This is a genomic window from Acetobacter sp. KSO5 (genome assembly GCF_044094635.1).
GTDB lineage: Bacteria > Pseudomonadota > Alphaproteobacteria > Acetobacterales > Acetobacteraceae > Acetobacter > Acetobacter cerevisiae.
Map to the genome: position 1 here is coordinate 777,926 of NZ_CP172014.1, position 230,686 is coordinate 1,008,611.

The window sequence follows — 230,686 nt, forward strand, 5'->3', positions numbered from 1 at the left end:
TATCTGGTGCGGGATATCTGGCGGCTGGAAAAGGTGCTAGGGATGAAGTCCGGCGGGGCTGCGGATGCTGTGCTGAAAACGCTGAGCAATTTTCTGATCAGCGAAGGTTCCAAAATTACCGCCACCCATTGCCCGGAGCCTGACAGCGGGCGCAACCGGGAGATCCGCCTGTTTGTGGCGCAGGCTTACAAATATCTGGCGGCACTTGAAAAACATGATTTTCCTATCACGCATGATCTCTATTTAAAGAAGTTTGAGCGTGAGCAGAAAATTACCGGCTACGACTATATTATGGTGGATGAAGCGCAGGATCTGAACCCGGTTCTGATTTCCATCCTGAAAAAATCCGGCCTGCCGATTGTCGCAGTAGGCGACCCGAACCAGTCCATTTACGCCTTTCGCGGTGCGGTGGATGCCATTAGCGACCTGGAAGGCCCGTGCCTGCCGCTAACGCGGAGCTGGCGGTTTGGGGAACCTCTGGCGCGGATGGCTAACGCCATTCTCGGGCACCACTCCCGCAAACCGGCCCACAGCCTGCACGGCAACCCGGCGGTAAAAAGCCGGGTGATGCTGCACAAAAAGGGCCTGAAACCGGAGCACAACACGCTGGTTCTGGCCCGCACCAATGCCCGACTGTTTGAAGGGCTGGCGGACAGCACGCGGCCCTTCCATGTGCTGGGCGGGGTGAATGACATGGTGCAGGAAATTCTGGCCGCCTATAGCCTGTATCAGCGCCAGTTTCAGCCGCCTTTAAAGCCGGAGGGGGCTGCGCTGGAATACGGCACATGGCGTGAGTTGGAAAACGCAGCAGAAGGCCGCGATGGGGACCCGGTTGCCAAAAGACTGTTTGGCATTGTGGATAAACACAAAGAGACGCTGGATAAAAAGATAAAGACGATCCAGACGCTTTACCGTGACGACCCGGACGAGGTGAGTCTGGTGTGCTCCACCGCGCACAAGGCCAAGGGGCGGGAGTTTGATGCCGTCATTATGCTGGATGACTTTCTCTCCCCCGAAGAATGGAGCCGGCGGCGCACGCAGTTTCAGGATCGCGCCAGAAAAACCGAGCAGGAACACGGCCCGCTCTCCCCGCGCCTGAAAGCCCGGTTGAAGCGCGATCTGGACAACTGTGATCAGGAAATCAATCTGCTCTATGTGGCCTGCACCCGTGCGCGGCTGACGCTTTCTCTGCCAGAGGCGTTGTTTGAATTCTGGAAGAAGATTTAGGCATATTTTATGTCTGGATTTACAATTTAAGCGTCTTAAGAGATGTGTCCTGTCGAAATGGAAGATCATTGTCTCGGGTTCTGGATTTTTGAGGCATCCGCAAAATTAAGGGGAACCCGTGCGGCTTTGTGAGGTTGAAGGGGGTGACAGACTTGTGATGCACAAAGGAGAGACCCCATGAAACGCCCCATTCTGGCGATGACGGCCCTACTGGCAACCTGCGCTCTGGCTGCATGTGAACCGCCGCCGCCCGGTGGCATGGGTGGCCCCGGCGGCTCTGGCCATCATGGCGGCCCCGGTGGTGGTGGCCAGCAGGGCGGCAATGGCGGCTGGCGCAACGGCAACAGCTCCGGCAACATGCAGGGCGGCGGCCCCGGCATGGGCGGCCCGGCCATGCAGAACGGTGGCATGGGAGGCGGGAACGGTTACTGATTTCATGCAATATCAGCTTATGCACTGATATTTCTATTTACTTTTGCTCTTAGTCGGTGCGGTCGGTTGCGAAAGTGTCTGAGGTAAAATGCGTTGATGATAAGTTTCAGACATGAAATCAATGAACACGACCGCTGCGCCGACGGCGAGGCGAGCATGGCGTGGCTCTAGGCCGCGGTGTTTGCCATCGCGGCCATGGCCGGAACCGTATAAACTTCGAAGTTCTGAGAGATATTGTGTAATGGTGGTCAAATTACGCAATAAAAGACGAATGGTTTTGGAGCCTTTAGCTTCTTCGGGAATTCCCTCAGGAACGAGGCATAACTCCGCAGTCAAAAGCTTAGTTAACTCAGGTAAAGTTGCGGTTTTTGTGAAAGCAATTCTCTGTTGCGTTAGGATTGTTTTACAGCAAGTTTCAACTAAATCTTTTGCTGTCCCTATTGCAAGGGCAGGATCACTGTCGATCGCCATTTCAAGGCGTTGAATTTCTTGCTGCATCCATCTTGCATCTAATGCATAAGCGGCATTGCGAGCACGTGAGGTTATGAATTCACTAGCAAGTCCAATTTGTCGTGCAACAAAACGAGGCCGACCAGCTATCTTCTCTTCTTCCATCAATGCCCAACCATCTTGGCGGAGTTGGTCATTATATTGAGTAATTAACTCTATTGCTTCGTCTTTATTAGGCCGAACCATTGGGTGAACGGTTTCACAGAGAAAGCGTAGAAATACAGCATCGGCACCATTTTTAAGCTCGAACCGAGAATCATCGTAAATCCAGTTGTCATCCCAATCTAGATTATTGATGCGATGCTGGTAGATGTCTGCTTCAGCATCTTTGTATCGAGAGTCACGTGAGGGGAGGGACTGGAGATTATAAATACGTGTAAGAAAATCGATTTCATTTAGATTGCCATGCCATGCCACTTGGTCAATTTGTAGACCATCAATGATATTTAATCGAGTTTGTCGTCGGATTCTCGTATTCGGTCGCGCAGCTGCACCGGGGTTAGCAAGGCGTGGGATGATTTTAACGCTATACCAATTTTCGGTATAGGGTTCTAAGACTGCCTTCAAGCGCTGGTTGATTTGCTCTTCAATATCACTTTTGGTGGTGCTAATAAGTGCATAGTCAGCAGTATCGATTGCAAGATAAATTGTCCATTGCTCTGTTCCCCCATTCCAGTTGTCGAAACCCGTTCGTTCAATGCGAGGTGTAGCGGAGCGTAGTAGAGAAGCAGCTTGCTCCATTCGCTCAGCTGTGAGCAATTCTTCTACTGTCGTGAGATAACGTTCGGGGTGCTCAATTAAATCTTGCATGGATATAATCGCTATCATGTAGTTTGATAGCCGAAAAGGATATTGTGTTTACAAATAGGCGAAAAGGTTGTTTCGCCATTCTTCAATTTCTGGAAGAAGAAGTGATAGATTCAAAGATTGTCCTTTTAATAGGATGGCTAACAAATTGGAGCAGGTGTACTCCGCCCAAGGAGTAATTTCTTCAATTTGCAACAGCGTTTTTCTGGCTTGTCCTGTTAAATTGTGGTGACTGGTTTTATTGATGATTTCGATCCATTCTTCAACATGTTTCCAATAGTTTGCTCCTGCATTAATAGCTGTGGCGAATGATACTTTGGATGTTAATTGCGGTGGGGTATTAAAAGCATCCGCAGTGTTGACGCCAAGAACTGATTTGGTTGTTATTAAGTAGCGCTGGATAGCTACAAAGCCTTGACCAATAAAATATTCAGCTTGATCGCACAGACCTGCGGATTCAGGATCGCGAGTTATGGAGATTCTTGCATTAAGAGGTGCGAGTTCAAGGTCGAGAAGTTGCAAATGTCTTTTAAGAAAGAGAAAATCTACGTCTGCGTAATCATTATCACCTTTTATAATCGCCATAGAATTCAAATCCATTGTATCTTTAGAATGGTTTTTTGGGAGTATTATTTTATGATAAGCAGTTGCGTTTTTATGGGCTATAATGGCATTAGATGTCCACTATACTTCCGGGTATTGGCATCTCTGAAAAACCGATTTTCGAGATACCGCTTCCCAGAACGTCCCCTCAATGCCGAATCAAAATATAATTAATCGTCAGATCAATATCAAAGTGGTTGCCCTTCATATCCGGGGGGACGGGTGGGAGCTGGGAGCCGCGGAACATGCCGGAGGTCGCTGCGTCCAGATAGTAGGAGCCGGCTGAGCCTGTCTGGTAGACGGACTTCACGCGGCCCGTGCGGTCCAGAACCACATGCACGGAGGAGCTGCCTTCTTCCCCGTTTCGGGCGGCCTCTTCCGGGTAGTACATGTGGCGCTGAATCCACTCGTTAATCTGCTCACCATAATCATCGCTCACACCGCGCACAGAGGTGCGGGAGGTGTAGTGCGCGTTAATCTGGCCGTTCTCCACCACAGGGCCAACGGAAAGGTCAATCGGGCCGCCAGAGCCACCCGGTCTGCCGTGGCGGGAACGGCGCGGGGCAGGAGCTTCGTTGAAGGAGAGGTCCATCGGGTTATCAAACGGGGAGGCCGCGTGGCGGCTGGGCGTCTGGGATGGGCGGGCGTGCGTCGTGGGGCGCGGCACCGCATGCGCCTGCGGCTTGTGGCCGGAGGGCGGGTGTGCGGCTTTAACCGGTTTGGGCGGCTGCGGCACGGATTTGGTCAGCCCGTCATCCGCTTCCGGCAGCGGCGGGGTGGCGGGCGTTTCTTCCGATGGCACGGTGGGGGAGGGCGGCCCTTCCGCCGGGGTCGGTTCAGCCTGTCCGGCTTTGCTGGGGGCCTTGCCGGAGTTGCCGCCACCGGCCTCATCAGAATGCGGGCCGACCATGCCGCTGGTGGATTGCGGCTGCGCGAAGACCATTTCCACTGGCGAGGGCTGCTGGCCATCCGGTGTGCCATGCGGCTGGTGGTGCGCGGCCTGCCACAGCAGGGCCCCCAGCAGCAGGAAATGGGCAAGGGCAGAGGCCGTCAGCACCGGGCCTATGGTGGGCTCAGCGTAAACTTCCCGGCGGATAATTGGCGTGGAGGTGCCTTTTACGCGGCGATAGCCCGAAGCCGGGCGGGCGACGGGCGTGGGGGAGGCGGTCAGCCGGTCCCGTTCACCATCCTGCGGGGCAGGTGGCGGCGTGGCAGCGCGTGCGGTGCCGGATGCGGAAGGGGGAACCAGTCGTGGTTCCTGCCCGTCCCGCCTGCGCGAAGAAGGGCTGAGCTTCGCCGTCATGAAGTGCCGGATCTCTCCTCCGCAAAAACCGTGCCAGTGGCTGACCGGTTGAAGCGGCTATTTTGCCATTGCTTCTGCATTGTTGCCACCCTGAATCCTAATTTGCCTTCATAGCAGGCTGCGGGGCGCTGTGTAATGCATCTTCTGGCGGCAGGTGGCCTGTGGGAACCGGGCCTGTTGCGGGTTTTGATGTGTCCTGCGAGACATCCTGTTCCGGTGCCCTGGGGGCGGAGCCGGGCTGCGCCGGGGCCGGGTCAATCGGGGTGGGCGGCGCGCTCTGCATGGTGGAGGGCGTCAGCCGCTTGCGCAGGTGGGCCACATCCACATCGCTGACGGCAGAGGCATCATTCCCCCATGCGTGGCGGATAAAGGTGACGACAGCCGCCACCTGTGCATCACTCAGCCGCTTGCCAAAGCCCGGCATGGTAAAGGCGGAGGGTGCTGCCTGCGTGCCATGCAGGGTGGCACCCGTCAGAACGATATGAATAAGGGAGTCCGGCGCGGCATTCATCACCACCGGGTTGCCCGCCAGCGGGGGGAAGGCCGGGGCGTAGCCTGCGCCGGTGCTGCGGTGGCATGCCGCGCAGTTATCCAGATAGAGCCGCTGCCCCTTTGTCAGCTTGCCGCCTGTGCGGAGGGCGCGCGTGGCGGCCGGGTCTGTCTGCCAGCTTTGCTCTGCGCCATTGGCAGCGGGCAGGGCCTTAAGGTAGCGGGCCATGGCTGTCAGATCATCATCCGTCAGATATTGCGTGCCGTGATGCACCGCCGTGTCCATGTTGCCAAAGGCGCTGCCCCGCATGTTCCGGCCCGTGCGCAGGAAGGCGGTCAGATCCGCCACGCTCCATGCGCCCAGACCCGTGCGGGGGTCTCCGCGCAGAGAGGGCGGGGTCCAGCCATCTACCGCCGCACCGCCTGCCAGATACTGCGGGCCATCCTGCGCCGTCAGCGCGGTTTCCTGCATGGCGAGCCCGCGTTTGGTGTGGCACGCGCCACAATGACCGGGGCCTTCCACCAGATACGCGCCCCGCGCCAGTTCCGGTGTGGGGAAGCTGCGTTCGGCTGATTGTCGCGCTGCATCAGGTGAGGGCGCAAACACCCACCGCCAGACAGTCAGCGGAAAGCGCATGGAAAGCGGCCACGGGATGCCATTAGGCCGCACGGCCTGCGCCACCGGCTGCACGCCATGCATGAAGTAGGCATACAGCGCGTGCAGATCCTCGTCCGTCATGCGGGCGTAGGAGGGGAAGGGCATGGCCGGGTACAGCGCTGCCCCGTCAGGCCGCACGCCTTCCCGAATGGCGCGGACAAACTGCGCTTCCGTCCAGTTGCCAATGCCGTTGGTTTTATCCGGTGTAATGTTGGAGGAATACAGCGTGCCAATAGGCAACTGGAACGCATACCCCCCGGCAAAAGAAGCGGAGCCGGGCACGGTATGGCAGGCCGCGCAGTCCGCTGCTGCGGCGACGTAGCGGCCTTTGGCGATCAGGTTCTGGGACGCAGTTTGCCCGCTGTCCGTGTTGGGCGCACTGGGTGCAGTGTGCGGGGATGTGTCCGGCTGTGCAGCGGATGTGTCTGCTGCGAAGGCGGGAGCACCAAGGCCTGCGATAAGAGCCAGACCGCACAGGAGAGGTGTAGAAAATCCCTTACTCATATTTACGTTTTTGGAAGCGCGCGGAAGAGATGGGGCTCTGGCCGGACTTTTGGAAGAATGGTTCATAGCGCCACCAGTGGGCCGCCATTGCCCTTTAGCCATTGGGTGCGGATATGGTGGGCGGACCAGTAGGCGAGGGCGGCGACCAGCCCCGTAGGGTTGTAGCCCATGCCCTGCGGGAAGGCGTTGGCCCCCACGACGAACACGTTCGGCACGTCCCAGCTTTGCAAATAGCGGTTGAGGGCTGAGGTTTTCGGGTCATCGCCCATCACGGCACCGCCGCACAGATGTGTGGTCTGATAGTCCCGCACGTCAAACGGTTTGCCCGGCTCCCGCATGCCGTAATGGGCATCCTGCGCGTCAAGGGCTTTGACCACGTTGGCAAGCTGGCTGATGACGTAGCGGTTCATGCGGATGTCATTATCTTTCCAGTCAAACGTCATGCGCAGCATGGGCTGGCCGTAGCTGGTGCGCCATGTGGGGTCGAGGTCCAGATACACATCGCGGTAGGCCATGTTGGAGCCTTGCGCATTGATGGTGAAGGAGTGGCGATACGTATCAATCGCCGCCTTTTTCCACGCACTGCCCCAGCGCGGCGCGCCCGGTGTGGAGGCTTTGGCCCCGGCAATGGGTTTCACCCCGGCCTGATTGACCCACAAGGGCGAGCCACCAATAAAGCCAAGCGGCCCGTGGTCAAAATTGTCGCTGTTGAAATCATCTATCGCAACACCGCCAGCGGAGCCGATAAACTGGTCCGTGCTGCGGGTAGGCGGCATCCAGACCGTACTGTTGGTGATGTTCTGATAGGTAAAGTTGCGCCCCACCGTGCCCGTGTTGCTGGCAGGATCATACGCTTTGCCAATACCGGAGAGCAGCATGAGGTGGACGTTATGGAACTGGAAGGCCGCCAGAATAACCAGCCCGGCAGGCTGGGTAATGTGGTTGCCCTCGGCATCCTGATAGACAACACCTGTGGCTTTCTTGCCTGTGGAGTCCAGCAGCACTTTCAAGACATGCGCGTTGCTGCGGAGCGTGAAGTTTTCATGCCGCCGGAGGGCGGGCATGATGTTCACGTTGGGTGAGGCCTTGGCATACATGTAACAGGCATAATCGCTGCAATAGCCACAAAAGTTACACGGCCCCATCTGCGCGCCATACGGGTTTGTATAGGGCTGGGACGCATTGGCGGCGGGCATGGCGTAGGGGTGATACCCGGCTTCCGTCGCCGCATGGCGGAACAGGTGCGCGGTATAAACGTCTTTCAGCGGCGGAAGCGGGAAGTCATCCGAGCGGTCAGGTGCGAAGATGTTGCCCTTGCCAGTCGCTTTGCCATTGACCGTATACGCTTCACCCGACGTGCCGAAGACTTTTTCCGCTTTATCAAAAAACGGTTCCAGTTCCGTATAGGTCACGCCGTAATCCTGAAGGTTCATGCCTTCGGGGATAAACTTGCGGCCATAGCGTTCAATTATGTGGCTGCGCAGGCGGAGGTCCTGCGGCGGCGCGCGGAAATGCACGCCCGTCCAGTGCAGGCCCGCACCACCTACACCGGCACCCGGCAGGAACGCTGCCAGCCGACGATACGGCACAGCTTCCTGATCCGAGCGGTTGCGGACTGTCACAGTCGTTTGCGCCGGGTTCTGGAACAGCTTGTAACGGACCGCCCCTTCCAGCTCATCCAGTGAGGACGGATAGGCTCCATCCCGCGCGGTGGAGCGGCGTTTGCCGCGTTCCAGCATGACGACGGAAAGGCCAGCCTCGCACATCTCCTTGGCCATGATGCTGCCAGCCCAGCCGCTGCCAACCACCACGACATCCACGGGGGGAAGCGTTTTTTCAGCCATGCTCAGCACTCTCCCCGGCAATGGAAACGGGGCCGTAGGGGTAGGGGGTGTCATACCGGTCCACCCAGTCCATGTAATCACCCCGCGCACCGGGGAAGCCCATCATCAGCCAGCCCGCCATGTGGCGGTTGCCGCCGTGGAGCGGGTCGGCAAAGGCTCCCTCGATCGTGTCGGACCGCAGTTGTTCAAAAAAGGTGGCAGCGGGGAGCGCGTCAAACTGCGTGGCGTTCTGTTCCAGCGCGGTCAGAATGCTGTCCTGCACCTCTGGCGCGAGGGTTTCAAACGCCGCCTGGTGCGTCTGCTGCACCCAGGCCATCACGCCAGCCAGACCCACCTTGTAAATCTGCTGCGGGCTGTAGGGGAGCTGATAGCCCAGATTGGCCGGGGCATCCGGGCGGTGCGGGCCTTGCATGTACCACAGCTCGCCACGGCCCCACGGAGTGTCCATCTGCCCATCAATAAAGTGCGGCACGCCAAGCGCGATAGCCCCCGGTCCCTGCGCATCCGCCGGGAAAATCCGCTCACAGGCAGCACTCAGCAAGGCAAATTCCGCCGGGCTGAAAAAGCGTGGGGTGTTGGGCTGGATGGGCGGAGCTGGATGTGTGGACGGGGCGGTTCCCGGTGCAGCGTGGTCCGCTGCGGCCTGCGCGGCAGAAGGAGCTGCCACGGTCCCTAATGCCAGCGCGGCGGCTCCGGTGCCCAGACCCTGCACCACATGGCGGCGGGTTGGAGGGCATAGGGCCGTGGCTGGTTCTGGGGGCTCGGCACTCTGTTGTGCGGGGTGGGTCTGGGCAGGGCTGGCCGGAGCGGCATGGGTATGCGGTGGCTGCTCGGTCTGCGGCGCTGCGGGATAAAGGCGGTTCGGCATGTCAGGCATCGGCGGCTCTTTTTCGTGGACGGGGGATGACCTCAGTCGGTCCCCGGCCCCGCTCCAGCAGCTCTGTTGCGTGACCGTTCTTTCTCCATGGTTAGCGGACCGGGGGCGCAGAAACAAGGTTACGCCCCCGGTCCGGCATGCCCGGAGCGGCGGATGCAGGCGGCCTGAGCCCAAAAAAAGGGCGGCTCCCCGTAAGGTGCCGCCCCCTTTCTGCTCGTGCTTAAAAGCTGGTTTATTACCAGATTTTCACGCGCTGCTTCGGCGTCAGATACAGGGCCTGACCCGGTTTGACATCCCATGCCTTGTACCAGGCATCAATGTTGTGCATCGGGATGTTCACACGCGCTTCCGGCGGGGAGTGCGGGTCAGTCACGATCAGGTTTTTGACCGTGTCATCCCGCAGCTTCTCGCGCCAGACCTGTGCCCAGCCGAGGAACACGCGCTGGTCACCCGTCAGGCCATCAATAACCGGAGCAGGCTGACCGCCCAGAGAGGCATGATACGCATCCAGAGCCAGCGTCAGGCCACCAAGGTCAGCAATGTTTTCACCCATGGTCAGCTTACCGTTGACGTGCACGCCCGGCAGCACTTCAAACGCATCGTACTGCGCACCGAGGCGATCAGCCAGCTTCTGGAAGCGGGCGGCGTCGGCCTTGGTCCACCAGTCACGCAGGCGGCCATGTTCGTCAAACTGACGGCCTTCATCATCGAAGGAGTGGGTCATTTCATGACCAATCACCCCGCCAATGGCCCCGTAGTTCACGGCGGCGTCGGCCTGCGGGTTGAAGAACGGCGGCTGCAGGATGGCGGCCGGGAACACAACCTGATCAAACAGCGGGTTGTTGTAGGCGTTCACCGTCTGGGGCGTCATGTCCCATTCGTTCCGGTCCACCGGCTTGTCCAGACGGGCCAGCCAGTAATCCCACTCAAACGCAATGCCGTTTTTGGCGTTGCCGTAGACATCACCCTTGGTGACGTTCAGGCTGGAGTAGTCCCGCCATTCGTTGGGGTAGCCGACCTGAACTTCAAAGTTTTCCAGCTTGCGCAGAGCGGCTTCCCGCGTTTCCTTGCTCATCCATGTGTTGTGCTGGAGGCGGATGCGGAAGGCGTCCTTCAGGTCACCCGTCAGCTTCTGCATGGCGGTGCGGTTTTCTGCGGGGAAGTAGCGCTCCACATAGACCTTGCCCAGAGCCATCCCCATGGCGGCACTGGTAGCCTGCACGCCACGCTTCCAGCGCACGGGCAGAGCCGGCTGGCCGGACAGGGCTTTATTGAACGTAAAGCGGGCCTGCACAAAGGCGTCCGGCAGGTAGGTGGTGGCGTTTTCTACCGTATGGAACGCCTGCCATGCCTGAAGCAGACCGATATCTGCGGTAGCGAGAATGGCGGCTTCACCCGTAATGGCCGTGGGTTCACCCACAATCACGGTGCGGTTTTCAAGCCCGTCTGCCGGCAGGCCGGCAGCGGTCAGCCAGGCAACCCAGTCAAAGCCCGGAGCGGCTTTGGCCAGCGCGGCCACCGTCATCGGGTTGTAGGTTTTCTGCGGGTCGCGCAGGTCGGTGCGGGCCCAGTGGACTTCAGCCAGTTTGGTTTCAAACGCCACAATGGCGGCAGCGGCGTTTGCCGGTTCCGGCCATTTGATCAGCGTGAGCGCCTGCGTGATGTAGGTCTGATAGGCGGCGCGCTTGGCGGCGAATTCCGGCTTCAGATAATAGTCACGGTCCGGCAGGCCCAGCCCGGCCTGATCCACATCCAGCGCGTAGCGGGTCGGGTCCTTGGCGTCCGGGTTGATGCCCAGAGAGAACGGGGACGTCATGAAGTTGGTGGACGCAGAACCGGAGAGCGTTGCAAACGCTTTGGCGTCGCGCATCTTCAGGATGCTGTCCAGATCGCCCTTCATGGGCTTCGTGCCCTGCTTCTCGATGGATTTTTCATCCATGAAGGAGGCGTAGAAGGTGCCCAGCTTTTCCTCAATGCTCCTGGGGTGCTTGACCGGGTGAGCGGAAAGGTCGTTCAGGATGCTCTGCACCCGCGTGCGGGAGAGTTCAGCCAGCGCGTTGAACGGGCCATAGCTGGTCATGTCTGACGGAATGGTCAGGTGGTCCAGATAGGTGCCGTTGGCGTATTTGAAGAAGTCGTTGCCCGGCTTTTCTGCAGTGTCACGCCCGGCAAGATCGACACCCCATGTGCCAAAGGAGGCCTGAGGCACAGCCGTGGGGGCTGCGGCCTGCGGGGTGGTGTCTGCACGGGCAACGCCTGCAACGCTGCTCAGGCCGAGGCCGGCAGACAGAAGCAGGGCCACACGACGTGACAATTTGGCATGACGGCGCACTGTCATGAAATCTTCCTATATTCTGGTCGGGGACGGGAACTGAAGCTCCTCCCCCGTCGTTTTGTGGAACAGACTGTTCCGGTGTGGGGATAAAAGCATGCCATGCCGGAAATGCCTACCCTGCGGAATGAATTGGCTTTCCGGGGCCAGAGCCGGTCCGGAGGGGCTTTTTCTGAGCAGTTGCAGCCAGCGGGAAGGGAGGGGCGGATGGCCTCATGCTTCCGGGTGGAGGCGCAACTGAAGGGGTGCTCGCCCATTGTGCCGAGGTACGGAATGGTGGGTGCGGTCTGTCTGTCAGAACCTTAACGCCCCTGATGCGTGCGGTCGGGGTCGGCGCGGTGCACAACACGGTGCAAAGTAGGTGCTGAGGAAGAGAGGTGCGTCGTGCAGAAAAGGAAACGGACGGAGCTTTAGAGCGCGCTGAGGGATAGGGGGTAGATTATGGGGAGAGCGGAGTCGTCTCTTGAGACGGATAGATTTCGTGAAACATAAAAGTTTTCACTGAGGGTTTTAAATTCAACAATGCTGAATTTTTTGTCCGGATAGAGAGAAGCTGTGTCTGAATTCTTTTTTGAAAACAGTAGCTTGCTCGGTGGGGTCTTACGGGAATTTTGAGTAGTTCCCTGAGATTTTCACCAGAGATAAACGAATTTCATGTAGTAGGCGTTGGTTTCCGGCGTATTCCGCCCTTCCACGCTGTGGGAATAACGCGTTGTCAGGCTGATGTTTTTGGTCAGCGTGAACATGGCGCCCACCCCCATGGCGACCTCCCGGCTGCTGGAATTATCAATCCAGTTCTGCACGGTGCGGTCCCGCGTGCCCGCAGTATTCTGCCAGTCAAACGCCAGGAAGGGTTCAACCACGCGGTGGGCTTTCCAGCTGAAGCGCAGGTTGCTGTGGAATGTTGTGCCGGGTGTGTAACTATGTTGCCCATCAACGTGTTTTGTCATGTTGACGATGGCGCCAAGATCACCATCAAAGCTGAAATGCTTCCATTCATAGTCAAAAATGAAGCTGGAGAGGTTGGACCAGTAATGGGTGGCAAGGGCGTCCCGCGTGCCGCTGGGGGTTTGTAAAAAGGTCTGAATCCCGAAGGTGCTGTGTTTATTGGGCTTGAACCACACCGCCGGGCCGCTGATGGTGCCGCCAAGCCCGCCATAATTGGTGCCGTTGGCCAGCGTGTAGGATTCGGTCTGGATGACTTCAAACGCAAAGCCGACATGGGGGAGGGCGTCAAAACTCCTGAAATGCACGTATTTTGTCATGCCTGCCCAGGTGTGGCTGCCGCCCTGCGCCTTGCGTGCGCCCTGGCTGTTATAGGTCGATCCGGCCGCATTGCCGTCCCCATACTGGACCAGAACATTAAAAGGCTTGAAATCGACCGGAAGATCGTATTCATGCGGGCCGATAATAGCCAGAGGAATATCCGCCGCCTTCGCGGTGGAGACACCGGAGAGCCCCGCCAGAATCGTAAAGAACGCAGCCTGACGAATAGGAAAAATATCCGTTGGGCACAGGATTTTGCGCGGGGAGAGAGGGCTGAAAAGGGCGAACAATACGGAGCGGGGCATAACGGACTGATACTTTTTAATTGGCAACGGTTTCAAACACATCCTACACAGCGCGGCCTGCGCTTATGGCCAGCGTAGTGGAACGTCGCATCCACTAATGAAGATGTTTAGGAAGGACAGCGTATCACGAACAGGTGATCATTTTATAAATCACACAAAAGTTATTTAAAGCTTGTCTGAATGAATGATCAGTAGCAAGGGACAGTGAGACGCTGACAGAGAAGGAAAAGGAACAGGGTATCATAAAGATTTTGGTAAAATTCTGTCGTTAATGCATAAAAAATTGTGAGGTTAAAATGAAGCCGACCTTAACGAGGTCATTAGGGCTTATAACCGGTGTAGCGCTTGCGTTGGTGGGGCTATACCTCGTCATCGCAGGCGGGCAGCTCGCGTTCCTTGGCGGTTCGCTGTTCTACCTTTTTGCCGGTCTTGTCCTGATTGTAACGGGCGTTCTTGGCCTTGTGCGGCCAAAGACGGCACCGCTTGTTTATGCCGCCCTTATGCTGGTGACCCTTGTGTGGGCGCTGGCCGAAACGGGCCTGAACATCTGGGGTCTTGAAGTCCGTCTTATCACCTTCCTGGTGTTTGGTGTGTGGCTGCTGGTTCCGGCTGTATGGGCAACAGGCCGCGGCTGGATGGCGGATAAAGCAGCCCTTCTGGGCAGCGTTGCCGTAACCGGCGTCGTGCTGCTGGCAAGCTGCTTTACGTCCTATTCCATCAACGGTACCCTGTCCCCCGAGCGTATGGCCGCGAGTGACCCGACTGCCGAGACCGATAACAACATCGCCAATGCTGACTGGCATTATTACGGTCGCACGGCGCATGGGGACCGGTATTCTCCGCTGAGCCAGATCACCCCGCAGAACGTCTCTCACCTGAAGCTGGCCTGGCAGACGCAGACGGGTGACACCGCCCGCGCGGGTGAAGCCGCTGTGGCTGGCCCGGATCAGGGGCATGAGTTCAACCTTGAGGTGACCCCCATCAAGGTGGATGACACCTTGTATATGTGTACGCCCCACAGCTGGATTGTGGCCATGGACGCCGCAACCGGTAAGATCAAATGGACGTATGACCCGCACCCCGACAAAAAAGATGTGGCGGCAAACGTGTATCTGGCCTGCCGTGGCGTGTCCTATTATCAGGCCCCGGAAGGCGCTCAGACTTCCTGCCCGAAGCGCATTTTCTCCCCCACGGCCGATGTGCGTCTGGTGGCTGTGAATGCAGAAACCGGCAAGCCGTGTGATGACTTTGGTGAGCACGGGTCTATTTCCCTGCGCACCTATCTGGGCAATGTGCCGCTTGGCTTCCACTTCGTCACCTCTCCGCCGCTGGTTGTGAAAGACCGCGTGGTGCTGGGTGGCTGGGTGATGGATAACCAGGCCAACTTTGAACCCTCTGGTGCTGTCCGTGCGTTTGACCCGATGACGGGTGAACTGGCATGGGCCTGGGATGCTGGCCACACGCCGGAAAACTGGAAGCCCGGCCCGAATGACGAGCTGACGCGTGACACCCCCAACGCATGGGGCGTGTATACGGCAGATCCGGAACTCGGCCTGCTCTACATCCCCACGGGGAACTCCCCGCCGGATAACTGGGGTGGCACACGTCGCCCGTTTGACGAAGCAACCTCCAGCGCTACCATTGCTCTGGATATTGAAACCGGCGAACGCAAATGGACCTTCCAGACCGTGCATCACGATCTGTGGGACATGGACATTCCGGCTGGTCCGTCTCTGGTTGATCTGCCCGGCCCGAATGGCGAAAACATTCCCGCACTGGTGCAGGCAACCAAACGTGGCGAATTCTTCGTGCTCGACCGCCGCACCGGCCAGCCTGTTCCGGGCTACCCGGTTGAAGAAAAGCCGGTTCCGACAGCTGGTATTGCACCGGATGACCATGTGTCTCCCACCCAGCCGTACCCGGTTGCCATGCCCTCTCTCACCCCGCCGGATCTGAAAGAAACGGACATGTGGGGGGCAACGCTGCTGGATCAGCTCATCTGCCGTATCCAGTATAAATCCTCCGCGTATGAAGGGCAGTTTACGCCCCCGCACGTTGGGAAAACCACCATCGTTTATCCGGCCTTCTACGGCGTAGTGGACTGGCAGGGTGCAACGGTTGACCCGGTTCGTAAGGTTCTGCTTGCCAATGCCAGCTACCTGCCGTTCCGCATCAAGCTGGACCACCGCACCGGACTGGAACAGAGCGGCGCTCTGCCCAAATGGAATGGCGACGGCAATGAACCCACACCCAAGGGGAACGCTCTGGCTATCTCGCCGGATTACGGCACCCCGTATGTGGCCTACACCAACCCCTGGCTGAACCCGCTGCAGATCCCCTGTAAGGGGCCTGTCTGGGGCACCATGACGGCGATTGACCTGGTGACGAAGAAAATCATCTGGCAGCACCCGATTGGTACCACGCGTGATACCGGGCCTTTCCGCACCCACAACAACCTGCCGCTGCCCACGGGCATGTATAATATTGGCGGTAGCGTTGTGACCAAGGGCGGCATGGTCTTTATCGGCGCAACGGCTGACGACTATCTGCGCGGGATTGACCTTGCCACGGGTAAGGTGATCTGGCGTGACCGTCTGCCCGCTGGTGGTCAGGCAACGCCGATGTCCTACTCCGTTAATGGCAAGCAGTATGTGCTGATTGCCGCCGGTGGGCATGGTGGCCTTGGCACCCGCTCTGGTGACTACATCCGCGCGTATGCGCTGGATGACGCCGCCGCAAAATAACGCGGTAGGTCTGGCAGTCTTTTAAAGGACTGCCAGCCTTTCCGGGCAGTTTGAAAAGCCGGCTCCGACCTTTTACGAGGTTGGGGCCGGCTTTTTTTTACGGGGTGTGCGGGGGGCTGCTGATGTGCGGCCTTGCGGGCGGGATCGGGCACTCAGCAAAATGGCGCTGCGCAGGTGGGTATACATTTCTGCCCGCGCGACACCGGCATCTCTGCGCCGGATGGCATCCAGAATGCGCTGGTGGCCTGCAAGGGTTTCTTCCACCGAGTAGTCCGGCAGGGACACCAGATTACCGACGCGGGAAAACCAGATCTGGTCGTAACTGATTTCAAGCTGGCGGCGGAGGAGCTCGTTTTGCGCGCCCTGGGCAATCAGCACATGGAACTGCGTGTCCAGCCGTTCAAACTCATAAAACTGTTTGGCGTGTCCTGCTTCAGCCTGTTCATTCAGGCAGGCCTGAATGGTTTCAATCAGGGCTTCATCCGCACGTTCGCAGCACAGGGCGACGGAGGCCGTCTCAATCGCTTCACGAAATTCGTAAATCTGCCGGATGCTGTCATGAGAGGGGGAGGCGACAACATAAAACCGCCCCTTCCGCCCAATCAGCTTATCCTGATGCAGGCGTTGCAGGGCTTCACGCACAGGCGTACGGCTTACGCCATAGCGGCGGCCAATCTCCTCCTCCTGCAGGACGGTGCCGCCCTGCACGCGGCTGTCAATCATATCGCGGCGGAGGGCGGTATACAGCTCTTCACCAGTCAGGGAGGGGCGACTGTCAGTCATTGGTCCATCATAGCCGGTTCCGGGGGGACAAGTATGAGGGCTTCTTATCTGAAAGTCATGCTGTGGTGAAATAACACGGGTCAGCGGCCCGCAGAGGTTTCTCCATTGCAGCCAAAACGCTCCAGCGTGAAATGTTCCCGACCGAGCGTATCCTGCTCCCCGGCAATCAGATTGGCCATGAGTTTACCGGCAGCCGGTCCCACTCCAAACCCATGCGCGGAAAAGCCTGTCGCGACAAACAGGCCGGGATAGCGGGCAACGGGGGAGAGAATGGGCAGGGCGTCTGGCACAACATCAATCACGCCCGCCCACATCGCGGCAACGCGGGTTTTTTCAAACACCGGCATGTCTTCCCGCAGGCGCTGCATGGTGCGGGCCAGTGTCTTGCGGTCCGGGGCCGGGTCACACGCGCGGTAGTGTTCAAATGGGTTGGGGCGGCCTTTTCCGAATTGTCGTTCCTGTTTGAGTTCTTCCACAAAGGAAGAGCCGACACGCACGCTCAGCAGTTTTTTCTGTTTCAGAAAATTCGGCATGAATTCCCGCATGAAGCGGAAAGAATCTGGCGTGACGTATGTGATGGAGGAATTGCGCTGGGCAACAGTATAGCCGCCGTCCATCCGTTTCCGCACGGAGAAACGGGAGGAAGCGATAATGGGGTCTGGCCCACCCTCCATAGGCTCCGTGCGCAAAACGGAGGCAATCACCTTGAGTTGTGGCAAGACAATATCGACCGTTTTGCACAACCAGCGGGACCAGATGCCCGCCGCAACCACAACGGCGGAGGCACTGATGCGTCCGGTTTCAGTTTCAAACCCACAGGCGCGGCCGCCCTGAATATCAATGCTTTTGACAGCCGTATCCGGCAGGATCGTCACGCCTGCGGCTTCGGCCTTGCGCACCAGAAAACGCATGGCGAGATCAGGCTCCGCCCGCCCATCGCCAGGACTGTAAAGTGCGCCGGCCCATTGGCCCCGGCTTTGTGGCAGCAGGGTGTGTATTTCCGGCTGGCCCAGTTCACGCGCATCAAACCCATGCGTGCGGGCGGCGGCCAGCCAGCCTTCCAGAGTGTTCCACTCTTCTTTATCCTGCGCGAGGGATAGCAGGCCACAGCGCGTATAGCCAAAATCGCCTTCTTTTGCCCATTGTTGCCAGAGCGGACGGCTGGCGACAGCCAGAGGCAGTTCCTCCATGGCCTGACTGATGGTGCGCACCCAGCCCCAGTTGCGGCTGGACTGTTCATAACCCGGGCGACCTTTGTCCAGAACAGCAACAGAGAGGCCTTTTTCGCGCAGAAACAGCGCAGTGCACAGACCAATAATGCCACCACCAGCCAGAATAACATCATAATGGAGCGGTGCAGACGACGGCTTTGTCATGATGACCAGAATCTCCGTTGCAAAGCGTTTAAGAGCAGAACTTTTTCGGCATACTGAAAATAGGGATAAACGCTGGCGTGAGTCTTGGGAAGAAGTTTTTGTATGCTGAATTGTATGCGTCTGGGTAGAACAGCAGACTCTTTTATGAACAGGAAATGGATTTAAATTTTAGAAAATATGATGATTTAAAAAGAATAAAATCACAAATAGGAAATGAATTTTTGAGGTTATTCAGGCCTGAAAGATACGGGAAAGAAAAGATTTTCGGAGGCCGGTGAAGATGCTGGGGTGAGGGGGGAAGAATCAGATTGGAGTGCTTCCTCATAAAGAAAGTTAGGAGATTTTCAGGGGTGAGGGCTTTTTGGGAAAGCTGAGAATCCCGTAGCGGAAATATTATATTATTTGGAAAATAAAAGATAAAACCCTTTTCTCATAAGGGTATGTGCAGTTTTTCTGCGTTGGGTTGCCGGAAATTAATAGTTCCGTTTTCAAAACATGATTGACAGGCGTGCGCCGGATAAGACTAATCTCGGTATACCGAAATTTGGGATGAAGAATTGCCAGTGTGATGGTGCCGGTTCCCCGTATACCGAAGACCCGGCGGGGGCGGACCGTGGCACACTCTCAGACCAGACAAACAACGCCTTGGCCTGTGACAGGAGACGTAATGTGCGCCGTCTTTCAGCAAATTCTGTAAGTCTTTTTTGTGTTGCGGTTCTGGCGGCGGGCAATACGGCCTCCGCACAGGCGGAAACCGGTAAGGATACTGTGCGCAAGCGGACGCCCGTGAGAGCAACAGGCCGCGCATCAGCCAGTCCTGCGTCCGTCCGCCCGGCACGGAAAGCGGGCCCCCTGATGGCGGGAAAAGCTGAAGAAATTACGGTCAGTTCCGGCCTGACGCCCAATGGTGTTTCAGGCCGTTCCGCTGGTGGCGGCATGATGCCGAAGCAAACAGATCCCTTTGCAAAAAGTGGTGTGACACGGGACTATATTGCCGCACAGGCCCCTGCAACCAATGCGCTGACTCTGTTGCGGAATGTGCCGGGGGTTGTGGTGGCCTCGGCTGACCCGACGGGGGCGACAGACCGTATGAGTGTCTCCATTCGCGGGATGAACCAGAACGAACTGGGTTATGAACTGGAAGGCATGAACCCATCGGACGTTCTCTACTACTCTCCTACGTCCTCCGGCTGGGCAGACACGGAAAATGTCGGGTCTGTAACGGTAACACCCGGTGCGCCGGATCTGATGGCCCCAACCTTCAGCGCGGTGGGTGGGTTGATTAGCGAAAAGCTGCGGGATCCGTCCCATAAATTTGGCGGTTTGCTGGACCTCACCTATGGCGGCAACAACATGCGGCGTGAATTCCTGCGGCTGGATAGCGGGGAGTGGGGCCATACCGGTATTCACAGCTTTGCATCTTTTTCTGATACGCAGGCGTCCAACTGGCGTGGGCCGGGTGGGCTGCACCGCTGGCACATAGACTTCAAGGCAAATAAGAAGTGGGGCGATGGCAACAGCATTTCCGCCTTCATGTCCTATAATGACGTGCAGGAAAATCTGTATACTTACCCCACCATGGCGCAATGGAATGCCTATGGCATAAACTATAATTACAGCAAGAATTTTACCGGCAGTAATACAAATTATTACAAATTCCACCAGTATGAATGGAAACATGCGCGCGCCAGCGTGCAGATGAAGTTCAAGCTGGCGGAAGGGTTGAACCTCTCAGTGACCCCGTACATTTTTGATGTAGATGGCACGGTGCAGGGCGGCAGCACGCTCAACCAGAACACGGCGTTTCTGGGGGCAGAGTCTGCCAGCCCGCTCCAGTTTCCGGACGGGTCGGCGTCTTCTCAGGTGGCGCAGTCCAATGATACGTTCCATGAATCCACTTTTGGGATCAATAGTGTTCTGGACTGGAAAAAAGGCCATAATGACCTCCAGTTTGGCTACTGGTATTCCTACATCAATTATGCGGAAGACCCGACATATTCTCTGCCGGATGCCGCAGGGAACGCCAGCAGGTGGGGGCAGGACCCTGTTCTGACAGCATCCGGTGCAGCACTTAAGCAGTGGGATGCGCATGTGATTCAGCAGACCAACACGCTGAGCCTGATGGACACCTATTCCCTGTTGCATGACCGCCTGAAAATTTCAGCAGGTTTCAAGGAGGCCATGATTACCCGCACGGCAACCAACCTGATGCCCGGTGCCACTTACGCAACCGGCTTTAGCGATGCGCAGCCTCTGCCGCGCGTGGCGATCAGCTATCAGATTACGCCGCGGGATCAGGTCTATATCAACGGGACCACGGCCTTCCGTGAGGCCGCAGCCATTACGCCCTCTGTGGACATGTTCAGCTCCTCTACCGGTCAGATGACGTCACGCCATGTGACAGGCGGGATGAAGCCGGAATACTCCATCGCGGAAGAACTGGGGTATCGGCATTACGGTAAGTATTTTAACCTGTCTCTCTCTTTCTTTAACTACAATTTTACCAACAGGCAGATTACCAGCAGCTCTCTGGTGGAAGGGACAACCATCACCACGTCGCTCAACGGGGGTGGCCAGACCACGCGCGGGATTAGCGGGGAAATCAGCCTGCCGCGCTGGCATCACTTCACGCCGTATTTTTCTGGCCAGTATCTGCATGCCACGACAGATAATAACCTCGCTTCCAACGGTACCTATCTGCCAACGGCCGGGAAAGTCGCTGTGCTCAGTCCCAAATTCAGCGGCTCCATTGGTCTGTCTTATGATGATGGGCATGTGTTCGGGAATTTCGCCTTCAATTACGTGGGGTCTGAATATTCGACCTTCATGAATGATGAGAAAATTCCCTCTTATGAAACAGCCAATCTGGGTATTGGCTACCGGTTTAACGATGTGTTCTTCCTCAAACGCCCGCAGTTGCAACTGAACCTGACCAATCTGGGCAACAACCACTATCTGTCCGGCGCATGGGGGCTGACAACCAATGCCCATAATACGCTGGCCACGGACGGGCATACTGTTATCAAGGGAAGCGCACCGACTTACATTACCGGTGGTAATTTTACCGGCCTTGTCAGCTTCACGTCGGGGTTCTGAATGACAAACATGCCGCACCCGCCCTCCAATGCCCGTCTCTGGCTCTCTGTGCTGGCCACAACGCTGGGGGGCGTTCTGGAATGGTACGACCTTATTCTTTACGGCCTTTTTGCCGTAACCCTGTCTCACCTGTTTTTCCCGGCAACAACGGCCGGGTTTTCCCTTCTGCTGAGCCTTGGCAGTTTTGGGGTGGCGTTTGTGGCACGCCCCATTGGCGCGGCATGGCTTGGCTCCTATGCGGACCGAAAAGGGCGCAGGCAAGGGCTGGTGCTCTCGTCTTTGCTGATGACGGTCGGGACCGGCCTTCTGGCCGTTGTGCCGAGCTACGCTACAATCGGGCTGGCTGCCCCCTTAATCGTGGTGTTTTCCCGCCTGTTGCAGGGGTTTGCCGCTGGTGGGGAATTTGGAGGGGCCGCCACCATGCTGGCGGAGCGCAGCCCAAAATATCGCGGGGTGTATTCCAGCTTGCAGTGGTCTGCCGGTGGGGTGGCTGTCACGCTGGCGTCTGCTGTGGCCTGGCTGGTGCATCAGGCATTTAGCGAGGCACAAATTCTGGCATGGGCCTGGCGGTTGCCGTTTGCGCTTGGCATGGTGCTGGGACCGCTTACGGCCTGGCTCCGGTTGATCAGTGATGAATCCCCGGAGTTTAGACGGCAGGAGAATCATCAGCCCGTGCGGGAAGTGATCCGGCATGAGCCTTTGCGCCTGTTGCTGGGGATGGGGCTGGTGAGTGCTGGGGCCACTGGGAGCTATCTGAATATCTACATGCCCACGCTGGCAAAAACCCAGCTGCATCTGGGGGATTCCGTCTCTTTTATGGGAACAATGGTCTCAGGCATTTTGACCATTCTTCTTCCGCCTCTGTTTGCCTTGCTGGGGGATAAAGTCGGGCGGCGGGGCATGATGGCCGTTATGGCGGTTGCAGGCGGTGTGATGGCGTGGCCGTTGTTCCATTTTCTGGTAGCCTTTCCGTCCGGCCTGCATCTTGTTCTGGTGCAGGCATTTCTGGTGACAACCGTCTATTGCGGGTATTATGCGTCCGTACCGGCTCTGTTTGCCGAGATCTTTCTGCCGCGCAACAGGACAACCGCCATTGCGTTAAGCTATGCACTGGGGCAGTTAGTTTTTGGTGGGTTTACCCCCATGATTCTTTCTGTTCTGGTCACTTATTTTCAGGATAAAGCGATTCCAGGTCTTTATCTTCTGGGAACAGTGGTGCTGAGTCTGGCGTGTCTGGCCTGTACGAGGCAGTATGCAGGACGAGGGCAATCGTTAACGAGTGGGGAGCGGTAAACATGGTGTGTCTGGTCATCAAGCAGGGAGGCCCCGCAGCACTTCCTGAATGGAAAGCCCTGTTCGCCCGCCTCATGCCCCGGCTTGCGGTGCGGGACTGGGATGACCCGACGGTGGACCCCGCCCATGTGGATTACGCGCTGGTCTGGAAGCCCGAGCCGGGGCGGCTGGCAAAAATGGTCAATCTGAAAGCCATTCTGAGTGCCGCCGTGGGTGTGGACCATATTACCTGTGACCCGACATGGCCTAAAAACGTGCCGCTGATCCGCATGGGCGGGGAAGAACCCGTCCTGCAGATGGAAGATTACGTGCTGTGGGCCGTCTTTTCCATTTTGCGGGATGCGGCCACCTGGCGTGTGGGCCAGCAGGATAAGGTCTGGACGCGGCAGACTGGACCAGCCCGAACCTCTGCCGAGATGAAGGTGGGGGTGATGGGCCTTGGCAGCCTCGGTGCCCCGGTGGCTATGCGGCTGGCGCGTGCGGGCTTTCAGGTCTCCGGGTGGGCGCGGCATGCCAAAACGCTGGAGGGTGTGACCTGTTACGCGGGCACCAAAGGCCTGAGCGGCTTTCTGCATGCGTGTGACACACTGGTCTGCCTGCTGCCGGAAACCCCGGAGACCACCGGCATGGTGACGTATGATGTGCTGGCCCAGCTCCGCAAGCCTGCCGGGTTGATTAATGTGGGGCGTGGCCCGCTGGTGGTGGAAGCCGATCTGCTGCGGGCCTTGAATGACGGCACACTGCATACGGCCGTGCTGGATGTGTTTGACAAGGAACCCCTGCCTGCGTCCTCGCCATTGTGGACGCATCCGCGTGTCATCATCACCCCGCACGCGGCAGCGGATTCCTCGCGTCCGGCGCGGGCGGCGTATGTGGCGTCTGTTATTGAGGCGCTGGAGCAGGGGAAGGATGTGCCCCTGCGGTATGATCCCGCAAAAGGCTATTAAGGCTTCCGCTCTGAGGTGACGCCTTTATGTGACTGTTGCGCGAAAAGAGAGCCTGAACGTCATTCCATGCTTGCAAGAGCGGGGGAGCAGCCTTCATACGGAGGCTGTTTTTCAGGGTGACTAAAGCTGGCCACCCGCGTTGCATTCTCTGACAGGCCTGAGGGGGCGGAGGGCTGGCTCCGTCTTTTCGTGCCGGGTTCAGGATCATGAAGGAGTGGTCTTATTTTCTACCGTGGTCAAAAAGCTGTCTCCCGCCGTAAAGCGGGCGTAACCAGACGGATGAGCAGGCTCAGCACGGCGCTGACCATGGTGGGGATGATGCCTGTCTGGTGCGCTGCGGCGCAGGCTGAAGGGGCTGCATCTGATGGGAAGGTCCATCATCGTGCAGGCCCGGTACGGCACGCCAGCACGGCAAAGCCCGGCCCGGTGATGGCGCGGCAGACAACGGCGGTGGATGTCAGCGCGCGGCGGCATGATTTTGCGTATCAGGAAGCCCAGCATATCCCGGACGCTACCACGCGCATTACGGCGGAGCGGCTGACGGAACGGGGCGTGGTCACGCTGCGCGGGCTGGAACGGGTGGCCCCAAACCTGACCATTCAGAGCATTAACGGCACGGCCTCCACCAATTTCTATCTGCGCGGGGTGGGGTTTAATGACTTCACGCAGAACAACATGGCCCCCGTGCTGACCTATGTGGATGATGTCGCCTTCCCCTATTCCTCCATGACCAGCGGCATGATGTTTGACCTCGCCGGGGCGAGTGTCACCCCCGGCCCGGTGGGCACGGAACACGGGCAGTCCGACACGGGCGGGGAAGTGCATCTGCACACCAATGACCCCACGGACACATGGCATTTTGGCGCGACGGAGGACATTGCCTCCTACGCCCGCAGCCGGAGCGAGGCGTATGTGTCCGGCCCGCTGGCGCGTGGGCTGAGCTTCCGTCTGGCCGGGCAGACCCAGCATGGCGGCGGCTGGCAGACCAACCCGCTGAATGGCGACCATCTGGGGGATGCGGACCTCTGGGCTTTGCGCGGCAAATTGCGCTGGAAGCCGGATGCGCACACGACCATTCTGCTGGGCGGACATTTTACGCAGGATAACAGTGAGGTTGTGACGGCGGTGCCCGTGCATCGGCTGATCGGCACGCAGCCTCTGCCGGATATGGCATCCTGGCAGCAGGCGGAGTGGTCGTCGCGCCCGGAATTTGCAAAACTGATTGGCCGTAAGGCGGGGATCAAGCCGAGTGAACATAACCAGTTCTGGGGTGCGGACCTGCATATCGACCATGATTTCGGACCATTGACCCTCAGCGCCATCAGCGCGTTCGAGACGGAACGGCAGGGCGAATATACTGATCAGGACGGCACCGCACTCTCGCAGGCAGATACGTATCGCACGATTGATGCCAATACATTCACGCAGGAACTCCGGCTCCATTCCTCCAACACGCAGGACAAGCTGCAATGGGTGGTGGGCGCGCATTATCAGCGCACGCGGATGAACCAGCGGTTCTTCTTTGATTATACAGACTACACGCCTGCACGCGGCTATATGATGGCGACCAATTTTGGTCTGAATCAGGAAAGTCTCTCAGAATTCGGGCATGTGAGCTATCGCCTGCCGCATGGCGTGATGATCTGGGGCGGTCTGCTTCATGAGCGGGATGAACGCTCTATCACGGGACTGAAATCTCAGATTTTTGGTGGTGCAACCACGAACTTTCACGGTGAGAGCACCACGTCTGACCAGTTTGCCGGGCAGGTTGGCGTCTCCTGGCAGATGCTCCAGCATGCGCTCGTCTATTATAAAATGAGCAAGGGCTTCAAACCCGGCGGCTTTACCGCCAACAATACCCAGATTCAGGCACAGCTTGACCCGTTTAAGCCGGAAACGGTGCTGACGTATGAAGTGGGCTTCAAATCCGACCCTATTCCGGACAAGCTGCGCATCAATGGTGCTGCGTTTTACAACGATTTTCACAATCAGCAGATTCTGGGCACGGTGCTGATCCCCAATTACGGACCGCTGAGCGAAATTACCAACGCGCCAAAGTCCGAAAGCTGGGGGTTTGAGGGCACCATTGAGGCGCATCCGTTCAGCCATTTGCATCTCACGCAAAATCTTGGCTGGCAGCGGGGGAATTTTCAGGATTTCCCGACGGTAAACCGCGCCAAGACCAACGCCTATTACGCGCAGCATGGTGTGTGGAAAGCCATTAACGATAATTTTAGCGGGGTGGATAACGGCCAGCCCAAGCTGACGCTGAATGGCTCGGCAGAGTGGCGGCAGCCGCTGGCGCGCGCTTATACGCTGGAGTTCGGGCCGGACTGGCAGTATCGCGGCAGTCAGGCCATCACACCGGGCGGCACCGGCTTTTACCGCCTGCCGCCGTATTTCCTGCTGGGGGCGCATGTGTCCTTCCGCTCCGCATCCGGGCGGTGGGAAGCCACGGTTTATGCCCGCAATATCCTCAACCGCCGGTTTGCGGAAAGCGGCGGACAGGCCACCACAACCTACTTCTACATCCCCGGAGAACCGCGCTTTATTGGGGGACGGATTTCCTGCGCGTACTAGGGCGTTAGAGTGGGTTGGCGTAAGGTCTGGTGGCGTACTGATTACGAAAATCCAAGCCCGCGTTGATGCCACGGAAACGGCTGTAACGAATTGGGCCGCTACAGGAATTTTACCTGTAACGGCCAAATAGTTTAGACCGATCGACGTACTGCATAGGCTATTAGAAAAAATACCCTATGCTTTTTACATCAGATCACATCAGAAGTGGACACCGATTGAGGCCTGGAAGGAACGGCCGAGAATGACATCGTAATAGCGTGTCAGGCCCACTGTTCCCACACCTTTTGGAAGCGCATTGAAAACGTTGTTCATCATGAAGTTGAAGTTAAGATTTTTCGTGATTTTGTAGCCAATTGTCGTATTGAAGTAAAAGAAGTCCGGACGGCTGTTAAATGTTTCTGCATATTCACTGGCGGTCACGTTAAATTTGGACGGGCCGTAATAGATCGTCTGCCACTGCACAAAAAGCGGACCACGCACATAATCCAGATTAGCGGTAAACGAATCTTTGGGGGAGCTCGTGCTGCCAACCTGAGGGTAGGTCGCGCCCAGGAATGTCTGCGTATTCTTGACGTAGTGGTTGTAGTTTACGCCGAGGTTAAACGCACCCCAGTTCACAAACCGTTCGCCAAAGCGGGACAGCGGAATGTAGTAGTTCAGCTTTGCTTCAAGAGCCTGCATATGCTGATTGGCAATATTCACGAAGCCTTCCCGATAATCCGTGACCTGATGGGTGTCTGGGTCACGTGAGAACATGCTGCAATATTTGTTGGGGAACGAGGCGGAATCATAGCAGGCACTCATGATGTCGCTGATGCCCAGATCCTCGATTTCATTGCTGATGGTTACATCAACAAAAGAGGCGTCCAGCTGCAAACCCTGAATGAAATGCGGCATGAAGTGCAGCGTTCCCGTATAGCTGTGGGAAACCTCGTTCTGCAAATGCGCGTTGCCGCCATCAGTTCCGTAAATACCGTAGTTCACGATATTCGAAACAAAGCCTTTCGGAATACCCTGTTTGGCGCAGTTGGCTGCACGAACAGCGGGGTTGGGGCCGTTGGCAATATCTTCCTGAGCACAGGGATCACTGGCCATGCTGTTGACGCGGCTTGTGGGAGAAAACAGTTCCGTGACGGACGGATTACGAACCGACTGGGCATAATTTCCGCTAAAGCCAAAATCTCTGGTGGGCCACCAGCTGCCACCAAACATGTAGGTCCAGTAGCTGCCGGTCATGCTGTTGTTAATGTAGCGTCCATTGGCTGTAGCTGAAATATGATAAGCCCCCGGCACATGCATGTCCGGGGACACGATTGGCACATCGAGTTCCCCGAAGACTTCATGTGTGCCGTAAGCCCCGCTGGTATTGGGGGTAGGAATTTCGTCACCATACTGGCGGCGGCTGCCATCAGACAGCACTTCACCATTCAGAATGCTGCCTGCATTGAAGTCATAAGATTCCCAGCGGTGCTCGTAACCCAGATCCCAGCGCACATCTCCTGCGGGCAGTTTGAGAATGGTGCTGTGAATTTCAGCCTGAACGTCAAGCTGCTTATTGGTGTTGCTGGGGTTAACCCATGACGTAATGTATTTGAGTGCCGCCTGACTTTCCTGACCACGCCCAAAGACATTCAGGGGGGCGCAGGTCTCGCTCCGGGTCTGGGCTGTGGAGTTGGTATAACCGGGCGCACAGCCAATGGAGCCATCAGGAAGTGTTACGGCATCCAGTGCGTTAATCAGGTTGTTGGTATCCACCATCAGGGTTTTGGTGTTGCTGAGATACTCGCTGTATTCGCTCTTAACACTCCAGTCGAAATGGCGGCCTATGGCGTCGAAATCACCATTCAGACCGCCCTGAAAGCGATACATCTGGTTTGTGGTGGTGAAGGCACCCTCCCCAAAATCCTGGTTGGCGCGAGAGAGGTAGAACGTATCCGTCGGCTGGCCGGCAGCCTTAAGGGAATTGATGATGGTGCTTCGTTCTGCCGATGTCAGATACGGGTTGGCCGTGCTTAAAACCAGATTGCCATTAACGTAACTCTGCGGGTCAGCATCAAAATTAGCACGCGTCAGCGGACTGCCTTCAAACGTGGCAGAATAATACAGGCCCTGATTAACGGAGCTCTTTGCCTGCCCGCGCTGGTACCAGCCCTGCCATGTGGCATGCAGGTGAGGGGTGAAGTCATAATGTCCCAGCGTTGTCAGATTCAGAGAATTCTGCGGCGTATAAAGCTGGTCATAATTTTCAAAGGAAAGACCGTTCCCGCCAGCGGTGTAATAATTACTGCGTGTGACTGTGCCTGTCAGGGGGACAAGAGATTGCCCGTTCGGGCTGAACTGCAAAACACCCCCGCCCGCAGCGGCGATACCACCAGACGCTTTGCCGAAAGACGAAGGATTGAGGTTGCCATTGATAAGCGGGATGCCGGTTGCGCTCAGCTGGCTGAAACGCTCGTTGCGGGTCAGGACATAATAATAGGGTGAATCGCTTGTCAGCGCCGGCCACAGATAGGTCTGTGCTTCACTGCCGATGCTTTTGGCGCGATCATTGTAAACGAGGCCGTCCGCGTTACGATATTCTACGTCAAAGACGATGCCGCCTTTGTCATGGTCAAAGCTTGTGCCGTATTTCAGGTAAACCTTTTCCTGCCCGCCATCCAGTTTCTGGGTCCAGTTTCCCTGTGCGTTGAAATCAAGCCCTTTGAAATGATCATCAAGCTGATAGTTAACGACACCGGCCACGGCATCGGCACCGTATGCTGCACCCGCGCCCCCGTAACGGGTATCAATCTTTTTCACCAACGACGTCGGAATGGTGCCCACATCCACCTGTGACCCACTGCCTGCGCCATAAAGTGAGGCTGTCGCGCCACCAACCATACGCATGCCATCAATCAGCGTAAGGGTTCGCTGATCCCCCAAAGCGAGCAGACCACTGAAGGTCTGCCCGGCCCCCCATGAGCCCTGACTGCCGACGGGACTGTTTGACGGGACAGAAAACGCCGGGTTTTCCCGCAGCAGGGCGAGGCCAAGGTTGGTGTATCCCCGGGCCGCAAGCTGCTTGGCGTCCAGCGTGCTACCGGCCATGACGTTACTCAGGCGCGTCTGGGAAAGACGGGTGCCTGTAACGGTCACATCTTCGCTTTTGCTGCTCTTCGTGACAGCGGACGTCTTCTGGATGGTGTCGGTCTTCTCGCTTGTGGCACTTGCCTGTGTCGTGCCTGCGGTTCCGGTGGGCGCAGCCGTGGCCGTCGATGGCGTTGTGGCAGAAGACGATGCGGCGGTGGTGGTCTTTTTGGCGGTGGTTTTCTTCTTCTTGCTTTTGGCCGGGGAGACAGAACTATGTGACGCTGCCGTGGTGGCGGCTTTCGCGCCATCGCTGTTCCAGCCAGCAAACGTTACTGCGGCACCAATGAGCAGAACCTTTCGCAAGGCTGGTCTGGACGGAAATTGTTTAGATTTCTTCTGATCATACCGAACAGATAGAAGAACAGTGCTCATTCAACCAGCCTCCGTATGTCGCCCTGGGTGACCGCAGATGATTTCATCGCGATACAAGCAACTTCACCGCATATTTGTTACGATTCCATTCTGAATGGGGTTTTGTCGATTTCCAAATCGTTCTGACCTGTTAACCTATGGTTCAGGGTGATACCGGGGTTTGGCAGATCCGTTTCTCGAAAAGCTCGAAGAACGACAGGTCACGCTGGTTATTTCTTCAAAGAGAAACCGAGGCTCTCCACGATAATATTTCTGCGTGTTCTATAAAAAATTCAGAACCATTAAAGAATTTTGTGCTGGATCGAAACAATTCGGGCGTATCGCACCACGTTTCGATAAACTGAAAAGGATTGTTCTTACGTCAGTTCACTGTCTCGCCATTATCATCCGAGGTAACGGACGACACATCCGGAGAATTTTATCCCATTTTTCGACATGCCGCGCATGGCTGTGTATTCATGTGGGCATGACACAGGAAGATAGTGACAGATTCACCCTAAAATCCCCTCGTAAACAAGACCTGCAAACAGGCGGAGGGGTTTGTTTCTCATGAGCGACCAGCACGACTCTCACGCGCATTTCGGCTGGTTCAAGCGCCGAAAACACCTGACGACCGACGATATTACGGTTGTCGATACCGATATGCTCAAGCGGGCCGTGGGAGCCGCGGCGCTGGGCAATGCGATGGAATGGTTCGATTTTGGTGTGTACGGTTATATTGCCGTCACGCTGGGGAAGGTATTCTTCCCCTCATCAGACCCGACCCTCCAGCTGATTGCCACCTTCGCGACGTTCACGGTGGCCTTTCTGGTCCGGCCCATTGGCGGCGCGGTGTTCGGCCCGATGGGGGACCGGTACGGGCGGCAGAAACTGCTGGCTGTTACCATGATCATGATGGCGCTGGGCACGTTCTGCATCGGCCTGATCCCGTCTTATGGGCATATTGGCGTGTGGTCGCCCATCCTGCTGCTGCTGGCGCGCCTGGTACAGGGCTTTTCCACCGGCGGGGAATATGGCGGAGCCGCGACGTTTATTGCCGAATATTCCACGGACCGAAATCGCGGCCTGATGGGCAGCTGGCTCGAGTTCGGGACATTGGCGGGCTACATTGCCGGGGCCGGGGCAGTGATGACGCTCCAGTTCTCGCTGAGTGACGCCGATATGGTCAGCTGGGGCTGGCGCATCCCGTTCCTGATTGCCGGACCGCTGGGCTTGATTGGCCTCTATATGCGGACCCGGCTGGAAGAAACCCCAGCCTTTCAGGCCTATGCCGCAGAAGCCGAAAAGCGCGAGCATGAAAAGCCGGGCTGGCGCGACCTGCTGACGGTCCACTGGCGGCAGTTGCTCAAATGTATCGGGCTGGTGCTGGTCTTCAACGTGACCGACTATATGCTGCTCACCTACATCCCCAGCTATATGACGGTCACGCTCAACTACCCTGAAAGCAAGGGGCTGCTGCTCATCATTCTGGTGATGGTGCTGATGATGCCGCTGAATGTTCTGGGCGGTTATTTCAGTGACCGTCTGGGCCGTCGCCCGATGGTCATCAGTGCGTGTGTGGCGCTGGTGGTGCTGGCCATTCCCAGCTTGCATCTTATCCGCAGCGGCAATGACATCGAGATTTTTGGTGGCCTGATGCTGCTGGGGCTGGCGCTGGTCTGTTTTACCAGTTCCATGCCCTCCACACTGCCGGCTCTGTTTTACACGCCGGTGCGCTACACAGCGCTTTCGGTGGCGTTTAACGTCTCGGTTTCCCTGTTTGGTGGCACCACACCGCTGGTGACGGCCTGGCTGGTGAAGCGGACCGGCATGCTGGATATGCCCGCATGGTATCTGATGGGGGCCGCGCTGATTGGCGCGCTCACCATGCTGACGGTGCGGGAAACGGCCCGCCTGCCGCTGCGTGGCTCTCCCCCCGCTGTGGGGAGTGATGATGAGGCCGAACGGCTGATGAACGGCAAGCAACGCCTGACAGTAGACCCCACGCCGCCATCTGTACCCTGAGGCGGACGATCCTCATCCCTCGCGGTGAAGGCGTCGCGGGGGAGGGGGCTCGGCAGAGGCCCGGCGTTCCTGCACTTTGTGGTGAAACGCCGGAGCCGGGCGGGGTTGTTGCGCGGCCATGGCGGCAACGCGGGCCGGTGCATCGGCCAGCATTTGCGGAATAAGCTGCGTTTCCGGCAGGTTTTTCCAGTATTTGCGTGGCATTTCAGACAGCATGGCTTTGGTCTTGATGCGGGCCGGGTTGAAGGTTGAGACGTAATAGGTCTGCCAGAGCTGGTCGATATCATCTGACAATTTGGGTTTGGCGCAGGGCGTGGGGCTGAAGGCGCAGGTCTCGCCATTCCATGCCAGAGAGCCTTTGGGGGTGAGGATCACCCAGTCCATATCCACAAATCGCTTTGAAAAAAACGGGGCCACGCTGGGCAACACGTAATGGTCCGGCTCAAACCATGCGTAAAAGGAGCGTCGGCCGTTCTGTGCCTTGCCATGTTCGCGGAAGCGGACATAGGCCGTCATTTTATGCGTATCTTCCCGCACCTGTTTGTGCATGTGCAGCGCGCGGGCAATGTCCGGGTCTGTGGCGATGCTGGCGAGGGCCGGTTCCGTCTGCGCGCGCCAGAGAATGCGGTAGGCGAGGGCAAACCGCGTCTGGTCCGCGTGGCGCAGAATAGAGCGCAACAGAGCGAGGCACTTGCTCCGTAAAACAGGTGGCTGTGCCCCGTTTTTGGGTGTGGGGGCGACCAGCGGCGTATCAAACAGCGTGGTTTCTGCCGAGGCACAGCGCCATTCAATTTCTTCCGGGGCACGGTCGGCCAGAAAGCACTGGCGCGCCAGCGGCCGCCATGCGGAAAAAGAGGTGTGGTCGTCGAGGATAAAACCGTAGGCCATGATCAGAAAACGCGTTTCAGAAAAGAGCAAGTTGCTGAGGTTGCGGCACAAAAAGCTGCCGGAGGTTCTGCCGTTCCGCCAGCCTGCCGGGGGACCAGCCAGTGGTGTAGAGGAAAGGTTTGACCTTGCGGATGGAGACTTTCAGCTTGGCGAGGTCTTCCAGCCGCAACTGACGGTGGCGGCGCGCGGCGACAATGGCCTGCACGGAGCGTACGCCTAAGCCCGGCACCCGGAGCAGCATTTCCTTCGGCGCGCGGTTGAGGTCGATGGGGAACATCGCGCGGTTTGCCAGCGCCCAGGCCAGCTTGGGGTCCAGTTCAAGGTCCAGCATGCCATTGGGGCGGCTTGCCGTGATTTCAGAAAACTGGAAGCCGTAGAAGCGGAAAAGCCAGTCGGCCTGATACAACCGGTGCTCCCGCAACAACGGCGGGGCTTTGACGGGCAGAATGGCCGAGGCATCCGGAATGGGGCTGAACGCCGAGTAATAGACGCGCCGCAGCCTGTAACCCGTGTAAAGCGAGGAACTGCTGGAGAGAATATCCCGGTCCGTTGCCTGATCAGCCCCGACAATCATCTGCGTGCTCTGGCCGCCCGGGGCAAAGCGCGGGGCTTTGCGGCCCGTGAGGGTGCGGTCTTTTGCGGCGTCGATATGCGTGCGCATCTCGCCCATGGAGTGGCGGATTTCTGACGCATGTTTTTGTGGGGCGTAGTCCGCCAGCCCGCGCTCGGTCGGCATTTCCACATTGATGGAAAGCCGGTCCGCATACAGCCCGGCTTCCGCCAGCAAAGCGGGGGAGGCGTTGGGAATGGTCTTGAGGTGGATATAGCCACGGAACTTGTGCGTCTGCCGCAACTCCCGCGCCACCCGCACCATCTGGCTCATGGTGTCATCTGACGTGCGGATGATGCCAGACGAGAGGAACAGCCCCTCAATATAGTTCCGGCGGTAAAATTCCAGCGTCAGCCAGATGACCTCATCGGGCGTGAACCGCGCGCGCGGCACGTTGGAGGAGGAACGATTGATGCAATACGCGCAGTCATAAATGCAGAAGTTGGTCAGCAGGATTTTCAGCAGGGAAATGCACCGACCATCTGGCGTGAAGGCATGGCAGATGCCGTTGCTGACGGACCCCAGGCCTTTGCTGGCCGCAGAATCCCGTTTGCCTGCGCCGCTGGAGGAGCAGGAGGCATCATATTTGGCGGCATCGGAGAGCAGGGCCAGACGGTCAGACAAGCTTTGCTTCATGGTGTTCATGTTATGTTCTTGTGCGGGGCATTGCAAGAGATCTCTCGCGGCGGTGCCGAAGGGGAGGGCACGGGTTGGGTTTTCTGCTGCAAAGGGCAACGGAAAACGGAAAGCCCGACAATGTGGTGAAGTTCGCGGAGGGGATTCTGCCCTGAGATGGGGTTGCGGGACTCCGGGGGGAGCACGGAAGGGGAACGCCGAAAGAGAGCTTTCGTGCCCACCCGGGGAACAGAGCAAAGGGGTGGCGTCAGGGCCGGGGAGGGCGGTCAGGCAAAAGGGCGGAAGACTGCGGTTTGTTACCAAAACAGAAATTCACATATGCGTGCGGTGTATTATTTTGCCGAGCCAGCCGGCAACGGGGCATGGCACGCAAGCGTTTGGGGAGGAGCTTTCCTCGGTCAGCCACACAAGAAAGAAAAAAGGACGTGGTCTATGCAGATTTCCAGAGAGACCCTGCTTCGGTCCTACCGTGCCATGCGCACCATCCGGGTGTTTGAAGAGCGCCTGCATCGTGAATTTGCAACCGGGGAAATCCCGGGCTTTGTGCATCTCTATTGCGGGGAGGAAGCCTCCGCCGTTGGGGTCTGCGCCAATCTGACGGAACAGGACACCATTGCCAGCACCCATCGTGGCCACGGCCATTGCATTGCCAAGGGCGTGGATGTGGGCGGCATGATGGCTGAAATTTATGGCCGCAAAACCGGCGTCTGCCGGGGCAAGGGCGGTTCCATGCATATTGCCGACCTTTCCAAAGGCATGCTGGGTGCCAATGGGATTGTGGGCGGTGGACCGCCGCTGATCTGCGGGGCCGCGCTGTCTCATAAGGTTCTGAAAGATAACGGCGTAGCCGTGGCTTTTTATGGTGATGGCGCCTCGAATGAAGGCACCACGCTGGAAAGCCTTAATCTGGCATCTGTCTGGCATCTGCCGGCCGTATTTGTGGTGGAAGATAACGGCTATGGCGAGGCCACCGGGTCTTCCTACGCCTGTGCGGGCACCCAGAAGGACCGCGCCGCCGGATTTGGCATGCCGTATATGGAATGTGATGGTTCGGACTTCTTCGCCGTGCATGACGCGGCGCGCGATGCCATTGACCACGCCCGCTCGGGCAAAGGCCCGGTCATGCTGCATGTGCATCTGGAGCGCTGGTATGGGCACTTTGAAGGGGATGCCATGAGCTATCGCGCCTCCAATGAAGTGGCCGATGCCAAGAAAAACCATGACTGCCTTGAAAGCTTCCGTGAACGGGCCACGCAGGAAAAGCTGCTGGACCTCAGCGCGCTGGATGACATTGATGCCGCCGTGGCGGACGAAGTTGAGAGCGCCGTGCAGGCCGCCAAACAGGCTCCCTGGCCGGAAGATGCAGATCTGATGGCGGATGTTTACGTCAAAATCTGATGGGATTTCGGGCGAGGGCATGTCGCCTGTTGCCCTCAACGTATTTGGGGAAAGACCAATGAGCAAAAAGAGCTTTCGTCAGGCGATTAATGAAGCCCTGCGTCAGGAAATGCGGCGTGACCCCACGGTTGTGCTGATGGGTGAAGATGTGGCTGGGGGGCAGGGCGGCTCCTCTGGCGTGAAGGATGCCTGGGGCGGCGTGCTGGGGGTCACCAAAGGCCTGCTGACCGAATTTGGGGAAAGCCGGGTGCTGGACACCCCGATTTCCGAAGCTTCCTATATCGGGGCGGCTGCGGGCGCTGCGGCGACCGGCCTGCGCCCGGTGGCGGAACTGATGTTTGTTGATTTCGTCGGCTGTTGTCTCGACCAGATCATGAATCAGGCTGCCAAATTCCGCTACATGTTTGGCGGCAAGGCGCGTACGCCGCTGGTGATCCGCGCCATGTACGGGGCCGGGTTTAATGCAGCCGCACAGCATAGTCAGGCGCTGTATCCGCTCTTTACCCATATTCCGGGGCTGAAGGTCGTGGTGCCGTCTTCCCCCTATGAAGCCAAAGGCCTGCTGATTGAAGCGATCCGTGATGATGACCCGGTGATCTTCCTTGAAAACAAGGTCATGTATGATGACGTCGAGGAAGTGCCGGACGAGGCCTATACCATCCCGTTTGGTGAAGCCAACCTGACGCGTGAAGGGGATGATGTCACCATTGTCGCCATTGGTCGCATGGTGGGTATGGCGAATGAGGCCGCAGACCGTCTGGCAAAACAGGGCATTTCCTGTACCGTGCTGGACCCGCGCACCATGTTCCCGCTGGATGAGCAGACCATTCTGGAATGTGTGGAAGATACGGGCCGTCTGGTGATTGTTGATGAATCCAGTCCGCGCTGTAACATGGCGTGTGATATTTCTGCCCTTGTGGCCGAGCAGGCTTTTGGCGCGCTGAAGGCTCCCATCCGCCGCGTGGTGCCGCCGCATACACCGGTGCCGTTCTCCACCCCGCTGGAAAACCTCTACATGCCCAATGCGGATAAAATTGAAGCGGCGGTTAAAGCCGTCATGATGCAGAAAACGCGTGAGGTTGCCTGAACAATGACAAAGATCCTGACAGCCCTGACGATGCCCAAATTCGGGCTGGCCATGACGGAAGGCAAGCTTGCCTCCTGGACCCTCTCCCCCGGTGATACCGTGCGGGAAGGGGATGAAGTGGCGGACATTGAAACCAGCAAAATCACCAGCGGGTATGAAAGCCCGGCCTCAGGTATTTTGCGCAAACAGGTTGCGCAGGCGGGTGAGACGCTGCCGGTTGGTGCTCTGCTGGGCGTGGTGGCAGATGCGGAGGCCTCAGACGAAGAGATTGAGGCATTTATTGCCAGTTTCAAGGCCGACACTGACGAAGAAGGCGGGGAAGAGACCGAGGCGGCCAATGCGGAACCGCGTGTGATTACGGTCGGTGAGCATAGCCTGAATGTGCGTGATGTTGGGCGGGGCGACGGCGCGCCTGTCCTGCTGATCCACGGGTTTGGTGGTGATCTGAGCAACTGGATGCTGAATCAGGATGTTCTGGCCCGCCATCAGCGTGTGATTGCGTTTGACCTGCCGGGGCATGGGGCATCGTCCAAGGATGTTGGCGACGGGTCTGTTACGGTTCTGGCTGAGGCGGCGTATGAGCTGCTGAAGGCGCTGGATATTCCCAAAGCGCACATTCTTGGCCACTCACTGGGCGGGGCGATTGCGCTGGCTCTGCTGCGGGATTACCCGGATGCCGTGCTGACGCTGACACTGGTAGCCCCTGCTGGCATGGAGCGTGAGGTGAACGCGGAAAGTCTGCGGGAGATGGTGGAAGCCGACCGCACGCGCGATATGCAAAAAGCCTTGCAGGTTCTGGTGCATGACAAATCTCTGGTGGGCCGTAGAATGGCGGATAACGTGTTGCGCGTCCGCCGTCTGGATGGCGCGCGGGAGGCTCTGCGCACCATTGAGGCCGCCTGTTTTGCCAATGGGCAGCAGTCGATTGACCTGCGCCCGGTGCTGGATGCAGCGCGTATCCCTGTCACCCTCTTCTGGGGTGAGGCAGATGAAGTTTTGCCTGTGGCCGGGGCAAAAAATGCTCCCGATCATGTGGTGAAGCATCTTCTGCCGCAGGTGGGCCATATGCCGCAGCTTGAAAAAACTGTTGAATTCAACAGGCTGGTTGAGGCGTTTTTAGAGAAGGCTCAGGTGACGGCCTGACCTCTCAGAATACTGACATGTGCGGCATCATGCGGAAGCAGGGTGCCGTACTGGTCTGCGTAGTGGGTGGCAAAGGCTTCCCGCTCCAGCCGTTCGCAATAATCCAGATAGCGGATTAACGCGCGCTGGCCGCGGAGCGTGTTGCCATAGGTGCGCTTGTAGTGCTTCCACAAAATCAGCACGTTAACGGACCACGCATCATACGCATGTTCCGCCACGCGCTGGCGGACTAAAGAGGGCAGCTGGTCAAACGCCTGCCAGTCATCCCCCGTATAACGTCGCCACATGTCATGCCGCAACGTGCGCTCGTTAGAGGTTTCGGCCTTAGGCATAGGCGTCTTCCTCTTCCGGCTGGCGGTGCCGCCATACGGGGAAGGGGTCGGGCAGGTTGGCGTAAAGCTCCGGCTGGAAGCGCCCGGTATCCTGCGGGGCAAGGCAGGCATCCAGAGCGGCGCGGAGGGCGGGTTCATCCATTTCCGGCGTGCCGATAAAAACAATTTCCTGCCTGCGGTCCCCGTAAACCGGATCCCATTTGCCGACCAGCATCGCTTTCCAGTCATCATCCTCCGGCCAGTGCTGGGTGGGGATCACGCACCACCACAGGCCCATGGCCTGCGTGCGGACCAGTGCGCCCGCCTGCCCGAGTTCGCCCACCCATTCCGGGCGTGTCGCCAGCCAGAAATGCCCTTTGGCGCGCACCACGCCGGGCCATGAGGTATCAATAAAGGCCTTGAATTTTTCAGGAATAAACGGGCGGCGCGCGCGATAGACAAAGCTGCTGATACCGTATTCTTCCGTTTCCGGCACATGCTCCGCGGCACCATAAAGCTCTTTGTACCAGAGCGGGTGTTGTTCGGCTTTGTCATGGTCAAACCGGTGGGTGTTCAGCACGCGGTCCAGCGGCACGACGCCCATATCGGTTTCAATCAGATCGGCATCCGGGTTCAGGGCGCGGATAATCTGTTTTGCGGCGTCCCGCTGCTCCGGCGTGGCGGTGGACACCTTGTTAAGGATGACAACATCCGCAAACTCGATCTGCTCCACCAGCAGGTCCACCAGTGCGCGGTCATCCGCATCCCCTGCGGTCTCGCCGCGGTCTTTCAGAAAATCTGTGGAGGCGTAATCCTTGAGCAGATTAACCGCATCTACCACGGTGACCATCGTATCGAGCCGGGCAATATCCAGCAGGCTCTGGCCGTCCTCATCCCGGAAGGAGAACGTGGCGGCGACGGGGAGGGGTTCCGCAATGCCGGTGGATTCAATCAGCAGATAATCAAACCGGCCTTCATCCGCCAGCCGACGCACTTCTGTCAGCAGGTCATCGCGCAGGGTGCAGCAGATGCAGCCGTTGCTCATTTCCACCAGCTTTTCATCCGTGCGGGAGAGGTCCGAGCCCTCACGCACCAGATCGGCATCAATATTCACGTCGCTCATATCATTCACAATCACGGCCACGCGGCGGCCTTCACGATTGTTCAGAATATGGTTGAGGACCGTGGTTTTTCCGGCTCCCAGAAAGCCGGAGAGAACGGTAACAGGAAGCCGGTTTGGCATGGTGCTCTTTCCTTCGGATTGCGGTTCCGATGTCGTATATGATACGTTATATCATAACGTCACGATAAAGCGAAACCCCATGCCGCACACGCCCTTATCCTTCCATTATCCCACGCCAGACGCTGCGTTTCAGGCCATTGAGCAGCCCACGTGCCATATTGCGGTTGCAGACCGTGCTTTGGGGCCGGATCTGGAAAACGCGGCGCAGACCTATCTTGAAGAGGGACCTTCCCTGATCCTGACAGCAGGCACCCCGGACGAGCTGGCGCAGGAGCTTGCGCCGGTTTTTACGCCCGCAACACAGGCCTTGCTGGAGGATGCGCTGGGGCTGGTGGACGGCTATTGCGCGGCGACAGGGATGGACGCCGTGCGCTTCCGGCTGGAGCGGATTACGCATGATAGTTGTCGTCGTTTCCATGTGGATCATGTCGTGCTGCGCCTGTTGTGCACCTATGTAGGGCCGGGCGTGCAGTGGCGTGTGGCGGATCTGGGAGAAGAGGCCCCCGTGTATCAGGCGGACGCAGGCGCTGTGGCGTTACTTAAGGGCGGTTGTTATCCGGGCTGGCAGCCGGAGGGGGCGGTGCAGCATCGTTCGCCGCCGCTTTCTGCGCTGGCAAAACCCGTCACACGCCTGTTGCTGACGCTGGATGCCCCACAGGCCTGCGGGATGTCAGATGATCAGCGGCGGATCGTGCGGAAGGAAGTGGCGCACTCTTAAGGTATGCGCGTGCGGGAAAACAGCGCGAGAGCTTCCGTTCAACGGCGTGAAAAGGTAGAGTTTGTTTTTCATCATGAACCCTTGAAGAAACGGCCATGCAGAAATCAAAGCTCCTTTTTCTTGCGGTTCTGGTCATGCACCCTCCAGTCGCCTGGGGTGCGCAGGAGGACAAGGCTGCGATGGTCTTTCGGATTACGCCGGTTAAACCCCTTGAGGTTTTAATGCATGAGGCGCTTGCGGCCTCACCCCCGGCGCAGGATAAGATAGTGCGTGCGCCGGATCTGGTTGATCTTGCAACACTCACACCGGATTTCAAATTTGATATCCGCTATGCCACGACAGAGAATTTTCTTAGCACGCCGGTTTATTCCTCATCCCACGCCTTTTTGGAAAAACCTGCGGCGGAAGCGCTCGCCAGAGCCTCGGAATATTTGAAAACAAAAGGCTATGGGCTTTTAATTTTTGATGCGTATCGCCCGTGGTTTATTACCAAACTGTTTTGGGACGCAACGCCTGCGGACAAACACCAGTTTGTCGCCAACCCCGCACATGGGTCCAGACATAACCGGGGCTGTGCGGTGGATCTGACCTTATATGACCTGAAAACCGGGCAGCAGGTGACCATGCCCAGCGGGTTTGATGAAATGACGCCCCGTGCCTATTCCAACTATCCGGATGCGCCGGAAGAGCAGAAAAAGGCGCGGGATCTGCTGCGGGATGCCATGCAGCAGGAAGGCTTTATACAGCTCCCTGCTGAGTGGTGGCATTTTGATTACAGGGACTGGAACAAATACCCTGTGCAGAATATCAGATTTGAAGACATTAAATAAAGTGTTTTAGCCGCGCATTACGGTGTGGCGGCGGATGCCGTATGCACCGTAAGCCAGCTTTTTGCCGTATCAATGGTGATGGTAGCGGGTTTGTAGGCTTCCGGCGGTGCGGTGAAAATGGAACTGACATAGGTTTGCGGGTTGCGGTCATACAGCGGGAACCAGCTTGACTGCACCTGCACCATAATGCGATGGCCGGGCAGGAACGTATGGTTCATGATCGGCAGCCGGAACTGGTAAAGCTGGGCCTGATTAGCCGGAATAGCCTCGGGGTGTTCAAAACTTTTGCGGTAACGCCCGCGCAGAATGTCACTGCTGACCATCAGCTGATAGCCGCCCAGTTCCCGCTGTTCGGGCACTTCATCCGGGTAGACATCAATCAGTTTCACAACAAAATCGCCGTCCGTGCCGCTTGTTGTGGCAGTCAGATGCATAAGCGGCTGGCCGTCCAGCGCCACCGGCTGTGTCAGCACGGGCGAGGTAAAGGTTGCCACATCCGGGCGGGACGCCGCATTGCGCTGGTCTGTTGAAAGCCAGTTATCCCATGCGGAATTTGCGGCCCCTCGGGTAATAACCGGACGCTGCACATACGGCACCGGATGTGCCGGGTCAGACAGATAACTGACAGAGCCGGACGTCTCGGCAGAGCCGTTCATAGCAAGCTGATATTTGGCCGTAAGATGCAGAGTGGTGCAGCTGGTTGTGCAATCCCGCGCGGGGAGGGCCTCTCTGGTTTCCCAGTCATCAGAGCCACTGCGGTAGGCGGAGACGCGCTGCGGCAGGGCGACGGCATCATCCTTCAGATAATGGGCCAGGAAGGGTTCAAGAATTTTTTTGCGGAAATACAGGCCCGTATCGGAATGGAGCTTGATGGGGCCAAGCGTGCTGGCTTCTTTGATCTCGCCGCCATGGTTCCACGGCCCCATCGCCAGCCAGAGGTTTGGCTGGTCTGCCTGCTTCTGCTTGAGCGCATAGTAAAGGGCAATGGCCCCGTAATTATCTTCCTGATCCCACAGGCTATGCACGAGGAGCGTTGGCACTTTCAGCGGCAGGTCTGCAAGCACATGGTCCATCGCCTGCTGCTGCCACCAGCTATCATAGGCCGGGTGGGCCAGAAGCTGCCGGAAAAAGCCGATCTGCTCCATGCCCCGTTCTTTCCCCAGCGCGCCGGCGGAAACGGAATTCAGGAAAAGATCATAATTGTCATACTGGTTGCCCCACCAGATGGCTGTCTTCTTTGCTGTGGCATCCTGATTGTAGATGTAGGACAGCATTTCCTCACGGAAGGCACCGTTATGGAACCAGTCATCGCCCATCCAGCCATCCACCATCGGGTTCATGGGGACGGAAACCTTCAGGGCCGGGTGGGGGTTAATCAGGGCGGTGAGGGAGGTATAGCCGTCGTAAGAGACGCCGATAATACCGACCTTGCCGTTGCTTTGCGGCAGGTTATGGACCAGCCATTCAATGGTGTCCCATGTGTCGGTGCTATGGTCGACTTTTGTGTGGTTCAGCGCCCCGCGCAGAGGGCGGTTCATCACGTACTGCCCCTCTGAGCCATATTTGCCGCGCACATCCTGAACCACGCGGATATAGCCACCATCCGCAATAACATCTGGCATGTTATCGTAGCCCTGCAAGACGGAGCGCATGGTGCCGCTCTCTGCCTTGGAGGTCATGAGCGTGGCGTTATAGGGGGTACGGGTCAGCAGGATAGGGGCGTTATGGGCGGATTTGGGGATGAGAATGACGGTATGCAGTTTGGCGCCATCACGCATGGGGATCATCACATCCCGACGGATGAAGTCAAACTTGTCTGTAGTCACAGTAAATTTTGCAGGCATATCAGGGGCGATATCAGCATTTTGCGCCGCATGATCCTGCGCGAAGGCGGGTGTTGAAAGCGCAGTCATGCAGAGCAGAAGAAGAATATTTTTGAACATGGAACCCCTGAGTATAAACAACCGTGTCGTCTATGGATCCGGCTTTTGCCGGGCGATGAACCTTAGAATTCTGCCGATACGGTACCAAAGAACTGGCGCGGAGACGCAACAAACAGATTGGCGTTATCATCCCCGGTGACGGCAGCGGACCCGTAAACGCCGCCAATATAATTTTTATCAAACAGGTTGGTGATGCCGAAAGTTGCTTTCATGTTCTGGGCAAAGCCAATTTTTCCAAAATTATAGGCAAAATTCATGTTGGCGAGCCAGTAGGCCGGGATGCTCTGATCATTCATATACGTCATCGGGCGGGAGCCGATATAGTTGACGTTGAAGTTAAACATGGCCCGTTTGTAAGTGTAGTTCAGGTTGGCTTTATACATGAACTTTGGATAGTAAACCTGATGCTTGCCGCGAATATTGTAATTCTGTCCGCTGTAATTAATGGAGCGGCTTTGATATTCGGCATTGTTCCAGCTGAAGCTGTTGGTAATTTCAAGCCCTTCTATGGGGCGAATGGTGGCCAGAACGTCGGCCCCATTCATGGTTTCCCGGCCCACGTTCAGATAGGCATTGTTCGTGTTGTTGGCGCTGCCTTCACTGATTGAGGCAAGGCGGTTGTAATAGTCCGTATGGTAGAAATCAGCAGAGGCTGAGAAAAAGCGGGAGTCATAGCGGTAGCCCACAACGTAGTTCCATGTGCGCTCCGGGCGCAGGACCTTTTTACTTTCATCAAACACAACCTGCGCGGGGCGGCTGGCATTGCCCAGCCCACCCCAGGCGTTGTCCCCGCCTGTTTGGGAAAAATAGTCATAGGCCCGCATGTTTTCTGCAATATCCCAGTAGAATTCATGATGTCTGAGGAAATGGTAATCAAAATTGAAGTGAGGCAGGAACGCAGCAGAGGCCGTGAGTGACCCGTTAACAGGGTGCCGGTAATATGTATTCCAGCCTTCCGCCGCCAGCTGATCGGTATAGTCGGCTTTTGTGCCGCCGTGTGTGGTCTGGGTCAGGGATTTAAAGCCAGCAAGAAAGGTCATGCCCGGGGTAATGGTCCAGCGGTCCTGCAGGAAGAACTGGAACGTGTTGGTGTTGAAGGTGTTCTCAAACCACGTGTGACCCGTGCCACTCTTGAAGTCAGACAGCCAGTTATGGGCGGAGGTCAGGCCATCTTCGTAAAGTCTCGAGTTGTAAATCCACTGGTTGTTTTCATACCAGATCCCGGTTTCAATTTTGTTGTGGTGCGGGGCTTCAATGGTGAATTTTTGCGTAAAGCCCAGACGGCGCATGGCCGCATGCGACATGCCGAGCGCCATGGGGACGCCGGACACGCTGCCATCTGCGTTCAGGCTTGGCGTGCCATAGCTTGGCGAGGTGACAAAGTTGTTTGTGCCCCCATAGATGGCACTGTTGACGTTACCGTAAGCGACCGTGTCAGACTTCACATTTTTAAACAGGTCGTAGTGCATGTTGACAGAGGAGAGGTAGCTTCTCTGCAACTGGGCGGCATCCCACGCGTAGTCGCCAATTTCATCATTGGAGAGGACGCCTGCGTAACCCGGAGGCACCTCAGACGTATATTGAGCATAATAGGCCCACTGTTTTGCTTTTTCGTAATCGGGCTTCAGATAGGTGGAATCACGCCCCATCTTTTCCCACATGTTTTTGGTCATGGACAGGTAATTGCCCTGTGTAAAATTACCGTAGCCAAAAAAGGCGGTAATCCTGCCACGGTCCCCAAGAGGCTGCACGACTTTTGCATTGGCCTGCAATTCGCTCTGATACCCTTGGCCTTTCCACAAATCTGATTTGGTGCGGGCAAAGGATGCATAGAATTTTGTGCCGGTGGAATTCAGGATGCCACTATCAACGCGACCATAGGTGCGGAAGGCATTGAAGCTGCCAAATGTCTGGCTGACCTTGCCGCCAGCCTTATCCTTCGGGTCGGAGGACGTATAGGTCATGGCCCCGCCAAGGTTCTGGGCGGAGAAGGAGTCCAGCGCGCCAGCCCCCTGAGACATGGACATACCGCCAATGTCATCCTGAATCATGGCCTGTGTGATGGAGACACCATTATCGTTAATAAAACCCTGTGTGCCTAAGGGCATGCCATCAAGGGTTGCGCCAATCTGCATTTGCGTAAAGCCGCGCAGGTAAAACGTGTTTGCGTAGGTATCAAGGCCAAAGGCATCTGTGGAGGTAAAGTTGGCCCCCGGCGTGGTCTGGGCAAGGATCTGCATAGGGTTGGTACCCGCAACAAACCGGTCCATGACCTTACGGCTCACGGTGACCTCTGCGCCATGACTGGCAACACGGTGCGTGCTGACGTTGACTTCCTCACTATCTTTGCTGACCAGAGGGCCTGTGCTGCGCTTTTTGCGCGGTGCCGTATGGTCTTTTCGTGCAGAAACAGAAGCAGGCGATGTGTGGGCCGCAACCGTGTGCGATGAGCGCTTTTTGGAGTTCGTGCCAGCGGCGGACGGCGCGGCTGCGCCAGCAGTTGTATCAAAAAGCAGACCTGCCAGAGCAGTACCAAAGAGCAAAAGTGACTTGCTATATCGTTCTTTTACAACCTTGTTACGCTTGCCCATCGTCAATCCCTGCTCCGTGGTCTGTCTCTGTTCTGATCAGTGCGCAGTGGGCCGGTTGTCTCTGGAGCACCGATTTTGCGCATGATCCTGTGAGAACATGTTGCTGACCCGGAACTAATATTGTCAATGATCGATAATGAGGGGGTCTGATAACCCTGGGTTAAGGGCAGCTGTTTATCGCACGCGCCCCATGAGCGTCGAACCAGACCGTGCCATTGGCGATCATGGCCTGCCCGTTATGGACAAACATCTCATGCGGAATAGCGCCCCGCAGGCTGTTGAGGACACAGGGCGTGAAAACCCGCGACCATGAGGCGGACAGCGCTGCGGGCGTTTTAAGGGTGAAGGCGTGTTCTGCATTCACCCTCAAGGGCCATGAGATCAGTTTTGCCGTTTCTGCCTTGTTGCCGCTTAGCACGCTGCGCAGGAAGCGTTGCACCATAGCCTCGAAAACCGCAGGGGGAGCGTCTGTGACGTCCTCATACAGGGCGTTGGGGGCGAGGTGATCCATGGAGGCAAGATCCAGTTTTACGGGATAGGTTTTTGTGCCGTTGGTCCAGGTTCCGGCCAGTGCTGTGGAGGTCTGGAAGGTGAGCGGGGCATGAGCGTCTTTATCGCTTGTTTCAAAATGCAGGCTGAAGCGGCCACCACTGGGTTCGCTCAGCGTCATCTGCTCTCCTGAGTTCTGAGCAGACAGGGGAATATCGACCAGATTTTTTACATAGAAATAATGCGCGTTTGCTACTGTCTGGTCGGGCCGAACGGAGAGCATCGCCCCGATGGGATACGGACCGAGTGTGCCGGACAGGCGGTAATTGTCCGGCGTGGGTTGTGGCATTTGCGTAGGAGAAGCGGCTGTGTCCGGGGTGCGTTCGGCTGTGCGGCTTGCTGTGCTGGCGCTTGTGGCCAAGGGGGAGGACGATGCGGTTTGCGCAGGTATGGGGGACGGCGCAGCGGGGGGCGCAAGGGGAGCCGGAGCGGCACCTGCCGTGGTGGCTGGCAGACTAAGCAAGCTGAAGGCCAGTAGCCGTATGGTAATCTGCTTCATTCCTCTGGCCCTTCCGGCGTGGCACAATCCTGACGGGCAGCATAGCGGCAAAAGAGGAGCTGTGCAGCGTGTGGCGGTGCGTTATGGTGTCTTGCAAACAGGATAACGCGGGACGGGAGGCAAGGCTGCGCATGAGATGCGAAGAGTGCGGAACGGAGTTCCCCTGCACGGCAGACGCCCGATGCTGGTGTATGCAAAAACCCCATGAAGTCCCTCTGCCTGCGGACGCAGGGACGGGGTGCCTGTGCCCAGCCTGTCTTGAAAAGCGGCTCCGGCAGCAGCAAGGCATACCGCCAGCCTCCGGAAGAAAGCGCTGAGGCCAGAGGGCTGCGGTATCTATTGAGAAATCGTAGAGGCGAGTTTCAATAGGGTGTGAAATGATAAAAGGTTTTCAGGAGGCGCAGGGCTGCTCCGCATGAGGTGAGCGCATTGCCGTTGCGCGACATCAAGGGGCTGGAATTTGATTTAGATCAAGGGCCGGAGGCGCAAAGCTGGAGACACTACCTCCGGAAAGCGTAGAGGGACCTGTGGGGTCGCTGCGCGAAAAAGGAGGATGTTCGGATGACCATTTATACAACAAACGGTCGTGCCCCTGTTGTGCGTGTTCCGGTTGGCAATGTTCGTGTAGCGGACCCGCTGACAGCTCTGGAACGGCAGATGAGCCGCCTTTTTGAAGATTACAAGGTGCCGGAAAGCGGTGCGCCTGCCCATCGTCTGGGGGCCACGGATATTACGGAAAATGCTTCGGGCTATGTTGTGGCGACGGAAGTGCCGGGCTGTGCCGAGAGCGATATTAAACTGAGCACGGCCAATGGCGTGCTGAGCATTCGCGGTGAAAAGAAGAAGCCGGAAGTAGAAGGCCCGGTCAAACAGCATCTGGCGGGCCGTCAGTTTGCTGCGTTTGAGGAAGCCTTTACGCTGCCGGATGATGTGGATGTCGAAAAAATCAGCGCATCTCTCAAAAATGGTGTGCTGAGCGTGACACTGCCGAAAAAGGCGGAAAGCAAACCTGCGGAACGGCATATTGCCATTAACGCAGGCTGAGACTGTTTTGAAAATTTAGCTTTCCAGAAAGGAAAGACCATGACCGCTAAAACAAACAAGAGCGTTGAAATTGCCGGCACCCGTTATGAAATGCTGGGCACGATGAATGATGGTGACTGCAAGGTGCGCCTGAAAAACACCAAAGGGGAAGTCGTGGAAATGACCTGTGACTCCTTTATTGACCAGCTGAATAATGGCACTGCCCGCTATCTGTAAGGTCTCTGGTTTGCCTGCTCGGGTGTCCTGAGCAGGCATTTTCAGACCCCTTCAGGTGCCGCAGGCCGGAGGGGATGGGAGACACGGTTTGGGCGCTGCGTAAGGCAGGCCCGGCCCTGTTGGCCCAGAGAGAGGGCGGCCCGGAAGCGGGAGCCGGAACGGGATCATCTGGGCATAAACCGCCAGCCAGCGGGGTTTGTGCCAGAGAGGCCTGAAAACACAAACGCCCCCTGTGGTGACGGACCGCAGGGGGCGTTGCTATGAGAGACACCGTGCGCCGGAGTGTATCCGGTGCGTTGTTCACACAGTGGGCATGCCGCTGTATGAGCGAAAAGCCTTAGTCCATTCGGACAGACGGGCGGACAAAGCGGTCCAGCCAGTCGGTCAGGCAGGCAATCGCGCCACGAGGGACGCCGTAGAGTTCAAACTGGTGCTGGCGATACAGGGCTGTATGGCCCAGCCGGGCGCTCAGGCCATGCAGTGCACCACCGCCAAACGTCTTGCCATCAGCAAACGCGCCCCAGCCATTATAATTGCCGAGGGCGACAATCGCGCCTTTGTTGTTGAACTTGAAGGGCGGCACCGGCGTCTGGTTCAAAATCCATTGCGGCAGATATTTTGCCAGATGGTGCGCTTCCTGCCGTGCAACCTGCGCCGTGGGGGGCAGGGGGCTTTCCGCAATAAAGGAACAGTCGCCGACTGCAAAAATCCGGTCATCCAGTGTGGTTTGCAGGTTGGGTTTCACCACCAGCTGGCCGCCACGGCCACATTCCAGACCGTCCATTTCCCGCGTAACGTCCGGGGCTTTCACACCCGCTGCCCAGACGCGGAACTGCGCATCCACGCGGGAGCCGTCCTTGAGGATAAAGCCTTTTTCATCCACACCGCTGACCATAGCGCCTGTGCGGACGGAAATCTTGAGGGCTTCAAGCTGCTGGCGGGCTTCCTCGGACACTTTTTCCGGGAAGGACGGCAGAATACGCGGCCCCGCTTCCAGCAGGGTAATGCGCATTTCCGGTGTAGTGGGCGTAAAGTTGTACAGGGAGCCGATATCCAGCGCCTTGTGCAGCTCAGCAGCCAGCTGCACCCCGGTTGCCCCACCGCCGACAATGGCGATATCCAGCGGTGTGCCGCGCCCATAGGCCTGCAGGACGGCATGGCGGAAGCGTTCGTTGAAGTTGTTGGCTTCCACCACATTATCCAGAAAAATGCAGTGGTCCTTCACACCCGGGGTGCCAAAATCGTTGGCGCGGCTGCCAATGGCAAAAATCAGGGCGTCATAGTCCACATGCCGCTCTTCCAGAATGACTTCATCCTCATCCTGCTCTGTCAGCGGGGCGAGGGTCAGCCTGCGGGCGGCACGGTCCAGATGGGAAATTTCCCCATAGCAGAAGCGGAAGCCATGCCCGGCGGCGTGGGAGACAAAGGTAATGCGGTCATTTTCATTGCGCGCGGTGCCAGCGGCAAAGCAGTGGAGCATAGGCTTCCAGACATGGCTGAACCCTTTATCCACCAGGGTGATATCCAGCTTGCCAGAGCGGCCCATGCTGTTTCCCAACCGTGTGGCGAGTGCCAGGCCGGCAATGCCGCCCCCTACAATAACCAACCGAAACCGATCACTCATAACGTCACTATCCTTTCGTGTTCCGCAAGTATCGGCGGCGGAACAGAACTGCGCAACACACTGCCTCTTGAGGTCACGCAATTGTCTCTTACGCAGGCGGATGCCCGCTTAGCCTGCGGAAAGATCCACAAGGCCGATCAGCCCCTCTTCCGTGCCAAATCCCAGCAGGCATCCGTCCGAACTATAGGACAGCGCGCTGATAGCACTTCCCCCGTTCAGGCAGACGGGCAGAACCCGTTGCGATTCCGGTTCGATCATAATGACAGACCCATCCGCAAATCCAGCCGCCAGAATTTCCTGCTCGGGGTTGTACGCCACGCGGGTGCAGAGCGCACCGCCCATTCCCGGCAGTTCCGCAGGGGGTTTGCCCATCGGGCCGCCACCAAAGAACGGCCACAGCACCACAACATCTGCGCCACTGGTGGCCAGCCATTTTCCCGTGCGGGAGAAGGACATGGACTTCACTTTGGTGGGGTAACCGCTCATGCGGATATTGTGTCCGTCGGACAGTCGCCAGCCGTGCAGGTCATTATCCTGCATGGAGGTGATCAGAGCCTCGCCAGCCGGATGGATTGCAATACCGGTATGGCTGCCCTTCCATTCAAGCGAGCGTACGCTCTCACTTTTAGGCTGCGTATACCACACGGAGGCTCCGTTATAATGGGAGGCCGCGATCCGCTTGCCTTTGGTGTCAAACACAATGCCGGTCACGGAGGAGGGGTGCTCCAGCGTTTTCAGCACGGTCTCACCGCGGCCATCGCGCAGTTCGACCTGCTTGCCGGAGGCGCTGGCAATGTAGGCGGCCTTGGCATCCACATGGCTTACGACATGCTCCACCCAGCGACGGGTCTTGCCCAGTTCCTCAATTTCCCCGTGCATGTCCAGACGGCACAGGCGGCCATCATCACCGCCGGTCAGAAAGCCGCCGGGGTCTGTATCCGGGGCCAGCGCAAGGGCAGCGCCATCATGCACGGCGTAGGTAGCCCAGCTGGCTGGTTCCGCCAGATCTGCCCGATGGGCGACGATGACGTCACCTTCCGCCGTGGTGAAGGCAAAGCGCATGTTATCGCGGGAGGCGGCGCAAGCGGTGATGTGGCCTTCAACCGTGCGGGATGCCCCGCGCTTTTCAATCAGGCCGCGGAGTTCGGTAGGAATGCTCATGCGACAGCGCAGCTTTCAAACCCGCGCCGAAGCTGGGGCCGGTTGAGGTTGCGACCAATAAAGACAAGACGGGATTCCCGTTCTTCGCCCTCTTTCCACGGGCCGATGTCATTGCCATCCGCCATCATGTGCACAGCCTGAAACGCAAAACGGTCGGACTGGCCTTCAAAATTCAGGATACCTTTGGTGCGGAGGATGTCAGCGCCCTTTTCCTGCAACAGTGCGCCGATCCACATCTGGAAGCGGCCAGCATCCAGCGGTGTTTTGAGGGAGAGGGAGATGCTGTTCACGTCTTCCTCATGATGGTGGTGCGTGTTTTCCAGAAAGTCCGGCGTGGTGGAGAGCGTGCGCTGGAGGTCAAACCCGCCAACATCCATCACATCCGTCAGCTTCACATTGCCTTTCTGGGCTTTGTGGATGGGTGCGAAGGCGTTGATTTTGCGGATGGCATCTTCCACGGCCTTAAGCTGGGCCTCATCCACCAGATCGGTCTTGTTGAGGATGATCACATCCGCAAAGGCGATCTGCTGGTGGGCTTCCGGGCTTTCCTTCAGCGTTTGCAGAAAGTTCAGCGCATCCACCACCGTCACGACGGCATCCAGCCGGGTTTTGGCCCGGACGTCTTCATCTGCAAAAAACGTCTGCGCGACGGGAGCCGGGTCTGCCAGACCGGTGGTTTCAATAATAATGCCGTCGAATTTGTTCCGGCGCTTCATCAGGCTGCCGAGAATGCGGATCAGATCCCCGCGTACGGTACAGCAGATGCAGCCGTTGTTCATCTCGAACACTTCTTCATCCGCATCGACAACAAGGTCGTTATCCACGCCCAGTTCACCGAATTCGTTAATCACCACAGCATATTTGCGGCCATGTTCCGCCGTCAGGATGTGGTTGAGCAGCGTGGTTTTTCCGGCACCCAGAAAGCCCGTCAGTACCGTAACAGGTACCAGCGTATCCGCAGGCTCGGAAGTAAGGGACGCATCAGACATGAAGACAGGCCTCCGTTAAGATTACATTCGTGCCTCTTCATATAGGGGGCCAGAGCGCAGAGGGCCAGAGAGGGGGCTGAGAAGGACTGTTCAGAGGGCCTGAAGGACGGAGAAGATGTTCAATATTAAGAAACCGTATGAAATGCTTTTTTCTTACCATCTTATGAGCGGAAAAAAGATCGAATCTTGTGATCCATATCGTTCAGAATCGGGACAGTTTCGGTCCGAATCGATTTTTAGATTGGTATACATTCTTATTTTATAAATGAATATTAGATATATACACGCGTATCATATTGATATAATACAAAAAATTAGATGTCACAAACAGGTGAAGAATATGGATAAAAATTCACAAGATGAATTGGCGGTGAATGCTGTTATGTAAAGCGTATCAAAACAGTCCTGATTTGTTCAGCGGTTTTGAAAGATAAGCGCATCGCCTTGTTCGACCCGTGAATGAGGCATTTTTTTGTTGTGTTTGAATAAGCATCCGGAGGTCAACTATGGCTGACTATAGTGGGACAACTGCATCTGGCCTCATCTATACTGCAAGTGCAGTTACTTTGGGGTTGCCGCCTCTTGCAAGTATTACCGGATACGATGTTAAGATAACGGATAGTAGTGGAACTGTTATTGAGGATACAGGACCATTATCTTCCGGGTTGAATGTTTTAGGTGTTACTGTTCTTCCAACGGGCGGTCTCGTTACTGGGAGTGCCGGTGTTGATACTCTGTTGAATGCGGTCGGGGCCACCTACGTCACTATGCCCGGCAGCACAGGCGGTATTACCATTGTTGCCAATGCGGCCAGCGGGAATACCTATTATATTGGCGGCAACACCGACATTAATATTCTGGCCAATGCGATCTCAACCAATACCATCAATATTTATGGCGGCACGGCACAGTTCTCCGGTAATCTTGTTGCAGGACTTTTGACTGGCTCCACCATTAATATTGGCTATGGCGGCACCTATTCTGGCTCTGTCGGGCTGATCAATATCCTCAGCGGGTCCACAGTGAACTTTCAGACTGGGGGTGGCACGCTGGTTCTGAACGCAGATAATCAGGTGCTCAGCCTGCTGGCCAGCAATGGTGTGCAGGGGGTGACGTTCAATGACTACAATCCCGCACGCGATACGATTGAGCTTCAAAACACTGTTCAGGCGATCAGCAGCTATAATATTAGCTCAAATGGATCCCAAAAAGTGGTGACCCTGTATGGGGGAACCGATAATAATACAGTTGTTGCAGAATATGCAGTCACTCCAGCCTCTGATGCGTCGTTGCCCGATGGTACGTATACCAGCATTGGCAGCCAGGACACATCGCTCAACCCGCTGGAAATTACGTATAGTAACGGCAATACCTACATCGGTGCCTGTTTCCTTGCCGGCTCCATGATCCGCACCCCGGAAGGGGAGCGTGCTGTGGAGGATCTGAGCGTTGGTGAGACTGTCTGCGTTTTTGAAAATGGTCAGTTTATTGAACGCCAGATTGTATGGGCAGGAAAAACAACTGCGCATGTGCGGGTTGGCCTGCCGGATGATGAAGCCGGTTATCCTGTCCGCCTGCTGAAAGATTCCATCAGCGCCGGTGTGCCGGACCGTGACCTGCTGGTAACGCCAGAACATTGCCTCTATTTTGAAGGTGGTTTCATTCCCGCACGGATGCTGGTGAATGGCCACTCTATTCTGTTTGACCGCAGTGTGACCTCGTATGACTACTATCATATCGAGACCGCACAGCATTCTGTGATTATGGCCAACAACGTGCTGACAGAAAGCTATCTGGATACGGGCAACCGCAGCAGCTTCCGTCCGCATGGGACGGTATCGCGGATCAGTGCCGGGCAGGCGCGGAGCTGGGCAGAAGATGCGGCGGCACCGCTGATGGTAGAGCGCGAGCGTGTTGAGCCGATTTTCCGCCAGATTCTGGCGCGCGCGGACGCTATGGGCCTTCCGGCTGTCACAGCTCCTCCGGCGCTGACGGAAGACCCGGACCTTTATCTTGTGACGGACGAAGGACGCACGCTGCGATGCATGCGGACAGTGCGCGGTAAGGCCCTGTTTATGGTGCCGGGGCAGGTGCAGGCGGTAAGGCTTGTCTCCCGCACCAGTCGCCCGTGTGATGTGCAGGGGCCTTTTGTGGATGACCGTCGTTCCCTTGGTGTATGCGTTGGCGAGGCCGCGTTCCAGCTTGGCGGAGCCGTATTGCCGGTGACGGTCCATAAGACTGAAGCGTTTCTGACTGGCTGGGCCGAACTGGAGGGTGGTGCAGGCCGCTGGACCATGGGCGATGCACTGCTCCCGCTGCCAGCGCGCGCGCCGGAGAGTTTTGGCATGCTGAGCCTGCAAATTCTGGCAGGAGGCCCTTATGCGGAACAGGAAACTGAAGAGGCATGCCGCATTTCGGGGATCTGATTTTTCATTAGTTTTTTAAGAACGACAGGAAAAGCCCGGCATTCATGCCGGGTTTTTTTATGCGTAAATTTTTCCGGGATTTTAATCAGTATTTAAGGGTTTCATTTTAAATAACAAAGTCGGACTAAAGAAGTTATTGATTAATAAAAGGTTAAGAGATGACAACGTATTATACGTACGATTCCGCGGGAAATGTTGAGACAACGTGGACAGTTGCACAGCAATATGGCAGCAATGTTTCCGACTGGGACGTAAAGATAACTGATGCCAGCGGGCATGTAATATTAGATCAGAAAGATATCAATCCTGGACTTGATGTTTTTGGAGTAGTGCAGCTTCTTGGCTCCGGATACGTTCTTACGCCGGGGTCAGGTGACTTTACGGTTCTGATAAGTGCACTGAGTGCTCAGACTTTTGTAAGCACCCCGGGTGCAACCGGCAATTTTACGATTGGTGCTGGTGCGGCAGAAACTTCTACCTATTACATCGGTGGAACAAGCTCTATTTCCGGTCTTGCTAATCTTATTACGGGTTCAACGATTAATGTTGTTGGTGGTCAAGTCACATTAACAGGAACAGGGGGCAGTGCCCTTGTGGGAGCACTGAATGGTTCAACTGTTAATATCGAATATGGTGGTACATTAAATACAGGCGCAGCTCTTGCCAGTGTCCTGGAGGGTTCGACTGTTAGCTTCGGGACTGGCGGCGGAACCATCATTATCAACGGTGGTGGAACGGCTATCAGCCTTCTTTCTTCCGGTTCTTTGGCGGCAACAACTTTCCAAAATTATGATCCAGCAAAGGATACAATCGAACTTCAGAATACCACACAGCCAGTGGACCATTATAGTATCGAGAATGGCGGACTGTTTGGGACTAACTCCTCTGAAAAGATTGTCAGGCTTTATGGGGCAAATAACCAGCAAATAGCAGAATACGCAGTAAGCCCTGCTACCGGGGTCGCCTTGAATAATGGCACTTACAATATCAATGGAAGTAATAATCCTCTGGAAATTACTTACAATAACGGAAATACTTACATTGGTGCCTGCTTCCTTGCTGGTAGCATGATCAGCACGCCTAAGGGTGATGTGGCGGTGGAAGACATCAAGCTTGGCGACGAAGTCATTGCATTCGACTGGAAGAGCGGTCGGAATATTGTCCGGCGAGTTGTCTGGACGGGTAAGACACATGTCAATGTCCGCCACGGTGTTTCCGACGATATGTCCGGCTACCCGATCCGCGTTCTGAAAGATGCGATTGCTGACGGCGTTCCCTACAAAGACATGCTGATCACGGCAGAACACGGCCTGTTCTTCGATGGCAAGTTCGTTCCGGCCCGCATGCTCGTCAACGGTCGGTCGATCTTCTACGACAAGTCCATCACTTCCTACGATTACTACCACATAGAAACCGAGCAGCATTCGGTTATCACCGCAGATGGCATGCTGACGGAGAGTTATCTTGATACCGGCAATCGCCATACCTTCCGTCAGGAAGGCAATGTCGTGGCCTTTACGCCGTCCCGCAACCTGAGCTGGGACGATGCGGCAGCACCTCTGGGTGTCAACCGTGAGTTCGTGGAACCCCTGTTCCGACAGGCCGAAGCCCGGGCGCAAGCCGCTGGTCTCACACAGAAGGAACCTGCGGTTGAACTGACCGATGAGGTTAACCTCCACCTTGTCACCGAAACGGGAGCCGTGATCCGTCAAGCCCGCCAGCACAATGGTCGTGTCATGTTCATGATCCCAGCCGACGTGAAAAATGTAAGGATCGTTTCCAATGCCAGCCGCCCCAGCGACGTCATCGGACCGTTCATCGACGATCGCCGCCATTTCGGTGTCGCGGTCGGCGAGATCACGATGGTCGAGGCAAAACGGACCTACTCTGTCACAGCTCACCTGATCGAAAAAGAGCTGGAGGGATGGAATACGCTGGAAACGGAAGACACCCGCTGGACGTCTGGTGATGCTCTGTTGCCGCTCGGTGAGCGTCATCCTAATAGCGCAGCTCTGCTGGCCGTCCAGATCAAGGCAGCTGGTCCTTATCTCAGCACCGATGTCACCGACATCCAATCCACAAAGAGAGCCTGATCGTCAGGCCGTCTTTGAATTGATATGAGACAGGCAGGCCCCGCGCTCTTCCCAGACGCGGGGCTGTCTTTTACCTAATCAGTTATGGATCCCCGCATTCTTCTTCAGTCTGGACAAATATGGACGCTCGAAGATGAATTGCCCCGGGTTTTGTGGAGGCAGCAATAACCGGGGCAATTCATTACTGGTTGCGGCCCATGGTGTCGGTTGCCGGGGAAGGGGATGAGGACGAATTGGGGCGCGGATCTGCGGTGCGCAGGAAGCGGACGGCCAGCGCGCCATACAGGGCGTGGCTGCACAGGGCGCGGGATACACCAAACGCCAGAAAGGCGCTGGCCAGCAGGGCAAGGGTGATCTGCTGGTTGTCACACATTTCCATGACAATGACGGTCGCGGTCAACGGAGCCTGTGTCACCGCAGCAAAATAGGCCACCGTGCCCAGCAGTACCACCGCACCGGGGGATGTGTGCGGCAGATATTGCGCCACCCAGCCGCCCATGCCTGCACCAACGGACAGGGACGGGGCAAACAGCCCGCCCGGAATGCCGGAACAGTAGGACACGATGGTGGCCAGAAATTTTAGTACGAAGAAAGAGGCCGGATAATCCCCGGACCCCATGATGATATCGCGCGCCTGCACATAGCCGGTGCCGTAGGTCATGCCGCCGGACAGCAGGCCGATAATGGCCAGAACCAGCCCGCAGAGTGCGGAGAATGAAATAGGGTGCCGGGCAATGAACAGGCCCATGCGACCGGGAACGCCACGGGAGATACGAATAAGCAGGGCAGAAAAGGAGCCACCGCTCAGCCCACCCAGCACACCGCAGGCCAGCACCGCCAGCCAGCTGACGCCCACCGGCACCACGGAACTGGTATGGCCGAAATAGGTATAGTTCCCCACCATGGCGATGGCCGTGACACCGGCAATCACCACACAGGTCAGCATGGTGCCGCTGGTGCGTTGCTCGTAGGAATGAGCCAGTTCTTCAATACCGAACACAATGCCCGCCAGCGGCGTGTTGAACGCAGCGGCCACCCCGGCCGCGCCCCCGGCTTTGATCAGCGCACGCTGTTTAATGGGGTCATGCACCCCCATAAAGCGCCCGACGGTATGCATGATGGACGCACCGACCTGCACTGTGGGGCCTTCTCGCCCGATAGAGCCGCCTGAGAGCAGCCCGAGGCAGGTGAGGAAAATTTTGGCGAGCGCAATTTTTAGCGCCAGAACCCTGTCAATAATGCGGAAATCATTCAGATGCATGCAGGCAATGGCCTGCGGAATGCCGCTGCCCTGCGCGCCCCGGAACCATGTGCGTGTCAACCATGTGGACAGGGCCAGGCCGCCGGGGGTGACAATCAGCATCAGCCAGGGGCTGAGGGCGATAATCTGGTTGCGGAGCCCCGCAGCCTTATCTGCCAGAAAGGCGAAGGTGACGGCGACCACGCCCACCATGACGGCACCGGACCAATAGATCAGCTTCCGCCGCCAGTTAACCGTGCCGGCCTTCGCCTGGTCCCGTAAATGGCGAAGCTGAGCGGACGTGACGGGCACGCTGGCAGACATGGATAATCCTGATTGGCTGAGAAGACGTAAGGCGTTCTAACACGTCTTTACAACGAGGAAAGCATTGTCTGGTTTTATGCGCGCTCTGTATTAATAAAATGCATGTCAGCCCCGAGTAATATGCGCAAAACGGGACGCTGAACGCGGATCTGGCGGGCAAAACCTATCGTAAAACTGAAAACGCGTTAAACAGATTTTCCCGGCGCGGCGGACTCGGTTGCAGGGCGAGGCCAGAACACAATGCCTTCATGCTTGGCCATGTTGTCCGGCTCGACATGGATATGCACCAGCGTATCGCCCATTTTGGTGCGCAGACCGGCTTCTATCCTGTCACAGATCTGGTGGGCTTCCTCCACCGTCATGCTGCCGGGCACAACCAGATGGAATTCCAGAAACGTGATGGCGCCCACAATGCGGGTGCGGATGTCATGCGCTTCAATCGCGCCGCGTCCATTGGTGGCGATAATGTCGCGGATATCATCCAGCGTTTCCGGGGCGGGGGCCTCGTCCATCAGGCCTGCGATGGACTCCCGCATCATCTCCCAGCCCACGCGCAGCACGTTGATGGCAATCAGCCCGGCCAGCACGGCATCCAGCCAGATCCACCCCGTTAGCGGGATCAGCAACATGCCGACCACCAGCCCCACACCCGTCCAGACATCGGACAGCACATGCTGCCCGCCTGCCTGCAGGGCGGGGGAGCGACGGCTGCGCCCCGCATGCACAAGGGTCAGCCCCCACACCAGATTGACCACTGTGGCGGCCGCGTTGAGCAGAATACCCACATAAGGCGCGCCGGCAGGGTGCGGGTGCAGAAAACCTTCCACGGCCTCCCGCCCGATGACAAAGGCGGTGACCAGCACCAGCGTGCCCTCGGCCACGGCGGAGAGATATTCCGCTTTATAGTGTCCGTATGTGTGGTTGTGGTCTGCCGGACGTTCCGCAACGCTTAGCGCCCACAGCCCCCCTAAGGCTGAGACCACATTGATGATGGTCTCCACCGCATCGGAATACAGCGCCACGCTGCCACTGGTGGCGTAGGCGGCGTATTTCAGCCCCAGTGCAACCAGACTAACGGCCAGACTACACAGGGCGATGCTTTTGTTACTTTGGGGGAGAGGGAGCTGCATGGGCAGAGCGATACCAGACCTTGACCAAAAACGCAGCCGCTTAAACCGTGTGTGGGTCCACCAGATGGCAGGAGGGGTGATAGTCCGCACTTTCAATCTGCACGGTGGGGTGCACGATGCCAAAGCGGGTGCGCAGGGTTGCCACCGTGTTTTGCAGCAGCAGGGTTTCTGTCTGGCCGGCAGGCAGGCTGGCCTCACGGACCAGATGCACCGTGAGCGCGGTTTCCGTCGTGCTCATGGGCCAGATGTGCAGGTCATGCAGGTCCGCAACGCCGGGCTGGCTGCGCAGGAAAGTCTCCACACTGTCCCGGTCCACGGAGCGGGGGACGCCATCCAGCGCCATATCCAGTGAATCCCGCAGCAGGGACCATGTGGCCAGCACCACCACAACGGAAATGGCAAGACTGATAGCGGGGTCGATCCATGTCAGGCCGGTCATCAGCACCAGACCGCCCGCAATCACCACGGCCAGAGAGGTCACGGCGTCCGACGCCATGTGCAGGAAGGCCCCACGAATATTGATGTCGTTTTTCTGGCCGGAGGCAAACAGCAGGGCCGTGCCGCCATTCACCAGAATACCGATGGCCGCCACAATCATCATGGTCTTGCCGGCCACCGGCGCGGGGTGGAACAGCCGCTCGATGGACTCCCATGCGACGCCGCCCGTCACCAGCATGAGGATGACGGCATTAGCGAGGGCCGCCAGAATGGAAGAGCGTCGCAGTCCATAGGTAAAGCGGGCGGAGGGGGATTTGGCGGACAGATGCTGCGCCAGCCATGCCGCCGCCAGTGCCAGAACATCGGAGAGGTTGTGCCCGGCATCCGCCAGCAGGGAGAGCGAGTTGGACAGAATGCCCCACAAGGCTTCCGCCCCCAGATAGACAACGTTCAGCGCAATCCCGATGGCAAACGCCGAACCGAACGAGGCCGGGGTATGCACATGCGCATGCCCGAACCCGTGGTGGTGATGGTCGTGACCGTCATGATCGTCGTGGTCGTGGTCGTGATCATGATCATGCGCCGTGCAGGCGGAATGGTCCGTGTGCGGGCCTGATGAGGCGGACGGCGGCTGAGACATGTCGTGTCCTTGCAGGTTGGCGGAGGCGTGCCCGTTGCGTCAGAACGCTGTCCGGCATAGGGAAGCCCCTTAACTGTCTACCACATGTGATAAAGGTCGCGCCATGCTCAGACTGACCGAACTGCGGCTTCCGCTGGACCATCCCCCTGAAGCGCTGGAAGACGCCATCCGCGCGCGTCTCGCCATTGCGCCGGATGCGCTGGAGCGTTTTACCGTGTTCCGGCGCGGGCATGATGCACGGCGGCGCAGCGCGATCATGCTGGTCTACACGGTGGATTGCGCCGTGAAGGATGAGGCCGCCGTGCTGGCGCGCTACCGGGCCGCGCACCCCAAAGACCCGCATGTGAACATCGCGCCCGAGATGGCCTGGCGTCCGCCGGTGACGGATGGCGCGGCACTGGCCAGCAAGCCGGGCTATCTGCGCCCCATCGTGATCGGGGCCGGCCCATGCGGCTTTATGGCCGCCCTCACGCTGGCGCAGATGGGCCTGCGTCCGTTGATTCTGGAACGCGGCAAGGTGGTGCGGGAACGCACGGTGGATACGTTCGCGCTGTGGCGGCAGGGTGTGTTGACCCCAGAGAGCAACGTGCAGTTTGGCGAGGGCGGGGCTGGGACGTTCTCGGACGGCAAGCTCTATAGTCAGGTGCGTGACCCGCGTTTTCTGGGCCGCCGGGTGCTGGAAGAATTTGTGAAGGCCGGTGCCCCGGAAGAAATCCTGTATCTGGCGCATCCGCATATCGGCACGTTCCGGCTGGTGTCTATGGTGGAGCATATCCGCGCCGAAATTGAAGCGGCAGGCGGTGAATATCGCTTTGGAACCCGTGTGGACGGTCTGGTGCAGGATGAAGGCACGGGCCGTATTAAAGGCGTGCGCACGGCAGAGGGCGAGGTGATTGCCGCAGACCATGTGGTGATGGCTGTGGGCCATAGCGCGCGCGACACCTTTACCATGTTGCAGCAGGCAGGCGTGCAGATGCAGGCCAAGCCGTTTTCCATTGGCGTGCGGATTGAGCATCCGCAATCCGTGATTGATACGGCGCAGTTTGGCACCAGCGCGGGCAATCCGCTGCTAGGGGCGGCGGAATATCGGCTGGTGCATCATGCCAGCAACGGGCGCGGGGTGTATTCCTTCTGCATGTGCCCCGGTGGCACCGTGGTCGCTGCGACATCCGAAGAAGGACAGGTGGTTACCAACGGCATGAGCCAGTATTCTCGTGCGGAACGGAATGCCAATTCCGGCATGGTGGTGGATCTGCGCCCCGGTGAGGATTACCCGGATGATCCGCTGGCGGGCATGGCGTTCCAGCGCCACTGGGAACGCAAGGCGTTTGAAGCGGGAGGCCGGTCCTACAAAGCCCCGGCCCAGCGCGTGGGGGATTTTCTGGCGGGCCGCCCGTCCACCACACTCGGCGCGGTGGTGCCGTCTTACAAGCCGGGCGTGACGCCTGCGGATCTGTCCACCTGTTTGCCGGACTTTGCTGTCGCCGCTCTGCGGGAAGCGCTGCCGTTGTTTGACCGCAAGCTGAAAGGCTTTGCGATGGAAGATGCGGTTATGACGGGTGTTGAAACCCGCACCTCCTCCCCGCTGCGTATCCCGCGCGGCGCGGATGGTCAGTCCCTCAGCACCCCCGGCCTGTATCCTGCGGGCGAGGGGGCAGGGTATGCGGGTGGCATTCTCTCAGCCGGAATTGATGGCATCCGTATTGCGGAAGCCGTGGCGATGGATATTGCCGGAAAAACAGTAGACGGGCTGGGGCTTTAACGGCAGGCAGGGGGCGGGGGTGCCGCTTTTTAGCGGCCCCCAAATCAGCGATGCAGGGCTGGCCTGCCATATTATTGCCAAATGGTATATTGCAAATAATTCGCATCTTCATGTAAGCGGCTCCTACTTTGTGGGAGAAAGAACGCCGTGTCTCGTACTGCCTGTCTTTTCGTCGTGTTGGGGGTGGCCTGCGCCAGCCAGCCTCTTCTGGCCGCTGAACCTGAGAAAAAGGATGCGGCAGGAAAATCGTCCTCCGTCAAAACATCCTCGCAAAAGCCTGCGGCGAAGTCGGCAGCGCATGCTGCGGCAGCTGAGGCTATCAACGTGCAGGGGCGTCGGCTTTCCACATCCGCGTCGTCCGCAACCAAGAGCGATACGCCGCTGATTGAAACGGCCCAGTCTGTTTCCGTCATTACCCGCAATGAGATGAATGTGCGCGGCGTGCTGAGTCTCAATCAGGCGGTGCGCTATACGGCAGGCATCACGCCGGATCTGCGCGGTGGCATTGGCACGCGGTATGACCAGTTCCTTCTCCGTGGTTTTAGTGTTCCTACGTTCCTTGACGGCCTGAAGATGCAGGACAGCCCGACGGGCTATGCGGTGGGGCAGACCGATACGTTCCGGCTTGACCGGGTGGAAATGCTGAAAGGCCCGGCCTCTGCGCTCTACGGCCAGTCCAGCCCCGGCGGTCTTGCAGCACTTTCCAGCAAACTGCCAACCGCGCAGCGCTCTTATGGTGATGTGACCACAACAGGCGGCATGTTTGACCTGTACCGTGTGGATGCGGATGTTGGTGGCTACGCGACCGACAACGGCTCGGTGCGGTACCGTCTGTATGGAACAGTGAACGGCCAGCACACGCAGTTGTCCAAAACGGGTAGCCGTCGCTTTTCCATCAGCCCGTCTTTCAGCTTTGGGGGCGATGGCCCGACCACGCTGACAATTCTGGGTAATTACCAGTATGACCCGGAAAGCGGGACCTATGGCGGTGTGCCGCTGGAAGGCTCCCTCAGACGCGCCTCCTTCGGCTATCTGCCGCGTAACTTCTATGATGGCGACGTAGGGGTTGAGAAATTCAACCGGAAACACGGCTCCTTTACCTATATCTTCTCGCATCGCTTCAATAACGACTGGAGCTTCAACTCCCGCGGGCGTTACGACGATATCAAGGTAGATCAGAGAAGCACCTATGATGCCGGCTATTACAGCAGCCCGGATACGGTGCCGCGTTATGCCTACGGCACCAACGAGCACGTGCACAATCTGGCATTTGACAGCCAGTTTAAAGGGCATGTGAACACCGGCCCCCTGCGGCATACCTTGATGTTTGGCTATGATTACATGTGGCAGCAGGCGGGGGAACTTTACAGCGAGGGTGATGCGCCGGACCTGAACGTGCTGCACCCCAACTACCACATGACGTTTCCCGACATGACTGCGGCGGCCCGGTATAAAGCGGATTCACACCAGATTGGTGCCTATGGGCAGGATGAAATCCACTGGGGCGGGCTGGTGCTGAACGGAAGCCTGCGGAATGACTGGTATCGCTCTCATCAGATCGAGCGTTTTAGCGGGTCTGACACGCGGCAGCGCTCCAGCCAGATTACATGGCGTGCGTCTGGCCTGTATCACTTTGACTTCGGGCTTGCGCCGTACATCAGCTATTCAACATCCTTCCAGCCGCAGTCTGGCCTTGTGTCAGACAATGGCGGCAAGACAATGCGGCAGGCTGACCCCTCCATCGGGAAACAGCTTGAAGGTGGCCTGAAATATCAGATTCCGGGAACGCCGGTTCTGCTGACTGCCGCAGGCTTCCATATTGAGCAGACCAATGTTCTCGTTTCTGTCGGCAGCCTGCCGTACAGCGTGCAGAGCGGGAAAGTGCATTCCGACGGGTTTGAGTTTGAAGCGCATGCGGATGTTTATAAGGGACTGATGGTGACAGCCGCCGTCAGCGTCCAGAAAGTGCATGATGATTCAACCGGCAAACCGCTGATCCAGTCCGGTAAAGGGAATGCCTCACTGTTTGCCTTCTACACCATGCCGTCTGGCCCCATGAAAGGCTTCGGCTTTGGGGGCGGCATGCGCTACACCGCCAAAGCCTATGGGGGGGAGGGCGATAATGGCAGCGTGTGGGTGCCGAACTATGCGCTGTTTGATGGCTCCATCCGGTATGACCTGTCTAACCTCTCCCCCTCGCTGCATGGGTGGACGGCCTCGGCCAGTGTCCGTAACCTGTTTGACAAGCACTTCGTTTCCAACTGTATGGCGTATGCGTCCTACGGTCAGGCATTCTGCTATTACGGGGAACGACGCAACGCACAGGGTAGTATAGGCTTTTCCTGGTGAAATCTGCCGCGGTCATCTTTCTTGCATACGCCGGTGCGGCGCTTCTGAGTTTTTTGACCGCGTATTGTCTGCCGTTATCGCCGGTCAACGCCGTGTTGACCGGCATTTTTGTCGCACTGGTCGGCTGGCCAGTGCTCGCCATGGTCGGCTTTTCTCGCGTGCGTACCGGCTTTCGGGCCGCCATGACGCAAGTGCACGACATGGCGGGCATTTTTACCGGATGGCTGATCTATGTGATCACGCTGTCCGGCACGCTCAGCGTGTTTCGGCCTGAAATCAGCCTCTGGGCACGCCCGGAACTGGGAGCGCGCCCGGTGGACCCGGTCAAGGCGACCGAGGCCGCCATCGGCTGGCTCAGCCGCCATGCCCCGCAGTCCTCAGCATGGTACATTACCCCGGCACGAGAGCGCGCGCCGTTCAGCTGGGCGGCATGGGATCAGAACGGCGCATTTCTGCAACGCGCGCTTGATCCTGTGACCGGCTCCCCCGACACCATTCGGGATACGCTGGGGGGAGATTTTTTCTATAGGTTCCATTTTGAACTTCAGTTGCCCTACCCTTGGGGGCGTCTGCTTGCCGCGATTGCAGCCCTTGCGCTGGTGTTCGTGCTGCTGACAGGAATTGTTGCGCACAGGCGGATCTTTCTGGATTTCTTTACCTTCAGACCCAAAAAAGGACAGCGCAGCTGGCTGGACGCGCATAATCTGGCGGGGGTTGCAGCGCTCCCATTTCACCTCACCATTGCGCTGACCGGCGCTGTCACGCTTGGCACCCTCCTGATGCCTTGGGCCGGGATGGCGCATTACCGGGATGCCTCTGCGTTTGAGGCTGCTCTGGCTCCATCCCTGTCCGCCCGCACGCCTACCGGCACGGCAAGCACACTGGCTCCCATTGGTCCGGTTCTGGCGGAAGCGGCCGAGCGTTTGAAAACGGAGGGGATGAATCAGGTCTATGTTTACAACCCGTCCGACAGCGCTGCGACGATCGTCATTATGGGGGATAATAATGACCGGATTGCCTTTGGCACCCATATCCTCCGCTTTGATGGCAAAACGGGAAAACTGCTGGCTGACACGCATGAGCAACGCCCGGTTGTGACGGCCTTTGCCGTGCTCTACGGGCTGCATGTCGCGCATTTTGCACCACTTGCCACCCGCTGGCTGTATTTTGGGTCGGGTATTCTGCTTCTTATTGTCACGGGAAGTGGGCTGAGATTATGGATCAGACGCCGCCTGCGCCGAGGGGATAGCATCCGTCTTGTCCTGCTTGACCGCGTTAACGCCGGGATGGTGGCGGGCACGCCTGTTGCCTTCGCCGCATTTTTTCTCGCTAACCGCCTGCTGCCTGTCACGCTGGCTGACCGGGCCACGCGGGAGATACAGGTGGTCTTTGCGGTATGGTTTCTGCTTTTGCTGCTCGCAGTAATGATACCTGCCCGGACAGGTTGGCGGATTTTTGTGGGTATGAGTGTGGCGGTTTCTGGCTGTATCGTGCTGCTCAGCGCGCCCTGGGCAGATGGTGTGGAGCGTGCTGTGTCTCTCGTCGCACTTTGTCTGGCAGGCTGTTGCGTTCTGGCACTTCGCTCCATGAAGGCAGATCAGAATGGGTTCTGACGGACTTTGTACAGCCCTGCAATTTTGTGGGGTTTTCCTGATCTCCCTGCACCCTGCAGGCGCAAAATGGACCGGCATCTTGCTGCTGTGCGCCAGCCTGTGTCTGGAAATCATGCGGTCAGACAATGCGGCTTTTGCTGTTGTGTTCTGGGTTTTGGGTCTGGGCTTTGCCGTGATTGTGGCGGCTTTGCTGCGGACTGGGAAAAGGATGGTGGAGACACGGGACGGGGTTTAATGCCCGGTTCTGCTACCGCTCAGCAAACTTCTCCACCAACTCCGCAAACCGCTTCGGCGCGTCAACATGCACCCAATGGCCCGCGCCGCTGATGGTTTCCAGCGTATAGTGCGGGAACAGGCGGCGCATGGCGGGGTAGTTTTTGGGCTGGATGTAGGGAGAAATCTCACCGCGGATAAACAGGGTCGGGCCATCATACTGTGTGCCCGGTGGCAGCTCCGGCCAGCTCATAATGGTGGGCAGGGCCGTCATGATATCCGCAAGGCCAATGCTCCAGCCGGGATTGTCGCCCAGCCGCATGTTCTGCACCATCATCTGGCGGATCGCTTCACTGGGGATCAGCGGGCGCAGCAGGGCGTCGGCTCCGGCGCGGTCTAAGTGCGGGGGGAAGTCCAGCGTTTCCAGTTCGGCCGGTACGTCCATGCGGGTAAAGCCGCCCTCGCCGGGGGCAATGTCCACCACCAGCAGGCTATGCACGCATTCCGGGTGGCGCAGGGCCAGCATCATGGCTGTCTTGCCGCCCATGGAATGGCCCAGCAGCATGGCGGGCAGGGCGTTATGGTGTTCCAGCGTTTCCCGCACATCGTCCGCCATAATTCGGAAGCTCATGGGGCCGTGGGGGCTGTCCCCGTGGTTGCGTAAGTCCAGCGCCAGCGTGCGGCGGGTGGCGGCCAGCCGACGCTGCACAAAACCCAGATTGCGGGCCCGGCCAAACAGTCCATGCAGCAGAACAACAGGGGGAAGAGGCGTTGCCTCGGAGGACACGTCGGGGCCCCGTTCAATCACGTTCAGCAGCACGGCGTGTTTTATCCTTTCAAAAACAAGGCTCTGGAGAGCTGGTCCGGCGGAACTTTCGCTTATCTTTCCCCCAAAGGCGAGGGGGCAGGGGCAGTTTTTTCTTCACCTTCCTGCGAGACTTGCAATGGTGAAGAGGGTGGCATGCGCTGGGCGGGAACTTTTGGGCGTATGGAGGTTTGAACCGGAACCGTCTCCATGAGGCAGAGCGCGTCTGCCGCATGTCTGTGCGCCAGGGACGGAACAGAAGAAGGACGGTTTTTATGCAACGCTGCCTCGTTATCCTGAACCAGCCTGATCAGGCTGTGGTCCTGCTCTCTCTCGCGGCGTCCCTGATCAAACAGGTGGGAGGGGACCGGATTGATGTGCTTGCGGCCCGCGAGCCACCCCATGACGGCCGGGGCCCGATGGGGCTGACCGATGAGGGCGCTTTTGTCATGCGGCAGGACCAGCGGGAGTGGGCGGCCAGCCTGCATGCAACCTTTCATCAGTGGCTTGAGCAGGAATATGGCTCCCCGGCGGACCGGCTTTCTGCTGTGGAGGTCAACTGGCTGGACCCGGAAATTGCCGTGGAGCGGATTATCAACGGCTATGGCAGAGATGCCGGGCTGATCCTCCTGAGCTTCCCCGACCGCAGGGACAGTGAGCAAAAACACCGGGCGCTGCGGTCTGCCATTTTTGAGACAAATCGCCCGCTGCTGCTGGTGCCGCCGTTCTGGGACCGCCCGTGCGGGCGCACTGTGCTGATGGCCTGGCGGGATTCCCCGTGTTGCCGCAGGGCCTTTACGGCCTCCCGCATGCTGCTGGCCCATGCGGAGACTGTGACCGTTCTCTCTCCGGAAGGGGAAATCATGCCCCCGGATCTGTTGCCCGGCATTGCGTATGAAAGTGCGCATCTGCCGCATCGGCACGGGACGGATGCCGTGGCGCAGCAACTGCTGGACATTGCGCAGGATGAAAAAGCCGATCTGCTGGTGATGGGCGGCTACCAGCATGGCATGTTGTATAACCGGATTATGGGAAGCGTGACCGAGTATATGCTGCACCACCCCAATATTCCGGTCTTTCTGCATCATTAAAGGCGATGGGCTGTGTAGGAGAGTGGCCCGCTTCTTGCTAAAGTGGAGCTATGGATATCGCTTTTTCCCGCCCGGCGTCGCGCCGCTGGCCGCTCTGGCACGTCGCGCTGCTGGTGCTGCTGCCTGTTCTCGTTCACCTTCCTGAGCTGATCGGCCCCGCCCTGTTCGGGCAGATGACGTCCGACCCGCTTTCCGTCCTTTCCGTGGCGACCACCACCCGCCGGGACTGGCTGGAAGGTGGTCTGCTGCCCGGTCTGCCCGGCTGGATTGATGGCTGTGCGGGTGTGATTGTGCAGGCGCTGGGGCATCTGGTGGCGTCTGACTGGCGGCAGGGGATCCTGCCCTGGTGGAACCCCTATAGCGGGGTGGGGATGCCTCTGGCGGGTGAGTATCAGCCTGCCGCGTTCTTCTTGCCGTTTGTCCTGCTGCTGGGCTTTCCCGGTGGTTTACTGCTGATGAAGATTGCTCTGCAGATTGTCGCCGGGCTGGCGATGTACGCCTTTCTGCGGGCCTTGCGTCTGGATAAGCGGGCCGTGCTGCTGGGCGCAGTGCTCTATGCGTTTAACGGCACGTATGCATGGGCTTCGGATGGGCCAAGTCAGCCGCTGGCCTTTTTGCCATTGGTGCTGTTTGGGATTGAGCGCGCCAGAACGCATGTCGGCGTGGGTGGCTGGGGCTGGCTGGCCGTCGGGCTGGGCTATCTGTTGCTCTCCGGCTTTCCGGAAACAGCGTTTCTGGTGGGTACACTGGGCTTGTGCTGGGCGGTGTTGCGACTGGTGCAGCAACCGGCTGCAACGCGCCTGCCTTTTGCCTTGCGCATTATGGCCGGTGGGGCTGCGGCCCTTTTGCTGGCAGCACCGCAGCTGGTAGCCTTTGCCGACTTCCTGCGGGACGCATGGATTGGCCCGCATGCAGGTGTGCTGGACGCCGCTTTACCGCAGGCCAGTTGGGCTATGGCGCTGTTCCCTTACATTAACGGCCTGTTTTTTTACGGTGGCGCAGAGCAGTTTGGCGCATGGTGGGCCATGGGCGGCTATACCGGGCTGGTGGTGCCCTGGCTGGCGCTGGTTGCCCTGTTTGGCAAACGCGAGCGTCCGGCACGGCTGATGCTGGCAGGCTATGTTCTGGTGTGCATGGGCAAGCAGGCCAACCTGCCGATTATCACCGGGCTGGTGGATCTGTTGCCCGGTGTGGGCCGCACCATTTTCTATCGTTTGTGTTTTCCGTCGGAACAGGCCGCGCTTATTCTACTGGCGGCCTTTGGGCTGGATGATCTGTTCAGTCTGCCTGCCGCGTTTACGTCCACGCAGATTAGGACTGTTTTCAAAAAGCCTGTGGCATGGGCGAGTGTGGCACTTGCAGCGGCAGCCTTTGGCGCATGGCGGCTGAACGGCCCGACGCGCGACGCGCTGCGCAGTTATAGCCACGGCCCTGTGCCAACATGGGGGTATGAGGCCGGGTCCGTTCTGCTGGGGTGTGGCGTTGTTGCGCTGTGTGCTGCGGGTTTTCTGGGGTGGGGCCGCTGGCGGTCCGCGCGGGTCCGTGTGGCGCTGGTGAGCGCGGGCGTTCTGGGTGAGGCGCTCCTGCTGTTCTGCATCCCGTTGCTCTGTGTGCGTGCGCCCTTACCGCGCAACACGCCCTTGCTGAACACTGTGCAGCGGGAGCTGGGTTTACAGCGTTTTGTGACCATGGGGGTGATTGCCCCCAACTACGGCGCGTATTTCCGTCTGCCGTCCCTCAACCATAATGGTGTGCCCATGCCCAACGCATGGGTTGAGCGGATGAAGCATGATTTTGGCCCGGATGTGGATGCGGTGACGTTTGATGGCATTACGCCCAACCGCCCCGGCGGCCAGTTCTTTCTGGCGGAGACACTGGCCAAAAGGCCGGAGGTTTTTGAAAAACTGGGTGTGGCGCTAGCGCTGGTGCCGCATGGCTTCCCGTTGCCGGGCAGTGAGGCGCTGGCTCCTGAAAACCGTTTGAAGCTGATTTATGCTGACCCGACAGCCGATGTGTATCGTCTGCCCCATGCCGCTTCATATTTTGAGGCTGGCCCCGGATGCAGCGTGCAGGCGCATACCCAGACCGAGGTGCAAACGCAGTGCGCCGCGCCGTCTTTCCTCATCCGGCGAGAGCTGATGATGGCGGGCTGGACAGCCAGCGTAAATGGCCAGAGCGTGGTGCCGTCGGTTGAGGATGGTCTGTTTGAGCGCATTGCCCTGCCTGCGGGGCGTGCCGATATTCGGTTCAGCTTTACGCCGCCCTTCATGGCGTGGGGCTGGGCTGGTTTTCTGGCGGGGCTGGCTTTGCTTGGGTTGGGCTTTGCCGGTGGCCGACAGATGCGTGGGGATGTTGTGGCCCTGCGTGATGCCGGTGTGCTTGCAAGAAGAGCGTAAGTGGTGTTGCGTGGTGAAGTGTCCTCAGGAAGTATAAAATAGTTTTTAATATCTCCCTGCCGTCCAGTTTTTTGTATTCGGCAGGCGGATGTTTCTTGGTGGTAGAGGCCTTCCGGGAGAGTATGCGAAGGCACGGAGCCTGTGCTTCCTGTCTGCTCTGAGGGGGCCGATTTTAAGGCGCTCGGCTAACGCCTTCTGAATTTCATAATGAAATTATCAGCAGTCTTTAAAAGAGTGTGCCGCATGGCAGATGCGATGTGGGCATCGTAAAACGGGAGGGGGAGGAAGCCTTAATTCCCCCTGATAACGACCCCGTTACGGCTGAGTGATGACTCGCAAAAAGATGTAAGCGGGACTGCTATGCACAAGCTGAATTTGCGAATCATTATCATCCGCTGTTATGGCAAAGCATCTTCATGCTCTTCATTTGCAACAGGCTGCTTCATCCATGAGTAAACACACTATTCGGCGTCGCCTTCACCCGGCGCCTCTGGCCTTTGGTCTGGCTTTGGGATGTGGTTCGGCTTTCCCGGCCATGGCGGCGGATGACGCTACGGGAAAAGAGCCTGTTCTGCCCCCGCGCACACCGACTGACGCTACAAAAGCCGCGACAACAAAAGCCGCACAGCCGCAGGCCGTTCTGACCAACCCGAAAGGGAAGGGGCCGGAACTGGTTAAGGAAAATGACGGCTCAGAGTCCGAACACTGGGTTGTGACGGCCTCCCCCATGAACACGCTGCGCACGCCCATTGGCATCAGCCGTATGCCGCAGGATGTGCTGCACACGCCGCAGACGATTGATGTTGTGCCGCAGCTCCTCATGCAGCAGCAGAACGTCAAGTCACTGGATGAAGCGCTCAAGAACGTGCCGGGCATTACGGCGTCCGTGGGTGAGGGTGAAGGCGGGATGGCGGGCGATCAGTTCCTCATCCGTGGCTTTGCCGCCCAGAATGATATTTATGAAAACGGCTTGCGGGACTTTGGTGTTTATACGCGCGATTCTTTTGATTATGACCATGTGACGGTCATCAAGGGGCCATCCTCGCAGGTGTTTGGTAACGGCACCACGGGGGGTGCGATTAACATCACCACCAAAACGCCGAATGATCAGAACCATATCGGGGCCAGCTTCTCCGGCGGGAGCGGGGCTTATTACCGTGGCACGCTCGATTTCAGCCATAAGATTACTGACACCATTGCCGTGCGCGTAACCGGTATGGGGAACGAAAATGATATGGTCGGGCGGGATGCCGTCTACTCCCATCGCTGGGGTATTGCGCCGTCCATTATTTTTGGTCTTGGTAAAAAAGTTAATTACACCATAGAGTATTTCCATCAGACGGATAATCGTATTCCGGATTATGGTGTGCCTGTGGTGACAAAGCCGGGGGCCTCCTACGGTAAACCGGTGACGGAATATGGCGTGCGGCGCACCACCTGGTATGGCACGACGTTTGACCAGGATGATTCCAACGTTGATATGCTGACAGGCCGCCTGAAGTGGGAAGTTAACCCGCACATTACCGTCTACAATGATACACGCGGCGGGATGTATAGCCGGTATTTCTCGGCATCTCAGGAAAGCTGTAACGCGACCTGCACCAGTGCTCTTTTCTCATCCCACCCGGAAACCGCTCTTGTTTCCCGTATTGGCGGGGTCGGTGGGCCTAACCCGTACCAGCAGGATGACTGGTCGGTGCAGAACGTGTCCTCTGCGGTGGCCAACTTCAATACAGGCGGCATCAAGCACCAGATGATTGCCGGTGTGGATATTGAGCATATTTATGATCGCCGCCGGAACTATGCGTATAACAATCCTTCAGCACGCCAGTGGGCGAGCCTGCTGAACCCGACGGCCTATGTTCCCGGGCTGGATGTGGGGGTGGGCTCCCTGAACCCGAACAATCTGGTGAACATTCCTAACGGCGTGGGCAAAAAGGAATGGAAAACCAGTGCTGCGACAGATGTTGGCGCGTTCTTCTCCGAGCAGGCGTGGCTGACGCCGTGGTTCTCGGTTAAGGCCGGTTTCCGGTGGGACCACTGGAGCAGCAATTATAATGCAACGGGCGGTGTCGCCACGACGCCGGATACGCATCTGGGCCAGAAGCAGGATACGTTCAACCCGAATGTCAGCCTGATGTACACGCCGAACGACCATGCAATGGTGTATTTCAACTGGGCTGAATCCACCACGCCGATGGGCCTTTACGTCACCAACAGTTCTGAGCCGCTGTCTCCCAAGAATTCCAAATTTCAGCCGGAGCGCAGCAGATTGTATGAACTGGGGGCTAAATATTCCGCGTTCCATGACCGGATTGGCTTTACGGCATCCGTCTTCCGTCTGGAAAAAGGCAATTCCATGCTGACCGACCCGAGCACCGGGACGGTGACGGACTCTGGCGATACCCAGCGCAACCAGGGTGTGGAACTGAGTGTGTCCGGCCAGATCCTGAAAAACTGGAACATGATTGCCACATATGCCAAGTATGACAGCAAGACGACGGGCGGCACGGCGGCGGATATTGGCAAGCAGGTGCAGTATGTGCCCCGCAATCAGGCAACCGTGTGGACCACATATGAAATTGCGCCCAAAAAGCCCTATAACCTGACTATGGGTGGTGGCGTAACCTGGCGTGAAGGCGTGTTTCTGGACCCGGCCAACACGGCCCGTGTCCCGGCAAACGTTGAGTTTGATGCAGTGGTGTCACACCAGTTTGGCCCGAACTGGAAAATAGCCATGAACGGCTACAACCTCGCCAACCGCCTGAACTACGGCAACCTGTTCAGCAACCGCGTAACTCCCTCAGTTGGCCGGTCGTTCCTGTTTAATCTTTCTATGACTTACTAAGACAGCACGCCCTACCGAGCAGGCACTTTATGCCGGGCAGAGCCACTATCAGGCTTTGTCCGGCATTACTTTTTGTAGGGGTGCTTTGCTGATCAGTTTTTAAAAGACGTCAGCGTTTTACGCTCAGTCAAAATACCTCACATACAGGCCAGAACAGCGTTTTCTGAAAGATGATGCAGATAGCCCGGAACCGGGAAATGCGGCGAGGTATGGCACTGAGCTTCCTGAGCAGGTGTGGGAGCGTTGACAGGCCAGTCGATATTTCCGGTTTCGTGCAGCAGTCCTTTGATGGACCAGGGGACAAGAAGGGTGGAGCGTGCGTAAGCAGTTGGGTTGGGCACAACAGAAAGGGATGCCGGAGGCTGGTTCTGATTGAAGGCTTTTACATCTGTGATCAGCGACCAGGCGACATTCATGTCCCAACGGTTTTCCTTGAGCTGGGTTGTCAGGAAATCATTTGAGACCATCATGGAGTGAAGGGAAAAGACCAGCATGAGCCCGGCCAGAACCCGGCTAAGCATACCGGAAATGCCGCTAATCCAGACTATCCAGAGCGCGACAATGAAATAGCTCCCCAGCAGTGTGCGCGGGGTGGGTTCCCAATGTTCCAGAATAGAAAGAGGCAGCAGCACAAGCGCGTATGAGGCCAGAGCCGCGAGAAAGGTCAGGCCGGTAGACAAGCTGCGCTTGAAAAACGCCATTACGCTGAGGCCAGCCAGAACAATCGTTAAACAGATTTTTGCACTGAGATGCTGTGTATTAAGATCCAGAATGAATTTTGTAACATCGTAGATATCATGCAGTCTTTGTGAAAGACCTGAAAGATGCAGTAAAGCGCCTCTGTGGTCCCAGTCATTTTCACCAGCAAGATGTTTGGTGGCTGCAAAAAGAAGCACATATAGCATAACGCTGCAGAAAGGAGCCGCAAAAATTTTGCTGACAAAAGCAGCAGAAAATCTGGTGCCTTCATAATTCTCTTTGACCACGAGAAAAGCAGCATACACGAAAATGAGAATGACGAAAATCTGATAACAGCCAAGCGCAAGCGTAAAACAAAGAGATGACAGAAAGATATTTATGAAATCAGATTTGGCATTCATATATTTTTCATGAAAATACAAGCCAAGCGCAATAAAGGCAAAGCCGAATGCCGTGTTAAATGTTGCTTCGCGGTAGTTTAACAGGGTCGCCATGAAAGGACTGGAGGCAATATACGCGCCTGCCGCAGCCAGAAGCCAGCGGTTGAAGGTTTGAGGTGTGCAGGTATCGAGAATATAGGTGATGAGAAATGCGTAAAGAACCAGCGCAAGGCACTCAAATCCAAATCCGACATTGAACATGCTCAGATGCAGAGAGTTCATGAAATGGACGATAAGCCCCTCTGTGAAACGCCCCTGATTGAGGAAAAAGGCTGTGGGGAGAAATGTGCTGCCCGTCAAAAAATCATCAGGTGTATAGCCGGGAAGAAGGACTTGACCAAAGCTGAACAGGGATGCGGACAAAACCGCTACAAAAAGTATGATAAACGGTTTTTCTGTTATTTTTTGCATGAGGTTCTGGTCCTGTGTGTGTTTTTTGCACATTCTTGAGTGTGTTTGAGTATGGGAGTTGGTATTTTTACTTAAATATAAGAAATTATTTTTGGGAATTTTCAAAATAAAAAGTAAAATTTTTATTTGGTCTGATAAACTTTCCTGACAAGATAGATAGGGCGCTGTTTTGTTTCCATATAGATGCGCCCGATATATTCTCCCAGCATCCCGATACTGATGATCTGAATGCTGCCAAAGAACGTCACGGCAAAGAAAATTGAGGCGTAACCCGGCACGGAGTTGCCCATCAACAAGGTACGCCCCACGATAAACAAACCGTATAAAAGCGCGCAGGCAGCGCCTATGGTTCCCAGATAGGTCCAGATCCGAATGGGAAGTGTCGAAAAGCTGGTCAGGCCTTCAAGCGCAAAGTTCCATAATGCCACCCCGGAAAACTTTGTCTCGCCAGCGTTGCGGGCGGCGCGCACATAGTCCAGCGTGACAGTGCGGAAGCCGACCCACGCATACAGGCCTTTCATGAAACGCTGGCGTTCGGGAAGTTGCTGGAGCGCATCGACTACACACCGGTCCATTAAACGAAAATCCCCAACATTGGAGGGGATTTTGATCTTGGAGAGGCTGTTATGCAGCGAATAAAACCAGGAGGCCGTCAGGCGTTTGGCCGCACTGTCTGAAGAACGATCAACGCGTCGGCCCAGCACAACCTCAGCCCCCTTTTTCCATGCGTCTATCATGGAGGGAATGAGTTCGGGCGGGTCCTGCAGATCGGCATCAATGACAATGACGGCGGCACCGGTTGCGGTATCCAGACCGGCCGTCATGGCGGCTTCCTTGCCAAAATTGCGGGACAATTCAACAACCTTGAACTGACTGTCCTGAACAGAAAGTGCGATCAGCCGTTTGAGGGTGTCATCTCTGCTGCCGTCATCCACACAGACAATCTCCCACTCCGTATCGGGAATGGCAGCGAGAATGGGGGTAATGGTCTGGGCGAAGAGGTCAACGCTTTCTCCTTCGTTATAAAACGGCACAACTAAAGAAATTAAGCTTGGCATTGACGACCCGTTATCCCTGACCGTGATGTTTCAAAGTGTGCTCTGCCCGGAAGAAGGACGTGCTAACTTGTCTGCAGGAATGCTGTTCTGCAGGCAGTGGGGACTATGCAACACGGGAACGACCCGGGCAACCTGCAGGAAGAGGAAACGCGTTGCTTTCAGGCAGGGATATCATGCTCTATCTGGTGTTCGGAGTGTGCGGGGGTAAGCAACGCAGCTTTTTCATCCTGACTGATAAAGCTTTCCACATGGAAGCGGGGGCGTTGTTTGGTTTCCAGATAAATCTTACCAATATATTCTCCAATGATGCCGAGTGAGAGCATCTGGACCCCGCCCATGAAGAAGATGGACAGGATGATGGAGGGCCAGCCTGCCACGGTGTTGCCGTTGAACTTCCGGACCAGCACATAATACGTCGCGGCCAGAGAAAGCAGGCAGATAAAGAGCCCTCCTGCAGCAATCAGCCGCAAGGGGGTGACGGTCATGGACGTAATGCCTTCCATCCCCAGAGCGAGCATTTTATGGAGTGGGTATTTGGATTCACCTGCCGTGCGGACGCCGCGGGCATAGCGTATCTCCGTGGAGGGAAAGCCCACCAGCGGTACAAGGCCGCGAATATAGGCATTGCGTTCCGTATAGCGCAGCACCCCCTCTACCGCGCGCTGGCTGAGCAGCCGGAAGTCGGCATGGTTGAAGACCTGCCTGACCCCCATGGCGGCCATCAACCGGTAAAAGCCTTCCGCCGAGGTGCGCTTGAACCATGTATCGCTCTGGCGGCTCTCCCGTACGCCATACACAACGTCATATCCGGCACGATAAGCCTCTACCATGCGGCGGATGGCGTGAATGTCGTCCTGAAGATCGGCATCAATGCTGACTATGGCATCCGCTTGTGGGGCCGCAGTCGCCAGACCGGCCAGAAGGGCGGACTGATGGCCCTCGTTACGGGAGAGCTTCAGGCCCTGTACGCAGATTTCTTCCGCACAGGCTGTCTTGATTTGCGTCCATGTGGTGTCCCGGCTGCCATCATCGATAAACAGCAGAAAGCTGTCCGGCTGCACCATCTGGTCCTGCACCATAGTGTAAAGCAGTGCGCCCAGCTCCTGCTGGCAATAGGCAAAAACCTCTTCCTCATTGTAGCAGGGCACGACAATGGCAAGCCGCGGAGCTGGGCGCAGGGGGGCAGGCATAAAGAGAGGATGTCCTGTTTGATGTATAATAAAAATCCAACTGAAATTATAATACCATTCTCAGGTTCGGGTTGCGACAACAGGCTTCTAAAACTGTTGTGCAGTTGCAAACTGAACACAGTCTGAGAAAATCTGCTGTTTACAGGTATAGTGCTTCCGGATGTCCTGCTTTTATTTTTGCAGCACTTTCCGGGCAAACCAGAAACATGCGGCGCAGAAAGCGGCCAGTCCCAGCATGGCGGGGGCTCCGGCGGGCAACCATGGGGCCAGGGAGAGGACGTCATCCCGCCCCAATGCGCCGGACAGGACGGCGAGTGCTACGCCAATCAGGCTTTCTCCCACAATAAAGCCGGAGGCGATCATGGTGCCGATGCTGGCGTCATGCTCTGTCACGGTTTCCGGCAGACGGTCGGCCTCACCAAAGCCGCCGGTCGTGCTGCGGCGTTCCTTCAGCTTGCGGTTCAGCACCCAGCCCAGAACAGCGCCTACTGCCAGCGTGACGCTCACGGACGCGGGCAGGTAGATGCCCACCGCCACACCCAGCGGCGGCAGGGCCAGATGGCGGCGGCGCAGCAGCAGGTCCAGCCCGATCAGCACAGCGCCCAGCCCGAACCCGATGGAGAGCATGCTCCAGTCCAGCGACTGCGTAAAAATCCCCTTCGCAATCATGGCGATCAGCGCGGGCTGCGGGGCGGCCAGCGCGTGGGCAGGGTCCATGCCGGGGCGCGGCATGGGGGCACCGGCAAAGCCGTAAGCCTGATAAAGCAGGTTGAGCACTGGCGGGATGACAGCAGCGCCCACCACGCACCCCGCAATCAGCGCCACCTCCTGCTTCCACGGGGAAGCCCCGACAAGCTGGCCGGTTTTCAGGTCCTGAAGGTTGTCGTTGGAAATAGCGACGATCGCGGTAATGGCGGAGAGCAGCAGGATGGTGAAGCCGGTCGCCAGCGTCTGGCCGTCTGCCATCATTTCCGCAGGCATCAGACCGAGGGATTCCAGCCCCAGAATCATCAGCGCGCACAGCACGGCGGCAATAATGATAATGCCGGAAATGGGGGAGGAGGATGAGCCGACAATGCCCGCCATGTAACCGCAGGCGGCGGCCATCACAAAGCCGAACACCACGCAGAACAGCACCGCCGCGCACACGGCGGGCCAGATGCCATGCGCCATAGGAGCCAGAAAGGCTGCAAACAGGCCGCCCAGCATCAGAACAGTCACACCCAGCAGGGCGATCATGGTGCGGGGGGAAAGGTCACGGTCTGCATCCGGTACCACGGAGCCGCTGCGGCCCCGGAACACGCTGCTCAGCCCGCGCAGAACCGGGCCTATCAGTTCGATCAGTGTCCACAGGGAGGAAATGGCAATGGCCCCGGCCCCGATAAACCGGACCTTATGCAGCCACATTGCGTTGGCGAAGGCCGCGGCATCCAGATGCTCCGGGTTGGGCATGTGGGCGGTCAGCCAGGGCACGCCAAGGCCCCATGCCAGCACGCAGCCCAGCAGCATGGCCAGCCCACCGGCCAGCCCCACCAGATAGCCAGCACCGAGCAGGGCAAGAGACAGGCCGCCGGTAAAACGGAACACGGCTGCCCCGGCAACGCCGGTGACGCTCACGGTATCGGCCAGAAGTTGCAGCCCGCTACAGGCAAAGGAGAAGAGTCCGGCGACAACGCTGCCGCCTATCAGGGCGGAGAGGCTTTTGCTGTTCCCGTTCTCGCCCCCGGCCCGCAGGATTTCCGCTGCCGCCACGCCTTCCGGGTAGGGAAGGGCGCTTTCCGTCACCAGAGCGCGGCGCAGAGGGATGGTAAACAGCACGCCCGCAATGCCCCCGGCCAGCGAGAGGCCCGCCGTCTGCCAGAAGGGGAAGCTGTGCCAGAAGCCGGTCATAATCAGGCCGGGGAAGGTGGCGAACACGCAGGAAAGCGTGCCCGCTGCCGAGGCCTGACTTTGCACCATATTGTTTTCCAGCAGGGTGCTGCGCCCCAGTGCGCGCAGCACGGCCATGGAAATGACAGCAGCCGGAATGGAGGAGGCAAAAGTCAGCCCGATCCGCAAGCCCAGATAGACATTGGAGGCGGTGAAGACGACGGTAATCAGCGCCCCCAGAATCAGCCCGCGCACAGTCAGTTCACGCACGGAAGGGGTTTGCAGGGGGGATGGAGCGGTCATACCCGGAGCCTCGCAGCAGCATCAGACATCATGAAGCGCTTCGATACGCTGCCTGATGCCGCTTGTCTCCCCTGAATGAACCGGAGAGGCAATGAGATAGGAAAAGATGGTGGGAAAGCCACAGCGGGGCCGGGGCTCAGCTCGGTTCTCCCATCAAATCGCGGGCATGATTGGCCAGCCGGTGCAGGCCGGCAACGGGTGCGTCAGAGACGAGACTGACCCCAAGCCCGTCCTGCGCCCAGAGGTAGCCGGGAACATGCCGCATGGGCCGCATGGGGGCCGTTACGTCTACCCGATACATCGGCCGCACAAACAGGGAGAGGCGGACACCACGCTCATTCGTGTAGAAAAACAGGCAGGCAGGACCATGATCGGTCGTAACAAGCTGGCCGCCTGTAAGCTGATAGCCTGCATTAGACAGATCCGGCGGCTGGACCGGCCTGCCCAGCACGCTGCCACCCCACGCTGCCAGTTGCGCCACACTGCCTTTTGCGATCGCGCTGCCTTTGCCCGCCGCCTGCACCATGGCGGCTTCCTGCTCAACAGACGCCAGCCCGACCGGCACCTGTCGGTCCCGCAAAAACCATCCGCCACCAAGCCCAATGGAAAGTGCAAACGCAATGGAGGCCGCCATCTGCGGAAGACTGAAACGTCGCACCCTGCGTTCTCTCAGGCGGGCAATATCAAAGCGGGCGGGGATCGGCTCGCGGAGGTCTGTATCCAGTGCGGCCCGCAAGCCGTCACGCTCCTGCCGCCATGCCATGACACGGTGCCGTGCCTCCGGGTGGCTTTCCAGCCAGAGATCCACCTGTTGGCGACGTTCGGGGGAGAGAAAATCATCGACCCAGGCGTGAAGGTCATCCTCGGTCACAGGGCTGTCGGGGTGCGTCATTTCACCCTCCTCAGGATGGGACGTTTTTCATGGCCTGCCAGATCATGCAGGGCAGACCGGGCGCGGGAAAGGCGGGACATCACGGTGCCGACCGGCACACCGAGGATTTCCGCCACCGCCTGATATTCCAGCCCTTCAACCCCCACGAGCAGCAGCACCTGCCGATGGTCATCGGACAGACGCCCGAAGGCCTGCGTCATGTCCTGCCATTCAAGATGAGGAATTTGCCCTGCTTCCTGCAACGGCTCAGGGAAAGAGGTTTCTGCCATGGGCACCAGACGCCGGACACGCCGCCACCGGCTGACGTTCAGGCGGTAAGCGATAGTAAAGAGCCAGGGGCGTAAATCGGACCGATCCCGCACCTGATCCATCCGGGTCAGGGCGCGTTCCAGACAGTCCTGCACCAGATCGTCGGCGTGATGCGGGTCACGGGTCAGAACCCGCGCATACCGTCTCAAAGCCGGAATAACGCTCTGTAGTCTGATGGTCTCGTCATCGTCCAACCCGGCTCTGCCCCTCACACGCTTCATCTCCTGAGGACAGAGACGCTCAGCGCGCCACTTTATTCCCAATGGCGCAGAGCAAAAGAAAAATGTTTCTCAGTCGCGCGATTGTCGGGGAATAGATCTGGCTCTCCTGCGTCTTCCCCACAGATGACATCAAAGGAGCGGCCTCAATGGCGGCAAAATCGACAGGCCCTTCGGGCTCTGCACTCCGCTGGCTGGGCGTTGCAGCCGCACCGGCAGCACTTGCTCTCGGCTTTCTCTGGGCCGGTGGCTGGCTTTCCCCTCACCGCGTGACGCAGAACCGCCTGATGGCGGAACTGCATGACGCGGGTAGTTACGGGCAGGGTTTCCGGCGCGCTCATTCCAAAGGCGTGTGCGTCACGGGGCGGTTTGATGCCAGCGGGGCTGCGGCCTCTGTGTCGAAAGCCGCCATTTTTCAGGAACAGTCTGTGCCTGTAGTCGGGCGGTTTGCTCTGGGGGCAGGGCAACCTTATGTGACCGACAATCCCGCAACGGTGCGCAGCATGGCGTTGCGTTTCATGCCCAAAGATGCGCCGGAATGGCGTGCCGCTATGAACAACCCACCCGTTCTGCCTTTGCGGGATGCACAGGATGCTTCAGACTTCTTTTCGTCTCAACGCATAGACCCCGCGACAGGAAAACCCGCCCCGGCGCGCGTCAAAGCGTTTGGCGCAACGCATCCCTGGCTTCAGGCCGCAGCGGAGAAAAACGCGCATCGCGTGATCACCTCAGGCTTTGCGGATGACACGTATCACAGCCTCGACAGCTTTCTGCTTGTTGGAGAAACCGGCACGAAAACGGCTGTCCGATGGGCCATGGTGCCTGTGCAGCCCGTGGCCCCTGCCGATACCGCAGCAGGCGGGCGTGATTATCTGTTTCAAAGGCTGATTGCAGATATCCATGACCACCCTCTGCAATGGCGCATGGTGCTGACTGTCGCGGGTCCTCATGATGCCGTTAATGACCCCAGCCAGATCTGGGCGCCGGACGACCGGACGATTGATGCAGGCACCCTGACCCTGAACGCCGTTGAGAGCGAGGACGGTGGCCCCTGCACCGGCCTCACTTTTGACCCTCTTATTCTGCCCCCCGGCATTGTCGCTTCGGCTGACCCCATCCTTCAGCTTCGGTCAGGGGCCTATATGCGGTCTTTCTCTTTGCGTTCCGGGGAGAAGCGCGAGCCAAGTGCCATTACGCCTGCCATGACACAGGCCCCAGCGGCAGAAAGTGAGAAAAAATCATGAATGCCACCCCCTCCTTTTCGCCTGTGGCGCGCGTGCTGCACTGGCTGATGGCTGTGCTGATTCTCAGCATGCTGTTCATCGGTATTTTTATGGCTTCGTCCCTTGGCCCCAGTTACCATCGGCTGGTCTCGCTGCATCGGCCTTTAGGGATTGCCATTCTGGTGCTTGCTCTCCTTCGGCTGACATACCGGCTGCGCCATGCCCCGCCACCTTTGCCGAATGACCTTCCCGCCGTTCTCAAACTGGCCGCCAAAGGCTCCCATATCCTGCTTTATGCCCTGATGATTGCGTTGCCTCTTGTGGGCTGGGGCATGCTCTCGGCTGGGGGTTACCCTATTCCCTTGTGGGGGAACGCTGTGCTTTTGCCGCCCATCCTGCCGCATAACCCGGCTGTCTGGTCCTGGCTGCGTTCTATCCACACCGTTCTGGCCTTCACCCTGTTTGGGCTGGTGCTGGCCCATATTGGCGCGGCTCTGTTCCACGGTCTTATCCGGCGGGATGACGTGCTTCAGAGCATGACTGGCAGGAAAACGTCACTGTAAGTGGAGAGGGCTTGGCCCATACAAGCCGAGAGGAGTGCTCCAGAAAAAAGCACTCCCCATCGCGGCCTCTTTGCGGCTGGTCTTAAAAACTTCTGCCTGAAGCTTAGAATGTCAGCTCCAGATTGCTCTGCACATAGGCCCCGGAGGACGCCCCGGCTTTGATCATGGCGCGGGAGGCGAAGATGTATTCGCCATCAAGGCTGAAGGTAATGTGGCGGGTGGCACGCCAGGTAAAGCTGGCCTGCGGCATGGTGGCGGTATAGCCGCCTTGCGGGCGGAAGCTGTAGGCCGCCGTGGGGTTGGCATAAATGGCATCATGCGTGCTGTTGCGCCAGATGACCGGCACTTTCAGCAGCAGGCTGGTATTGCGGCTGGTGGCAATGGTGGCCAGCGGGCCGACGTCAATCAGGTTCGAGTTGCCGATATAGGTGCTCATATCCAGATAGTAGGCGCTGGGCACGAAGGGAGAGAGAAAGTTGCCCCAACTGCTGGTCTGGCTTTTGCGCGTATCCCCGCCGGAAATGGCATCGGCCTGAATCCCAATGGCCGGACGCCCCCACCATTTGGCAAAACGCCATGAGACGGTGCCGTTAAAGGAATAGGCGGACACCGGGCGTTTGGGGCCATTGTTGGCCGCGTGGAAGTTGCCGCCCTGCCACATGCCGCCCAGAGAAAATTCGATGGGTCCGGCATTACCCCAGATACGTGTGCCGGGCGTGTCACGATGCGTGGAGCCGGCAATGGTGCTGGTCGTGCTGGCAATAGGGTTACTGGAGAGCGTGTAGCCCAGATAAAACGTATCCACGAAAATCTGGCTCTTTTTATCCAGAAATTTGAATTCAGGGATAGCGTAGGACGTATACGCCCCGAACAGGCGCGTTCTCCAGCCCACCTGATCATGGAACGCAGTGGTGGGGGCGTTGTTGGTCAGGGTGAGGTCAAACAGATCCACACGGAAGCGTTTCCAGAAGGCGTAGCCCCGCAGGCCGTTCCAGGAATAGGGCAGGGTGGGGTAAACGCTGCCTGCTGTTACGTAAGGCGGCGCATCCAGAAAGGACATGCGGCCGACCATGGCCCCCATGGTCGCGCCCAGCAGGTGGCCTTTGACTTCCACAAACGCCTGCTGTGCGTCCAGCTTGCTGCGCCAGCGGCCCCCGGTATAGCCGTAATAATTGATACCCCCGGCCTGGCCGCTCATCAGCTCCCCATACAGGCGCACATGCTCGCCCAGATGCAGGTCCGCGCCCGCGTTCCAGCGCAGGGTGGAGCGGTAGGCGGGGTCTTTCTTGACGGTGCCGAACATAGCCCGCTGGTCGTAAAACCCGTGATGGCGGAAGTTGCCGCTCAGCGTGAGGTAGATGGAACCGCTGTTATTGAGCGGGATGTATTTCAGCGGGTCTGCCCAGTCGATACGGTTCCTCTTGTCCCGCAGGCTAGACCAGTCTTCCGCCCAGCGGGAGACGGCGTAATACGCCACCGTGCCGAACCCTGCAGCCGCCCCGGTATTGGCGTTGAACACACCCCACGGCCCCTGATGCATGAGGGAAGACGGCAGCGGCTTGAGTTCCAGAGACTGCGGCTGGCCGTAGGCTTCCGGTCGGCTGGTGAGCGGCGGCAGCAGCATATTATCCCAGAATCCGCCACGCGCCGGAGGCTGGGTGGTGGTGGGTTCCTGGCCGTTGGGCGCAACTGTGGCTTTAGGCGGCTTGCGCACGACGTCTGAGAGCCGTGCGGGCATGGTGTCATGCGAGGCATTGATCTCATGCGCTGGCGCGGTATGGCGCACCACGGAGGGTGCGGGTTGCACGGTGCTTTGCGCATGGGCCGCCGCAGAGGGCACCACAATGGCAAGAAGGGCCCCGGCAGGCATCAGCCAGAGCAGCCCTGTGGACAGGCCGCTGGAAAAACAAAAGCGGGAGCGGGCAGACCACAGGCGCGATACAGGCGCGCCTGCGCTGCGAGCAAACAGATGGTTCATGACAGAACACTCTGAAAAAAGGGGAACCTGAGGGCAGCGATAAGGCTGTGCGGCGGAAACGCCGGGGCCTTATGCGGGAGCGCGGAAGGAGCGGGAGAGCGTAAGTCGCTCTCGGACCGCCCTAAGGTGCGCGGGGGCTGGCAAGGCAGCCACACGGCACCGGCGCCCCTCATTCTGCGTGGACCGCAGGGGGGATGGGAGCAGATGGAAGATGGTGTCCGAACCGGGACAGCAGAGCATCAGCATGACGGCACGACCTTATTGCGTCATGGCTTAACCAAATGGCTTGCCATGCATTTTTTGTTATTCTGACGTGCGTTATGGGTATAGCTAAACGCGAGCCCTGTCATCTCGCGTTTACGTGTGACACGAAATATTTAAGTGCAGGATCAGCCGGATTGCGGCAGGCCACCCAGCCGCGTCAGGCAGTCCCGCGCGCGGGTGACGAGGTGGATTTCATGCACGCTGGCAACGGCCTTGCGTGCATTGCTCTGCCAGCTGCGCGGCATGCCCTGCGGGGAGCAGACGGCGCGGGCCCCAAAGAGCGGACCGTCCGTCTGATCCATGGCTGCCAGAACGGCTGCCGGATGCGTAGGCAGGGCGCGGCGCATGGCGGTGCGGAGGGAAAGCGCTGTGGCCGGGTCGGCCTCGGGCATCAGAGCTGCCAGAACGGAGGCGGCTTCCGGCTGACCGGTGCTGACAGCCAGCCGCACGTCTGACCATTTGCGGCTTTTGGTCAGGGTGCGGGCGGTCTGCTCCGGCCCGTCACTTTCCAGCATATGCAGAATATGCGTGGAAGACTGGTTTGCCACCGTCTGGGACGCGGTCTGAACCGGGGACTGCGCCACTGCATTCGGGCTGGTGCGGGCAGGCGTGCCGACCGTCTCCGTTGCCTGCTGCGGGGCCGCAAAGGCCCGCGCAAGGGAGGCACTGACCGGTGCTGTGGCGGGTGTGGCTGGCTGCGCTGGTTTGGCGGAGCTGGTGGCCGCGGTTTCGGACAGAGCGGCCCGGCGCATATCCGCCACCAGAGGCCGGGGCGGAGTATGCGAGAACGTGGACAGGCTCAGCGCGCCAGCAACCAGAGCGGAAAGGATTACAAAGCGGGGCATACGCATAAGAAGTGTCTCCTTTCCTGAAGAGGCGACCAGACCAGAAGGGGCGGGCCGCAGCGTAAGACTGACTGAAGTCCATTGAGGCAGGCAGAAAATGGCGCGGTGAAGGCAGGAGCACGGAAAGGTTGCGGCGGAGGCGGCGTGTGTCCTATAGCGGGCCGGATTGGTCAGAGCTTTAAGGCGTCTGTCTGTGTAACCCTTCCCCCAGAGGATCAGATTTTTCTATGAGCAGCACGTCTCCTTCTCCCTCCGAAATTACCCGTCTCCAGACCGCTCTGCGTCGCCTGCTTGGTGCCAAGGGTCTGTCCGTTAACCCGCCGCCGCGCGCCGGTATGTCGGTTGAACTGGCTGTAGACGGGGAAGTGATTGGCACGATTCATCGTGATGATGACGAGGGCGAAGTGTCTTACGCCATCAACATCATTCTTCTGGAAGAAGATCTGCCGGCTGAAAAATAAGCCGCAGTCTTTCAGGCCTTAACCAGAGAGGGAGAGACCCGGAAGGGTCTGCTCCCCATCGGGCCTTCAGGCGTTGGAGGGGGCGACGGACGCCTGCATGATGGGCGCGCGTGCGGTGGGAAATTCCACCTTGGTCACTTTCCAGCGCCAGTTCTGAATCCGCATTTCAATTTTCAGCGGCGTGTCATGCTCGTGGCCGGGCAGGGGCACATCCACTTCAAACTGGTCAATCCGGGTGAAGCGGACCGAAGCCTTTTCCACCAGTGAGGCAAAAGACGGCGCGGGCTGGTTGGCCGGAATGGCTGCCGGGACGGCCTGATCAACCAGCGTGCCGAGATTGGCCTGCGTGACGGTGAAGTCCACTGCGTTGGACACAGCCGTGGTGGCGAAGGATGAGCCGAAGTCCGGCAGATCATCCGATGCCTGTTCCAGATGCAGGCCGGAAAGGGTCTGGTGCTTGATGGATGCATCCAGCTCGGACCAGTTGATGACCTGCCCAAGGGCCATCATGTCATGCGTCTGGATGGCGGAGCCGATGTTCCAGAGCGTGACGAACGGGGAGGCCAGATACAGGCCAAGTGCAGCCGCTGAGGCGCCGACACACACTCTGCGTGCGGCCTGCAAATTGTTCAGACTGGCGGCACGCCGGACAAAAGGTCCGGCAGAGGTGAGGGCGGTCATTGGTTGCACTCCTCATATGCTAAAATTGCAGTTCACGTATAGCAGACGCATGGCTCCCATGCATAGTTTCATTAATATGAATTCATAAGATCACGAAAAAGTGAACGGGGTATAAAAAACCCCGGCATGGCATAGAAGGGCCACACTGCTGGCCCGCCCAAAGTCAGACAGACCTAATCCGCAGAGATACTCTGCCCGCAGCAAAAGGGCGCTCAGATGGCGTTTGATTTCACGGAAGCCGAAATTCAGCGATATTCCCGCCATATTCTTCTGCCGGAGGTCGGCGGCACAGGGCAGGCGGCTCTTAAGGCGGCCTCTGTGCTGATCGTGGGTGCGGGTGGCCTTGGCTCGCCCGCAGCGCTCTATCTGGCCGCCGCCGGGGTGGGGCGGATTGGGCTGGTGGATGATGACACCGTCGAACTCTCCAACCTGCAACGCCAGATCCTGCACACCACGCAGGCCGTTGGAACACCCAAGGTGGACTCCGCCCGCGCCAGGCTGGAAGCCCTGAACCCCGAGATGACGCTGGAAACATGGCCCCTGCGGCTGACAGCGGACAACGTGGAGGATCTGGTCAGCCGGTATGATCTGGTGTGTGATGGTTGCGATAACTTCACCACCCGCTATCTGGTGAATGCCGCCTGCGTGCGGACGGGCAAACCGCTGGTGTCCGCTGCCGTGCAGCGGTTTGAAGGCCAGCTTTCCACCTTTCATCCTGCGCGCGGTGGCCCGTGTTATCATTGCCTCTACCCGCAGACTGACGGCGCGGCAGAGGGTCTGACCTGTGGCGAGGCCGGAGTGTTTGGAGCCGTAACGGGCGTGATGGGCACTCTTCAGGCCACGGAAGCGCTCAAGGAGCTTCTGGGGCTGGGGACGTCGCTGGCCGGACGGCTGCTGATGTGGGATGCTTTGAGCACACGGTTTACCACCATCGCCCTGCAACGGGACCCGACATGCCCGGTGTGCGGAACTCTGAAACGGGAGACGTCTGATGGCTGAACTTTCTGGAGAACCTGGCAGCGGGCTGTTTGCCGGCTCATCTGCACCCGCCGCAGCCCCTTCGGGCCGCACCGGCTTTTCCGCTGCCGTGGGGGCCTCGGCCTTTCCGCAGTGTGATCTGGCGCTGGTGATTGTGGAAGCCCGCTATGAGCGTGTGCATGCCGCTTTGATGCTGGCTGCCACGGCCTGCGCGCTGGGCCAGACGGTCCTGCTGTTTGGCATGGGGGCCGGTGTGGCCGCCTTCTGTGCCCAGTGGGACGGACTGGAAGACGCGCAGCGGGAAGACTGGCGGAAAGCTGCCGGTGTGGCGGGGCTGAATGACCTGCGCACCGCCCTGCGAGAGATGGACGCCACCCTGATGGTCTGCGACTCCGGGCTGAAGACCATGGGCCTGACGGACGAGGCGCTGGAAGAGGGCGTGGCGGTTGTGGGCCTGCCTACGTTTCTGGACAGGGCGGGGGCGGCCCGCGTGGCGGTTTTCTAAAAACCGCTTGCCCCCGCGTTTCTCTCTTGGCAGGGATGCAGGCATGATGTTCACATTGCCTCTGACCTTCCGGTTCCGACTGCTGTCCTGTCTGGCAGGGTGTGCGGTCGCTCTGTCTGGCGCGGTTGCTGCTGATAAGAAGCCCGCCGCGCACAAGCACCATGCACACCACGCCGAAGCGGACCACACTGCTGCCAGGAAAAAGACAGCAGACAAACCCGCTGCCAAAAAGGCCGCTACGGCGGACGGCAAGAGTGCGCATCGCAGCCATCATGAGGCCGCCAAGGCCCGCCACGCTGCCGGCCAGACGGCTCATGCTCCCGTAAAACATAAAGCTGCCACGGCTGCCGCTGGCGCTGCTGCTGCCGGAGCCGCCGTGGGCGCAGCCGGGGCCGCTGCTGCTGATCAGCCTGCAACGCCGCCTGCCGCAGCCACCCCGCCGGAACCACCCAAAGGCACCGTGACGGGCCTGCCGCTGCCGCGTTATGCCGCTCTGCGGTCTGATGAAGTGAATATGCGGGCTGGTCCGGGCCGTCGTTTCCCCATTCTCTGGGTTTATCACCGCCGTGGCATGCCCATGCGGATTGAGCGTGAGTTTGATGTCTGGCGTCTGGTGGAAGATGAGACCGGCCAGAAAGGCTGGATCCAGCAGGCGACGCTGTCTGGCGGGCGGGACTTCCTTGTGCCGGGTGAACCGCCGGGGGATGAAGCGCCGCTGGAAGTCAAACTCGATAAGAACGGCAATAAGGAACAGCCCTCCGGCCATATGGACACCCGCGTAGTGGCCACGCTGCCCACGCCTGCCGATGCAAAGAGTGTGACGGGGGCGGTTGTCATGCACAGCACGGCCAGCAACGATGCGCCTGCGGTTGCTGTTCTGAAACCCGGCTCTGTGGGATCTGTTAAGGAATGTGCAGCCGGGTCTGAGTGGTGCAAGGTCTCGGTCAAGAACTACACCGGCTGGGTTCCCCGCCGTGCAATCTGGGGCGTGGACGCGGAGGAAGCCATCACTCCCTCCTGAACCCCGGACTGGTTAAGTAAGGAGAAGGAGTGATCATGCCCACCTCACACGCGCTTATCTGCCGGACCAAGATTGTCGCCACTCTTGGCCCGGCATCCAGCGATTACGAGACAATCCGGGATCTGGCTGTGGCCGGGGCGGATGTGTTCCGCTTCAACTTCTCCCACGGCACGCATGAGGACCACGCCGCCCGCCACGCCATTGTGCGGCGGGTGGAAGCCGAACTGGGCGAGCCCATTGGCATTCTGGCCGACATGCAGGGGCCAAAGCTGCGGGTGGGCGTGTTTGCCAATGGCAAGGTGACGCTCAAACCCGGCGCTTCTTTCCGGTTCGATCTGTCCAGCGTGCCGGGGGATGAAACCCGCGTCTGCCTGCCACACCCTGAAATTATTGCCGTCGCCAAACCCGGCAGCCGCCTGCTGATGGATGATGGCAAGCTGGCTGTGGTGGTGAAGGATGTCGGCCCGGACTGGCTGGAAACTACGGTCGATGTGGGGGGCGTGCTCTCCAACCATAAGGGCGTGAACGTGCCGGATGTGGCGCTGCCCATCCCGGCCCTGACGGAAAAGGACCGGCGGGATCTGGCCTTTGCGCTGGATCTGGGCGTGGATTACGTCGCGTTGTCCTTCGTGCAGCGGCCTGAAGATGTGAGCGAGGCCCGCACTCTGGTGGGTGAGCGCGCCAACCTGCTGGTCAAGCTGGAAAAGCCGCAGGCGATCGAAAATCTGGAAGCCATTCTGGAACTGACGGACGCCGTGATGGTCGCCCGTGGTGATCTGGGCGTGGAACTGCCGCCCGAAAACGTGCCGCTGGTCCAGAAGCGCATCATCCGTCTGGCGCGCCGTCTGGGTAAGCCGGTAGTGGTGGCGACGCAGATGCTGGAAAGCATGATCTCGTCCCCCACCCCGACCCGTGCGGAAGCGTCTGACGTGGCGACGGCGGTGTTTGATGGCGCGGATGCCGTCATGCTCTCCGCAGAATCCGCCGCCGGACAGTATCCGCGTGAGGCCGTGCGCATCATGAACCGGATTATCTGGCGCATTGAGCAGGATGCGGAATGGCAGAGCATGATGGCCCGTGCCCGTCTGGCTCCGGAAGATTACGTGGCCGACGCCATTGCCGGGGCGGCCCAGCAGGTGGCGGATACGCTCAAGGCTCCGGCCATTGTGGCCTATACGCACCGTGGGGCCACGGCCTTCCGGATTGCGCGGGAGCGGCCATCCTGCCCCATTCTGGGCATTACTCCCACGCATGAAGCCGGGCGGCGCATGGCGCTGGTCTGGGGCGTGCGGGCCTTTGTGAATGAAGGCAGGCAGGTGACGAACGTGGAAGACATGGTGGACTCTGCGCTGGATGTGGTGCGCCGTGCCAGAATAGGCAGCTCCGGCAATTCCATCGTGATTGCCGCAGGGGTACCGTTTGGGGTGAGTGGCTCCACCAACACCCTGCGGGTTGCCAAAATTCCCTGAGGATTTGGGTGCTGTGTCCGCTCTCCGGGTGGACACATCGCCCGAGGGATGACACTGGGAAGGGAAAATAAAGGCGTACCCGCCGATGGTGTGCCTGATGAGGCAGGAGTCAGACACAATGGCTAAGGCGACACGCCGCAGGATTATGCCGCGCCGGACGGTTTTGCAGGGGCTTGCCTGCGTTCCGACGGGGCTTGCGGTTTCCTCGCTCGCGCAGGCGGCGGACCATGCTGCGGCCCCGCCGCAGCCGGAAACAGCCCGCCCTGCGGATGTAACCACCACACCCCCACGCCAGTGGGGGCCGGGGGCACCACCGGGCTACACGCCGGACCCGGATGTGATTGTGATTGATCGCTCCTTCCGGGACCTGCTGTTTGGGGCCGCAACCCTGCACCGGGTGTGGGATCAGGGCACCTGGCTGGAGGGTCCGGCCTGGTCTGCCGAGGGCCGGTATCTGCTGCTGAGTGATACCGTGACCAGCCGCCAGTATCGCTATTTGTGGGAGACGGGTGAGGTCACGGTGTTTCGCCCGGAATCCTACCATTCCAACGGCAACACGTTTGACTATCAGGGTCGCCAGATTTCCTGCGAGCACTTCCTGCGCCGTGTGATTCGCTGGGAGCATGACGGTTCTGTGCGCGTGCTGGCCGACCGGTATGAAGGCCACGCCCTGAACTCCCCGAATGATGTGATTGCCCACCCGGACGGCAGCATCTGGTTTACCGACCCCGGCTATGGCGATGGCTTTACCGAAGGCCACGCGGATGAACCGGGTGGTGAGGCCAACCCGGACGGCCATATTCGCTGGCGGATTGGCGAGGAGTTGATTGGCGAGCTTGGCGGCGTGAAGCGGCAGGCCGACCATACCTTCCGGATTGATCCTTCAGGCCGGATTGAATGTGTGCTGACGCAGGAGCAGTTGCCCAACCCCAATGGACTGTGCTTCTCGCCCGATCATTCACGCCTGTACGTCATTTCCTCCGGCAAGCAGCCGGGCGGGTATGGGCATGAGGGTGATCAGGCCGTGCATGTGTATGATGTGCACAAGGACAACACGCTCTCCAACCCGCGCCTGTTTACCAACATGCATTTTCAGGGTGTGCAGATGGGGCCGGACGGGATGAAGGCCGATATCTTCGGCAATCTCTGGTGCGGGGCCAGCGGCCCGCTGGGGCTGTGCGGGGTGTTTGTGTTCAACCCGGAAGGTCAGCTGATTGGCCGGATCCGCCTGCCGCACGGGGTGTCCAACCTCACCTTTGGCGGCCCGAAGCGGAACTGGCTGTTTATGTGCGCGGGGGAATCCCTCTATCGCCTTCAGGTCAACACGCAGGGCGCGGGCGCAGCGTAACGCGCTGCGTGATCAGGCGCGGTTTTTCAGGAAGACGGGCAGCAGCGTAAACAACCCACAGGCGCAGGCCACAAACAAGGGCAGGCCGCTTGTGGGAGAAAACGCCATGGCGGAGCCGGCCATGCCCGGTCCCATAAAGGACCCAAGCCCCCACGCAACAGAGGTGGCGGCGTAAACAGAGACGAGGTCTCCCCCGGAAAACCGGCTGCCGACCACGGACATAGCGACGGTATAGAGTGCCGCAAACAGTCCATCCCACACAAACAGCAGCGGATAGGCCAGCGCCGGAGTGCCAATGGCAAGCGGCCAGAGGCACGCCCCCAGCGTGGAGGCCGTGCCGAGGGTGATGAGCAGCGCACGCGGGTTTTTTAGCCGGTCTGCCAGCCAGCCCAACGGGGCCTGCAACACAATGGCCCCCAGCAGCATGACGGAGAGCAGCAGAGTCGCCTGACGTTCCGACCAGCCCGTATGCAGGGCGTAGAGTGGCAGGAAGGCGGAGCTTGCCGCTTCCAGCATGGCCATGAGCAGCGTGACGCAAATGGCAATGGGGGCCATCCCGATATAGCGCCACAGGCCGCTATGGGCCGGGCGCTCTGGCTTGGGCGCACGCATCCACGGCATGCTCACCATGGCAAAGGCTGCCAGCACAAACACACTGGTGATGGCGAACGGAGCTACCCCATGCCGCCCCACCAGCGTGAGCAGCACCGGGCCAATGGCAAAGCCTGAGGAGAGCATGGCGCTGTAAAACCCCATGGTGCGCGTGCGATTGCTGTCATCCGTGCTCTGGTTCAGCCAGCTTTCCGACATGATGAGCATGCTCTCGGTCGCGATCCCCAGCACAAGGCGGAGGGGGAACCAGAACCAGACAGACGGCACAAGAGGGAACAGCAGGAGTGTTACGGCGGTGCAGCCCAGCGCTGCCAGCAGAACCGTGCGCGGCCCCACCCATCCGGCCAGCCGGGGCAGGAACGGGGCGATGCCCAGCACCCCGACGCCGTGCATCATGGCCAGAGCGGCAATGGTATGCGGGCCGTACCCGTGGTCCAGCAGGGAAAATGTAAGGAGTGGCGTGCTGAGCCCGTAGGTCAGACCGAAAATCATCCCGACAGAAACAAGGGAGAGAATGGGCAGACGGGAACGCGTGGGAGAAGAAGCAGAAGGAAGCAAGAGCAGGCCAGACACCGTTGGAAAAAAGGCCAGTGTATGGGCACACACCGGCAGGGCTTTTGAATATCAGAATTTTAAAGCCGTGCGGCTTTTTATGCTCTTTCCCGGCTGGCGAACATGGCGGATGTTTTCTTAAAGGGACTTCAAAAATCACAACCCTGTTATGTGCGAGAGGAGTTTCGTAAAAAATTAATTGAGAACAATTCTCATTTGCTATTTATGTGTGTCAAGTTTGACATACTTCCAAAGGGCAGGTGAATGACAAGGATATACAAGGCGTATCTCACGCCGGTATCTGTTGCAGGGGTTCTCTTTTTTTCAGCGCATGCATGGGCGTCCTCGTCTGATACGCTGCATGACGAGAACAGGAAGTCCTCTAAGCGCGAGAACAAACGCCATAAAACGGAAGCTGCGGCCGTCACACCGGCCACGCGCGTTGGCAGTGTAGATGCGACGGATGAAGAACGCCTGATCGTAACCGGTCATGGCTTTAACACCATGCATGATTCCGTCGGACTTTCCCGTATGCCGCAGGACGTGATGCATACGCCTCAGAACATCAACGTTGTGCCGCAGGCGCTTATGCGCCAGCAAAATGTGAAGTCTCTGGATGAAGCGTTGCGGAATGTTCCCGGTGTGACGTCCTCCATCGGGGAGGGCGCGGGCGGCATGAACGGAGACCAGTTCCTGATCCGGGGCTTTCAGGCTCAGAATGATATCTATGAGGACGGACTAAGGGATTTTGGGGTTTATTCCCGTGACTCTTTCAATTTTGATTCTGTGTCCGTCATCAAGGGCCCGTCCTCGGAAGTGTTCGGGAATGGCACCACCGGGGGCGCCATTAATATGGTGACCAAGACGCCGGGTTTGCAGAACCATTATTCCTCTGAATTTACGGGCGGTTCCGGCAGCTATTATCGGGGCACGCTGGATATTAATCAGAAGCTGGACAGCTCGACCGCCTTCCGCCTGACAGGGATGGGCGATGAGCATAATGTTGTCGGGCGGGACTACATCTATTCGCATCGCTGGGGTGTAGCCCCGTCCATCGCCTTTGGTCTGGGCAAGCGTGCGACGCTGGTTCTGCAATATATGCACCAGCAGGAAAATTCCGTGCCTGATTTTGGGGTGCCGGTTGTCACAAAACCGGGTGCGTCCTACGGCATGCCTATTACGGAATATGGTGTGAAGCGGACCAACTGGTACGGCACCAATAACGACCAGAACGCCACGAACGATAATATGGAAACCGCGCGTTTCACCTATAAGGTAAACGACCATATTACCATTTATGATGATCTGCGCGGCGGCCAGTATTACCGGACCTTTGCGGCCTCCAAAGCCACGTGTGACACGACCTGCGTGAACAACTATTTCAATGGTGACCCGGCGGCGGCTCTTGTTGCGCGTTCTGGTCCGTCAGGTGCCGGGAACGGCAGCGGGCCGGGCACCTATATGGCGCCGCTGCCGTATGAGCAGAAAAGCTGGTCCGTGCAGAATGTTGCGTCCATGGTGGCCAACTTCAACACAGGTTTTCTGCGGCATCAGCTTGTGGCCGGGGTTGATATTGAGCGCGTGAATGACGTGCGCTCACAGTCCACCTATCTGAACCCCAAACCCTATGCCAGCCTCATCAATCCCAACCCGTATGTGGGGAACCTTGACCTCGTGCCGGGGGATAGCAATCCGGCTGGTCTGGTGTCTCTGGGCAGCCTCCATGCCAAATCTCATAGCAGCGGCTACGGGTTTGATACCGGCCTGTTTCTGTTTGACCAGATCTGGCTGACAAACTGGCTTTCCGTCAAAGGCGGGTTCCGCTGGGACCGCTGGCAGACAAGCTACAATCTGACGGGGGGCGATGTTGCGAAAAACCCTGATAGCCACTTCCATGATGTCAGCGGTGTGTTCAACCCCAATGTCAGCCTTGTGGCAACGCCGGATGAACATCAGACCTACTACTTCACATGGGCCAGTTCCACCACGCCGATGGGGATGTATGTCACCAACGGGTCTGTGCCGATCCGCCCCGGCACAAACTCCTTCGCCAGCCCGGAAAAATCTCAGCTTTACGAACTTGGGGCCAAATACAGCCTGTTCCATGACCGGATTGGCGCGACGGCCTCTGTATTCCGGCTGGATAAAGGCAACACGATGAATGCCGACCCGGTGACGGGGGAAGTGCAGGGCTCATCTGACCGTCAGCGCAATCAGGGACTGGAATTGTCCGTGGGTGGCATCATTTTGCCGGGCTGGAATATTACGGCCACCTACGCCCTGTATGACAGTGACACGACCTATTCCGCCACCAAAGCCAACCGTGGCAAGAATGTTCAGTATGTGCCGCATAATCAGGCCACGCTGTGGTCGGTCTATAATGCGTTTGCCCACACGCCGTATAATATCTCGTTTGGGGGTGGTGTCACGTGGCGTCAGCATGTCTGGCTTAATACGGCCAACACACTGCGTGCCCCCGCCAATCTGGACTTCAGCGCGGTGATTTCTCACCGTTTCGACAGGCACTGGAAAGTGTCTATGAACGGCTACAACCTTGCTAACCGTCTGAACTATCAGAGCCTGTTTTCCAACCGTGCAACGCCCTCTGCGGGGAGAATGTTCCTGGGTGAAGTCAGCTTTACCTACTGAGGTTTTTTACAGAGCGGGTTTGTCGGGCTGAGGTCCGGCAGGCCCGTGTGGTAACAGGAATACCGCATAAAAAAGGAAATGCCTTATACGGGGCATTTCCTTTTTTGCGTTCTTAGTGACAGCCGCCGCCCTTGCTGCTGTCACAATTCTTGCAACTCCCGCAGCCGGTGCGGAGGCCGCCGGGGGTTGCCAGCCGTTCGGCGCGGGCGCGCAGGCCGGTCAGATGTTGGGTGTTACGCAGCAGGCCCGCAAGCGTGCGCCAGAAGGGCACAAGGGTTGCCGGAGCCAGCTTTTGCAGCCAGTAGGCCGCGCAGAAAACGACGATCAGAGCAACGAGGATAATCTGTGTCACAGGTGTCCTCCTGTTATCAGCCGTGGGCGTTAGCCGGTGAAGAAGCGGGTGATGTGGTAGGTCAGGAAAGAGGCCAGATAGGCCAGCCCGAAGAGGTAAGCCACAGAGACCCAGACCAGACGCCAGGACCCGGTTTCCCGCCGGATGACCGCAAGGGTTGAGAAGCACTGCGGCGCATACACATACCATGCCAGCAAAGAGAATGCCGTTGCAAGGCTCCAGTGGGCCGAGAGCAGGGGGGCAAGCTGGGTTGCGGCATCGCCTTCAGACGCGCCAACGGAATAGACCGTCGCCAGACCGCTCACAGCCACTTCTCGCGCCGCCAGACCGGGGATAAGGGCCACGCAAATCTGCCAGTTGAAGCCGATAAAGGCGAAGAGCGGCAGCATGAGGTGGCCAATGCGGCCTGCCAGACTCCAGTCAATGGCCGGGCCAACGGCACCGGCAGGCGGGGCGGGGAAGCTGGAGAGCGCCCACATGATGACGCTGAGCGTGACGATGATGGTGCCCACGCGGGAGAGGAAAATGCGGGCCCGCTGCCAGAGTTCAATACACAGGCTTTGCAGGCCGGGCACGCGGTAGCTGGGCAGTTCCATCAGCAGCGGGTGCTCTGCCGTGTCCCGCTTTTTGAGAACGCGGGCGACCACCAGCGCGCTCAGCACACCGGCGGCATAGAGCGCGAACAGCACCAGCCCATGCAGGTTGAACAGCCCCAGCACCGTGCGGGAGGGCACAAAGGCTGCAATCAGCAACGCATAGACCGGCAGGCGGGCTGAACACGTCATCAGCGGGGCAATGAGGATGGTCACCATCCGGTCCCGCGGGTTCTGAATGGTGCGGGTGGACATGATGCCCGGCACCGCACAGGCAAAGCTGGAGAGCAGCGGGATGAAGGAGCGGCCGCTCAGCCCGGCAGAGGCCATCAGCTTATCCAGCATGAAGGCCGCGCGGGGCAGGTAGCCGGATTCTTCCAGTGCCAGAATCCACAGGAACAGGATGAGGATTTGCGGCAGGAAGACAATCACCGTGCCCGCCCCGGCAATAATGCCTTCCACAAGCAGGCTGCGCAGAATGCCTTCGGGTAGCAGCGTGCCGACAAATTCGCCCAGCTGGTCCATGCCGTTTTGCAGCAGGTCCATGAAAGGCTGGGCCCATGAGAACACCGCCTGAAACATAATGAACAGCAGCACGAGCAGGATGAGCATGCCCCAGACGGGGTGCAGCACCCAGCGGTCCAGCCGGGCATCAAACTGCGGGTGGCGGGTGGAGGTGCGGCGGACGCACAGGGCCATCAGGCGGCGGATTTCGGTGTGCAGATCCGTGCCCTCGGGCAGCGGGGCCGGAGGAGGGGGCACGGGTTCGTCCAGTGCCTGCACAATGCTGGCGGCCCCGCCACGTTTGACGCCAATGGCGGTAACGACGGGCACGCCCAGTTCCGCCTGCAGGCGCGGCACATCAATTTCCAGCCCCTGCTTCCGCACCGCGTCAATCATATTGAGCACGATCATCATGGGGCGGCCAAGCTGGCGCAGTTCCAGCGCAAAGCGCAGATGCAGGCGGAGGTTGGTGGCGGCCAGAACGCTGATCAGCAGGTCGGGCGCGGGCTCACCTTTATAGACACCCCGGCAGACATCGCGGGTGACGGCCTCATCCGGGCTGGTGGCGTTCAGGCTATAGGTGCCCGGCAGATCCAGAATTTGTACGGGGCGGCCTGCGGGTGTGGTCAGGCGGCCGGCCTTGCGCTCCACCGTGACGCCCGCATAGTTCGCCACTTTCTGGCGGCTGCCGGTCAGCTGATTGAAAAGGGCTGTCTTGCCGCAGTTGGGGTTACCAACCAGCGCGACGCGCAGGGGCAGGGTGCTGGTCATGCCTCCTCCGTCTGGGCGGGGGGCGCTGTGTGCAGGGCCGGGTCCAGTGCGTTGAGGGTCTCTGCGGAGTCCTGCGGGGCCTGCATCACCACGCGGGCGGCTTCCGACCGGCGGAGGGCGAAGCGGGTAAAGCCGATTTCCACCGCCATCGGGTCTCCCCCAAAGGGGCCGAAGGCGACAACTTTCACAGGCTCACCGGGAACAAAGCCAAATTCCTCCAGCCGCCGGGCAATGGGGTCTGCCGGGGTTGCGGGCGCGACGTGGTCGATAATGCCCTGACACTCAAGGGGAAGCTCGTTCAGGCGCACGGTTGCGTTGTCCTGCTGTGGCGGGTGGGACGTGTGGTGTTGAGAGTGATCCTTAATTCCATTTATGCCCGCTGTCCAATATCACACCCCTGTGATGAAGGGGGTAAAAACCCTCTGCCAGCAGGGCGTGGAGGGGATATGGCGCAGAAGAGTTGCGGACCTTGTGAGGATTTTACGTGCAATATTCCGCGCTGGAGATTATCAACAGGCCAGCGAAATTATAGACCGCGACCAACCGCCCCGACAAAGAGACAGTCGGCGGCGGCATAGCGTGTAGGGAAAATCAGGCCTTTTTCATGGATATCCGCAATATCGCCATCATTGCTCACGTCGATCATGGCAAGACGACTCTCGTTGATGAACTGCTGAAACAGTCTGGCTCGTTCCATGAGCATCAGCACGTTGCTGAACGCGCCATGGACAGCAATGATCTGGAACGTGAGCGTGGTATTACCATTCTTGCCAAGTGCACGTCCGTTGTCTGGAAAGACACGCGCATCAACATCATCGACACCCCCGGACACGCCGACTTCGGCGGGGAAGTGGAACGTATTCTGAGCATGGTGGACGGCGCTGTGGTGCTGGTTGACTCTGCTGAGGGCGCGCTGCCGCAGACCAAGTTTGTGGTTGGCAAGGCTCTGGCCCGTGGCCTGAAGCCGATTGTTGTGGTCAACAAGATTGACCGTGGCGATGCCCGTCCGGACGAAGTGCACAACGAAGTGTTCGATCTGTTCGCTGCCCTCGGTGCGAATGACGAACAGCTCGACTTCCCGATGCTGTATGCCTCTGGCCGTCAGGGCTGGGCCGATGTTGAGCTGGAAGGTCCGCGTAAAGACCTCAGCCCGATGTTCGACCTGATCCTCAAGCACGTTCCGGCTCCGGTGCTGGACAAGGAAAAGCCGTTCGCCATGACGGCCACCATCCTTGAGAACGACAACTTCCTGGGCCGCGTGCTCACGGGCCGCGTCGAACAGGGCCGTGCACGCGTTAACATGCCGGTTAAGGTTCTGCGCGCTGATGGCTCCGTTGTGGAAACGGGTCGTCTGACCAAGCTGCTGTCCTTCCGTGGTCTGGACCGCGTGGGCGTTGAGGAAGTGGAAGCCGGTGACATTGTTGCCGTTGCTGGTCTGTCCGAAGCCACCATTCCTGACACGATTGCTGCCCCGGAAGTGGCCGAGCCGCTGCACGCTATTCCGGTTGACCCGCCGACGCTGTCCATGACGTTCCGCCTGAACGATGGCCCGATGGGTGGCCGTGAAGGCAAGAAGGTGACGTCTCGCCAGATTCGTGACCGTCTGTTCAAGGAAACGGAAAGCAACATCGCCATCCGCGTGACAGACAGCCCGGAAAGCGAAGCGTTTGAAGTGGCTGGCCGTGGTGAACTTCAGCTGGGCGTGCTGATTGAAACCATGCGCCGTGAAGGCTTTGAGCTGACCATTGGTCGTCCCCGCGTGCTGTATCGCACCAACGAGGAAACCGGTGAGCGCGAAGAGCCGTTCGAAGAAGTCACCATTGACGTGGACGAACCCTATTCCGGCGTGGTCGTGGAGAAGATGTCTCTGCGTAAAGGCCAGATGCAGGACATGCGTCCCTCCGGTGGCGACAAGGTGCGTCTGACCTTCATCATCCCGTCTCGCGGGCTGATCGGCTATCATGGTGAATTCCTGACCGACACGCGCGGCACGGGCATCATGAACCGTCTGTTCCACGGCTATCAGCCCTATGCCGGCACCATTGAAGGCCGCCGTAACGGATCCCTGATTTCCGCAGAAGACGGCAGCACCACGACGTACTCCCTGTTCTCTCTGCAGGACCGTGGCACGCTGTTCGTGGATGCTGGCGAAAAAGTCTATGTCGGCATGATCATTGGTGAGCATTCCCGCGAAAACGATCTGGAAGTGAACGGTGTTCGCGAAAAGAAGCTGACCAACATGCGTGCGTCCGGTAAGGACGACGCCCTGTTCCTGACGCCGCCGCGCCGGATGTCTCTGGAGCAGGCGATTGCCTACATTGAAGACGATGAGCTGGTGGAAGTGACCCCGTCTGCCATCCGTCTGCGTAAGCGTTACCTTGACCCCAATGAACGCAAGAAGCGCGAACGCTCAGGCAACAAAGACTGACCCTTCCGCGTTTTACGTAAGATGTGCATCCCTGCCATGCCGGTCTGCCCGTAAAGGGTGTGCGGGCAGGGATGCATTCCCTTCACGCCTTAAAATCATTGTGGCGAGATGAAGGTTTCCGGGTGTCACACCCACGGCAACCTACTGGTCTATCTGAATTTTAATCCGAGACGTGAAGAAGCTGTCATGCTATCCAAGCTGCCAGCCAGACGGATGCAGCTCGTCATACGGACTTCTGGCGTACTGGTCGGGACCCCTGACGTCTCAGATATTTTTGGAGACATGATTATGATTTCTCGTCGCCTTCTCGCAGCTCTGTCCACCGTCGCTCTGATGGGCTTCGCTGCTCCGTCCTTCGCTCAGGAAGCTCCTGCTGCTCCTGCTCCTGCCGCACCGGCTGCTGAAGCTCCTGCTGCTCCTTCCGCTGACTCCGCTGCTCCTGCAGCCGCACCGGAAGCTGCTAAAGAAGAAGGCACCAAGAAAAAAGGCAAGAAGAAGCACCACCACGGTAAGCACCATGGCAAGAAGAGCAAGAAAGCTGCTTCTTCTGACGCATCTTCTTCCGACACGTCTGCTCAGTAATCAGAGCGGAACACGGATAAGCGATACGGGGCCTTCGGGCCTTGTGTCCTGCAAAAAGGGCCGGGGGATTGTTCCTCCGGCCCTTTTTGTTTGGCATATCTTCGTCACCAGAGGGTTATCGTCCCAGTCTGCATACTGACGCCATAGTGTTTTCAGACGAGCAGAAAATGAAGATGCGGCAGGCAGTTTAGCGTTGTCGCATGAGGGAGCGCGATTCGTGCTCAGGCAAGCTGAGCGTGTTCCTCGACAGGCGTCTGCTGGAGGGATGGCATCTGCCAGTGACCCTGATCAATCTTGACGATTTCCTGATCAATCTCAGCGACGACCTGCCGTGCAAACGGCCCGAGATGCAGGTAGAGCGCACTTGTCATGACTACATACGGCAAGGCTTTGGGGTTATGCAGGGCGCAATCCACCAGCATGCGCCAGAATTGCCCCGCCGTTCCCGGCCCGGCCCGATGAATGCGAAACAGCAGTCGGACGAAACTGCGAAGATCTCCCTTAATCATCCGATGAGCCCGCTTGCGTTTGAGCATACGCCCCAGCCGACGTACGCGGCCAAAATAGGCGGTCGGCTCATAGATTGTCCTGAGGACTGCCCTGTAATCGTCAAGCACATCCCGGCGGGGGCGGTTGGTCTCAAAATTCAGTCCGGCGGTGCACTGGTCGCCTGATTGCGTTTGCCCGTCGTCAGAGAAGAGGCGTCCTTCAGCCAGCAGTCGGCGTGTGAGCTGGGTGGTGGGCAGGGCATAAAGCAGGCCGACCATGCAGACAGGGATTGCCGTATCTTCGATACAGGCGATCATACCCGGAGCGACACTGCCCTTCTCGCTATCAAAACCGACAATGAAGCCGGCATTCACAAAAATTCCGGCTCCATGAATGGTCTCGATGCTTTGCTGCAAACTCCGGCGCGTATTCTGCTTTTTCTGCGTCATGATCAGCGTGTCTGTGTCCGGACTTTCAATGCCGACAAACACGGCAAAAAAGTTGCTCTCGGCAAGGTCACGCAGCAGCTCGGCATCATCGGCAAGATTGATTGATGCTTCGGTCGAAAACTCGAACGGGAAGCGTTTTTCGTCCTGCCAGCGCTTCAGATCTGGCAGAAATTTCCTCAGCGCTTTTTTGTTGCCAATCAGGTTATCGTCAACAAAATCCACATGGCCGCGATAGCCGAGGGCATAGAGCGCATCCAGCTCAGCCATGACCTGTTCGGTTGTCTTGGTGCGGGGGACGCGGCCATACAGCTCGATGATATCGCAGAATTCACAACTGAACGGGCACCCGCGCGAGAACTGAATCCCGACATGCAGATACTGATCCATCTTCAGCAGGTCAAAACGGGGCAGAGGACTTTTCGTGACATCCGTCTTCCCCATGGGCGCTACAAAAACACCTCCCGTGGCCCCGTTCCGCCATGCAGAGATGAAATTGACCATGATTTCTTCAGCTTCACCGAGAACCTGAAAATGCGCGGCCTTATAGATGTCGGGACTGGATGTGACATCAGGACCACCGACCACCACCGGCTTGCCGCTTGTGCGGCACTTGTCGATGAGATGCAGGGCATCGTTTCTTTGCGGAAGCATGCCGCCGGTCATGACCATATCGGCCCAGGCGAAATCTTCTTCCGTCAGCTCTTCCGTGTTGCGGTTGACCAGTCTGACGTCCCAGTTCTTAGGTAACAGGGCTGCCACGGTAATCAGCCCAAGGGGGGCTGCCGGGTAGCGTGCGCCGGTCAGATCGCAGGCTTCCTTGTAGTTCCAGAACGAACCTGAGTTGAAAAGCGGGAAGATCATCAAGACCTTGCAGCTGTCGGTCATCAGGGAGAAATCCTCAGATAAAACAGCTGATTACGAACAAAGCCGGAGAATGCCTGCTTTGTTCGAAAGCGCGCCGGACCACAGACGGGCCTGGTTCAGTTTTAGGGGAACGATATGCCGGAGATGCCCGATCTTACCTGCGTTGGAGGAAGGGGCTAAACGGCTATACCCCGGAGAAAGGTCGTCCTGTGACCCTTCCTGAAAGGGGATGGTCGTTTATAAACTGAATGGCCCGGAATAGCGATAGCGTCGTGCTTTTGACCGTCGCGAGGCTGCTCCTTGTCCCGCCCGAACGGCCATAAGAGCATTTCCCCTTTACCCCCGCCGGAACCGCGCGGAAATATACGGTTCGGGTGTCCAGTTCAGATCAGCGACCCACGGCCATGTGGGCTGTCTGCGGTGATTGCCGATGTGCAGAATGTCCTGATTAATGGCGCCGGGTGAGAGTGCCATGAGGGCAGGGTTGGCCAGCACCTTCATGGTTGGATGCAGGTAGCCGCATTTCAGGACGACAATTTTGAACTGTGCCGGGTCCACGCCCATGTCACGGAACGATTCAGCGGAATGATACAGTCGTCGCCGTGCGGAGAGTGTTGCGGTAATGCCGGCAAATTCAATTACGGCCTCGCCGTCCTCCGGGCGTGTTACCGGCGTCAGGTGCTTCACCACGGCTTTCTTCACATGCACCGGGCGGCACATGAGCGGATCAAGCGTCGCGCCGATTGAAAGGGGGAGCGTGGCTCCTACACCGGCGCGGTAACAGGCGTCCGTCGCAGGGCGGTCGGTCATGCCGCCGAGCAGGACATTTTTCGTGCCGGCCTTCAGCAAGGCCTGAAGGAAAAACGTCTGGTCCGAATTGCCGCCACCGCCCGGATTATCGCCGGAATCTGAAATCACGACGGGATGCGTGGCAGAGACCATTGCGCGGGAGAGGCACTCCTCAATCGTCCCTGTCGGGCTGTCAAAATGGAAGTCATGGCGTGCATCCCAGTATCGGGCGGCCAGTTCTGTTACAATCCGCGTCTGCTCTTCAATATTCGTGCCCGTTGTCACCACAGAGGCGGCTGCCCGAGGCTCATCCCCCCACACGTAGCCAACCAACTGCGAGACATCGAGAATACCAGGCAGGCGATTATACTCGCTCAGGTCTGCCCACAGCCGTCGCCCCGGCTCCCATTCCGTGCTGCTTTGCTCTCCCGGCAGGAGGGCCGGAATACTTGCCCACACAATGCCCGGTCGCAGCCCATAGCGGAGGCAATGCGTCAGCATATCCGTGGCGCGCATCACATTTTCAACGCGGTCCACATGCGGGGCTGTGCGATACGCCGTCATGGCGTCCAGCGTATCCACCGCGCGGCGGCTCAGATTGCCATGCAGATCGTAATACGCGGAAATCAGGCAATCCGGCCCCACAACAGCGCGCGTGGCCTCGTACCAGTCACCCTCTGCGTCGTCCATGCCCTCAACGCTCAGAGCGCCATGCATCATCAGGTAAACACCGTCCAGCGGCAGGAGCTTTTTCAAACGCTCCAGATAGTCCGCCTTCAGGGTCTCATAGGTTTGCCGTTCCACCGGGCCGCCGGATGGGGCTGAGGCCGTCAGGGTTGGCAGGAAAGGGGTCTCATAGCGCTGGAGTGGCAAAGAGAGCGGCGCTTTGAACACGTCCTGCCCGCGCAGCACCGTCAGGTCCTCCATCTGTGCCCGGATGCGGCTATACGTGCTGCATTCCGAGGCAATGCCGCCCACCGCAATGCGTGGCGTCCCCCGAAAGGCCGGGACTAATCCCGCTGCTCGCGCGGCTCCTGCAAAAGTGGGTAGCCCTGCCAGAACCCCAGCCGGGATCATCTTCAGAATTAGTCTGCGCCGCACGGGAAGGCCTCCAGTTGGTATGACCGCTCAATCGTTCTTAATCTGTAACGATAAAAGTGCGGTCAATCAAACTGAGAAAGGCTGTGCGCGAAAAATCCCGTGTCTGGTTCAGCTATAGCGGCTGATGGACAGGTCCAGTGCCGGGATTTCCGGCTTGATGCCGTGGATCATATCCGCCAGCAGGCGGCCGGAACCGCAGGCCATAGTCCAGCCCAGCGTGCCGTGGCCGGTATTGAGCCACAGATTGCTAAAGCGCGGCACCGGGCCAACTACCGGCGTGCCATCCGGCGTGCAGGGGCGCAGGCCGGTCCAGTAGGTGGCGGCGGAAAGGTCACCCCCGCCGAACAGTTCCGAGAAGGACAGTTCCAGCGTTTCGCGCCGGTCCGGGCTCAGGCGCAGGTTATAGCCGGTCAGTTCTGCTGTGCCCCCCACGCGGATGCGGTTACCCAGCCGGGTGATGGCGACCTTGTAGGTCTCATCATTCACGGTGGAGAGCGGGGCGTGGCTTTCATCCGTCAGCGGCAGGGTGAGGGAGTAGCCTTTGACCGGGTAAACCGGCAGATGCACGCCCAGCGGCTTGAGCAGAAGCGGGCTGTAGCTGCCCATGGAGACCACATAGGCATCCGCCCGCAGATGGCCCTTGCTGGTGCGGATGGACATGACCTCATCCGCCGCCGCGTCCATCCCTTTAATGGTGGTGTCATATAGGAACGTCACGCCCTTTGCGGCGGCCATTTTGGCCAGACGCTGGGTGAAGATATGCGCATCCCCGGACTGGTCGCCCGGCAGATACAGGCCAGCTTTCAGCAAATCGCGCGCGTGAGACAGGCCGGGTTCATGCTCCAGAATCTGGTTCACGTTCAGCAGTTCATGCGGGATGTTGCTGTCGGAAAGCAGCTTCATGTCATGGTGGGCTTTGTCGATCTGCTTTTCCGTGCGGAAAAGCTGGATCAGCCCGCGCTGCCGGTCATCATACGTCAGGCCGGTTTCTTCCCGCAGGGCGTCCAGACAGTCGCGGCTGTATTCCGCCACGCGCAGCATGCGGCCTTTATTGATGTCATAGGCGTGCGTGTTGCAGTTTTTGAGAAGCTGTTCGATCCACCGGAACATGGCGAAGTCGATCCGCTTGCGGATCACCAGCGGGCTGTGCCGCTGCATCATCCAGCTCATGGCTTTGATCGGCAGACCGGGGGCGGCCCAGGGGGTGGAATAGCCCGGAGAAACCTGCCCGGCATTGGCAAAGGATGTCTCCAGCCCCGGTTCCGGCTGGCGGTCAACCACAGTCACTTCGTGACCCAGACTGTTGAGATACCAGGCTGACGTCACGCCGATAACGCCGGCGCCGAGAATGATGACTTTCACACTTTCATCCTTTCCGGGGATCGTAATGGAGACGATGGTAGCGGGCCCCGAGGTCCGTCAGAAGTTCGTAAGCAATGGTGTCTGCCAGATGCGCAACGTCATCAAGAGGCGCATGGGGGCCTATCAGGTCAAACACCGCTCCGGCAGGCGGCAGAGCCACACCTGCTGCGACCAGTGGAGAGAGGTCCACGGCCAGTGAGTCCATGGAGATACGCCCGATTATTGGTAATTTAATGTCAGGCCAGTCCGGGTAGATCACAAATCCTTTTTGCCCCAGCCTGCGGGGAAAGCCGTCTCCGTAGCCAATGCCCAGCAGGGCGACCGGGGTGGGCTGCCGGGCGGTAAAGGCCGCGCCATAGCCCACACTGGCCCCGGCGGGCACTTGCCGGGTCTGAATAACACGCGCCTGCAACCGGAGGGGGGCGTGCATAGGGTTGGGCTGCCCTGCAGTGGGCGCAATGCCGTACAGGGCCGCACCGGGCCGCACGAGGTCAAAATGCCACTCCGGCCCCAGAAAAATGCCGGAGGATGCGGCAAGACTAGCGGGGGCGGCGGGGAGGCGCTGCTTCAGTTTGATAAAAGCGTTGAGCTGCTGGCGGTTGAGCGGGTGGTTGGGTGTGTCGGCGCAGGCCAGATGGCTCATCACCAGCGTGACCTCAATACCCGCCAGCGCTTGTGGCTGGGGGGCAAGGTAATTCACCTCCGCCTCGGTCAGCCCGAAGCGGGACATGCCGCTATCGACCTGCAGGGCCGCGGCCAGAGGACGCCCCTGTGCATGGGCCAGTGCCTGCCATTCCTGCACCTGTTGCAGGCTGTTCAAAACGGGCAGGAGATTATGCGTCAGGCAGGCGTTAGCGGTACCGGGGGGCGGGCCATGCAGTACAAAAATGCGGCTGTCTTCCCCCACCAGCGGGCGCAGGGCGGCGCCTTCTGCCAGATGAGCGACAAAAAAGGTGCGGCACCCGGCCTCATACAAGGTCTGGCCAACTTCCTTCAGCCCCAGCCCATACGCATTGGCCTTGACCGCAGCCCCGCATTCCGCTGGGCTGACGCGTGTGCTCAGTTGCGCATAATTCTCGGCAATGGCGGCAAGATTGATAAGCAGCCGCCCGCCTTCCCAGCCGTCCCTGTCCATGGTCCGTCTCCTGCCTTCATGACGCGCGTCTTTATCATTTTTTCGCAGACGCTGGCAAAAGGCAGAGGGGGAATGGAGAGGGGAGTTGATAGGCGGCAGCGTTCAAAGCGTAGCCATCCGTCTGGAAAGAGGCGTGAGAGACCAGAACACCAGTCCGGCCACAGCACCGCTCAGCGCGCTTGTGGTCAGAGCGCGGGTCCAGTTGAGCGCCTCATGCCCCGAGGCAGAAAGAGCAAAGCTGCCGAGGGCCAGCAACACGCCAAGCAACGCCATGGTGCCGCACCCCCAGAGCATGCCGAAGAGCAGACAATGCAGAAGGCTGCGGTGGTGCGTGGCGCGATACAGGGAAAGGCAGACCCACCCCATCGGCACGCCCAGAAAGGAAAACGCCAGAAAGAACAGCCCGCTTCGGGCAAGGCAGTAGAGAATGGCGGAGGGCGGCGTGAGTGTTGTGGGGCCATGTCCCGCAGCGTGCAGGCTGACCAGCGCTGACCAGATGAGGCTGAAGATGAAGACGGCGACAAGGTAGCGGACGCTCAGCCGCATTGGAGTGTTCCTCATGTGAGAGGCCATGACGGACGATATAATTTTAAGACTCAGCAGCGTGTGAGACGTTCCCTTGGGAGAGAAATTTTAACTGGCCGACCGGAGTGGCATCGTTCACTGATGTGTCTGCTTCCTTATGCGAGGGCTTTCTGAGTGCGTACTCTTGATTTCAGTTCATGGCACAATCTTCTGGTCACCCTGATCGGGCTGTCACTCATCACGCTGCTGGGTGTTGGCATCCGGCTGCTGACAATGGTGGTGATCCAGCAGCGGCGGGAGCGGATGAACCGGCAGATCAATGAGCGGTTACGCACCCTGATTGCCGCATATCGCACGCTGGGTGGTTCCTTTACCGGAGATCTGGCGGTGGACCCCCGGCACAAGCGGGATTTACGCATGACGGCGGAAGGCGCGGTGTCGGCCGAGGGAACGGAGGGCTCTGCTGAGGCAGGCGGTGAGGTTGGGTCCGAGCGCGCCCGGCGTATTCGGGATGCCGTGGAGGCCGCGCTTTCCGACATTATCCTTCTGGGCACGGAAGAGCATGTGCGTCTGGCCGACCGGGCCGCGCGGGAACTGGTGGCCGGTCAGCCGGTCCATACGCATGATCTGGTTGTCTCCCTCCGCACCTTTATCCGCAAGGCGCTGGACCTTGAGCCTGTGCCTTCAGACCTCACGCTGCCAGCCCAAGGGCCAGCGCGTGTGCAGGCCTCCGGTGGTGGCCGCGCAAAGGATGACGGCAAGAAGGACGGCGGCGGGAAAGGCGGCGGTGGTGGTGGTGGCGGAGACGGTGGCGGCGGTCATGAAATGGGGATGATGGGGGGCGCTGGTGCGGAGCATCATGAGGTGACAATTTCATCCGGGATTTAAATCGGACAAGGGATTATCTGGTCAGAATCTTTTGAAAATCTTTGAGGCGCGTTCACAAAAGGACCAGTGAACGCGCCGTTTGTTTTAGTAGAGTTCCGGCACAATCATGGATTCCGGCGTCGGTTGCCGTTCATAATCCGGGTGGTAGATGCGCGGGGGCAGGACTACCTCGGGGCGGGAGACGGGCTGATACGGCACCAGAGACAGAAGGTGGCTGATGCAGTTCAGGCGGGCCTTCTTCTTGTCCACGCCCTGCACCACCCACCACGGCGCTTCCGGAATGCTGGAGCGTTCCAGCATGACTTCCTTGGCCAGCGTGTAGGCTTCCCATCGTTTGCGGCTTTCCAGATCCATGGGGGAAAGTTTCCACTGTTTGAGTGGATCATCCATGCGGGCGCGGAAGCGGGCTTCCTGCTCATCATCCGTGATGGAGAACCAGAATTTGATAATCTGGATACCGCTGCTGGCAAGCATGCGCTCAAATTCCGGCACGGAGCGGAAAAACTCTTCATACTCCTCGTCCGAGCAGAAGCCCATCACACGCTCCACACCGGCGCGGTTATACCAGCTGCGGTCAAACAGAACGATTTCCCCCGCTGCGGGCAGATGCGCCACGTACCGCTGGAAATACCACTGGGTGCGTTCCCGGTCATTGGGGGCGGGCAGGGCGGCAACGCGGCAGGTGCGCGGGTTGAGGCGCTGGGTAATGCGTTTGATGGCCCCGCCCTTGCCTGCGGCGTCCCGCCCTTCAAACAGCACCACCACACGGTGGCCGGTGGCCTGTACCCAGTCCTGGAGTTTGATCAGCTCGCCCTGCAGGCGCACCAGTTCACGAAAATAGACACGACGGAAAGCGCGATCTTCAGCGCCCAGACCGCCGATACCACCGGCATCGTCTTCCAGAGAAAGCTCAAATTCCTCGTCAAGATCATCAATAATCTCACGGCGCATCTGCACGCGTTCGCGTTCTTCTGCTGAAAGGCTCTCCAGATCGCTCATTCTCATCCCTTTATCGCCGCAGGTCATGCTCTGCGCCGCGGACTATAAAGACTGAGGGAATGAACCGGTTTGAAACTTTGATGACATTGAAGGGCGCATCAGAATGTTGTGGTGACGTTCAGCCCGGTGACAACGCCGTTGCGGATATGTTTGCCGGTATCCGGGTTAAGAGAGGTGCCACCCACATGCCAGAAATACTGGAAATCCGGCTGCACAATCAGCCAGGGGGTCGCGGCGGCCTGATAGGTGAATTCCAGATGATGTTCCGGCGTGAGCGCGCCTGCGGTATTGGTGCCCAGCCGAAAACTGTCATGCGTGTTTTCCTTGGCGCGCAGGCCATACAGGCCGGTGCCCCATGCTAAGCCGAGTGTGTCATCCGGTCTGCCGGGTAGCAGTTCATCAAACGTAAAACCGCTTTGAATTTCAGAAGAAAACCGGCTGTTGGTGCCGTTGCTCAAAGTGGCGCGGGCAAAAAAGTTGATGGTCTTGCCTGAACCTTTTTCCTTACGCCAGATCATCTGGTCAATCACGAAATAGGCCATCCAGTTGCCCTGATGGTAGAGCGGGGAGCCGCTGCTGGCGGGGCTGGCCAGAAGGCCGCGCTGCGCATCGTAACGCTGGTCCGGGAAGCGCCCGGTATCGTACAGGCCGCCGATTTTCCACACACCGGGCAGAGCCACATCGTCACGGCTGCCAATCTGCTTTGCTGCGTCCAGCCAGAGCTGGGCTTCCCCTATGAACAATGTGCCGCCCTTGGTGGAAAACAAGGTGCCGGACGGGTCGCGCTGGGCTGCGCTGATGGTACTGTAAAACGGGCCGTGGGTGGGGTTGTCATTCGTGATGGCCCCCATGAGCACCAGCGGGGCTGCCGCCCGCCACTTTACGCGCCCGCCAACAGCGGAATAAGGCCAGGACGGACCGCCGGAATAGAGGTTGTTGGAGGTGGAAAGCGGCCAGCCGAAGCTGGAGTTCAGGAAGAACGAGGCGTTCTGACTGACAAGAAATTCCGTATCCAGATCCAGCGAGCCTACGCGTACGTCCAGCGTGCTGTTCAGAAAACTCTGGCCGTACCAGAGTTCAAACAGGCGGGTAGAGCGCCCGGCATCATAACCGCTGACGGTGTTCAACGCGCCCAGCCGTTCCCCGGTAAAGGAGCGACCACGAATTTGCAGGGCACTGACATTCAGCAAACCGCCCTGCAAGCCAAAGGCTTTGCCGGTATCCAGTGAGAGGGCTGCGGCGGTCATGCCATCATACGTCGCCCCGCGCTGCATGCCGCCGGAGGCCAGCCCCCAGAGTTCCTCCACATCCTGTAGGGTGATCCTGACACCTTTCTTGCCCAGCCATGTGCGCGCGCCGCCCATGGTGCCGAGCAGTTCCGTGCTGGCGTCTTCCTCCGGTGGGGAGAAGGTGGGCGAGGGCACGGGAAGCGGCACGCCGGAGGGCAGAATGTCCGTGGCGAGCGGGATGTTGGCAGCGTGTGCCGAAGGGATGGAAAACAGGCAGGCAAGCAGACCGCAGAGCACGGTGAGCAGGCGGCCCGTTGCCGAATGCCGGGGCTGTCGGTCAGGCGTCAGCGTGTCAGGCGTGGGTGAGGCAGGACGGTGTGGGGCGCATAAGCAGGGTGGTCTGGGATGTGGCACGCCTGCTCCTTTTTCGCGGTGAAGTGGAGAATTTTGACGATCTCAGCGTCGATTTAAAATGACGTTATCATGACACCGCCCTGTCTGTCTGACCCGTCTGCATTGCGTGCTGACCGGCTCCACGCGGTATCGGGTGGTGCCTTACATCTGGTCTTCCGGCTGGAGCGCCCATTCCCGGAGGATACCCGGAACAGAGGCTTCAAGGCCGCGACCTGTGCTCCTCATATCCAAGGCAGATCCACTAAAAACCTTTTTGGGGGGAAGTCTCCAATTCTGAATTTGGAGACGCAATGCAGGCGGCACCCGGAAACCCGGAGGAAAAGAGTGCCGCCTGCCAGAAGGGACGGCCTCAGGCCGCAGGGACGCCCTTGCTGGTGGAATATTCGAAGTGCAGGGCCTGATCGGGGTTGACGATCGGGTAGATGGAATGGGCGGCCATTGCGCCTTCACTAAAGCCTTGCAGGATCAGCTTGAGCTTGCCGGGGTAGGTGGCGACATCGCCAATGGCGAACACGCCGGGCATGCTCGTCTCGCAGGTGGACGGGGTGACGGGGATGGTGGAACGGACGGTGTCCATGCCCCAGCGGGCAATGGGGCCAAGGTCCGTCGCCAGCCCGAAGAACGGCAGCAGCGTATCGGCTTCCAGATGCCGGGTTGTGCCGTCCAGATCCGCCACTTCCACGCTTTCCAGCGCACCGTTGGCCCCGTGCAGGGCGTGAAGCTGGTAGGGCACAACCTTTTCAATCTGCCCGGCGGCCACGGCTTCATCCAGCAGTCGCAGGCTTTCCGGCGCACCACGGAAGCGGTCCCGGCGATGCACCAGATACAGCTTTTCAGCTTTGTCTTTGAGAGACAGCGCCCAGTCCAGCGCGGAATCCCCGCCGCCTGCAATCACGATGCGCTTGTTTTCAAAATCAGCTTTGCGGCGCACGTAATATTGCACAGCGCCGCTTTCTTCAAACGCTTCCAGCCCGTCCAGCGGCGGACGATTGGGGCCAAACGCGCCCGCACCAGCGGCAATAATCACCGCTTTGGCGTTAAGGGTTGCGCCTTTATCCGTGCCCAGCGTGAACGCGCCACGGTGGCCGCTCAGGCTTTCAATCCGGTGTTTGAGCAGACGGGGGATATCAAACGGCGCAATCTGCTGTTCCAGATTGGCAATCAGCTGCGCACCTTCCACGGCGGGGCAGGCGGGAATGTCGTAAATCGGCTTTTCAGGGTAGAGCGCCACACACTGGCCGCCCACTTCCGGCAGCACATCAATCAGCACGCACCGCAGGCGCAGCATGGCGCACTGGAAGGCAGCAAACAGCCCCGTGGGGCCCGCGCCGATAATGGCGACGTCAGTCTCGATCGGCATATCCGTCATGGCGCGGTACATCTCCCCTTCTGGCCGTATGATCTGCCGTTGTTTTTGCGACAGGTCCGCAGTCCGCGCAATAGGGCAGGGTTCGGGAGCCTTCTATGCCCCTATTAGAGGGAGTGGGATTCCCGAGCAGTATAAACATGCTAGACATGAACATAGAGGACGGACGTTTCAGCATTGGATTGCTGAATGTACCGGGTATATAAGTTTGAGATGCTCAGTCTATATGACCAAAATTCAATGTCATCCGTTTAGTGAGGATCAGGAAGTCATAAGGATGCGTATTTTTTAAAAAAGCATGATTGGAAGGAAAAGTTATAATTTTATATTATATTGTCAAAGGGTATTATTGAAATGTCTAATATTTTTCAAAAATTGACATGCCGCAAATGGGTGCTTGCAGGCCTTGTCTTACTACTAGCTGGTGCGGCTTTTAAATCTTTTTACGACCAGCCTTCTCCTTTTGAAGACTACAGATTAAACGGAAAATGTTTCAGAATTCCTGCGGGTTATGTGGTTACTTATATTGCGTCCAATAAGCCTGGCGGAGAAGATTATCTTGAATTTATAAGCAAGTGGCCTGATTTATCTCCAAATTCTTATCAATTCTATCATCCAGATCCGACGTCTCATGGTCCTTTGGAAGACCGAGGTGTGATCATGGTTTCTATTTTTTCTAACTCTCCTGGGAATGTTTCTGGTCAGGCGTTACTTGATAGAAATGTAGAAATAGGAGGAATAAAGAATTTAAATAATCCATTTAAGGATAAACTAGGATTTAATGAGTATTATGGAATAGTGAATACACTTTATGAAAAAAAATTAATAACGTAAAAAAAGTTGTGTCCTGTTCCCCAACACTTAATGGGCACCTGAAATCAACATGTGAATACAGATTTCCATTTTTTGTTCAGGATGAGAATAAATATTTATACGAAGATATGATCGATATTGAAACAGGTCCGCAGCATTTGAAAGATATGTTTGAAGTGGGAGAGGCTGTGCGGGCTAAGGTTCTATCATGGATGAGGTGTTAATTGACGTGCCGTATCAGGAGGTATCGTTAGGATATCACAGCAGGCGGTGCCCAGACAGGCGTGTGCAATAACTTACAGACTGCCTGCTGGGTATGAGGAGAGAGGGGGACTGTGCCGCGGATTTTTTGTCTTCCGAATCCGCACAATCCCCGTTCCCATCAGGCTGTTTTGAGAGCCTTTTTCAATCCGGCATCCAGCACGTCAAGGAAGTCCTGTGTATTCAGCCATTTGGCGTCTTTGCCGACCAGAAGGGCGAGATCCTTGGTCATCTGGCCGCCTTCGACCGTTTCGATACACACCCGTTCCAGCGTTTCGGCAAAGTGGACAACGTCCGGCGTGTTATCAAACCGGCCCCGGTAGGCCAGCCCGCGGGTCCATGCAAAAATGGAGGCAATGGGGTTGGTGCTGGTGGGGCGGCCTTTCTGGTGCTCGCGGTAGTGGCGGGTCACGGTGCCATGCGCGGCTTCGGCTTCCACCACGTCGCCTGTGGGGGCGAGCAGCACGGAGGTCATCAGCCCGAGGCTGCCAAAGCCCTGCGCCACAATGTCGCTCTGCACGTCGCCATCGTAGTTTTTACAGGCCCAGACATACCCGCCCGGCCATTTGAGGGCGCAGGCTACCATGTCATCAATCAGGCGGTGTTCGTAGGTCAGACCGGCCTTTTCAAAGTCAGCTTTGAATTCCTTGTCATAAATCTCCTGGAACACGTCTTTAAACAGGCCGTCATAGGCTTTCAGAATGGTGTTCTTGGTGGAGAGATAGACCGGCATGTTGCGGTCCCGCCCGTAGGAGAGGGAGGCGCGGGCAAAGCCTTCAATGGAGGCACGGGTGTTGTGCATGCCCAGTGCTACGCCGGGGCCTTTGAAGTCATGCACGTTCAGCGTCACGGGCTCGCCGCCGCCTTCGGGCGTGTAGGTCAGCTTGACGGTGCCGGGCCCGGGCACGAGGGTTTCCACCGCACGATAGATGTCACCATAGGCATGGCGGCCAATCACAATCGGCTTGGTCCAGTGCGGTACAAGGCGCGGCACGTTGGAGCAGATGATGGGCTCACGGAAAATGGTGCCATCCAGAATGTTACGGATGGTGCCATTGGGTGAGCGATACATGCGCTTCAGCCCGAATTCCTTCACGCGGGCTTCATCCGGGGTGATGGTGGCGCATTTTACTGCCACGCCGTAGCGTTTGGTGGCTTCGGCGGCATCGACGGTGACCTGATCATCCGTCGCGTCGCGGTGCTCAATGCCAAGATCATAATATTTCAGGTCAATATCGAGATAGGGCAGAATCAGGCGCTCACGGATAAAGTGCCAGATGATGCGCGTCATCTCATCACCATCCATCTCGACGATGGGATTTTTAACTTTAATTTTTGTCATGGTGAATACTCCCTCGTCCCCGCACGGGACCATAAAAACCCGCATGAGGCGTATGGGCATCATGCGGCAGGCGGATGAACGGGATAAGAGGACGGAGCCGGTCTGTCGCTTCACATTCCGGTTAGGAAAATCCCCGTAAGAGGGGTGTTTTCCCCGGTTTTGTGCCGCTGGAGGCCGGATTTGTGCGGGGTGTGTGCTTGTGGCGGAACTGGTGTAGGAGGGGGCATCACAATATGGTCAGGACTTCATGACAGCATCTGCGTCTTCTCTGCCGTCCCGAACCCAGTCTTTTTCTGTCGTGCTGGCGATTGAGCTGTGGGAACGGTTCGGCTTTTACGGCATGCAGGGCATCCTGCTGCTTTACATGATCCAGCGGCTTGGCTTTTCCGATACGCAGGCCAACCTGCTGTGGGGCACCTTTTCCGCCGTGTGTTACGCCGCTCCCGCCGTAGGGGGCTGGGTAGGGGACACCCTTCTGGGCGCCCGCCGCACCATGGTGATGGGCGCTGTGGTGCTGACGCTGGGGTATGTCCTGCTGGGCGTGGATCTGGGTGGCCAGATGGCGCTGTTTGTCGCTCTGGCGGTCATCGCTCTGGGGAACGGGCTGTTCAAATCCAACGCGGCCAATCTGGTCCGCCGGGTTTACGAAGGGGATGATGCCCGCATCGATGTCGCCTTCACCATTTACTATATGAGCATCAATGTTGGCTCCACGCTCTCTCTGCTGCTCACGCCGTGGTTGCAGGAGAAGTATGGGTGGTCTCCGCCATTTCTGGTCTGTGCGGCCGGGCTGGCGCTTGGGGTGGCGTGTTACACGCTGTGCCGCAAGTGGCTGGCGCGTATTGGCTCCCGCCCGGATTTTGAGCCTCTGGTGTTCTCCCGCTTTATGGCAGTGCTGGGCGGTATGGTGCTGGTTCTGGCGGTTATGGTCGGGCTGCTGCGCTATCCGGCAGCGGGCCGGGCCTGCGTGTGGGTTGCCGCACTGAGCGTGGGTGTGGTGTGGACGCTGCTGTATCGCCGCGCCTCCGCCGCCGTGCGCCCCGGCCTGCGTCTGGCTTATCTGCTGATTGTGCAGACCATGCTGTATTTCGTGTTTTACCAGCAAATGGTGACATCCCTCACGCTGTTTGCACTGCGCGATGTGGATTCCGCCTTTACGCTGGGTGGCGTGACGCTGTTCCATATGTCAGCCGGGCAGTTTCAGGCGCTTAACCCGGTATGGATCATGCTGGCCAGTCCGCTTCTGTCGTGGGTTTATAAATCCATGGCGGACCGGGGCTGGAATTTCCCTATTGCCGAGAAGTTCATTGTCGGCTTCTCGCTGGTCTCGCTCTCCTTCCTGATCTGGTGGTGGAGTGCGGCGACGGGGGGCAACCATCTGGTCTCACCCTGGGTGATGTTCTGGGCCTATGGGGCGCTGTCTATCGGGGAGTTGCTGATCAGCGCGCTCGGGCTGGCGGTGGTGGCGCGCTATGCGCCCGCCAATGTCGGCGGGTTCATGATGGGCAGCTACAACGTGTCCAACGGTGTAGCGATGTATCTGGGCAGCGCGCTGGCCAATCTGGCGGCGGTGGGGCCTGCTGTGGCCTCGGGTGACCCGGCCCAGACCCTGCCGGTTTATGCGGGCCTGTTCCGTATGCTGTTCCTGCTGGGCATTGGCTGCACGCTGCTGTTTGTGGTGTGTCTGCCCTTTACCCGCCGGTGGGACGCCCAGCACCGCGCCGCGCAGGCTGCGGCGGAGTAAGCGGCGGCGTTCCTGCCTGCATGCGTTCCGAACGGAGCGGAGGGAAATCCTCCGCCCCGTTTGCGTCTGGGCGAGCAAACAGGCTGCTCTTTGTCCAGAGTTCGTGTCTGCGCCGCGTTTGAAGGGCATCTGCGGGGCAGGGCGGCAGCGTTTTCACACCAGGTCTCCATAAATAAAGTTGGAGGCCAAACGCAGGGTGCTGCAAAAGGTTCTGGGTAAAAACGGTATGCCGGGTCTGTGCCCCGTGCGGGTTTTACAGAATGCCGCCTGCAATCGGCAGATTAACGCCTGTCATGTAGCTTGCGGCGTCGCTCAGCAAAAATGACACCACACCCGGAATTTCCGAGATATTGCCGTAGCGGCGCATGGGCACGCTGCCAATCATCTGCTTCGCTACGGTCTCAGGATCGGTGGAGAAATACTGTGTCTTGGCTTTGGCCTGTTTTTCCACCTGCATGTCCCACATCGGCCCCGGCCCCATGAAGGCAGGGCTAATGGCGTTGACGCGGATATTATGCGGCGCAAGGTCTTTGGAGGCTGTTTGCGTCAGCCCCACAATGGCAAATTTGGACGCGCCATATGCTGCCATATTGGGCGGCCCCTGCACCCCGGCCATGCTGGCCGTGTTCACAATGGCTCCGGATTTCTGCGCCACCATTTGCCGGGCAACAGCTTGCAGGACATGAAACGCGCCGCAGACATTGATCTGGATAACGCGGTTAAAATCCTCTTCCGGATAATCCTGCACCGGGGCAAACGCCCCCTGAAAGCCGGCGTTGTTGAACAGGAAATCAATTTTTCCAAAATCGGAAACAACCTGCTCTGTTGTGCTGTTAACGCATTGCGCATCCGTTACGTCACACACATAAGGGCGGACAGTGCTGCCGTATTGCCGAACTTTGCTTGCTGCGTCCTCCAGTTTGTCCTTTTGCAGATCGAGAAGGGCAATGTCCGCCCCCAGAGAGGCCAGATGTTCGGCTACAGCAAGGCCGATGGTGCCGGCAGCTCCGGTAATTACAGCAATTTTGCCTGAAAACTGGCCGGATGTGTGCGGTGTCATACGGGGTCTCCTGTTCGTCCAATATCAGCAGTCGGTATCAGCAGTTACTGGGCCTGATCCGTCAGCAGCGGCACACGGCTTTTTTGCGCCATGTCCTGCATATAGCGGAGGGTGTTGGGGCCGAAGGTCAGGCCTTTGACAATGCTGAGGGAGCGCAGCACCGGGTAGAGGTGGAAGTCGGCTTCTGTCAGCGGAGGTGGGCTGGCCAGCAGAGGGTCCAGCTTATCGAACTGCGCCTGCACAGGGGGCAGGAGCGTGTCTGTCTGCGCCATGAGGGCATCCAGATTGCCAAAATGCTGCTCTTCACGGGTTATGAAGGCCTGTCGCGCGGCGTCGGTCGCCACTTCTGCAAATTTGCCACGGGTAAAGCGCGGCACAATCAGCTTAAGCCCCAGAGACCAGGTCTGCTTGCTCCAGACCATAAGGGGTTCATTGGCGGGGGATGTCAGCAGGCGTGGCGGGTAGGTGTCATCCAGATAGTGCACAATATCCAGACTTTCCGGCATGCAGGTGCCGTCGTCTTTCTGCAGGATGGGCAGGCCCTTTTTACCGGTAAGGCGCAGCGGGGTTTCGCTGTCGCCTTCCATCACAACGCACAGCTCGACGGGAATATTCTTCAGGCCCGCCATCATGCGGGCGCGGGAGCAGAACGGGCAGTGTTCGTAAATATAGAGCTTCAACGACAGACTTCCTCACTCCGACCGGACCCATCGAAGCCCGGCCAGTCTCTTGGTTTTGCGTAACCAGAACACGTCAGAGGAAGGATCGTTGCACCGCAGTGCTGGCAGGGCTGGTGTGCTTAGAACTCAGCAGACAGCGTGAAGTGATACACACGCGGCAGGCCGGCATACAGGCTGGAAGATGCGCCGGATGTGCCGCTGGGCGCACCGGTGAAGACGGAGGCCCAGTAGCGCTCGTTGGTGGCGTTGCTCACCCCAAAGCGCAGGACCATCGGCAGGCGCTCGGTCGCGCGGAAGGTGTAGCGTGTGCCCAGATCCAGCGTGGTGTAGGAGCCGGTGTGCAGCGTGTTGGTCACGTTGGCCGCGCGGTTGCCCATGTAATGCACGTTGGCATTAAACGCCCAGCCGGAGGCGAAGGAACCGAGGGACGCTGGCAGGCGATAGTCCAGCAGCAGGTTGGCCTGCAGCGGAGCCGCGCCCACAATTTCCTTGCGGTCCAGCGTGGGGGAGGCCGCATGCACCAGCTCAGCATCCAGCCACGTCATACCGGCCAGAACGGAGAGGTTCGGCAGCACTTCACCCGAAATCTGGGCTTCCACACCATAGTTCCGCTGCGTGCCACCATACTGATAGGTCTGGCAGTTGGTCATGGCAGCACAGCCGGCGTTCGGGTTGGCGGCGGCGACATACATGGCGTAGGGCGACGTCATGCGGAAGCCGGCCACGTTAAACTGCATGGTATTGTAACGCAGTTTGTAGCCCACTTCATATTCTTCGGAATGGGCTGCGGGCAGCGCGATGTTCGTATTGGTGTAGCTGGTGCTGTTGGGGGTAACAGGTCCGGCTTCAATAGACCGACCATAGGTGAAGTAGAAGGTCTGGTTATCGGTCGGCTTATACATGATGCTGGCGGTCGGGCTGAACGCTGCGGAAGTTTCAAACGTATCCCGCAGAGCGCTTTTGGCGTTCAGCGCACCGCGCTGATGGATCCAGCCCCATGAGAGCGTGCCCATGATGGACCAGTGTTTGTTCAGTTGCAGGGTATCCCCCACAATGAAGGACTGGCTCATGATGCTGCTGGATTTATAGCGCCCATGATAATAAGGCTGCGTGCCACCGTTCTGGCTCGCGCCATACATGTTGTGGATCCCCAGATTCTGCGCAGCGGTTGAGGCCGCAACCGGGTTGTAGTTGCCCATCATGTAGCCGTTGGTGCCAATCACCAGATCATGCCGGATGGGGCCGGTGTAAACGCGGCCGTTGATGTAGGCCATGTTACTGCCAACGCGGAAATCGTTCGCGGTGGTGGTGGCGGTGGCTTTGGAGCTGTACCAGCCGTCACTGCCGCGCAGACCGCCGCAGGTTTTGCCGCCGTCACACAGCGTATCGGCCACGCCAAATGCCTGACGTGCTGCGTCCTGATACAAACCACCCAGCGTGAAGCTCCAGTTTTCATTAAACTGATGCTTGATTTTGCCGAGGAAGGTGTTGGTTTCCATGTGGTAGCCGCTCCATTCCGGAGCCAGACGCTTGCTCAGGTCCGGGGCTTCCGGGAGCTTGTCGCCCCCCACGCCGGTGGCCAGAATACCAAAGCCGGGCGCACCGCCGCGCTGGTCATACGTGTAGTGGCTGGCGTCAATTTCGATAACTGTCTTGTCATCCAGATGGAAATCGAAATCACCGCTGACCATTTCACGGCGCATGGAGCTGCCCTGCGTGTAGGCCGTGCCATCAGCATGCAGCATGTTCAGGCGGTAGCCAAACCAGCCATTGCGGCCCAGACGGCCAGAAATATCGCCATTGACGGTCGGGGTGCCGATGGAATCCACACCAACGGAAAGCCGCTCCGTGCGGCGGTCGGTCGGACGTTTGAGTGTGTATTCAAACACGCCAGCCGGGTTTTCCGGCCCATACATGGCCCCTGCCAGACCATTGAGAACCTGAAGGTTATCCACCCATTCCGCCGGATATGGCGTGGTGGAGACCACGTTCAGGCCGTCCAGACGGGAGTTGGCGACAACATCGGATTCAAACCCACGGGACTGCGGGCGGGACGTGTTGGGGTCCCCGCGCACTTCCAGCTGCACGGAGGGCAGATACTGCGCCATGTCATTAATGCTGCGGATCTGCTGGTTGACCACAACGTCATGCGTCACACCCATGACGGAATAGGGCGTGTCCAGCGTATCGCGGTTCCCCAGCGGGCCGAGATAGACAACCTTGTTCATATATTTGGCGGCAGTGCCGTCGGCGGCATGGTGGCCGTGGACGTTGATCGTTTCCCCATTGGAGCCGTCGAGAATTCCGGCAATGGGGGTGGAGGTGCGCTTTGCGGGGGCCACAGTCGCAGGGGTTTTAAGCACAACCTTTTTGGCGGGGGCTGCTTTAATGGCGGCCTGTTTGTCAGGCGCGGTCTGCGGGGCCGGAGCGGGCGTTGAGGCCAGAGCAGAGCTCGTCAGCAGGAGTGCGCCAAATGTCCCTGTGGCGAAAAGGCGGGGAAAACGATCGTGCATGGCTCTGGCAGGTCCGGAATAGAAATGAACAAAAGGTGAGCCGGTTCTGCCGAGCCTGCCGGGTATTGTCCATATATGGCCGTGCATAAACCTGTATATGAAGGAATATAATCATCGGACTGATGCAGGAATAATACAGTTCCGCAGCGTTCCCCCGGAAAATGGAGGCTACTGTGCGATTTTGTGCATTATGGTGATGCGTAAAATGTATTGGGGAGCAGGAGGGGTTAGCTGCCAAACGGCATCTGAGTGTGCAGGCACAACACGCCAAATCCAGACGCACGAAAACAGCATCTGTGATGCTTGGCTTTAGGCATTATCGATTTTCAGGAAAAAATTGCTGGGGCGAATGACGGGGCTCGAACCCGCGACAACCGGTACCACAAACCGGCGCTCTACCAGCTGAGCTACATCCGCCACACAGCAAGCGCTCATGTAGAGAAACGGAGCTGGCCCGTCAAGACCGAGATGCGGAGAAGGGGCAAAAAATTCCGCAACCGGCTTTTGCGCACGCACGGTGCGGCGCTCTGGCGGTCCGGTGTCTTGTTTATGGGCCGCCAGAGGTCCGGGGAGGGTTAGGCGCGCTTGCTTGCCCAGCGTTCGATACGGGCCACGGCCTCCTGCAACACGCTCTCCTGCTTACAGAAGGCGAAGCGGACCAGATGCTTTGGCGGGGCGCCGTTGGACGGGTCATAGAAGGCGGAGGCGGGGATGGTGGTGACACCGGCTTCTTCCGTCAGCATCCGGGCAAAGGCGACATCATCCAGCCCGTTGGCCAGAGGGGTAATGTCCGCCATCACAAAGTAACTGCCGTCACACGGCAGCACATCCAGTCCTACGCCGCGCAGGCCTGCGGAGAGGATGTCGCGCTTGCGGGCCATGTCCCCGGCCAGATCGCGGAAATACTGCTCGTCCTTGTTCAGGCCGAACGCCACGGCGCGTTGAAGGTTGGGGGCGGTGGCAAACACCAGATTCTGGTGCGCCTTGGCGACCACGGCAGCCAGCGGGGCCGGGGCGGTGACGTAGCCAACCTTCCAGCCGGTGAGTGAGAAGCTCTTGCCCGCACTGCCAATGCGCAGGCACCGCTCCCGCATGGCGGGGCGGCTCATCAGCGAGACATGCGGCGTGCCGAAGGTGAGATGTTCATACACCTCATCGCATACAGCATAGGCGTCGTGCTGAATCAGCAAACCGGCGATGAAGTCCAGTTCTTCCGTGGTGAAGACCTTGCCGGTGGGATTCATGGGCGTGTTGAGCAGAATGGCCTTGGTGCGGGCAGAAAAGGCGGCGGCCAGAGCCTCCCGCGGGAGCGTCCAGCCCGGTTCTTCCAGCCGCACCAGCTTTGGCACGCCGCCAAGCTGGCGGACCATGGGCAGGTAGGTGTCATAAAGCGGTTCAATCAGCACCACTTCATCACCGGGTTCGATCAGCGCCATGAGTGAGGCGGCGAGCGCTTCCGTAGCACCAGAGGTGACGACAACTTCCGACTCCGCATCAATCTCCAGCCCCTGAAAGCGGGCGTTGGAGTCTGCCACTGCGCGGCGCAGTTCCGGCAGGCCGGTCAGCGGTGCATACTGGTTGCGGCCATCCAGCAGGGCATCCGCCGCCGCCTGCACCATGTCCTGCGGGCCTTCCGTATCCGGGAAACCCTGCCCCAGATTAATGGCGTCATGCGCGCGGGCCAGTTCCGACATCACGGTGAAAATGGTGGTGGGCAGGGCGGCAATCTGCCGGTTGAGCGGTTTTGTCATGGCCGTATGTCCTGGGGGCTGCCGGGGGAAAAACGCAGTGGAAACTACAAAAGTGGCGGGCAGACTGCCACGGGCTGGCAAGGGGAGAAAAGAGGGGAGTTTGATGCCGGATCGTTATATTTCGCACAAGGCCGATTGCCCGCGCGGCCAACCCGTGCAAGTTTGGGGCTGTTCGCCCTGAGCCTTCATGCCTTATGGGCAGGTTACGCGCAGGAAGGACCCCCTCTTGTTCAGTGCAGCACCAGATATATTGATGACGTGACATGAGAAAGATCGAGGCCATAATCAAGCCGTTCAAGCTGGACGAGGTGAAGGAAGCCCTTCACGAACTCGGCCTGCAAGGCATTACCGTGATCGAAGCCAAGGGTTTCGGCCGGCAGAAAGGGCACACGGAACTCTATCGTGGCGCGGAATATATTGTCGATTTTCTGCCCAAGATGAAAATTGAGGTTGTCTGTCCCGCAAATCTGGTGGAACGCGCGGTGGAGGCGATCTCGGCCGCAGCGCGCACCGGACGAATCGGCGACGGCAAAATCTTTATTCTCCCGGTGGAAGACGTGGTGCGAATCCGCACGGGGGAACGAGGGGAAGATGCTATCTGAGGCAGCCCGGCCCGGGGCGCCCCGAGAGCGGACGCGAGTTTTATAATCCTAGACGTGCCGCAAGAGTGTGGTGCGCAACAGGTTGTAGGTGAAGACATATGGTGAAGAAAACGACCACTGCGGGTGACAGCAAAGCCGCAGCGATTGCTAAGGTTTTTGACCTGATCCAGGAAAACTCGGTCGAGTTTGTCGATCTGCGTTTCACGGATCCGCGCGGCAAGTGGCACCACACCACGCAGTATGTCACCACGATTGAAGAAGACACCTTTACCGAGGGCTTCATGTTCGATGGTTCCTCCATTGCCGGATGGAAAGCCATTAACGAAAGTGACATGGTTCTGCTGCCGGACCCGGAAACAGCCGTGATGGACCCGTTTACGGCCCGTCCGCAGCTGATCCTGTTCTGTGACATCATCGAGCCGTCCACAGGTCAGCCCTATAACCGTGACCCGCGCTCCACCGCCAAGCTGGCTGAGCAGTATCTGAAGTCCTCCGGTCTGGGCGACACCGCCTTCTTTGGCCCGGAAGCTGAATTCTTCATTTTCGACAACGTGCGCTTTGGCACGGGCCCGAACTTCGGCAAATATCAGCTCGACAGCATCGAAGGACCCGGCGCGTCCCTGAAGGACTATCCGGAAGGCAACATGGGCCATCGTCCGGGTGTGAAGGGTGGCTACTTCCCCGTACCGCCGGTGGACAGCGAAAACGACCTGCGCGCCGAAATGCTCGCCACCATGGGTGAGATGGGTCTGCCGATTGAAAAGCAGCACCACGAAGTCGCACAGTCTCAGCATGAGCTGGGCACCAAGTTCGACACGCTGGTCCGCTCTGCCGACTTCATGCAAATCTACAAATACTGCGTGCACAACGTGGCCCATTCCTATGGCAAGACCGCCACGTTCATGCCGAAGCCGATCTATGGCGATAACGGCTCTGGCATGCATGTTCACCAGTCCATCTGGAAAGACGGCAAACCGACGTTTGCAGGCAATGGCTATGCGGACCTGTCCGATACCGCCCTGTATTACATCGGTGGCATCATCAAACATGCCAAGGCGCTGAACGCCTTCACCAACCCGTCCACCAACTCCTACAAGCGTCTGATCCCGGGCTTTGAAGCTCCGGTGCTGCTGGCTTACTCTGCGCGCAACCGCTCTGCGTCCTGCCGTATTCCGTATGCCACCAACCCGAAAGCCAAGCGCGTTGAAGTCCGCTTCCCGGACCCGACGGCCAACCCGTACCTGGCGTTCTCCGCCATGCTGATGGCTGGTATCGACGGCATCAAGAACAAGATCCACCCGGGCGATGCCATGGACAAGGATCTGTATGACCTGCCGCCGGAAGAACTGAAGCAGATCCCGACGGTTGCCGGCTCCCTGCGTGAAGCGCTGGAAGCTCTGGCCGCTGACCATGAGTTCCTGCTGGCTGGTGGCGTGTTCACCAAAGACCAGATCGAAAGCTACCTGACGGTGAAGTGGGAAGACGTGTATCGCTTTGAACACACGCCTCACCCGGTTGAGTTCGAAATGTACTACTCCGTCTGATCCCTCTCCTTTAGAGGTTCAGTCGATCAGGAACGCGGCCTTCTTCGGAGGGCCGCGTTTTTTTGTGCCTGCGCTCGGGCTGCACTGTGCCTTTTGGGTGATTGACTCGGCGGGGTGAGGCGATAAGACAACGCCTGTGATGGTTTCCCCCACACAAGGGAATGAAAAGGGAACCGGGTGCAGGCCTCGCTGGCCTTAGTCCCGGGCTGTCCCCGCAACTGTAAGCGGTATGGCTGAGTAGTCCGGACGCAAGGCGTTCGGCCCACTGGAGATGGTGTTTTTCCGGGAAGGGATTGCTCAGCTGCGACGCCGCAAGCCAGGAGACCTGCCATCCAGCAAGTGGTTGCGACCAGGAAACGCCAGTCGGGGTGTGTTGGCGTGCGTAACTGAGTTCTGCCCCGGCTACTGTGCCGTATGGGGCAGGCCGGAGACGCTGTCCTGTGGCAACGGCTGACCACAGGATACGAGTATTATGACCTTCCTTCGTTGCGTGCTGACAACCTCCACCATTCTGGCTGTGGCTGGCTATGGCGGGGTAGCGCAGGCTGCTGCCCTTTCTGATGCACAGACGCCCTCAGGCAAATCTCAGGCACATAAAGCCGCCTCTTCCGGCAAGACTCTGAAAGGTCGGGCCGGTGCAGCGGCTCAGCAGCCGGTCGGCACGGCACCAGCGGGGCGTACAGTTGTCTCGCTTAGCCCGTCGCAGGGATTGCCGGAAGTGGTTACGGTCAGTGCGTTGCGCAGGCCGGTGCGGGCGGATGATGTGGGCTCCAGCGTCACCGTGGTCACAGATGAGCAGATTGCCACCCAGCAGCGGCGCACGCTGCCCGATATTCTGGCGCGTCAGCCGGGGCTGAATGTGGTGCGGTCCGGCGGCTTTGGCGGCACAACGTCCATTTTCATGCGCGGTTCAAACGCCAATGACGTGAAGGTGCGTATTGATGGCATGGACATCAATGATGGCAGTTCCGCCGATAATGCGTTTGATGCCGGGCAGTTTGTAACGGACGGTATTGGCTCCATTGAAATTCTGCGTGGCCCGCAGAGCGGCCTGTATGGCGCAGATGCCATGGCCGGGGTGATTGATATCAACACCAAACAGGGCGAAGGGCGCTTCAAACCGTTTGTGCGGATTGAGGGTGGGTCTTACGGCACGTTCAATCAGGCCTTCGGCGCGTCCGGCAGCAGCGGGCGGTTCCATTATAATGTCGTGTTGTCCCATTACCGCACCGACGGTTTTCATGAAGTCCCGCGTTATATTGAGCGGTATAATGAGGCCAATCGTGCCCAGCGCCGCGCGGGCGACCGGAATGATAACCGCAGCGCAAACGTCAAACTCGGTTATGATGTCACGCATAATTTTGATCTTGGTCTGACGGCGCGCCTGATACAGGCCAATTATCATACCTTCACATCGTATGATGACGTGTTCACGCCGTATAACGGTGACCAGCTGATCCGGGACCAGAATACGCAGAATGAGGCCGTTGTGCGCGGCACAGCGCATCTTTCCTCCTTCGGCGGGCGGTTTGATCAGGTTTTAGGGCTCGGTTACATGACCAACCGCCGCCGCTACATGCAGGACGGGTCTTATGCAGATGGTGAGCCCGCCATGACGGACCCGTACTATTACCGTTCAACCCGCCTCAAGGTGGACTGGCACGGCACGGTGGATCTGCGCAAATACGGGACTCTTCTTGTGGGTGCAGAGCATTTTCATGACACGATTGATGTCTCGACCAGTGACCCGACCGAACCCATGCACACTACAGCAGGCATGGATACCACAGCGGGCTATGGGCAGTATGAAGGCAACTGGAACCGCATTCTCTACGGCGCGGCCAATGTGCGGTATGATTCCAATTCCCGCTACGGCAACCATGTCACCTGGCGTGTGGCCCCGGCCATTCATGTGCCGAACACCGGGACCATCATCAAAGCCAGTGCCGGGTCAGGCTTCCATGCGCCGTCGCTGTATCAGCTGTTTGTCAATCAGCGTGGGGCAGGCTGGGGGGAAGAGGGCAACCCTAACCTGAAAGCCGAAACCATGATTGGCTACGATGTGGGCGTGGAGCAGAAACTGCTGCATGACAAACTGCATTTTGGCGCCACATGGTATGACAACAAGGTGCGGAATCTCATCCAGTCTTCATCCTACGTGTTGCCACTGGCAGGGAGCGCGTGGGGGGATTACATCTATTCCTACGGCAATGTGGGCCATGCGCGGATGTATGGCGTGGAAGCGTTCCTGGACTGGAAGGCGTTGAATACGCTCAGCTTTGCGCTGAACTATACCTGGACCCACGCGCGGGATACGGAAAATAATGCGCCGTTGCAGCGCCGCCCGCAGCATAAGTTCAATTTTAACACCACATGGTCCCCGGTGAAGGATTTCACGCTGTCTGGCAATATTCTCTACACCAGCGGCTGGCGGGATTATCCGTTGGTGGGTGAAAACTATTGCAGCACCTGTGGCAAGGGGCACGGCTATTTCACGATTGATCTGACCGCGCATTACAAAATCAATCGCTATATCTCGGTTTTTGCGCGGGCGGATAATCTGCTTAACCGGCAGTATGAAGACCCGATTGGCTACCTCCAGCCCGGTCGCGCCGGATATGGTGGCTTTACGCTGAATTACTGATCCCGCACGGGGCGCATGCCAGAAGGCAAATGGCCTTTTTTACGCCATGCGTTAGAGTGACAAGACAGTTTGAGACGTATTTCAGAAAGGTTTTTCCCGTATGGTCACGCAACGCCCCGAAACACAGTCCACACAGCGCCAGCCGGTGCGTCGCACGCTTAAGGCACTGGTGCGGTCTGGCATGCTGATGGGCCTGCTCTGCGCATCCGTGTCCGGCACGGCGCTGGCGGAAGACAGCACGGTGCATAACTGGACCACCAGCGGGAATGTGACGGTGGCGGATCGCTTCCCGGATGTGCAGGCGTCCGGCATTGCGCGGTTGCCGGACGGGCGGATTGTGCTCTCTCTCCCCACCAGCGCCCAGCGGCATAAAGGCCCGGTGCTGGTTACGTGGACGCAGGGGCAGTTGACGCCGTTCCCCAGCAAAGCCGCGCAGAGCAGGATTATCTCTCCGCTGGGTATGACGGTGGACGCCAACGGCCAGCTCTGGCTGCTGGATGAAGGCGTGCGTGCTGGCAGCAAGGCCAAAGCCAAACCGGCCCTGCTGCATATTGACCCGAAGACGAACAGGATTGTCCGTCGTTATGCGTTTGGCGCGCCCGCCGTGCGGCCAGACAGCCATGTGAATGATGTGCGCGTTGACCTCACCCATGGCAGCGCCGGCACGGCATTTGTCAGCGATACGTCCCAGACCACGCACCCCGCTCTGCTGGTGGTGGATCTGGCCAGTGGCAAGGTGCGGCGTATTCTGGAAGAAACCGTGTCCGTAAGCCCGGTGCCGGGTTTTGTGATGGAAGCAGACGGTCGCCTTGGCCGGTATGATGCCGAGCATCCCACCGTGCCGCAGGGCGGTGTGGACGGTGTGGCCCTGAGTGCGGATTCTACGCGCCTTTACTGGTCTCCGCTGTCCTCCCGCCGCCTCTACAGCGCGCCGACAGCTGTGCTGGCAGACCCCAACGCCACGGAAGCCACGCTGGAAGCTGCCGTGAAGGACGAAGGGGAAGTCGGGATTATGGACGGCATGATGACCGCCCCTGATGGCAGCCTGTATGTAACGGATATTGAGCGCCATGCCGTGGTGCGCCGCGCACCGGATGGCAGTCTGTCCCTCGTTGCGCAGGATGCCCGTCTGATTGCACCGGACAGCATGGCGTTTGATGGCAACACCATTTTGCTGACAGTCGGCCAGTGGGCGCGCCTGCCGGACTTCCATAATGGCAAGGACATGCAGGAACGCCCGTATATTCTGGTGCGTATTACCCCGCCTGAAGTCGCAGCTTCAACTCAGCCTGCACAGCAGTAAAAGGTGAGATGGGGCAAAAATGTCTACACAGGATTTTATTTCGACTATCCCAAAAGCTGAGCTGCATCTGCATATTGAAGGCAGTCTGGAGCCGGAACTGATGTTTGCGCTGGCGCGGCGGAACCGGGTTTCCATCCCGTTTTCCTCTGTGGAAGATGTGCGTAAAGCCTATCAGTTTACAAAATTGCAGGACTTTCTGGATATCTATTACGCCGGGGCGGATGTGCTGCTGACGGCGGAGGATTTTCGGGATCTCGCCGTCGCCTATTTTGATCGTGCAGCGGCAGATGGCGTAACCCATGCCGAGATCTTTTTTGATCCCCAAACGCATACGCTGCGAGGTGTTCCGTTTGATGTGGTGATGGAAGGGCTGCTTGCCGGGGTGGAAGAGGCCCGGCGCAGGCACGGGATGAGTGTTCTGCTGATCCTGTGCTTTCTGCGTCATCTGGATGAAGAGTCCGCTTTTGCGATGTTCCGATCAGCTGAAAAATGGTTTGACCAGATTAGCGGTGTCGGGCTGGATTCCTCAGAAGTTGGGCATCCACCCTCAAAGTTTGCAAAAGTGTTTGCCGCCGCAGCCGATGCCGGGTTGAAGCGTGTGGCCCATGCGGGGGAGGAAGGGCCGCCCGCCTATGTGTATGAAGCCCTTGATATCCTGCGGGTGGACCGGCTGGACCACGGCAACCGCTCACTGGAAGATCCTTTTCTGACCAGCCGTCTGGCGCGGGACGCCATGACGCTGACAGTCTGCCCGCTCTCCAACCTCAAGCTGTGTGTGGTGGAGGATTTGCGGAACCACCCCATTGATATCATGCTGGAAAAGGGGCTGCGGGCGACGCTGAACTCGGATGATCCGGCTTATTTTGGCGGCTATGTTGCGGAGAATTACCGCGCGCTCGTTGATGCAGGGAAACTGTCAAACCGGGATGTTGCAACGCTGGCCCGGAACAGCTTCCTCGGCTCGTTCCTGAATGACGATGCCCTGACGCACCAGCTTGAAAGGCTTGATGCGTTTTTGCTGCGTCATCCTGCGGCTCTCTGAAGCCGGGCCGTCAGGAGCTTTTACGGCTGAACCCCAAAGGCGAAGACTGTGGTGTGGTCAAACTCTTCACCCGGTCTGAGCGCGGTTGAGGGAAAGTTTGCGTGGTGCGGAGAGTCCGGGAAAAACTGGGTTTCCAGCGCAATGCCGTCTGTCTGTCGGTAGGTCCGGCCGGACGGGCCAGCATAACGACCATCCAGACTGTTGCCTGTGTAAACCTGAATGCCGGGTTGCGTGGTGAAAACGGACAGGGTGCGGCCTGAGGCCGGGTCCGTCAGCGTGGCGGCCAGACGGGGGGCCGGACCGGTTGGCGCGGTGAGAACCCAGTTATGGTCATACCCTTTGGCGTGGCGCATCTGCCCGAACGTGCTGCGCAGTCGCTCCCCAATCCGGTGCGGTGTGCGGAAATCCAGTGGTGTGCCGTCAACTTTGGCAATATTACCGGTGGGGATGGAGGCATCATCCGTTGGGGTGTAATGGTCCGCGTTCAGGGTGAGGACGTGGTTTTCCACCGTGCCGGAGCCTTCACCGCCCAGATTGAAATAGCTGTGGTTTGTCAGGTTCAGAACGGTGGGGCGGTCGGTGCTGGCGCGGTAGCGGATGCTCAGGCGGTTACTGTCGTCCAGAATGTAGGACACACGGACCGTCAGCGTGCCGGGGAAGCCTTCATCCCCATCCGGGCTGACCAGTGTGAGTTCCGCACCGGTGGCGTTGCTCAGATCGGAAAGTTTTTTGACAGACCATATCTTTTTATCAAACCCGTTCCGGCCGCCATGCAGGGTGTTCGGCGGTTCAGTGGCCGGGAGGTGATAGGTCGTGCCGTCCAGATCAAACGACGCCTTTGCAATGCGGTTGGCATAGCGTCCCACCAGCGCGCCGAAAAATAGGCCGCCTTCTGCACTATCCCGTGCGTAGCCCTCCAGCGTAGGAAAACCGAGCACGATATTGGCCTGTTTTCCGGTCTTATCCGGGGTGGAAATGGCGGTAATGACCCCGCCATAAGAGAGAAACTGCACGGTGAGGCCAGCCTTGTTGCGCAGCGTGTAGCGCGAGACTTTCTGCCCGTTTGCCAGTGCGCCAAACGGCTCGGCTTCAAACGCACCGGGCGGGGCCGCGTGGGACAGGGACGGCAGCAGCGCCCCCAGCGCGGCCAGCCCCAGTGTTGCGGAGCGGGAGAGGCGGCCCATGAGGCCGTGTGGTCTGGCAGCAGGCGAAACTAAGCGTGAAGTCATGGTGTAAGACCGTTCATGTGTACTGGCCGGAACAAATGCCCGTACGTCGCGTTGGCGTATACTGGCCAATAACGTCATGAGGGCATGAAAGTTCATGTCCAGGGCCACGGGCCGGGCGGTGTCTGTCTGTGGTTTTGTATGTTTTGACAGTCTTGTCTGGAATGTTTTTAGAATTGAGTCGATAAAAAAAGAAAATTCTCTCAGGACTTCTTGAAGAAATTTCTATTTCTTCAGGATAGAGAGCCTGTGTTCTTTCTTGAGAAAAGATAAAAAGCATGCCGCGTGGGTGCGTAGAGCAATCAGTTGCTCTGTTTTCTATCGGGCGCGACGCAGTTCCAGAATTTTTCTGGAAAAAAATGAATTTATCTTATACGGTTGTGGTCCTTTCTTACATTTCTGACAACATTGGTTGACCTGAATGACGCCACCATCTTCGCGGCCCGGTATGCCGTTACTGATTACGACTGTCCTTGTGGCAGTGCTGGGCCTGTTCCTGACGGGAGGCGGCGCATGGCTCGCTTCTCTGGGCGGTTCTCTCTTTTATGTGCTGTGCGGGCTGGTCCTGCTGGTCACGGCTGCGCTGCTCTGGCGGCGTCGGCAGGAAGCCCTGTGGCTGTATGCCGCTCTGGTTTTCGCAACACTCATCTGGTCCGTGGGGGAAGTCGGGTTTGACTTCTGGGCGCTGGCCCCGCGTGGGGACGTGCTGCTGCCGCTGGGCCTGTGGATGCTCCTGCCATTTGTGACCAGAGACCTCTACCCGCACTCCCGCATGGGGCGTGCGCCGCTGGCGCTGGGCGTGGTGGCTGGTCTGGCAGTCTATGGCTTTGCGCTGACGCAGGACCCGCAGGATCTTGCCGGCGTTCTGCCCTCCGCAGGCCCGCAGGCTGCCATTGTGCCGGGTGATGCACAGGATGCGGCCGATGCCGACTGGCCCGCTTATGGCCGCACCCAGTTTGGTGACCGTTATTCTCCGCTTAAGCAGATTACCCCGGCCAATGTGTCAGGTCTGAAAGTGGCATGGGTGTTCCGCACACATGACCTCAAGACCCCGAATGACCCGGGAGAATTCACGGATGAAGTCACGCCCATCAAGGTGCGCGACACACTGTATCTCTGCTCCCCGCACCAGATCCTGTTTGCGCTGGATGCGGCCACGGGCAAGGAACGGTGGAAGTTCGATCCGAAACTTCAGTACAACCCGACCTTCCAGCACATGACGTGCCGTGGCGTCTCTTATTCTGAGATGCATCCCGGTGATGTGACGAGCGATGGCACACCGGCTCCTACCGAGTGCAGCCACCGCGTGTTCCTGCCGACCAATGATGGTCGCCTGTTTGCGCTGGATGCGGAAACGGGTGAGCGCTGCCACGGTTTTGGTCAGGATGGCGAACTGGACCTGAAGGGCGGCATGCCGATGCATGAGGCCGGGTTCTATGAGCCGACCTCTCCGCCGGTGGTGACGCAGAAGGTTGTTATTGTCTCCGGTGCGGTGACGGATAACTATTCCACGCATGAACCCTCCGGTGTGACGCGTGCGTATGACCTGTATACGGGCCGTCTGGTCTGGGCGTTTGATGCCGGTAACCCCAACCCGAACGAACTGCCGTCCGACACCCACAAATATGTGGCGAACTCTCCCAACTCCTGGATTACATCGTCTTACGATGCCCGGCTGAACATGATCTACATCCCCACGGGTGTGGCCACGCCGGATATCTGGGGCGGTCATCGCTCTGCCGATCAGGAACGCTATGCCTCCGGTATTCTGGCACTGAACGCCGATACGGGTGAGAAAGTCTGGTTCTATCAGACGGTGCATCATGATCTGTGGGATATGGATATTCCGTCCCAGCCCAGCCTTGTCGATATTCGTCAGGCAGACGGCACGGTGGTTCCGGCGCTGTATGCTCCGGCCAAGACGGGCAACATCTTTGTGCTGGACCGCCGCAACGGGCACCTGATTGTCCCCGCTCCGGAAACGCCGGTGCCGCAGGGTGCAGCCCCCGGTGACCATGTGGCTCCTACCCAGCCTTATTCCGAACTCACTTTCCGCCCGAAGAAAAACCTGACGGATGCGGACATGTGGGGCGGCACGATGCTGGACCAGATGGTGTGCCGCATCATGTTCAAGAAACTGCGCTATGAGGGGCCGTTTACGCCGCCGTCCGAGCAGGGCACGCTGGTGTTCCCGGGGAATCTGGGCATGTTTGAATGGGGCGGTCTGGCTGTGGACCCTGTGCGTCAGATTGCCTTTACCAACCCGATTGCCATTCCGTTTGTCTCTACCCTTATCCCGCGTGGGCCGCGCAACCCGGCTGAGCCGAATCCGAATGTCGGGCCGTCCGGTTCAGAAAGTGGTGTGCAGCCGCAATATGGCACCCCGTATGGTGTGGACCTGCATGCGTTCCTCTCCCCGCTGGGTATTCCGTGCAAACAGCCGGGCTGGGGCTATGTGGCGGGCATTGATCTGAAGACCAACAAGATCATGTGGATGCACCGCAACGGCACCGTGCGGGACAGCTCTCCGCTGCCGCTGCCTTTCAAGGTTGGTATCCCGTCTCTGGGTGGCCCGCTGACCACGGCTGGTGGCGTGGCGTTCCTGACCTCCACGGCGGATTATTACATCCGGGCGTATGACGTCACGACCGGTCGCCAGCTCTGGCAGGACCGTCTGCCTGCCGGTGGTCAGTCCACACCGATGACGTATGAAGCCAATGGTCGCCAGTTTGTGGTGACAGCCGACGGCGGCCACGGCTCCTTCGGCACCAAGCTGGGTGACTATATTGTGGCCTATGCGCTGCCGGATGGTGCGGAAAAGCATTGATCTGACCAAACTGTTGCCGGACGGTGTTCCGGCATGACGTAAGGGAAGGGGCGAACCGGGAAACGGGTTCGTCCCTTTTTTTATGGGGAAAATGAGGCTGTGCCCGTGGCGTGCAGGGGTAGAGCGCCACCTGTTTTTCTGACAGGAAGGGGCTTTGTAAGCACAGGCCTCGGAACGGGTGCATTACCAGAGATGGCCTGCCAGAATGTGGGTGAGAAAAGGGGCGTAAATGTACGTGGTCATGGGAGCCACTGGCCATGTCGGGGGCAGTGTGGCGCGGGCGTTGCTGGCGGCGGGAGAGGCTGTCACGGTCGTAACCCGAAGTGCGGAAAAAGCCGAAGCGTGGCGGCAGAAAGGGGCGGAGGCAGCGATACTGGATGTGCAGGACACATCAGCTCTGGCCGCCTTGTTTCAAAAAGCCAGACGCGCCTTTGTGCTGAACCCGCCAGCCAGCCCGTCTCTGAAGTCGGCGTGTATGCGGTGGAAGGCCCGGAGCAGTATAGTCCAGAGGATGTGGCGGAAGTGCAGGGGGAGGTTTTGAACCAGCCGGTGCGCGTGGCGTCTCTTCCCAAAGCCGAGTGGCTGGCAGCGTATCGTCGGAATGGGTTTTCAGACAGTGCCGCGCAGTCTTACGCCCATATGACAGAGATTTTTGTCACGCAGGCCTATGATATGCCTGCCAGCCCTTCAAAGGGAACGACTGATCTGAAAACCTATTTTCAGCAGGTTTTGGCGCCGAATGCGGCCGGAGCAGAGAAGCCGCTTGCATTCCCCGTAGTGATTGATGATCCTGCATCCCATGTGGAATGAACCGTATCTGGAAACCTGTTGTCGCTCCGCCCTGCACCGTTTGTGTCTGGCGGGAGCGGTGGGACGTCCCGCCGGGCAGCGGGATGATCCGTGTTTGGTGCGGATGGAAGGCATGGGCTTTGTGCGGGATAACGGACAGGGCCGCTTTTTTGTCACCGATGAGGGTGAGGCTCGGCATGCGCGGGAAGTGCTGAAAATCGCAGACGGGCTCAAGCCAGCGTCTGCACCACATGAATGATTCGCCCGGATGATCTGTGGGAGGCGCTGGATGCACTGGCGCTGGAACAGGGGCTGACACCCTCCGGTCTTGCTCGTGCGGCGGGACTGGACCCGACCACCTTTAATCCGTCTCGCAGGATCAGCCCGCATGGTGACATGCGGTGGATGGCATTACCCACCCTGCTGCGGGCGCTGGATGTTCTCAAAATTTCTCCTGCGGATTTTATTCGGAGGCTGGAAGGCGAGGGACGCGGGCAGGGGGCTGCTGCGGCGCGGCGCATTCGCGGCCTGCCACTCTCCCTCCTGCGTGGCAGCGGCCTGTTTGATAGCACAGGCCGCCCTAACGGCGTGTTGTGGGAAGATGTGACGCTCCCCTGCGCCGTAACGGGAGACGCGTATGCCGTGCGCGTGGATACGGACAGTATGGAGCCGCTGCTGCGCGAAGGCAGCTCACTCGTGCTGATGCCCGATATGCCGCCCCGGCGTTCTGACCGTGTGCTGCTCTGGCGGTCGGGGATGGAGCCGGTTCTGGGTATTCTGGTGGAAAACGCGTTCTCCCAAGATAATGGTGTCTGCGCGGCACCCGCTTCAGTTCCCCTTCAAAATGACAAGGGAAAAACGTCCTCTGGCTCAGACGGGGGAACACGCTGGGCTGTATTGCCTTATCAATGCTCGGAACAAGGCAGTGTGCATGCGCAGGATGATGCAGTTGAGAGTGCAGTGCCGGTGCCGGAGGGAAAAGCGGGCGTGTGGCTGCATCGGATTGTGATGGCTACGTTTTAAGAAAGACAGAATTACATTTATTTTTATAAAAAATTGCATGAATAAAATTCATTGAAGAAATAAATTTATGAATTCTTGCGTATGGCGGAAGTACACGAGAACGTGAATACAAATTTCGGAGAATCCATTTCGAATTAGCATCGGAATCCCATACCGTGAGATCGTATAATATATGCGACACGGGTGAATATAATGATGGCGTTGCTTAATGGCTTGCGAGGACGTTCCTATTTTTTAACCTGCACGGCCCTCGTGTTGTGCTCAGTTGGGGGCGTGGAGCAGGCCCGCGCCGATGCCTCATTACCCCGGTCGAGCAAGGCTGTCGCAAAACAGCGCCATCCGGTGCTGCCTTCTTCTAAAAAGAGTGTCTCTGCGGGGCATCATTCTCCCTCTGTTTCGCGTGCGCCGCGTGCTGTCCGTTCTGCTGCGGGGGAGGAGGTGCAGGTTACCTCCAGTCATGCCCATTCAGTCGGTGCAAAGGTGGTTATCTCCCGTGCCGTGATTGATCACTTTACTGCTGGGTCCAGTCCGCTTCAGGTTCTGGCTGCTACGGCACCGGGTGTCAGCTTTGGGTCGTCTGATGCTCTGGGGATGGATACCGCTGCCAGTACCTTTTATGTGCGTGGCTTTAATCAGTCTCAGCTGGGTGGCACGATTGATGGGATCCCAATGGGCGGATTTGGGTTTCATAACTGGTATGGGTTGAATATCGACCAGATTGAAATTCAGGATAATATCCAGTCCATGTCTGTCTCGCAGGGGGCAGGAGCGGTCGATATGCCATCTGGCCAGACGCTGGGCGGCGCACTGACGTTTCAGTCTTCCGATCCCAAAGACAAGGCAGGTGGCAAGATTAGCCAGAGTTTTGGCAGCTATAACGGCTTTCGTACTTTTGCCCGTGTAGACAGCGGTATTCTGAATGAGACCGGGACAAAATTTTACGCGTCCTATGCTCGGACGTCACAGAATTTGTGGAAAGGGTATGGAGACCAGCGGGAAAATCAGGCCAACTTTAAACTTGTGCAGCCTTACCTGAACGGCCGCGGGAAGCTGACAGCAATTTTCGATTATTCTGGTTTTACACAATACAACTTTCTGACCATGACGAAAAACATGTGGCAGAACTACGGTCAGGTTGCCATGCTCAAGCCTGACTATGCAAAGGCTGTTCGCTGGGCGGCTAATGCACAGGCTGGTACGGTTCCAACAGAAGTGCAGGGCGTGCTTTCAGCCGATGAAGCCTCCAACATTTTCTGGGATGGCTCGCAGGTGCAGAGGAATTATCTCAGCGCGCTGGTCAATGAGTATAAAATTCTCAGTAATCTCAAATCTGACACGGTTCTTTATGGGCATGTTTCAAACGGGGATTATGGTGGGACCAACAACTTTCTGACGTCTCCCACCTCCGGTATCCCCATGGTGCAGCAGATGGGGCACCCGGACGTTCGACGTATTGGCTTTACGCAAAGCTTTACGTTGAAACTGCATAATAATGATATTCAAAGTGGTGTCTGGTATCAGAATAATAGCTTCAACTATCCCACACGTTTGTATGAAGATGGCGTGAATGGCGCACACGCCACGCTGAGCGGTTTTAAAAAAGGCACCGGCACCACATGGTGGGCGGACTCATTCAACAGCAATACGTTTCAGTTTTACCTGAAAGACGTCTGGCATATTATTCCGGGCATGACGTTGGAAGGTGGCTTCCGCTCTTTGACGCAGACAACGCATGGCGGCACGAAAGTGGACAATACTGCCGCACTCGCTTCCACATGGGGAACGTATTACGCGCATCCCGTGTCCGGAAGCATGACCTCTTCCAATGCGTTTCTGCCACACTTTGCCTTTGACTACCATTTTCTTGATAAGCATGAATTCTACTGGGATATTGCGGAAAACATGCGCACGTATGATTACGCAACCCAGACAAACGGTGGCACGCCGTGGGGAGGTCTTGGGAATGCAAGCAATTCTGCCCAGCAGGTTTTCGATGAAAACAAGAGTAAGCTGAAGCCGGAGAGAACATGGAACTATGTTGTCGGCTACCGGTATAACTCCGCTCTGTTCTCCGGCGCAGTCGATTTCTATCATACGGATTATTACAATCGTCTGGCGGGTATCACCTCAGGCCCTGTCAACAATACCTACAGCGCCTATCTGAATGTGGGGCGTGAAACCATGAACGGGGCCGATGTTCTGGGTACCATTCGCCCGTTCCATGGTCTGGAAATTACCAATAGCTTCAGCTGGAATGATGCCCAGTATAAATCAAGCGCTATCCCCTATAATGGCGGCACTGTCAGCATTAAGGGGAAGCATCAGGTTTTCTATCCAAAGTTCATGTATAAAGCGAACGTCAATTATACCTATCACCGTGCATCATTTAACTTCAATACGACCTATAGCAGCGCTATGGCTATGACATATATGAATGACGTGAAGGTGCCATCTTACTGGACTTCGTCACTCATGGCCTCCTACAACTTTGGAAAAATTGGTCACTCTCTGCAGGATCTGAAAGTCAGCTTCTCAGTAAATAACCTGTTCAATCAGAATTATTTCGGTGGGCTTTACGGTACGGCGGCCATGTCTGGCGATAATAACGCTATTCTCTATCAGGCCGCCCCTCGCGAGTATTTCGGCACGATCTCTGCTGAGTTCTAAGGCTGGCCCGGAAACTTCGGTTGGAAGGCCTGCCTCTGTAATGTGCAGGGGCAGGCGAACCGGCGGAGACTCACCTTAAATTATGGCGCGCATCATCTGATATCCCGGGCTGTATGATAATTGGTGGTTGCTGGCTGGTTTGACTGCTCTGTCGGGGGTGAAGCATCGGGCCGGTAAAATTTTTAGGGAAATAGCGTCCGGGAGTGCGGAACTGGCTGACAAGTCTCTCCGTATCGCTTAAAGGGAGCAGCATGACCGACACACCCCTTTCGCTCATCCGTAATTTCTCGATTATCGCCCATATTGACCATGGGAAATCGACACTGGCCGACCGCATGATTCAGGCTTGCGGGGCGTTGACCGCCCGCGAGATGACGAATCAGGTGCTCGATAATATGGATCTTGAGCGTGAGCGTGGCATCACCATCAAGGCCCAGACCGTCCGGCTGACCTATCCGGCCAGGGATGGCAAGACCTACGTCCTGAACCTGATGGACACGCCCGGACATGTTGACTTTGCATATGAAGTCAGCCGCTCGCTGGCCGCGTGTGAAGGCTCGCTGCTGGTGGTGGATGCCTCGCAGGGTGTGGAAGCGCAGACACTGGCCAACGTGTATCAGGCCATTGATGCCAACCATGAAATTGTGCCGGTGCTGAACAAGGTCGATCTGCCCGCAGCTGACGTCGAGCGCGTCAAGGCGCAGATTGAGGAAGTGATTGGCATCCCCGCAGATGATGCGGTGGAAATTTCCGCCAAGACCGGCCTGAATATTGAAGGCGTGCTGGAAGCCGTTGTGACCCGCCTGCCGCCGCCGGTGGGCGATGCGGAAAAGCCGCTTCAGGCTATGCTGGTGGATAGCTGGTACGACCCGTATCTGGGCGTGATCGTGCTGGTGCGCGTCAAGGAAGGCCGCCTGCAGCGCGGCATGAAAATGCGCATGATGTCCAGCGGCGCTGTGCATCAGATTGATCAGGTCGGTGTGTTCGCCCCGCGTATGACGGCGGTGGAAAGCCTCGGTCCGGGGGAGATGGGCTACATCAATGCCGCCATCAAAACCGTGGCCGACTGTAACGTGGGTGACACCATTACCGATGACCGTCGCCCGGCGGACAAGGCTCTGGCAGGCTTCAAGCCCTCCATTCCGGTGGTCTGGTGTGGTCTGTTCCCCATTGTGGCGGATGACTTTGAAAAGCTGCGCGACAGCCTCTCCAAACTGCGCCTGAACGATGCCTCGTTCCATTATGAGGCCGAGACGTCCGCAGCACTGGGCTTTGGCTTCCGTTGCGGCTTCCTTGGTCTGCTGCATCTGGAAATTATTCAGGAGCGCCTGTCCCGCGAGTTCGATCTTGATCTGATCGCCACCGCGCCGTCCGTGGTGTACCACATCACGCTGACCAACGGGCAGAAAGAAGAGCTGCACAACCCGGCCGATATGCCGGACCTCTCGCAGATCGAGACAATTGACGAGCCGTGGATCAAGGCCACCATCATGGTGCCGGATGAATATCTTGGCGCTGTGCTGACCCTGTGCACGGAGCGCCGTGGCGTGCAGGTGGACCTGACCTACGTGGGCAGCCGCGCCATGGCTGTCTACCGCCTGCCGCTGAACGAGGTGGTGTTTGACTTCTATGACCGCCTGAAGTCTCTCACACGCGGCTACGCCAGCTTTGATTATCAGATGGATGGGTACGAGGAGAGTGATCTCGTGCGCATTTCCATTCTGGTCAATCAGGAGCCGGTGGATGCGCTGTCCTTCATTGCGCATCGCTCTGCGGCGGAAACCCGTGGCCGTGCTATTTGTGCCCGCCTGAAAGACCTCATTCCCCGCCAGTTGTTCAAGATCGCCGTTCAGGCGGCCATTGGCAGCAAGGTGATTGCGCGTGAGACCATTGGCGCACTGTCCAAGGATGTGACGGCCAAATGTTATGGCGGTGATATCTCCCGTAAGCGCAAACTGCTGGAAAAGCAGAAAGAGGGTAAAAAGCGCATGCGGCAGTTCGGGAAAGTGGAAATTCCGCAGAGCGCCTTCCTCGCCGCTCTGAAAATGGATGGCTAACACTGGCATGGCAGGCCTGCGGCAGCGTTAAGGCGGACTTGATCCGTCCTGTTTTCGCTCCTATGTCGGAGGTCTTCCAGCCGGAGTTGGTATCACCTTCATGAATAGCACAGCGCCTCTTGATGTCGGCGACCATCAGCACGCCACGTTCCCCGATGGGCTGGATCTGGAATGCGGTGTGCATCTGCCATCCCTTGATGTGGCCTATCGCACCTACGGCCAGCTCTCCCCCAGGCGGGACAACGCCATTGTCATCTGCCACGCCTTTACGGGGGACCAGTATGTGGCGGAAACGCATCCGCAAACCGGCAAGCCCGGCTGGTGGGGGCGCATGGTGGGGCCGGGGCGGCCCATTGATACCGACCGCTTTTTCGTTATCTGCATGAACGTGCTTGGGGGCTGCATGGGCAGCACCGGCCCGCGCTCCCTCAAACCAGCCTGTGCAGAAGGCAGGGTGGAGCGCTGGGGTACGGATTTCCCGCCCATCACCATCCGGGACATGGTGCGTGCTCAGTATAAGCTGGTGCGCTCTTTAGGGATTGAGCGGCTGTTTGCCGTGGTCGGTGGCTCCATGGGCGGCATGCAGGTGCTGGAATGGGCGGTGACGTATCCGCACATGATGCTGGCGGCCATGCCGATTGCCACGGCACCCTTCCATTCGGCCCAGAATATTGCGTTTAACGAGGTCGGGCGTCAGGCCATTTTTGCTGACCCCGAGTGGTATGGCGGGCGCTACTGGGAACATAATGTGGTCCCGGCCCGTGGGCTGGCCGTGGCGCGCATGATGGCGCACATCACCTATCTTTCGGAAGAAGCCCTGACCCGCAAGTTCGGCCGCCGGGTGCGGCGGGACCCGAAGGATGCGCAGGCCCCGGAAGCCTCTCTGGCCATGTTTGGGGATGTGTTCGAGGTGGAATCCTACCTGCGCTATCAGGGCTCGGCCTTTGTGCGGCGCTTTGACGCCAATTCCTACCTGACCATTACCCGCGCCATGGACTGGTTTGACCTCGCCGCCGAGCATGACGGCGAACTGCCTGCGGCTTTTGCTGGCACGCCGGTGCGGTTCTGCGTGGTGTCGTTCTCGTCCGACTGGCTGTTCCCCACCTCCAGCTCCCGCTATCTGGTGCGCGCGCTCAATCAGGCTGCGGCTAACGTCTCCTTTGTGGAGATTGAAACGGACAAGGGGCATGACGCCTTTCTGCTGGATGAACCGGATTTTGACAGAACCGTGCGGGGCTTCCTGTGTGGTGTGGCAGATCATGCAGGGCTTGCCTGATGCGTCTTGATCAACGGCTGATTGCAGAAATGATCGAACCCGGCACCCGGGTGCTGGATGTCGGCAGCGGTGATGGCGCGCTGATCGACCATCTGTTCCGCCTGCGCGGCTGTGATGCCCGTGGCATTGAAATTGATATGCGGGAAGTGACCCGCTCCGTCGCCCACGGTTTGCCCGTGGTGCATGGGGATGCGGACCACGATCTGGCGCATTACCCCAATGATGCGTTTGATTATGTGGTGTTGCAGCGCACACTTCAGGCCGTGGAACGCCCGCGGGAAGTGCTGCGGCAAATGCTGCGCATCGGGCGGCACGCCATTGTCTCCTTCCCCAACTTTGGCCACTGGCAACTGCGGCTGAAACTGTTGCTGAGCGGGCGGATGCCCATGACAGCCGTCTGGCATACCCCGTGGTATGAAACGCCCAATATTCATCCCTGCACCATTCGGGACTTCATCGCGCTGTGCGCGGAAGAGGGCTATTGCGTGCAGCAATGGATGGCGGTGGATGAAGATGGCGAGCGCGCCCCCTGGCGGCGGTCCATCCGGCTGGCCAACCTGTTTGGTGAGCAGGCGCTGTTCCTGCTGCGGCGCGAAGGTGAGTGCCCGCCGCCGTCAGAGGAAAGCTGACCGGAAGCGAAGAGGCGTTGTTTGCGCAGGCCGTTTTGCGGGCTGAAACGGCGGTTTTGAACAACTTGTGAAGATTTCTTCTAAAACTTTGGTTAGTTCGCAACGGAACCGGATGCTCTCTTTGGAAAAGGAAGCGCCTGTTCTGTTTTTTAAAACCTCCTTTAAAATTGAGCAGCGATGGCTTTTGTTTCATTGCGTCTGCGCGCTGCGGCCTAAGGCGTGAACAGACTGTGACGATTATATGGCGACTTTCTTTTAGGACCAATATGGTACGGAAGGCTTGCGGGGCAGGAAAACTCCACTTATATACAAATCAAGGCAGGGTTTTCAGACTGACTTTTTCTGAAAAGACGTGACGCTGCCAGCATTGTTAAAAAATGTTCATGAATGCGGGTGAGGGATCGTGCACAGGGTGTGCCGTTTTCACTCCGTCCTGACACGATATGGTGCGTAACTGAAAAAGGGTGGTCTCGTCTCGCTTTTCAGGCTGCACGAAAAGGTTTGCCCTGATGACTACGTTTTCCGAACTGAATCTTGCCCCTCCTCTGTTGAAGGCGCTGGCTGAGCAGGGGTATGAAACCCCGACCCCCATTCAGGCCCAGTCCATCCCGCATCTGCTGCAAGGCCGTGATCTGCTGGGTCTGGCCCAGACAGGCACCGGGAAGACCGCAGCGTTTGCTCTGCCTATTCTGAACCACCTTAATGCTCATCCCAAGGTTGCCGGCCCCAAAAAGCCGCGCGTTCTGGTGCTGGCTCCCACGCGTGAGCTGGTTTCCCAGATCAGCGAAAGCTTCAAGGCCTATGCACGCCACATGAAATTCACGCAGGCCGTTGTGTTCGGTGGCGTGGGGCAGGGGCGTCAGGTTGAAGCCATGCGTCGTGGTGTGGATGTGCTGGTTGCAGCTCCCGGCCGCCTGCTGGACCTGATCGGTCAGGGCTATATTGACCTCTCCGGCCTTGAAGTCCTGGTGCTGGATGAAGCCGACCGCATGCTGGACATGGGGTTTGTGCGCGATATCCGTCGCATCATGACCTATCTGCCCGCAAAACGGCAGACGCTGCTGTTCTCTGCCACCATGCCGCGCAGCATTGCGGATCTGGCCAACTCTCTGCTGCATGATCCGGCCAAGGTGGAAGTGACCCCGCCGTCCAGCACGGTGGACCGTATCCAGCAGGCTGTGATGTTTGTGGAAGGCACCGACAAGCGCGATGCCCTGCTGACACTGGTGGAATCCCCCAAGGTTGCCCGCGCCGTGGTGTTCACCCTCATGAAGCATGAGGCCAACAAGGTTGCGGAATTCCTGAACAAAAACAACGTGGTGGCGGAAGCCATTCACGGGAACAAGTCTCAGGGTGCGCGTGAGCGGGCCATGAGCGGTTTCCGTGCTGGCAGCGTTAAAGTGCTGGTCGCGACTGACATTGCAGCACGCGGCATTGACGTGGACGATGTGAGCCACGTCTTCAACTACGATCTGCCGAACGTGCCGGAAAGCTATGTCCACCGCATTGGTCGGACGGCCCGTGCAGGGCGTGATGGCTGGGCCGTGTCCTTCTGTGACCCGGAACAGCGCGCCTGGCTGCGTGATATTGAAAAAACCATCGGCAAGCCCATTCCGGTGGTGCGTGACCACCCCTGGCACTCCGAAAGTGCTGAGGCCTCTACTATGCGTCCGCCCGTGCTGGGTGGCGGTGGCCGTGGGCGCGGTGGTCCGCCGCGTGGCGGGAATGGCGGCGGCGGTGGTCGTGGCCGTGGTGGTCCGCCGCGTGGTGGCAATGGTGGCGGTGGCCGTCCGGGTGGCGGTGGTCGCTCCGGTGGCGGCGCATCGTCTGGCCGTGGCCGCGCCTTCTAAGAGTTATCCGGCCCTCTTGGGGTTACGGTAAATGCAAAAAAAGCCGCTGGGGAGCAATCCTCAGCGGCTTTTTTATGGCTGGCTGCCAGTTGTTGGAGTTGTTGGGGCGCGTGCGGCAGAGGGTAAGGGCGCTTGTGGACTAAGCCGCACCGATACGGCGCAATGGTCAGAGAGCGTGGCGGGTTGGCTATCTGGCCGATAGGTCATCACACGCAAGGAATGTGGTTGCAGCCAGCTTTGTGTGCCGCCGCCCAGCAGAATATGGTCAATGAAGTAAGAGCCGTTTTCGCACGGGCTGGCCCATCCGGCACTTGTCAGGCTCAGCGGGGCTGCGTGAGTCAGCAGCAGGAAAAACGGATCATAAACCGTCATGCGCCGGTTGAAATCGCCCATAATCACAAAGGCTTCATGCGCAGCAGTCCGCGCGCTGATCCAGTTTTGCAGCACGCCAAACTGTTGCAGGAGAATGGGGCAGTTATGCTGCTTGTCTGAAACGGGATTGTCCCAGCAGCCGGTTTTGAGATGCAGCACCAGAATGCGGAGTGGCGTTGTGCCGGTCTCTACCGTCACATCCAGCCCGCGGCGGAGTTGATGTGCGGCGGTTGCAGGGGCGACGTCCAGTTCCACCAGATCCGGGTTTTTGTGGGCGCGGAGCGGTTTGCGGATAGCCAGCGCCGGGTGCTGGAGAAGGGCGTCATCCGTGATGAAGATCTGATAGGTGCTGGCGGGGAAAAGCCGCTCTGCCGTGGTGGCGGTGTCGACTTCCTGTAATCCGATAATGTCAGCATCCAGATGCTGCGCGTAGGCCGCCAGTTTTTCAAAATCGGCGGCAGTGCGATGCGGGCGGTCCGGTGGAGCGGTCGCGGCTAGCGGCCCATCTTCCGCCATCAGCCATTCCATATTCCATGTCGCCAGTTTGAGTGGATGAGCCGAAGCCGAAGCCGAAGCCGGAGCGGCTGTCGGCGTCGAAGTGGCGTAATCTGGCTGTGATGCGGGAGTGATGAGCGCGTGTTCAGCCGGGGAACTGGCAAGAGCGCGTTGCGTGAGGCAGCCGGGCACTGCCGCTCCCAGAAAGCACACGGCACCAGCGAGCGCCAGAGAGTGTGCAAAACGCCTCATGCAAAGAAAAACCGGCGAAGCAGGCGCTCCGCCGGTCCTGGTCTTGTTTGAAAGCAAACCGTCTGACTCTTAGGCTGGCTCGGCTTCCAGATGCGAAATGGCTTCCGCAATAGTGGTGGTTTTACGGGTCTGTTCATCAAGAATGGTGATTTCGCCGGTGCCGATGTCATAGAACCAGCCCTGCAGGAACAGTGTGCCGCGCGCCATACCGGCTACCACAGCCGGGTGCGTTTTCAGGTGGGACAGCTGTAGCAGCACATTCTGTTCAGACAGGCTGCGGACGTTGGCCGGGCCAGCATCTTCTGCTTTCAGGTCGCCCAGGGCTGCGCGGGCGGCTTCTGCATTGCGCAGCCATCTGCGGACCGTCGGCATTTTGTCCAGACCGCTTTTTTCCGGAGCGAGCAGGGCCTTCATCGCGCCGCAATCGGAATGGCCGCAGACAATAATGGCGGACACACCCAGCCCAGCCACAGCGTATTCCACAGCGGAAGAGACGCCACCCAGCATTTCGCCATAGGCCGGAACGATGTTGCCAATGTTGCGCAGAATGAACAGGTCACCCGGTTCCGTCTGGGTAATCAGGCTGGGGTTAATACGGCTGTCCGCGCAGGCAATAAACAGGGCATTCGGAGACTGGCCATCTGCCAGAGCAGCAAAAAGGTTCTGCTTGGCCGGGAAAATTTCAGTGTTGAAGTGTTCAACGCCGCGCAGCAGCGAAAGGAGGCTGGCTCGGGCTTCAGAACAAGTAGGCATAGGCTTCTCCAAAAAATACTCATAAGGGTGCAGGATTCGGTCGTGGCCAGGGACCTCTGTTCTGCATGATAGAGTTGAATAGAACGCATGGCACCGGCTTTTTTTCCGTTTGTCTGAAATTTTTTTTACAGAAAATCAGGGGGCCGGCACAGTCCACTAAAAAATACCCCTGCCAGCGTGGTCCGAAAAGGGGAAGGACCAGCTGAAGCAGGGGTAGTGTCTTAAAACGGATCAGTCATGCGGGTGGCGTTTGGAAAAGGGCCACTCGCTTGGATAGATCAGAGAATATCGGTCTCGTCGTCGTCCAGATCCGGCTCACTCATCTGATCTGCAGGGTGGCGGATAGGGGAGGGATTGCCGACGCGGGGGCGCTGGGTGTCTGCCTGCTGCCGCCGCGTGAAGTTGTTGGCAATGGTTGCCAGCTCCATGAAGTTGTCGGCCTGACGACGCAGGTCATCCCCAATCAGCGGCGGGGAGGAGCGCATGGAGGACACCACGGAAACACGGGTGCCCTGACGCTGCACGGCTTCTACCACACGGCGGAAATCCGAATCGCCGGTGAAGAGAATGGCGTGGTCGATATGCGGCGCCATTTCCATCATATCCACGGCAATTTCGATTTCCATATTGCCCTTCACGCGGCGCTTGCCGGTGGAATCGGTAAATTCGCGGGCGGGTTTGGTCACCAGAAAATAGCCGTTGTAGGACAGCCAGTCCGTCAGCGGTTTAAGGGGTGAATAGTCTTCCGTATCCAGAATGGCGGCGTAATAATAAGCGCGGATGATGTGTGTTTTGGATGTGAAGAAGTCCAGCAGCTTTTTATAATCGACATCAAACCCCAGACCGCGAGATGTTGAATAAAGGCTGGAGCCATCAATGAAGAGGCAGGTCCTCTCTTCTTTTTTGAGATTCATTGGAGTTTTTTCCTCTAAATTAGATGATAAGGTGTTTTGAATGTTGGTTAAAAATCTATCGCATTCAGGGGTTTAACGGTAAGGGTGGCGGATTATACCCGTGTTCAGAAAAAAAGATACATCAGCTATGGCATTTATATCAGGCCTGACAAAAACCCCGGATGAGCCAGAAACCGTCCTGATTGCGATAGGGGCAAATCTGCCTTACGCGGGTCAGGTGGCGCGTGAGACATGCCAGCGGGTTGTCGCTGCGCTGCAAGACGTACCGGGGTTGTGTATAGAGGCTGTGTCAGCCTGGTATGAAAGTGCTCCTGTCCCACCTTCCGGTCAGCCTCCTTATATCAATGGTGTGGTTCGGGGGGTCGCCAGGATTGGGCCCGAGGCCCTGCTACACGCGCTTCAGACTATAGAAACACGCTTCGGTCGCGAGCGTTCCATACCAAATGCAGCCCGCACGTTAGATCTTGATCTTATCACATACGGCTCCCTTTGTCAGAATGATTCGCATCTTACTCTGCCACATCCGCGTGCGCATGAGCGGGCCTTTGTGCTTCTGCCCATCCAGGATGTGGCGCCCGAGTGGGTGCACCCTTCTAGCGGGAAAACGCTGGCGGACATGGTGCCGGATGTCGCAGAGCAGGAAATCCGCCGGATTCAGGAATAAGGACTTCCTAGGGGTGGGGGGATGCGTTACAATGCTCTTTCTGAATTTTTTACCTGAATTACCTGGAGGCTCTTCGTAATGGCACGCGTCACTGTCGAAGACTGCGTTGAGAAAGTCCCGAACCGCTTTGAGCTGGTGCTGTATGCGGCGCAGCGCGCCCGCAACATCTCCCGCGGGGAAGAGCTTACCATTGACCGGGATAATGACAAGAATCCGGTTGTCGCCCTGCGCGAAATCGCGGACGAAACTGTCAAACTGTCCGATCTGCGCAATGATCTGATCCGCTCTCAGGCCCGTGAGCCCGAGCCCGAGCCTGTGGATGAAGAAGTGCAGGATCTGGTCCCGACCGAACAGAACATCTTTGGTCTGCAGGAAGTCTCTCCGGAAGAAGAGGCCTCTGATGATGCCGGTGCGATTGAAGCCGCTCTCAGCGGGCGCGCACGGCGGTAAGAGCGTGTGACGCAGGCGGGGGGCGACAACAGGACCGGGACTTTGGTGTCTGAGGCAGACTCCTCAGCCGGTTCTGCGCTTCTGCCTGTTGCAACGGGGGACTCCACCCCCGTGCCGGTTTCTCCTGAGCCTTCCGGGCGTGGAGACATTACGTGTGACCGGCTGATCAACGTTGTGCGTGGTTACGCGCCCAATGCTGATCTGGAGAGTATTCGCCGCGCTTTTGCCGTGGCGAAAAAAGCTCATGAGAGCCAGCTTCGTGATAATGGTGACCCGTACATAACGCACCCGCTGGCGGTTGCGATGATTCTGGCTGGCTTCCGGCTGGACGTGCCCTCCATTCTCACGGCTCTGCTGCACGACACCATTGAAGATACCGGTATCACGCAGGAAGACCTGCGGGCACAGTTTGGCCCCACGGTGGCGGATCTGGTGGATGGTGTCACCAAGCTGACCCGGCTGGAACTCCAGTCGGACCGCACCAAACAAGCCGAAAATTTCCGCAAGCTCGTGCTGGCGATGTCGAAGGACATCCGCGTTCTGTTGGTCAAACTGGCGGACCGCCTGCACAATATGCGCACGCTGCATTTTGTGGAGCGGGTGGACCGCCGCCAGCGTATTGCGCGGGAAACGCTCGATATCTACGCCCCCCTTGCCGAACGTATCGGTATGGATCGGGTCAAGACCGAGTTGCAGAACCTCTCCTTTGCCCAGCTTGAGCCGGAAGCAGACGCCACCATCCGCGCCCGCCTGAACTATCTGCGCGGGCAGGGGGCCGATGTGATTGAAGAGGTGCGGCGGGAATTGCTGCGCCTGTGTGAAGAAGCCGGGCTGAAGAATGTTCACGTCTCTGGCCGGGAAAAGTCTCCGTATTCCATCTGGGAGAAGATGCAGCGCCGCAATGTGGCGTTCGAGCAGTTGTCCGACATCATGGCGTTCCGTGTGGTGGTGGATACGCGCGAGGATTGCTACATGGCGCTCGGGGCGGTGCATGCCGCCTATCCGGTTATTGCCGGCCGCTTCAAGGACTATATCTCCACTCCCAAGGCCAACGGATATCAGAGCCTGCATACCGGGGTGACGCTGCGTTCCCCGCGTAACCAGAAGATTGAAGTGCAGATCCGCACCGAGGCCATGCATGACATTGCCGAAAACGGCGTGGCGGCACACTGGGCCTATAAGGAAGGTGAGCCTGAAGCCGGAGGCGGGATTGCCGGCTTCCGTCGGCCGCGCTGGGTGCAGGATCTGCTGGAAATTCTGGAAGCCTCCTCCGCGCCGGATGAGTTTCTGGAAAACACCAAGCTCGAACTCTATCAGGATCAGGTTTTCTGCTTCTCCCCCAAAGGCCAGCTGATCTCGCTGCCGCGTGGGGCGACCTCGGTTGATTTTGCCTATGCCGTGCATAGCCAGATTGGCGATTCCTGCGTGGGGGCCAAGATCAATGGCCGCCTGATGCCGCTGCGGCATGAGCTGCAGAATGGGGATCAGGTCGAGATCATGACCGCTCGCGGGGGCGCGCCGTCTCCCTCGTGGGAACGGTTTGTGGTCACCGGCAAGGCGCGGGCGCGTATCCGCCGCTATGTGGCCGCGCAGCAGCGCCAGACCTATCTGGATAGCGGGCGTGCTGCGCTGGCCAAGGCCTTCCGTCAGGAAGGGGTCGATGGCTCCGAAAAGGTTATTGAAACCACCCTGAAGACGCTGAAGCAGAACTCGCTTCAGGATCTGTATGTGTCGGTGGGCAACAACAATCTCGGTGCGCGGGATGTTGTCCATGCGGCGTATCCGGAACTGCGCCGTGCACCGCGTGTGCCGCGCATGGTGGCTGGCCTGCCGGGTGTTCTGGGCACCGCCGGGCCACGCCCACGGGCGACAAGTGGGGCCAGCAGTGGCCGGTCTGGCGGGGCTATTCCGCTGGTGGGGCTTGGTCCGGGTGTCGCCGTCCATTTTGCCGCCTGTTGCCACGCACTGCCGGGGGACCGGATTGTAGGTGTGGTTGCCACTGGTAAGGGTGTGACCATTCACACACGCACCTGCCCGACGCTGGAAAGCTTTGCCGCCACGCCGGAGCGTTTTCTGGATGTGGACTGGGATTATGACGCCATGGCCCGCTCCGGCAGCGGAGAGCTGCGGGTGGGGCGCATTACCATTGTGGCCGAGAACGAATCTGCCGTGCTGGCCGCCATTACCAATACGGTGTCCAAAGCGGATGCGTCGGTGGTGAACCTGAAGATTGTGCATCGGCAGCTCGATTTCATGGAAATCCTTGTGGATGTGGAAGTGCGGGATTTGCGGCATCTGTCTTCCGTGATCGCCGCCCTTCGGGCCGCACAGGGTATTTCTCAGGCTGACAGGGCGCGCGCGTGAGTGTGATCGCTGCCGGAGTGGATCTGTGTGACATGCGCCGGATTGAGCGCGTGATCGAACAGTTTGGGGACCGCTTCCTCAACCGGGTCTTCACCCCGACGGAGCGTGCGCGGGCGGACCGCCGGAGCGGGCAGGCCCGGATTGGGGCCTACGCCAAGCGCTGGGCCGCCAAAGAGGCCTGCGCCAAGGCGCTGGGCACCGGGTTTGCACAGGGTGTGGCGCAGAGCCAGATCGGGGTGGCCAATCTGCCCTCTGGCCAGCCGACACTGGTGCTGACTGGCGCGGCCTTGCTGCGGTTGCAGCAGATCATGCCCGCGGGGCAGGTGCCGCATCTGGTGCTGAGCATGACGGACGAGCATCCGTATGCCTTTGCTGAGGTGATTATCTCGGGGCGTCCCGCTTGACATCCCCTGGGGTGCGCGGCTTGATCCCGCCGATTTTTCTTTTCTTTCCTAACGACGCAGACAGGCGGTGCAGGACATGACCAACCCGAACCAGACTCCCACGGCATCAGGCGCAGGGGGGCCGGCAACCATCGGGCAGCTCGTGCTGGACTATGCGAGAACCATCATCGGCGTGGTGCTGGTGGTTACGCTGTTCCGCACCTTCCTGTTTGAAAGCTTCGTGATTCCGTCCGGCTCCATGATCCCGACCCTGCAGGTGGGGGACTACATCATGGTGTCCAAATACAGCTACGGCTATTCCCGCTTTTCCTTCCCGTTCTCGCCCAACCTGTTTCAGGGGCGCATCTGGGGGGCGGAACCGCATCGGGGTGATGTGGCTGTGTTCCGTTTTACCAAGGATACGTCGGTTGATTACGTCAAACGGATTATCGGCCTGCCGGGTGACCATATTCGCGTGACGGAAGGCCATCTGTATCTGAACGACCAGATGGTGCCGTGCCTCGCCCCGCATCCCTATACCGCACTGGATGAATCCCACGTGCCGATGGAAGGTGAGGCGTGTGATGAGCAGTTGCCCGCCAGTGGGGGCAAGGGCGTCGTAGCGCATCAGGTGCTCAAGCTGATGGATGATGGCGCGCAGAACAATACGCCGGATTACGTTGTGCCGCCGGGCTACTTCTTCGCCATGGGCGATAACCGGGATGACAGCGCGGACAGTCGCTTTATGGGCGATGGCCCGAAAGACCTAGGTTTTGTGCCGATGGAAAATCTGGTTGGCCATGCGTCACGGGTGTTCTTCTCCGTAGAGTCCGCGCATCCGTTCTGGCAGATCTGGTACTGGCCGGTGGAAATTCGCTGGGCTCGTATTTTCCGGAGCATCACGTGAAGCGCCCCGCACTCTTCGCCGGAGAAGCCTCCGCCGCCATAGCCTTGCAGGACCGGCTGGACTATCAGTTTAGCAACCCGGCTCTGTTGCATGAAGCGCTGACGCATCGCTCTGCTGCGCATCAGAACGCAGGCGGGCGGCGGCGTCCGCAAAAAGCGCGGGGCATGGGCTCCAACGAACGTCTGGAATTTATCGGGGACCGCGTGCTGGGTCTGCTGATGGCGGAATGGCTGCTGGAACGCTATCCGGCGGAGCAGGAAGGCGCGCTGGGCTCCCGTCTGGCGCATCTGGTCTCCCGCACAACGCTGGCAGAAATTGCCGAGCGGATTGATCTGCCCGCCAGTCTGGCTGTCGCAACGCATGAAGCCCGCGTTGGGGTGCAGAGCACCGCCAATGTGGTGGCCGATGCGCTGGAAGCCGTGCTGGGCGCGGTGTTCCTGGATGGCGGGCTGGACCCGGCCCGGAACATTGTCCGCACGGCATGGAAGCCGCTGCTGGATGCGCAGGCCCGCCCGCCCAAGGACCCGAAGACGGCCTTGCAGGAATGGGTTCTGGGCCGGGGGCAGAACCTGCCGGTGTATAAGACAATCGGGGCCGATGGCCCCTCTCACGCGCCCTTGTTTGTGGTGCAGGTTACCGCTGGTGGCCGGAGTGGAGAAGGGCGGGCCGGGAGCAAGCGGGCCGCCGAGAGTGCCGCAGCAGCGGATCTGCTTGAACAACTTGGAGGCCCGCAACATGGGTGAGACGACACGCTGCGGGTTTGCCGCTCTGGTGGGGGCACCGAACGCCGGTAAATCCACGCTGCTGAACAAAATGGCGGGGGCTAAGCTCTCCATTGTCAGCCCGAAGGCGCAGACGACCCGCGCCCGTGTGCTGGGGATTCTGATGCGCGGCACCACGCAGATTCTGCTGGTGGATACCCCCGGAATTTTCCAGCCGCGCCGCATGCTGGATCGCGCTATGGTGGCAGCCGCATGGAGCGGGGCGGAAGATGCGGACATCACGCTGCTGCTGGTGGATGCGCGCTCCGGCCTGACAGATGCGGTTAGCAGCATTATCGAACGTCTGGCCACCACAGGCCGCAAGGTCTGGCTGGTGCTGAACAAGACCGATCTGGTCTCACCCGAACGACTGCTGCCGCTCACGCAGGAAATCACAAAAAAGCTGACGGTGGAGCATGTCTTCATGGTCAGCGCCCGCTCCGGCAGCGGGGTGGAAGATCTGCTGGACCGTCTGGCCGCCAGCCTGCCGGAAGGCCCGTATCTTTATCCGGAAGATGATCTGACCGATCTACCCGACCGTCTGCTGGCTGCCGAACTGGTGCGTGAGCAGATCTTCCTGCAAACGCATGAAGAGGTGCCGTATGGCACGACGGTGGAGACGGAAAGCTACAAGGAACGGCCGGACGGCTCCGTGCGGATTGACGCGACCATTTATGTTGGGCGCACAGGGCACAAGGCGATTCTGATTGGCGAGCGCGGACAGAAAATCCGCCAGATTGGCGAGCGTGCGCGCAAACAGCTTTCCGGTCTGCTGGAGCGCCCGTGCCACCTGTTTCTGAATGTAAAAGAGCGCTCCGGCTGGGATGAAGAGCGCGCCCGCCTGCGGGCCATTGGTCTGGATGATGTGCCATAAGGCGACCCTCACCGCTTGTGGCCTTGCGTCATGAAGGATAAGAGAGGGGCGACTTGTCCTGCCCCTGCATGGGGGCAGGGCCTTTTTCAGACGATCTGCGTGATTGAGGGCCAATGACTGCTTCCACTGGCGAGATGCCACCCCGTAAACGCGTATTGCTCAAAGTTTCCGGCGAGGCCCTGATGGGGTCAGGCGCTTATGGCGTCGATCAGCAGACGGTTGAGCGTATTGCCGCTGATGTTGCCGAGGTTGTGCGCAGCGGGTGGGAAGTCTGCCTGGTTGTGGGCGGTGGCAACATCTTCCGCGGTCTGGCCGCAGCAGCCAAAGGCATGGACCGTGCCCAGGGCGATTACGCTGGGATGCTGGCGACCGTAATTAACGCTCTGCTGCTGCAGAACGCGCTGGAAGGGCAGGAACTCCCCACACGGGTGATGTCCGCCATTGCGATGTCCGCCATTGCCGAGCCCTATATCCGCCGCCGCGCCGTGCGGCATATGGAAAAAGGCCGGGTGGTGATTTTTGCGGCTGGCACCGGCAACCCCTTCTTCACCACCGATACCGCCGCCGCCCTGCGTGCTGCGGAAATGGAATGTGATGTGCTGCTGAAAGGCACGCAGGTGGACGGCGTGTATTCGGCTGACCCCAAGCGTGACCCGTCCGCCGTGCGGTATGAGCAGCTGACCTATATGGATGTGCTGTCCAAACAGCTGAACGTGATGGATGCCGCAGCCATCAGTCTGGCGCGTGAAAATCGTCTGCCGATTGTTGTGTTCAACATTGGTGAGCCGGGGTCTTTCCCGCGCGTGATGCGTGAAGAAGGCCCTTACACGCGGATTATCGAAACCGCGTAAAACCAACGGACTATTGTGTCCGCGGCGTTCTGCCGCCGGACCCTGTTGTTGAGAGTGATGAGACGGGCCTGTGCGGGTCCGTCGGGAAACGGGAGAGAGACCGTGTCTGATCTGAATGCCCTTCTGGAAGACCTGACGCGCCGCATGGATGGCGCTCTGGAAAGCCTGCGTCGTGACTTTGCCGGCCTGCGTTCTGGCCGCGCCAGCCCGGCCCTGCTGGAGCCGGTGCGCGTGGAAGCCTATGGCGGTGAAGTGCCGCTGACGCAGGTTGCCTCCATTGCCGTGCCGGAAGCACGGATGATTACCGTGCAGGTGTGGGACCGCGTGCTGGTGGGTGCTGTTGAGCGCGCCATTCGTGATTCCGGGCTGGGCCTGAACCCGGCGTCCGACGGCCAGCTGATCCGCGTGCCGATTCCGCAGCTGACGGAAGAGCGCCGCCATGAACTGGCCAAGGCTGCCGCCCGCTACGCCGAAGGGGCCAAGATTGCCGCCCGTGGCGTGCGTCGTGATGGCATGGACAAGGCCAAGGGGTTTGAGAAGAAGAGTGAGATCAGTCAGGATGACGTTAAGACGTGGTCTGACGCCATTCAGAAGCTCACGGACCAGTATGTGAAAAAAATTGATGACATGCTGGCTGAAAAAGACCGCGAGATTAAGCAGGTCTGACGCCAGTGGCGTCGGGATTCCTCTCTCTGGCCCGTGGTGGTGAAGCCGTGCCAACAAAATCATCCGGGACTGTAGACAGGAAATCTGTCGTCCCCGCGCATGTTGCCGTCATTATGGATGGCAACGGACGCTGGGCGCTGGAGAGAGGTCTGCCGCGTCTGGCCGGGCATAAAGCGGGGGCGGAAGCTGTCTCCCGCTGCCTGCGTGCGGCCATGCATCGTGGTGTGAAATACCTTACGCTGTATGCGTTTTCTTCCGAAAACTGGTCCCGCGAGCCCGCCGAGGTTGCGGATCTGACCAGCCTGCTGCGCTATTACCTGCGGCATAAGGTGGCGGAACTACACCGCGAGGGCGTGCGTATTCGCTTTATTGGCGATCTGGCGCGGTTTGACGTCAGCCTGCGGGAAGAGCTGGCGCGGGCGGAAACGCTCACGCGCAATAACGGTCGCCTGACCTTGCTGCTAGCGCTCTCTTACGGTGGGCGCGGGGATATTGTGCAGGCGGCGCGTCGTCTGGCGCAGTCCGTGCAGCAGGGCGATCTGAAGCCCGAAGAGATTAACGAAACCCTGTTTGCGGACAAGCTGTGGACCGCTGGCGTGCCAGACCCGGATGTGGTGGTGCGGACCAGTGGAGAGTTCCGGCTGTCCAACTTCCTGCTGTGGCAGAGCGCCTACGCGGAACTCGTTTTTCTGGATATTTTCTGGCCTGACTTCAATGAAGGGCATTTTGCAACCGTGCTGGAGGCCTATGCCCGCCGGGAACGCCGGTTTGGCACAAGGCCTTCTGCATCATGACGCAGCCTGACGCTTCTGCCTGGAGAGACCTGCGCACCCGCCTGATGTCTGCCTGTGTGCTGGTTCTGGTGGCCGGGCTGTGCATTGGCATGGGCGGCCTGCTGTATGACATCCTCATTCTGGGTGTAATGGGCGGTATGGCGGCAGAAGCGGCTATTCTGTTTGGCTTGTCTCCCAAATCATGGCGCGGCAGCATTTATGTGTTGTGGGCCATCGGGGCCGGTCTGGCGGCAGTTACGGGCCGCTGGGAAGCTTTTCCGATTTTCTGCCTGAGTTCTTTTGTCTTCGGCGCGCAGTTATGTGCCGTCATGTGCGTGATTGTGCTGGCAGGCACGGCCCTTGTCTGGCTGCGGCTGGAAAGCCTGTGGCCGGTGCTGTTTGTCGTCGCGGTTGTGGTGGCGAGTGACAGCACGGCCTACCTGACGGGCCGGTTGTTTGGCGGCCCCAAGCTGGCCCCGCGCATTTCTCCCGGAAAAACATGGTCTGGCTCCTTGGGTGGCCTTGTGGGCGCCGTGCTGTGCGGCTGCCTGATAGCCGCTCTCTCCGGGCAGGGTGGTGTGGCAACCGCCGCGTTCTGGGGCGCTGTTCTGGGCGTTGTGGCTCAGGCGGGTGATCTGGCGGAAAGCGCTATGAAGCGCGCGCTGGGCGTGAAGGATTCCGGCACCCTGCTGCCGGGGCATGGCGGCCTGCTGGACCGGTTTGATGGTCTGGTTGTCGCAGCACCTGCGGCGGCTCTGGTGTCTTTGTGTGTGGCGGCTCCGGCACCGTTCTGGACGGCGGGCGCACACGCTGTTTTCGCGTTTCTGGCAGGAAAACTGCCGGGGTGAGTCTCAACATGCGGCACGGCCCTGTGGGGGCAGACCGCCTTCATCTGGTTTGAAAGAAAGCGCAATGAGAACCGTTACCGTTCTGGGAAGCACAGGCAGCATTGGCTGTTCAACCGTGGATCTGCTGGAGCAGGCGCGTGACCAGTTCCGGGTGCGGGCGCTGGTGGGCGGCAGCAATGCGGCAAAGCTGGCAGAGCAGGCCAAAAGCCTGAAGGCCGAACTGGCCGTTGTGGCGGATGAAAAAGCGTTTGAAGAGTTGCGCGCCCTGCTGGCCGGCAGCGGCACCGAAGTTGCCTGCGGGCGAGAGGCTGTGATTGCAGCGGCTGGCCTGCCGGCGGACTGGACTATGGCGGCCATTACAGGTGCTGCCGGACTGGAGCCGACGCTGGCGGCTGTCAAGAACGGCAAGTCCATTGCACTGGCAAACAAGGAAGCGCTGGTGTGTGCGGGTGATGTCATGCTGCGCGCCGTGGCGGACGCCGGGGCTACGCTGCTGCCTGTGGATTCCGAACATAATGCGGTGGCGCAGGCCATGGCGGATAAGCAGGCCGATCAGGTTGCCAAAATCATCCTGACAGCTTCCGGTGGTCCGTTCCGTAAATCCAGCATGGAAGAAATGGAAGCCGCAACGCCCGCACAGGCGTTGAAGCACCCGACCTGGAGCATGGGTGCCAAAATCAGCATTGATTCCGCGACCATGTTCAACAAAGGTCTGGAAGTCATTGAGGCTGCCCGCATTTTCGATCTGCCGGAAGACCGCATTGATGTGCTGGTGCACCCGCAGTCCGTGGTGCACGGGCTGGTGCAGTACACGGATGGCAGCCTGATTGCGCAGATGGGTTCAGCCGACATGCGCATCCCCATCGCCCACACGCTGGCGTGGCCGAAGCGCATGAGCACAACCTCCAGCCATCTGGATCTGGCTGCGTTCGCAACACTGGAATTCAGTGCGCCGGACATGGTGCGGTTCCCGGCCCTGCGTCTGGCGCGGGAGGCTCTGCGGAGCGGCGGTGCTGCGCCGGCCATTCTGTCCGCTGCCAATGAAATTGCGGTTGAAGCCTTCCTGAAGGAACAGATTGGCTTTCTGGACATTGCCCGCGTGGTCGAGCAGACCATGACGGCTCTGGGTGCCCCCCCGGCAGACACGCTGGAAGCCGTGCTGCACTGGGATGCCGAAGCCCGCAAGGCGGCCCGTAGTCATACTCTCGCCCTGGCCGCTTGAGAAAACAGCTCTCTGAGCCGATATTCGGATTATCATGATACACGAATACCTTCGTACACTCATCTCCTTCGCCTTTGTGCTTGGCGTGCTCGTGAGCATTCACGAACTGGGGCACTATCTGGCGGCGCGCTGGCGGGGGGTGCATGTGGAAGTGTTCTCTCTGGGCTTTGGCCCCGCTCTGTTCCGCTGGCATGACCGCAGCGGCACGGAATGGCGCATCTGCCCCATCCCGCTGGGCGGTTACGTCCGCCCGCATGGGTTTGAAGACCCGGAAGATGCCACACCGGAGCAGAAGGCCGCGTGGCTTCCCGGCCGCACCTTTCATGATAAATCCGTTTGGTCCCGGGCGATCGTGATTGTCGCAGGGCCAGTGTTCAACTTCCTTCTGGCGATCCTGCTGTTCACCATCATTTTCGCCTCGGTTGGTCAGCCCATCGTGCGGAACGAAATTGCGGCCGTGCAGCCGGGCGGGGCTGCGGCTGCTGCCGGGGTGCAGGCTGGCGACGTGATCCGCAGAATCGGCACCCATGAGGTGACGGGAGTGCAGGATGCTCAGGCCACCATTCTGGGTGAGGCCGGTGCCAAGACCACACTGACCGTCGGGCGTGGCGGGCAGGATGTAGATTTGCCTGTCACCATCGGGACGGCCCCGGAGTCGTCCTCCTCTACGCCGCATGGCCAGCTTGGTGTGATGTTTGCGACGGAAGCCGGCAAGCCACTTTCCGTGCCCGGTGCTGTGGTGGCGGGGGTGAAGGCCACATGGACAACGTCCGTGCAAACGCTCGACGGTGTGTGGCAAATTCTGACCGGCCGCCATACAGCCAAGGATCTGGGCGGCCCGCTCAAGATCGCGCAGCTTTCGGGGCAGGTGGCTCAGTATGGTTTTGCCAGCCTGCTTTCGTTCATGGCTTTGCTTTCTGTCAATCTGGGGCTAATAAATTTGTTCCCGGTGCCGCTTCTTGATGGCGGACGCCTCGTTTTTTATGCCATAGAGGCTGTACGGGGGCGTCCGGTTTCAAAGCGGATTCAGGAAATCAGCTTTCAGGCCGGCTTCGCGCTTCTTGCAGGTCTGTTCTTGTTTTCGACATTTAATGACCTGTCGGGTTTCGGACTGTTTAAGTGGATTGCATCGCTCGTAAGCTGAATTACAGCAGGGTTGGAACGGAAGAACTTGCGTGACAAGGGTTATATCGGATACGTCCCCCTGCGGGCGACAGAACAACAGGGGAAGGTCTCCTGAGATGGGAACGCCCCCGATGGAGGATGGCAAATCTTGACGGGTAAGCGTTCAGCCCTCTTTGTTTCTGTCTGCGTGCTGCCTTTCTTCCTGGTGGAAGGAAAGGGCGCGCGGGCGGCGGCGACGGATCATGGTGCACAGTCACCAGCCTCCGTATCTCCTGCCCGGCAGGCCAGACTCTCGGCATCCACATCCACTCTGGCCGGTCATTCCGGCGGGGTGATTGAAGATATTACGGTCTCCGGGAATACCCGTATTGAGACCAATACCGTGCTGTCCTACATGGTGGTGCGTCCGGGAGATTCGTTCAGTCAGGACGATCTGGACCGCTCTTTGAAGACGCTCTACGCCACAGGGCTGTTCAAGGATGTGACCATGCGGCGCGAGGGGGGAATCCTCCACGTGCGTCTGGTCGAAAACCCGATCGTCAACCGCATTGTGTTTGAAGGCAATCATGCCGCGAAGGACGAAGACCTGCGCAAGGTCATCGCTCTGCGTCCGCGTGCGGTGTTCTCTGCAGAAACCACAGCGGATGACCGGCAGAAGATTCTGGACGTCTATGCCCAGAAAGCCCGTTACGCTGCCGTTGTGACGCCACAGATTGTTCGTCTGGCGCATAACCGCGTGGACGTTGTCTTCCAGATTAATGAAGGCCCGCAGACGCTGATCCGCAAGATCAGCTTTGTCGGCAATAAAGCGTATTCCGAAGCGCGTCTGGCGAGCGTGGTTTCCTCCAAGGAAACTGCCTGGTATCGGTTCTTCTCATCGTCCGATGAGTATAACCCCGACCGCCTGAAGTATGATGCCGAACTGCTGCGCCGTTTCTATCTGGCCAACGGCTATGTGGATTTCGAGATCAAGAACGCCACGGGCGAACTCTCTCCGGACCGCAAATCCTTCTACGTGACCTTCACGATGAACGAAGGCATTCGCTACCGTCTGGGCAAGGTGGATATCCGTTCCAGCCTGCGGCACGTCCCGGCGAAGTCCCTGCGTAAGTATGTGGAGCTGTTTGCCCGCCAGTGGTACGACGGCAAGGCCGTGCAGGATAATGCCACGGACATGGAGGAAATCCTTCAGGCTCAGGGCCATCCGTTCGCTATGGTACGCCCGGAAATTGCGCGTAACCCGGAAAAGCACACCGTCAATCTGTTGTTTGATGTGAGCGAAGGCCCGCGCCGGTATATTGAGCGGATTGACGTGAACGGGAACACCGTCACGCAGGATAACGTTATCCGTCGCCAGCTGCCGTTTGCGGAAGGGGACCCGTACACCCCGAGCTACAAGAAATACGCCAAGCAGAGCCTGGAAGATCTCGGATTCTTCAAAAGCGTCTCGCTGGATGAAAATCAGGGGTCCACACAGGACCGCACGAACGTTTCCGTCAACGTGACGGAAAAGCCGACGGGTGAATTCTCGCTGGGTGGGGGTTACTCGACCGACGTTGGTGTGCTGGGTAACATTGGCCTCAAACAGCATAACCTGCTGGGCACGGGTGTGGATGCCGGTCTGTCTGGCACCATGTCCATGTGGCAGAAACAGGCTGACTTCTCAGTGACTGATCCGGCCTTCCTGAGCCGGAACATGGTGGCGGGGATCGATCTGTACGGGATTGAGAACAAATACCAGACCTATCAGAACTATTCTGAAAGCCGGTATGGTCTGACCCTGCGTATGGGGTATGCCTATAACCGCTATCTGTCTCAGTCCTGGAGTTATACGCTGATGCGCCGTAACGTCGGGAACACGTGGGATGAGTCCTCGTGGTATGTTCTCGACAACAAAGGCGCGACGACGCTGTCCCAGCTGAGCACCAATCTGGTTTATGACACGCGAGACAACCACATGGCGCCGCATAGCGGTTACATGGTTTCCGTTGGTGGTGATTTTGCCGGTCTGGGCGGGGATACCCGGTATCTGCGTGGTAAGGTGAATGGCGCGTACTATATTCCGCTGGATGACCTGACCAATAGCCATGAATGGACGGTCGCCCTCCGGGCTGGCATGGGGTACATGACAGACTGGGGCAATGGTAAGAGCAGTATCATTGATAACTTCTATCTGGGCGGTAACAACCTGCGAGGCTTCCTGGACGGTGGTGCCGGGCCGCGTAGTATCGGTTACTACGGCCACTCCTCGGAAGATCTGCTTGGTGGCCGCTTCATGTATACTGCGTCTGCCCAGTTGAACTTCCCGATCCCGTTCCTGTCTGACATGGGTGTAAAAGGACGTGCCTTTGTTGACTCCGGGAGTGTCGCCGGTTTGCGTGTGCGGCGGAATATTATCAATCCTTATACCGACAAGCCTGATGTCAGCGGTAATACACTCCGGCCGCGTGTAAGTGCGGGTGCGGGCTTCTCCTGGAAGAGCCCGTTTGGCTTGCTGAATATCGATCTGGGTGTGCCTGTCATGCGCAGTCACAATGACCGGACACAGCTCCTTCGCTTTGGCTTCGGCCAGCAATTCTGAGGTAATGATGCCCAAGTTTAACAGAACAGCCGCTCTTTCTGCGGCTCTCCTGTCAATTTCCGTTGCGCTGGCACCGTCTGCCATGGCTCAGAACGCTGGGGGCGGCGGCTGGTTTGTGCCTAAGGCCGCCCAGCAGCCTGCGCCTCCGGCTGCTCACACCCAGCGCCGGGCACCGTCCCCGGTTCCGCTGCCTGCCGCCCCGGCTGACAGCAGCGAAGCAGACCAGCAGCAGACCCCGCCGGTTCTGCCGTTGCCGCCCATTCCCTCCATGCAGGATCTGCCCAAGAGCGTTGCTCCGCCGGCAACCGTTATTGGTGTGATCAGTGTCTCCGGTGTCATGCGTCAGTCCAGTGCAGCCATGCAGGTGGAACGCACGCTGGGTGGCCGTCGTGATGCGCTGGCACAGGACCTGCAGAAAGAGCAGGCTGGCTGGCGGGATGAGCAGCAGAACCTGCAGGCTCAGGCCAAGTCCATGACGTCTGACCAGATTCAGAACCGTGAACGCAGCCTGCAGAACCGCGTGATGAAGGCGCAGCGCGATTTCCGTAATCGCAACCGCATCATTCAGGAAGCCGCTCAGGTTTCTCTGGGCCAGATCGAGCGTGAACTGGTTCAGGTGATCCAGAAAGTTGCCGCCTCCCACGGGATGAACCTCGTGCTGCATAGCGAGCAGGTTGCTCTGCATGTGGACGGGCAGGATATTACCAACGAAGTGGCCAAGCAGCTGAACGGCGTGCTGCCGTCCGTGTTTATTCCGGACGCCAACGTGGATCCGGAAGTGCTGGCAAAATCTGGCAAGATGCCGACCACGGCAGATGCGGATCAGGAAGCGCCTGCTACGGGCCCTGCCCCGGCAGCAGCTCCTGCGGCTCCGGCCGCCGCTCCGGCAGCGCATAAGTAAGGATGACCAGCATTACAGCGTCTTCCGGGCCTGCTGACCCCCGGTTTTTTACGCGGTCTGGTCCGTTTGACGGGCAGGCTCTGGCTGAAGCAGCCGGAGCCACGCTGGTCCCGCCGCGGGAAGGCTCTCTTCCCGCTGAGGGTTATGCCGGCATTGCCCCCTTGCAGGTTGCTGGCGCTCAGCATGTCAGCTTTCTGGATAACCGCCGCTACGCCCATCTTCTGGAAGGCACAAAAGCCGGTCTGGTGATTGTGGCTCCGGCTTTTGCGGATAAGGTTCCGGCGCACTCAGCTGCACTGGTTTCCTCCACGCCGTATCTGGCATGGTCGCGTGTTGCGCGGTTGTTTCACCCCAAGGCACCGGCACAGCCGGGTATTCACCCTCTGGCGGTGGTTGATGCCAGCGCGGTGGTGGATCCCTCTGCTGAAATCGGCCCGTTTGTGGTGGTGGGTGCACGGGCGGAAATTGGCCCGCGCTGCATCATCAATTCTCATGCTGTAGTGGGTGAGGGCGTGGTGCTGGCGGCAGATTGTCGCATTGGCTGCCATGTCACCCTTTCTCACGCCACACTGGGTGAACGGGTGATTATTCTGCCGGGTGCGCGCATCGGGCAGGATGGCTTCGGTTTTGCTGTAGGGCCGAACGGGTTTGAGACGGTGCCGCAACTCGGGCAGGTGGTGCTTGAGCATGATGTTGAGATTGGCGCAAACACCACAATTGATCGCGGTTCTGTGAATGATACCGTGATTGGTGCAGGCTCCCGGCTCGACAATCTGGTTCAGATCGGCCACAACGCCCGGCTTGGACGGTGTTGTATCGTGGTGTCTCAGGCCGGTATTTCGGGCTCCACTGTGCTGGAAGACTATGTGACCGTCGCAGCGCAGGCAGGCCTTATTGGGCATATCCGCATTGGGGCCAAGGCGCGTATTGGAGCGCAATGCGGCGTGATGTCTGATGTTGAGGGCGGCGCTGATGTGATTGGCAGTCCTGCCATGCCGTTCCGGGAGTTTTTCCGGAATGTGGCGGTGTTGCGCAAGCTGTCCAAAAAAGCGTCTGGACCGGCAGAAGGCGGTTCGGGCAAGGGTTGAACAGATACCGGGCGCTGTCCGGCTGAAAAAGGTGGTCTAGGGGACGTGGAGACGAAACAAGAATCGCAGCAGGACGTTCAGACAATCGATGCGATTGACGTCACGCGCATTATGCAAGCGATTCCGCACAGATATCCTTTCCTGCTCATCGACCGGATGGTGGATATCAGGCTCGGGGAAGAAGCAACCGGTATCAAGAATGTCTCGGTTAACGAGCCGTTCTTTCCGGGGCATTTCCCTGTGCGCCCTGTCATGCCCGGTGTGCTGATTGTTGAAGCCATGGCGCAGACAGCGGCCACGCTGGTGGTGCTGACGCTGGGTAAGGCTTTTGAGGGCAAGGTTGTCTATTTCATGACAATCGAGAATGCCAAGTTCCGCAAGCCTGTGGAGCCGGGTGACCAGCTGCGCATCCATGTTGTGAAGGAACGCCACCGCGCCAATGTGTGGAAGTTCCGTGGTGTGGCCAAAGTGGATGGTGTCTCCGTTGCGGAAGCAACGTTCAGCGCCATGATCATGGGTTGAGCCCCCCGTTATTTTTGAGATAATTGTTGCTAAATATCCTGACCTGCCCGGAAAACGCCCGTTTTTTGGGGCAGGTGTTCCCGCAAGCTTATTGTGGCGTACGGGAAGCAGACAGGTGAAAGAGGAGTAGAACTGGTGCATGCAGTAGGAGAAAACGGGGGGGCGCGTGTTCACCCAACCGCCATTGTTGCACCAGAGGCTCAGCTTGGGCGTGGCGTGGTTATCGGTCCGTGGTGTTCCGTTGGCCCGAATGTGGTGATCGAGGACAACGTGGAGCTGATTTCCCACGTTGTGGTGGATGGTCATACGCGCCTTGGCGCGGGATCTCGCTATTTTCCGTTCAGCACCGTCGGCATGGCGCCGCAGGATCTCAAATATAAAGGTGAGCCGACCCGCTGTGAGGTCGGTGCCCGTACGGTGGTGCGTGAGCACGTCACCATCCATCGTGGCACCGCCGTAGGGAGCGGGCTGACGCACATCGGTGACGATGTGCTGATTATGGCCAATGCCCATGTTGCGCATGACTGCACGCTGGGTGACCGGGTGATTATCGTCAATAACGTGGTCATGGGCGGCCATGTGACGATTGAGGATGATGCGCGCGTCATGGGTTCGGCTGCCATTCATCAGTTCGTGCGGATTGGTCACGCGGCGCTGGTTGGCGGCGTGGCTGGTGTGGAAGCGGACGTCATTCCGTATGGCAGCGTGCTGGGGAACCGCGCGCGGCTTGTGGGCCTGCACTGGATCTGGCTGCGCCGGAATGGTGTGCAGTCGGCGGAAATCCACCGGATGCGTAAGGCATTCTTTACCCTGTATCCCAAAGGGGCGTCCGAGGACGGTCCGTTTGCGGCGCGTCTTGAAGTCATGCGGCGCGAGTTTGGGGATGAACCCCGCGTGCGCGAAATTCTTGAGTTTATTGATGCTCCCAGTCGGCGCGGCCTTGTCCGCGTAGCACGTGGAGATTTCAGCACGGCGGAAACCGAGGGCGCGTGAGCGCGCGGCCCGGCGCAGTTGGCATTCTGGCCGGGGGCGGTCCGCTTCCGGCACGCGTGGCCGAAGCTGCTGCGGCAGAAGGGCGACCGGTTTTTATTCTTGGATTTGACGGATTTGCTGAGCCAGAGGTGATCAACCCCTGGCCGCATCAGCTTGTACGCCTTGGCGCTGCCGGACAGATGCTGTCCCTCCTGCGGGCGCATGGGTGCACGGACCTCGTGCTGATTGGTCCTATTCGTCGCCCGTCGCTGCGCAGCCTGTATCCTGACGCCGAAGGCGCGCGCATTCTGGCCCGATTGGGCCGGGCCTTGTTTGCGGGCGATGACGGGCTTCTGGCGGCTCTGGTCCGCATTCTGGGTGAGGAAGGCTTTTGTGTGCGGGGTGCGCACGAATTTCTGTCTCATGCCGTTGTGCCTCCAGGCGTTCTGGGTGCTGTTGCACCAGATGAACAGGCGATGGCCGACATCCGCCGTGGCATTGAGGTTGTGCATGCGCTGGGCCGGATGGATATCGGGCAGGGCTGCGTGGTGCAGAACGGTCTTGTGCTGGCTGTAGAGGCTATGGAGGGCACAGACCGCATGCTGGCCCGTGCTGGCGAGTGTCGGCAGCCGGGCGAGGGCGGGGTGCTGGTCAAGCTCCTCAAGCCGGGGCAGGATAAGCGGGCGGATATGCCCACTATTGGTCCCGCCACCGTGCGAAACGCGCATCTGGCGGGCCTGCGCGGCATTGCGTTTGAGGCCGGGCATACCCTGCTGACAGATCGGGATGCCTGCGTGGCCGAGGCCAATCAGGCAGGATTATTCCTGATTGCGGTAACCCCGGAGCCTCTCACGCGCTAAAAACAAAGCGAAACAGAGGAGAGACTGCGCAATGGCAAGTTACTTGCACACCATGGTCCGGGTGAAAAATCTGGATGACAGTATCGCTTTTTACAAGCTTCTGGGCATGCATGAATTGCGTCGGCGTGAAGTGCCGGACGGTAAATATACCCTCGTCTTTATTGGCTATGCGGATAATGCTGCCGGACAGGCCGAAATCGAACTGACCTATAACTGGGGGCAGGATGATGGCTATGAGGTCGGCACCGGCTTTGGTCATTTTGCCGTTGGCGTGCCCGATGTGGCGGCAGCGGTGGAGAAGGTACGTGCCGGGGGTAGTAAGGTTACGCGGGAGGCTGGTCCGGTCAAATTCGGCACCTCCATCATCGCGTTTGTCGAAGATCCGGACGGCTACAAGATCGAACTGATCCAGCGCCCGGATTAAGGCCTCTCAGGACTGCGGCTTCTGCTTCAGCCGGAGCAGGGCGCGGTCTAGAGACTCGTCAATGGTTTTGACGGCTTTGAGCACCAGCGGGTCCGTGCTGGTGCCGAGCTGTTCAGCCGCCAGCATCGCGGGTGAGAGAATATTCCGGATATCGTGGCGCAGTTTAGGGTCGGGTGTGGGGAGTGAGGTCTGAGGGCGCACTGCCGGACCCGACGGCGGCTGCGAGGCCGTGACCGGGGCTGATCCGGCCGAAGCTTCTGCTGCTGGTCTTGCCGACGCAGTAGGTGCCGTGGAAGGCGCTGAGGATTCAGCAACCCCTGCGAACTGGGCATTAGAGAGCGATTCTGCGGGCTGCCGGGCGGAAATACGCCCCGAATCAGTCGGCGCAGGGTGCCGGAAGCGCGTTCCCAGCCAGGCCCCAACTCCTGCGGTCAGGGCGACGGGCAGCAGGCCGGCAGGGAAGGACAGGCCCAGCAGACCCGCCACCAAAGCCCCCAAAAGAGGCAGGCAGAACAGAAGCAGGACGGTGCTGAGGGGGGATTGAGAGGTGCTCATGGAGGACCAGCCCTTCTTTTGTCGGCACAGAGTGTGCCGGGACTCTGCCGATATGATTGACGTTCTCCTTTCTGAACATTATAAGCCGGCCCTTCAAGACAGGTGGCTTTGGGCTGCCTGCATATCTGTATCAATGAAGGGAGTGCTGCAATGAAGCGCACTTATCAACCGTCCCGGCTGGTCCGCAAGCGTCGCCATGGTTTCCGCTCACGTATGGCAACTGTTGGTGGCCGCAAGATCATCGCCAACCGTCGTTCCAAAGGCCGTAAGCGTCTCTCCGCTTAAGCTTTTTATGGCTTACGGGCATCATGCAACAGCGTGAGCGTCTGGAGGGAGCGGGGGCTGAGCCTGTTCGTTCCCAACGCCTTAAAAAGCGGAAAGAGTTTCTCTTTCTGGCCGCGCGTGGGCGTAAAGCGCCCGTGCGGGGGCTGGTGCTCCAGCTTTTTCAGCGCGCCGACTCCAATGCACCGCGCATTGGCTTTACCGTGACAAAAAAAGTTGGAAACTCCGTGGTCCGCAACCGCGCCCGCCGCAGGCTGCGCGAGGTTGTCCGCATTGTGGAAACTGAAACACCTCTTAACGGCCTTGATCTGGTTCTGATTGGCCGCGCTGCAACCCTGAACCGCTCTTTTGCGGATCTGGTGGCAGATTTTCGCAAAGCCTTGCAGCTGTGTCTTTCTCAGGCTGACCGGAGCGCAAAGCCCGGCCAGAAGTAAGACGTCCGCCTGTCCTACAGGGCAGGAAGATGCTTTCCCGGCTTGCATTCCTGCTCATCCTGCGCTGGAAACCAGAGTGCCGTGAAGACTCCGTGTTTCGCGGTTAAATTATCTGTTCCGTTTCGTGCAGGGGGGCCAGCAGGCCAGCAATGGATACAAGACGTCTGATACTGGCAACACTGCTGTCAGCTGCGGTTCTCATCGGGTTTGATTATTTCTTCCCGCAGGCGCCCAAGGCTCCTGTCACGCAGCAGACCACGCAAAGTGTTTCTGCGCCGCCGTCTGGTGCTGCGCAGCCTTCTTCCACAGCATCCACACAATCCGCAGGCGATGCGGTGAGTGAGACCAACGGGCCGGATGCGCATCTGGCGATTGATGCGCCCGCCGTGCAGGGCTCCATCAATCTGCGCGGTGCGCGGCTGGATGATCTGGTCCTCAAAAAATATCGGGAAACCGTCAAGCCGGACAGCCCGGACGTGCGCGTTCTGGCGGATGGCACGGGCTCCAAGCCGGACTTTATTGATTTCGGCTGGCGTGCTCCGTCCGATGTCTCGGTGCGTCTGCCCGATTCTCGTACGTTGTGGAAAGCGGACAACACGAAGCTGGATTCGGCCCATCCCGTCACCCTCTCATGGGATAACGGGCAGGGCCTGACGTTTGAAATCGCTCTGGCGGTGGATCAGGACTTCATGTTCACCGTCACCCAGCGCGTGCATAACGCCACGGGTCAGGCGGTGGCGCTGTATCCGTACTATCGCGTCAATCGTGGTTACACGCCGGAAACAACAGGCGGCATGCTGGTGCATGAAGGCCCGATTTCCGTTATTGATGGTCGTCTGAACGAAGGCTCTTACAAAGCCCTGCGCAACGACGGCGTGCCGCCGGATAATGTCTCCTGGAGCCATCAGGGCACAGGCGGCTGGGCTGGTATTACCGACAAATACTGGCTGATGGCCGTTCTGCCGGACCAGAGCACACAGGTTGTTGGCGCTTATACCTATCTGCCTGCTCAGCACACCTATCAGGTTGGCTTTACGTCTACCGCTCCGGTGCAGGTTGCTGCGGGCCAGACGGCCTCTTCCGAAGCACATGTGTTTGCCGGTGCGAAGGAAGTGCGTCTGCTGGACCGCTATGAGCACGATCTGCATGTGCCCATGTTCTGGAAAGCAGTGGACTTTGGGTGGCTGGCGTTCCTGACGCGCCCGGTGTTCTTCGTGCTGGACTGGCTCTACACGATGATCGGCAACTTCGGTCTGGCTCTGCTGACCTTTACCGTGATCGTGAAGCTGCTCTTCCTGCCGCTGACCATCAAGCAGATGCGTATGACGTGGAAGACGGCTCGCCTGAAGCCGAAGGTGGACCAGATCCGCGCCCGCTACAAAGACGACCCGATGGCTATGCAGCAGCATATCATGGGCCTGTATCGGGAAGAGGGCGTGAACCTGTTCGGTGGTTTCCTGCCGCTGTTCATTCAGGCTCCGGTGTTCTGGTGTCTGTATAAGGATCTCTACGTCACCATTGAAATGCGCCACGCGCCGTTCTTTGGCTGGATTAAGGATCTGTCCGCACCCGACCCGACGAATGTGTTCAACCTGTTCGGGCTGATTCCGTTTGACCCGGCGCAGGTGCTGTCCATCCTCTCGCTTGGCGCATGGCCGATCCTGTATGGGGCCACCATGTTCCTGATGCAGAAGATCAGCTCCAGCTCCACCAACATGGACCCGGCACAGCAGAAGGTGATGGCCTTCATCCCGCTGGTGTTCACCTTCTTCATGGCGCATCAGCCGGTTGGTCTGGTGATCTACTATGCGTGGAGCAACCTTCTGACCGCGTTGCAGCAGTTCATCATCCTCGGGCGCTTCAAGGCGGCTGACAAAAATGCTGATGCCAAGACGACCGTAGTGAGCAAGCGCTGATGCCTGAAGCCGGAACAGACTTTCGTGAACTGACGAATGACGAGCAGATTGCCGCCGCCCTGGAAGATGGGCGGCGGCTTTTTGCCGGTTCGTGCGACTTCATTTTCGGGGCGCAGAAGCTCGGGCAGCTGCCACCGCAGACGCTGCCGGAAATTGCGTTTGCCGGTCGTTCCAACGTGGGTAAGTCCACGCTGGTTAATGCGCTGACAGGCCGCAAGACGCTGGCCCGTGCGTCCTCCCAGCCGGGCCGCACCAAACAGCTGAACTTTTTTGACCTCGCCCATCGGCTGATGCTGGTGGATATGCCGGGCTACGGCTTTGCCAAGGCGGCGAAGTCGGTCAAGGAAGACTGGCAGGAAATGATGTTTGACTACCTGCGTGGCCGCCCCGGCCTACGGCGGGTGATGCTGCTGCTGGATGCGCGCATTGAAGTCAAACCGCATGATCTGGAAGTGATGAAGCTGCTGGACCGCGCAGCCGTCAGCTTTCAGGTGGTGCTGACCAAGTGTGATGCCGTCAAGCCGACGGCTCTGGCCCGCAAGGAAGAAGAGGTTCTGGCTCTGACCAAACGCCACCCTGCGGCGTGCCCCTTCCTTTCCGTGACCAGCAGCGAGACCGGGCTGGGCATTGAGCAGCTGCGCGCAGAACTTGCGGCGTTTGCTCTGCCGCCGCAATAACCCCCCGGCAGGATTATCGAGCAGGATTTTCAGCCCATGACCGACCCTTCTTCCTCATTGCCTGATCTGCACCATGAAGCCGCAGTGCTGGCCAGTGCCCTGCCGTATCTGCGGCGGTATGCGGGTGACACCATTGTGGTCAAATATGGTGGACACGCCATGGGGGACCCGGAACTGGCCCTGACATTCGGGCGGGATATTGCCCTGCTCAAGCTGGTCGGCATCAATCCGGTTGTCGTGCATGGCGGTGGCCCGCAGATCAACCAGATGCTGAAGCGGCTGGATATCAGCTCCACCTTTGTGGATGGCCTGCGCGTCACGGATGCCAACATGGTTGATGTGATCGAAATGGTGCTGGCTGGTTCCGTGAATAAGGAAGTCGCGGAACTCATCAGTCAGGCCGGTGCGCTGGCAGTGGGCATTTCCGGCAAGGACGGCAAGCTGATTACCGCCCGCAAGCTGGCCCGCACCGTGCGTGACCCGGACAGCCAGATTGAGCGTGTGCTGGATCTGGGGTTTGTGGGTGAGCCGGTGAAGGTGGATCCGCGGGTGATTTACGCTCTGTCCGGCTCCGGCCTGATTCCGGTGATTGCGCCGGTTGGTCTGGGTGAAGACGGTGCGACCTACAACATCAATGCCGATACCGCAGCCGGTGCTGTGGCCGGGGCCGTGCATGCCACGCGCCTGCTGATGCTGACGGACGTGCCCGGTGTGCTGGATAAAGATGGCAACCTGATCCCCGAACTGACGGCGGAACAGGCACGTCAGGCCATTGCGGATGGCGTGATTACCGGCGGCATGATCCCCAAAGTGGAAACCTGCATTCAGGCCGTGCAGGCCGGGGCGCGGGCTGCCGTCATCATCAATGGCCGCACGCCGCATGCCTGTTTGCTGGAACTGTTTACGGCCTCTGGTTCCGGCACGTTGATCCGCGCGGACTAATTGCTGTTTTGAAACCTGCCGCCCGCACGGTGGATCAGAGCCCGATTCTGAACCGTGCTGATGGCAGGTGTCCGGCACCGGCGCGTTGACAGGAGCGTGCCCTGTCCGCATGGTTCCTTCCTCTTTTTGCCGGTCGGTGGCGCTGCCCCGGCCCTGTTCTCCATCCTGTCTGACGGTGTCTCATGACTGAAGAAACTCTCCGCGCTCAAATTGAAACTCTGTGGGAAGCTCGTGACCGGATTTCCTCCGCCACGACGGGTGACGATCGCAAGGCGATTGAAACCGCTCTCGAGGCGCTGGATTCCGGGCGTCTGCGCGTTGCAGCTCCCAGCGAAAATGGCTGGGTGGTGCATGAATGGCTGAAAAAGGCCGTTCTGCTTTCTTTCCGTCTGAATGACAGCATTGTCATGCCGGGTGCTGCTGCGGGCGGCCCGGCGTTTGACAAGGTTCCTGTCAAGTTTCAGGGCTGGGATCAGGCCCGTTTTGAAAAAGCCGGCTTCCGCGTAGTGCCGGGTGCCATGGTGCGTTACTCAGCCTACATCGCGCCCGGTGCGGTGCTGATGCCGAGCTTTGTGAACGTGGGCGCCCATGTGGGCAGCGGCACCATGGTGGATACCTGGGCGACCGTTGGCAGCTGTGCGCAGATTGGCAGCAACTGCCACATCAGCGGCGGTGCTGGTATTGGCGGTGTTCTGGAACCGCTGCAGGCGGCTCCGGTCATTATTGAAGATAACTGCTTTATCGGTGCGCGCTCCGAAGTGGCGGAAGGCGTGATTGTGGAGCGCGGTTCCGTGCTGTCCATGGGCGTTTTCCTTGGCGCGTCCACCAAGATTGTGGACCGTGCAACGGGTGAAATCTTCATGGGTCGCGTTCCGGCCTATTCCGTTGTGGTGCCGGGCACGCTGCCGTCTTCTAAGCCGGTTGGCCCCGATGGTCGCCCGAACCCCAATCTGGCCTGCGCCGTGATTGTGAAGCGGGTGGACGAGCGCACACGCTCCAAGACCTCCATTAACGACCTGCTGCGCGACTAAGCAGAGGGAACCTCGGGCAGACACGCAATGACATATTCAGCGCCGGACCAGACCCTTCCAACCGGACCCCAGACCGGGCTTTTGCCCGTGCTGACAGACCCGGTGGCGGTGACGCAGGCGCTGATCCGTCATGCCTCTGTCTCGCCCGATCCCGGTCCTGCTCAGCAGACTCTGGCGGCCATGCTGGAGGCGCTGGGCTTTACCGTGGTGTCTCTTCCCTATGGGGACGGGGCAGAACGCACGCCCAACCTGTTTGCGCGGCTGGGCAGGGCTGGGCCGCACATCTGTTTTGCGGGCCATACCGATGTTGTGCCGCCGGGTGCGGAGAGTGCGTGGACGCATCCGCCTTATGCGGCGGAAATTTCTGATGGCATTCTGTTCGGCCGGGGCGCGTGTGACATGAAGGGCGGCATTGCCGCGTTTGTCTCCGCCGTGGCGCGATGCGTGGAGCAGGGCGGTGTGCCCGGTTCCATCAGTCTGCTGATTACCGGCGATGAAGAAGGCCCCGCCACCTACGGCACCTGCAAGGTGCTGGAATGGATGGCGGAGAAAGACCAGATCCCGGATTATTGCGTGGTGGGTGAGCCGACCAATCCCGCCGCCATGGGTGATATGATCAAGATCGGCCGCCGGGGCAGCCTGAACGCGCATATTGTGGTGGAGGGCGTGCAGGGCCATGTGGCCTATCCGCATCGCGCCGATAACCCGGTGCATAAACTGCTGAGCGTGCTGACGGCCCTGCGGGAGACGCCGCTGGACAATGGCTCCGAGTGGTTTGAACCGTCCAGCCTGCAAATTACCAGCATGGATGTGGGCAACACGGCGACCAATCTCATTCCGGCCACGGCGGAAGCCCGGCTGAATATCCGGTTTAATGACCTGCATACGGGGGCTGGCCTGAAAGGCTGGCTGGAAACCATTTGCCGCCAGCATGCGCCCACGGCGCGGGTGAGTGTGCGGATTAGCGGGGAATCGTTCCTCACGGCACCGGGGCCGGCGACGGACCATCTGGTGCAGGCTGTGCAGACTGTCACGGGGCGCACGCCCAAGCTGGATACCGGGGGCGGCACGTCTGACGCCCGCTTTATTGCAAATTATTGTCCGGTGGCCGAATTTGGGCTCGTCGGGGCCAGCATCCATAAGGTGGATGAACACACCACACTGGCCGATCTGGAAACATTGACGGTGATTTACAAGACCTTTCTGGAAGGGGTCATGGCGTGATTTCAAGTTCGGGTTCTGGCAAGCAGGGTAACGGTCGCAGAATTTTGCAGGGTATGCTGCTGCTGGCCAGCGGGCGGCGTGAAGGTATTGCGTGCTTTCAGGGCACGCCGGATTCCTTTGGCGCGGCACTGGCGCCGCAGCTGGCACTGCTGCTGGTCGGCCTGTTTCAGGCGGCCATGCAGCCGGATAAGGCACTGGGCTTTACCAAGCTTCTGCTGTCTCTCTGCGTGGTGCTGCTGCCAGCTGTTGTCTCCCAGTTTTATGCCCATAAATGGGGGCGGGATGCGCTCTGGATGCGCTACATCACGGCGGCCACATGGTGCGGCTGGGTGGTGGTGCTCATTTCTCTGGTGGCCACAGTTCTGGCGGGCCTGCTATTCCCGCCGCTGCTGCATCAGCCGGGGTTCATGGCTTCCCTGATGGTCACGGTTTCCATCTATGAGATGTGGCTGCAATGGTATGTGGCCCGCGTCGGGCTTGGACTGACCCGGAGCCGTGCGCTGCTGCTGTATGTTTCGGTTCTGGCTGTCACACTGGTTCTCTATGGCCTCGCCGCGTTGCTGCCGCCGCATTACATCGTGATGCAGGATCTGCTTCAGCCGATGATTGCGGTCAAACCGTCTCACTAAACAAGGCGGTTTGCGCGTTGGAGCGACGAGGCTCTGTTTCGAGAAAGCCTGTGCTGGTTTGAGATATTTTCTCTCAGACTGCACAGGCTTTTTTTATGGTGTGAGGTGCTGGGTTACGGATCATAGGCTGGCTCACTGGCTCACTGGCTCACTGGCTCACTGGCTCACTGGCTCAGCGCGAAGAGCGCCTTTATCCCCGGTCTTATCGGAGATGCACGACGTCCAGCAGCAGCAGGCTCAGCACGCCAAGCCCGGCCAGTGAGAGGACGACCGCCGTTGTTACGCGGCTCCCGGCTTTGGTCACGGTTCGGGCATCGACGCCAAGCCCGAGGGCGGCCATGGAGATGACGGTCAGCACCGTGGCGACCTGATTGATTGGCGCAATCCATCCGGCAGGCACCAGACCGAAGGTGCGGCAGAGCATGAGGGCCAGAAAGCCCAGAATGAACCACGGCACGAACTGCGCAAAACCGGCCCGTTTGGGGGTGGCAGGCCCGGCGGTGATGTCACTCCCATCAGGCTTTTCCGGGGGGAGTTTGGGGGCGAGGAGGGAGAGGGCAAAACAGACCGGCCCTAGCATGAGCACCCGCACCAGTTTGACCACGGTGCCCATCTGCACCGCCAGCGTGCCAAGCGGCAAGGTGGCGGCCAGAACCTGCGGCACGGCATAGACCGTCATCCCGGCAAAGATACCAAAGGAGATGCCCGTCATACCCGCCGCAATGCCCAGCACTGGCAGACCAAGCACTACGACTACGCCCAGCACAGCAGTAAAGGCGATGGAGGCGGCCACATCCTTGGCGTCTGCCCGGATCACGGGGGCGACGGCGGCAATGGCGGAATTCCCGCAAATGGCATTGCCGCAAGCCACCAGCAGGGCCATGCGGGGCGGCAGGCCCAGCAGCGTGCCAATGCCAAAGCTGACCAGAATGGCAGCGGCGACAACCGCAGCAATGCCCACCAGCAACACAGGCCCAAGAGAGACAACGCTGGCAGCACTTATGGACACGCCCAACAGGACCACGGAAATTTCAAGCAGCGTGCGTGCGCTAAAACAGATGCCCGCCTGCCAGCCGGCGTCCGGCGACCACAGGCTCCGCACGCAGGTGCCCAGCAGAATGGCCAGCACAAGGGCTTCCAGCCACGCCTTGCCAAATAACAGCACTTCGATTGATTGAAGGGCGTAGGCGGCAGCGGTAATCGCCACGCATAAACCAATGCCCGGCAGCAGAGTGCGAGCGGTGTGCAGCAGGGAAAAATTGGCGGGTTTCGTCATCTCGATGTCCTTCTGCCGTTTGATCTAGGCGCAGAAGATCAATCAATCCAACGCATTGTTTTTCTTATTCCAATTAGTAAAAGTGATGAATAAGGGAGCGGATTGGCATGACACTGGAACAGCTTCGTATTTTTTTGTGTGTGGCCGAGCGTGAGCACATGACGGAGGCCGCCCGGGCTCTGCATGTCACGCAGTCTGCTGTTTCGGCGGCTATTGCCGCTTTGGAGGCCCGGCACGGGGTCCGGCTGTTTCATCGGGTGGGGCGAGGCATTGTGCTGACGGAAGCCGGAACGCTGTTTCTGGCTGAAGCCCGCATCATTCTGGACCGTGTGCAGGCGGCGGAAGCCATGCTGGATGATCTGAGCGGTTTGAAGCGCGGGACCCTGCGCGTGGTGGCCAGCCAGACCATTGCGGCTTACTGGTTGCCGCCGCTGCTGGCGGCCTTCCGCGAGCGTTTCCCGCATATCGAAATCGTGCTGGAAATTGGCAACACCCAGCAGGTGGCCGCACATGTGCAAGCGGGGCAGTCTGACCTTGGGATTGTGGAAGGCAAGGTAGATAATCCAGTTCTGGCGCAGTGGCCCATTGCGCAGGATCAGCTGGTGCTGGTGCAGTCCACACCGTTTGATGCACGAAGCTGCACGGCCAAAGCGTTGCAAAAAGCCCGCTGGATTATGCGGGAGCAAGGCTCTGGCACGCGGTCCACGCTGGATGACTGTTTGCGGCAGATTGGCGTGAAACCGGAAACTCTGCATGAGGCACTTGTGCTGCCCTCCAACGAGAGTGTGCGCACGGCAGTGGAAGCCGGAGCGGGGATTGCGGGCCTGTCCTCACTGGTGGTGGCCCCGGCTCTGGCGGCGAGAACACTGCATGCGGCCCCGGTGACCTTTGGCCCGCGCGTGTTCTTCGGCTTGCGGCACAAGGAACGGTACCGCAGTCACGCCGTTGAGGCTCTGACGGATTTTATTGCTCAGCGTTCGGCGGACTGAAGAGAGATGCACCTTCCTGAACAACTCGGCCTGACAGTTCCGGTCTTTCAGGCTCCGATGGCCGGCGTGTCCACGCCAGCGCTTGCGGCGGAGGTCTCCAACGCGGGCGGGTTGGGCGCACTGGGGCTGGGGGCGACAAAGCCTGAGCAGGCACGTGCATTGATTGCGGAGGTGCGGGCCAGAACGGACCGGCCCTTTAACGTCAATCTGTTCGTGCATTCCACGCCCAAAGCGGACGCGGAGCGTGAGGCGCGCTGGCTGGACTGGCTGAAGCCTGTTTTTGCAGAGTACGACGAGATACCCCCGGAAAAACTGTCTTCACCCTACACAAGTTTTCTGGATGACCCGGCGATGCTGGCGCTCCTGCTGGAGGTCAAACCGCCCGTCATCAGCTTCCATTTCGGGTTACCTCCTGCTGAGTGTGTGACGGCCCTCAAACAAACAGGCGCGGTGCTTCTGGCGACTGTCACCAGCCCTGCCGAGGCACTGTCGGCAGAAGCTGCCGGGATGGATGCGGTGATGGCGCAGGGTATCGAGGCCGGAGGGCATCGGGGCATGTTTGACCCGTATGCGCCGGATGATGCGCTGGGCACGTTCCCGCTGGTCCGTCTGCTCAGCCGCCAGTGTCATGGGCCGGTTATTGCCGCTGGGGGCATTATGGACGGGGCCGGGCTGGCGGCCGCGCTGGATCTGGGGGCCGTGGCGGCGCAAATGGGCACGGCATTTCTGCTTTGCCCGGAAACGGGGTTGGATGAGGCGTATCGAAAAGCTCTGATGGGACAGGCGGCTTTTCATACCCGCATGGTCAGCCTGATTTCCGGTCGGCCCGCGCGAGGGCTATCCAACCGGTTTACTGCGTTGGCTGATCGCCCCGATGCACCGCCTTGCCCGGATTACCCCATTGCGTATGATGCCGGGAAGGCTCTGGCCAAAGCGGCCCGAACCCACGGGGAGGCAGGCTTTGGCGCACACTGGGCCGGGCAGGGGGCACCGCTGGCCCGCGCTCTGCCTGCGCCCCGGTTGGTTCGGGAAATTCAGGCGGAATACACGGAAATTCTGAAACAGCGGTCGCGCCAGATTAAGCGCGCGGGACTGGTTTGATGACTGCCGGAAGTAATGTTCTACAGAGTGCCAGTGCCAGTGCCAGTGCCAGTGCCAGTGCCAGTGCCAGTGCCAGTGCCAGTGTTAGTATGAGGCTGGCGGGTTCGCAAACGGATCAGGATTATAGCCTACGCCGGTCAGATACAGGCCTTCTGCCGGGGCGGTAGGGCCTCCGGCGGTGCGGGAGCGGGCGTCCAGCGCTGCGGTGATGCGTTCCGGGTCCCAGCGTTCTCTGCCAACAAGAACCAGCGTGCCCACCATGTTTCGTACCTGATGGTGCAGAAAGGAGCGGGCGCGGGTGCGGATATGCACTTCCTCCCCCACACGCTCTACCGTCAGGCTGTCCAGCGTACGGACCGGGTTTCTGGCCTGACAGGCGGCAGCCCGGAAGGACGTAAAATCATGCGTGCCCACAAGCCTGTCTGCACCTTCGCGCATTCGGTCCAGATTCAGCCGGGCGCGCACATGCCACATATGGGTGGCTCCAAGGGCCGGGGGCGAGGGGCGGTTGATAATGCGGTAGAGGTAGGAGCGCCATGTGGCGGAAAACCGCGCGCTCCATTTCTCCGTCACCAGTGCCGCCTGCAGCACGGCAACAGGGTGGGGTTTCAGATGGTAGCTCAGCCCGTCACGCACAATATGCGGGGCAAGGTTCATATCTGCGGGGAAGTCCAGATGCGCGACCTGCCCCAGTGCATGCACGCCCGCATCCGTCCGCCCTGCGGTAATGCTGGAGACGCGCCGCCCATTAGCCATGCGGGTGGCGGCTGCTTCCAGCAGGCCCTGCACGGAAGTGCCCACACTCTGCTTCTGCCAGCCGACCAGACCGGTGCCGTCATATTCGATTTTGACAGCCCAGCGCTGGAATGCCTGCTCGGTCTGGGCATCCTTATGGGGATCAGACGGAAAAACAGGCGAGGGTTCGGAGAGAAACGACGGCAGCTCGGTCATTCGGCGTCGGGTGCGGCTGGCGGCGTGTGATACAGGCGCGTGCCTGCGGGCATGGGCTGGCCGCGCAGGAAGGCATCAGCATCCATCATGCCACGACCGGGCTTTTGCAGGCGGGTCAGGCGGAGAGCGCCGTCTCCACACGCAATGGTCAGGGCATCATCCAGCGCGGTGCCGGGGGTAGCGGTGTGCTTGCGGTCGGGCAGCGGGGTGGCCGCACCAATTTTCAGCACGGTGCCATCGGCCTGCACGGTAAAGGTGCCGGGCCAGGGGGTGAGGGCACGAATGCGCAGGTCCAGTGCCGCAGCAGACTGGGACCAGTCCAGACGGCCATCTTCACGCGTCAGCATCGGGGCGTAGGTCACGCCGTCTTCCGGCTGCGGCGTGGGGGCGGGGCGTTCGGCCAGCACACGCACGGCCAGTTGCCCGCCAATAGCACTTAGCGCGTCATGCAGGCTGGTGGCAGTGGTCTCGGCGGTAATGGGCACGGCCTCACGCAGCAGCATGGGACCAGTATCAAGGCCCGCTTCCATCTGCATGATGGTCACGCCACTTTCTGTATCACCTGCCAGAATGGAGCTCTGGATGGGGGAGGCTCCGCGCCAGCGCGGCAACAGGCTGGCATGGATGTTCAGGCAGCCAAGGCGCGGCGCGTCCAGCATGACCTGTGGCAGAATGAGACCATAGGCGGCCACAATGGCGGCATCGGCCTCAAGGGCAGCAAAGGCGGCCCATTCTTCCTCATTTTTACGCAGCTTTTCGGGGTGACGCACCGGCAGGCCGAGGGCTTCCGCCGCCTGCTGCACGGGCGAGGCCCGCAGCGCCTTGCCCCGGCCAGCGGGGCGCGGGGGCTGGGAATACACGGCGACAATCTCGTGCCCTGCGGCATGGAGGGCGTGCAGGGCAGGCACCGCAAAATCCGGTGTGCCCATAAAGATAAGGCGCATGGTATCCAGCCCTCCGGCTTATTTCCGCTTCTGTTCCTTGGCCAGCCGCCGCAGGATCATATTGCGGCGCAGCACGGAGAGGTGATCCACGAACAGGATGCCTTCCAGATGGTCAATTTCATGCTGCATGCAGGTGGCCAGCAGGCCGTCCACTTCACGCTCCATCACATCGCCACCCACAGTGCGCCACTGCACGCGCACCTTTTCCGGGCGGGTGACTTCCGCATACTGGTTGGGCAGGGAAAGGCAGCCTTCCTCCCGCGCGGCCAGTGTTTCCGTCTCCGCAATCACCTCCGGGTTGATCATCACGATCGGCTCGCGGGCATCTTCTTCACCCAGATCAACCAGCGCAAAACGCAGGCCGAGGCCCACCTGCGGGGCGGCCAGCCCGATGCCGGGGGCGGCATACATGGCGGAAAACATGCTGGGCAGAACCCGGCGGATGTCCGCCATATCTTCCGGTTTTACCTCACGCGTCTTGCGCCGCAGCACGGCATGCGGGGCAATGAGAATGGGCATAGGAGCGGCATCTGCCGCCGCAGCGGAAAAAGCTGCATCTGTCATGGCTGCGTCTGTCATACGCCCGATTTAACCTCCCGCGCCCGGCTACGCCAGAGGGAGATGGCGCTGATGACACAAAAACCGTGGGAAATATGCCGCACTCGGCCTCTGTTATGGGGTGCAAACCCGCCGGAGTGGCTGTTTCAGGCATGCGTGGGCTTCCGTGCAGTCTTGCGTTTGGCCGGGTGTCTCCCATATCGTGAGGAAAGCCGGGTGCCATGAAGGGCCCGGTTTCTGTCTCGCTCAGAAAGGGGAGGCTTTATGTCTGGCAGAGTATTCGGTTCACCCATGTTCCTAGGTTTTGACCATCTTGAGCAGATGCTCGAACGGGCCAGCAAGGGGAACGGGGATGGGTACCCACCCTATAATATTGAACAGATTGCCCCCAACGGGCTGCGGATTACGCTGGCGGTCGCCGGGTTCCGGATGGATGACCTCCAGATTACGCAGGAAGACAATCAGCTGGTGATCCGTGGCCGGCAGGTGGAAGACGGTGAAGAGCATGTCTATCTGCATCGCGGCATTGCCTCCCGCCAGTTCCAGAAGGCGTTTGTGCTGGCTGAGGGGATAGAGATTGGCGGGGCCTGGCTGGATAATGGCCTGCTGCATATTGATCTGTTCCGCCCGCAGCCGGAAGTGCGCGTCAAGCGGATTGAGATCATGCAGCCCGGCACCCCGAAAAGTGCAGCAGCCTCGGCCAGCGGGCTGAAGCCGCGCACCTCCCGTATGTTGCATACGGTGGTGGAGGACTGAAAAGCCCGGCTCAGGACGGGTGGGGATCTTTCCCCGCCAGCCTGCGTTGGCGTTATAGATACGGAAAGGAGACACCATGAGAGTCACGACCCGGAACGGACGTGTTGTTCTTATGCCCGATGAGTCGGATAAACCGTTGGATGTCCATCAGCTTTCCGAAAATCAGTTTCGGTCTCTGGGGGTTGCCAATGTCGCCTATGTGCGCCCGGCTCTGACAGAAGATGGCGAGGAAGGCTGCGCCATCCATGCTGCCGATGGCTCACCGCTGGCGGTGGTGGATGATCTGGAAACCGCGTGGGGGGTTATCCTCCAGCACGACATGGTGCCAGCCAGCCTTCAGTAAACCTTCGGGCAAGACCAGCTTATGAAAAACCCTGCCACATACGGGAGAAAATTTCCGTCGTGTGGCAGGGCATTTTTTTGAGCAAAAGGGTGAGGACGTCCTTCAGGACGGCCCCGTATCCACCCAGCCGATATTCCCGTCATCACGCCGGTAAACCAGATTGATCTGCTGATTTTTGCGGTTACGGAACAGCAGAATGCTGCACGCGGCGAGATCCAGCCGCATGACGGCCTCACTCACGCTCAGGGTCGGAATGTCGGTGGTGTGTTCCGCAATAATGGCGGCGTAGGTTTCGGCTTCTGCCGTGGCTTCATGGTCCACACCATTGTCCTGCTGGGCTTTGCCGTTTGCAGCGGGTGGGGTGGATTTGAGCACATAGGAGCGCCCGGTTTCAGGCGGGGCCTCGGCCGTTTTGGTGGCGCGGGCGTGAGAGGTGACGCGGCGATGGTAGCGGCGCAGGCGTTTGGCAATATGCTCGGCAGCGTCATCAAACGCGGCGTTCGCGTCTGCGGCCTCGCCCTCACCGCGCAGGGTCAGGCCACGGCCTGCATGCACGTTGATATCACAGGTGAAGAAGGAACGGGCTTTACTGAAAGTCACATTGGCTTCCAGCGCCTTGTCAAAATATCGTTCTGCAAGGCCGCCCAGGTGAGCATTGACCCGGTGCTTGAGCGCATCGGACAGAGCAATCTGTTTACCGGAAACATGAATATGCATCGGACGTCGTTCCTCGCTGGTTAAGAGCAGGACCGTCTTTGCCTGAGCGCGGAGCCGTAACAGATGCAGCCCTCTCTCAGGCGCAGGCGGCTTAACTCGTCAGGCACGGGGATGACTCCCTCATGCCTGCCTGTATTTGGGCATGGTTAGCGGGCGTCTGTCTACGGCTTTGTGACAGTTTTAATATAGGAACCAACGCGACTATTCTGGCGTTATAGCGGCCGCGTTGAGGGCAGACTCTGAAAAAACCGTCTCTTTCGGGGTTGCTGAGCCGGAAAGCTGGCGCATACAACACAAGACAGAGTTGCAAGCCAGACAGGATGCCATGCTTTTAAGATCCAGCCCGCCCGTCAACATGCCCAAAATGCGCCACAAGTGGCGGGCCAAAGTCGCGATCCTGCTGGTGTTGCTGGCCGCTTACGGCAGCATCATGTGGTACATGACGCACTATAAGCCGCCGATGGAGAAAGTGGTTATTCCGGTAGAGGTGGTGAAGCAGAAGCCCAAGGCTGATGCTGCCCGCCTGCCTGTGCCGCCCATTGAACTGGAGCCCGCACCGCCTGTGCCGGAGATGGCCCCGCCACAACTGGTGATAAAAGGGCGGCGTTAGAGCGAGAAGCTCTCGCCCAGATACACACGGCGCACGTCTTCATGCGCCACAATTTCTTCCGGCACACCCTGCATCAGCACCTGCCCGCTGTGCATGATGTAGGCGCGGTCAATGACTTCCAGCGTCTCACGCACGTTATGGTCGGTAATCAGCACGCCAATGCCACGGTCTTTGAGGTGCGAGACGAGGTCTCGGATTTCGCCCACCGCAATGGGGTCAATCCCGGCCAGCGGTTCATCCAGCAGGATGTAATGCGGCTGGCTGGCCAGTGCGCGGGCAATTTCCAGACGCCGCCGTTCACCGCCTGAAAGGGCGAGGGAGGGGGAGCGGCGCAGGTGGGAGATGCCGAATTCGCTCAGCAGGCCATCCAGCATCACTTCCCGCTGGTCCGGGTCACGCTCCACCACTTCCAGTGCGGCCATAATGTTCTGTTCAACATTCAGGCCACGGAAAATACTGGCTTCCTGCGGCAGATACCCAATGCCCAGCCGCGCGCGGCGATACATGGGGAGTTGGGTGATGTCTGCACCATCCAGCGTGATGGAGCCGGTATCAGGCTGCACAAGGCCCACAATCATATAAAAGCTGGTGGTTTTCCCGGCCCCGTTTGGCCCGAGCAGGCCAACGGCCTCGCCCCGATGCACCTCGATGGAGACGTTCTTCACCACCTCGCGCTTTTTGTAGGATTTGCCTATACCGTTGGCAAACAGGCCATGGCCGGGCGCGTGCGGGGCGTTCGGGTTGGTTGGTTCAGGACCCGGCCCGATGACCTGATCTTCCACCGTTTCTTCCGAAGTCCAGCTGATCTCCTGCGTCATCCGTTATTTCCTGTCCGATGAGTCGCCACTGTTGGGCACAACCAGACCGCTCACGCGGCTGCCCGGGCGTTCTGTCATGGTTGCCAGACCTGTATGCATGTTGATGATAGCCGCAGCGCCCTGGATCTGGTTCGGCCCACGGGTGATGTGCACATTCCCCACAATGCGGGCAATACCGGTATCCGGCACATACACCCCCCGGTCCCCGGTGACGGTTTCCGTCTGGGTGCGGACCCACACATGGCCAAACGCGTTGACCTTTTCCAGCTTGCCAGAACCATTGGCCAGCGGGTCAGACGAGTTCTGGTTTGCGTCTTTCTTCTGGTCTGCTGGCTGGGCAGACTGATCCGGCGGAGCGCTGTAGCCCACCAGCACATCCGCACGAATCTGCCGGTTGTCGTTTGTTGTCACAGTCGCATTGCCGCGCCCGATGGAAATGCGCTGCTGCGAGTAATATTCCATGGAATCCCGCGCCGTCAGGATATCCTGCGGGGTGGTCAGTTTCAGCGCCTTACCGGTCATCACCAGTACGGCCTGATCCATGTCATACACGGCCTTATCGCCCCAGCCCTGATCGGTCTGGGTGTAGATATGAACGTGGCCGACGGCTTCCAGTCGATAAATTTCGTTCGCACCGGAGGAATCCGGGTCACCGCCCTCGGTTTTGCCGTCCGCAGGCTTGGCGTCTGCCGGGGCAGGCGTGCTGGCAGGGGTGGGAGGCTGGCCGGTTGGGGCTGCGGCGTCTGACCCCGGTTTGGCGCTGGCTGTTGTGCCGGTAACCGCCCCTGCCGGAGCGTCACCCTGCGCGGGAGCAGGCGTGCCGTCGGGGGCGGCCTTCTTGCGGTAATAGGCAATCAGCTTGTCCGCCGTCACCGTTACGTCACCGCGCACGGCCTTGGCCTGATCATACGCCGTGACTTTTTTCTGGTTCTGGTCCCAGTCAAACCCACCGGCCGCGGTGACGGTAATCTGGCCGCCATGCGAGAGGTCAATGGACTGCGCGTGCGCCGTGCCACAGAAGAGGGCCGCCAGCAGCGGGAGTGCAGCAAGCCCGAAAGCAGGAGCCAGCACCGGGCGGCGCAGGCCGCGCAGGCGGGAGGATAAGGTCAGGAGCATATCAGGAGGCCTTCCCATCAGCCGGATGGCTGCCGCGGTCGTCGTTCAAAATCAGTCGGCCCGGCCCGCGGAACTGGGCAATGCCTTCATGCTGAGACACCAGATATCCTTTTGCATCAAGCACGCCAAACGGCCCTTCCGCCCGCACCCAGCTATCGGACGCAATAATGCCCGTGCGGACATCCACATCCGCCACAGGGCTGCGCATCATAAGGCCATCATCACGATACAGGGTGACTTCTCCGGTCAGGTCAAGAATCTGTGCATGCTGCATGTAGACCCCTTTTTCCGATCGGACCAGAAGCCAGCTTCCCCCCTGGCTGAGGATATCGGCCACAGGGTTGTCCAGATCCATCCGTTCCGGGTTGGCCTGATGCGCACTGTCCGCCGTAATCATAAAGGGACGGTTATGCTCATCCAGACCACGATAGGTTGCGCCAATCAGATTGCCGCTTTCCACTTTAACCTTGGAGATTTCCTTCAGCGCTGCCTTGTTGGCGTTAATCAGCCGGTCCACTTCCGGCCAGACGGCAATGGAGCTGAGCAGCAGCAGAGCCGTGGCGGGCAGAACCCATTTGGCCCAGCGCAACAGCATCCGCCTGCGGGCCAGTTCTCCCGCATCAGGCGGCAGACGGCGGGCAATGGAGGGTGCCATACGTTCGCGCTGCTGACGAACGGTTTCTTCCGAGCGGGCAAAATCATCGCGTTGAGGCGGGCGGCCTGAGGGTTCCGTCATCCCACACCTGCCCGTAGCAGATCATGCACATGCACAACGCCCATCGGGCGGCGGTATGCATCCAGAATGAACAGGGAGGTAATGGGGCGGTCGCGTTCGTTCATCATGCGCAGCGCATCAGCAGCAAAAATGTCAGGCCCTATGGTGAGAGGGTGACGGTTCATGACATCCTTTGCCAGCGTGGTTGTCAGATCATGGTCCAGCGCGCGGCGCAGGTCACCATCCGTGATCAGCCCCGCCAGTCGGCCATTATGGTCCAGAATGCCAATGCAGCCTAGAGCCTGGCGCGTCATTTCCATAATGACATCCCGCATGGGGGTGTCTTCACGCCCCAGAGGGATGTCTGCGCCGGTGCGCATCAGTTCCTGCACGGTGCGCAGGCGGCTGCCCAGACGACCGCCCGGGTGGTAATTGCCAAAGTCGCTCGCGGTAAAGCCCCGCTGGCGCAGCAAAACCACGGCGAGTGCGTCCCCAAAGGCCAGCTGCATGAGGGTGCTGGTGGTCGGGGCCAGCCCCATCGGGCAGGCTTCCGGCATGGCGGGGAGGGTGAGCGCCACATCCGCCGCAGAGGCCAGCGTGGAATTCGCCCGACTGGTGACGGCCAGCAGCGGCAGGCCAGCCTTGCGGGTGTGGGCGGCAATGTCACCCAGTTCCGTGGTCTCACCGGAGTTGGAGAAGGCCAGAACCACATCGCCCGGCTGCACCATGCCCAGATCCCCATGGGAGGCCTCGGCAGGGTGAACAAACAGGGCGGGGGTGCCGGTGGAGCAGAGAGTGGCCTGAATTTTCCGGGCCACATGGCCGGATTTGCCAATACCGGTGACGACCACCCGGCCCGACACATGCAGCAAAATCTCCACCGCCCGCGCAAACGCGCCCCCCAGCCCGGAGGGGTCCTGCAACGCACGGTCCAGCGCATCCAGACCGGCGCGCTCGGTCTGGATAACGGTTGCGGCCTCCGTCGCGAGGCGGTCAGGCGCGTCTAAGGTGGCGTGTTCTGTCATGCGGGGCAGGCTCCGGTCCGGGCTGGATCAGGCGCGGTGAGAAAAGATATCCGGGTCTTCATAACCCAGAAGGTCAAGCCGGGCACGCGCGGGCAGGAAGTCGTAGCAGGCCTGAGCCAGTTCACGACGGCCCTCACGGTGCAGCAGCGCATCCATCTTCTGCCACAGTGCATGCAGATACAGCACATCGGAGGCGGCATAAGCCAGCTGTTCCGGCTTGAGGTCCACAGCGCCCCAGTCAGACGTTTGCTGCTGTTTGCTCATCTCAACGCCCAGCATGTCCCGGCACAGAGCGGCCAGACCGTGGCGGTCCGTAAAGGTGCGCACCAGACGGGCGGCAATTTTGGTGCAGACCACGGGGCTGACGGTAATGCCCAGCGCATGCTGGAGAATGGCGACATCAAACCGGGCAAAATGCATGATTTTGGTTACGGCGGGATCGGCCATCAGGCGTTTGAGGTTCGGGCAGTTATAGCCCTTGCCGCCGAGGGATTCCGGGATGATCTGCACCAGATGCGCCGTGCCGTCCCCTGCGGAAAGCTGCACAAGGCACAGCCGGTCCCGATGGGGGTTGAGGCCCATGGTTTCCGTATCCACGGCAACAGACCCGGTAAAGGTCAGCCCGTCGGGCAGGTCGTTGCGATGTAGAGTGATGCTGCCCTCGGAAGAGCTCCGGGATGCGTTCATGACCCGCTCCATGCCTTGTTGTTGATCAGGCTCAGACGGATACAGCCGGGATGGCGGAATGTCCATTCTGGACACCCTGCCGAGGCTTTCAGGCGATTTGATGGTGACGGTAGCGACCTCAGGACGCGGAGAGCGTGCCGTTCCGGGATTCCTGCAAGGCAAGCTGGGTCAGCCGGGCCTCATTTTTCTTCAGGAAGCGCCCCATGGCGACCATACCGCCAATGGCGGCAATGCCGATGACAATGCCAACCGGGCCAGAGACCTCGGAAATCTTGCGCCCCAGAGCATAAGTGCCCAGCGCATAACCGCCTGCCCAGCACGTGCCCCCCAGTGCATTAAACAGCATGAAGCGCGGCCAGTGCATGCGGCACGCCCCGGCCAGCACGGCCACAAATACGCGCACCACGGAAATAAACCGGCCACAGAAGACAATGGCGCTGCCGTGATGGTGGAACAGATATTGCCCCAGAATGAGCCGCTGGGAGGTCAGGCCGAAGCGTGGGCCATATTTTTCCAGCAGCGGCAGCCCGACCTTGCGGCCAATAAGATAGCCGATGTTATCGCCAATAATCGCCCCTGCCACAGCGGCAACGGCCACCCAGCCAATGGCAAGATGATGGGTCTTCAGACAATACAGCGAGGCCGTGATGATGCAGGCTTCGGCTGGCACAGGCACGCCCATGCTTTCCATCATGACAATCAGGGTGACAATGCCATAGCCGTAATGCTGAAGCAGCGTGTCCAGATGGTGCAGCAGGGGTCAGGTGTCCTTGTGCAGGAGAGTGCGACAGAACCGCACGGGGTGATGCGGACCATGCCGCAAACCTTTTGCCGGGAGAAGGCAGGCTGCGGCATGGCAGTTCTTCGGTCGTCTCGCAGAAGGAGTTAGAAGTCCTGATCGTCCTCGGGAAACTCATCATCCTGATTATCGCCAAGATAATGGTCGGCGTAGTCTGTCATTTCTTCAAGAATGTCTTCGTTTTCTTCCGCGCGCTGGCGTTGTTCTTCATCGTCTTCTTCCTGAAGCAGGGAGAGCGCATAGGCTTCATTTTCAGGCGTTTCGTCAGAGAAGTCGTCATTATCAGAGCGGAGAGGGCGGCGAGCTGGCATTTTTAAAACTCCCTTGCGAATCATCTGGTCTTTGACAGTCTTACCAGCAGGATCTTCCGGTCGCACCTTCAATTTTACAGTCTGATACTGTCTGAATTTTCAGACACTCCGTCCACCCGGTGGTGCTGCCAGACGTGCTGCCAGAACACTGCCTGCGGCCTGTTTTTTGCCGCGCACCACCGCTGTATCGAGTGCTGAGAGAAAGGCGGAGCGGTCTTTTTTGGTAAAGCTTTTCCCGCCGCCCAGCATGGTGCCGGTGGAGCGGAGGTCTTCCATCAGGTTGCGCATGGCCAGCGCCATGCCGATGGCGTTTTCATCCAGAATGCGGCCATTGGGGTTCAGCACGCAGGCCTTTTTTGCCACGCAGCGGGCAGCCAGCGGGATGTCTGATGAAATCACAATGTCATGCGCTTTGACGTGCTCTGCAATCCAGTCATCCGCCACATCCATGCCGTCAGTCACCACAATGCGCTCAATCTGCGGGGAGGCCGGGGCCGCCAGCAGGCGGTTGGAGACCACATAGGTTTTCAGACCGTGGCGTTCAGCCACCTGATAGGTTTCATCCCGCACCGGGCAGGCATCGGCGTCTATAAAAATACGTATCATGGTCTGAGTCGTAGGCCGCGTAGCTGCATGGTTGCAAGGGATACGACGGGTGGACTGCACCTGCTGCATGGTGCGTGGCGGAGCAACATGGCGGCTTGAGACGCATGATCTGCCCCGGAAGCTGCGGCAAAGGGGATAGCCCGGTGGTGGCAGTTTGCGGTAGGGAGGGGGCTGAACACGATAGCTCAAGGTTTTATATGCGCACTCCCCGTTCTGGCCGTCCGTCTCGCCGCTCGCGCGGTGCTTCTCCCGCTGGGCGCGAGGGGGCCGCACCTGCTGGCGCCTGCTGGCTGTTTGGCACCCACGCCGTGGCTGCCGCTCTGGCTAACCCGAACCGTGTGTTCCAGCGCCTGCTGGTGACGGAGCCTGAGCATCCGGCGCTCCTGGCCGCAAAAGAAGCCGGGGCCGTAATCCGTATTGAACCGGAAATTGTTCAGCGCGTCCGTCTGGATGATATGCTGGGTGAGGATGCCGTGCATCAGGGCGTGGCCGTGCTGGTCAAGGCGCTGCCTAATCTGACGCTGGAAGAAGCGCTGGAACGCCCCGGCCCCGTGCTGGTGCTGGATCAGGTGACGGACCCGCGCAATGTGGGCGCAATTCTGCGGTCTGCCGCTGCCTTTGGTGCAGCCTGCCTTGTGGTGCAGGACCGCAACGCGCCGGAAGAAACCGCCGTGCTGGCCAAGGCCGCGTCCGGTGCGCTGGAAACGGTGCCGATGGTGCGGGAAGTCAATCTCTCTCGCGCTATTGAGGCCCTGCAGAAAGGCGGCTGCTGGACAGTCGGGCTGGATGCGGGCGGTGGCCTGCTGGATGGTCCGTCCTTCAAGGGCCGCCGTGTGGCCCTCGTGCTGGGTGCGGAAGGCAAGGGCCTGCGCCGCCTGACGCGTGAAAGCTGTGATGAAATTGCCGGGCTTTACATGCCGGGTGAGATGGAAAGCCTGAACGTGTCTGTGGCCGCAGCCGTTGGGCTTTATGAGCTGGCGCGTGAACGCATGCCCAGCACATACCAGCCCCCGGCCACAAAGAAGCCCACGTAAGAGCCAATATCGGCGCCGTCCAGCCAGCGGGCGACGGGGCCGGTGTAAAGCTGGCTGTCAGAAAATAGCAGGATGGTCAGCACGGAGGTCACGGCAAAAATCGTGGCCCCATAGGTCCAGCCCGGAGGCACCGGGCGCGGCTGGCGGGTGCCGCAATACCAGTCGGCCAGCACAATGCCGATCCACGGCGCAATCCAGTACATCGTGACCAGAAGGTAATCCGTATAAAGTGCGGTGTAACGCCCGGCACCCGCCACGGCCAGCCCATAGCCCAGCAATGCGGTCAGGATGGCAGCGGCAACACGCGGCACATGCAGCCCGGCGGAAATCAGGCTGTAACTGGCTGTATTATCGTTAAACGAATTGCCGGTGATGGAAGACAGCGCAATCGCTGCCAGCGCCACAGCCCCCAGTGGTCCCATAGCCTGCTGGAGCGAGGCAATCACGGCAGTAGGCGAGGGATTGGCGACGCTCCCGGCACTAATCAGCCCCAGAATCTGGAACGGAATAGCCGAACTCAGCAACCCGGCCAGCGCCAGCCACACCACTTTTTTCGGGTTGGTATCGGCTGGCAGATAGCGCGTGTAGTCCGAAGAATAGGACGCCCAGGAGAGGTTGAAGCTGACCAGAATCCCCGTGGCCAGCAGGAAGGTGGAGAGGCTGACCGGGTGGTGGACGGCAATGGGAGCAGAGCCGCGCATGGCAAATACCACGCCCATCAGAATGAACGTCACCAGCAGCAGCCCGCCCAGATATTTCTGCACGGCCTGCACCACATGATGCCCGTAAATGGAGGCCACCATCTGCACGGAGGCCAGAACAGCGAGTGCGAACCAGAAGGGCAGGGAGACGCCCGCCAGCATCAGCAGCGCCATCAGAGCGGTGGCGGCGGGCACGTTGTTCACCGCGTCCCACCCCACACAATAAATCCAGTTGAGGAAAGCCGGAGGGCGCAAGCCCAGACGCCCCAGTGCGCGGCGGGAGGCTTCCATCTGCGTCAGGCCGGTGGCCGGACCAATGGAGGCGGCAAGGGCGACTGGCAGCGCGCCAATCAGGTTGCCCAGCAGAACCGCCAGCACCCCGGTCTTGAAGTCCAGCCCCAGACTGATGAGCAGCGCCCCCGTCACCCAGCCGCCCGGCCCCAGATTGGGGGAGAAGTGGCTCCAGAAGACTTTGTCCAGCGCCATGGTCTTCTGGTCCGCAGGCACGGGCTCCCGCACGGAGGCTTCGGAAAGATCCTCCATCAGGTGGTGCTGGGTGGAGGCAGGGCCGGAAGAGGCGGGGGGCGTTGTCATGCCGGGTCAGGTCCTGAAAAGGCGAGGCCGAAGAGGCGCGTTAAGACAGATCCGGCTCCGGCATGCTGCCAGCAGCGCCGGTTGGCTGATGATTATAATAGGCTTCGGCCAGACGGATAGGCAGAAGGTCCATAAAACGAGACCCGGCGACCAGCCAGCGCGGAAAGACAATGCGCCGTTCGTTCCGCCGCAGTCCACGCAGAATACGGCGGCTGGCATTCTCCACATCCGTCAGCCCCGGCATGGGGAAATGGTTGCGGGCCACCATGGGGGTGTTGAGGAAGCCGCAAACCACGGAGGTCATCAAAATCCCCGCCTGCTTCATATTGCCGCCCGTGGCGACCATGAAGCGGTCCACTGCCGCCTTGGAGGCACTATAGGACGGGGTACCGGGGTAGGACACAATGCCTGCCACAGAGGAAATGGCGCAGATACGCCCCCGCATTCCATCATCCGCGCGCGGCTGGCGGCGCATGATCTGCAGGGCAGGCAGCACCGTGTTCAGCACGCCCTGCACATTGGTTTCAAACATCCGGCGGATCTGCGCGTCCGGTTCATACGGTGCATCGTCCGGGGCCGGGGCACTGCGGGTGCCACCGGTAATGCCGGCGCAGGCCAGAACCATGTCCAGATGGCCGGTATTATGCACCCATTCTTCCATGCCGAGGCGGTCCGTCACGTCACAGAGTCGGATTTCTGCTGCCGCTCCGCGGGAAATGCACTGGCGGGCCGTGTCGGTCAGGCGGTCACTATTGCGCCCACCCAGAAAGAGCCTGCGGCCCGGCCGGGCCAGCGTCAGAGCCAGCGAGCGCCCCAGTCCGGATGACGCGCCGGTAATCAGAACGGTATCGTGTTTCATGTCGCCCTCTTAACCCGAGACTGTTAGAAGATCTCCCCATTATGGCACCCTGACGGCGCTTGTGGCAGAGACGCAGGGTGAGTGGTGAGTTGAGAACACGGAATAGGATGGAACGGCGGTATGTCGAACGCAGCGTCTGAACAGGGTAAGGGCATCAAACGTCGGGGTGTGTGTTTTGTCATTTCCGCGCCGTCGGGGGCGGGGAAATCGACCATTGCCAACGCGCTGCGGGCGTCTGAACCTAAGCTGCGCCATTCTGTGTCCGTCACCACGCGCCAGCCGCGCCCCGGTGAGAAGGAAGGTGTGCATTATCACTTCCGCACCATGGAGCAGTTTGAAGAGATGGCCGCCAACGGCGAGCTGCTGGAATGGGCCATTGTCTTTGGCCGGGGCTACGGTACCCCTCGCGCGCCAGTGGAAGAAGCGCTGAACGCCGGGCATGATATGGTGTTTGATATCGACTGGCAGGGCCACCAGCAGATTCGCAAGGCGCTGCCGGATGATGTGGTGAGCCTGTTTGTGCTGCCGCCCTCTCTGGTCGAACTGGAACGCCGCCTCCATTCCCGTGCCTCCGACCACCCGGATGAAATTGCCCGCCGCATGGCTGCCGCACGGGATGAAATTTCCCATTGGCGGGAGTTTGATCATGTGGTGGTCAATACAGAGCTGGACCGTGCCATCTTTGAGGCCCGCGCGCTGCTGACAGCCGGACGCCTGCTGACGCGACGGCAGACCGGGCTGGCCGATTTTGTGCAGACCTTCGGAGCCTGATGGGTATGGATTTTTCGTCAGTTTCGGTCCTCTGCCTTGGGGATGTGATGCTGGACAGGTTCCTTTACGGAACCATGGAGCGGATTTCGCCAGAAGCTCCGGTGCCGGTGCTTCTGCTGGACTCCCGGCGGGAAATGCCGGGCGGGGCAGGGAACGTCGCCAATAACGTCATTTCTCTGGGTGGCCGCGCCATTCTGGTCGGGCTGGTCGGGCAGGATGAAGCCGGGGGTGTGCTGCGGAACGCTCTGGGCAATCAGGCCCGGGTGGTGGATGCCACCGTCTGCTCGCCTTCTCGCCCTACCATCTGCAAAACGCGGTTTATTGCCGTGCATCAGCAGGTGGTCCGCGCGGATGAGGAAAGTCGTGCTCCGCTTCAGCCGGAAGAGGCCGAGGCACTGTGCCGTGCGATTGATGCGCAGATTGATCAGGTTCAGGCCGTTGTGGTGTCGGATTACGGTAAGGGCGTGTGCAGCCCCACCGTGCTGACGCATGTGTTCACCATGGCCCGCGCCCGCGGCATTCCGGTGTTTGTGGACCCCAAGACGGCGGATTACACCCAGTATCGCGGTGCGACCTGTATCACGCCGAATGCGAAGGAACTCGCTCTGGCCTCCGGCATGCCGGTGGGGACGGAAGCGCAGGCGGAACTGGCGGCCCGTACCGTCATGGCGCAGGCGGATGCCTCAGCCATTCTCGCCACGCGGTCGGAAAAAGGCATGATGCTGATCCGGCGCGACGGCCCCGTGCTGTCTGTGCCTGCCCGTGCGCGGGAAGTGTTCGATGTCTCCGGCGCAGGCGATACCGTTATCGCCACCATGGCGCTGGGGGTTGGCTCAGGCATGTCGTTCGAGCAGGCCATGCGTGTGGCCAATGCCGCAGCAGGTGTTGTGGTGGGCAAGCTGGGCACCGCTACGGCAGACATGCAGGAAGTGCAGCACGAACTGGAGGAACAGTCCGGCCCGGATGACATTCCGCATCTGCTCCCACTTTCCGCAGCCTGCGCGCAGGTGCAGCGGTGGCAGGCGCAGGGGCTGAAGGTCGGCTTTACCAATGGCTGCTTTGACATCATCCATCCCGGCCATGTCGGCCTGCTGGCCGAAGCCCGCGCAGCATGTGACCGGCTGGTGGTGGCCCTCAATACAGATGCCAGCGTCAGCCGTTTGAAAGGCCCGACGCGCCCTGTGAATTCTCTGGACTCCCGGGCCCGTGTAATGGCCGCCATCCGCTATGTGGATGCCGTGGTGTCCTTTGATGAAGATACGCCGCTGGAAACCATTCGCGCGCTGATGCCAGATGTGCTGATTAAAGGGGCGGATTATAAACCGGAGCAGGTTGTGGGGGCAGATATTGTGCAGAGCAATGGCGGGCGGCTCGTGCTGGCTAATCTGGCCGCAGGGCATTCCACAACGGCTACGATTGGACGGATTCAGGGATCATGAGTCGCACACTTCCTCCAAATCCTCTGACAGATGCACAGACAGATGGCGCACCGCTGCCGCTGGTGGCGGTGCGGGACCGGTTTTCTGACTGGCTGTTCCAGAAGGCTCTGCCCTTCTGGGCCACCACGGGGTGTGATGGTACCCCGCATGATCTGACCTTGCTGGGTGCGCAGGAATCTCTGACGCTGGAAGGAGAGCCCGCTCTGCCGCCGTTCAAGCGGGTGCGCGTGCAGGCGCGGCAGTTGTTTGCGTTCTCATGGGCGGCCTTGCAGGGGTGGGAAGAAGGTGTGTCCCGCGCCCACGGTATTTTCCGCTTCATGCTACGTGCGCGGCGCGAAGATGGCGGCTGGGTGCGGAGCCTCACGCGGGAAGGCGGTGTGAAGGACAACACGGCAGACCTGTATGACCTCGCGTTTGTGGTGTTTGCGCTGGCCTGGTACGGGCGGCTGGAAGGCTCTGGCCGGGCGGAAAAACTGGCGCGGGAAACGCTGGTCTGGATTCAGAAAAATATGGCCACGGCGGACGATGGCTTTCTGAACTGCCTGCCGGATGACGGCGCACCCCGGCAGCAGAACCCGCACATGCATCTGCTGGAAGCCGTGCTGGCGCTGTACGTCACCACAAAGCACGAGCCTGATCTTGCTCTGGCGCATACGCTGTACCGGCTGTTCCGCACGCGCTTTTTTGATCCTGTAACGGGCACGCTGGGCGAGTTCTTCACAAAAGACTGGCAGTTGGCACCCGGTGAGGCCGGGCAATGGGTTGAGCCGGGGCATCATTTTGAATGGGTCTGGCTGCTGGGTGAATATAGCCGCCTGAGTGGCGTGGATACGTCCGAACCCGCCATGCGGCTTGCCAGCTTTGCGACCCGTTTTGGTATGGTGCCGGAAACGGGCAGGGTGCGTGATGTGCTGCGGCGGGATGGCACGGTACTGCGGGGCGGCTCCCGCCTGTGGGTGCAGGGGGAAGCCCTGCGCGGTGTGCTGAGCCAGGATAAGCAGGACAGCCGGGGTATGGCGGTGCGTCTGGCGGACAATCTTCTGGACCATTATTTTACCGGCTGCCCGGTGGGAACATGGGTGGACCAGCTGGATGCGGCGGGTGCGCCTGCGGTGACAAAAATCCCGACCAGTTCCCTCTACCACATCATCACCGCGTTTGATGCGCTGGATCAGGCGGCAAAGAAGGCATGAGCATGACCCAGACCCAACCCGCGCGGCAGGAAGAAGAAACGCTTCTGTCGCTCTCCCTTCGCCATCCTCCTGCCAACCTTGAAGCAGAGCAGGCCCTTCTGGGCGCGCTGCTGACAAACAACCGGGCGTATGATCGCGTTTCGGACTTTCTGACTGGCGCGCATTTTGCCAATCAGGTGAATGGCCGCATTTATGATGCCATTGCTCGCCGGATTGAAAACGGCCAGCTGGCGGACCCCGTGACCCTGCGGGCCGAACTGGAAAATTCCGGTATCCTGAATGATGTGGGCGGCATGGCCTATCTGGCCAAGCTGCTGACCTCCATGGTCGGCATTATCAATGCCGGGGATTATGGCCGCGCCATTCATGATGCGTGGATCCGTCGCCAGTTGATTGATATTGGCGAGAACGTAGTGAACAGCGCGTTTGGTACGATCTCTGACCTGTCCGGCCCCGACCAGATTGCCGCGGGGGAAGAGGCCCTGTTCCGTCTGGCGACCGAAAAAGGGCAGGATGGCGGCTTTGTGGTGTTTGACCGCGCCCTGACCGACGCCATTAAAACAGCCGAACTGGCCTTCCGGCGGGAAGGGCATGTGTCGGGCCTGACCTCCGGCCTGCGCGACCTTGATAAGAAAACCGGTGGCCTGCATCCCTCGGATCTGATGATTCTGGCTGGTCGTCCGGCCATGGGTAAAACGGCGCTTGCGACCAAGATTGCCTTCTCTGCCGCCCGTGCGCTGATGATTGAGGCGGAAGAAAAAGGGCCGGGTGTTGAGCCGACTGGCACCGTGGCCATTTTCTCGCTGGAAATGTCGGCGGAACAGCTGGCGACCCGTATTCTGTCCGAGCAGGCGGAGGTTTCCGGTGAAAAAATCCGTCGTGGTGACATTGGCCAGAAAGAGTTTGACCGCTTTGTGCGTGTGAGCCGTGAACTGGCCCGCCTGCCGCTGGTCATTGACGATACCCCGGCCATCTCCCTTTCCGCCATGCGAACCCGCTGCCGCCGCCTGAAGCGGACGCGCGGCTTAAGCCTTGTGGTGGTCGATTACCTCCAGCTGATGCGCCCCTCCGTTGGTACCCGCCCGGAAAGTCGCGTTCTGGAAATTTCCATGATTACACAGGGCCTGAAGGCGATTGCGAAGGAACTGGAAGTGCCGGTTATCGCGCTTTCCCAGCTCTCCCGTCAGGTGGAAAGCCGCGAAGATAAACGCCCGATGCTTTCGGATTTGCGTGAATCCGGCTCGATTGAGCAGGACGCGGATTCCGTGATGTTTGTGTATCGAGACGAATACTATCTCCAGCAGCGTATGCCCAAGGAAACAGCCTTTGATTCCATGGAGAAATACTCAGCAGCACTTGATGACTGGCAGCGCAAAATGAGCCTCGTGCATAACAAGGCCGAACTCATTCTGGAAAAACAGCGTCATGGCCCCACCGGCGTCGTGCATCTGTTCTTTGAAGGCGAATACACACGCTTTGCCGATCTAGATATGGTGCATGAGGAACCGCATCACTAAGGGCTGTTCTGCACTCTGTCAGTGAAAAACCAGAGTGCAGAAAACCAGTTTTCAGGCTGACCCATGATAGGATGGGGCAGCCTGAACTGTTTTTGGATGGTGTGTGTCAGTTCGCTTTTGCGGGCGTTACACACGCAAAACTCGCCGCATCGTCCATGCTGCCTTTACCATCATAGCGGGCGACGGCGGGCCAGGCGCAAAGGGTGCGGGTGCGGGTCACTTTGCCGTCTTCCACGCGGGCGGCAATCAGTTTGTCCGGGGCGGTCTGGTTGCTTGCCCAGTTATCAATCGCGCCCAGTTTGCTAAATGTGTCACACCCGGCCCCCCCATAACAGTGGCCCATGCCGGGGATGGTGATCAGACGCATGGCATCCTTTGCGCTGCCACCAGCATTTTTCATCACAGCCTGATAATAGTCTGCCAGCTGTTCCGGGTTGTGCCCGTCATTCCAGCCAATATACATCAGCAATTTGCCACCATGCCGGAAGAACGGGGTCAGGTTGTCATCCACATGGAGCAGCGGGCCGACGGCCTGCGTGGCTTTGGCAATATCGGTGTCCCAGTTCAGGGTCGTCCAGTCCCAGTTCGGGTTCTGGAATGCTGCATATTTGAAAAGATCAAGTGCTACAGGGAAGGCTTTGCCGTCCGCAGAAAAACCGTCCTCGCTGCCTTTGGCCGGGCCGGGGAAAAGAACCTGATGCGTGCGCGGGTTGACTGGTCCCTGATAAATCTGTTCAGCAGACTGCACTTCAGACGCCGTCAGGCAGCTGGAAGTGTCCGCGCCCTTGCAGAGCAGGTCTTTGGGTTCAAAATGGCAGGCGTCAGGTTCATCCAGAAAACCCTGCTTTTTGCCAACGGGCGTTGCGCAGGCGTTCATCACAGCCTTGTTCAAAAGCTGGAATTTCTCGCGCGGCACACCCAGGGCGGGGTTATGGTAGCTCATCCACCCGGCCCAGAGCTGCTCGGCGTTGAAATTCACAATCGGGTTGGGCGGTGCGCCTACAACAATGCCGTCATAATCCTCGGGGAAGCGTTTGGCTTCAATCAGCCCCTCAAGGCCGCCCAGCGAGCAGCCAATCCAGTAGGCATGGCTGGCGTTCTGCCCGTAGAAACTATGGATCAGCGTTTTGGCGGTAGTGGTCATCAGGTGGTCAGCGCGGTAGGCGTAATCCACCATTTTTTCCGGATGGCCGAGGGTGAAGAGGCCGCCCTGGCCTTCCGGTGTGCTGCTGTCATGCCCGGTATCCGTGCTGGCCACGGCATAGCCTTCGCTCACGCCGGTTTCCATGCCCTGATACATCAGTGAGCCTGCCCAGCCGAAATTTCCAACGCCCAGAAAACGCCCATTCCAGCCCTTCAGCGGCATCCAGACTTCAATGCGGATGGCAGAGTCAGACGAGGGATGTAGCGTTGCGGCAACCCGGCAGAAGGCCGGAGTGCTGCCGCGTGTAGGTTTGCCCGCCACATTCATGCCGGGTGCTGACATAATGCGCGTCAGCTGCGTCTGGGGGGCCTGCCATTGCCCGGCTTCCACCGTCTGCACGGTTGTAAACGTGGTATCGGGCAAGGCCTGCCGGGCCAGATCGGCGCAGCTGGTGGCGTGGGCGTTTGTGGGGCGAAGGAGGGGGGCGGAGACTGCCAGAACAGCTGCCGCCAGACACAGTGTTTGTGTGCGGTGGGCCAGAACAGGCTTCAGAGAAGCACGGAAAGGCATGGAAAGCTCCTGTTATTAAGAGACTGAACTCTACGCCTGACAGACCATAGGGGAAGCACCTTGATCCCGCCAGAATTGGAAGGCAGTCTGTGCAGCACAGAAGAGTTGTTAAAATTGCCCGGCTGCGGGCGCGGAGTGCGTTTCATGCAAAAGACTTTTGTTGTGGCGGCAGGATTGCTGCTGGCTGCACCTTCTCTCGCGGCTCAGATGGTGCAGCCAGCCGTTGCGGCCTCCACTGAGGAGGAGGGACCTGTGCAGCAGACACAAAAGGGCGTGGCCGCGGCGCAGGCCTTTCTCGCTACGTTCGATGCACAGGGGAAAGCCACGGTGCAGTTTCCGTTTGTGGCGCAAAAGTCTGCTGTGCTGGCGCGCTTCCGTCGCACAACACCGGGTGGCCCGGCTGAACCGGTGACGAGCGCCAACGCAAATGCTCCCGTAGCGCGCGGACCGGGCATGGGGCCGCCGGGTGGTTTTCTTGGTGAGCAATACGGCAAGGCCATGTGGTCCAACTTCCCGGTAAGCGACGTGCCGCGCCCTGGCCGCCAGATGGGCAGCCTGACGGAGCCGCAACGCGCGGCGGCCATGGCACTTCTGAAAACCCTTTTGAGCGAGAAAGGGTTTCAGAAAGTGCAGGACATCATGGGGTCGGATCAGGCTTTGACGGATGCAGGCACAAATTTTGCCTCCGGGAAAGCTGTTTACACCATCGCTGTTTTTGGGGAACCGAGTGCCACAACGCCGTGGATGGTGCAGTTTGGTGGCCATCATCTGGGCCTGAATATTGTGATTGATGGCGCACATGGCGTGATGACGCCCACTCTGACGGGCGCGCAGCCTGCTGTGTATCAGGCCGGTGGCAAGACCGTGCGTGTTCTGGCTGGCGAGAATGACAAGGCTTTTGCCCTGCTGGACGCGCTGACGCCCGCCCAGCGCAAACAGGCCATTCTACCGTACAAGGTGGAGGATCTGGTGATGGGGCCGGGGCATGATGGCGAAACCATTGTGCCGGAAGGGCTGAAAGGTTCGGCCATGACGCCTGCGCAGAAAACGCTGCTGCTGGATGTGATTAGTGAATGGGCTGGCATTATCAATCCGGTTTATGCCGCCCCGCGCCTGAAAGAAATTGAGAGTGATCTCAATGAAACATGGTTTGCATGGAGCGGCCCGACCACCCATGCGCCGGACCGTAACGGCTCCTCGTATTACCGTATTCAGGGACCGCATCTGGTTATTGAGTTTTCTCCGCAGGGTGTGGGGGGTGACCCGACCCTGCATGTGCATACGGTCTATCGGGACCCGACGAACAGTTACGGCAGCCGGTTTACCGTCAAATGAGTGTGCGCATGACCTTACCCAAAGCAGCATTTATTGGCGGGCTGGTGTGTCTGGCTGGCGTTCATCAGGCCTCGGCCCATCGGCTGGATGAATATTTGCAGGCCACAACTGTAGATCTGGCGCGGGAGGGCGTGACGCTCCGCCTGCGCCTGACACCCGGCGTGGATGTGGCGGGGCGGGTGATCCCGCAAATTGACCGGAATGGGGATGGCGTGATTTCGGCGGAGGAGCAGCAGGCTTACGCGGTCCGCATTGTTCAGTCTCTGAGTGTTACGCTGAACGGAAAGCCGGTTGCCTTGCAGGCAGTATCAGCCAGCTTTCCCACGCTCTCTGCCATAAAAGGCGGGGAGGGGGTGATTGCTCTCCAGTTTTCTGTGCCGCGCGTTTTGCAAAAAGGTGCTTATCATCTGGCCTATACCAATCACGGGGCCGGAGCAGATACGGTGTATCTGGTGAACTGCCTGCAACCGCAAGACCCGGGCATTCAGGTGCAGGGGCAAAAACGCTCAGCGGATCAGGCGTCTTATCAGCTTGACTTTGTTGTGACGCAGTAGGGCTGTTTAAAAACTCTGTCAGGCTGGTCAGCCGGGCCTTTTCATCCGACTGAGGCGCATCAGTCTGAGGCGTCGGATACCGATAATGACGCCTGACAGAAACACGCACAGTACGCCACTCAGGAGCGGCAAGGCTATGCCCCAATGTGTGGGGGCGTCACGCAACCATGGCCAGAAATCGAGATCGTGAAACCCGTAAACCAGCCAGCGCGACTGGCGAGCGGGCTGATCCAGCATGGTCAGCACCGCGCCGGATTGTGCGTCCAGATAGATCAAGGTGCCGTCTGCGGCCTGCGCACGCCAGACGGGAAAATGCCGTTTATGCGTGGGGCGGCTGAAGTAATAGGCGTCTGCGCTGGTGAGGAAGGTCAGGCTCTCTGCTGTTTTGAGCAAGCCTGCAGGACGTAGAAACTGGACAAGTTGCTCTTTGGTGAAAGGGGCGGGGGCGAGTGTTTCGTCCAGTCTTTGAAAGCCCGAGTTTTTCTGGGCTTGCAGGAAAACATGCCCGTCCAGCAAGCTGCTTTTTGCGCCGGTCCAGCCGGTAGGGGCTGTGGTATCAAGCCGGGAAAGCAGAGCCTGAATCTCTGCACCCGTCACGGTGCCGGTCACGCGCAACGGGTTCACGGCGTCCGGTTTGCTGTGGAACAGGCCGCCCGGTGACATGCTGAGTAGTCCGGTTGTCACCCAGAGCAGGGCCAGCACGCCAAACACCGTGCCACTGACATGATGAACACAATGCCACCCCCGGTAAGGCGTAAAAGGGGACCTGCGCCGGAGCCGCAGAACGCCAATCCACAACCCGGTAACCGTCAGAAAAACGCCTGTGCCAGCCAGCACAATCACGACCTGCTGCCAGAGAATGGGATGTTTGCGCAGCACTGCCGGATAGAGCCAGTGCGGGATAGCGCCAACCCATGCCCATACGCGGGTCGTGCGGGTTGTGGCCTGCATGACGTCGCCTGTCAGAGAGGACACGTAAACCTGCGTGTGGTGAATGTCCGGGAAGAGAAAACGATAAAATCCATGTTCCCGGCCATGAGTATCCAGAACCCACTGGTCGTCCGTGGTGAGGCCATCAAACACTGGCTGACCTTGCGCGCCAGTCGCGCGGGCATAGCGTAGGGCGCTGGTAGCGGCGTCTGCCGGGGGAATGCGGCCCGCAAGGCCTGTGCGCAGATCAAGCGCAAAGGGCGGCCCGTTTTCCGGGGTGAGCGTCAGAACGGGTTCCTGCCCAACCATGCTGATCTGGAACGCCTGAAAGCGTTTGTCCCTGTCGAGGTCGCGTAAATTCGGAAGGTGTGCAGGCCACTGGATTTCTGCCGGAACATGGGCAAGGGCACGGTCATCCGGCTGGGGCCATGTGTGCCAGAGCATGACAATGCCGGACGCGCACCAGCCTGCCATCAGCAGCCCCATGCCAAGCCCCAGCCATCTGTGTGTCAGATAAAGCGCTCTGCGGAGTGCCTTCATGCCGGGGCGTTATACAAAGCCATGGCGGCGGCCTGTGCGCCGCGTGCCCAATGCACGGCCACATAGGCCTGCACAATCTGCTGTGCGGCCTCGGGTGCCATATCCAGCGTGAGAGAAGGCATGGTTTCGAGATACTCAGTGGCCGTTAGCAGAAGGGGGCGAAAAGCCTCTTCCAGCATGGCCCCGCGTTCCCGGTGTGTTGGGGGCAGGCTGGGTGTCAGTTTCAGGAAAAGCGCGTGGCCGTTGCGTGCAATAACGTCTTCCTGCTCCGGGGGCGGTAGCAAAGCCAGACGGGCAGCCTGCAGGGCATGGAAACGGGGCGGGCATGTGCGCAGCAGTCTGGCAAAAGCCGGGTGATAAGCCTCAGCCGTCCGATATGGACGCGGCAAAGAGGAAAGGGGCGAGAACGGTCTCACGGTTTTTACTCCTGCCTTCCGGTACATCCCGCCCGGCGGCACGGTCCTGAACGACAACAGCAGGTCTCCTGGCTCGCGGATACGCATCTGAGCCTTACCTTCCCGGTTGTTCACCAGTGGCCTGCCGCGTGGCAGAAAAGGCCCAGACATACCGCCTACAGTTGCGGGAGCAGCGACCGACTGAGCCGTGCTTAACGGCCTACGGTCTTCCCTTTTAACCCGCTTGCGCGGGGCTGTTGACTGATGCGGGCAGAGTGTACGCAAACCCGGTTTTTCGCAACAGCAGGAATTAGGGGTCGTTTTTTATCATGCGTGTAGCCGCAGTTTCGTTGACAAGCTTTTGCGGAGCATGTTTACGCTGCACCCAGCTATGGTGCCTTCAGGCTGTGTGTGCGGTCGGAGGGCTAAGAGGGAAATCGGTTCAAGCCGATGCTGCCCCCGCAACTGTAAGCTGAGAGGATTTGCGGCATCCATGCCACTCCCCGTGTGGGACATGGGGGGGAAGGCCGCTGCGAGATCCGAAGACCAGCGAGCCAGGAGACCTGCCATTGCCCGAAAGTCACGGACGGAGCTGCCATACGGGGTGATGTGGCGGCGAGGCACGGTTTGCTCAGTGCTTCCACCGCGGTGACGTTTTTTGGAGCGAACCCCGTGCGTCCACTCTCTTACGCCCTCAGTCTCCTGCTGGGCCTGAATTCCGTTTCCATCGCCTATGCGGCAACACCCGAGGGATCGGGAAATCCTGATGCCAGACCTTTGAAAAAAAACAGAGGTCCTCAGCATAAAAAGCAGGAAACCCCTGTGCCCGCCATGACGGCGGCAGGCGCGGAATATATTACGGCTTACGGCAAGACAGCGCCGCTTCAGGCCGTGCCAGCCGTCGGTGGCAAACTGGGACTTTCCATCCAGCACACACCGGGCACCATTAATGTCGTGTCCCATGATCTGATGATGCAGCGTGGCTATGCGCAGGCCGAGGCGGCAGCAGACAGCGCCCCCGGTGTTTCGTCCGGTGGGTCTCCGGGTAGCCCGGCGCAGCTGATGATGCGCGGTTTTACCGGGAACCAGATCTTGGTGCTGCATGACGGCCAGTATTTTGGCCCCACCACAATGATCAACCGGCCCCAGAACAGCTTCAATCTGGAAAGTGTGCAGGTGCTCAAAGGCCCGTCCTCCGTGCTGTATGGGCAGGGGGCGGTGGGCGGCACGGTGGATATGCGCACCCGAAACCCGACCTTTGATGGCCCCCATGCCAATGCGCTTATCTCCTATGGCAGTTTCAATACATGGAATGCGGGCATAGGTGGCTCTGTCCCCATTACGCAAACGCTGGCGTTGCGCACGGACTTCAGCCGTACCTCCTCCGACGGGTTTGTAAAAGGGGCTGATCCGCACTCGGATGATTTCACCACCACCCTGCTCTGGAAGCCGACATCCAAATTCACTGCCCGGCTGAGCATGGATTATCTGACTGACCGGTTGTCCACCTATTACGGTACACCGCTGGTGGATCTTTCCCAGACGGGCGGGCGTGTAGGCGGTCTGCTGAGTTCCCGTAAGGGGCTGGGCATTACCCGTGCATCCCTCTGGCGGTATTATAACGTGCGGGATGGTAAGGCCGGGTCCGTCAACGCCACGCCCACTTTGCATCTGGATTGGCGGGTGAACAGCCATGTTCTGTTTCATAACAGCAGCTACTTCATTTATTCCAAACGGCGCTGGAATAATGCGGAAAGCCTGACCTACCTCAACAGCCCCGGCAGCACGGATGCCGCAGGCAATGCCATTGCGCCGGGGCGTATCGGGCGAGACCGGTTTTATGTGTATCAGAACCAGCATCAGGTTGGGGATACGCTGCACGCGCAGTTTGATTTTTCCATCTTCGGTATGAAGAACCGTTTTGTGCTGGGTGGGGATGCCTATTATCTGCGCTTTATCCGCAACCGTGGTTTTCCTTCGGCGGATTATGCGGACAGTGTGTCTCTCGCCAGCCCGGAATCCACGCCGCTTGGGTCTTTTGCGGGGGAATATCCCTTCATGAAATCTCCCACCACGATGGTGCAGGCAGGGCTGTTTTTGGAAGACGTTCTGACCATTCGGGATAATCTGCGGCTGGTGGGCGGTTTCCGGTATGACTGGCTTTCGCTCGACCGGCAGAACTACACGCAGGCCGGGCAGTTTAACGCGGCTACAAGTTTCAAAGGCCATTATAACCCGGATAATTTCCGCATCGGGCCAGTGTTCGATATTACGAAAAACATCAGCGTGTATGGGGTTTATACGACGGGGGAAGATCCGCCGGGTTCCAACCTGTTTCTGGTTAATCGGGGGCAGTTCACCCGCCTCAGCCACTCCCGGCAGGGCGAAATTGGCGTAAAAGCTAGCCTTTGGGATGGGCGCTTCACCACCACGCTGGCGCTGTATGACATCAGGCGGACCCGTATGCTGGTTGCAACCGGGCCGGATACGGTAGCGACCGCCGGTGTGCAGAAATCGCGTGGGGTGGAATGGCAGGGTGATCTGACACTCAACCGGCACTGGAGCCTGTCGGGCAACGTGGCCTACACCTATTCCCGCTACGGCTCATTTCATCCCAGCGCCTCGGTCGATGCATCGGGCAATCAGGTGCCAGATGTGCCTGCTGTCACGGCCAATCTGTGGGCTATCTGGTCCCGCGTGGGGGAGCTTCCGCTCGATCTGGGGGCGGGGATGCGCTACGTGTCCGCCCGAAAAGGAGATTATGCGAATACGCTGTCTCTGAAGGATTATGCGCTGGTCAATGTTTTTGCAGGCTGGCATGCCTATAAAAACATTACGGTCTATGGCCGCATCGACAATATTGGCAACAAGCACTTCATCCAGTGGGCGGACACCAGCTACCCGAGTGAGGTAATGCTCGGTGCGCCCCGGTCCTTCTCCATCAGTGCGCAGGCGGATTTCTAAAAAGGAAAGGCCGGGTGAGAAGCCCGGCCTTTTTTGTTCTACTTTGCTGGTTGGATGAGGGTGCTGGGCACCGTGACGGGTATCTGATTGTCCTGAAAGGCCTGCCACAAGGCGAAGAGGGCCTCACTGCGCACTGTGGCAGTGTCCATCCCTACACGGGCGCGGGCGGTGCCGGTAAGAACGGCGGAGCCGTCCGTCACGGAGGTGATGCTGGCGGTTGGCACAGGCTGGTCTTCCACATTTTCGCAGCCTGCCAGCGTGCTGGTCATCACGTTCATGGCTTTGTGCAGATCAGACGTAAACGGCACCTGTAGCGGAATGGTGAACACGCCCGGCTTTTCCGCCCGCGTGGCGTTGCGCACGGCGGAGGTGATGAATTGTGAGTTTGGCACAATCATCGTGGAGCCATCAGCCAGTTTGATATTGGTGGACCGCACGCTGATGCGCGCGACCTCACCATGCGCCCCGGCAATATCGACCACATCCCCAATGGAGACGGGGCGTTCGGCCATAAGAATAATGCCGGACACAAAGTTCTGCACAATGGACTGCAAGCCAAAACCGATACCAACGGACAGGGCACTGACAACCCATGTCATGCTCTTGACCGTGACCCCGAGAGCGGAGGCCATGCACAGCCCGATGACGATCCACGCGCTGTAGGTCAGAATATTCAGGATGGAGGCCTGCGCGCCAATATCCAGCCGCGTGGTGGGGAAGAAGTGCAGGCGGAACCAGTTCCTGACAATCCGGATGGCGTAGTGGCCCAGAATAGGCAGGCCAGCACAGAGCAGCACGGCATCCAGCGAGAGGTTGAAGCTGCCTTCCGTTGCGGCCTGCCCTTTGAAGATGGACAGAATACGGCGGCCAACCTGAGAGGGATCAAAATCCGCACCGGCCGTGGCGACAGAAAAGGCGACAACCAGCAGAAAAACGCTGATCAGCCCGGGGATAACCACGCTCGCCTGATCCACCAGCCGGGCAGGGAGGCCCAGCCTGACCAGATGGGCACCAACCGGCGCTCTGGAGGGGAATACGCTGCTACCCAGTGCCGTAGCCAGCAGGGCCACCAGCAGCAGGCCCGTCATGGTGATGGCCATGACGGAGACCCATGAGATGATGGTGTAGCCCAGCGGGATATAACCCGTCAGCACGGCTCCCCAACAGACAATGGCAATGGTGGTGACGAGTGTTCTTAAAAGCGGGGCGATCTCGGCAGAATTGGTCTCAGGATTATCCTGCTGGGCCGACAGTCGCAGCTGACGCGGGATGGCAAACAGCAGCGGGCTGACGGCGAGCGTATAAAGACCGTCGAGCAGTTGAATGGGCAGGAGCCCCAGCCCGCTCTGGGTATCCACATAACGCAGGACGCCCCGCACAATCAGGGCGGAGGCAAACCAGAAGGGGAAGAGGCGCAGGTTGCGCGCCAACGTGTCCGGCATGGGGAACACGCGCCATTCCGGCCTGCGGGAGAGGATACTCATGCCCAGTTCCAGCACAAACCCGCACAGCGGAACCTGTGCCGCCACCATATCGGCCAGAGCGGAGAGATCATCCGCGACGGCATCATTATTAAAGCTGATGGCGTTCCAGATGATCTGAAACGCCCCACCCCATGCGACAACGCCAATGAGTGAACAAATGACGGCAGCTGTAATGGGGCGAATGCGGCCTGTCGGCAGAAAGCGGGAGACGAGCATCCGTACGGGCGTATGGCAGAAAAAATGCAGCGCCAGCAGCAGGCCGGAGAGCGCCAGCGCCCCCAGCGTGAGCAGCGCATGCTGGCCGGTAAAGGCATTTTTCAGCACCACACCAATCTCGGAGACCAGAGAGGCTGCACGGTCCCTATCCTGTTTGGCGGTGCTGGAAAGCTGAGACCAGAAATTAACCCCAAGCGGTGTTGGGAAACGCTGCGTCATGGTGGCCTGCTGGATGGCCGTGCCATGCTGGCGAAGTTCCTGCATGAGTTGCTGGGCTTCCAGCTGGTAAAGCCGCAGGCGGGTGATGCGGCCGGAAATGTCCTGCTGTCTGGCCGTCAGCATTTTGCGCTGCTCGGTAATGGAGGCGGGTTCAGAGGCTTCCGGTTTCCCCAGAATATCGACAAAGCTCTGATACACGCTCTCATACGGCTTGATCTGCGTCAGCAGAGCATCCGTCTTGGTGGCAACCGCCGTTGCGCGGCGCAGCAGCATGTTCAGGGCGTTGGTATTCTGGGTGGTGGAGTAATCTTTTCGACTGCCAACGTAGATCGCGCGGATCTCATCCCCCATCGCGTTCAGCGTCGCATCAGACGCAAAAAGCGTGATGTCTGCAATCAGGGGGGCGGGCGTTTGGGCCGGAGAGGCGGGTTGCGTGGCGGGGGTTTCGGGCTGTGCCGCCCGTGCCGCCGGGCCTGAAAGTATCGGGTGGAAAAGCCCCGCCAGAACCAGACATAAAACAGGAAAAAGAATGCGGAACGGCTGGCGAGTCATGAGGCTTCTCTAAACTCCGGCACAGGGAACATGGAGGTCCAACGTGCCAGAGAACCCGGAGGTTGCGAAGAGAAGGCTCTCAGGAGCGGAGGCGGTGCGCCTCCCGGTCAGGCTGAGATCAGGAAGAAGACGTCTTTTTGCTCTTTTTACCGTCTTTGCTTTTGTCGTTTTTATGCATCTGGAGCGGGTCGGCGTCGTCTGCTTTGGTGGATTTGCCGGTTTGCGCCGTTTCCTGCAGATGGTCCTTGTAGCCGTATTTTTCCCACTCTGCTGCCGTCGTCATGTGGCGCGGCTCACTCTTGCCGAACATCCCGCAGGAGCAGAGCGTAAAAGCACATACCAGCATCAGAACCGCGTGTTTCATGGTCTTGTTCCTGTGTTTCAATCCGGTTGTGCTTCTATCTCACCCGGCGGGGAGGGGAGCAAGTGGAAAAGTCCGCCAAAGCGCACCGTTTAGCGGCGGAGTTCCATGGTAATGGGGCCTTCTCGCCGCCCGTGGGTAAACTGGTCCACCATGGCGTTCCCGCTGTTCATCAGCGAGCTTGCTGGCCCCTGCCAGATCAGCTGGCCCTTGTAGAGCATGGCGGCCTCATCCCCGATGCGCTGGGCGGAGGCCATGTCATGCGTAATGGCAATGGCGGTGGAGCCGAGCTTTTTCACGCAGTCCACAATCAGCCCGTCAATGACAGCACCCATAATGGGGTCCAGCCCGGTTGTGGGTTCGTCAAAAAACAGAATGTCCGGCTGGGCCGCAATGGCGCGGGCCAGGCCGACGCGCTTCTGCATGCCGCCGGAGAGTTCGGACGGGTAGAGTTCCCCAACGGTCGGGTCCAGCCCCACCTGTGCAAGAATGCTCCCGGCATGGCCACGGGCTTCCTTACGGTTCAGGCGTTTAAGGGCCAGCAGGCCGAAGGTCACGTTCTCCCACACCGGCAAACTGTCAAACAGCGCGCCGTTCTGGAACAGCATGCCAATCTTGCCGCGCAGGGCGTCCTGCCTGCGGGGGGAGGCGGTGATCATATCCTCGCCATCAATCTCAATGCTGCCTGCATCGGGCGTAATCAGCCCCAGAATACAGCGCAGCAACACGGATTTCCCGCTGCCGGAACCGCCGATAATCACAAAGGACGTGCCGGGCATGACATCCAGATTGATGCCATCCAGCACCTTTTTGGAACCGAAGGACTTGTGAAGGTCCCGGATACGGATTTTGGGGAGGGTGCCGGTCATTGTGAGAAGAACAGATCCGTCAGGAGGTAATCAAAGGCCAGTAGCAGGATGGATGCGGCCACCACGGCGGAGGTCGTGGCGGTCCCAACGCCTTCCGCGCCGCCTTTGCTGTTATAGCCGTAATAGCAGCCCATCAGCGCAATCAGGAAGCCGAACAGGGCGGCTTTGACCAGCCCGACGGTCACATCAATCACCTTCACGGAATTCAGCGTGGCGGTGATGTAGGCATGGGGAGAAAAGCCGAGCTTGACGACGGAGACGGTAAAGCCCCCGGCCACCCCCAGCACGTCCGCCACCAGCACCAGCAGCGGCAGGGCAATAATGCCCGCCAGCAGGCGCGGGGCAACCAGATATTTCATGGGGTTGGTGGAGAGCGTGGTGAGCGCATCGACCTGATCCGTCACCCGCATGGTGCCAATTTCCGCCGCCATGGCGGCACCCACGCGGCCCGCGACCATCAGCCCGGCCAGAACCGGCCCCAGCTCACGTGTTACGGCCAGCACCACAATGCCGGCAATGGCGCTCTGCACATGGTACTGCGCAAAGCCGGTGTAGGATTGCAGGGCAATCACGCCGCCGGAGAACAGGGCCGTGAGGGCCACCACAGGCAGCGAGAAAAACCCGGTTTCCAGAAACGTGGACAGGAACACGCGCCCGTAGAACGGTGGCCTGACGATATGAGAGAGGCCGGAGAGGGCAAACAGGGTCAGAGAACCCGCCGCGCGTATCAGGCCGAGGGTAGTACGGCCCAGTTTGGCCACAAGATCGAGCAACATATCCATCCGGTCAGGCGGTCCGGTCCTGTTTCTTGGTGAATGATAAGAAGCGTCAAGCCGTAGCGTGAAGTCAGGGGGCCGTCAAAGGTCGGGTTATAAAAATGCGACATCAAGCATTGCGACATCCGCCCGCTAAGGGCATTGGTGTCAGCCAGTTTTAAAGTCCACCCTATGGATAATGAGTAAGGCAGGAGGGCAGGGAATGCGCATAGCCATGATCGGCGGCGGGTATGTCGGGCTTGTATCAGGCGCGTGTTTTGCCGAGTTCGGCATTAATGTCGCGATTGTTGAAACCAACCCCGCGCGTCTCTCCGCTTTGCGGGAAGGCCGTATTCCTATCTACGAGCCGGGGCTGGATGCGCTGGTGGCGTCCAACAGTCAGGCAGGCCGCCTGACGTTTGGCGATGATATTGCCAGTGCCGTAGCCGGGGCTGAGGCTGTGTTTATTGCCGTGGGTACGCCGCCCCGCAAAGGCGATGGCGCTGCGGATATGCAGTATGTCCACGCCGCCGCCCGCCAGATTGCCGAGGCCCTGACCGGCTATGCCGTGATTGTCACCAAATCCACCGTGCCGGTGGGCAGCAGCCGCCGCATTGCCGAGATTATCCGCCAGGCCCGCCCGGAGGCGGATTTTGATGTAGCCTCCAACCCGGAATTCCTGCGCGAAGGGAGCGCCATTGGGGACTTCATGCGGCCTGACCGCGTGATTATCGGGCTGGACCAGACGCGCCCCGAGCGGGCCAGCCGGGCCGAAGATGTGCTACGCCGGGTTTATCGCCCGCTCTCTGTGATTGAAGCGCCGCTGCTGTTTACGGGGCTGGAAACGGCGGAACTGACCAAATACGCGTCCAATTCCTTCCTGGCGATGAAGATCTCTTTCATCAATGAAATGGCCGATCTGTGCGAAACGCTGGGCGCGGACGTGCATGATCTGGCCCGTGGCATGGGGCTGGACGACCGGATTGGCCGCAAGTTCCTGCAGCCCGGCCCCGGTTATGGCGGTTCCTGTTTCCCCAAGGATACACTGGCCCTCTCCCGCATTGCGCAGGAAGCCCACAGTGCCTGCCGTCTGGTGGAAACCACCGTGCAGGTGAACGAGGCGCGTAAGGCCGGTATGGCCGGGCGCATTATTGCGGCCTGTGGTGGGTCCGTTGCTGGCAAGACGGTGGCCGTGCTGGGGCTGACCTTCAAGCCGGAAACCGATGATATGCGCGAATCCGCGTCTATCCCGATTCTGCATCGTCTGGCGGAAGCCGGGGCCGACATTCGGGCGTATGACCCGGTGGGCATGACGGCAGCCAAACCGCTGCTGCCGGAAAGCGTGACCTATTGTGCCGATGCGCTGGATGCGGCGGAGCAGGCCGATGTGCTGGTGGTGCTGACAGAGTGGAATATTTTCCGCGCGCTTTCCCCGGTGGAACTCAGCCAGAGGATGCGCACCCGCACCATTGTGGACCTGCGCAATATTTTTGACCCCGCCGCCATGCGTGCTGCCGGATTTACTTATGAGTCCGTGGGGCGTCCATAAGCCACGGCTCTTGAGAACCGGGGTGTTCGCCCCCAGATGAGCGATAGAATGATGGGGGAGAACGCTCTTGGCTAAACGACCAGCCCGCCAGTTTGCATGCCGGGCCTGTGGGGCGGTGTATCCCAAATGGATGGGCCAGTGCGAGGCCTGCGGTGAATGGAATACGCTGGAGGAAATTGCGGTGGAACCGCTGGCCGCGTCTTCCCCCCGTGCGAGCAGTAAAGGCCGGCGCGTTAAGCTGGAAGGGCTGGAGGGCATGGCTGCGCCTCCGCCCCGTATTCGGACAAGCATTGAGGAACTGGACCGCGTCCTGGGCGGCGGGCTGGTTCCGGCCTCGGTCGTGTTGGTGGGGGGTGATCCGGGGATCGGTAAATCCACACTGCTGCTTCAGGCTGCCTGCAAACTGGCCACTAAGGGCGAGCGCGTTCTCTATATCTCGGGCGAAGAAGCGGTAGACCAGATCCGCCTGCGCGCGTTGCGTCTGGGGGTGGGGCAGGCGACGCTGGACCTCGCGGCCTCCATCAACGTTGCCGACATTGTCGCCACGCTGGAAGCCGAGCCGGATGTGCGCGTGGTGGTGATTGATTCCATTCAGACCATGTGGCTGGAAACGGTGGAAAGCGCCCCCGGCTCCGTCTCTCAGGTGCGGGCCTGTGCGTTTGAGCTGATCCGTCTGGCCAAACGCAAAGGCTTCAGCCTGATCCTGGTCGGGCATGTCACCAAGGAAGGCGCTTTGGCTGGTCCGCGTGTGCTGGAGCATATGGTGGATGCCGTCATGTATTTTGAGGGTGACCGGGGCCACCAGTTCCGCATTTTACGCGCCGCCAAAAACCGCTTTGGGGCCACGGATGAGATTGGCGTGTTTGCCATGACGGACCGGGGGCTGGAGGAAGTCTCCAACCCCTCAGCCCTGTTCCTTGCTGAACGGCGCGGCAATATTGCTGGCTCTGCCGTGTTTGCCGGGCTGGAAGGCACGCGGCCTGTTCTGTTGGAAGTGCAGGCGCTGCTGGCCCCCAAGAGTGGGGACAATGCGCCCCGTCGTGCCGTGGTGGGGTGGGACACTAGCCGCCTCTCCATGCTGCTGGCCGTGCTGGAAACACGTTGCGGCGTGAAGCTTTCTGGCATGGATGTATATCTGAATGTGGCCGGTGGCCTGAAAGTGGCCGAACCTGCGGCGGATCTGGCCGTGGCGGCTGCTCTGATTTCTGCCGCAACCGGGATGCCGACCAGCGCGGGCGAGGTCTATTTTGGCGAAGTCGGGTTGTCTGGCGAGGTCCGTCAGGTCTCTCAGGCCGATGCCCGCCTGAAGGAAGCCGCCAAGCTGGGGTTTGATAAAGCCGTGCTGCCCCGCCGCATTGCCCGCGGGAGTGCGCGGACCAAACCACCGGAAGGCCTGACCCTGCGCGAGATTGGGCATCTGTCTGATCTGGTCACGGCGGATATGGAAGCGGAATAACCGCACGAAAAAAAGCGAGAGAGAACGGATTGTCAGGCCCGTTTGATCTCGCTATAATCCGCGCCACGGTATGCGGATGTAGTTCAATGGTAGAACGGCAGCTTCCCAAGCTGCATACGGGGGTTCGATTCCCCTCATCCGCTCCAATTTCCCAAAAATAGCAAAACGAATACTCTGCCAATGTGCAGCTGTTTTCGTTTGTGGGGTTCCCTTTCTCCCTCTCGTTGCAGCGTGGTATTCACGCTTCACAGGAGGTTGTTTTCCGGGCCTTCCAGTAAAGGAAAATATTCGTGCAGAGAAAAATTTTTCAGAGAGGTAATCTGACCTTTTCCTATCTGGACACGGAGGGAGAAAAGCCGCTGCTGGTGGCTCTGCACGGTCACATGATGGAAGGGGCCACCTTTCTGCCGCTTATGCAGGTTTTGCAGTCTGGTTATCGGGTGGTTGCGCTGGATCAGCGTGGACATGGCTTTTCAGATCATGCGGCAAGTTACACGCGTGATGATTATCTTTGCGATATTGAGGCACTTTTACAGACTCTTAATAGGAATACGCCTGTTATTCTGCTCGGTCATTCTCTGGGTGGGGTGAATGCGTATCAGTTTGCGGCGCGCCATCCTGATCTGGTTCAGGCGTTGATTATTGAAGATATTGGCGCTGTGGTGAATGATGATCTCAGCTTTTGTCTTCCGTGGTCAGGTGTTTTCAAAACAAAAGAAGATCTTGTGGCGTGTATCGGACCAAACATGGCGCCATATCTTGCTCCGTCTTTGCGGGAAACAGCGCAGGGCTGGAAACTGGCGTTTGAGCCTGCTGAGATGGTGCAGTCCCAGAACAGTCTGAATGGAGACCATTGGCAGGACTGGCTGGCAACGTCCTGCCCCGCACTTCTGCTCCATGGGGCACAGAGCCCGGTTCTGGCGGCCGCGATGAGCGAGGAAATGGTGACGCGCCGCCTCAGGACGCAGTTGCAGACCCTCCCCGGCGGGCATGTTGTGCATCAGGATGATTTTCCGGGATATGTTGAGGCTGTAAAACACTTTCTTGCCGGCCTGTCATCCGAACATGCCTGAAAAATAGTGGGCTGCGCAGTAAAGTTTCTGGAGCAAAAAGAACGGCAGTGTCTGCGTAACACTGCCGTTCAGAAAAGGTCTTTAAAACGGTTTTGGCATCTTACCGAAGGAACGGAATATTGGTTCTGGCAACATCAAGTATTTCGTCACCCCGCCCGTTCATCACGGCTTTCAGGGCGTAGAGACTAAAGCCGGTAATCTGGGATTTTTCAATTTTGGGCGGCATGGCGAGTTCCTGCGTGTTGGTTACAGCGTCCAGCACGGCGGGGCCGGGGTGGTTGAGAATTTCATCCACGGCAGCGGGCAGGTCCGCCGGATTTTCAACACGCACAGCGTGCAGGCCCATGGCACGGGCCATGGCGGCAAAATCCGGGTTTTGCAGGTTCACGCCGGTTTCCAGATAGCCTGCGGCTTTCATCTCCATAGTGACAAAGCCGAGCGAGCCATTATTTACGATAATCAGCTTAACCGGCAGTTTTTCCTGCGTCAGCGTAATCAGGTCCCCCATCAGCATGGTAAAGCCGCCATCGCCGGAAAGGCTGATCACCTGCCGGTCAGGCTGTGCGACCTGCGCGCCAATGGCCTGTGGCAGAGCGTTGGCCATGGAGCCGTGGACAAAGGAGCCAATCAGCTGCCGCCGCCCATTCATGGTCAGGTAGCGGGCCGCCCAGACGGTGGGTGTGCCGACATCTGCGGTAAAAATGGCATCATCGGCAGCGGTCTGATCAATGAGCCGTGTGAGATATTGCGGATGAATGGGGCCTTTGCCGCCAGTTGCCAGATCATCCAGCCCTTGCCGCGCTTTGGCATAAAGCTCCAGGCTGCGGTCCAGATGGCTGCGGTCCGTACGTACGGGCAGGAGCGGTAGCAAGGCATCCAGTGTCGAGGCCACATCGCCCACCAGCCCCTGCGTTAGCGTGCAGCGGCGGCCAAGCTGTTCCGGCCGGATATCAATCTGCGCAATTTTGGCATTTTCCGGATAGAACTGCCGGTAAGGGAAGTCCGTGCCCAGCATCAGCACCACATCCGCTGCCATCAGAGTGTGGTAGCCGGAGGAAAAGCCGATCAGCCCCGTCATGCCCACATCGTAAGGGTTGTCGTATTCCACATGCTCCTTGCCGCCCAGCGCGTGGACAATAGGAGCCTTAAGCGCTTCCGCCAGCTTCAAAAGCTGCTTATGGGCGCCTGCACAGCCGCGCCCGGCCAGCAGGGTGACTTTCTTCCCGCTCTTCAAAAGGGAGGCCAGCGCGCTCAGCTCGTCTTCTGTTGGAATAACGCGGGGCGCTTTGGGTAGAAGAGCCGATTTTGCAGAAATAGCCGTTGTCACCGCCGTTTTGAGCGCAACATCGCCGGGGATGACGATAACGGCCACACCGCGTTGCCCCACAGCAGCACGAATGGCCAGTTCAACAAGACGCGGGGCCTGTTCGGGCGAGGAAATGGTCTCGCAATAATGGCTGCATTCCCGGAACAGGGCTTCCGGGCGGGTTTCCTGAAAATACCCCGAACCCAGTTCCGGGCTGGGAATTTGCGCCGCAATGGCCAGCACCGGCACGCGGGAGCGGTGCGCGTCATAGAGTCCATTAATAAGGTGCAGGTTGCCCGGCCCGCAGGACCCGGCACACACCGCGAGTTTGCCGGTAACATGGGCAGAGCCAGCGGCGGCAAAGGCGGCGACTTCCTCGTGCCGGACATGTACCCACCGGATTGTTTTATGTTTGAGCAGGCTATCCGTAATGCCGTTAAGGCTGTCTCCCACAACGCCGTAAATGGCGTCCACACCAGCGGTTTCAAGCGTCTGGACAATAACTTCCGAAACATTGGGTTTGGCCATATGCCGTCAGTCCCTTTTGGTTGGATGATAGAGGAGCGGCGCCGTGTGCTCCGTGTAATGACAGTGGGAACGGATCAGCCGGAAGCAGGTTGGAGGCGGCTGCTGTCACAATTTTGTGACAGCGTGCAGGGGGCGGGGAGAGCGTGCCTGTGTTCTCTGCTGCTCACGAAGGCTCACGCTTTTGTGTTGTCTGAGAAGCCCCGGAAATCCGCATTCCCGTTCGGATGTAAATCGAAGTCAGGTAATTTTTTTTGTTTCGGGTTCGTATAGTATTCAAAGAGAAAATCACAACTTCATTCTCTTTTCAAAACTATATGTATAGAGAAATGTCTTTTTATTCTTTGTCTTTTCCATGTGGAATATGTTAATAGGCCGCCCGTTCGGTAATAATCGCAAAAGCACGTTACGCTTGAAAATAATATAATATCGTGCAAACCTCATATTGTTATGAAGTTGTTATAATATTTTAGAGCGTTGTCAGAGCTCTGCACATCGGCCTGCTGGCAGGTTTGTGCGGCGTGACTGGCGGAGCCTGATGTCCGGCCTTTGCGTATCTGTGCGCAGGGTTTTTGCCGGCAGAGGCTGGAATTTTATGCGGAGGAAGAAAGGGATCAGGAGGTCCCAGATGTCAGGGCCTTAAGGGCAGACGCACGAGATGCGCCCTTGAGGGATAAGAAGGAGTGTTACGGCATGAATCAGAGTATGGCGGCCCGTTGCCGCGGCGTGTGCTAAAGTACCATGCGCAAAACAGTTCATTCTCTTGTTCTGGGGAGTATGGGCCTGTGTATGGCTTTCGGGATGCAAAGCCAAAGTGCACAGGCAGATACAACGCTGGTCTCTGTGCACGGTCTGACGCTGCAAGGCGGTCTGGATATTGGTGGTTCAGCCTTTTTTGTTCCCAACGCCAATTTTGGCGCGGGCTCTTATGCACCCCAAAACAACGGAGCCTATCAGCGGCATAAAAACCCTGTTTATGGCGAATTTTACGGCAAACCTATTCTGACCGGCCAGTGGGCGCTGGGGCATGGCTTTACCGTCATTGGCAAAGCTTCCGCGATCGGCGCGACCACTCTGGGTAATGGCGATGCGGAAGAGGTCTCTCAAACCTCCGGCACGCCGCGCTCCATTTATCTGGAAGAAGCCAATCTGGGTGTGGAAATGCCCGTCAAGCTCTTCGGAAACCCGAATAAACTGACAATTCTGGGCGGCAGGCAGGCCTTTGCTGTTGATGATGGCTTCCTGATTGGCAAAGGCACCTACAGTGCGGGCAACCGTGGCGCATGGTGGTATGCACCGCGCTTTGCCTTTTCCGGCCCGGGTGTCATCAAGCTGGAAGGCAATCCGGTGCGTGCCGATGTCTTCATGCTGGAAAGCAATTCCGATAACGATATCGACAAGGGGTATGATCGCCCCAAAACCAAGTTTGTCGGGTTTGACGTCAGCTGGTTTGTGAACCGCCCCGGTGGGCATGGGGAAAACACCTATGCGGACCGCGCGGCGTTTGTAACGCTGACCTATTTCCATGTGCGCGAGGCCGATACGTCGTCGCACTATGATTATTCCGCGCGTGCGGACAGGGAAGGGATGAACGTGGCCTCCCTGAGCTGGGGCGGTACGCTATTCCCCATCAAACAGCTGGGCATTTCAAAGAACTTTACGTTCTATGGAGATTTTGTATCCGAGCAGAACAGCCACGCAGGCAACGGCTATAAATCTGTTGATGCCTACGGGATGTTTCTTGAGCCCGGCTACAGATTTTCCATGCTGCCCTGGCAGCCATCCCTGTTCTATCGCTATACGCGCTATAGCGGGGCCAGAAACCCGGAAGGCTCCGTCAAACGGAGTTACGACACCTTCTTCCTGTATGACGGTAAACGCTACACCTATGGCGGGTACTGGCCGGGGGAAATTGTGGGCATGTATCTGGCCCCGCTCTCCAATCTGGAAGTGCAGCAGATTGACCTGACCGCCACCCCTCCGGTGCATCTGCTGAACCCGCAGGACAGCCTGAAACTTGGGCTGCATTATTATGATCTGTCTTTGCTGTATGCCACAGGTGCTGGGCTCAAGCCCCATACCGGGCGGCATATCTCAGACGAGCTGGATTTTTCCGCAGAATATACGCTCAACGCCACGACATCCGCCGCACTAGCCGGGGGTGTTGCGTTTTCCGGCCCCGCCGGGAAGGCGCTGGCGCGGGCCGGTGTGCCGCAGGACTATGCTCTGCCGAACCTTGGGCACCATGCCGGAATTATCGAGGCCTATTTTTTCAAGCATTTCTAACGGAAATTTCCCTCTTTCTTCTGGATGAGCAATAATCTCCCGGATAACAACAACACAGGATGCCGCACTTATGGTCGATCAGGACAGTACCCCACCCACCACACAGCCCGCAGGTTTAAGAAACCGGCATATAGCGATGATCGCTCTGGGCGGCATTATTGGTGCGGGGCTGTTCGTCGGGAGTAGTGCGGCCATTGCGGCAACCGGCCCGGCCGTGCTGCTGGCGTTTCTGGCGGTGGGCTTTCTGGTCATTCTGGTGATGCGCATGCTGGGGGAGATGGTCACGGCGGACCCCGGCCGTGGCTCCTTTGTGGAATATATCCGCGCGGCCCACGGGGACAAGCTGGGCTTTACCGCAGGCTGGCTCTACTGGTTTTTCTGGGTCGTGGTGCTGGGGAGTGAGGCGATTGCCGGCGCTCTGCTGTTGCAGGACTGGATTGCCATGCCGGTCTGGTTGCTTTCCATTGGCCTGATTGTGCTGCTCAAGCTGGTGAATTTTGCAGCCCCCCGTGTGTTCGGGGAGTGTGAATTCTGGCTCTCCATGATCAAGGTCATCAGCATTGTGGCCTTTATCGGTGCGGCCCTTCTCTATGTTTTCCATGTGTTTGGGCCAGGCGTGCCGGTGCGTGAAAACGTATTGGGCCACGGCGGCTTTTTCCCGCATGGGGCTGTGGCGGTGCTTTCCATTATTCCCACCATTCTGTTCACCATGATGGGGTCTGAAATTGCGACGGTGGCCGCTGCGGAATCCCCTGAACCCGGCAAGAACGTCGCGCGGGTAACGCGCAGCATCGGCACCCGTGTCACGCTGTTTTATCTGGCGTCCGTCGCCATGATCCTGATGGTTGTGCCATGGCCCTCCATTATCCCCGGTCGCTCTCCGTTTGTAACGGCCATGGACGTTATGGGCGTGCCGGGTGCAGGCCTGCTGATGCGCATTGTGGTGCTGAGTGCGGTGCTCTCCTGCCTCAATTCCAGCATGTATATTACGTCCCGTATTCTGACGGAGCTGGCCGGGGGCGGGGATGCACCGGCCATTCTGGCGCGTAAATCCCATACGCACACACCGCGTCTGGCCATTACGGTCAGCAGTGTGGCGGGCACGCTGGTAGCGTTTTCTTCCATCCTCGCACCCAACACCATTTTTGCCTTTCTGCTGAGCTGTAGCGGTGGCGTTATTCTGGTGGTGTATTGCCTGATTGTCTCCGCCTACGTGCAGACGCGCAAGCGGGCAGAACAGGCCGGGCAGGGGGGCGGCTTTAACCTGCCGCTGTTCCCCTTCTGCAATTATGCAACGCTACTGGCTGTGGCCTTTGTATTTATCGCCATGATGTTCAACCCGGCGGAACGGATGACCGCCATTGCCAGCCTTGGCACCTCGGTCTTTTTCTTTGTGCTGGCATCGCTGAAGAACAAGAGCGCTTAAAAGCGGGCGGTTCTTTTTGCGGCGGATCAACGGGCGCTGACCGGTGTTGCGGCACAGTCAGCGCCCTTTTTTTATGATGAACATCTGGATCCATTTAAAATGGAAACCTTCTGTATGCAGGGCGTTCAGTTGTAACGTCCCTTAAACACGCCGGATAAAACGTCCTTCCGTCTTCCCGTGTTGGGGGCGCCTTTTCACAGATTAAATGTGAGGTTGTGTCATGGTCGATAAAAAAGACAAAAACGGCAAACGACAGATTCAGGAAGAAAATCTGGACGACACTCTGGACGACAGCTTTCCGGCGAGCGATCCGCCGTCCCACAGCGGGGTGACGGGGGACCGGGATCCTCCGAAAAAACCTGAAGACAAACCGAAGAAATAGTCGGATGTGCTACAGCATCATCGGGTTCTTCACCATGAGGGGCCCGATCACGCGGCGTGCTGCGAAAGTTTCTTCTCTCGTCGGTGTCTGACCGGCTGAACGGTGCGGAAGTCCGCTTTAATGCACCGTAATCCGGTCCAGATGCGCCAGCAGTTTATGCTCACGCATATGCAGCAGGGCGCCTGCGCTGAGGATGGTTCCGGCCGCGATGGCAATGGCGAGTGAAATGCTGTGGCTGGACGTCAGGGTGCCAATCACAGCGCCGACAAACAGGCTGCTGATGGCGGTCAGCCGACGCCACGTGCCGGGGTTGGTACCACCGGCAAAAGTGCTGTTATGCGCCAGCCCATGCAGGAGCATGGTGGCGGCGGGCAGGCTCATATCCGCAACCTTGGCGTGGCGGGTAGCGGAGGTTTGCAGCCCCATGGCAAAGGCCAGCAGGCCGAGGGTGATATAGGTGCAGCCGGGCGGTTGCGCGGCCCATTCCAGCGCCGTCAGCCCGACAATGGTGCCCACAACCAGCAGAACATCGCCCACGGCAAGGCGTACGGTGCGGTCCCGCCGCACAAGGCGGCCACCCGTCAGCGCACCCAGCAGATACAGGCCAATGGCTTCAAACCCGGAGAGCACCACGCTTTCTGATGTGGCGATATGCACGGCCATCAGCAGGACGGTGGCAGTCATGTATCCGGCAAAAATCTTCAGATGCAGTAGGGAAATAGCGTCCAGCATGCCCATAGCCATGGTTACCAGAATAATGCTGATAACCAGTCGGGGGTCATGTCCTGCACGGGTGCTCATAGGGGCTCCACTTAAAAGATAAACACGGGAAAAAGATCCGGTAAGCCGGGCGTCATATCACTATTCGCCCGGCTTGTGTGGAGTCTCTTGCCTGCGTTGTCCGGAGAGCAGGAATAGGCGGAGGGCTTAGCCCAGCGCCATCAGGCTGGCATTGCCGCCTGCCGCAGTGGTGTTGATGCTGCGGCATTGTTCTTCCACCACGCTTTCCGGCGCAGGCAGGCCAGCAGCCGTCAGCCATGCGGAGGCAATCGGGCAGTCACTGGTGCTCAACGCCTTGCGGGCTTCGGCAAACACGGCCTCATCCTGTTCCCCCAGCACAATGGCGCAGGGTTCTTGCTTGGCCGAGGTGACGGGGCGGACAACCAGTTGCAGCGCATCCGGCAGGGAGGCGATCCATCCGGTCAGGCTGCTGTCTGCCAGAACAAGAGCCGCGTTATCCCCGGACAGCGCCAGAGAAATCTGGTCGTACAAACCAGCTTTTGTCTGGGCGATGCACAGAATGTTGCCGCGCCGCGTCAGGCTGTAGAGGTTGCTTTCCCCCACCGGGCCGGGGAGGGTGATCTGCCCGCCCACCAGTGTCTGGCGGGTAAGTGCCGCCGCCGTGCAGGCCGCTTTGCTTTCGCCCTGTTCCCGCAGCCAGTCCGTCCAGCGGGCCATGGTAGCGGGAATACGCCCGCGCACCAGCGGCGGCAGGGCCGGAGCCTGTGCCAGCAGGCGGCGCAGAATGAGCGGACCACCCGCCTTGGGGCCAGTGCCGGACAGACCGCGCCCGCCAAACGGCTGCACACCCACCACAGCACCAATGGTGTTGCGGTTGACGTAAAGGTTGCCAGCATCAATGCGTGAAAGCACATGCTGCACGGTGGATTCAATGCGGGTGTGCAGGCCAAAGGTCAGGCCGTAGCCCGTCTCATTAATGGTGGAAATGACCGTATCCAGCGTGCTGCGGGAATAGCGCAGAACGTGGAGAACAGGGCCGAAGACTTCCGGGCCAATCTCGCGGATATTGGCGACTTCAATCAGCGTGGGAGCCACAAAGCTGCCGTTGGCGCAATGTTCCGGCAGGGGTAGCGCATAAACCGGCGCTTTTTTCTGGCGGAATTCTTCAACGTGTTTGGTAATGCCCTCAGCCGCTTCTGCCGTAATCACCGGACCAACATCGGTGGAAAGCAGAGCGGGGTTGCCAAGGCGCAGTTCCCGCATTGCGCCGCGCAGCATGGTCAGCACGTGCTCGGCACAATCTTCCTGCACGCACAGCACACGCAGGGCGGAGCAACGCTGCCCGGCGCTGTCAAACGCGGAGGCGACGACATCCATCACCACCTGTTCGGCCAGAGCAGAGGAGTCCACAATCATGGCGTTCTGGCCGCCAGTTTCCGCAATAAAAGGCACCGGCTGGCCGGTATGGGTGCGGCTGCCTTCAAGCTGACGGTTGATGATCTGGGCAACGACGGTGGAACCGGTGAACATCACGCCGGAAACGCGGTCATCCCCCACCAGTGCAGCCCCAATGTCGCCTTCTCCCGGCAGCAGTTGCAGGGCAGCAGCCGGAACCCCGGCATCCCGCAGGATACGCACGGCGAGGGCGGCAATCAGCGGGGTTTCTTCCGCCGGTTTGGCCAGCACTACGTTGCCAGCGGCAAGCGCTGCGGCAATCTGGCCGAGGAAGATGGCCAGAGGGAAGTTCCACGGGCTGATACAGGCGACAACACCCAGCGGGGCATGGGTGGCGTTGTCAAAATCCCGGGCGATGGTGGCGGCGTAATAGCGGAGGAAGTCCACGGCTTCCCGCACTTCTGCCACACCGTTGGGGAGGGATTTTCCGGCCTCGCGGGAGAGCAGGGCCAGCAGTTCATCCCGGTGGGCTTCAAGGCTGTCAGACGCCTTGACCAGAATATCCGCACGCGCCTGCGGGGCGAGCTCGGACCAGCTTGTCTGCCCTTTAACAGCGGCAGCCGCGGCCTTTTTCACGATGTCCGGGGTGGCGTATTGGACCGTGCCCACCACATCTGCCCGGTCGGACGGATTGGTAACAGGCTGTGTCTTTTTGCCGGGTTTGACGCCAACCACCATGGGTGCCGCCTGCCAGGGGCCGGAGGCTTTGGTCAGGCCCTCCAGCAGGTCGGACAGCACGCTATCATCAGCCAGATCGGTCCCCGCAGAGTTGCGGCGTTCGGCCCCGAACAGGGCAGGCGGTTTGCGGATATCGGGGTGCGATGCGCCATACGGCGTAAAGCTGTGCGCGACCTGAATGGGGTCTTCCACCAGACTTGCAACCGGAATGGCCGGGTCGCCGATCTGGTTGACGAAGGAGGAGTTCGCGCCGTTTTCCAGCAGGCGACGTACCAGATACGCCAGAAGCGTTTCATGCGTGCCGACGGGGGCATAAATACGGGCCGGACGGTTCAGTTTGCCCGCGCCGACAACCTGTTTGTAAAGCGGTTCCCCCATGCCGTGCAGGCACTGGAATTCATAGGAGCCGACTTCAAACTTGTCGCCAGCCAGTGTGTAAATGGTGGCCAGCGTGCGGGCGTTATGAGTGGCGAACTGCGGGAAGATGACATCCCGTGCGTTCAGCAGTTTACGCGCGCAGGCAATATAGCTGATGTCCGTGTGGGCTTTGCGGGTATAGACCGGGAAGTCCTTCAGGCCTTCAACCTGTCCCTTTTTAATTTCGCTGTCCCAGTAAGCGCCTTTAACCAGGCGCACCATGATGCGATGGTTGCTGCGACGGGCGAGGTCAATAATGTAATCCAGCACATACGGGCAGCGTTTGCCGTAAGCCTGCACCACAAAGCCAATGCCGTTCCAGCCTTCCAGACCGGGCGTGTGGCACAGGGCTTCCAGCAGATCGAGCGAGACGTCCAGACGCTCGGTTTCCTCGGCATCAATATTCAGGCCGATGTCATATTTGCGGGCCAGCAGGGTGAGTTCCTGCACAACCGGCAGCAGTTCCGTCATCACCCGTTCATGCTGGGCGCGGGCATAGCGCGGGTGCAGGGCGGAGAGTTTGATGGAAATGCCGGGGCGCTCATAAACATTCGCCCCCTGCGCGCTGCGGCCAATGGCGTGAATGGCAGTCAGGTAGTCCTGCTTGTAACGCTCGGCATCGCGCGCGGTGAGGGCGGCTTCCCCCAGCATGTCATAGGAATAGGAAAAGCCAAGCGCTTCCAGCTTGCCGCTGTTGGCACGGGCTTTTTCAATGGTTTCACCCAGCACAAACTGCTCGCCCATCATGCGCATGGCGGCATCGACGGCCTTGCGGATGACCGGTTTGGTGCCACGGCTGACAAAGCCGAGCAGGGCGGATTTCAGGGTGCTGTCATCCTGCGGGGTCACGAGCTTGCCGGTTACGGCCAGCCCCCATGCGGCGGCATTGGCAAAAATCGGCGTGTTGCGGGAGATGTGGGAGAGCCAGTCACCCTCGCCAATCTTGTCACGGATCAGCGCGTCACGTGTTGCGGTATCGGGGATGCGCAGCAGAGCTTCTGCCAGACACATCAGCGCCACGCCCTCGGCTGAGGAAAGGGCGAATTCCTGCACCAGACTTTCCACAATACCGGGGTTGCGTTCCGCCCGGAGGGAGGTGGCCAGACCGGCGGCAAGGTCCGTCACGCGCTTGCCGTCTTCTGCCGTCAGCGTCGCGTCGGGCGTCAGAGCCGCCACGCAATGCTCTTCCGGTTGGCGCATGGCCTGGATAATCGCCTGACGCAGCGGGCTTCGGGAGGCGAATGCAGGCGCAAAAGAGTCAGATAAGGACATGGCATGAATTCCGAACAGGACAAGCCTGACTTCGCTGGCTGCGGGGAGACTCAGGAAGTTTTGGCTTCACAACGATTTTTCCTCGTTACACGATATTATATGATTTGCAAAATCATATAATTCCAGATCGGCCAGGAGGGTGATTTCGCCTGTTTCCTGCGGGATTAGGCGGTGTGTAGACTCGTGTTTGTCGCGCAGTTTTACCGCGGCGCACCTTATAAAAGGCACGCCAAGAGGCCAGCCCCGGAAGACCGTCGGCAGGATTTTCAGAAAATAGGGAGAACGTGCGTCCTGAGAGGCTTGTCTGGCAGCCTCTTCGCCGCCGCAGCCCGTTCTCTTTTCAGCTCGCCTGATCGAGACCGTTTTTCTTGCGGAAAACGTCGGCCGAGATATGGGCCGCTTCCAGAATATGCTCGCGCGTGAGGCGGGCGGCGAGGTCGGCATCCCGCGCGCGGCAGGCTTCCAGAATGGCCAGATGCTCGGCGTCCGTCACGGTCTTGCGGCCATCCAGCACCAGATGCCCGCGAATGTAACGGTCCAGCCGGTTGTGCAGATCATCAATCATTTCCAGCAGGCGCGGCTTGCGGGCGGCGGCATAAATAGCGTTGTGGAAGGCCCGGTTCAGCGCGCCGGAGGGGCGCGTGGTGTCCGGGTTGTGCGTGCCTTCTACAAAGGCCTCGTAGGCATCTTCTATATGGGCAAGGTCTACGCGGGTCAGGTTCGCGACCGCATCCCGCGCAGCCTGCTCTTCCAGCAGGGCGCGGATTTGCGAGTATTCCAGAATGTCCGCAGCATCCAGCCCCATGACCATCGCACCCCGGTTGGGCTGGAAGGTCACCAGCCCTTCGGCTTCCAGATGCTTCAGGGCTTCCCGCACGGGAATAATACTGACGCCAAACCCTGCGGCGAGTTCGGACTGGGGCAGCGCCTGCCCAGCGCGCAGGCTATCCGCCAGAATGGCTTTGCGCAGAGCGTCGCAAATGGTTTCCGATGCCTTGCCGTGGCCTGCAAACTCGGTCTGGTGAAAAAGACTGGCCGGCAGCATGGACGACGGCTCCCTTCGGATCGTTTCTGACTCGTGACTATCTATCATAGTCAGCAGAGGCCTTCTGTCCAATCAGTTTGCATAAAGCTGCCGGAACAGGGGCTTGGGGTCTTTGGTCACACTATCGTGAACGGCGCAGAGGGGGCGGTGTCCGTGGTTTGGGGCCTGTGGAAAGGTGGAACCAGACGTGGGTGGCAGAGGATCTGACGCAGTCCTCTGGTGTGCTGCGAGAGGCAGAGTGGTCTGGCGGATAAAGCCGAGGGTTCTGCTTTGTGGATAAGGCCAAAAGCGCCTCTCTCATCAAGGTGTTTTGTTATCAGATCAAAAATGGGCGTGGTGAGGATGCAAGCTGGAATGGCGGTCTACGCCCTGCCCGGTGGCAGGAAGGAGGCAGGCGGACAGGCCGTTTTTTGCCCCGGTTGCGCCGCGTGTTTGTCAGAAAGCAGAGGATTATCTGTGGTCTGCCATGCTCTTGGTGCGCAGGGGGCTGGCTTGATCTTTCCCGAATTTGCAGGCCAGTTTGGCGCATATTCCGCTAGGGAGATTCTGAATGAAACTGATTTCCGTACGTGCCCTGTCGGCGCTTGCTGTTACGACTATGCTGGCCGGCGCGCCGCTGTTTGCTCATGCTGCCGATACCCCGGCTCCTGTCTCCAAAGGGGGCGAGCAGGCTGAATCTGGCGCCAAAACGGCGACGCTGACCGATACGGACCTGTCCGGTTATGTTGGTTCCATTGACCCGGCTGAAGTGGGTGGCCTGCTGAACTATTGTACGCAGGGCAACTACGTTCCTGATTATGACGACGCCTTCAAGGTGCTGCAGTCCTATAATCAGAAAACCAACGCCGTGCCGGACGGTCAGGAAGGCAACATGTTCTACGCCCGTGGGACAACAGGCCAGCTGCAGGCTAATGGCAAGACCTATTCCATTGCCACGTCCAGCATTCCTGTGCGCCAGAAAACCTGTAAGGCCGTTCTGGATCGCGCCAAAGCCGCTCTGTAAGGCATCGCCTTATCTCTCTTTTGGGCTGAAGGGGTCTGCCTCTCAGTCCGGAAGAGCAGGGGTTTGCAAGGAGGTCAGTCGCATCGCGGCTGGCCTTTTTTGTGTTGTAATGACCAAAGTTTAATAGTCCTGATCAAGTCGGTGTGCCTTTCCCCCTTGCTCCCGATGTGATCAAAACCATTCTGCCCCTGCAACCAGACAGAGCAGGGCATAAAGAGATAAGGAGCGGAACGAGCGTGCCAGAAGCGTTTAAAGCTCCGGCTGGAGCAGGTCTGACAGCCGGGCAATATGGGGATATGGTGCAAAAGGCGCATCAGGATCCTGAGACCTTCTGGCTTGAGCAGGCCCGTAAGCTGGCCTGGGATGTTCCCCCGCAACAGGCGTCCCGCTCTGACTTTAACAATGATGTGCGCATTGACTGGTTTTCTGACGGACGGTTGAACGTCTCGGAAAACTGTCTGGACCGGCATGTCCGCACCCAGCCCGATAAAGTCGCATTGATCTGGCAGGGGCAGGACGAGGACCAGAAGGAAAGCCTGACCTATCAGGAGCTGCATGCCCGCGTCTGCCGCCTTGCTAATGTGATGCGGCGTCTGGGTGTGAAGAAAGGTGATTGCGTTGCCATCCATCTGCCCATGGTGGCGGAAGGGGTGATTGCTATGCTGGCCTGCGCCCGCATTGGGGCGGTGCATGTGGTGTTGTTTGGCGGCTTTTCTGCAGATGGTCTGGCCGAGCGCCTGAGCGACAGCGGGGCCGTGCTGGTGCTGACGGCAGATGTGGCGCGCCGGGGCGACAAGCGTATTCCCAGCAAAACCACCATGGATGACGCCATTACGCGCTGTGGCGCGGAAAGCCGTGTGCAGCACGTTCTGGTGGTTGCAGTGACCGGCACCGATGTGCCCATGCAGCCGGGGCGGGATCTGTCTTACGCGGATGAAGTGGCGCAGGAGCTGCCAGACTGCCCGGCGGAAAGCATGAGCGCGCTGGACCCGCTCTTTCTGCTTTACACATCCGGCAGCACCGGTAGGCCCAAAGGGCTGGTGCATGGCTCTGGCGGTTATCTGGTCTGGGCGGCGTTCACGCATGCTACAGTGTTTGACCATAAGCCGGATGACATTTTCTGGTGCACGGCGGATACCAGCTGGATTACCGGCCATACCTATGTGGTCTATGGCCCGCTGGCCAATGGCGGCACCATTCTGGTGTATGAAGGTCTGCCCTCATGGCCCGCGCCGGGCCGCTGGTGGGATGTGATCGACCAGTATGGCGTGACGGCCTTCTATTCCTCCCCGACAGTCGTGCGCGCTGCCATGCGGGAAGGGGATGATGTTGTGCGCAGCCGTTCACTGGCCAGCCTGCGGGTGATTGGCACAGTGGGCGAGCCCATCAGCCCGGAAGCCTGGCAGTGGTTCCATGATGAAGTCGGCAAAGGCCGCTGCCCGGTGGTGGATACCTGGTGGCAGACGGAAACCGGCGGCGTGATGATTACCGCCGCCGCTGGCTGTGTGACACCGCGCCCCGGTGCCGCGTGCCTGCCATTGCCGGGGGTAAGTGCTGCACTGCTGGATACACAGGGGCAGCTGGTCGAAGGTCCGGGCGAAGGGCTGCTGTGCATGGCGCGCTCATGGCCGGGGCAGGCTCTGTCCATCTGGAAAGACCACGACCGTTTCCGGCAGACCTACTTCACCACCTGTCCGGGCTACTACTTCACCGGGGATGGCGCACGGCGGGAAGCGGACGGCTATTACTGGATTACGGGCCGCGTGGATGATGTTGTGAATGTGTCCGGCCACCGGATTGGCACGGCGGAAATTGAAGATGCCGTGGCGATGGACCATGAGGTGGTGGAAAGTGCCGCTGTCGGTATCCCGCATGACCTGAAAGGTCAGGGGCTGGTGGTCTTTGTGGTGCCGAAGGAAGAGGGCGTGTTCCACCCGTCCGCCGTCAATCGTGCCGTGGCCGCCGGGGTTGGGCGTTATGCTGTGCCCGAGAAAATCTATGTGGTGCGGGACCTGCCCAAAACACGGTCGGGCAAGATTGTCCGCCGTCTGCTGCGTAAGATTGCAATGCAGGATCTGGAAGGGCTGGGCGATTTGTCCACGCTGGCAGACCCCGACATTGTGCCGGAACTGATTGCGCTGGTGAAGGCGCAGGCTGCGTAAACTCTGCCTTGAATCACACAGCAAAAAGGGGGCGGCCTATGTGGCCAGCCCCCTTTTCTGTCTCAACACTCAGGCGGATGTGTTCAGATTATTTGGTATTGGTGCCCGGAGCCGGGATCAGCTGCGCGCGCACTTCACCATGTGGGTGGGATGCCGTGCCCAGACCCACAAACAGCTGGCCGTGGCGATACAGATCAATCTGGTCTGCGCTGAGGGTGAGTGTGCCCGTCAGCGGCGCAACATACGGGCCTTTCAGGTCCGCAACCTTTTCAGCAGTTTTGGACAGGTCTTTTGCGGCCATCAGTTCAGCGCCGGTCACCGGGCCGGAGAGGTTGTTCCAGGTGATGGTGTAGCTGAGCAGATTGTTCTCGGTTTCCAGCGTGGCACGCACGCCACCCGTTACCCGGGCTGCCGGGGAGGCTTTCTCGCTGGCAAAAATGCCTTCGGACTGGATGGTTTCTGCATGGGAAAGAGCTGGCGCAAAAGCCAGAGCACCGGTCAGCAGGGCAGCGCTAAGCGTAAAATGTTTTTTTGAAATCATAATCGTCTCCTGTCGAAGTATAATTGTCTTACAGAAGGTCTAAACGCGCTCTTTCTAAAAAGGTTCCAGGTTTGGTTTTTAGAAAAATTCTGAAAGAGCGCATGTCTGTGTTGTGATGGGCGTATTTATTTCTAAGGTAAGCTCTGGTTAATAGTTTTGAAGGCGTTATTTTTCACTATTCAGACGGCGCGATGGGAGCAAAACGCGGCACACCGTTTACGGTTTCCTGCCACATGGCCAGTGGGCGCACCCAGTAATCCCCGCGCGCTTCACTGCGGTAGGTGACAAGCCATTCCTCGGTCTCGCTGTGGCGCCCTACGCAAATCACGGTATAAAGTCCGCCTTTATAATGTCGGTACGGGCCGGGGCGCGGATGGTCGGGTTCGGGTGTATCGAACGTATTGGGATCGTGCATTTTCATGGTAGTCTTCTGTTCCACAGCTTGCGGGAGGATCGCAACCTTGAACCGACATGTTCTTTCAGGCCGGGTGCTGGCAGGCCTTGCCGTGCTGGCGTTAAGCGCCGTGCCCGGCTATGCCGCCACACAGGGAAAGGCCAGCACGCACAAAAGCAGCGCGCATAAAGGGCATGCCAGCAAGGGGACGGCGCAGCAGAGCGGGACCCCGGTGGTTATGACCAGCCAGCCCGGTTCCGCGCTGGATAAACAGGCCCGCATCCTGAATGCGGAAGATCTGGCCTCCGCCGCCCGCCACCATGAAAAACCGCTGGTGCTGATTGGCTCGGCCCCCCTCTCCACTACGGGGAAGAGTATTGGCCTGTTTGTGCAGGTGCAGTCTGCCAGCCTGTGCGGCTCCGCAGGGTGTTCGACAGACGTTTACCTCCAGCAGAAGGGCAACTGGACCAAAGTGCTGGATTCCGTGAGCGGCCCCATCAGCCTGCTGCCCACAACGCATGGCATCATGAAAGATATTCTGGTGGACGGGTCTGATCGCTGGATCTGGAAAAAAGGCACCTATACCGACACTCTGGTAGCCACTGACCTTCCGGGCTTTAAAACGTCCATCCGTCGCCATCAGGCGGCTATGAAAAAAAGCGGCCATCCGGTTTCTGAATAAAGACCCTGTTGGACAAGCCAGCCCGGCCCAATGTGGCCGTTGGCTGGCTGTGATGGCCTGAAATAGAACGGAGACTGCATGCCGGATAAAAGGCACCCCCCGACTGCCAAAGGCAGCCTCGGGCGTACCCTGCTGAAAACACTGTGTACTGTCGCGCTGACGGCTTTGCTGATTGCCCTGCTGCGGGAAGGACTAAGCCTGCTGCCGTGGGTGGACCGCAAAACTGGCCAGCATGCCGGCTCGGCTGTGCTTCAGGTTCTGGCCGCTGACGGCAACGCCAGCCAGCAGCAGATGATTGCCGCTGGCCTGATGGTGTTGTGTTTCCTGCTGGCGATTGTTCTGGTGCGCTGGGGCGAGCGGCTGTTAGACCGCAGCCGCTGAGGCGGCCCCGGCCTGCGACCAGAAAAACGTCAGCTCATGCTTGTTATGGGCCAGATGGCGCAGGCTGCCGCCGGGAATGGCCTCAAAGGCTGTCACGGTCTCATGATCCGTTTCGCCCTGAAATTTGACCGTCAGCACCATGTTTTTGGTGCGGCCTGACTCAATCCAGCGTCTGGCGAGCGCCAGCAGGCGGGCCGGATAGGCGATGATATCGGAAAACACCCAGTCCACTTCCGGGAAGGAAGACGGTTCCAGCCCAAAGGCGCTGCCCTGCTGGAACTGCACATGCGGCATGGCGGCCACAGCCGGGTCCAGCGGGGCGCGGTCAATGGCCGTAACATCCGCACCAAGTTCGGCAATAGCCCATGTCCAGCCGCCGGGTGTAGCGCCCAGATCCAGACAGGTTTCACCCGGTTGCGGCCAACGGCGCAGCAGGGTGCAGGCTTCCCACAGTTTCAGATAAGCGCGGGATGGAGGGCCAGTCCGGTTTTCCACAAATTTTGGCGCACCGTTGATAAACGGGCTGCTCTTGCGAGCGGAAAACAGCATGGTCTCCGGGCTCAGCAAGGTCCACGCGCCCAGCGGTGCAGTGGGCGCTGCCGTCGGGAAGGTGAGGAGGGCGGCTTTGATGGGAGGCAGATTGTCTTCAATCAGCGCAGCGCGGCGGAAGAAGTCGGCGGCATAAAGCCCCCAGTTTCGCTGGCGGGCACGCAGGATTTTTGCGGCCCCTTTGATGGAGGGAATGGTGACCAGTTCCGGCTCTTCCCACACATCCAGCGCCCAGGGTGAAAATACGGAGGGTTGGGAGGATAAGGCAAGCTGGCCGTGCCAGCGGTCCACGCTCACGCCGCGCCGCTGCAAATCCTGCTCCAGAACAGCCTCCAGCCCTTCCGGGCCAAGCCATGCACCGCGAATAGCCTCGGTCATCCGCGCACCCATCCGGCAGCAAGGCAGAGCCAGGACAGAATAAGAATGCTTCCCCCGGTCGGGGCCACGTGGGCAGCATGCTGGCCGGTAAAGGCGGTGTAATACACGCCGCCGCAGAACAGCAGTGTGCCTAGCAGAAGTCCGCACCCGCCAAGGGCCAGCGGTTTGGTCGGGCGGTCCCGCGTGGTCAGGCCAAGCACCAGCAGGGCGAGGGCGTGCCACATCTGTATTTCCAGTGCGCCATGCGCCATCAGGCGGCCACCGGGGCCGAAATCAGCCTCGGGCAGATGGGCGGTGAGCGCGCCCATAATGGTGCCGGTGCCAGCAAGCAGAGCGCCGCAGACGCGCCATGAACGGGGAAGACTGGATAATGAAAGCATGATGCCGCCTTATAGAGGCAGAACCGGGCAGGGCGGAAGCAGAAACCTGCCTGCAGGAAAAGGGATGAGCGTATGACTATCCGCATTGATCGTGTTGTGACCCGTGGGGGAGATGCCGGGCAGACGTCTCTGGGCGATGGTTCCCGGGTGACTAAGGATAGTGCCCGGATTGAAGCCATGGGCTGTCTGGATGAACTGAATGCCGTGGTCGGGCTGTTGCGCAGT

At 59.1% G+C, this 230,686-nt stretch carries 192 protein-coding genes, 2 tRNA genes and 3 riboswitches (2 of these 197 cut by a window edge); of the genes, 106 read left to right on the plus strand and 88 right to left on the minus strand.

Annotation, left to right across the window (positions count from 1 at the left end; translation table 11 throughout):
* On the plus strand, positions 1–1,227 hold the 3' portion of the coding sequence (locus ACHQGU_RS03665; RefSeq protein WP_395495920.1) for a UvrD-helicase domain-containing protein. Its footprint begins 393 nt before the window's first position; the window shows 1,227 of its 1,620 coding nt (coding positions 394–1,620); its start codon lies beyond the left edge, outside the window; it ends in the stop codon at positions 1,225–1,227.
* Between the two features lie 177 nt (positions 1,228–1,404).
* Entirely contained in the window at positions 1,405–1,659 is a 255-nt protein-coding gene (locus ACHQGU_RS03670; RefSeq protein ID WP_062248222.1) for a hypothetical protein, read from the plus strand.
* Between the two features lie 33 nt (positions 1,660–1,692).
* Here the strand turns inward: ACHQGU_RS03670 and ACHQGU_RS03675 are convergent, their stop codons facing one another.
* From ACHQGU_RS03675 to ACHQGU_RS03710, 8 genes are all read right to left on the minus strand, one after another.
* Positions 1,693–2,979: an abortive infection family protein gene (locus ACHQGU_RS03675; RefSeq protein ID WP_395495921.1), complete on the minus strand. Its 1,287-nt coding sequence runs from the start codon at positions 2,977–2,979 to the stop codon at positions 1,693–1,695.
* A gap of 48 nt (positions 2,980–3,027) precedes the next feature.
* Positions 3,028–3,561 carry a hypothetical protein gene (locus tag ACHQGU_RS03680; protein WP_395495922.1) on the minus strand — a complete coding sequence of 178 codons (534 nt, stop codon included), beginning with the start codon at positions 3,559–3,561 and terminating at the stop codon, positions 3,028–3,030.
* A 166-nt stretch (positions 3,562–3,727) separates the two neighbouring features.
* Positions 3,728–4,882 carry an energy transducer TonB gene (locus ACHQGU_RS03685; RefSeq protein WP_062143849.1) on the minus strand — a complete coding sequence of 385 codons (1,155 nt, stop codon included), beginning with the start codon at positions 4,880–4,882 and terminating at the stop codon, positions 3,728–3,730.
* Positions 4,883–4,979: 97 nt separating this feature from the next.
* Positions 4,980–6,533, minus strand: coding sequence for a c-type cytochrome (locus ACHQGU_RS03690; protein WP_395495923.1), 1,554 nt, complete (start codon positions 6,531–6,533; stop codon positions 4,980–4,982).
* Positions 6,534–6,595: 62 nt separating this feature from the next.
* Entirely contained in the window at positions 6,596–8,377 is a 1,782-nt protein-coding gene (locus ACHQGU_RS03695) for a GMC family oxidoreductase (RefSeq protein WP_395495924.1), read from the minus strand.
* Positions 8,370–9,254, minus strand: coding sequence for a gluconate 2-dehydrogenase subunit 3 family protein (locus ACHQGU_RS03700; RefSeq protein ID WP_395495925.1), 885 nt, complete (start codon positions 9,252–9,254; stop codon positions 8,370–8,372). Before ACHQGU_RS03700 ends, ACHQGU_RS03695 begins: the two co-directional genes overlap by 8 nt.
* A gap of 235 nt (positions 9,255–9,489) precedes the next feature.
* The gene (locus ACHQGU_RS03705) at positions 9,490–11,592 is read right to left on the minus strand and encodes a M13 family metallopeptidase (RefSeq protein WP_395495926.1); all 2,103 of its coding nucleotides are present in this window, start codon (positions 11,590–11,592) and stop codon (positions 9,490–9,492) included.
* A 626-nt stretch (positions 11,593–12,218) separates the two neighbouring features.
* Complete coding sequence (locus tag ACHQGU_RS03710; protein ID WP_082779707.1) at positions 12,219–13,157, minus strand: transporter; 939 nt, start codon at positions 13,155–13,157, stop codon at positions 12,219–12,221.
* A 296-nt stretch (positions 13,158–13,453) separates the two neighbouring features.
* On the opposite strand from ACHQGU_RS03710, the gene ACHQGU_RS03715 reads away from it, so the two are divergent.
* A complete protein-coding gene (locus ACHQGU_RS03715) occupies positions 13,454–15,901 on the plus strand; it encodes a membrane-bound PQQ-dependent dehydrogenase, glucose/quinate/shikimate family (RefSeq protein WP_062248189.1) in 2,448 nt (815 codons plus the stop codon).
* Between the two features lie 72 nt (positions 15,902–15,973).
* On the opposite strand, the gene ACHQGU_RS03720 is transcribed toward ACHQGU_RS03715, so the two are convergent.
* Together ACHQGU_RS03720 and ACHQGU_RS03725 are read right to left on the minus strand one after the other, a co-directional pair.
* Complete coding sequence (locus ACHQGU_RS03720) at positions 15,974–16,684, minus strand: GntR family transcriptional regulator (protein WP_052403928.1); 711 nt, start codon at positions 16,682–16,684, stop codon at positions 15,974–15,976.
* 80 nt (positions 16,685–16,764) lie between these two features.
* Positions 16,765–18,060, minus strand: coding sequence for an FAD-binding oxidoreductase (locus ACHQGU_RS03725; RefSeq protein WP_215754077.1), 1,296 nt, complete (start codon positions 18,058–18,060; stop codon positions 16,765–16,767).
* Positions 18,061–18,729: 669 nt separating this feature from the next.
* On the opposite strand from ACHQGU_RS03725, the gene ACHQGU_RS03730 reads away from it, so the two are divergent.
* From ACHQGU_RS03730 to ACHQGU_RS03745, 4 genes are all read left to right on the plus strand, one after another.
* Positions 18,730–21,156 (plus strand): TonB-dependent receptor, encoded by a 2,427-nt coding sequence (locus ACHQGU_RS03730; protein WP_395495927.1) that lies wholly within the window; start codon positions 18,730–18,732, stop codon positions 21,154–21,156.
* A 9-nt stretch (positions 21,157–21,165) separates the two neighbouring features.
* Positions 21,166–22,449: an MFS transporter gene (locus ACHQGU_RS03735; protein ID WP_395495928.1), complete on the plus strand. Its 1,284-nt coding sequence runs from the start codon at positions 21,166–21,168 to the stop codon at positions 22,447–22,449.
* Between the two features lie 2 nt (positions 22,450–22,451).
* Positions 22,452–23,396, plus strand: coding sequence for a 2-hydroxyacid dehydrogenase (locus tag ACHQGU_RS03740; RefSeq protein WP_395495929.1), 945 nt, complete (start codon positions 22,452–22,454; stop codon positions 23,394–23,396).
* 279 nt (positions 23,397–23,675) lie between these two features.
* Positions 23,676–25,976 carry a TonB-dependent receptor gene (locus ACHQGU_RS03745; protein WP_395495930.1) on the plus strand — a complete coding sequence of 767 codons (2,301 nt, stop codon included), beginning with the start codon at positions 23,676–23,678 and terminating at the stop codon, positions 25,974–25,976.
* A gap of 198 nt (positions 25,977–26,174) precedes the next feature.
* Here ACHQGU_RS03745 and ACHQGU_RS03750 read toward each other — a convergent pair whose 3' ends face one another.
* A complete protein-coding gene (locus tag ACHQGU_RS03750) occupies positions 26,175–29,477 on the minus strand; it encodes a TonB-dependent receptor domain-containing protein (RefSeq protein ID WP_395495931.1) in 3,303 nt (1,100 codons plus the stop codon).
* A 549-nt stretch (positions 29,478–30,026) separates the two neighbouring features.
* On the opposite strand from ACHQGU_RS03750, the gene proP reads away from it, so the two are divergent.
* Positions 30,027–31,481 (plus strand): glycine betaine/L-proline transporter ProP, encoded by a 1,455-nt coding sequence (proP, locus tag ACHQGU_RS03755; protein ID WP_062143005.1) that lies wholly within the window; start codon positions 30,027–30,029, stop codon positions 31,479–31,481.
* Between the two features lie 12 nt (positions 31,482–31,493).
* Here proP and ACHQGU_RS03760 read toward each other — a convergent pair whose 3' ends face one another.
* Complete coding sequence (locus ACHQGU_RS03760) at positions 31,494–32,369, minus strand: TIGR03915 family putative DNA repair protein (protein WP_395495932.1); 876 nt, start codon at positions 32,367–32,369, stop codon at positions 31,494–31,496.
* 16 nt (positions 32,370–32,385) lie between these two features.
* The gene (locus ACHQGU_RS03765; protein ID WP_395496373.1) at positions 32,386–33,615 is read right to left on the minus strand and encodes a putative DNA modification/repair radical SAM protein; all 1,230 of its coding nucleotides are present in this window, start codon (positions 33,613–33,615) and stop codon (positions 32,386–32,388) included.
* 432 nt (positions 33,616–34,047) lie between these two features.
* Between ACHQGU_RS03765 and ACHQGU_RS03770 the strand changes: the two genes are divergently transcribed.
* Genes ACHQGU_RS03770 through ACHQGU_RS03780 form a run of 3 tightly spaced genes read left to right on the plus strand, consistent with a single transcriptional unit; the run spans position 34,048 to position 37,243 of the window.
* A complete protein-coding gene (locus ACHQGU_RS03770; protein ID WP_062249190.1) occupies positions 34,048–35,013 on the plus strand; it encodes a thiamine pyrophosphate-dependent dehydrogenase E1 component subunit alpha in 966 nt (321 codons plus the stop codon).
* 58 nt (positions 35,014–35,071) lie between these two features.
* Positions 35,072–36,100, plus strand: coding sequence for an alpha-ketoacid dehydrogenase subunit beta (locus tag ACHQGU_RS03775; RefSeq protein WP_062143013.1), 1,029 nt, complete (start codon positions 35,072–35,074; stop codon positions 36,098–36,100).
* A gap of 3 nt (positions 36,101–36,103) precedes the next feature.
* The gene (locus tag ACHQGU_RS03780; RefSeq protein WP_395495933.1) at positions 36,104–37,243 is read left to right on the plus strand and encodes an acetoin dehydrogenase dihydrolipoyllysine-residue acetyltransferase subunit; all 1,140 of its coding nucleotides are present in this window, start codon (positions 36,104–36,106) and stop codon (positions 37,241–37,243) included.
* Here ACHQGU_RS03780 and ACHQGU_RS03785 read toward each other — a convergent pair.
* Both ACHQGU_RS03785 and zigA read right to left on the minus strand, forming a co-directional pair.
* Positions 37,228–37,575 carry a DUF6525 family protein gene (locus tag ACHQGU_RS03785; RefSeq protein WP_062143019.1) on the minus strand — a complete coding sequence of 116 codons (348 nt, stop codon included), beginning with the start codon at positions 37,573–37,575 and terminating at the stop codon, positions 37,228–37,230. The two genes, ACHQGU_RS03780 and ACHQGU_RS03785, sit on opposite strands and share 16 nt — an antisense overlap.
* On the minus strand, positions 37,568–38,797 hold the full coding sequence (zigA, locus tag ACHQGU_RS03790) for a zinc metallochaperone GTPase ZigA (protein WP_062271886.1): 1,230 nt from the start codon (positions 38,795–38,797) through the stop codon (positions 37,568–37,570). Before zigA ends, ACHQGU_RS03785 begins: the two co-directional genes overlap by 8 nt.
* A 79-nt stretch (positions 38,798–38,876) precedes the next feature.
* Here zigA and ACHQGU_RS03795 point away from each other — a divergent pair, with 79 nt between their 5' ends.
* Both ACHQGU_RS03795 and ACHQGU_RS03800 read left to right on the plus strand, forming a co-directional pair.
* Positions 38,877–39,515: a DUF1826 domain-containing protein gene (locus ACHQGU_RS03795; protein WP_395495934.1), complete on the plus strand. Its 639-nt coding sequence runs from the start codon at positions 38,877–38,879 to the stop codon at positions 39,513–39,515.
* A 95-nt stretch (positions 39,516–39,610) separates the two neighbouring features.
* Positions 39,611–40,345: a M15 family metallopeptidase gene (locus ACHQGU_RS03800; protein ID WP_395495935.1), complete on the plus strand. Its 735-nt coding sequence runs from the start codon at positions 39,611–39,613 to the stop codon at positions 40,343–40,345.
* 17 nt (positions 40,346–40,362) lie between these two features.
* Here ACHQGU_RS03800 and ACHQGU_RS03805 read toward each other — a convergent pair whose 3' ends face one another.
* From ACHQGU_RS03805 to ACHQGU_RS03815, 3 genes are all read right to left on the minus strand, one after another.
* Positions 40,363–42,288 (minus strand): CocE/NonD family hydrolase, encoded by a 1,926-nt coding sequence (locus tag ACHQGU_RS03805; RefSeq protein WP_395495936.1) that lies wholly within the window; start codon positions 42,286–42,288, stop codon positions 40,363–40,365.
* Positions 42,289–42,350: 62 nt separating this feature from the next.
* Positions 42,351–44,879, minus strand: a complete 2,529-nt coding sequence (locus ACHQGU_RS03810) for a TonB-dependent receptor domain-containing protein (protein WP_395495937.1) — start codon at positions 44,877–44,879, stop codon at positions 42,351–42,353.
* 160 nt (positions 44,880–45,039) lie between these two features.
* Positions 45,040–45,927: a hypothetical protein gene (locus tag ACHQGU_RS03815; protein WP_395495938.1), complete on the minus strand. Its 888-nt coding sequence runs from the start codon at positions 45,925–45,927 to the stop codon at positions 45,040–45,042.
* Between the two features lie 561 nt (positions 45,928–46,488).
* Between ACHQGU_RS03815 and ACHQGU_RS03820 the strand changes: the two genes are divergently transcribed.
* Positions 46,489–46,971, plus strand: a complete 483-nt coding sequence (locus ACHQGU_RS03820; protein WP_062143040.1) for an Hsp20/alpha crystallin family protein — start codon at positions 46,489–46,491, stop codon at positions 46,969–46,971.
* Between the two features lie 39 nt (positions 46,972–47,010).
* On the plus strand, positions 47,011–47,187 hold the full coding sequence (locus ACHQGU_RS03825; protein WP_167347350.1) for a hypothetical protein: 177 nt from the start codon (positions 47,011–47,013) through the stop codon (positions 47,185–47,187).
* Positions 47,188–47,524: 337 nt separating this feature from the next.
* Here the strand turns inward: ACHQGU_RS03825 and ACHQGU_RS03830 are convergent, their stop codons facing one another.
* The 3 genes from ACHQGU_RS03830 to ACHQGU_RS03840 all read right to left on the minus strand — a co-directional run bounded on the left by ACHQGU_RS03830 (position 47,525) and on the right by ACHQGU_RS03840 (position 50,961).
* Positions 47,525–48,811: an NAD(P)/FAD-dependent oxidoreductase gene (locus ACHQGU_RS03830; RefSeq protein WP_253550064.1), complete on the minus strand. Its 1,287-nt coding sequence runs from the start codon at positions 48,809–48,811 to the stop codon at positions 47,525–47,527.
* Between the two features lie 108 nt (positions 48,812–48,919).
* Positions 48,920–49,972, minus strand: coding sequence for a WD40 repeat domain-containing protein (locus ACHQGU_RS03835; RefSeq protein WP_062249167.1), 1,053 nt, complete (start codon positions 49,970–49,972; stop codon positions 48,920–48,922).
* Positions 49,969–50,961 (minus strand): GTP-binding protein, encoded by a 993-nt coding sequence (locus ACHQGU_RS03840; RefSeq protein ID WP_043551815.1) that lies wholly within the window; start codon positions 50,959–50,961, stop codon positions 49,969–49,971. The genes ACHQGU_RS03835 and ACHQGU_RS03840 overlap by 4 nt, the downstream gene beginning before the upstream one ends.
* A 506-nt stretch (positions 50,962–51,467) precedes the next feature.
* Here ACHQGU_RS03840 and ACHQGU_RS03845 point away from each other — a divergent pair.
* Positions 51,468–53,387: a Hint domain-containing protein gene (locus ACHQGU_RS03845; RefSeq protein ID WP_279184628.1), complete on the plus strand. Its 1,920-nt coding sequence runs from the start codon at positions 51,468–51,470 to the stop codon at positions 53,385–53,387.
* Positions 53,388–53,545: 158 nt separating this feature from the next.
* The gene (locus ACHQGU_RS03850; RefSeq protein ID WP_395495939.1) at positions 53,546–55,480 is read left to right on the plus strand and encodes a Hint domain-containing protein; all 1,935 of its coding nucleotides are present in this window, start codon (positions 53,546–53,548) and stop codon (positions 55,478–55,480) included.
* Positions 55,481–55,661: 181 nt separating this feature from the next.
* Here ACHQGU_RS03850 and ACHQGU_RS03855 read toward each other — a convergent pair whose 3' ends face one another.
* The 3 genes from ACHQGU_RS03855 to ACHQGU_RS03865 all read right to left on the minus strand — a co-directional run bounded on the left by ACHQGU_RS03855 (position 55,662) and on the right by ACHQGU_RS03865 (position 59,252).
* On the minus strand, positions 55,662–57,044 hold the full coding sequence (locus ACHQGU_RS03855; RefSeq protein ID WP_062144217.1) for a chloride channel protein: 1,383 nt from the start codon (positions 57,042–57,044) through the stop codon (positions 55,662–55,664).
* Between the two features lie 185 nt (positions 57,045–57,229).
* Positions 57,230–58,174, minus strand: coding sequence for a cation diffusion facilitator family transporter (locus tag ACHQGU_RS03860; RefSeq protein WP_395495940.1), 945 nt, complete (start codon positions 58,172–58,174; stop codon positions 57,230–57,232).
* 40 nt (positions 58,175–58,214) lie between these two features.
* Positions 58,215–59,252, minus strand: coding sequence for a cation diffusion facilitator family transporter (locus ACHQGU_RS03865; protein ID WP_395495941.1), 1,038 nt, complete (start codon positions 59,250–59,252; stop codon positions 58,215–58,217).
* A gap of 103 nt (positions 59,253–59,355) precedes the next feature.
* On the opposite strand from ACHQGU_RS03865, the gene ACHQGU_RS03870 reads away from it, so the two are divergent.
* From ACHQGU_RS03870 to ACHQGU_RS03885, 4 genes are all read left to right on the plus strand, one after another.
* The gene (locus tag ACHQGU_RS03870) at positions 59,356–61,014 is read left to right on the plus strand and encodes an NAD(P)/FAD-dependent oxidoreductase (protein WP_395495942.1); all 1,659 of its coding nucleotides are present in this window, start codon (positions 59,356–59,358) and stop codon (positions 61,012–61,014) included.
* Between the two features lie 147 nt (positions 61,015–61,161).
* The gene (locus ACHQGU_RS03875) at positions 61,162–63,363 is read left to right on the plus strand and encodes a TonB-dependent siderophore receptor (protein WP_373687444.1); all 2,202 of its coding nucleotides are present in this window, start codon (positions 61,162–61,164) and stop codon (positions 63,361–63,363) included.
* Positions 63,364–63,455: 92 nt separating this feature from the next.
* On the plus strand, positions 63,456–64,976 hold the full coding sequence (locus ACHQGU_RS03880; protein WP_395495943.1) for a PepSY-associated TM helix domain-containing protein: 1,521 nt from the start codon (positions 63,456–63,458) through the stop codon (positions 64,974–64,976).
* Positions 64,966–65,211 (plus strand): hypothetical protein, encoded by a 246-nt coding sequence (locus tag ACHQGU_RS03885; RefSeq protein ID WP_279183915.1) that lies wholly within the window; start codon positions 64,966–64,968, stop codon positions 65,209–65,211. Before ACHQGU_RS03880 ends, ACHQGU_RS03885 begins: the two co-directional genes overlap by 11 nt.
* Before the next feature lie 12 nt (positions 65,212–65,223).
* Here ACHQGU_RS03885 and ACHQGU_RS03890 read toward each other — a convergent pair whose 3' ends face one another.
* Positions 65,224–66,009, minus strand: a complete 786-nt coding sequence (locus ACHQGU_RS03890) for an alpha/beta fold hydrolase (RefSeq protein WP_062143682.1) — start codon at positions 66,007–66,009, stop codon at positions 65,224–65,226.
* 260 nt (positions 66,010–66,269) lie between these two features.
* Between ACHQGU_RS03890 and ACHQGU_RS03895 the strand changes: the two genes are divergently transcribed.
* From ACHQGU_RS03895 to ACHQGU_RS03905, 3 genes are all read left to right on the plus strand, one after another.
* Positions 66,270–67,085 carry a universal stress protein gene (locus tag ACHQGU_RS03895; RefSeq protein WP_062143679.1) on the plus strand — a complete coding sequence of 272 codons (816 nt, stop codon included), beginning with the start codon at positions 66,270–66,272 and terminating at the stop codon, positions 67,083–67,085.
* A gap of 50 nt (positions 67,086–67,135) precedes the next feature.
* On the plus strand, positions 67,136–69,481 hold the full coding sequence (locus ACHQGU_RS03900) for a hypothetical protein (RefSeq protein ID WP_395495944.1): 2,346 nt from the start codon (positions 67,136–67,138) through the stop codon (positions 69,479–69,481).
* A 448-nt stretch (positions 69,482–69,929) separates the two neighbouring features.
* Entirely contained in the window at positions 69,930–72,329 is a 2,400-nt protein-coding gene (locus tag ACHQGU_RS03905) for a TonB-dependent siderophore receptor (protein ID WP_253556156.1), read from the plus strand.
* 137 nt (positions 72,330–72,466) lie between these two features.
* On the opposite strand, the gene ACHQGU_RS03910 is transcribed toward ACHQGU_RS03905, so the two are convergent.
* From ACHQGU_RS03910 to ACHQGU_RS03935, 6 genes are all read right to left on the minus strand, one after another.
* Positions 72,467–73,984 (minus strand): glucosyltransferase domain-containing protein, encoded by a 1,518-nt coding sequence (locus ACHQGU_RS03910; protein WP_395495945.1) that lies wholly within the window; start codon positions 73,982–73,984, stop codon positions 72,467–72,469.
* A gap of 17 nt (positions 73,985–74,001) precedes the next feature.
* The gene (locus ACHQGU_RS03915) at positions 74,002–74,937 is read right to left on the minus strand and encodes a glycosyltransferase family 2 protein (protein ID WP_395495946.1); all 936 of its coding nucleotides are present in this window, start codon (positions 74,935–74,937) and stop codon (positions 74,002–74,004) included.
* Positions 74,938–75,095: 158 nt separating this feature from the next.
* Positions 75,096–76,127, minus strand: coding sequence for a glycosyltransferase family 2 protein (locus ACHQGU_RS03920; RefSeq protein WP_395495947.1), 1,032 nt, complete (start codon positions 76,125–76,127; stop codon positions 75,096–75,098).
* A gap of 171 nt (positions 76,128–76,298) precedes the next feature.
* The gene (locus tag ACHQGU_RS03925; protein ID WP_395495948.1) at positions 76,299–78,299 is read right to left on the minus strand and encodes an OPT family oligopeptide transporter; all 2,001 of its coding nucleotides are present in this window, start codon (positions 78,297–78,299) and stop codon (positions 76,299–76,301) included.
* 136 nt (positions 78,300–78,435) lie between these two features.
* Positions 78,436–79,191, minus strand: coding sequence for an anti-sigma factor family protein (locus ACHQGU_RS03930; protein WP_395495949.1), 756 nt, complete (start codon positions 79,189–79,191; stop codon positions 78,436–78,438).
* Positions 79,188–79,721: an RNA polymerase sigma factor gene (locus ACHQGU_RS03935; protein ID WP_395495950.1), complete on the minus strand. Its 534-nt coding sequence runs from the start codon at positions 79,719–79,721 to the stop codon at positions 79,188–79,190. Before ACHQGU_RS03935 ends, ACHQGU_RS03930 begins: the two co-directional genes overlap by 4 nt.
* A 146-nt stretch (positions 79,722–79,867) precedes the next feature.
* Here ACHQGU_RS03935 and ACHQGU_RS03940 point away from each other — a divergent pair, with 146 nt between their 5' ends.
* Together ACHQGU_RS03940 and ACHQGU_RS03945 are read left to right on the plus strand one after the other, a co-directional pair.
* Complete coding sequence (locus ACHQGU_RS03940) at positions 79,868–80,962, plus strand: catalase family peroxidase (RefSeq protein WP_395495951.1); 1,095 nt, start codon at positions 79,868–79,870, stop codon at positions 80,960–80,962.
* Complete coding sequence (locus ACHQGU_RS03945) at positions 80,959–81,504, plus strand: cytochrome b (protein WP_395495952.1); 546 nt, start codon at positions 80,959–80,961, stop codon at positions 81,502–81,504. The genes ACHQGU_RS03940 and ACHQGU_RS03945 overlap by 4 nt, the downstream gene beginning before the upstream one ends.
* Positions 81,505–81,607: 103 nt before the next feature.
* Here the strand turns inward: ACHQGU_RS03945 and ACHQGU_RS03950 are convergent, their stop codons facing one another.
* Together ACHQGU_RS03950 and ACHQGU_RS03955 are read right to left on the minus strand one after the other, a co-directional pair.
* A complete protein-coding gene (locus ACHQGU_RS03950; RefSeq protein WP_373320545.1) occupies positions 81,608–83,374 on the minus strand; it encodes an alginate export family protein in 1,767 nt (588 codons plus the stop codon).
* Positions 83,375–83,871: 497 nt separating this feature from the next.
* Positions 83,872–84,597, minus strand: coding sequence for a hypothetical protein (locus tag ACHQGU_RS03955; protein ID WP_395495953.1), 726 nt, complete (start codon positions 84,595–84,597; stop codon positions 83,872–83,874).
* A gap of 221 nt (positions 84,598–84,818) precedes the next feature.
* On the opposite strand from ACHQGU_RS03955, the gene ACHQGU_RS03960 reads away from it, so the two are divergent.
* On the plus strand, positions 84,819–85,052 hold the full coding sequence (locus ACHQGU_RS03960; protein WP_062142587.1) for a DUF3126 family protein: 234 nt from the start codon (positions 84,819–84,821) through the stop codon (positions 85,050–85,052).
* Between the two features lie 66 nt (positions 85,053–85,118).
* Here the strand turns inward: ACHQGU_RS03960 and ACHQGU_RS03965 are convergent, their stop codons facing one another.
* Positions 85,119–85,733, minus strand: coding sequence for a DUF2939 domain-containing protein (locus ACHQGU_RS03965; protein WP_062273900.1), 615 nt, complete (start codon positions 85,731–85,733; stop codon positions 85,119–85,121).
* Positions 85,734–85,949: 216 nt separating this feature from the next.
* Between ACHQGU_RS03965 and ACHQGU_RS03970 the strand changes: the two genes are divergently transcribed.
* The 5 genes from ACHQGU_RS03970 (at position 85,950) to ACHQGU_RS03990 (ending at position 91,054) form a co-directional block, all read left to right on the plus strand.
* Positions 85,950–86,732, plus strand: coding sequence for a HesA/MoeB/ThiF family protein (locus ACHQGU_RS03970; protein ID WP_395495954.1), 783 nt, complete (start codon positions 85,950–85,952; stop codon positions 86,730–86,732).
* Positions 86,725–87,216: a DsrE family protein gene (locus ACHQGU_RS03975; protein WP_395495955.1), complete on the plus strand. Its 492-nt coding sequence runs from the start codon at positions 86,725–86,727 to the stop codon at positions 87,214–87,216. The genes ACHQGU_RS03970 and ACHQGU_RS03975 overlap by 8 nt, the downstream gene beginning before the upstream one ends.
* A gap of 43 nt (positions 87,217–87,259) precedes the next feature.
* Positions 87,260–88,237 (plus strand): SH3 domain-containing protein, encoded by a 978-nt coding sequence (locus tag ACHQGU_RS03980; RefSeq protein ID WP_395495956.1) that lies wholly within the window; start codon positions 87,260–87,262, stop codon positions 88,235–88,237.
* Between the two features lie 35 nt (positions 88,238–88,272).
* Positions 88,273–89,706 carry a pyruvate kinase gene (pyk, locus tag ACHQGU_RS03985; RefSeq protein ID WP_253556223.1) on the plus strand — a complete coding sequence of 478 codons (1,434 nt, stop codon included), beginning with the start codon at positions 88,273–88,275 and terminating at the stop codon, positions 89,704–89,706.
* A gap of 118 nt (positions 89,707–89,824) precedes the next feature.
* On the plus strand, positions 89,825–91,054 hold the full coding sequence (locus ACHQGU_RS03990; RefSeq protein ID WP_395495957.1) for an SMP-30/gluconolactonase/LRE family protein: 1,230 nt from the start codon (positions 89,825–89,827) through the stop codon (positions 91,052–91,054).
* 12 nt (positions 91,055–91,066) lie between these two features.
* Here the strand turns inward: ACHQGU_RS03990 and ACHQGU_RS03995 are convergent, their stop codons facing one another.
* Complete coding sequence (locus tag ACHQGU_RS03995; protein WP_395495958.1) at positions 91,067–92,224, minus strand: MFS transporter; 1,158 nt, start codon at positions 92,222–92,224, stop codon at positions 91,067–91,069.
* 258 nt (positions 92,225–92,482) lie between these two features.
* On the opposite strand from ACHQGU_RS03995, the gene ACHQGU_RS04000 reads away from it, so the two are divergent.
* Entirely contained in the window at positions 92,483–94,867 is a 2,385-nt protein-coding gene (locus ACHQGU_RS04000; protein ID WP_395495959.1) for a TonB-dependent receptor, read from the plus strand.
* Between the two features lie 112 nt (positions 94,868–94,979).
* On the opposite strand, the gene ACHQGU_RS04005 is transcribed toward ACHQGU_RS04000, so the two are convergent.
* The 3 genes from ACHQGU_RS04005 to ACHQGU_RS04015 are packed head-to-tail and all read right to left on the minus strand — an operon-like array spanning position 94,980 to position 97,395.
* A complete protein-coding gene (locus tag ACHQGU_RS04005; RefSeq protein ID WP_062142566.1) occupies positions 94,980–95,219 on the minus strand; it encodes a DUF6587 family protein in 240 nt (79 codons plus the stop codon).
* A gap of 29 nt (positions 95,220–95,248) precedes the next feature.
* Entirely contained in the window at positions 95,249–97,087 is a 1,839-nt protein-coding gene (feoB, locus tag ACHQGU_RS04010; RefSeq protein ID WP_395495960.1) for a ferrous iron transport protein B, read from the minus strand.
* Positions 97,084–97,395 carry a FeoA family protein gene (locus ACHQGU_RS04015; protein WP_062142559.1) on the minus strand — a complete coding sequence of 104 codons (312 nt, stop codon included), beginning with the start codon at positions 97,393–97,395 and terminating at the stop codon, positions 97,084–97,086. The genes feoB and ACHQGU_RS04015 overlap by 4 nt, the downstream gene beginning before the upstream one ends.
* Before the next feature lie 296 nt (positions 97,396–97,691).
* Between ACHQGU_RS04015 and typA the strand changes: the two genes are divergently transcribed.
* Entirely contained in the window at positions 97,692–99,515 is a 1,824-nt protein-coding gene (typA, locus tag ACHQGU_RS04020; RefSeq protein WP_062142556.1) for a translational GTPase TypA, read from the plus strand.
* Positions 99,516–99,797: 282 nt separating this feature from the next.
* Positions 99,798–100,097: a hypothetical protein gene (locus tag ACHQGU_RS04025; RefSeq protein WP_395495961.1), complete on the plus strand. Its 300-nt coding sequence runs from the start codon at positions 99,798–99,800 to the stop codon at positions 100,095–100,097.
* A gap of 221 nt (positions 100,098–100,318) precedes the next feature.
* Here the strand turns inward: ACHQGU_RS04025 and ACHQGU_RS04030 are convergent, their stop codons facing one another.
* The 5 genes from ACHQGU_RS04030 to ACHQGU_RS04050 form a co-directional block, all read right to left on the minus strand.
* The gene (locus tag ACHQGU_RS04030; RefSeq protein WP_395495962.1) at positions 100,319–101,920 is read right to left on the minus strand and encodes a B12-binding domain-containing radical SAM protein; all 1,602 of its coding nucleotides are present in this window, start codon (positions 101,918–101,920) and stop codon (positions 100,319–100,321) included.
* A 315-nt stretch (positions 101,921–102,235) separates the two neighbouring features.
* Positions 102,236–103,789, minus strand: coding sequence for a M81 family metallopeptidase (locus ACHQGU_RS04035; RefSeq protein ID WP_395495963.1), 1,554 nt, complete (start codon positions 103,787–103,789; stop codon positions 102,236–102,238).
* Between the two features lie 108 nt (positions 103,790–103,897).
* A complete protein-coding gene (locus ACHQGU_RS04040) occupies positions 103,898–105,151 on the minus strand; it encodes a D-amino acid dehydrogenase (RefSeq protein WP_061505359.1) in 1,254 nt (417 codons plus the stop codon).
* Between the two features lie 4 nt (positions 105,152–105,155).
* Positions 105,156–106,286 (minus strand): alanine racemase, encoded by a 1,131-nt coding sequence (alr, locus tag ACHQGU_RS04045; protein ID WP_395495964.1) that lies wholly within the window; start codon positions 106,284–106,286, stop codon positions 105,156–105,158.
* A gap of 102 nt (positions 106,287–106,388) precedes the next feature.
* The gene (locus ACHQGU_RS04050) at positions 106,389–106,832 is read right to left on the minus strand and encodes a hypothetical protein (RefSeq protein WP_062248605.1); all 444 of its coding nucleotides are present in this window, start codon (positions 106,830–106,832) and stop codon (positions 106,389–106,391) included.
* A 153-nt stretch (positions 106,833–106,985) separates the two neighbouring features.
* Between ACHQGU_RS04050 and ACHQGU_RS04055 the strand changes: the two genes are divergently transcribed.
* Positions 106,986–107,699: a hypothetical protein gene (locus ACHQGU_RS04055; protein WP_156470094.1), complete on the plus strand. Its 714-nt coding sequence runs from the start codon at positions 106,986–106,988 to the stop codon at positions 107,697–107,699.
* An 84-nt stretch (positions 107,700–107,783) separates the two neighbouring features.
* On the opposite strand, the gene ppk2 is transcribed toward ACHQGU_RS04055, so the two are convergent.
* The 3 genes from ppk2 to ACHQGU_RS04070 all read right to left on the minus strand — a co-directional run bounded on the left by ppk2 (position 107,784) and on the right by ACHQGU_RS04070 (position 111,710).
* Entirely contained in the window at positions 107,784–108,698 is a 915-nt protein-coding gene (gene ppk2, locus ACHQGU_RS04060) for a polyphosphate kinase 2 (protein WP_395495965.1), read from the minus strand.
* 98 nt (positions 108,699–108,796) lie between these two features.
* A complete protein-coding gene (locus ACHQGU_RS04065; protein ID WP_395495966.1) occupies positions 108,797–110,341 on the minus strand; it encodes a carbohydrate porin in 1,545 nt (514 codons plus the stop codon).
* A gap of 349 nt (positions 110,342–110,690) precedes the next feature.
* Positions 110,691–111,710: an NAD(P)/FAD-dependent oxidoreductase gene (locus tag ACHQGU_RS04070; protein ID WP_215754027.1), complete on the minus strand. Its 1,020-nt coding sequence runs from the start codon at positions 111,708–111,710 to the stop codon at positions 110,691–110,693.
* 351 nt (positions 111,711–112,061) lie between these two features.
* Between ACHQGU_RS04070 and ACHQGU_RS04075 the strand changes: the two genes are divergently transcribed.
* Positions 112,062–112,541, plus strand: a complete 480-nt coding sequence (locus ACHQGU_RS04075) for a hypothetical protein (protein ID WP_395495967.1) — start codon at positions 112,062–112,064, stop codon at positions 112,539–112,541.
* A 361-nt stretch (positions 112,542–112,902) separates the two neighbouring features.
* On the opposite strand, the gene ACHQGU_RS04080 is transcribed toward ACHQGU_RS04075, so the two are convergent.
* Positions 112,903–114,123 (minus strand): NADP-dependent isocitrate dehydrogenase, encoded by a 1,221-nt coding sequence (locus ACHQGU_RS04080; RefSeq protein WP_395495968.1) that lies wholly within the window; start codon positions 114,121–114,123, stop codon positions 112,903–112,905.
* A 247-nt stretch (positions 114,124–114,370) separates the two neighbouring features.
* Between ACHQGU_RS04080 and ACHQGU_RS04085 the strand changes: the two genes are divergently transcribed.
* On the plus strand, positions 114,371–115,867 hold the full coding sequence (locus ACHQGU_RS04085) for a peptide MFS transporter (protein ID WP_061507423.1): 1,497 nt from the start codon (positions 114,371–114,373) through the stop codon (positions 115,865–115,867).
* Positions 115,868–116,120: 253 nt separating this feature from the next.
* On the opposite strand, the gene ACHQGU_RS04090 is transcribed toward ACHQGU_RS04085, so the two are convergent.
* The 5 genes from ACHQGU_RS04090 to ACHQGU_RS04110 form a co-directional block, all read right to left on the minus strand.
* Positions 116,121–116,927, minus strand: coding sequence for an SDR family NAD(P)-dependent oxidoreductase (locus ACHQGU_RS04090; RefSeq protein WP_062250223.1), 807 nt, complete (start codon positions 116,925–116,927; stop codon positions 116,121–116,123).
* Positions 116,928–116,971: 44 nt separating this feature from the next.
* Entirely contained in the window at positions 116,972–117,607 is a 636-nt protein-coding gene (gene grxB / locus ACHQGU_RS04095; protein ID WP_395495969.1) for a glutaredoxin 2, read from the minus strand.
* Positions 117,608–117,726: 119 nt separating this feature from the next.
* Complete coding sequence (locus tag ACHQGU_RS04100; protein WP_395495970.1) at positions 117,727–120,120, minus strand: TonB-dependent siderophore receptor; 2,394 nt, start codon at positions 120,118–120,120, stop codon at positions 117,727–117,729.
* A gap of 341 nt (positions 120,121–120,461) precedes the next feature.
* Positions 120,462–120,537 (minus strand) — tRNA-His (locus ACHQGU_RS04105).
* A 158-nt stretch (positions 120,538–120,695) separates the two neighbouring features.
* Positions 120,696–121,871 (minus strand): aminotransferase, encoded by a 1,176-nt coding sequence (locus ACHQGU_RS04110; protein ID WP_395495971.1) that lies wholly within the window; start codon positions 121,869–121,871, stop codon positions 120,696–120,698.
* Between the two features lie 263 nt (positions 121,872–122,134).
* Here ACHQGU_RS04110 and ACHQGU_RS04115 point away from each other — a divergent pair, with 263 nt between their 5' ends.
* The 5 genes from ACHQGU_RS04115 (at position 122,135) to ACHQGU_RS04135 (ending at position 129,006) form a co-directional block, all read left to right on the plus strand.
* On the plus strand, positions 122,135–122,473 hold the full coding sequence (locus tag ACHQGU_RS04115; RefSeq protein ID WP_043551886.1) for a P-II family nitrogen regulator: 339 nt from the start codon (positions 122,135–122,137) through the stop codon (positions 122,471–122,473).
* 98 nt (positions 122,474–122,571) lie between these two features.
* A complete protein-coding gene (gene glnA, locus ACHQGU_RS04120; protein WP_043551888.1) occupies positions 122,572–124,017 on the plus strand; it encodes a type I glutamate--ammonia ligase in 1,446 nt (481 codons plus the stop codon).
* Between the two features lie 123 nt (positions 124,018–124,140).
* A riboswitch (cobalamin riboswitch) is annotated at positions 124,141–124,365 on the plus strand.
* A 124-nt stretch (positions 124,366–124,489) separates the two neighbouring features.
* The gene (locus tag ACHQGU_RS04125; RefSeq protein ID WP_395495972.1) at positions 124,490–126,661 is read left to right on the plus strand and encodes a TonB-dependent receptor plug domain-containing protein; all 2,172 of its coding nucleotides are present in this window, start codon (positions 124,490–124,492) and stop codon (positions 126,659–126,661) included.
* 181 nt (positions 126,662–126,842) lie between these two features.
* Positions 126,843–127,964 (plus strand): L-dopachrome tautomerase-related protein, encoded by a 1,122-nt coding sequence (locus ACHQGU_RS04130; RefSeq protein ID WP_395496374.1) that lies wholly within the window; start codon positions 126,843–126,845, stop codon positions 127,962–127,964.
* 19 nt (positions 127,965–127,983) lie between these two features.
* A complete protein-coding gene (locus ACHQGU_RS04135; RefSeq protein ID WP_395495973.1) occupies positions 127,984–129,006 on the plus strand; it encodes an adenosine deaminase in 1,023 nt (340 codons plus the stop codon).
* Positions 129,007–129,026: 20 nt separating this feature from the next.
* On the opposite strand, the gene ACHQGU_RS04140 is transcribed toward ACHQGU_RS04135, so the two are convergent.
* Positions 129,027–130,235 (minus strand): aldose epimerase family protein, encoded by a 1,209-nt coding sequence (locus ACHQGU_RS04140; protein ID WP_395495974.1) that lies wholly within the window; start codon positions 130,233–130,235, stop codon positions 129,027–129,029.
* Between the two features lie 418 nt (positions 130,236–130,653).
* Here ACHQGU_RS04140 and ACHQGU_RS04145 point away from each other — a divergent pair, with 418 nt between their 5' ends.
* Complete coding sequence (locus tag ACHQGU_RS04145) at positions 130,654–133,059, plus strand: glucose/quinate/shikimate family membrane-bound PQQ-dependent dehydrogenase (RefSeq protein ID WP_395495975.1); 2,406 nt, start codon at positions 130,654–130,656, stop codon at positions 133,057–133,059.
* 183 nt (positions 133,060–133,242) lie between these two features.
* Here the strand turns inward: ACHQGU_RS04145 and ACHQGU_RS04150 are convergent, their stop codons facing one another.
* Positions 133,243–133,368 (minus strand): hypothetical protein, encoded by a 126-nt coding sequence (locus ACHQGU_RS04150; protein ID WP_395496456.1) that lies wholly within the window; start codon positions 133,366–133,368, stop codon positions 133,243–133,245.
* Here ACHQGU_RS04150 and ACHQGU_RS04155 point away from each other — a divergent pair.
* The 9 genes from ACHQGU_RS04155 to ACHQGU_RS04195 all read left to right on the plus strand — a co-directional run bounded on the left by ACHQGU_RS04155 (position 133,331) and on the right by ACHQGU_RS04195 (position 143,350).
* Positions 133,331–133,600 (plus strand): hypothetical protein, encoded by a 270-nt coding sequence (locus tag ACHQGU_RS04155; RefSeq protein WP_395496375.1) that lies wholly within the window; start codon positions 133,331–133,333, stop codon positions 133,598–133,600. The genes ACHQGU_RS04150 and ACHQGU_RS04155 overlap by 38 nt on opposite strands.
* On the plus strand, positions 133,597–133,869 hold the full coding sequence (locus tag ACHQGU_RS04160) for a hypothetical protein (protein WP_395495976.1): 273 nt from the start codon (positions 133,597–133,599) through the stop codon (positions 133,867–133,869). The genes ACHQGU_RS04155 and ACHQGU_RS04160 overlap by 4 nt, the downstream gene beginning before the upstream one ends.
* Positions 133,859–134,107, plus strand: a complete 249-nt coding sequence (locus tag ACHQGU_RS04165; RefSeq protein ID WP_061507846.1) for a hypothetical protein — start codon at positions 133,859–133,861, stop codon at positions 134,105–134,107. Before ACHQGU_RS04160 ends, ACHQGU_RS04165 begins: the two co-directional genes overlap by 11 nt.
* Entirely contained in the window at positions 134,104–134,871 is a 768-nt protein-coding gene (locus tag ACHQGU_RS04170; RefSeq protein WP_395495977.1) for a helix-turn-helix transcriptional regulator, read from the plus strand. Before ACHQGU_RS04165 ends, ACHQGU_RS04170 begins: the two co-directional genes overlap by 4 nt.
* Before the next feature lie 192 nt (positions 134,872–135,063).
* Entirely contained in the window at positions 135,064–137,538 is a 2,475-nt protein-coding gene (locus ACHQGU_RS04175; RefSeq protein WP_395495978.1) for a TonB-dependent receptor domain-containing protein, read from the plus strand.
* A gap of 251 nt (positions 137,539–137,789) precedes the next feature.
* On the plus strand, positions 137,790–139,595 hold the full coding sequence (gene lepA, locus ACHQGU_RS04180) for a translation elongation factor 4 (RefSeq protein ID WP_061507838.1): 1,806 nt from the start codon (positions 137,790–137,792) through the stop codon (positions 139,593–139,595).
* 100 nt (positions 139,596–139,695) lie between these two features.
* Positions 139,696–140,871, plus strand: coding sequence for a homoserine O-acetyltransferase (locus ACHQGU_RS04185; protein ID WP_395495979.1), 1,176 nt, complete (start codon positions 139,696–139,698; stop codon positions 140,869–140,871).
* The gene (metW, locus tag ACHQGU_RS04190) at positions 140,871–141,500 is read left to right on the plus strand and encodes a methionine biosynthesis protein MetW (protein ID WP_062140495.1); all 630 of its coding nucleotides are present in this window, start codon (positions 140,871–140,873) and stop codon (positions 141,498–141,500) included. Before ACHQGU_RS04185 ends, metW begins: the two co-directional genes overlap by 1 nt.
* Before the next feature lie 509 nt (positions 141,501–142,009).
* Complete coding sequence (locus tag ACHQGU_RS04195; protein ID WP_062140497.1) at positions 142,010–143,350, plus strand: DEAD/DEAH box helicase; 1,341 nt, start codon at positions 142,010–142,012, stop codon at positions 143,348–143,350.
* 72 nt (positions 143,351–143,422) lie between these two features.
* Here ACHQGU_RS04195 and ACHQGU_RS04200 read toward each other — a convergent pair whose 3' ends face one another.
* From ACHQGU_RS04200 to ACHQGU_RS04210, 3 genes are all read right to left on the minus strand, one after another.
* Positions 143,423–144,469 (minus strand): endonuclease/exonuclease/phosphatase family protein, encoded by a 1,047-nt coding sequence (locus ACHQGU_RS04200; protein ID WP_395495980.1) that lies wholly within the window; start codon positions 144,467–144,469, stop codon positions 143,423–143,425.
* 69 nt (positions 144,470–144,538) lie between these two features.
* Positions 144,539–145,222: a carbonic anhydrase gene (locus ACHQGU_RS04205; RefSeq protein ID WP_061507834.1), complete on the minus strand. Its 684-nt coding sequence runs from the start codon at positions 145,220–145,222 to the stop codon at positions 144,539–144,541.
* 278 nt (positions 145,223–145,500) lie between these two features.
* Positions 145,501–146,136 (minus strand): NYN domain-containing protein, encoded by a 636-nt coding sequence (locus tag ACHQGU_RS04210; protein ID WP_061507833.1) that lies wholly within the window; start codon positions 146,134–146,136, stop codon positions 145,501–145,503.
* Positions 146,137–146,263: 127 nt separating this feature from the next.
* Here ACHQGU_RS04210 and folK point away from each other — a divergent pair, with 127 nt between their 5' ends.
* The 20 genes from folK to gloA all read left to right on the plus strand — a co-directional run bounded on the left by folK (position 146,264) and on the right by gloA (position 165,372).
* Positions 146,264–146,800 carry a 2-amino-4-hydroxy-6-hydroxymethyldihydropteridine diphosphokinase gene (folK, locus tag ACHQGU_RS04215; protein ID WP_062250248.1) on the plus strand — a complete coding sequence of 179 codons (537 nt, stop codon included), beginning with the start codon at positions 146,264–146,266 and terminating at the stop codon, positions 146,798–146,800.
* Between the two features lie 78 nt (positions 146,801–146,878).
* Positions 146,879–147,250 (plus strand): DNA-directed RNA polymerase subunit omega, encoded by a 372-nt coding sequence (gene rpoZ / locus ACHQGU_RS04220; protein ID WP_061507831.1) that lies wholly within the window; start codon positions 146,879–146,881, stop codon positions 147,248–147,250.
* A gap of 111 nt (positions 147,251–147,361) precedes the next feature.
* A complete protein-coding gene (locus ACHQGU_RS04225) occupies positions 147,362–149,614 on the plus strand; it encodes a bifunctional (p)ppGpp synthetase/guanosine-3',5'-bis(diphosphate) 3'-pyrophosphohydrolase (RefSeq protein WP_062273869.1) in 2,253 nt (750 codons plus the stop codon).
* Positions 149,611–150,018 (plus strand): holo-ACP synthase, encoded by a 408-nt coding sequence (gene acpS / locus ACHQGU_RS04230; RefSeq protein ID WP_061505339.1) that lies wholly within the window; start codon positions 149,611–149,613, stop codon positions 150,016–150,018. Before ACHQGU_RS04225 ends, acpS begins: the two co-directional genes overlap by 4 nt.
* 76 nt (positions 150,019–150,094) lie before the next feature.
* Positions 150,095–150,904, plus strand: coding sequence for a signal peptidase I (gene lepB, locus ACHQGU_RS04235; RefSeq protein WP_062250249.1), 810 nt, complete (start codon positions 150,095–150,097; stop codon positions 150,902–150,904).
* Positions 150,901–151,647 carry a ribonuclease III gene (gene rnc / locus ACHQGU_RS04240; protein ID WP_395495981.1) on the plus strand — a complete coding sequence of 249 codons (747 nt, stop codon included), beginning with the start codon at positions 150,901–150,903 and terminating at the stop codon, positions 151,645–151,647. The genes lepB and rnc overlap by 4 nt, the downstream gene beginning before the upstream one ends.
* Complete coding sequence (era, locus tag ACHQGU_RS04245) at positions 151,640–152,539, plus strand: GTPase Era (protein ID WP_061507828.1); 900 nt, start codon at positions 151,640–151,642, stop codon at positions 152,537–152,539. The genes rnc and era overlap by 8 nt, the downstream gene beginning before the upstream one ends.
* 113 nt (positions 152,540–152,652) lie before the next feature.
* Positions 152,653–153,390 (plus strand): UMP kinase, encoded by a 738-nt coding sequence (gene pyrH / locus ACHQGU_RS04250; RefSeq protein WP_043551915.1) that lies wholly within the window; start codon positions 152,653–152,655, stop codon positions 153,388–153,390.
* A 57-nt stretch (positions 153,391–153,447) separates the two neighbouring features.
* A complete protein-coding gene (gene frr / locus ACHQGU_RS04255) occupies positions 153,448–154,056 on the plus strand; it encodes a ribosome recycling factor (RefSeq protein WP_395496376.1) in 609 nt (202 codons plus the stop codon).
* Positions 154,057–154,169: 113 nt separating this feature from the next.
* Positions 154,170–154,850, plus strand: a complete 681-nt coding sequence (gene uppS / locus ACHQGU_RS04260; RefSeq protein ID WP_231866212.1) for a polyprenyl diphosphate synthase — start codon at positions 154,170–154,172, stop codon at positions 154,848–154,850.
* Positions 154,847–155,677 carry a phosphatidate cytidylyltransferase gene (locus ACHQGU_RS04265; protein WP_395495982.1) on the plus strand — a complete coding sequence of 277 codons (831 nt, stop codon included), beginning with the start codon at positions 154,847–154,849 and terminating at the stop codon, positions 155,675–155,677. The genes uppS and ACHQGU_RS04265 overlap by 4 nt, the downstream gene beginning before the upstream one ends.
* Positions 155,678–155,741: 64 nt before the next feature.
* Positions 155,742–156,899 carry a 1-deoxy-D-xylulose-5-phosphate reductoisomerase gene (gene dxr, locus ACHQGU_RS04270; RefSeq protein WP_062140511.1) on the plus strand — a complete coding sequence of 386 codons (1,158 nt, stop codon included), beginning with the start codon at positions 155,742–155,744 and terminating at the stop codon, positions 156,897–156,899.
* A gap of 31 nt (positions 156,900–156,930) precedes the next feature.
* Positions 156,931–158,043, plus strand: coding sequence for an RIP metalloprotease RseP (rseP, locus tag ACHQGU_RS04275; protein WP_395496377.1), 1,113 nt, complete (start codon positions 156,931–156,933; stop codon positions 158,041–158,043).
* Between the two features lie 129 nt (positions 158,044–158,172).
* A complete protein-coding gene (bamA, locus tag ACHQGU_RS04280) occupies positions 158,173–160,605 on the plus strand; it encodes an outer membrane protein assembly factor BamA (RefSeq protein ID WP_061507825.1) in 2,433 nt (810 codons plus the stop codon).
* A 4-nt stretch (positions 160,606–160,609) separates the two neighbouring features.
* Positions 160,610–161,506, plus strand: a complete 897-nt coding sequence (locus tag ACHQGU_RS04285) for an OmpH family outer membrane protein (protein WP_082779568.1) — start codon at positions 160,610–160,612, stop codon at positions 161,504–161,506.
* A gap of 2 nt (positions 161,507–161,508) precedes the next feature.
* On the plus strand, positions 161,509–162,594 hold the full coding sequence (lpxD, locus tag ACHQGU_RS04290; protein WP_395495983.1) for a UDP-3-O-(3-hydroxymyristoyl)glucosamine N-acyltransferase: 1,086 nt from the start codon (positions 161,509–161,511) through the stop codon (positions 162,592–162,594).
* Positions 162,595–162,705: 111 nt separating this feature from the next.
* A complete protein-coding gene (fabZ, locus tag ACHQGU_RS04295) occupies positions 162,706–163,116 on the plus strand; it encodes a 3-hydroxyacyl-ACP dehydratase FabZ (RefSeq protein WP_061507841.1) in 411 nt (136 codons plus the stop codon).
* 135 nt (positions 163,117–163,251) lie between these two features.
* Complete coding sequence (gene lpxA, locus ACHQGU_RS04300; protein WP_062140515.1) at positions 163,252–164,109, plus strand: acyl-ACP--UDP-N-acetylglucosamine O-acyltransferase; 858 nt, start codon at positions 163,252–163,254, stop codon at positions 164,107–164,109.
* Positions 164,106–164,948, plus strand: coding sequence for an LpxI family protein (locus ACHQGU_RS04305; protein WP_395495984.1), 843 nt, complete (start codon positions 164,106–164,108; stop codon positions 164,946–164,948). Before lpxA ends, ACHQGU_RS04305 begins: the two co-directional genes overlap by 4 nt.
* A 31-nt stretch (positions 164,949–164,979) precedes the next feature.
* Positions 164,980–165,372 carry a lactoylglutathione lyase gene (gloA, locus tag ACHQGU_RS04310; RefSeq protein WP_395495985.1) on the plus strand — a complete coding sequence of 131 codons (393 nt, stop codon included), beginning with the start codon at positions 164,980–164,982 and terminating at the stop codon, positions 165,370–165,372.
* Between the two features lie 6 nt (positions 165,373–165,378).
* On the opposite strand, the gene ACHQGU_RS04315 is transcribed toward gloA, so the two are convergent.
* Positions 165,379–165,927 (minus strand): hypothetical protein, encoded by a 549-nt coding sequence (locus ACHQGU_RS04315; RefSeq protein WP_395495986.1) that lies wholly within the window; start codon positions 165,925–165,927, stop codon positions 165,379–165,381.
* A gap of 150 nt (positions 165,928–166,077) precedes the next feature.
* Between ACHQGU_RS04315 and rpmH the strand changes: the two genes are divergently transcribed.
* The 8 genes from rpmH (at position 166,078) to ACHQGU_RS04355 (ending at position 173,062) form a co-directional block, all read left to right on the plus strand.
* A complete protein-coding gene (gene rpmH / locus ACHQGU_RS04320; protein WP_043553126.1) occupies positions 166,078–166,212 on the plus strand; it encodes a 50S ribosomal protein L34 in 135 nt (44 codons plus the stop codon).
* Positions 166,213–166,235: 23 nt separating this feature from the next.
* Positions 166,236–166,643, plus strand: coding sequence for a ribonuclease P protein component (gene rnpA, locus ACHQGU_RS04325; RefSeq protein ID WP_061507818.1), 408 nt, complete (start codon positions 166,236–166,238; stop codon positions 166,641–166,643).
* Positions 166,644–166,792: 149 nt separating this feature from the next.
* A complete protein-coding gene (gene yidC, locus ACHQGU_RS04330) occupies positions 166,793–168,559 on the plus strand; it encodes a membrane protein insertase YidC (protein WP_395495987.1) in 1,767 nt (588 codons plus the stop codon).
* The gene (gene yihA, locus ACHQGU_RS04335) at positions 168,559–169,236 is read left to right on the plus strand and encodes a ribosome biogenesis GTP-binding protein YihA/YsxC (protein ID WP_373687478.1); all 678 of its coding nucleotides are present in this window, start codon (positions 168,559–168,561) and stop codon (positions 169,234–169,236) included. Before yidC ends, yihA begins: the two co-directional genes overlap by 1 nt.
* Before the next feature lie 36 nt (positions 169,237–169,272).
* Positions 169,273–170,178, plus strand: coding sequence for an acetylglutamate kinase (gene argB, locus ACHQGU_RS04340; protein WP_043551936.1), 906 nt, complete (start codon positions 169,273–169,275; stop codon positions 170,176–170,178).
* 182 nt (positions 170,179–170,360) lie between these two features.
* Entirely contained in the window at positions 170,361–171,209 is an 849-nt protein-coding gene (gene dapD, locus ACHQGU_RS04345; protein WP_395495988.1) for a 2,3,4,5-tetrahydropyridine-2,6-dicarboxylate N-succinyltransferase, read from the plus strand.
* Positions 171,210–171,236: 27 nt separating this feature from the next.
* Positions 171,237–172,433: a succinyl-diaminopimelate desuccinylase gene (gene dapE / locus ACHQGU_RS04350; protein WP_395495989.1), complete on the plus strand. Its 1,197-nt coding sequence runs from the start codon at positions 171,237–171,239 to the stop codon at positions 172,431–172,433.
* Positions 172,430–173,062, plus strand: a complete 633-nt coding sequence (locus tag ACHQGU_RS04355) for a hypothetical protein (protein ID WP_231874902.1) — start codon at positions 172,430–172,432, stop codon at positions 173,060–173,062. Before dapE ends, ACHQGU_RS04355 begins: the two co-directional genes overlap by 4 nt.
* A 202-nt stretch (positions 173,063–173,264) precedes the next feature.
* Here the strand turns inward: ACHQGU_RS04355 and ACHQGU_RS04360 are convergent, their stop codons facing one another.
* Positions 173,265–174,338, minus strand: coding sequence for a YeiH family protein (locus ACHQGU_RS04360; RefSeq protein WP_395495990.1), 1,074 nt, complete (start codon positions 174,336–174,338; stop codon positions 173,265–173,267).
* A 107-nt stretch (positions 174,339–174,445) separates the two neighbouring features.
* Between ACHQGU_RS04360 and ACHQGU_RS04365 the strand changes: the two genes are divergently transcribed.
* Positions 174,446–175,327: a LysR family transcriptional regulator gene (locus tag ACHQGU_RS04365; RefSeq protein WP_215754949.1), complete on the plus strand. Its 882-nt coding sequence runs from the start codon at positions 174,446–174,448 to the stop codon at positions 175,325–175,327.
* A gap of 6 nt (positions 175,328–175,333) precedes the next feature.
* The gene (locus ACHQGU_RS04370; protein WP_395495991.1) at positions 175,334–176,428 is read left to right on the plus strand and encodes an NAD(P)H-dependent flavin oxidoreductase; all 1,095 of its coding nucleotides are present in this window, start codon (positions 175,334–175,336) and stop codon (positions 176,426–176,428) included.
* 84 nt (positions 176,429–176,512) lie between these two features.
* Here ACHQGU_RS04370 and truA read toward each other — a convergent pair whose 3' ends face one another.
* From truA to def, 3 genes are read right to left on the minus strand one after another with little or no spacing between them, the layout of a single operon-like run.
* A complete protein-coding gene (gene truA / locus ACHQGU_RS04375; protein WP_082779502.1) occupies positions 176,513–177,379 on the minus strand; it encodes a tRNA pseudouridine(38-40) synthase TruA in 867 nt (288 codons plus the stop codon).
* Positions 177,376–178,323: a methionyl-tRNA formyltransferase gene (gene fmt, locus ACHQGU_RS04380; protein WP_395495992.1), complete on the minus strand. Its 948-nt coding sequence runs from the start codon at positions 178,321–178,323 to the stop codon at positions 177,376–177,378. Before fmt ends, truA begins: the two co-directional genes overlap by 4 nt.
* An 18-nt stretch (positions 178,324–178,341) precedes the next feature.
* Positions 178,342–178,902 carry a peptide deformylase gene (gene def / locus ACHQGU_RS04385; protein WP_179193742.1) on the minus strand — a complete coding sequence of 187 codons (561 nt, stop codon included), beginning with the start codon at positions 178,900–178,902 and terminating at the stop codon, positions 178,342–178,344.
* Positions 178,903–179,145: 243 nt separating this feature from the next.
* Here def and ACHQGU_RS04390 point away from each other — a divergent pair, with 243 nt between their 5' ends.
* Both ACHQGU_RS04390 and ACHQGU_RS04395 read left to right on the plus strand, forming a co-directional pair.
* Positions 179,146–179,637 carry an Hsp20 family protein gene (locus tag ACHQGU_RS04390; RefSeq protein ID WP_062140536.1) on the plus strand — a complete coding sequence of 164 codons (492 nt, stop codon included), beginning with the start codon at positions 179,146–179,148 and terminating at the stop codon, positions 179,635–179,637.
* Between the two features lie 112 nt (positions 179,638–179,749).
* The gene (locus ACHQGU_RS04395; protein WP_373270297.1) at positions 179,750–179,980 is read left to right on the plus strand and encodes a DUF1150 family protein; all 231 of its coding nucleotides are present in this window, start codon (positions 179,750–179,752) and stop codon (positions 179,978–179,980) included.
* Positions 179,981–180,082: 102 nt separating this feature from the next.
* On the opposite strand, the gene hpf is transcribed toward ACHQGU_RS04395, so the two are convergent.
* Positions 180,083–180,697 carry a ribosome hibernation-promoting factor, HPF/YfiA family gene (gene hpf / locus ACHQGU_RS04400; protein ID WP_062140540.1) on the minus strand — a complete coding sequence of 205 codons (615 nt, stop codon included), beginning with the start codon at positions 180,695–180,697 and terminating at the stop codon, positions 180,083–180,085.
* Between the two features lie 325 nt (positions 180,698–181,022).
* Between hpf and ACHQGU_RS04405 the strand changes: the two genes are divergently transcribed.
* The gene (locus ACHQGU_RS04405; RefSeq protein WP_156474594.1) at positions 181,023–181,307 is read left to right on the plus strand and encodes a hypothetical protein; all 285 of its coding nucleotides are present in this window, start codon (positions 181,023–181,025) and stop codon (positions 181,305–181,307) included.
* On the opposite strand, the gene lptB is transcribed toward ACHQGU_RS04405, so the two are convergent.
* The 8 genes from lptB to ACHQGU_RS04445 form a co-directional block, all read right to left on the minus strand.
* Positions 181,304–182,125, minus strand: coding sequence for an LPS export ABC transporter ATP-binding protein (gene lptB / locus ACHQGU_RS04410; RefSeq protein ID WP_156470178.1), 822 nt, complete (start codon positions 182,123–182,125; stop codon positions 181,304–181,306). The two genes, ACHQGU_RS04405 and lptB, sit on opposite strands and share 4 nt — an antisense overlap.
* Before the next feature lie 3 nt (positions 182,126–182,128).
* Complete coding sequence (locus ACHQGU_RS04415; RefSeq protein WP_395495993.1) at positions 182,129–183,241, minus strand: LptA/OstA family protein; 1,113 nt, start codon at positions 183,239–183,241, stop codon at positions 182,129–182,131.
* A 1-nt stretch (position 183,242) separates the two neighbouring features.
* Positions 183,243–183,977, minus strand: a complete 735-nt coding sequence (lptC, locus tag ACHQGU_RS04420; RefSeq protein ID WP_062140547.1) for an LPS export ABC transporter periplasmic protein LptC — start codon at positions 183,975–183,977, stop codon at positions 183,243–183,245.
* Entirely contained in the window at positions 183,974–184,981 is a 1,008-nt protein-coding gene (locus ACHQGU_RS04425) for an SIS domain-containing protein (protein ID WP_395495994.1), read from the minus strand. The genes lptC and ACHQGU_RS04425 overlap by 4 nt, the downstream gene beginning before the upstream one ends.
* Positions 184,982–185,008: 27 nt before the next feature.
* Positions 185,009–185,668, minus strand: a complete 660-nt coding sequence (locus ACHQGU_RS04430; RefSeq protein WP_062140888.1) for a ribonuclease D — start codon at positions 185,666–185,668, stop codon at positions 185,009–185,011.
* A 118-nt stretch (positions 185,669–185,786) separates the two neighbouring features.
* Entirely contained in the window at positions 185,787–186,362 is a 576-nt protein-coding gene (locus ACHQGU_RS04435) for a DedA family protein (protein ID WP_062250283.1), read from the minus strand.
* Between the two features lie 191 nt (positions 186,363–186,553).
* The gene (locus ACHQGU_RS04440) at positions 186,554–186,850 is read right to left on the minus strand and encodes a hypothetical protein (RefSeq protein ID WP_395495995.1); all 297 of its coding nucleotides are present in this window, start codon (positions 186,848–186,850) and stop codon (positions 186,554–186,556) included.
* A 27-nt stretch (positions 186,851–186,877) separates the two neighbouring features.
* On the minus strand, positions 186,878–187,384 hold the full coding sequence (locus ACHQGU_RS04445) for a YaiI/YqxD family protein (RefSeq protein ID WP_043553147.1): 507 nt from the start codon (positions 187,382–187,384) through the stop codon (positions 186,878–186,880).
* 197 nt (positions 187,385–187,581) lie between these two features.
* Here ACHQGU_RS04445 and rlmB point away from each other — a divergent pair, with 197 nt between their 5' ends.
* Positions 187,582–188,418 carry a 23S rRNA (guanosine(2251)-2'-O)-methyltransferase RlmB gene (rlmB, locus tag ACHQGU_RS04450; RefSeq protein ID WP_395495996.1) on the plus strand — a complete coding sequence of 279 codons (837 nt, stop codon included), beginning with the start codon at positions 187,582–187,584 and terminating at the stop codon, positions 188,416–188,418.
* Here rlmB and ACHQGU_RS04455 read toward each other — a convergent pair.
* Both ACHQGU_RS04455 and ACHQGU_RS04460 read right to left on the minus strand, forming a co-directional pair.
* On the minus strand, positions 188,352–189,713 hold the full coding sequence (locus ACHQGU_RS04455; protein ID WP_395495997.1) for a purine-cytosine permease family protein: 1,362 nt from the start codon (positions 189,711–189,713) through the stop codon (positions 188,352–188,354). The two genes, rlmB and ACHQGU_RS04455, sit on opposite strands and share 67 nt — an antisense overlap.
* A gap of 40 nt (positions 189,714–189,753) precedes the next feature.
* Entirely contained in the window at positions 189,754–190,572 is an 819-nt protein-coding gene (locus ACHQGU_RS04460; protein ID WP_062140560.1) for an SDR family oxidoreductase, read from the minus strand.
* Positions 190,573–190,692: 120 nt separating this feature from the next.
* On the opposite strand from ACHQGU_RS04460, the gene gmk reads away from it, so the two are divergent.
* From gmk to ACHQGU_RS04480, 4 genes are read left to right on the plus strand one after another with little or no spacing between them, the layout of a single operon-like run.
* Complete coding sequence (gene gmk, locus ACHQGU_RS04465) at positions 190,693–191,343, plus strand: guanylate kinase (RefSeq protein ID WP_395495998.1); 651 nt, start codon at positions 190,693–190,695, stop codon at positions 191,341–191,343.
* 5 nt (positions 191,344–191,348) lie between these two features.
* Positions 191,349–192,782: a D-glycero-beta-D-manno-heptose-7-phosphate kinase gene (rfaE1, locus tag ACHQGU_RS04470; protein ID WP_395495999.1), complete on the plus strand. Its 1,434-nt coding sequence runs from the start codon at positions 191,349–191,351 to the stop codon at positions 192,780–192,782.
* Positions 192,779–193,975, plus strand: coding sequence for an AGE family epimerase/isomerase (locus ACHQGU_RS04475; protein ID WP_395496000.1), 1,197 nt, complete (start codon positions 192,779–192,781; stop codon positions 193,973–193,975). Before rfaE1 ends, ACHQGU_RS04475 begins: the two co-directional genes overlap by 4 nt.
* Complete coding sequence (locus ACHQGU_RS04480; protein WP_062140566.1) at positions 193,972–195,492, plus strand: replicative DNA helicase; 1,521 nt, start codon at positions 193,972–193,974, stop codon at positions 195,490–195,492. The genes ACHQGU_RS04475 and ACHQGU_RS04480 overlap by 4 nt, the downstream gene beginning before the upstream one ends.
* Before the next feature lie 106 nt (positions 195,493–195,598).
* On the opposite strand, the gene ACHQGU_RS04485 is transcribed toward ACHQGU_RS04480, so the two are convergent.
* A complete protein-coding gene (locus ACHQGU_RS04485; RefSeq protein ID WP_395496001.1) occupies positions 195,599–197,206 on the minus strand; it encodes a tannase/feruloyl esterase family alpha/beta hydrolase in 1,608 nt (535 codons plus the stop codon).
* Positions 197,207–197,350: 144 nt separating this feature from the next.
* Between ACHQGU_RS04485 and ACHQGU_RS04490 the strand changes: the two genes are divergently transcribed.
* Together ACHQGU_RS04490 and ACHQGU_RS04495 are read left to right on the plus strand one after the other, a co-directional pair.
* On the plus strand, positions 197,351–198,541 hold the full coding sequence (locus ACHQGU_RS04490) for a DUF3500 domain-containing protein (RefSeq protein WP_253559675.1): 1,191 nt from the start codon (positions 197,351–197,353) through the stop codon (positions 198,539–198,541).
* A gap of 8 nt (positions 198,542–198,549) precedes the next feature.
* A complete protein-coding gene (locus ACHQGU_RS04495; protein WP_395496002.1) occupies positions 198,550–199,095 on the plus strand; it encodes a hypothetical protein in 546 nt (181 codons plus the stop codon).
* Positions 199,096–199,122: 27 nt separating this feature from the next.
* Here the strand turns inward: ACHQGU_RS04495 and ACHQGU_RS04500 are convergent, their stop codons facing one another.
* Positions 199,123–200,565 (minus strand): hypothetical protein, encoded by a 1,443-nt coding sequence (locus ACHQGU_RS04500; RefSeq protein ID WP_395496003.1) that lies wholly within the window; start codon positions 200,563–200,565, stop codon positions 199,123–199,125.
* A complete protein-coding gene (locus ACHQGU_RS04505) occupies positions 200,562–200,981 on the minus strand; it encodes a hypothetical protein (RefSeq protein ID WP_395496004.1) in 420 nt (139 codons plus the stop codon). Before ACHQGU_RS04505 ends, ACHQGU_RS04500 begins: the two co-directional genes overlap by 4 nt.
* Positions 200,982–201,021: 40 nt before the next feature.
* Positions 201,022–201,234, minus strand: a riboswitch (cobalamin riboswitch).
* A gap of 101 nt (positions 201,235–201,335) precedes the next feature.
* A riboswitch (cobalamin riboswitch) is annotated at positions 201,336–201,546 on the plus strand.
* Between the two features lie 245 nt (positions 201,547–201,791).
* Between ACHQGU_RS04505 and ACHQGU_RS04510 the strand changes: the two genes are divergently transcribed.
* Positions 201,792–203,924: a TonB-dependent receptor gene (locus tag ACHQGU_RS04510; RefSeq protein WP_395496378.1), complete on the plus strand. Its 2,133-nt coding sequence runs from the start codon at positions 201,792–201,794 to the stop codon at positions 203,922–203,924.
* Between the two features lie 38 nt (positions 203,925–203,962).
* Here the strand turns inward: ACHQGU_RS04510 and ACHQGU_RS04515 are convergent, their stop codons facing one another.
* The 4 genes from ACHQGU_RS04515 to ACHQGU_RS04530 all read right to left on the minus strand — a co-directional run bounded on the left by ACHQGU_RS04515 (position 203,963) and on the right by ACHQGU_RS04530 (position 208,407).
* Positions 203,963–206,395: a mechanosensitive ion channel domain-containing protein gene (locus ACHQGU_RS04515; protein ID WP_395496005.1), complete on the minus strand. Its 2,433-nt coding sequence runs from the start codon at positions 206,393–206,395 to the stop codon at positions 203,963–203,965.
* 118 nt (positions 206,396–206,513) lie between these two features.
* Positions 206,514–206,759 (minus strand): hypothetical protein, encoded by a 246-nt coding sequence (locus tag ACHQGU_RS04520; protein WP_215754768.1) that lies wholly within the window; start codon positions 206,757–206,759, stop codon positions 206,514–206,516.
* 89 nt (positions 206,760–206,848) lie between these two features.
* A complete protein-coding gene (locus ACHQGU_RS04525) occupies positions 206,849–207,625 on the minus strand; it encodes an ABC transporter ATP-binding protein (RefSeq protein WP_395496006.1) in 777 nt (258 codons plus the stop codon).
* A complete protein-coding gene (locus ACHQGU_RS04530) occupies positions 207,622–208,407 on the minus strand; it encodes an ABC transporter permease (protein WP_062140583.1) in 786 nt (261 codons plus the stop codon). Before ACHQGU_RS04530 ends, ACHQGU_RS04525 begins: the two co-directional genes overlap by 4 nt.
* Positions 208,408–208,603: 196 nt before the next feature.
* Between ACHQGU_RS04530 and ACHQGU_RS04535 the strand changes: the two genes are divergently transcribed.
* The 4 genes from ACHQGU_RS04535 to ACHQGU_RS04550 all read left to right on the plus strand — a co-directional run bounded on the left by ACHQGU_RS04535 (position 208,604) and on the right by ACHQGU_RS04550 (position 212,458).
* A complete protein-coding gene (locus tag ACHQGU_RS04535) occupies positions 208,604–209,929 on the plus strand; it encodes a UDP-glucose dehydrogenase family protein (protein WP_395496007.1) in 1,326 nt (441 codons plus the stop codon).
* Positions 209,930–209,996: 67 nt separating this feature from the next.
* On the plus strand, positions 209,997–211,385 hold the full coding sequence (radA, locus tag ACHQGU_RS04540) for a DNA repair protein RadA (RefSeq protein WP_395496008.1): 1,389 nt from the start codon (positions 209,997–209,999) through the stop codon (positions 211,383–211,385).
* A gap of 72 nt (positions 211,386–211,457) precedes the next feature.
* Positions 211,458–211,531: transfer RNA gene (locus ACHQGU_RS04545), tRNA-Gly, on the plus strand.
* A 144-nt stretch (positions 211,532–211,675) separates the two neighbouring features.
* Entirely contained in the window at positions 211,676–212,458 is a 783-nt protein-coding gene (locus ACHQGU_RS04550; protein WP_395496009.1) for an alpha/beta fold hydrolase, read from the plus strand.
* 100 nt (positions 212,459–212,558) lie between these two features.
* Here ACHQGU_RS04550 and poxB read toward each other — a convergent pair whose 3' ends face one another.
* Positions 212,559–214,292 carry a ubiquinone-dependent pyruvate dehydrogenase gene (gene poxB / locus ACHQGU_RS04555; RefSeq protein WP_395496010.1) on the minus strand — a complete coding sequence of 578 codons (1,734 nt, stop codon included), beginning with the start codon at positions 214,290–214,292 and terminating at the stop codon, positions 212,559–212,561.
* A gap of 774 nt (positions 214,293–215,066) precedes the next feature.
* Here poxB and ACHQGU_RS04560 point away from each other — a divergent pair.
* The 3 genes from ACHQGU_RS04560 (at position 215,067) to ACHQGU_RS04570 (ending at position 218,383) form a co-directional block, all read left to right on the plus strand.
* Positions 215,067–216,575: a hypothetical protein gene (locus ACHQGU_RS04560; RefSeq protein WP_306789695.1), complete on the plus strand. Its 1,509-nt coding sequence runs from the start codon at positions 215,067–215,069 to the stop codon at positions 216,573–216,575.
* Between the two features lie 70 nt (positions 216,576–216,645).
* On the plus strand, positions 216,646–218,001 hold the full coding sequence (locus ACHQGU_RS04565) for an amino acid permease (protein ID WP_062274153.1): 1,356 nt from the start codon (positions 216,646–216,648) through the stop codon (positions 217,999–218,001).
* A 220-nt stretch (positions 218,002–218,221) separates the two neighbouring features.
* The gene (locus ACHQGU_RS04570; protein WP_197459241.1) at positions 218,222–218,383 is read left to right on the plus strand and encodes a hypothetical protein; all 162 of its coding nucleotides are present in this window, start codon (positions 218,222–218,224) and stop codon (positions 218,381–218,383) included.
* Between the two features lie 117 nt (positions 218,384–218,500).
* On the opposite strand, the gene ACHQGU_RS04575 is transcribed toward ACHQGU_RS04570, so the two are convergent.
* The 3 genes from ACHQGU_RS04575 to ACHQGU_RS04585 form a co-directional block, all read right to left on the minus strand.
* The gene (locus ACHQGU_RS04575) at positions 218,501–219,184 is read right to left on the minus strand and encodes a YoaK family protein (RefSeq protein WP_395496011.1); all 684 of its coding nucleotides are present in this window, start codon (positions 219,182–219,184) and stop codon (positions 218,501–218,503) included.
* 126 nt (positions 219,185–219,310) lie between these two features.
* Positions 219,311–222,946 (minus strand): bifunctional proline dehydrogenase/L-glutamate gamma-semialdehyde dehydrogenase PutA, encoded by a 3,636-nt coding sequence (putA, locus tag ACHQGU_RS04580; RefSeq protein WP_395496012.1) that lies wholly within the window; start codon positions 222,944–222,946, stop codon positions 219,311–219,313.
* 340 nt (positions 222,947–223,286) lie between these two features.
* Positions 223,287–223,991: a GntR family transcriptional regulator gene (locus ACHQGU_RS04585; RefSeq protein WP_395496013.1), complete on the minus strand. Its 705-nt coding sequence runs from the start codon at positions 223,989–223,991 to the stop codon at positions 223,287–223,289.
* A gap of 550 nt (positions 223,992–224,541) precedes the next feature.
* Here ACHQGU_RS04585 and ACHQGU_RS04590 point away from each other — a divergent pair.
* Both ACHQGU_RS04590 and acs read left to right on the plus strand, forming a co-directional pair.
* On the plus strand, positions 224,542–224,994 hold the full coding sequence (locus tag ACHQGU_RS04590) for a DUF2501 domain-containing protein (RefSeq protein ID WP_062140601.1): 453 nt from the start codon (positions 224,542–224,544) through the stop codon (positions 224,992–224,994).
* A gap of 296 nt (positions 224,995–225,290) precedes the next feature.
* Positions 225,291–227,156: an acetate--CoA ligase gene (gene acs, locus ACHQGU_RS04595; RefSeq protein WP_395496379.1), complete on the plus strand. Its 1,866-nt coding sequence runs from the start codon at positions 225,291–225,293 to the stop codon at positions 227,154–227,156.
* A gap of 88 nt (positions 227,157–227,244) precedes the next feature.
* Here the strand turns inward: acs and ACHQGU_RS04600 are convergent, their stop codons facing one another.
* Both ACHQGU_RS04600 and ACHQGU_RS04605 read right to left on the minus strand, forming a co-directional pair.
* On the minus strand, positions 227,245–227,697 hold the full coding sequence (locus ACHQGU_RS04600) for a CHRD domain-containing protein (RefSeq protein ID WP_062248341.1): 453 nt from the start codon (positions 227,695–227,697) through the stop codon (positions 227,245–227,247).
* A gap of 175 nt (positions 227,698–227,872) precedes the next feature.
* Positions 227,873–228,118, minus strand: a complete 246-nt coding sequence (locus ACHQGU_RS04605; RefSeq protein WP_395496014.1) for a DUF1653 domain-containing protein — start codon at positions 228,116–228,118, stop codon at positions 227,873–227,875.
* A gap of 40 nt (positions 228,119–228,158) precedes the next feature.
* Between ACHQGU_RS04605 and ACHQGU_RS04610 the strand changes: the two genes are divergently transcribed.
* Positions 228,159–228,773, plus strand: coding sequence for a hypothetical protein (locus tag ACHQGU_RS04610; RefSeq protein WP_395496015.1), 615 nt, complete (start codon positions 228,159–228,161; stop codon positions 228,771–228,773).
* 78 nt (positions 228,774–228,851) lie between these two features.
* On the plus strand, positions 228,852–229,154 hold the full coding sequence (locus ACHQGU_RS04615; RefSeq protein WP_062140607.1) for a hypothetical protein: 303 nt from the start codon (positions 228,852–228,854) through the stop codon (positions 229,152–229,154).
* Here ACHQGU_RS04615 and ACHQGU_RS04620 read toward each other — a convergent pair.
* Positions 229,137–230,081 carry an SAM-dependent methyltransferase gene (locus ACHQGU_RS04620; protein ID WP_395496016.1) on the minus strand — a complete coding sequence of 315 codons (945 nt, stop codon included), beginning with the start codon at positions 230,079–230,081 and terminating at the stop codon, positions 229,137–229,139. The two genes, ACHQGU_RS04615 and ACHQGU_RS04620, sit on opposite strands and share 18 nt — an antisense overlap.
* Complete coding sequence (locus ACHQGU_RS04625) at positions 230,078–230,461, minus strand: DUF423 domain-containing protein (protein ID WP_395496017.1); 384 nt, start codon at positions 230,459–230,461, stop codon at positions 230,078–230,080. The genes ACHQGU_RS04620 and ACHQGU_RS04625 overlap by 4 nt, the downstream gene beginning before the upstream one ends.
* Before the next feature lie 72 nt (positions 230,462–230,533).
* Between ACHQGU_RS04625 and ACHQGU_RS04630 the strand changes: the two genes are divergently transcribed.
* Positions 230,534–230,686 carry the 5' portion of a cob(I)yrinic acid a,c-diamide adenosyltransferase gene (locus ACHQGU_RS04630; protein ID WP_395496018.1) on the plus strand. 426 nt of this gene lie beyond the right edge of the window, so 153 of the gene's 579 nt are visible here — the first part of the coding sequence; the start codon lies at positions 230,534–230,536; its stop codon lies beyond the right edge, outside the window.

Coding starts and splice junctions, on each gene's coding strand:
- ACHQGU_RS03670 (WP_062248222.1), top strand. CDS start 1,405: ATGAAACGCCCCATTCTGGCGATGACGGCCCTACTGGCAACCTGCGCT.
- ACHQGU_RS03675 (WP_395495921.1), bottom strand. CDS start 2,979: ATGCAAGATTTAATTGAGCACCCCGAACGTTATCTCACGACAGTAGAA.
- ACHQGU_RS03680 (WP_395495922.1), bottom strand. CDS start 3,561: ATGGCGATTATAAAAGGTGATAATGATTACGCAGACGTAGATTTTCTC.
- ACHQGU_RS03685 (WP_062143849.1), bottom strand. CDS start 4,882: ATGACGGCGAAGCTCAGCCCTTCTTCGCGCAGGCGGGACGGGCAGGAA.
- ACHQGU_RS03690 (WP_395495923.1), bottom strand. CDS start 6,533: ATGAGTAAGGGATTTTCTACACCTCTCCTGTGCGGTCTGGCTCTTATC.
- ACHQGU_RS03695 (WP_395495924.1), bottom strand. CDS start 8,377: ATGGCTGAAAAAACGCTTCCCCCCGTGGATGTCGTGGTGGTTGGCAGC.
- ACHQGU_RS03700 (WP_395495925.1), bottom strand. CDS start 9,254: ATGCCTGACATGCCGAACCGCCTTTATCCCGCAGCGCCGCAGACCGAG.
- ACHQGU_RS03705 (WP_395495926.1), bottom strand. CDS start 11,592: ATGACAGTGCGCCGTCATGCCAAATTGTCACGTCGTGTGGCCCTGCTT.
- ACHQGU_RS03710 (WP_082779707.1), bottom strand. CDS start 13,157: ATGCCCCGCTCCGTATTGTTCGCCCTTTTCAGCCCTCTCTCCCCGCGC.
- ACHQGU_RS03715 (WP_062248189.1), top strand. CDS start 13,454: ATGAAGCCGACCTTAACGAGGTCATTAGGGCTTATAACCGGTGTAGCG.
- ACHQGU_RS03720 (WP_052403928.1), bottom strand. CDS start 16,684: ATGACTGACAGTCGCCCCTCCCTGACTGGTGAAGAGCTGTATACCGCC.
- ACHQGU_RS03725 (WP_215754077.1), bottom strand. CDS start 18,060: ATGACAAAGCCGTCGTCTGCACCGCTCCATTATGATGTTATTCTGGCT.
- ACHQGU_RS03735 (WP_395495928.1), top strand. CDS start 21,166: ATGCCGCACCCGCCCTCCAATGCCCGTCTCTGGCTCTCTGTGCTGGCC.
- ACHQGU_RS03740 (WP_395495929.1), top strand. CDS start 22,452: ATGGTGTGTCTGGTCATCAAGCAGGGAGGCCCCGCAGCACTTCCTGAA.
- ACHQGU_RS03745 (WP_395495930.1), top strand. CDS start 23,676: ATGAGCAGGCTCAGCACGGCGCTGACCATGGTGGGGATGATGCCTGTC.
- ACHQGU_RS03750 (WP_395495931.1), bottom strand. CDS start 29,477: ATGAGCACTGTTCTTCTATCTGTTCGGTATGATCAGAAGAAATCTAAA.
- proP (WP_062143005.1), top strand. CDS start 30,027: ATGAGCGACCAGCACGACTCTCACGCGCATTTCGGCTGGTTCAAGCGC.
- ACHQGU_RS03760 (WP_395495932.1), bottom strand. CDS start 32,369: ATGGCCTACGGTTTTATCCTCGACGACCACACCTCTTTTTCCGCATGG.
- ACHQGU_RS03765 (WP_395496373.1), bottom strand. CDS start 33,615: ATGAAGCAAAGCTTGTCTGACCGTCTGGCCCTGCTCTCCGATGCCGCC.
- ACHQGU_RS03770 (WP_062249190.1), top strand. CDS start 34,048: ATGCAGATTTCCAGAGAGACCCTGCTTCGGTCCTACCGTGCCATGCGC.
- ACHQGU_RS03775 (WP_062143013.1), top strand. CDS start 35,072: ATGAGCAAAAAGAGCTTTCGTCAGGCGATTAATGAAGCCCTGCGTCAG.
- ACHQGU_RS03780 (WP_395495933.1), top strand. CDS start 36,104: ATGACAAAGATCCTGACAGCCCTGACGATGCCCAAATTCGGGCTGGCC.
- ACHQGU_RS03785 (WP_062143019.1), bottom strand. CDS start 37,575: ATGCCTAAGGCCGAAACCTCTAACGAGCGCACGTTGCGGCATGACATG.
- zigA (WP_062271886.1), bottom strand. CDS start 38,797: ATGCCAAACCGGCTTCCTGTTACCGTTCTCTCCGGCTTTCTGGGAGCC.
- ACHQGU_RS03795 (WP_395495934.1), top strand. CDS start 38,877: ATGCCGCACACGCCCTTATCCTTCCATTATCCCACGCCAGACGCTGCG.
- ACHQGU_RS03800 (WP_395495935.1), top strand. CDS start 39,611: ATGCAGAAATCAAAGCTCCTTTTTCTTGCGGTTCTGGTCATGCACCCT.
- ACHQGU_RS03805 (WP_395495936.1), bottom strand. CDS start 42,288: ATGTTCAAAAATATTCTTCTTCTGCTCTGCATGACTGCGCTTTCAACA.
- ACHQGU_RS03810 (WP_395495937.1), bottom strand. CDS start 44,879: ATGGGCAAGCGTAACAAGGTTGTAAAAGAACGATATAGCAAGTCACTT.
- ACHQGU_RS03815 (WP_395495938.1), bottom strand. CDS start 45,927: ATGAAGCAGATTACCATACGGCTACTGGCCTTCAGCTTGCTTAGTCTG.
- ACHQGU_RS03820 (WP_062143040.1), top strand. CDS start 46,489: ATGACCATTTATACAACAAACGGTCGTGCCCCTGTTGTGCGTGTTCCG.
- ACHQGU_RS03825 (WP_167347350.1), top strand. CDS start 47,011: ATGACCGCTAAAACAAACAAGAGCGTTGAAATTGCCGGCACCCGTTAT.
- ACHQGU_RS03830 (WP_253550064.1), bottom strand. CDS start 48,811: ATGAGTGATCGGTTTCGGTTGGTTATTGTAGGGGGCGGCATTGCCGGC.
- ACHQGU_RS03835 (WP_062249167.1), bottom strand. CDS start 49,972: ATGAGCATTCCTACCGAACTCCGCGGCCTGATTGAAAAGCGCGGGGCA.
- ACHQGU_RS03840 (WP_043551815.1), bottom strand. CDS start 50,961: ATGTCTGATGCGTCCCTTACTTCCGAGCCTGCGGATACGCTGGTACCT.
- ACHQGU_RS03845 (WP_279184628.1), top strand. CDS start 51,468: ATGGCTGACTATAGTGGGACAACTGCATCTGGCCTCATCTATACTGCA.
- ACHQGU_RS03850 (WP_395495939.1), top strand. CDS start 53,546: ATGACAACGTATTATACGTACGATTCCGCGGGAAATGTTGAGACAACG.
- ACHQGU_RS03855 (WP_062144217.1), bottom strand. CDS start 57,044: ATGTCTGCCAGCGTGCCCGTCACGTCCGCTCAGCTTCGCCATTTACGG.
- ACHQGU_RS03860 (WP_395495940.1), bottom strand. CDS start 58,174: ATGCAGCTCCCTCTCCCCCAAAGTAACAAAAGCATCGCCCTGTGTAGT.
- ACHQGU_RS03865 (WP_395495941.1), bottom strand. CDS start 59,252: ATGTCTCAGCCGCCGTCCGCCTCATCAGGCCCGCACACGGACCATTCC.
- ACHQGU_RS03870 (WP_395495942.1), top strand. CDS start 59,356: ATGCTCAGACTGACCGAACTGCGGCTTCCGCTGGACCATCCCCCTGAA.
- ACHQGU_RS03885 (WP_279183915.1), top strand. CDS start 64,966: ATGGGTTCTGACGGACTTTGTACAGCCCTGCAATTTTGTGGGGTTTTC.
- ACHQGU_RS03895 (WP_062143679.1), top strand. CDS start 66,270: ATGCAACGCTGCCTCGTTATCCTGAACCAGCCTGATCAGGCTGTGGTC.
- ACHQGU_RS03900 (WP_395495944.1), top strand. CDS start 67,136: ATGGATATCGCTTTTTCCCGCCCGGCGTCGCGCCGCTGGCCGCTCTGG.
- ACHQGU_RS03905 (WP_253556156.1), top strand. CDS start 69,930: ATGAGTAAACACACTATTCGGCGTCGCCTTCACCCGGCGCCTCTGGCC.
- ACHQGU_RS03915 (WP_395495946.1), bottom strand. CDS start 74,937: ATGCCAAGCTTAATTTCTTTAGTTGTGCCGTTTTATAACGAAGGAGAA.
- ACHQGU_RS03920 (WP_395495947.1), bottom strand. CDS start 76,127: ATGCCTGCCCCCCTGCGCCCAGCTCCGCGGCTTGCCATTGTCGTGCCC.
- ACHQGU_RS03925 (WP_395495948.1), bottom strand. CDS start 78,299: ATGACCGCTCCATCCCCCCTGCAAACCCCTTCCGTGCGTGAACTGACT.
- ACHQGU_RS03930 (WP_395495949.1), bottom strand. CDS start 79,191: ATGACGCACCCCGACAGCCCTGTGACCGAGGATGACCTTCACGCCTGG.
- ACHQGU_RS03935 (WP_395495950.1), bottom strand. CDS start 79,721: ATGAAGCGTGTGAGGGGCAGAGCCGGGTTGGACGATGACGAGACCATC.
- ACHQGU_RS03940 (WP_395495951.1), top strand. CDS start 79,868: ATGGCGGCAAAATCGACAGGCCCTTCGGGCTCTGCACTCCGCTGGCTG.
- ACHQGU_RS03945 (WP_395495952.1), top strand. CDS start 80,959: ATGAATGCCACCCCCTCCTTTTCGCCTGTGGCGCGCGTGCTGCACTGG.
- ACHQGU_RS03950 (WP_373320545.1), bottom strand. CDS start 83,374: ATGCCTGCCGGGGCCCTTCTTGCCATTGTGGTGCCCTCTGCGGCGGCC.
- ACHQGU_RS03955 (WP_395495953.1), bottom strand. CDS start 84,597: ATGCGTATGCCCCGCTTTGTAATCCTTTCCGCTCTGGTTGCTGGCGCG.
- ACHQGU_RS03960 (WP_062142587.1), top strand. CDS start 84,819: ATGAGCAGCACGTCTCCTTCTCCCTCCGAAATTACCCGTCTCCAGACC.
- ACHQGU_RS03965 (WP_062273900.1), bottom strand. CDS start 85,733: ATGACCGCCCTCACCTCTGCCGGACCTTTTGTCCGGCGTGCCGCCAGT.
- ACHQGU_RS03970 (WP_395495954.1), top strand. CDS start 85,950: ATGGCGTTTGATTTCACGGAAGCCGAAATTCAGCGATATTCCCGCCAT.
- ACHQGU_RS03975 (WP_395495955.1), top strand. CDS start 86,725: ATGGCTGAACTTTCTGGAGAACCTGGCAGCGGGCTGTTTGCCGGCTCA.
- ACHQGU_RS03980 (WP_395495956.1), top strand. CDS start 87,260: ATGATGTTCACATTGCCTCTGACCTTCCGGTTCCGACTGCTGTCCTGT.
- pyk (WP_253556223.1), top strand. CDS start 88,273: ATGCCCACCTCACACGCGCTTATCTGCCGGACCAAGATTGTCGCCACT.
- ACHQGU_RS03990 (WP_395495957.1), top strand. CDS start 89,825: ATGGCTAAGGCGACACGCCGCAGGATTATGCCGCGCCGGACGGTTTTG.
- ACHQGU_RS04000 (WP_395495959.1), top strand. CDS start 92,483: ATGACAAGGATATACAAGGCGTATCTCACGCCGGTATCTGTTGCAGGG.
- feoB (WP_395495960.1), bottom strand. CDS start 97,087: ATGACCAGCACCCTGCCCCTGCGCGTCGCGCTGGTTGGTAACCCCAAC.
- typA (WP_062142556.1), top strand. CDS start 97,692: ATGGATATCCGCAATATCGCCATCATTGCTCACGTCGATCATGGCAAG.
- ACHQGU_RS04025 (WP_395495961.1), top strand. CDS start 99,798: ATGATTATGATTTCTCGTCGCCTTCTCGCAGCTCTGTCCACCGTCGCT.
- ACHQGU_RS04030 (WP_395495962.1), bottom strand. CDS start 101,920: ATGACCGACAGCTGCAAGGTCTTGATGATCTTCCCGCTTTTCAACTCA.
- alr (WP_395495964.1), bottom strand. CDS start 106,286: ATGGACAGGGACGGCTGGGAAGGCGGGCGGCTGCTTATCAATCTTGCC.
- ACHQGU_RS04050 (WP_062248605.1), bottom strand. CDS start 106,832: ATGCGGCTGAGCGTCCGCTACCTTGTCGCCGTCTTCATCTTCAGCCTC.
- ppk2 (WP_395495965.1), bottom strand. CDS start 108,698: ATGAGCGATCTGGAGAGCCTTTCAGCAGAAGAACGCGAACGCGTGCAG.
- ACHQGU_RS04070 (WP_215754027.1), bottom strand. CDS start 111,710: ATGACGGATATGCCGATCGAGACTGACGTCGCCATTATCGGCGCGGGC.
- ACHQGU_RS04075 (WP_395495967.1), top strand. CDS start 112,062: ATGTCTAATATTTTTCAAAAATTGACATGCCGCAAATGGGTGCTTGCA.
- ACHQGU_RS04080 (WP_395495968.1), bottom strand. CDS start 114,123: ATGACAAAAATTAAAGTTAAAAATCCCATCGTCGAGATGGATGGTGAT.
- ACHQGU_RS04085 (WP_061507423.1), top strand. CDS start 114,371: ATGACAGCATCTGCGTCTTCTCTGCCGTCCCGAACCCAGTCTTTTTCT.
- ACHQGU_RS04090 (WP_062250223.1), bottom strand. CDS start 116,927: ATGACACCGCACACATCCGGCCAGTTTTCAGGCAAAATTGCTGTAATT.
- ACHQGU_RS04100 (WP_395495970.1), bottom strand. CDS start 120,120: ATGCACGATCGTTTTCCCCGCCTTTTCGCCACAGGGACATTTGGCGCA.
- ACHQGU_RS04110 (WP_395495971.1), bottom strand. CDS start 121,871: ATGACAAAACCGCTCAACCGGCAGATTGCCGCCCTGCCCACCACCATT.
- ACHQGU_RS04115 (WP_043551886.1), top strand. CDS start 122,135: ATGAGAAAGATCGAGGCCATAATCAAGCCGTTCAAGCTGGACGAGGTG.
- glnA (WP_043551888.1), top strand. CDS start 122,572: ATGGTGAAGAAAACGACCACTGCGGGTGACAGCAAAGCCGCAGCGATT.
- ACHQGU_RS04125 (WP_395495972.1), top strand. CDS start 124,490: ATGACCTTCCTTCGTTGCGTGCTGACAACCTCCACCATTCTGGCTGTG.
- ACHQGU_RS04130 (WP_395496374.1), top strand. CDS start 126,843: ATGCTGATGGGCCTGCTCTGCGCATCCGTGTCCGGCACGGCGCTGGCG.
- ACHQGU_RS04135 (WP_395495973.1), top strand. CDS start 127,984: ATGTCTACACAGGATTTTATTTCGACTATCCCAAAAGCTGAGCTGCAT.
- ACHQGU_RS04140 (WP_395495974.1), bottom strand. CDS start 130,235: ATGACTTCACGCTTAGTTTCGCCTGCTGCCAGACCACACGGCCTCATG.
- ACHQGU_RS04145 (WP_395495975.1), top strand. CDS start 130,654: ATGACGCCACCATCTTCGCGGCCCGGTATGCCGTTACTGATTACGACT.
- ACHQGU_RS04165 (WP_061507846.1), top strand. CDS start 133,859: ATGTGGAATGAACCGTATCTGGAAACCTGTTGTCGCTCCGCCCTGCAC.
- ACHQGU_RS04170 (WP_395495977.1), top strand. CDS start 134,104: ATGATTCGCCCGGATGATCTGTGGGAGGCGCTGGATGCACTGGCGCTG.
- ACHQGU_RS04175 (WP_395495978.1), top strand. CDS start 135,064: ATGATGGCGTTGCTTAATGGCTTGCGAGGACGTTCCTATTTTTTAACC.
- lepA (WP_061507838.1), top strand. CDS start 137,790: ATGACCGACACACCCCTTTCGCTCATCCGTAATTTCTCGATTATCGCC.
- ACHQGU_RS04185 (WP_395495979.1), top strand. CDS start 139,696: ATGAATAGCACAGCGCCTCTTGATGTCGGCGACCATCAGCACGCCACG.
- metW (WP_062140495.1), top strand. CDS start 140,871: ATGCGTCTTGATCAACGGCTGATTGCAGAAATGATCGAACCCGGCACC.
- ACHQGU_RS04195 (WP_062140497.1), top strand. CDS start 142,010: ATGACTACGTTTTCCGAACTGAATCTTGCCCCTCCTCTGTTGAAGGCG.
- ACHQGU_RS04200 (WP_395495980.1), bottom strand. CDS start 144,469: ATGAGGCGTTTTGCACACTCTCTGGCGCTCGCTGGTGCCGTGTGCTTT.
- ACHQGU_RS04205 (WP_061507834.1), bottom strand. CDS start 145,222: ATGCCTACTTGTTCTGAAGCCCGAGCCAGCCTCCTTTCGCTGCTGCGC.
- ACHQGU_RS04210 (WP_061507833.1), bottom strand. CDS start 146,136: ATGAATCTCAAAAAAGAAGAGAGGACCTGCCTCTTCATTGATGGCTCC.
- folK (WP_062250248.1), top strand. CDS start 146,264: ATGGCATTTATATCAGGCCTGACAAAAACCCCGGATGAGCCAGAAACC.
- rpoZ (WP_061507831.1), top strand. CDS start 146,879: ATGGCACGCGTCACTGTCGAAGACTGCGTTGAGAAAGTCCCGAACCGC.
- lepB (WP_062250249.1), top strand. CDS start 150,095: ATGACCAACCCGAACCAGACTCCCACGGCATCAGGCGCAGGGGGGCCG.
- era (WP_061507828.1), top strand. CDS start 151,640: ATGGGTGAGACGACACGCTGCGGGTTTGCCGCTCTGGTGGGGGCACCG.
- pyrH (WP_043551915.1), top strand. CDS start 152,653: ATGACTGCTTCCACTGGCGAGATGCCACCCCGTAAACGCGTATTGCTC.
- frr (WP_395496376.1), top strand. CDS start 153,448: ATGAGACGGGCCTGTGCGGGTCCGTCGGGAAACGGGAGAGAGACCGTG.
- uppS (WP_231866212.1), top strand. CDS start 154,170: ATGGATGGCAACGGACGCTGGGCGCTGGAGAGAGGTCTGCCGCGTCTG.
- ACHQGU_RS04265 (WP_395495982.1), top strand. CDS start 154,847: ATGACGCAGCCTGACGCTTCTGCCTGGAGAGACCTGCGCACCCGCCTG.
- dxr (WP_062140511.1), top strand. CDS start 155,742: ATGAGAACCGTTACCGTTCTGGGAAGCACAGGCAGCATTGGCTGTTCA.
- ACHQGU_RS04285 (WP_082779568.1), top strand. CDS start 160,610: ATGATGCCCAAGTTTAACAGAACAGCCGCTCTTTCTGCGGCTCTCCTG.
- lpxD (WP_395495983.1), top strand. CDS start 161,509: ATGACCAGCATTACAGCGTCTTCCGGGCCTGCTGACCCCCGGTTTTTT.
- fabZ (WP_061507841.1), top strand. CDS start 162,706: ATGCAAGCGATTCCGCACAGATATCCTTTCCTGCTCATCGACCGGATG.
- gloA (WP_395495985.1), top strand. CDS start 164,980: ATGGCAAGTTACTTGCACACCATGGTCCGGGTGAAAAATCTGGATGAC.
- ACHQGU_RS04315 (WP_395495986.1), bottom strand. CDS start 165,927: ATGAGCACCTCTCAATCCCCCCTCAGCACCGTCCTGCTTCTGTTCTGC.
- rpmH (WP_043553126.1), top strand. CDS start 166,078: ATGAAGCGCACTTATCAACCGTCCCGGCTGGTCCGCAAGCGTCGCCAT.
- rnpA (WP_061507818.1), top strand. CDS start 166,236: ATGCAACAGCGTGAGCGTCTGGAGGGAGCGGGGGCTGAGCCTGTTCGT.
- yidC (WP_395495987.1), top strand. CDS start 166,793: ATGGATACAAGACGTCTGATACTGGCAACACTGCTGTCAGCTGCGGTT.
- yihA (WP_373687478.1), top strand. CDS start 168,559: ATGCCTGAAGCCGGAACAGACTTTCGTGAACTGACGAATGACGAGCAG.
- argB (WP_043551936.1), top strand. CDS start 169,273: ATGACCGACCCTTCTTCCTCATTGCCTGATCTGCACCATGAAGCCGCA.
- dapD (WP_395495988.1), top strand. CDS start 170,361: ATGACTGAAGAAACTCTCCGCGCTCAAATTGAAACTCTGTGGGAAGCT.
- dapE (WP_395495989.1), top strand. CDS start 171,237: ATGACATATTCAGCGCCGGACCAGACCCTTCCAACCGGACCCCAGACC.
- ACHQGU_RS04360 (WP_395495990.1), bottom strand. CDS start 174,338: ATGACGAAACCCGCCAATTTTTCCCTGCTGCACACCGCTCGCACTCTG.
- ACHQGU_RS04365 (WP_215754949.1), top strand. CDS start 174,446: ATGACACTGGAACAGCTTCGTATTTTTTTGTGTGTGGCCGAGCGTGAG.
- ACHQGU_RS04370 (WP_395495991.1), top strand. CDS start 175,334: ATGCACCTTCCTGAACAACTCGGCCTGACAGTTCCGGTCTTTCAGGCT.
- truA (WP_082779502.1), bottom strand. CDS start 177,379: ATGACCGAGCTGCCGTCGTTTCTCTCCGAACCCTCGCCTGTTTTTCCG.
- fmt (WP_395495992.1), bottom strand. CDS start 178,323: ATGCGCCTTATCTTTATGGGCACACCGGATTTTGCGGTGCCTGCCCTG.
- def (WP_179193742.1), bottom strand. CDS start 178,902: ATGACAGACGCAGCCATGACAGATGCAGCTTTTTCCGCTGCGGCGGCA.
- ACHQGU_RS04390 (WP_062140536.1), top strand. CDS start 179,146: ATGTCTGGCAGAGTATTCGGTTCACCCATGTTCCTAGGTTTTGACCAT.
- ACHQGU_RS04395 (WP_373270297.1), top strand. CDS start 179,750: ATGCCCGATGAGTCGGATAAACCGTTGGATGTCCATCAGCTTTCCGAA.
- hpf (WP_062140540.1), bottom strand. CDS start 180,697: ATGCATATTCATGTTTCCGGTAAACAGATTGCTCTGTCCGATGCGCTC.
- ACHQGU_RS04405 (WP_156474594.1), top strand. CDS start 181,023: ATGCTTTTAAGATCCAGCCCGCCCGTCAACATGCCCAAAATGCGCCAC.
- lptB (WP_156470178.1), bottom strand. CDS start 182,125: ATGACGCAGGAGATCAGCTGGACTTCGGAAGAAACGGTGGAAGATCAG.
- ACHQGU_RS04415 (WP_395495993.1), bottom strand. CDS start 183,241: ATGCTCCTGACCTTATCCTCCCGCCTGCGCGGCCTGCGCCGCCCGGTG.
- lptC (WP_062140547.1), bottom strand. CDS start 183,977: ATGACGGAACCCTCAGGCCGCCCGCCTCAACGCGATGATTTTGCCCGC.
- ACHQGU_RS04425 (WP_395495994.1), bottom strand. CDS start 184,981: ATGACAGAACACGCCACCTTAGACGCGCCTGACCGCCTCGCGACGGAG.
- ACHQGU_RS04430 (WP_062140888.1), bottom strand. CDS start 185,668: ATGAACGCATCCCGGAGCTCTTCCGAGGGCAGCATCACTCTACATCGC.
- ACHQGU_RS04435 (WP_062250283.1), bottom strand. CDS start 186,362: ATGATGGAAAGCATGGGCGTGCCTGTGCCAGCCGAAGCCTGCATCATC.
- ACHQGU_RS04445 (WP_043553147.1), bottom strand. CDS start 187,384: ATGATACGTATTTTTATAGACGCCGATGCCTGCCCGGTGCGGGATGAA.
- rlmB (WP_395495996.1), top strand. CDS start 187,582: ATGCGCACTCCCCGTTCTGGCCGTCCGTCTCGCCGCTCGCGCGGTGCT.
- ACHQGU_RS04455 (WP_395495997.1), bottom strand. CDS start 189,713: ATGACAACGCCCCCCGCCTCTTCCGGCCCTGCCTCCACCCAGCACCAC.
- ACHQGU_RS04460 (WP_062140560.1), bottom strand. CDS start 190,572: ATGAAACACGATACCGTTCTGATTACCGGCGCGTCATCCGGACTGGGG.
- gmk (WP_395495998.1), top strand. CDS start 190,693: ATGTCGAACGCAGCGTCTGAACAGGGTAAGGGCATCAAACGTCGGGGT.
- rfaE1 (WP_395495999.1), top strand. CDS start 191,349: ATGGATTTTTCGTCAGTTTCGGTCCTCTGCCTTGGGGATGTGATGCTG.
- ACHQGU_RS04475 (WP_395496000.1), top strand. CDS start 192,779: ATGAGTCGCACACTTCCTCCAAATCCTCTGACAGATGCACAGACAGAT.
- ACHQGU_RS04480 (WP_062140566.1), top strand. CDS start 193,972: ATGAGCATGACCCAGACCCAACCCGCGCGGCAGGAAGAAGAAACGCTT.
- ACHQGU_RS04485 (WP_395496001.1), bottom strand. CDS start 197,206: ATGCCTTTCCGTGCTTCTCTGAAGCCTGTTCTGGCCCACCGCACACAA.
- ACHQGU_RS04490 (WP_253559675.1), top strand. CDS start 197,351: ATGCAAAAGACTTTTGTTGTGGCGGCAGGATTGCTGCTGGCTGCACCT.
- ACHQGU_RS04495 (WP_395496002.1), top strand. CDS start 198,550: ATGACCTTACCCAAAGCAGCATTTATTGGCGGGCTGGTGTGTCTGGCT.
- ACHQGU_RS04500 (WP_395496003.1), bottom strand. CDS start 200,565: ATGAAGGCACTCCGCAGAGCGCTTTATCTGACACACAGATGGCTGGGG.
- ACHQGU_RS04510 (WP_395496378.1), top strand. CDS start 201,792: ATGACGGCGGCAGGCGCGGAATATATTACGGCTTACGGCAAGACAGCG.
- ACHQGU_RS04515 (WP_395496005.1), bottom strand. CDS start 206,395: ATGACTCGCCAGCCGTTCCGCATTCTTTTTCCTGTTTTATGTCTGGTT.
- ACHQGU_RS04520 (WP_215754768.1), bottom strand. CDS start 206,759: ATGAAACACGCGGTTCTGATGCTGGTATGTGCTTTTACGCTCTGCTCC.
- ACHQGU_RS04525 (WP_395496006.1), bottom strand. CDS start 207,625: ATGACCGGCACCCTCCCCAAAATCCGTATCCGGGACCTTCACAAGTCC.
- ACHQGU_RS04530 (WP_062140583.1), bottom strand. CDS start 208,407: ATGGATATGTTGCTCGATCTTGTGGCCAAACTGGGCCGTACTACCCTC.
- ACHQGU_RS04535 (WP_395496007.1), top strand. CDS start 208,604: ATGCGCATAGCCATGATCGGCGGCGGGTATGTCGGGCTTGTATCAGGC.
- poxB (WP_395496010.1), bottom strand. CDS start 214,292: ATGGCCAAACCCAATGTTTCGGAAGTTATTGTCCAGACGCTTGAAACC.
- ACHQGU_RS04560 (WP_306789695.1), top strand. CDS start 215,067: ATGGGCCTGTGTATGGCTTTCGGGATGCAAAGCCAAAGTGCACAGGCA.
- ACHQGU_RS04565 (WP_062274153.1), top strand. CDS start 216,646: ATGGTCGATCAGGACAGTACCCCACCCACCACACAGCCCGCAGGTTTA.
- ACHQGU_RS04570 (WP_197459241.1), top strand. CDS start 218,222: ATGGTCGATAAAAAAGACAAAAACGGCAAACGACAGATTCAGGAAGAA.
- ACHQGU_RS04575 (WP_395496011.1), bottom strand. CDS start 219,184: ATGAGCACCCGTGCAGGACATGACCCCCGACTGGTTATCAGCATTATT.
- putA (WP_395496012.1), bottom strand. CDS start 222,946: ATGTCCTTATCTGACTCTTTTGCGCCTGCATTCGCCTCCCGAAGCCCG.
- ACHQGU_RS04585 (WP_395496013.1), bottom strand. CDS start 223,991: ATGCTGCCGGCCAGTCTTTTTCACCAGACCGAGTTTGCAGGCCACGGC.
- ACHQGU_RS04590 (WP_062140601.1), top strand. CDS start 224,542: ATGAAACTGATTTCCGTACGTGCCCTGTCGGCGCTTGCTGTTACGACT.
- acs (WP_395496379.1), top strand. CDS start 225,291: ATGGTGCAAAAGGCGCATCAGGATCCTGAGACCTTCTGGCTTGAGCAG.
- ACHQGU_RS04600 (WP_062248341.1), bottom strand. CDS start 227,697: ATGATTTCAAAAAAACATTTTACGCTTAGCGCTGCCCTGCTGACCGGT.
- ACHQGU_RS04605 (WP_395496014.1), bottom strand. CDS start 228,118: ATGAAAATGCACGATCCCAATACGTTCGATACACCCGAACCCGACCAT.
- ACHQGU_RS04615 (WP_062140607.1), top strand. CDS start 228,852: ATGCCGGATAAAAGGCACCCCCCGACTGCCAAAGGCAGCCTCGGGCGT.
- ACHQGU_RS04620 (WP_395496016.1), bottom strand. CDS start 230,081: ATGACCGAGGCTATTCGCGGTGCATGGCTTGGCCCGGAAGGGCTGGAG.
- ACHQGU_RS04625 (WP_395496017.1), bottom strand. CDS start 230,461: ATGCTTTCATTATCCAGTCTTCCCCGTTCATGGCGCGTCTGCGGCGCT.